Source organism: Paraburkholderia sp. MM5496-R1, from assembly GCF_050436205.1.
GTDB lineage: Bacteria > Pseudomonadota > Gammaproteobacteria > Burkholderiales > Burkholderiaceae > Paraburkholderia > Paraburkholderia tuberum.
The window spans coordinates 3,670,260-3,900,945 of record NZ_JBNDLT010000002.1 but is presented as its reverse complement, the minus strand read 5'-3'; the positions used below and the strand labels follow the sequence as shown (position 1 = coordinate 3,900,945).

Genomic DNA, 230,686 nt, shown 5'->3' with positions numbered 1-230,686 from the left:
CGTCGCCTACGCGTGGCAAGGCCCGACGATGCCGGATCTGCACGCGCTACTCGGCAAATACGGCGACTCGTACAAGACAGGCGCCGCGGCGGCGGCCGGCAGCGGCAATCTGCATTCGTCGCGGGTCACGCGCGCCGACGTGATCGTCGAGTCCGGCGGACCGATGCGCGGCTACGTCGGCCGCGCGTGGCTGCCGGCGGCTTTGCCCGCCGGCGTCACCTCCGACGACATCCAGTAACGCGTGCGCCCCGCACGCGTCGCTCGCGCCCCCTTCACGCCTGAGTTCCACCCGACGGATCGCCACGCCATGAAATCCGCCTTGCGTTTCCATGCCCTGCTTCTGATCGTCTGCGCGGCCCTCGTCGGCTGCGGCGGCGGAGGCGGCAGTTCCTCGTCCAGCTCGTCCGGCTCGGGCTCGACGCCGTCCGCGACCGCGCCGACCTCGTCGACCAGTTCCACGAGCGCGTCGAACACGACGCAGAGCGCGAACGTGCCGCAATCGACCACGCCCAACGTGCAGCTGGTCACGGTCGGCGTATCGCCCGGCAGTACGCGCAACATGCTGACGACGAGCGTCACCGTCTGCCAGGCCGGCACCAGCAACTGCGCGACGATCGACGACATCCAGGTCGACACCGGCTCGAACGGCCTGCGCATCCTCGCATCGGCGCTGCCGACGACCCTGTCGCTGCCGAGCATCGCCGCGGGCGGCGGCGTGAGCGCCGAATGCGCGGTGTTCGGCAGCGGTTATGCGTGGGGCTCGATCCGCAACGCGGACGTACGCATGGCTGGCCAACAGGCGTCATCGATTCCGATCCAGGTAATCGCCGACAGTGCGCTGCCCGCCGCACCCACCGACTGCGCGAACTCCGGCGCGTCGCTGCTGACGGTGTCGAGCCTGCACTCGAACGGGATCCTCGGCGTGGGCCTGTTCCCGGTCGACTGCGGCAACGGCTGCTCGAACTCCGCATTGCCGCGCTGGTACTACAGTTGCACGACGAGCGGCTGCACCGCAACCGCGCAGCCGCTCGCACAACAGGTGACCAACCCGGTCAGCAGCTTCCCGCTCGACAACAACGGCGTCGTGATCGACCTGCCGGCCGTCGCCGATGCGGGCGCGGCCAGCGTGTCGGGCTCGTTGATCTTCGGCATCGGCACCCAGTCGAACAACACGCTGACGAGCCCGAACGTCCTGAAGGCGAACGCCGCGACCGGCTACGTGACGACGAACTCGGGCGGTCAGACCTATGCGGTGAGCTATCTCGACAGCGGCTCGAACGGCCTGTTCTTCCACTCGACGCAGTTCCCGTTGTGCGGCTTCTGGTACTGCCCGACTTCGACGCAGTCGGCGAGCGCGTCGATCACCGGCATCGATGGCGTGTCGAGCACGGTGTCATTCGACATAGCCAATTCGAGCACGCTGTTCTCGTCGTCGAACAACGCATTCGACAATCTCGCCGGCAATTCGAGTCAGGGCTTCGGCTGGGGCTTGCCGTTCTTTTACGGCAAACGCATTTACACGGCGATTGCGGCGCGCAATAAGTCGGCCGGCCAAGGGCCGTATTACGCGTTCAGAGGTTGATTGGGTTGGACGCGCAGCGATGGCGCGAGACGCGGACGGGAACTCAGCCCGCCGCGCTGGCGGGTTGCGCGGCCGGCGCGGCCAGCTTTGCCGGCGCGAGCCAGCGGAATACGTCCAGCTCTTCGCCGTGGAACGTGCACTCGGCGGCGGCCGGCGTGCTGACCCTCTTCGGCTCGGCCTGCTTCGCGGCCACGTTGACGTCCGTCGCCGCTTGCGATGCCGATGCCGCGAGCAGCGCGGAGACCGCCACCTCGGACGCGCTTACCCGGTGCTCGATCGTCCCCTCCACCACGACGCGCGAGCCGCGAATCGCGGCCCCGCGATGCGTGACCCGCAGCGTATCCGACGACATCCCCGACGACGCCTCGGCCAGCTTGCTGCGCATCAATTGTTCGCATGCGCCCGAGTTGCGGGTACCGATCGTGCAGGCCGCCAGCAGCGCCACGGCGCTCGCGACACAGGCGATAGAGAGAAGGCGAATCTTCATCGATGTTCCGTTGTTCAAAGCCTCGGTCATTGTAGCTTACGACCCCGTCGCCGGGCTTCGCGGCCGCCTGCCGCTTGACCTTGACCCAGCGCATCGGCATTGTGTTGACCGGTCGCGCCCTCGATGGCGCAGCCGGCAGCCCGGTTGCCCACATTGCGCGGCGAATTCAAAACGACTCTACCCCCGGTAACGATCTCGGCTTCTTCATGCTCAGCCTCGTCCTGCTCGCGATCGTCGCCTACGCCGCGACCAATATCGACAACCTGTTCGTGCTGCTCGGCTTTCTGACCGAAACGGGCGTGGAGCGGCGCCGTGTGGTCGCGGGACAGTACGCGGGCTCTTTGATCCTCGTCGCCGCGGCGCTCGTGCTCGCGACCTTGCTCACGCGCCTGCCGGCCGGTTATGTGGGCCTGCTCGGCTTGCTGCCGATCGTCGTGGGCCTGCACAAGGCCTGGCAGCGCTTCGGTCCCGGCCACGCGCGGCGCAACGCCAGCGAAGATGGCGAGGACAGCCGCGCAAGCGCCCCGCCATCCGTTCGCGGCTCATCGAGCTGGACCGTCGCGAGCGTCGCCATCGCCAACGGCTCGGACAACCTCGCCGTCTACGTGCCGCTGTACGCGAGTCGTACGCCCGCCGAGAACGCGCTGGTTTCGCTCGTGTTCGTCGTGATGATCGGGCTCTGGTGCGCGGGCGCGGCATGGCTGGTCGACCACCCGCTGCTCGGCGCGCCGATCCGGCGCTACGGCTCGGCGCTGCTGCCGCTGATCCTCGTCACGATAGGCGTATCGGTGATGGTGAACAGCGATACGTTGCGACTTTGGTCCGGCGCGTGATCAACGCGGGGCGTCGACGAAGACTGCGCGGCACGCAACGGCTTCGGCTTGCCGCCTTCAGCGTCGTAGTCTTCGTCTGCCGATCCTGCTTCGCCAGTCTCAATTCGCCGGCTGGGGCGGTTGCACGTAAGTACGCACGCCCGCCAGCGGCGCGCCATAGCCGCCCGCGCTCGCGTTGTTCGGCAAGCCGTTGACCAGTTGCGCACGCGGATCGGTCGGATTCAGATTCAGCTCGCCCGCCTGCTGGTTGCCATGCGTCGGATACTCGCTGCCGCGCGCCGCCTGCGGCATCAGACCTGTACTGTTCTGCGGCGCGTTCATGTCGTTCTGCGCGCTGAGCCCCTGCGCGCCGGCCTGCCCGACGAACCCACATGCCAACGCCGCGCACGCGCAGATCCTCGCGAGGCCGGATATCTTCGCTACCCTTTTCATGTTCACCTCCTGCTCTGTGAATTGACGACGCCTCGTGAGCTCACCCCTGAATCGAGTGCCGCGCGAGCGTCCCACGGCACCTTCCATGCGAGCGGCCGCTCGCCCCCTTCTGCAGCCGAGCAGGCCGCGGCCCACTCCACCTCGGCCCTTGACGCTTTCTCAATAATATGTTCCCATTGCGCACTATGTACCGCGCCCAGACCACCCTATCGCTACTACTAGCCCGCTCTACCGGGCTAGGTCTGCTGCTGCGCGCGTCCGCTTCTCTCTGATACACCGAAGCATCGCTTGAATCCCCAGTAACTGACCCAGCCCCGGTTTCCGACCGGCGGCCCTGTATCGCGTTTTCGTCGTCCGGTCGACACCCATTCCACGGTCTCTCCCCCGGATGATGAAAATGTTGAAAAACCCTGCTACCAAGTACCGTTCGTTCAAGCCGATCAATTTGACGGATCGCCAGTGGCCGTCGCGCACCATCACGCGCGCGCCGATCTGGATGAGCACCGACCTGCGCGACGGCAACCAGGCGCTGTTCGAGCCGATGAACGCCGAGCGCAAGATGCGCATGTTCAAGACGCTGGTGCAGATCGGCTTCAAGGAAATCGAAGTCGCGTTTCCGTCGGCGTCGCAGACCGATTTCAACTTCGTGCGCGAGCTGATCGAGGGCGGCCATATTCCCGACGACGTGACGATCGAAGTGCTCACGCAGGCGCGCGACGATCTGATCGAGCGTACTTTCGAATCGTTGCGCGGCGCCCCGCGCGCGATCGTCCATCTGTACAACGCGACCGCGCCGGAATTCCGCAAGATCGTGTTCGGCCTCGAAAAGAGCGGCGTGATCGAACTCGCGCAGAAGGCCGCGCGCACGATGAAACGCCTCGCCGACGCGCAACCGGACACGCACTTCACGCTGCAATACAGCCCGGAAGTGTTCAGCGGCACCGAACTCGAATTCGCGAAGGAAGTCTGCGACGCGGTATTCGACATCTGGCAACCGACGCCCGAGCACAAGGCGATCGTCAATCTGCCGGCCACCGTCGAAATGGCCACGCCGAACGTCTACGCCGACCAGATCGAATGGATGCACCGCAATCTCGCGCGTCGCGACTCGCTGATCGTCTCCGTCCACCCGCATAACGACCGCGGCACGGCCGTCGCGGCCGCGGAGCTCGCGGTGATGGCGGGTGCGGATCGCGTCGAAGGTTGCCTGTTCGGCAACGGCGAGCGCACCGGCAACGTCGACCTCGTCACGCTCGCGTTGAACCTGTACACGCAGGGCGTCGACCCCGAGCTCGACTTCTCGAACATCAACGAAGTCGCGCGCACGGCCGAGGAATGCACGCAGTTGCCGGTGCATCCGCGTCATCCGTATGTCGGCGATCTCGTCTTCACCGCGTTCTCGGGCTCGCACCAGGACGCGATCAAGAAGGGCTTCGCCGCGCAGAAGCCGGACGCGATCTGGGAAGTGCCGTACATGCCGATCGATCCGAGCGACCTCGGCCGAACCTACGACTCCGTGATTCGCGTGAACAGCCAGTCGGGCAAGGGCGGTATCGCGTACCTGCTCGAGCAGAGCTACGGCGTCGTGTTGCCGCGCCGTCTGCAGGTCGATTTCAGCTCGGCCGTGCAGCGTTTCACCGACCAGAGCGGCCAGGAAGTCACGCCCGCGCAGATCTGGGAACTGTTCCAGCAGGAATACGTGCGCACGGCCGAGCCGGTCCGCTATATCAGCCACAGCCTGTCCGAGCATGACGGCCGCGAGCACATCAAGCTCAACGTCGAAATCAACGGCACGCCGCGCGTGCTGAGCGGCGCCGGCAACGGCCCGCTCGACGCGCTGATGCACGCCTTCGACGTGCCCGTGCGCATCCAGCACTACGAGGAACGCGCGCTCACGCAGGGCGCCGATGCGCGCGCGATCGCGATCGCCGAAATGGCCGGCACCGATGTGGCCGGCAGCGCGTTCGGCGTCGGTGTCGATGCGAACCTGATCACCGCGTCGATCCGCGCGGTGATCAGCGGCGTGAACCGCGCGTATGCACGCGTGAACACGGATGCCCAGGAGCGCTTCTTCGACGCCGCGCTGAGCGACGCGACGGTGTGAGGCCAGCGTCTGCCGCGTTGAACGTGCGGCACGCCGCATGTTCGACGGGCTGACGACAACGAAGAGGGGGCGTTTCGACGCCCCCTCTTTTTTAATGTGGATTTATCCGCGTCAACGTTTCGGCCGACGGTCAATGAAATACGTCCCGGCCGAAGTACTTCAGCGAAATCCGCTGATACGTACCGTCTTTTCTCATGCCGGCGAGCGCGTCGTCGATCGCCAGGCGCAGCTTCGGATTGCCCTTGCGGATCAGTACGGCCGACTTGTCGCTGCTATCGGGCGACGTATCCACCGCGACGACCTTGATCCTCGCCTCGGGCTCGCGCTTCCTGTAGTCGAGAAACGACAATGAATCGTTGACGGTCGCGTCGACGCGGCCCGCGACGAGCAGCTCGATCGATTCGTCGAAGCCCTGCGCCGGGATCACCTGCGCGCCGTGCGCGGCCGCGATCCTGCCGACGTTGCTGGTCAGCGTATTGGCCGATTTGCGGCCCTTCAGGTCGTCGAAAGATTTGATCGTCGTGTTCTCCGATGCGACGATCAGCACCGCGTGCGACGTGATGTACGGGTCCGAGTAATCGTATTTGAGCTTGCGCTCGTCGGTGATCGCGACCTCGTTGATCACCGCGTCGTAGCGATTGACGTCGAGACCGGCGACCAGTCCTTCCCATTTGCCTTCGATGAATTGCGGCTTGACGCCGAGACGCTGCGCGATCGCGCTCCCAAGCTCGACATCGAAGCCGGTCAGCTTGCCCGCGTCGTCGTGGTAGGTGAACGGGGCGTACGTACCTTCGGTGCCGATCCGGAACACGCCCGATGCCTTGATCCGCGCGAGATCGTCGGCACTAGCCGGATGCGCGAGTGCTGCCTGCAACAGCGCAATCATCGCAAGTGAACGAATCGGCTTCATCGGACGGCTCCGTCTGAGTGGCTGCGCGGGTGGCGGACTGCCGCGTTTGGCGGGGAGTGCCGGCGTGCGGCCGGCTGTGTGGGCCGACTGTAGCAAACCGTCCGCGATTTTCAAAGCGCTTCGCGCGCGGTGCGTCGATCCGCACAGGTCAGCCGCTGCGCTCTGCCGTCGAGCACATGGCGCAGGCAAAAAGGCCCCGCAAGCGCTCATGCTTTCACGAGCCTTTGCGGAGCCTTTTCGCGGAGCTTTCGGGTGGGTCGGCGTGTCGGCGCGCCGCTCAGTACGTCTCCAGATGCAGCCGCCCTTCCCGCTTCAGCTTCGCCCACAACGCTTCCCAATCGATCTGATGCTGCTCGCCGATATCCTTGAGCGCCTGCAGCACACCGTCCTCCATGCCCTTGAGGCCGCACACGTAGATATAGGTGTTGTCGTCCTTCAGCAGGTTCGCGACGTCGGCCGAACGTTCGCGCATTGCGTCCTGCACGTAGCGCTTCGCCTGTCCCGGGGTGCGCGAAAACGCGAGCGTGGTGTCGATGAAATCCTTCGGCAGATTCGTCAGCGGTCCAAAGTACGGCAGCTCCTCCTTGGTACGCGCGCCGAAGAACAGCATCAGCTTGCCGGTCGCGCCTTTGAGGCGCTTGCGGCGGCGATACTCGGTCATCGCGCGCATCGGCGCGGAACCGGTGCCCGTGCAGATCATCAGCAGATGCGAGTTCGGATGATTCGGCATCAGGAAGGTGCTGCCGAACGGACCGATCACGTTGACCACGTCGCCCTTCTTCAGATCGCACAGATAGTTCGAGCACACGCCGTCGATCGCGTCGCCGTGCTGCTGCGACACCCGCTTCACCGTCAGCGACACGTTGTTATAGCCGGGCCGCTCGCCATCGCGCGGACTCGCGATCGAGTACTGGCGCGCGTGATGCACGCGGCCGTCGGCGGCAGCTCCCGGCGGCAAAATGCCGATCGACTGGCCTTCGAGCACCGGAAACGGCATCGAGCCGAAATCGAGCACGATGTGATGGATGTCGCTCGACGTCGCGCTGTCGGTGAGCCGGTAGTTGCCGACCACCGTCGCGGTGGTCGGCGTCTTATGCGTGTAGAGATTCACGTACGGCTTCGCGGCCGACCACGGCGGCACGAGCGCGCCGCGCACGGTATCCACTTCGATGCCGTCTGCTTCGGCGGCGCTGTCGCCCGCGGTGGACGCGGCCACCGGTTCTTCAGCCGCCACCGCCATCGTGTTCTGCTCCGGCAACACGTCCCACGTAAACTGCTCGTCGATCGAATACGCGTCGGCCTTCAGCACGGTGCGCCAGTTGTCGATCGCGCCGGTCGGGCACGGCGGCACGCAGGCCATGCAGCCGTTGCAGACGTCGGCCTTCACGACGTAGTTGTTGTCGTCGTGCGTGATCGCATCGACCGGACAGGTCTCTTCGCAGGTATTGCAGCGAATGCAGATCTCCGGATCGATCAGATGCTGCCGCAGAACTTCGACCGATACTGGCCCGTTCATGGCTTCCTCGCCTGCTTCAATTGAAGCGCACGTATTCGAAATCGACCGGCTGACGGTTCACGCCCATCGCGGGCGGCGCGATCCAGTTCGCGAACTTGCCCGGCTCGGCGACGCGGCCCATCAGCGAAGCGACGAACGCGCGGTCTGCCGGCGTGGCGAGCCAGTTCGCTTCGTTGGCGGCCCATTCGGCTTCGCTGAGCACACGGCCGTCCGGCGACACCCGCGTGCCGGCGAACGTGCCGATCTGCCGGTTGAACGCCTTGTGCGGCACCGTCATGCGAAAGTCGATGCCGGCCTTCTCGAGCACCTTGTTCCAGCGCCCAACGCCCGCAACCGAGTCCTTGATGTAATCGTCGCGCAGCACTTCGTTCATCGCGTTGAGCATCGGCACTTCGCGCTCGACGAGCTTGCCGTCCTGCACGTCGAGCAGCTTGTAAGCAAGCTCGTTCAGGCGATGATCGTCGTCGCGCTTGCCTTCCTCGTAGCGGCCCTTCAGACCCGAGCTATAGAACGTCGCCGCGTTCGACGAATGATCGGCGCCGAACAGGTCGATCGTGACCGAGTAATGGAAGTTCAGATAGCGCTGGATGGTCGGCAGATCGATCACGCCGGCCGCGCGGACCTTCGCGACGTCGCCGGTGCCGAGTTCGTTCATCACCTGAGCGGTGCGCTGAATCACGCGCGACACGCCCGATTCGCCGACGAACATGTGATGCGCTTCCTCGGTCAGCATGAACTTCGTCGTGCGCGCGAGCGGATCGAAGCCCGACTCCGCGAGCGCCGACAACTGGAACTTGCCGTCGCGGTCGGTGAAGTACGTGAACATATAGAACGCGAGCCAGTCCGGCGTTTTCTCGTTGAACGCGCCGAGAATGCGCGGATTGTCCTCGTCGCCCGAGCGACGGCCGAGCAAGGCTTCCGCTTCCTCACGACCGTCGCGGCCGAAGTAGCGATGCAGCAGATACACCATCGCCCACAAGTGGCGGCCTTCCTCGACGTTGACCTGGAACAGGTTGCGCAGATCGTACAGCGACGGCGCGGTCAAACCGAGGTGACGCTGCTGCTCGACCGAGGCCGGTTCCGTATCGCCCTGCGTGACGATGATGCGGCGCAGGTTCGCGCGATGCTCGCCGGGCACGTCCTGCCACGCGGCTTCGCCCTTGTGCTCGCCGAAGTGGATCGTGCGATCCTGCTCGCCCGGCGTGAGGAAAATGCCCCAGCGGTACTCGGGCATCTTCACGTAGTCGAAGTGCGCCCAGCCGCCCGCATCGACGCTGACCGCGGTGCGCAGATACACGTCGTAACCGTGCGAGCCTTCCGGGCCCATGTCGCCCCACCACGACAGAAAGTTCGGCTGCCATTGTTCGAGCGCGCGTTGCAGCGCGCGGTCGTCGGCGAGGTTGACGTTGTTCGGAATCTTTTCGCTGTAGTTGATCGAGGACATGGTCGGTTCCCTGGGTCAATTCCCTGTTCGGAAGCTGCAGTGGCGAGAGGCGCGTATCGGCAGGCGGCGTCGTTTAGTCGGAGTGAGCGCGGCGCATCTCAGACGCGCGACACATCGAATTGCGCCTTGCTGCCCTTGCCGTACACCTTGAGCGCACCCTTCTCGCCCACTGCGTTCGGCCGGTTGAAGATCCAGTTCTGCCAGGCGGTGAGACGGCCGAAAATGCGCGTCTCCATCGTCTCCGGCCCATTGAAGCGCAGATTCGCTTCGAGGCCGGTCAAGGCATCGGGCGACATCGCCGCGCGTTCTTCGAGCGCGATGCGGATTTCGTCGGCCCAATCGATATCGTCAGGCGACGCGGTGACGAGACCGAGGCGCTCCGCGTCGAGCGCCTTGACCGGCTGACCGATCAGCGCGCGCGCCGCGTCGAGCGGCTCGGCTTCCTCGTAGAAGCGCCGCGCGAGCCGCGACTGATGCGTCACCATCGGATACAGGCCGAAGTTGACTTCCGACAGCGTGATCGCCGGCTCCTCGTCCTCGTTGTCGGGCAGCGCGGCCATGTAGGTGCGATCGGCGGCGAACGCGAGTTCCGCGAACGTGCCGGCGAAGCATGAACCCGGCTCGATCAGCGTGAAGATGGAGCGCGACGACACGTCGAGGCGCGCGAGCGTGCGGCGCAGCATGCCGATCGTTTCGCGCACGAACCAGTGATCCTTGTGCTGCAGCAGCGTCGCATCTACCGCGAGCAGGTGGCGCGCGTCGCCTTCGGTCTTGAACACCCAGGTGCCGATGTCGAGCGCGTTGGTGCGCATCGAGAGGATCGCGTCGTCGAGTTCGCGGGCGAATTGCAGCGGCCACCAGTTGGCGCCGGCCGCGGCGATCGCGGCGAGGTCGGTCGGTTGCCCGGTCTGTGGCGCGCGCGCGGTGAAGGTCGCCATACGTTTCGCGCGATCGATCGTGACGTCGACCGTCTGATAGCCGAGGCCAGCTTCGCGATCCGTGCGTTCGATGCGCGTGAGCGCGACGCCCTGCACATCGGCCGGACGATCGCTGTGCGCGCCGAGTTCGAGCGCGCGCGCCTGAATGGCCTGCTCGAACTGGTTCGGCTTCACAACTTCGTCGACGAGACGCCAGGTCTTCGCGCGTTCGCCGCGCACGCCCTCGACCACCGTGCAGAAGATATCCGCGCGATCGTGGCGCACCTTGCGCTTATCGGTCACGCGCGTGAGTCCGCCGGTGCCGGGCAGCACGCCAAGCAGCGGTACTTCCGGCAGCGACACCGAAGAGGAACGATCGTCGATCAGATAGATTTCATCGCAGGCGAGCGCGAGTTCATAACCGCCGCCCGCGCACGCGCCGTTCACCGCGGCGAGAAACTTCAGCCCCGAATGGCGCGACGAATCTTCGAGCCCGTTGCGGGTTTCGTTCGTGAATTTGCAGAAGTTGACCTTCCACGCGTGCGATGACAGCCCCAGCATGAAGATATTCGCGCCCGAGCAGAACACCCGGTCCTTCAGGCTCGTCACCACCACCGTGCGGACTTCCGGATGCTCGAAGCGAATGCGCTGAATCGCGTCGTGCAGCTCGATGTCGACGCCGAGATCATACGAATTGAGCTTCAGCTTGTAGCCGTCGCGAATGCCGCCGTCCTCGGCGATGTCGATGCCGAGCGTCGCGACCGGACCGTTGAAGCTGAGCTTCCAATGCTTGTACTGCGACGGCTCGGTGCGATAGTCGACCGGCGCGGCCTGAGCAATGGCGGTGGGTGCTGTGGACATGGGGCGTCTCCTGACTGGACGATGCAATCTGTTTTTTGAACAATAGTGCATCGTCATACCAGCGTAAAGCACTTTAGTGCATTTTTACGGGGAAACCCTGGCGCCCACGATCGGTCAGTTCACGCGCGCCTCGTCGGGGGCTTCCGCCGCGAGCCGCGCGGCGAGACGGTCGCGCAACTGCAGGTACGCATCGGCGAGCGTCTTTTCGCTGGTGTCGAACGACATGTCCGCGCGTCCGTACAGCTCGGCGCGCCCGGCGAGGATGCGCTTCAGGTCGTCCATCGCCTCGCGGTTGCCGGACATCGGCCGCAGATCGCCTTGCGCGACGACGCGGCGCATATGTTCCTCGGGCGTCGCCTGCAACCACACGGTGAAGCAGTGCGACAGCAGCACGTTGAACGTGCCCGATTCCGACACGAGCCCGCCCGGCGACGCGATCACCGCGTGCGGATGCTCGTGGATCACCGCCTCGAGCGCGCGTTGCTCGTAGCGTCGATACGCGCTCGCGCCGTACAGCGAATGAATCTCCGACGGCGGACAGCCCGCGAGCTGTTCGATCACGCGCGTGAGCTCGATGAACGGCACCTTGCGCTCCTGCGCGAGCATGCGCCCGAGCGTCGACTTACCCGCGCCGCGCAGGCCGATCAGCGCGATGCGGTCCTTGCGGTGCGGGTCGCGCGGCGCCTGCGCGAACATCTCGGCGAGCGCGATGCGCGCGCGCTGCAGTGCCGCCTGGTCGCGCCCCTGCAGCAGCTCGCGGATCAGCAGCCATTCGGCGGACGCGGTGGTTTCGTCGCCGATCACCTCGGCGAGCGAGCAGTTCAGTGTGGCCGCGAGCTGCCGCAGCACCAGCACCGATGCATTGCCGACGCCCGATTCGAGGTTCGCCAGATGCCGCTCCGACAAACCGGTTTCGGCCGCCAGCGTCTTGCGCGTCATGCCGCGGCGCGCGCGCAGCAGACGCACACGCTCGCCCATCGCGGTCAGGAACGGATCGCGTTCTTCGCGCTCGCCGCCACGTTCGGCCGTGCGTTCACCCGCGCGGTCGGTGCGTTCGGCGCGGGCCGCGTCGTCGGTATCGTCCAACGGTGCGGGAGGGTACTTTTGATTCATGTTTTGCGACCTCGTGACTACGATACATGTACTATAGTGCTTGACATGCACTAGATGAACGGTTTAATTTTCGCCAAAAGCTGATCCAATCATAAACACAGTCGCGCGCCGCCTTGGCATTCCGGCCGCGTCACGGAGACGGCGCCGCAATACGCATGCACCCAAGTTCCGGCGGCCGGCGACCCGGCGGCCAGCCTGCGTGAGCGCGCTTCTGGAGGCTCGCATGTCCCCACAGGAATTCCAGCGCCTGATCGCAGGCGTCACTGGGCAACTCGCCGGGCGGCCGCTCGACGACGACACGCACGGCTTTTCCGTCGACGTCGTCGACATGCAGGACATTGCCGGTCCGCACCACGTCCATCCGCACGGCGAGATCGATCTGATCATGCCCCTCACCGACGGCGCGACGTTCGACGGCCATCCGGCCGGCTGGTGCGTGTACGGCCCCGGCTCGGCGCATCGTCCGAGCGTCGCGAACGGCCGGGCGCTGGTGCTGTATCTGCTGCCGCAAGGGGCGATCGAATTCACGCGCGCGTGAGCCGCGAGCAGATCACGATCACACAAGAGCCGGACCGTGTCCACGGATGGAGGAGACATATGGAAGCCCTGCTGGAAACGAGCGCGCGCGAGCCGGTTGCGCCGCCGCCCCCGCTGTTCAACTTCGCGAGGCATCTGTTCCAGTTGAACGAAGCGCGCGCGAGCAAAGTCGCCTATATCGACGACTACGGCGCGATGACCTACGGCGAACTCGAACAGCGCGCGCGGCGCTGCGCCAGCGCACTGCGTGCGCTCGGCGTGCATCCCGAGGAACGCGTGCTGCTCGTGATGCTCGACACCGTATCGCTGCCGGTCGCATTTCTCGGCGCGCTTTACGCCGGCATCGTGCCGGTCGTCGCGAACACCTTGCTGAGCGCCGCCGACTATACGCACATGCTGACGCACAGCCACGCGCGAGCGGTGATCGTATCGGAACCGTTGCTACCTAACGTGACGGAGGCGCTGAGCAGCATCGACGACGACGGCTGCCAACCGATCGTCTCGCAGCCTCACGCCTCCATCGAAGCGCCGCTCGCGGCGCCCCGCTTCGAAACGCTGGTCGACACCGCGCTGCCCGCCGGCAAAGGCTGTGCAAGCAACGCGGACGACATCGCGTTCTGGCTCTATTCGTCGGGCTCGACCGGCAAGCCGAAAGGCACCGTCCATACGCACGCGAATCTGTACTGGACCGCCGAGCTGTATGCGAAGCCGGTGCTCGGCATCGCCGAGAGCGACGTGGTGTTTTCGGCGGCGAAACTGTTCTTTGCATATGGGCTCGGCAACGCGCTGACGTTTCCGCTGTCGGTCGGCGCGACCGCGATCCTGATGGCCGAGCGCCCGACCGCCGAGGCGATTTTCGCGCGCCTCGTCCGGCATCGCCCGACCGTGTTCTACGGCGTGCCGACCTTGTACGCGAACATGCTGGTGTCGCCCAACCTGCCCGCGCGCGCCGACGTCGCGATCCGCGTGTGCGCGTCGGCCGGCGAGGCGTTGCCACGCGACGTCGGCGAACGCTTCACCGCGCACTTCGGCGCCGAGATTCTCGATGGCATCGGCTCGACGGAAATGCTGCACATCTTCCTGTCGAATCGCGCGGGCGAAGTCGAATACGGCACGACCGGGCGCCCCGTGCCGGGCTACGAAGTCGAGTTACGCGACGAAGCCGGGCGGCCGGTGCCCGATGGCGAAGTCGGCGATCTGTTCATCAAGGGGCCCAGCGCGGCGCTGATGTACTGGAGCAATCGCGAGAAAACGCGCGCGACGTTTCTCGGCGAATGGATCAGAAGCGGCGACAAATATCGGCGTCTCGCGAACGGCTGCTATGTCTACGCGGGCCGCAGCGACGACATGCTGAAAGTGAGCGGCCAATATGTATCGCCGGTCGAGGTCGAGATGGTGCTCGTCGCGCATCCGGCGGTGCTCGAAGCGGCGGTGGTCGGCGTCGATCATGGCGGGCTCGTGAAAACGCGCGCGTTCGTCGTGCTCAAGCGCGACTTCATGCCGTCCGATCTGCTCGCCGAGGAACTGAAGACCTTCGTCAAGGAACGGCTCGCGCCGCACAAGTACCCGCGCGATATCGTGTTCACCGACGATCTGCCCAAGACCGCCACCGGCAAGATTCAACGCTTCAAGCTACGCGAACAGTCATAGGTGATTCATTGATGCAGAACCGAGGTACCGCCCCTGCCACTTCCTCCGCGAGTGCCGCCAGCCGCCTTGCCGAACTGCCGGCGAGCGCGTCGCATGGACCGCTGCGCATTGAGTACCGCTGGGTCAACGAGCAGGCGAATGCTCAGCAGGACGATTCGCCGATGGCGGTATTCCTGCACGAAGGTCTCGGCTCGATCGCAATGTGGCGCGACTGGCCGCAGACGTTGTGCGCGCGACTCGGCATGCGCGGGCTCGTCTATTCGCGGCCAGGCTACGGACTCTCGACAGCGCGTGCGCCTGACGACAAATGGCCGGTCGATTTCATGACCGCACAGGCGCGCGACATCCTCCCCACCCTGCTCGACGCGCTCGATATCGACCTGCGGCAACGCCAACGCATGTGGGTGATCGGTCATAGCGACGGCGGCTCGATCGCGCTGCTCTATGCGGCGCTGTACCCCGATGCGCTCGCGGGCGCGGTCGTGATTGCGCCGCACGTATTCGTCGAAGACATCTCGGTGCAAAGCATCGCCCAAACGAAGCAGCTTTACGAAACCACCGATCTTCGCGCGAAGCTCGCCCGCTATCACGCGGACGTCGATTCCGCGTTCTACGGCTGGAACGATATCTGGCTCGACCCTGCGTTCAGGCGGTGGTCGATCGCCGAGGCGCTCGCGCCGATCCGTCGACCGCTGCTCGCGATCCAGGGCCACGACGACAACTACGGCACGATGGCGCAGATCGACACGATCGCCGCGCGCGTGCCGCACGCCCAACTCGTGAAGCTCGACGCATGCGGACACTCGCCGCATCGCGACGCGCCCGCCGCGCTCAACGACGCCATCGCGGCGTTCGTGCGCGCACAACGATAAGCGGCGCCCGTCTGTTACCGATACTTCATAAAAATTACACGGATCGGCGATTATGCTGCTGCATCGCTGACCTCGGCACATCGATTGCGAGGCATCCCTTCCCCGCCCGGAGACAGTGCCATGCCCTTCGTGTCGAAGCCGATTCGTGCGCCCCGTCGCAAACGTTTGACAGGCGCCATCGCAGTGATCGCGCTGTGCGCGCTAGCGGGAGCGTGCAGCGACGACGCCCCGCCCGCCGGCACGAATACGATCAGTTCAACCGACCATTTCGCCGCTAACCCCGGCGACCCATCGATCGCCCGCCCATCGATCGCCCCCCCGCCGGCCGACTCCGCGCCGCCGACGCTGACGATCCAGACACCGGCGGCACCCGCATCCGAAGCCGGCACGGCGCTGTCCGCCACCTCGCCGCCGGTGGCCAGCCCCGTCATCCATACCGTCGATTGAGAATCGCGCCGCGCGCGGCGGCTAGCCCGCCTTCGCGCGTCCGACGCAGCATCGCCGTTTCAGCACCGCAATGTGTCGTCCCCGTGCCTTTTTCCTCCACCGAAGATCAAAGCCACCACCGCCCCAACCATGACCTCAAACAATCGTCGTGATTTTCTGCGCTCGGCCGCGCAAGCCGCCGGTTCCTTCACCGCGTTGAGCATGCTGCCGCCGGGCATCCGCAATGCGCTCGCGATTCCGGCCAACAACCGGACCGGCACGATCCGCGACGTCGAGCACATCGTCGTGCTGATGCAGGAGAACCGTTCGTTCGACCACTACTTCGGCACGCTCAAAGGCGTGCGCGGCTTCGGCGACACGCGCGCGATCAACCTCGCGAACGGCCAGCCGGTGTGGTATCAGCCGCAAACCGCCGATGCCAGCGGTGCCAGCTACGTGCTGCCGTTCCGTCCGGGCGCGCCGAACCTCGGCCTGCAATTCCTGCAGGATCTCGCGCACGACTGGAGCTCCACGCACGCCGCATGGAACGGCGGCCGCAACGATCAGTGGGTACCGTCGAAAGGCGCGACCACGATGGCCTACCTGACGCGCGACGACATCCCGTTCCACTATCAGCTCGCCGACGCATTCACGATCTGCGACGCCTACCACTGCTCGCTGATGGGTCCGACCGATCCGAATCGCTACTACATGTGGAGTGGCTGGGTCGGCAACGACAGCAGCGGCGGCGGTCCGGTAATCGACAATTCGGAACTCGGCTACGGCTGGTCGACCTACCCCGAAGTGCTGCAGAACGCGGGCATCTCGTGGAAGATCTATCAGGACATCGGCACCGGGCTCGACGCGAACGGCTCGTGGGGCTGGACGCAGAACGCGTACATCGGCAACTACGGTGACAACTCGCTGCTGTATTTCAATCAGTACCGCAACGCGCAGCCGGGCAACCCGCTATACGACAACGCGCGGACCGGCACCAACGCGGCCAACGGCGACGGCTACTTCGACATTCTGAAGCGCGACGTGCAGAACGGCACGCTGCCGCAGGTGTCGTGGATCGTCGCGCCCGAAGCGTACAGCGAGCATCCGAACTGGCCGACCAACTACGGCGCGTGGTACATCGATCAGGTGCTGCAGATCCTCACGTCGAACCCGGACGTGTGGAGCAAGACCGTGCTGCTGATCAACTACGACGAAAACGACGGCTTCTTCGATCACATCGCCGCACCGTTCGCGGCCGCGTCGAGCGCGAACGGTTTGTCGACCGTCGACATCACGCACGAACTCTATGCCGGCGATGCGAAGAACGTCGCCGGGCCGTACGGGCTCGGACCGCGCGTGCCGATGCTGGTGGTCTCGCCGTGGTCCAAAGGCGGCTACGTGTGCTCGGAAGTGTTCGACCATACGTCGGTGATCCGCTTCATCGAAAAGCGCTTCGGCCAGCAGCACAATCTCGGCGAATCGAACATCACGCCGTGGCGTCGCGCGGTGTGCGGCGATCTGACCTCCGCGTTCAACTTCGCGAATCCGAACGCGTCGGTGCCGTCGCTGCCGGGCACGAGCGGCTACGTGCCGCCCGACCAGAACCGTCACCCGGACTACGTGCCGCAACCGCCGACGGTGCAGACGGTGCCGAAGCAGGAAGCGGGCGTGCGCCCGGCGCGCGCGTTGCCGTACGAACTGTTCGTGCGCGTCGACGAAGGCTCGAACGGCAAGCTGACGATGCGCTTCGTCAACACGGGCCGCGCGGGCGCGGTATTCCTCGTGTACGCGGCCAATAGCGCCGACGCGCCGCGCAGCTATACCGTCGAAGCGGGCAAGCATCTGCAGGACGCGCTGCTGCTCAACGCCGACGGCAGCTACGACTTCAGCGTGCACGGGCCGAACGGCTTCCTGCGCCGCTTCGCGGGCAAGGTGGTCGCACGGAACTGGTGGAATGGTTCGGACACCGCACGGCCGGCCGTCGCCGAAGGCTACGATGTCGCGAACGGCAATCTGCAACTGCGGCTCGAGAACGTCGGCAGCGCGCGTTGCCAGTTCACGATCGTCAACGCGTACGACGCGAGCCATGTGATCAAGCATTCGGTACGCGGCGGCGACACCGACAATCTGTACCTCGATCTGCGCAACGCATACGGCTGGTACGATCTCGCGATCACCGTCGATACGGACCCGACGTTCGCGCGCCGCATCGCCGGTCATGTCGAGACGGCAAACAACAGCATGAGCGATCCGGCGCTGGGCGGCTGAGCGTCGCTGTAACCCAACGCTGCAAAAGCAACGGCCGCTGGCTCTTCGGGCACAGCGGCCGTTTTTCATCCAGCTTTCGAACGCAAGCCCGCAATCGCGCGCGAGCGTCTACGATTCGAAATCGAGCCCGCCGATCAACGTAACCGGCTCACCCTGCGTGTGCGTGGAGAAATCGAGTTCGCGCGCCTGGGTCCACGCATTGAGCTTGCGCGGCAGCGCGGCCAGATATCTGGCGAAACGCGTCGCTCCCTGCTCGCCCATCAGCCTTTCTATTTCGTCGCCGTCCCAGGTCAGATACAGATTCAACGGATGCGGGTAATGACCGAGCTCATCGAGCGGCGTGGCGTGAATCCGCACGCGGGTGGGCTGACCCTGTTCGCCATGCGGCAACACGTCGGTGTGCACGGTCTTTGCGATACACGCGGCGATCGCCTCGGCAATGCGCGGCGCGAACTCCTGGTCGAAACGCATTGCACTCTCGGGGCGCATCCAATCTCTCCGCTGTGATTCCCATCGTGGGTTGGTCATCGTAGCAGACTCAGTTTTTCGCCGGTGAGATCGCGTCCGGACCGTGCGTCACCGCCTCGCGCAGCGTCTTGCGGATCACCTTGCCGGTGGCCGTCATCGGCAGGCTTTCGACGAAGCGAATCTCGCGCGGATATTCGTGCGCGGCCAGACGCGTCTTCACGTGCTGCTGGATCTCGCGCACGAGTGCATCGTCGCCGACGAAACCCGCTTTCAGCACGACGAACGCCATCACGATTTCGGTGCGCTCGCGATCGGGGGCGCCGACCACGGCCGCCATCGCGACGGCCGGATGACGCAGCAGCGAATCCTCGATCGACGCCGGCCCAATCCGGTAACCGGCGCTCGTGATCACGTCGTCGCCACGACCGACGAAGCGAATGAAGCCGTCCGCGTCGCGCGTGCCGAGATCGCCGGTCAGCAGAAACCTGCCGCGGAATTTGTCGTTGGTGGCCGCAACGTTCCGCCAGTAGCCGAGAAACATCACCGGATCGGGCGCGGCCACCGCGATATCGCCGATCGCGCCGGGCGGCAGCTCGTTGCCGGCGGCATCGACGATCGCGACATGGTGCCCCGGCACCGCGCGCCCGATCGCGCCGAAGCGCGGCTCGAACAGCGCCGCGCACGAGGACACCACGACGTTGCACTCGGTCTGCCCGTAGAACTCGTTGATCGTCACGCCGAGTGCGTCGCGCCCCCAGCCGATCAGTTCCTCGCCCAGCGATTCGCCGCCGCTCGCGACCGCTTGCAACGCGAGACGCAGATGAGCGGGCCGCCCGACGCCGCGCATCATCTTCAGCGCGGTCGGCGGTAGAAACGCATGGGAGACCGCGTGACGCGCGAGCAGATCGAACGCGGCGTGGCCGTCGAATTTCGCAAAACGGCGCGCCAGCACCGCGACACCGTGATGCCACGATGGCAGCAGCACGTCGAACAGACCGCCGATCCACGCCCAGTCCGCGGGCGTCCACATCAGCGTCGCGCGCGCGGGAAAGCCCTGCTGCGACATCTCCACGCCGGGCAGATGCCCGAGCAATACGCGATGCCCGTGCAACGCGCCCTTCGGTTTTCCGGTCGTGCCCGACGTATAGATGATGATCGCCGGATCGTCCGCGGCGGTGTCGGCCGGCGTGAACTCGGCGCAAGCGCCATTCAACGCCTGCCAGAACGACCGCACGGGCGCGTCCGATGCTTCGTCATCCTGCTCGATATCGACACTGAACACGTGTCGCAACTCGGGCAGCGCGCCGCGAATTTCGTCGATCTTTTGCACGCCGGCGTGATCGGTGATCAGCGCGAGCGCGCCGCTGTCGCCGAGCCGATGCTCGATCGCGTCCACGCCGAACAGCGTGAACAGCGGCACCGCGACCATGCCGGCCTTGTAGGCCGCGAGATGCGCGATGGCCGTTTCGATCGATTGCGACAGAAAGATGCCGATGCGCTCGCCGCGCCGCGCGCCCGCCGCGAGCAGCGCATTGGCGAAGCGGTCGGACAGGGCTTTCAGTTCGTCGAACGTATAACGGGTCGCGCGGCCGTCGGCGTCTTCGTAGATCAGCGCGAGACGCCCCGAGCCATCGGCCCACTTGTCGCATGTGTCGACGCCGATGTTGTAGCGCGGTGGAATACGCCACGCGAATCTGGCCGTGAGCGAATCGTAAGTCTCGCCGTCGAGGTTCATCGGGTCTCCTGGATATCGTCGTTGTCGCTGCATGGCGTGATGCATGGTCCGTCGCTTGCTGCCTCTGCGCGCATGGCCGGTGTTCCGCAGTTTAGCCCACGACCTTGCGCACTCGGTTGATGCATTGCCGTGCGCAATTGAATTCACCAGATACGACATAGTCCCGCTCATAATCGCCGACTCGTTGCGCTGAACTCAACGTTTTGCGACAACTCCTGTGCGATTCAAGCCCTTTACATCTGACCTGTGCCGCGCCCGTCTAGGATCGTTACACAGGTTCGGCGCGCATGTTGCGCCGCACGATCGCTACCGGATGACATATGCGCAAGGCAAGGTTTGCATCGTTCTGGCATGGCCCGGAACTTTCTCCCTACGAGATCGCCTGTCTGAATTCGTTCACGCTGTACGGCAGCGAGGTCGCGCTCTATAGCTACGAGCCGATCGACACTCTGCCGCCCGGCGTGATCGCGAAGGACGCGACCACGATACTGCCGCGCGACTCGCTGAACGACTTCCCGATTCACGGCGTGCCGTCGATGGCGCATTTCACCGACTATTTCCGCTTCGTGATGTTCACGAGGACCGACGAGATCTGGGTCGATACCGATCTGCTGCTGTTGCGGGATTTCGATCTCAACGCCAAGGGCGACCTGATCGGGCGAGAGACCTCATCGAGCATCTGCACGGCGATGCTGCGGCTCGACCCGGATCAGCCGCGCTTGCACGAATTAATCGAACGTGTCGAAGCAATGAAGGGCACGGCACTGAAGTGGGGCGACACCGGCCCGCGTCTGCTGACCGCCATCTACGGCGTGAAGGCCGGTCTTCCCGAAAGCCTGTTCTATCCGGTGCACTTCAACGACTACTACAAGGTGTTCCTGCCGCGCTATTTCGACGAGTGCGCGGCGCTCTGTTCTAATGCGTACACGCTGCATCTGTGGAACAACCGGGTGGTCAAGATGGGCCTGTTCAAGCGCATCGGCCCCCCCGTTGGGTCGCTCCTGCACCACGTGTTCGAGCAAACCGGCGCCAACACGCTGTTTCGCGAGTTTTATCCGGCGAGCGTGATGCAGGCGATGATTGACAACGCGGTGGGCAAAGTCGGTAGCGACGAAGGTGTGCGCAAGCTGCTGCGCGTCGGCGTGCCGATGGTCACGACGGCCATCGCGCGCAGACTCGGCGCCTGAGTTCGCAGCTTCAGTTCGCGCCGCCCCTGCCCGAGCCCTGCGCCTGCTCCAGCACGAAGTCGATGAACGTCGCCGCCGCGCGCGTGTGATGCCGATTCGGCATGTACAGCATGTACATGTGCGTGCCGAAGATGCTGAGCCGCCAGGCATCGAGCGCGGTCAGCACGGCGCCGAGCTTCAGATCGTCCTGCACCACGTAGTCGGGCACGAGTCCGACACCGAGACCGGCCAGCACCGCCTGGCGCAAAAATAGAAAGTTTTCCGAAATAATCGTCGGTTCGAGCAGGACTTCATGACGCTCGTCGCGCAGATACGCGGCGAGCCGCAACTGCTTGCCGATCACGGCCGCGGTAATCAGCGGCGCGGTGCGCAGGTCGTCGAGCGTCGCGGGCAGGCCGTGTGTCCGCGCGAATTCGGGGGATGCGCAGGCCACGTACCGGACTGGCCCCATGTCCCGCGCGACGAGGTTTTGCGGCGGCTCCGACATCACGCGCACCGCGATGTCGATCTCGTCGCGCATCAGATCCTCGACGCGGTTCTCGAACATCACATCGAGCACGATACCCGGATACAGCCGCTTGAACGCGATCAGCCAGTCGGACATCACGAGCTGGCCATAGCCGCTCGGCACGCTGAGCCGCACGCGCCCCTGCAGGCTCTGGCCCAGTGTCGTCACCGACTCGCGCGCGGCCAGCAGCGCGTTGCGGATCGTGCGGCCGTGCTCGTAGAGCCGCAGACCGATCTCGGTCGGCTCGACGCAACGCGTGGTGCGGCGCACCAATTGCAGGCCGACCGAACGCTCGAGCTGATTCAGGTGATAGCTGACGTTCGCGCGGCTCATCTTGAGCCGGCGTGCCGCTTCGCTCAGATTGCCGGCGTCGAGGATGTCGACGAGCAGGGTCAGCGAGTTGACGTCCATGGCCCAGTCTTTGTCAAAATAATTTTGACAGTCTGTCAATCAACGGTGTCATTGTCAATGAACGTTGACCACTCCAGAATGGGACGATCCGGCGCGCCTCGCCATCCTCGAACGGAGACACCTACGATGACCCTTTCCTCCTCGGCCGACGTCGTCACGCGCGAATTGCACGGCAAGGTCCTGCTCGTCACGATCGACCACGCGCCGGTCAACGCGCTATCCGCCGACGTGCGGCGCGGTCTGCTGGCCGCGATCGAAGCCGGCGACGCCGACCGCGCGGTCGAAGCCGTGCTGATCGTCGGCGCGGGGCGCAACTTCATCGCCGGTGCCGATATTCGCGAGTTCGGCAAGCCGCCGGTGCCGCCTTCGCTGCCGGACGTGTGCAACCGCATCGAGGCATGCACGAAACCCGTGATTGCCGCGCTGCATGGCGCGGCGCTCGGCGGCGGGCTCGAAGTGGCGCTCGCCGCGCATTACCGGATCGCCGTGGACGGCGCGAAGCTCGGCCTGCCCGAAGTGCAGCTGGGTCTGCTGCCTGGCGCGGGCGGCACGCAACGCACGCCGCGTCTGATCGGCGCGCCGGCGGCGCTCGACCTGATGCTGAGCGGCCGTCACGCGAGCGCGAAGGAGGCGCTCGCGCTCGGCCTCGTCGACCGTCTCGGCGACAGTGGCGACATCCTCGCCGAAGGGCTCGCCTACGCGCACGAGCTGCTCGCCGCGCACGCGCCGGTACGCCGCACGCGCGACGCCGCCGCATTGATCGATCGCGCCGCGAGCCGCGCCGCCGTCGCGAAAGCGCGTGACGAAACCGCGAAGAAAGCGCGCGGCCTGTTCTCGCCGCTGAAAATCGTCGATGCCGTCGAAGCCGCGATCGAACAGCCCTTCGAGGAGGGCTTGAAGCTCGAACGCAAGCTGTTCCTGCAATGCCTCGACAGCCCGCAGCGCGCCGGCCTGGTTCACGCATTCTTCGCCGAGCGCGAAGTGCTGAAGGCGCCCGAAACGCGCGACGCGACACCGCGCGCGCTCGAGGCGATCGGCGTGATCGGCGGCGGGACGATGGGCGCCGGCATCGCGGTCGCAGTGCTTGACGCGGGGCTGCCCGTCACGCTGATCGAACGCGACGAGGCGGCGCTCGCGCGTGGCCGCGCGCACATCGACAAGGTCTACGACGGGCTGATCGCCAGAGGCCGCCTCACCGCTGAGAAGAAAGCCGCGACCATGGCGCGCTGGAGCGGCAGCACGTCGTACGATGCGCTTGCTCACGCCGACCTCGTGATCGAAGCCGTGTTCGAAGATCTCGACGTCAAAAAGGCCGTATTCGCCGAGCTCGATCGCGTCTGCAAGTCCGGTGCGGTGCTCGCGACCAACACGTCGTATCTGGACATCGACGCGATCGCAGCCAGCATCTCGCGCCCCGCCGACGTAATCGGCCTGCACTTCTTCTCGCCCGCCAACATCATGAAGCTGCTCGAAGTCGTGGTGCCGAAGCAGGTCAGCGCCGACGTCGTCGCGACCGCGTTCGAGTTCGCGAAGAAGCTGCGCAAGACGCCGGTGCGCGCCGGCGTGTGCGACGGCTTCATCGGCAATCGCCTGCTTGCCGTGTACCGCGCCGCCGCGGACGCGCTGATGGAAGACGGTGCATCGCCGTATCAGATCGACGCGGCGGTGCGGGCGTTCGGCTTGCCGATGGGCCCGTTTCAGGTGGTCGATCTCGCGGGCGGCGACATCGGCTGGGCGGCGCGCAAACGCCGCGCGGCCACGCGCGACCCGAACGCGCGCTACGTGCAGATCGCCGACCGCCTGTGCGAGCGCGGCTGGTTCGGCCAGAAGACCGGCCGCGGATTCTATCTGTACCCCGAAGGATCGCGCGGCGGCATGCCCGATCCCGAAGTCGAGGCGATCATCGACGCCGAGCGTGCGCGCGCGGGCATCACGCCGCGCAGCTTCACCGACGAGCAGATCATGCGCCGCTATCTGGCCGCGATGATCAACGAAGGCGCGAACGTCGTCCACGAAGGTATTGCGCTGCGCCCGCTCGACGTCGACGTGACCCTGCTGTACGGCTACGGCTTTCCGCGCTACCGCGGCGGTCCGATGAAATACGCGGATAGCGTCGGCCTGCCGACGATTCTCGCCGACATCCGCGAGTTCGCTAAGGAAGACCCGCTGTTCTGGCGGCCGTCGCCGCTGCTCGTCGAGCTGGTCGAGCGCGACGCCGATTTCGCGAGCCTGAACACGACGGCCTGAACCACCACGAACACTGACGGAACGACTGCGATGGATCTGAACTTCACCTCCGAGGAAGAAGCTTTTCGCGCCAGCGTGCTGGCGTTTCTGCGCGACAAGCTCCCGCGACGTCTCGCCGGCAAGGTGCACGGCGGGCGGCGTCTGACGCGCGACGACATGGCCGAGTGGCACGCGATTCTGAACGCGCAAGGCTGGCTCGCAAATCACTGGCCGAAAGAGTACGGCGGCCCGGGTTGGAGCGCAGTGCAGAAATTCATCTTCGAAAACGAATGCGCACTCGCCGGCGCGCCACGCGTCGTGCCGTTCGGCGTCAACATGCTCGGGCCGGTGCTGATCAAGTACGGCAGCGAGGCGCAGAAGAGTCACTGGCTGCCGCGCATTCTCGACGGTTCCGACTGGTGGTGCCAGGGCTATTCGGAGCCGGGCGCGGGCTCCGATCTCGCATCGGTCAAGACGACGGCAGTGCGCGGCAAGGACGCGCAGGGCGAGCACTACCTCGTCAATGGCCAGAAGACGTGGACCACACTCGGTCATTACGCGAACATGATCTTCTGCCTCGTGCGCACCGCGACCGACGTGCGCAAACAGGAAGGCATCAGCTTTCTGCTGATCGACATGAACACGCCGGGCGTCGAAGTCCGGCCGATCATCACGCTCGACGGCGAGCACGAGGTCAATGAAGTGTTCTTCACCGACGTGCGCGTGCCGGTCGGAAATCTCGTCGGCGAAGAAAACAAGGGCTGGACCTACGCGAAATATCTGCTTACGTACGAGCGCACCAATATCGCCGGCGTCGGTTTTTCCGTCGCCGCCTTCAACCGTCTGCGCAAGATCGCCGCGACACAGCTGCGCCACGGCCGGCCGCTCGCCGAGGATCCGGCGTTCGCGGCACGCATGGCGCGCGTCGAGATCGATCTCGAGAACATGAAGACGACCAATCTTCGGGTGATCGCGGCCGTGGCGGGCGGCGGCGTGCCCGGTGCCGAGAGTTCGATGCTGAAGATTCGCGGCACGGAGATCCGTCAGGAGATCTCGTCGCTGACGCGGCGTGCGATGGGCGCTTATGCGCAGCCATTCGTCGAGGAAGCGCTGCACGAAGGCTTCGACGGCGTGCCGGTCGGCCCCGACGAAGCCGCGAGTGCCGCGTCGCAGTACTTCAATAATCGCAAGCTGTCGATCTTCGGCGGCTCGAACGAAATCCAGAAGAACATCATTTCCAAAATGATCCTCGGACTGTAAGAGGCGCACGTCATGAATTTCCAGCACACCGAAGAGCGCCGCATGCTGGCGGATACGCTGAATCGGTTTATCAGCGAGCAGTACGGCTTCGCGACGCGCGATGAAATCGCACGCTCGACGCAAGGCTTCAGCACCGAATTGTGGGCACGCTTCGCGGAGCTTGGCGTGATCGGCGCACTGTTCGACGAAGCGAGCGGCGGTTTTGGCGGCGGCGGGTTCGATATTTCCGTGGTGTTCGAGAGCATCGGCCGCGGGCTCGTCGTCGAACCGTTTCTCGATACGCTGGTCGTCGGCCGGGCGATCGCTCGCAGCGGCGGCGACGTGCAGAATGCGGCGCTGGGTTCGTTGATCGACGGCTCGCGGATCGTTGCGCTTGCGCATGGTGAACCGGACAGTCATTACGAGCTTGCCCGGGTCGCGACGACGCGCGCGCGCCGCAGCGTAAATGGCAACAGCGGCGTGTGGACGTTGCACGGCGCAAAGGCCGTCGTTCAGCATGGCGAGCATGCTCAGGTGTTCCTCGTCTCGGCACGCACGAGCGGCGAGGACGATGCCGAAGCCGGCATCACGCTGTTTCTGGTGCCGAGGGACGCGACGGGTGTGAGCGTGCGCGGCTACCGCAAGATCGACGGAGGACGCGCGGCCGAAGTGACGTTCGACGACGTCACGCTCCGCGACGACACCGTGCTCGGCTCAGTGGATCACGGCTTTGCGACGCTCGAATATGCGCTGAGTTGCGGCGTGCTCGCGCTGTGCGCGGAAGCGGTCGGCGCAATGGACGTCGCGAAAGACTACACGCTCGACTATCTACGCACGCGCAAGCAGTTCGGCGTGCCGATCGGCAGCTTCCAGGCGTTGCAGCATCGCATGGCCGATTTGCTGCTCGAAATCGAGCAGGCGCGCTCGGCGGTGATCAACGCGGCGGCAGCGCTCGACGGCGAACGAAACGCGCGCGAGCGCGCGGTGTCGGCGGCGAAGTACAGCATCGGCCGGATCGGCACGCGAGTCGCGGAGGAATGCATCCAGTTGCACGGCGGGATCGGTATGACGTGGGAACTGCCGCTCGCGCATTACGCGAAGCGGCTCGTGATGATCGATCATCAGCTTGGGGATGAGGATCATCATCTGGAGCGGTTTGTGGCGTTGGGGGCTCAAGGGCGGTGATTCGTGTGCGCTTGCGAATGCGAACGCGTGCCGGCGACATGTCTGCCAGATTGCAGTCGCCTATTCTTGAGGAGCTGAGCCTGCCAAACGAATCAAAAAAGTTGAGCGATGCCGGATGGACTGGATTGCGGATGCACGAGGACGCTGTCCTTCGCTACGACAACGACGTAGCGAACAATTGCACCTGCGGGATAGGCACGCCTGCGTAGTTCGGCACTGGCCGCCGCATCCAATCCAGCCGGCGTCATCGCAACCCGCAGTGGACTGCCCGCCAGTGAGGTCGACGCGGCCCTGTCGCATTGCGACGCGAATCAGATGAGCATGAATCTGTGCGCGTGGCGCGATCAGATCGTCGCGGAGCAGAAGCTGGAGCAGGTCGTCAAGGGCAAGGCCGCGGTGTCGGCGAGTTGCAAAGCGGCGATCAAGAAGAGGCTCACCGCGTGGAAAACGCGCCGTGACGCCAACTGCAAAAAATCGGCTTCTCGAGAATGGGGCGGCGGGTCGATGCTGGCCACGGCGGTCGCGATGTGCAAGACAGCCGAAACCGAGCGCATAAGCAAAGCAGTCGAGGCTTTGGGATGCAGATGAGCGTGGGCGAAGCGTTGACAGCGGGAAATGCTGCCCCGCGCGACGGGCAAGAAAAAAGGACTTACGGCTTTCACCATAAGTCCTTTTGATCTTTTTGGTCGGGGCGAGAGGATTTGAACCTCCGACCACCTGCACCCCATGCAAGTTTTTGTCGGTTCCACGGACTTCCAACATCTTCCGGAATGCGCCTTCAATCCATTGATTTTATAGAGAATTATTAGGATACCTTGTCCCGCAATTTCCACTACAATGCCATGCAAGCCCCCGAATCTGTGGGGGCAATTGTGGGGGCAAAATTTGCCCACGGGAGAATGCAATGGGCACGCTCGCCACGAGGGAATTGCAAGCGCTAACGCCGGCAGACAATGGACGACGTCTCGCTGACGGACACGGTGTCTTTGGCGTGGTCCGCGCAGGGGCAAAGGGCATCTCCGTCCAATTTTCGCTGCGCTATCGAGCAGGCGGTCGGGTACGCGAGTTGCGCCTCGGCACATTCCCGAAGTCGAGCCTTCGCCAAATCAGGGATGCCCGTGACAGTGCGCGCGCACGCATTAGTTGCGGAGAAGATCCGCTGGAACACAAACGCATCGAAAAGCTGAAAAAGCTAGCCGAGACGGGCGCAGAAGTCCGTAGCCTCGAGGACAAGCTCGCACGGAAGACGTTCAGACAGCGATTCAATGAGTGGACCGACTCCGCTCTGCAGAAGCGGGCCGACAAGGGGCAAGAAATCCGTCGCGCATTCGAAAAGGATGTGCTACCAGTGGTCGGCGACATGGCGATGGAAGACGTGCGTCGCGCTCACATCATGTCGTCACTTGATGCGATCATCGCGCGAGGCGCCAACCGCCTCGCCAACCGGACGCTCACAGATCTCAAGCAGTTCTTGAAATGGTGCCAAGCGCGAGAATACGTTTCCGTCGATCCCCTGCTTATGGTCTTAAAGAAGGATGTCGGTGGTACAGACGGTGAACGGGAGCGAACGCTCTCGGATCATGAGATCAGTGCCCTACCGAACGCTCTTGAGTCCGCGAATTTGCCCAAAACGACAAAGCATGTGTTGATGCTGATCCTGGCAACCAACACGCGTGTGGGCGAGGTCATCAAGACACGCAAACGCGACGTCAACCTTGAACTGCGAATTTGGCGCGTGCCATTTGAGAACGCGAAGAACGGGGACGCTCACATCGTATTTCTGTCCGACTTCGCCGCGAAGCTCATGGGCGCACTCATCCAATTGTCCGACAGCAAGGAATGGCTGCTGCCCGCCTACCGCCGCGAAGACAAACCCGAAACGCACATCGGCCTCAAAAGCATCACCAAGCAGGTGTCGGATCGCCAGTTGGTGTTCTATGAACGTGACGCACACGCCAACCGAACCGCTAAAACTAACTCTCTCGTTCTCGGCGACGAGAAATGGACGCCGCACGACCTGCGCCGAACAGCCGCCACCTTGATGCAGTCGATCGGCGTATTACCCGCTGTGATCGACAAATGTATGAACCATCGCGAGCAGAACCGCATGAAACGCATCTATCAGCGGTATCCGTATACGGTCGAGAAACGCGCCGCATGGCAACTGCTGGGTGCGCGGCTGGAACAGTTGACGGGGCAAGGTGCACCCACCGAGCAAACTCAAGGGGACGCGTCGGCCGAAATTAGAGAGCACGCCACACCGGCCGGAGCGATCGACGTCGCGACGGTGGAATAATCGACGGCAATCTGCCCGGCGCGTTATTGATATGCCCCACTCGATCGTCAATCGGTGACGGGGAGCCTTGTGTATACGGCTTCTCCGGCCGGTCGGGAGTGACGATACCGTCAGCCATACCGAAAAATCCAGTCGGCAGTTTTCAGCTCTGGACAGACCGCAACAGAGAATCCACGCGCACTTTCGTTCAAACATCGCGAACACAGGGCATCCGAATGCCGACTTCTTCAGGAATACCGTCTTCGATACCGTCAGGCACTTTCCAGCGCGATCCTCGCAAAGCTTGAAGAAGCCATGATCCCAACTGCGGCCATGTTACCGACCGGAAACGATGCAAACCGTGCTGCAACCCCGGCGAGCGCAGCGGCCGCTCGACCGGAAAATGCTGCGCAACCACGACTGGCAAGTGTCTCAATCTTCAGCAGGCGCGATCAAACTCATGTCAAGGGCAATTGTGCGTATCGCGAAACCCCGCATCGGGGAGCCCGCGCGATTCTCAGAGCCGATCAGGACACGCTAGCACGCGTCGGGCTGAGTCGGAGTTCGCCTCCATGGCGGGCCGTCGTCCCGGCGCGCTCCACGTCGGCTTTCAAGGTACAACGGCCATTCGTCTACTCGCACAGGGAGACTGGAGTTCGGCCATTGCCGACATTGCGACGGTCTGGGCGGTGCGTCAGCAATGCGGCGGATTGCCGACGGTGGTGCCATCGAGCAACCCGATGGCAGCTTCGTGCAACAGCGAACTCACTCTCCCGAGCCGTTTCCGACGCCGAGCCTTCGCAGCGCCTATCCGCTACGCAATCTATATGCGGCCAGAAGACGGTCAGCCTTTCGGTATGGATGCGAAACGCAGCCACCCCGAGGAACTTAAGAAATGAAATGAATCAAGCTGACAACCAGTTTCGGCCTCAGCGCACCGGTTCAAAATCCACATTCCTTGACATCCCCGGGCTTCGCTCTTCGGATGGAACCGGCGCGAAGCAGGCCGAGCGCAGCGACGTCACCCGGCGTGAGCCTTGGAGCTCGCCTCCAGCGATTTCAGTCCATCTGGCACTTCAATTTCCGGTAGCGGTTTTTCATTGAGCTGCCTGATAGTCGGGCGTGCCACGCGAAGCGCCGCGAGTGCCAACTGCATGACCTCGCGCGGGTGTTCGGCGGACGCCGCGCCCGACAAAACCGTCTCGACGCTCTGATGGATCGCGCCGATCAAAAGGTCCCTCGCAGCACGGACGTTGGTGAACTGGGCGATGCCTTGCTCCCGTGCTCTTGCGAGGTCACGCGGAAGATACACGTCCGTCAACCGTCCGCTGGCCCCGCCACGGATGCCCGTCCTCGTAATAAACGCCCCCCACGCTGGATGCTTGATCGCCACCTGCGTATAGAGCAGGCAGCCTGTCAACACCCGCTCGATGGGATTGTCGATCGCGCCCACACACACCTCGATGCGGGCAATGACCTCGTCGCTCAACTCCGACGTGACTGCGTCGAGCAGTTCGGAGGTCGTCTTGAAGTAGTTGTAGAACGTGCCGCGTGCGACGCCCGCTGCCGCGAGGAAGTCGTCGATCGACGCCGCGTCGGGCCCCTTGGCCGCAAAAACTTCGACGGCCGCGCTCAACAGTTTTCGGCGCGTGGATTCCCGTCGCACGGCGCCGGTCCGTACGCGGTGGTCCTCGTTCGCGAGGACGAGGCCCTGGTTGTCGCTTTTCGAATGCTTGGTCATTAGCGCGGTACCCGGGGTTTCCCCCATTGCATGGATGAATTGGTCAACATGACAATAGAGTATGAATTGTACGATATCGTCAGTTTGTGACGATGCCCGACTCAGGAGAAAAATGGTGGCAGACAGGATCGTCGATGTTGCAATTATCGGCTATGGCCCGACGAGTCAGCTACTTGCGCTGATGCTCGGACGCGCGGGGCGCAGCGTGAGCGTGGTCGAGCGTTGGCCCGACCTCTATCCGCTGCCGCGCGCCGTCCATTACGACCACGAAATCGCCCGGCTCTTCCAGGCGGCCGGGGTCATAGATGATATCAACCGCATAGCGGAGGTTACGGACCGCTACCAGTGGCGCAACGCAAGCAACGAAGTTCTGATGGATTTCGACTGGGGCGGCACGGGCCTGAGTGGCTGGCCTGCATCGACGATGTTCGCGCAGCCGGAGCTCGAGCGCGTCCTCGACGGACATGTCAAGGCACTCCCGAATGTCACGGTGCGTCAGGGCTGGTCGGCTAACGCGCTCCTCGAAAAAGCCGACGGCGTGCGCGTCGATATCGAGGCGGGACGGCTGGTGGACGGCAAGTGGGTTGCCGGCGGCGAGAAGGACACGATCCGCGCACGCTATGTGATTGGCGCGGACGGCGCGAACTCGATGGTGCGCAACGCGCTCGGCCTCGAGGTCGAAGATCTCGGTTTCGCGTTCGACTGGCTGGTGGTCGACGTCAAACCGCTTGCGCCGCGCGAGTGGATGCCGAAAACCTGGCAACTGTGCGATCCGGCGCGGCCGACGACCATCGTGCCAGGTGGTCCCGGCCGCCGTCGCTGGGAGTTCATGCTGTTGCCCGGCGAAACCGCGGAGCAGATGAACCTGGACTCGGTTTCGTGGGACCTGCTCGCCCGCTGGAACGTCACGCCCGGCAACGCGGTTCTGGAGCGCCATGCGGTTTATACGTTCCGCGGACGCTGGGCGAAGCAATGGCGTGCGGGCAAGGTCTTGCTGGCGGGCGATGCCGCGCATCTGATGCCGCCGTTCGCGGGGCAAGGCATGTGCAGCGGTCTGCGCGACGCGGCGGCGCTTGCATGGCGGCTCGACGCGATTCTCGCGGGCAAAGGCAGCGACGCGCTGCTCGACAGCTATGGTCCCGAGCGATCGAACCACGTGCGCGAGATCATCAACTTCTCGATCGAACTGGGCAAGGTGATCTGCATCACCAATCCCGACGCGGCCGCCGCACGCGACCTCCAGATGCTGTCCGCGCAGGCGACACCGGGCTTCCGGCCGCCCGAGGCGCCGCGACCGCGTCTCGGCGCGGGATTGTATGAAGCGGAAACACCGGGCAGCGGCTGCCTGACGCCGCAAGGCCTCGTCGAGATCAACGGCCGGCGCGGCCTGTTCGACGATGTGTTCGGCGTTGGCTTCGCCTTGATTGCGACGAATAAAGCCGTGCTCGACGCGCTTAGCGTGACTAACCGGCAGGCGCTGGATGAGCGCGGCGTGATCGTCGCGCATTTCGGCGAAGGCGGCTTCGTCGACATCAACGGTGCGTATGCCGACTACTTCGCGCAACTCGGCGTGGCGGCGGTGATCGCACGTCCGGACTTCTACAGCTATGGCGCGGCCCGCACGACTGGCGAACTCGATGCGCTCGTCGACGCCTGGCGGTATGCGATGCAAGCCGACACTGAAACCACCCCACAAGGCCAAGAGACCTAAATGACTCAAGAACGCAGGCGCGATCGCCTCGGCATTCATTCGATCGGCGGATTCCGCATGAGTGTGCCATCGCTCGACGACGCGCGGCGCTTTTATACAGCCTTTGGACTCGATGTCCAGCCGGACGGCGACGCTGGCCTACTGGTGCGCACGTTCGGCTCGCCGCACGTCTGGGGCCGTCTGCGCGAAGGGCCGTGCAAGAAGATCGACTGGCTCACGCTGCACTGCTTCGAGGACGAACTCGACGCGCTGCGCGCGCGTGCGGTCGTGGTCGGCGTTGAGATCATCGCGCCGCCCGAAGGCGCTGACGCCGAGGGTTTCTGGATTCGCAATCCCGACGGCGTCGCGTTGCAGATCCGCCCCGGCGCCAAGACGACGCTCGACGAAGCGAGCCACGCGAGCCCGGCGCTGCCCGTCAACGGTGTGCGTTGCGCGCCCTACCGTCGCAGCACGAAGCGCATAGAGCCTACGCGGCTCTCGCACATTGCGTTCGCGACACCGAACGTCCCCGCGCAGATCGATTTCTGCGAGCGCGTGCTCGGCCTGCGCCTCTCGGACCGCTCCGGCGACGGCGTTGCGTTCATCCACGCGCCGCACGGCGGCGACCATCACCTGTTCGCCTTCGCAATGAGCTCGGGCCCGGCGCTGCATCACCTGAGCTGGGATGTCCCGACCGTCGAGGAAGTCGGTCTCGGCTACATGCAGATGGCCGCCGCCGGTTACAGCGAAGGCTGGGGCGTGGGCCGTCACGTGCTCGGCTCCAACTACTTCTACTACGTACTGGACCCGTGGGGCAGCTTTTGCGAGTACAGCGCGACGATGGATTTCATCCCCGCTTCGGTGGACTGGGTCGCGGAAGATCACGCGCCGGAGGATGGCATGTACCTGTGGGGTCCCGATCTGCCCGCGATCTTCTTCGCCAATTCGGAACACGGTGTCTGACGCGCAGAGCGCACCCGTCACCATTCAACACTCTTTAGCAGGACTTCAATGAAACTCGTCACTTTTCAATGCCGCGGATATCAATCGATCGGTAAGGTAGAAGGCCAGCAGGTTATCGATCTGCCCGCCAGCGACGGCAGATTGCCCCGCACCATGCTGGAACTGCTGCAGGGCGGCCCCGCGCTCATGCAATACGTCAGGAACGTGCGCATCGAGGACGCCGTCACGTACCCGCTTTCGGACGTGCGACTCGACGCGCCGGTGCCGAACCCGTCGAAGTTCCTCGCGATCGGCATGAACTATCGCCGCCATGTCGAGGAAGCGAAAGCGGCAGGCATCCAGGTGCCGGACAGCCAGGTCTGGTTCAACAAGCAGGTCTCGTGCGTGAACGGCCCGTTCGACCCCGTGCAAATGCCGAAGGTATCGGACAAGCTCGACTATGAAGCGGAACTGGGCGTCGTCATCGGCCGCCGCTGCCGTCACGTGTCGGAAGCCGAGGCCGCGTCGGTCGTCGCCGGTTATGTCGTGTGCAACGACGTTTCGGTACGCGACTGGCAGATGCGCTCGCCGACGATGATGCTCGGCAAGTCGTTCAACACGCACGGCCCGTTTGGTCCGTGGCTCGTGACGCCGGATGAAATCGCCGATCCGCACGCGCTGCAAATGCGCATGCTCGTGAACGGCGAATGCCGTCAGGAAGTTCGCACCGGCGAGATGATCTACAACGTCTGGCAGCAGATCGCTTATCTCTCGACCGTCATGACGCTCGAACCGGGCGACGTGATCGCGACGGGCACGCCGTCGGGCGTGGGTGGCGCAGCCAAGCCGCCGCGTTTCCTCAATATCGGCGACGTGCTGCGCGTGGAGATCGAGGGCATCGGACACATTGAAAACGTCGTCGTGGCCGAGCCGGTCTGATCGACTCAACGGAGAAAAAATACTTGGCACGTAAAGTCATCATTACCTGTGCAATCACGGGATCGATTCATACGCCGAGCATGTCGCCGCATCTGCCGGTGACGCCCGACGACATCGCACGCGAAGCCATTGCCGCGGCAGAGGCAGGCGCGTCCATTCTGCATCTGCACGCGCGTCATGCCGAAGACGGACGCCCGGCGTTCGACCCGTCGGTGTATCGTCAATTCCTGCCGCGCATTCACGCGGCAACCGACGCGGTGATCAACCTCACCACGGGCGGCGCGGTCAATATGACGCTGGACGAACGCCTCGCCGGCGCGCTCGACATTTCGGCCGAGATGGCGTCCTGCAACATGGGTTCGCTGAACTTCGGGATCTTCCCGGTTCTCGACAAGCTGAAAGAGTTCAAATACTCGTGGGAAAAAGACTTTATCGAAAGCACGCGGCGTGCGATTTTCCGCAATACGTTCGCGGATATCGAAGAAGTATTCGAGCGGCTGGGTGATGCGCACGGCACGCGCTTCGAATTCGAGTGCTACGACGTGGGGCATCTCTACAACCTGAAGCACTTCGTCGATCGCGGGCTCGTCAAAGGTCCGATCTTCCTGCAGTTCGTGCTGGGCATTCTGGGTGGCATTGGCGCGGATCCCGAGAATCTCGTGCACATGAAGCGCATTGCGGACAAGCTGTTCGGCGACAACTATCAGTGGTCAGTGCTCGGCGCCGGCAAACATCAGATGCCGCTGATTACGCAGGCCGCGCTGATGGGTGGCAACGTACGTGTCGGCCTTGAGGATTCCCTTATGATCGGTCCGGGCAAGCTCGCCACCTCGAACGCCCAGCAGGTCGAATTGATTCGCGACATTCTCACGCGCCTTGGTCTGGAAATCGCGACTCCCGCGGAAGCACGCGAAATGCTCGGCCTCAAGGGTCGCGACAAGACGCGTCTGGACGCAATCAGCCAGTAAGGTAAGCATCGGCGCGCGACGGCATTGCGACTGGCGCACCGTCGCGCGCAATCGGGAAAAAAGGACATATCGATGAATCATGGCGAAGACGCAGACATCATTCATCAACTCGAAGAAGCGCGATGCGCCGCAATGCTGGCGGGCGACGCGGCCACGCTGCGCGATCTGTTCGAAGAAGGCCTCGTCTATATCCATTCGACAGGCGCGCGCGACAGCCGCGAAAGCTACCTCGACAAGCTCACGAGCGGCGCGATGCGCTACGAAGCAGTGAAGTTCGACTTGAGCGAGATTCAGACCGGTGAACGCTTCGCGCTGGTGTGCGGCTCCATGACGGCGAGCGTGCGCATCGCAAGCGGGACGATAGCGGTTGCGAGCCAGTACGAAGCCGTCTGGATGAGGACGAACGGCACGTGGCGTCTAAGCGTCATTCAGGGGTTTCATTCCGAAGCAGACGCCGCCCGACGCTGAAAATCGTTCACGTCAGAAAGAATTCTTCAATTATACAAACATAGGAATCCCCAGCAAACATCACCGCGAATATTCAAGGAGCTATCGTTGAAAGTGGTGTACGCGGCGTAGGCGGGAGGCAGGAGAAGGCGGTGGCGATTGAAGGAGAATGTTGCTTTCCACGGTAACACTTTCCCAATCGAACTCCACCACCATCGCGAAACATACTCAGGAAACGAAGAGCGGTCAAACGACGGACGCGGAAATCAAGGGGGCGCCGGGTCTGGACGATCTGATCCAGCAAGGGGCGCGACGAATCATCCAGCAGGCAATCGAGGCGGAACTGGCGGCGATGCTCGAGCAGTATTCGAATGTGAAGTCGATCGAGGGCCGACGGGCAGTTGTGCGCAACGGCTAGCCGTTCATGCGGCCATGGCTGTTCCCGGTCCGTTGATCAACGCAAGGACCTTGCGCTGCCGCTCGTTCGAGGGCAGTTGCAGGAGCCTTTGCTGACTCGCATGCAGGGACGCGCGTGTCTCGAACGGAGCGCCGGCCAATACCTCTGCTGGCGCCAGTTCGTTCAGCGCGTCCTGCGCCGTGACCAGGAAAGCATGGACCTCGGTTCTCAACGCCCCCCGAAGGGCGAGCAGGAGATAAGCTCGAAAGTGGTGTACGGGGGAGTTGAGGCGTGAAGTTGAAGGCGGTGGAGGTTTCAGCTGAGAATCTGATTGTCAAAGTCGGAAACCAGCAAACAACAAACCATCCACCATGAAACCGCCGTATGTGAGGAAGTCGCCGCGCGTGAGTGCCGCACTGCCATGCTTTATCTGAAAGGGATCTCGACAGGCGACATGAACGAGGCGCTGAGCGTGTTGCTGGGCGAGGACGCCAAGGGGCTGTCGGCGAACGTGGTGAGCCGCCTGAAGGCGCAGTGGGCCGACGAATATGCGAACTGGAGCCGGCGCGATCTGACGAAGTCGCGCTACGTGTACTGGTGGGTCGACGGCATTCACACGGGGCTGCGCAGCGAGAACTCGGACGGCCAATGCCTGCTGGTGATCATCGGCGTGAGGCCGGATGGACGCAAGGAGCGTGTGGCGATCGGTGACGGGTATCGCGAATCGAAGGCGTCATGGCAAGAGCTGCTGCTCGATCTGAAAGCGCGCGGCTTGCAGGCCGGCCTGCTGCTGGCCGTCGGCGACGGTGCGATGGCCGCCGCTTGACTGTCGCTTAAACTGGCCGGGCGAATGACTCTTGACGGCCGACGGCTGCCTGTGGGCGCTGGCGCCGCAAAACTGCCCTTCACCGAAATGCGCAGCTTACCCGACGGCCGCTTTCGGCTAACATTGGGAACCGCGGCTCTCGGCCAATACCGGTCCTTCGTAATCGATTGGCGAACGTCTGCTGATCGGTGACGAGCCGCCATTTGGCTGCGATTCGTCGTACGTGCCAGTTTCAATTCAAGCGCCGCGTGCGGCGCTCAGATTTCGTATCGAATGCAACGTGTCAAGGCGTCGCGATATTCACGTTCCACGTGTGCGCTTTGATGCGCAACATGGAGCCTTCCCTCTGTGCAACGAGTAAAAAGTTTCCGCTAACGTCCATGGTCCGATCATCCGGTACGTTGATATTCCCAGTCCAGGTTCCCGATTCCCAAGCCACGTTACCATCAGATGTGCAAAACGCCTGCTGCATTTCCAAATGGTTCCAGACTTTGGTTGCCACTTCGGCCCATTCTTCGAGTCCCTTTCGGCCGGAAACGGCTTCCTGCCCCGCTGGGATGAGAATGGCGTCTTCGGCAAACAGAGCCAGCCAGCCGGGCGTATCGTGAGAATTGACTGTATCAATGAACCTACCGTTTAACGCAGCAAACGCTTGCGAGATGTCCATGGTCCTACCTCCTTAATGCATTGAGGCGTGAGGGGATGTTCAGTTCTTCGCGTTTAACGCCCAACCATCGCGATATGCACGCCGCGAACCTTCCGGTTGGTTAAATATAATCAACTGAAAAGGTTAATGCCAGCGGGGCTAGCTTGATGGATCGGACAAAGGACAGCACGGCTCGTCCGATCTGAATCGTCCTTCGCGAGAGGTAGGCGAGGTTGCGGCGGAACGGCCGCTTTGGAGCGGCGGATTCAACCGGTCGATGCAACACAATGAACGTCGCATGAGCGGCGGGAGTGTTGCAAATGAAACAGAGGCGCCGGATCTATTACAGCGAAAGCCAGAAGGCATTGATGTGGGAACGCTGGCGTAAAGGCGAGTCGTTGCAGCACATCGCCCGGCTATTTGACCGCAATCACTCGTCAGTACAGGGAATTCTGGCGCAAACTGGAGGAATCCAGCCTGCACCCCGCCAGCGATCCAGGCTGGCGCTGACGCTTGCCGAACGCGAGGAGATTTCGCGAGGCCTCGTCGCGGGCGATTCGATTCAGTCAATCGCCCGGCGGCTGTCGCGGTCACCGTCCACGGTCTGTCGCGAGATCAAGCGCAACAGTGGGCAGGCCGGCTATCGGGCCAGCCACGCCGACCAGCTGGCATGGGATCGGTCGCTGCGCCCGAAAGTCTGCAAACTGGTCGAGCACCGGATGCTGGCTCATATCGTGGCCAACAAGCTCCAGTTGCAGTGGTCGCCCCAGCAGATTGCTGGATGGCTCAAACGAGGCTGGCGGGGCAACGAGGACTACCACGTGTCACACGAGACCATCCATCGCAGTCTTTTCATTCAGGCACGGGGTGCATTGAAGAAAGAGCTGCTGGAGCATCTACGGCGCACCCGGGCCATGCGTCGCTCGCGCCATCACACGCAGAAAACGGACGATCACGGCAGGATCCGCGAAGCGGTATCAATCAGTGAACGCCCCGCCACCGTGGAAGATCGCGCGGTGCCGGGGCACTGGGAGGGAGATCTCCTGTGTGGCAGCGGCGGCAGCCAGATTGCAACGCTGGTAGAGCGTCAGACACGCTATGTCATGCTGGTGAAGATCGCCAGCAAGGACAGCGAAACAGTAGTCAATGCGCTCATCAAACACGCTGGAAAGCTGCCTCAGGAACTCTATAAATCGCTTACGTGGGATCGGGGAACAGAGATGGCGGACCATAAACGGTTCACCATCGCCACCGACATTGCCGTGTATTTCTGCGATCCGAAACACCCCTGGCAACGTGGCTCGAATGAAAACACCAATGGCCTGTTAAGACAATACTTCCCGAAAGGCATCGATCTGTCGGTCTACTCACAGGCCAAACTCAACGCCGTGGCTCGAAGGCTGAACGAGCGTCCAAGGAAGACGTTGGATTACGAAACGCCGGCTGAACGGTTCCATCGAACTATTGCATCGACCGGTTGAATCCGCCAGCGCGGTGGTGACGTTGGCAGAAGCCAACGGAGGGGCAGAAACGGGTCGTGTGCTGCCGATCGCAGCCTCGCGAGCTTGATGCTGCGCATGCAAATTGCGTGAGTCGGCACCCGGCCAGTTTGAGACGTTAAAAAAGGCGTTTTGACCGTCCGCTTTACGTTCTGAACCGCTCCGTCAACCGCGTCGCTGGGAAGCGCGCGACCCGTAGAGTCATGCAGAGCAAACTCCCGACCCAATGCAGCGCTGACCCGCACCCTTACCTTTCCTTTCCCACATTCTATTTCTACGCCGCCTGATGAGTCGCTAGCGCGGTCAAATGAGAAAGCAACACCGCCACATCTATCATCTGACCATAGTGTCCAGTTGCATTGCCATCAGACCGGACATCTCGATCGATACAAACGACGCCTCTGAAAAAGAGGCTTGTCGGCCACGCTATAGCACCTATCATTGTTGATTGGATCTCATCGCGCAGTGACACACCACGCGGAACGTACGGCGTCCACGCTACGAGACTCTACGCAGGGCCGGACCTATTGTTCGTGCGCACCCGGGTGACGGTTGTGTCTTTCCGTGCCTTCCCCCATCGGTATGTTCACGCCAACTCCCTTCCACGATAGATCGCTCTCAGTTAACGAGCGGATGCTGCGCGCAATTGTGTCTGGCCGTACTGCAGTTCCTGAACCGATTTTTCTTTGGCCTAACGTCTGCAGTTGGAGGCGCTTGCGCGAAGGAGCGGGCAATGGATGTAAGCACTGGTATAGGTGAACTGCGTCACCAGGAAAGAATTGTCGTGGCGCAGAAGCCTGAACTTGTCGAGGATAGCGTCACCGCGACACAAGTCGAAGGCGTCGAACTCGTCGTGATTAAGCATTCGGATGCGATAACGATTTTCGAAGGCCGGTGTCCACACCAGGGCACGCTGCTGTCGGAAGGCTCGGTAAAGGACGGCGTTCTGACTTGTCGAGGACATGGCTGGCAGTTTGAATGTGCATCGGGTTGCGCCCTCAGCCAGAAGGGTGTCCGTCTGAAGCAGTTTAGCGCGCTGGTCGATGGCGCTCACGTGCTCGTTTATAGGGATGAGGTGCAGAAGTGGAAAGCCTTGCACGTAAATGCTGGTCAGCCATCGTCGCCGGCCTCTCCGCGCCCAGTCCGCTCGCTAGCACAACTTCCAGGCCCCAAGGGGCTCCCCATTTTGGGTAACTTACTCCAGTTACATCCCACGAGGCTGCATCTCACCTTGGAGGAGTGGTGCCGCGACTTTGGGCCCATCTATACGTACAGGCTGATGCATCGACCGTTCGTCGCTATTGCGGATCCTAACCTGATCAATCAGATCCTGCGCGATCGGCCGAGAACCTATCGTCGCTGGGATGCAATTGAAAACGTCTCCAGGGAGCTTGGGATGAACGGCGTGTTCTCCGCTGAAGGAGAGGCATGGAGAAGGCAACGCCAGTTGGTTGCGCAAGCGTTGGACCCAGCGCATTTGCGAACGTTTTTCCCGACGCTGTGCAAAGTGACCGAGCGCCTGAGGCGCCGCCTGGACAAAGCGGCTCGCGAACAGCGATCTGTTGATATTCAGAAGGACCTGATGCGCTATACGGTAGACGTGACGACGAACCTCACGCTTGGGTACGACATGAACACCCTTGAGTGCGAGGGTGACGTCATCCAGCAACATCTCGAGCGGATATTTCCGATGCTCAATCATCGGATCAACACCCCGTTTCCCTATTGGCACTACCTCAAACTGCCCGACGACAGAGCGCTAGATCGTGCTGTAAAGGCGCTTCGCGAGATCGTCAGTGAATTTATCAGCGACAGTCGCGCACGCCTTGCGCAGTCACAGGATCTTGCGTCACATCCGACCAACTTCTTGGAGGCATTGGTAGTTGCTCAAGAAGACGGCTTGGCTCCACTAACAGATGACGAGGTGTTTGCGAATGTATTTACGATACTTTTGGCCGGCGAGGATACCACGGCAAACACGATCGCCTGGATGACCTATTTCATGTGTCGTCACCCCGACGTTCAGCGCAGGATGCAAGAGGAAGTCGACTCCGTCGTTGGACAGGCGGTCATACTTGAAGACCTTGGCGATACTGATCGGCTTGCGTTTCTCGATGCTGTGGCCAACGAGACCATGCGACTCAAACCGGTCGCACCCGTTCTAGGCCTCGAAACCAATCGCGACGTCCTGATAGGTGACGTTGACATCCCGAAGGGAACAGTCATCGCGCTGCTAACACGTTACCAGGGCTTAGAGGACAGAAGTGCTTCAGAGGCTGACGCATTCGCCCCCGACCGCTGGCTCTCTGGCGCCGATGCCGCCAGCCGTCATCGCGCTGGTTTCGTGCCCTTTGGGTCCGGGCCCCGCCTTTGCCCGGGGCGGAGTCTCGCCTTGCTCGAAATACGATCCGCGATCGCAATGATGTGCCGCAACTTCCGTTTGTCAGCATCCGAAGGTATGGCTCCGGTGGAAGAGGTGTTTGCATTCTCGATGATGCCCCGCAATTTGCGTATCGATTTCAGCGTACGCCACTGATCATTGCCGCACTGACCAATAATGAAAGGAGGAACGAAAATGGAGCTTCCCGACATCTTGCACAATCGTCGGGCACCCATAGCCAACTGCGGAACCGAAGCGGATTTTCTGTCAGGTGTAACTCGCGAGGATATCCAGCAAACATCGCGCGCGCTCGGGAAGAACATCGTCCGCACGCCCCTACTTCCGCATGCGGCCCCGGGTAACGATCGCTCAATATTTCTCAAGCCAGAGAATTTGCAGCCGCGCGGATCGTTCAAGGTACGTTGTTCACTCAATGCGGTTTCCAACCTTACGCCCACTCAGTTATCGAAGGGGGTGTACACGGCAAGCACTGGGAATTTCGCGCTGGGCGTGACGCAGGCAGCGCGTGCACGCCAGGCAGACGTGAGGGTCTATATCACGAAAACCGCCTCGCAAAGCAAAATTGCGGCGCTTCGCGAGTTGGGTGCGAAAGTCGTCGAAATCAGTTTCGAAAAATGGTGGGCCATCCTCTGCGGTGAAAAGCCGGTGGACGAAAACGGAACGTTCCTTCATCCGTGCTCGGGTCGCGATGTCATCGTTGGCAACGCAACCATCGGGCAGGAAATTCTTGAAGATCTCCCAGACGTGGACGCAATTTTGGTGCCTTTCGGCGGCGGAGGACTGGTCTTGGGCATCGCGCTGGCGTGCGCGCGTTGGGGTTCTCTCGCGGATGTGTACGCATGCGAGACCGAAGCTGCGACGCCGCTGCGTTCCGCTTTGGCAGCAGGCGGCCCTGTCACGGTGCCTGTCGACGCCAATTCCTTCGTCACGAGCATTGGGGTTTCGACTGTACTGGAATCAAATTGGCCACTCCTCAACGCGATGGTGGACGGCGTCGCTGTATCGTCGCTCGACGCAACTGCCGATTCCGTTCGTCAGTTAGCAAAACACAATCATCTCGTGGTGGAGGGCGCGGGTGCAGCGGCGCTTGCAGCCGCCTACCATCCTTTTTTTGCTGGCAAACGCGTGGCCGTGGTCCTTTCAGGGGGCAGCATTGATATTGACGTTTTCGCTTCAATCCTGACTGCAGACAGGTATGTCTAGTGAACTTCGTCAGGACTGGGCATCTTTGCGGCCGATCGGCGAGGCGATTGTCGGCCCGTTACGACTCCTGCAGAGTGGGCCGCGCTTCGATGGCCCGGATAAGGCCGGTCCCCGATTAATCTTGGTTGTCAGCATGCGTTGCTTCACTTTCTCACTATCCACAATGGTCTGGTGTCGCCCGACAAGCGGACTGTCGTGGATGTTCTCCGACTGCCTCCAATGGGTCGGGAAGAGCCAACCGTCGCTGGAACGGGTTCGGCCAGGTCCCGGTCAGTCCGACTTCATGCGCGAATGACGGGTGCTTAGACCGAACCGGCCGGTCGTGTGCATTGCTGCAGCGCGGCTTAAAGATCCGGGCCAGTAATCTCGATGCGCTCTCCACTCGATGGAGGTATTTTGCGTTCCGCAACTCCCACTAACTTTTGCTTTCCCAACTGAAACGCGAGCAGCAACTGCTTCTGGCTGTCGTCTGCCGCTCCGAGGTATTCGCAAACAACCTCCGGTCTGAGTTCGAAGGCGCAGTATCCCCACCCGAAGCCATACGCGGAGAACCACAGCGCTGACCCGCTGTCGACGATTGGGGTTGTCAGTTTGATGTATGACGAGTCCATGGCGTTCGCCCTCCAGACTGGTGGTTGCCGAACTGGATTGTCCCACAACGCGTCCTCATGGCCGGGTGCTACGCGACATCACGCCGCACTGACGACAGGCGGCTTCGGCTGGTTGTCGAAGGTCTGCCCGGCGGGGTGGCATCTTCTGGCTGCATACCAGTCACCTAAAGTGGGGCTTTGAATGGCGCGTCAGGGTCGCAAGTACTCGTTCACTTTCCGCGGGACGAGCCATTCGCGACCACCGACCTGTGAATGACAGGAAAGCGCCCCATACCCGCCTGACCGGCACCGATGCTCGAATGACGGCTCAGGCCGAGAAGCTGTATTCAGCCTCGCGTCGGTGAATGGCCGCTAGTCGTGGTTGAACAGCCGCAGATCCCGCGGCGCCCCTAACGACGGCAGATGGACTGCAGGGATGATTGAAGACAGCGAGCTGTCGCAGTATGAACCGGGCCGCGTGCCTCGTTCAATTTCGTCTCGGTCACCAAGCCGCGGCACAGCCATACCCCACTGTCTATTTCGAAGTCGCGATCAATCACATCGCCGCGGGTCCTGCGCCAAACCCTGCCCGGTCAACCCGAGGCACGGCATGCACCCGGCTCCCCGCTCCCCGCCCTTGACCCGCGACCGTAGCCGATAGCGGCCACGCATCAAGGGGCGAGGGACCGTGTTGCCCGCACCCCTCCCTCGCCTTTTTCCTTGACGCCTGCCCGCGATCGGCTCCTCGAGTCGCACGGGCGGGAGCCAGGGAGCCAGGCGGCAGCAAAGCCAACCCCGAGTTCCACCGGAAAGTGTCCAGCCGCAACGGCAAACCACATTCCATCGCCCGGTTCAGGTCCTCAACCTTGACTGTGGAGACTGCCATGCAACTCGCTTCCTCTTTCCATTACGGCTCCCCGATGCTGCGCGCTGACTCGCCGCTTTCAGACGATCAGATCCGGCGCGTCGCCCCGTCCATCTTCGCTGATGGCAAGCACGAAAGCCGTTCGGAACGTTATACCTATATTCCGACCATCGACGTCCTGCGCGGTCTTCGGACCGAAGGCTTCCAACCGTTCATGATCTGCCAGACCCGCGTGCGCGATCAGGGCAAGCGCGAATTCACGAAGCACATGCTGCGGCTTCGCCATGCTGATCAGATCACTGGCGAGGAAGCCGATGAGATCGTGCTGCTGAATTCTCATGACGGCACCAGCAGCTACCAGATGCTCGCCGGCACGTTCCGCTTTGTCTGTCGGAACGGCATGGTCGCGGGCGACAACATCGCCGATATTCGCGTACCGCATAAAGGCAACGTCGTACAGAACGTGATTAACGGCGCGTTTGACGTTCTCGACGGCTTCGACCTGATCCGCGAGCAGAAGGAAGGTATGCGAGCCGTCGAACTGAACCTCGACGAACAGCATGCGTTCGCCCGCTCCGCCCTCGCCCTGCGCTACGACCCGACCGACGCCGAGGCAGCCGCCCCGGTCACCGAAAGTCAGCTACTGGTGCCGCGCCGTTTCGAAGATCGCCACGACGATCTCTGGACGGTCTTTAACCGGGCGCAGGAAAACCTCACCAAAGGCGGCCTGCACGGGCGCTCTCGCAGCGGGCGCGCCATGTCCACGCGCCCCATCACCGGCATCGACCAGAACGTGAAGCTCAACCGTGCGCTGTGGATGCTCGCTGACGCCATGCGCCAGATGAAGGAGTAAGCGCCGCAGGGGCGGGAGCGTTTTGCCTCCCTCGCTCCGTCACATTCCATCAGGACTCCTATCCGGGTCACGTCCTGGTGGAATCGGACAGCACCCGACCCGGAACCTTCCTTTTTATTTTTCTGGAGTCGGTCATGCAAGCTCAAGTCGAAACCGTCAAGGCGAACACCGACGAAGCCGTCTCGCCGCTCGAAACCAACTTCGGCGACGAACAGCCGCTCGTCACCGTGCCGTATTCCAGCCTGCGGTCCTCACCGCTCAACGCCCGCACGAAACCGCTGTCGGGGAGCAAGGCACGCATCGCGGACGTTGTCTCCGCTGCCGTGTCACCGAAAGCCGCCACCGACCTCAACAAGATGAAGAAGACCGACGCGGCAGCCGCCGCCGAGCTTCGGCTTGCAAAGGTGGCATGGCTCCCGGAAATACTCACCGATCGCGAAGCCCCGGCCACGCCGTCACGGGAAAACCGTGACGACGAGGATAAAGACGGCGCCGATGCGGGCGATACCGGCAACGGCGCGGACGACACGCCGGAAGACGAAGACGTCGATGCTGAGCCGGATGCCGGTAACGGCACGGAGCACGTCAACGATACGCCCGCCGACGCAGAAGCCGCCCCTGTCGCCAGTAGCCCGCTGACGTCGTGGCCGTACCCGACTTCGGACAGCATGGACAGCGCGCAATCCGGCTCCCTCGTAGCGTGATCCCACCTTTCGCCCCGCCAACGGGACGAGGCAGGCGGCAAGCCCGAATGCGCCGCCTGCCAGACCTGAACCGGTGGAACACATCATGACCCAACCGCATCCGCATGGCCGTGCTCACCATCAATGCCGAAGGCTCGCCCGACCTCTCCCTGACTTTCGTTGAAGCCACCGATCTGCAATACAACGAAGGCAAGCACTACGACATGGCCCTTGCCCGCGCCGAAGATGAAGGCTACCAGGCACCGATGATCGCCTTCGACCAGAACGACGCGGCTGCAGACGAGCTCCGCCACGCCGCTGAATTCATGGAGGGTGACACCGACGAGGTATAACCCGTGCGGGCAGACGGCGACCCGTCTGCCCGCACCCAATGGACGCCAGCCCACCATCCGGCCAGCCCGCCCGCGCCCGCGGCCAGCAGCATCACAATCAGTCCGCCGACGACCAGCCCATAGCACGCCCGCACGAGCCGCCGCAGGGCGACGCGCTCGAATGACGTGAGCGTCGTGTCGATCCGTTTCTGTTGGTCACGTACGGCGACAGCCGTCGCCCCCACGAGCCGGTTACCGGCAACGCGGGCAATGTGATTCGCCGCCCGCTGCGTGAGTGTAGCCAGCGCCTCATCGTTCAGCGCCGCAAGCGCGGCCCGGTAGCGCGCCTCATGTTCATCGATCATCTGCCCGGCCAGTTCAATCGTGGCCTTGCAGCGCGCGAGCGCGTCACGATGCTGCGTCATCAACGCATCCGTCGCTGCCCGCGCCTCCGTCCGCACGACATCCAGACTGCCCGCGCCTGCCTGCCGGATGCGCTCCGGCATGGCCTCGTAGAGTCGCCCGTAGTGCTCGAGCATGACCAGCACAGACCACAGCGCATCGTTGTCGCGGAGGTTGAGCGCACTCGATACCCGACGCATTCGCAGCACACTGGCATCGTCGGGCAATTCGCCCGTGACGTCGAGAAACAGACAGGCGAGCTCGTCCACCGGCCTGCCCTGCCTGCTATCCATCGACCGTTACCTTGGCGAACATGGCATCGCACAACGAACGCCAACGCAATAGCTCGACCCGTTCACCGATATGCATCGTCTCCGCTGCCTTGCGAATCGACATGCGCCGACTGCGAAGCTCGTCCGCGACCCGATCCGCAAGATCAGGAAAATCCAGTGAGTGACCGCGCGATTCGATGAAACGGCGAAGCTGCGACCCCTGATACAGCGTGAACTTGTCCGCCGGACCGAAGTAGCCATTGCGTACGACGTTTATCACCGCGTCCGGGAACGTCTCGTTGAAAGCGCTCAGCAATTCAAGGCTGTCGCGTTGCCGGTTGATCACCCACAGGACAACAAGCCGGCGCCGAAGCTCGCCAAGCGCGCCGGCCAGTGTCGCCCCGAACTGCTCAACACCCGTCTGGCTCCGCGCCGCCGTGTTGACAACGATCGCTGCGTCTCGTTGCTCGTCGCAGAAATTGACAAGGCCGATCCAGCCGTCTGCATCGTCCAGGCTATAGGCAATGCAGCGCATATCATCCTGGACTGCTTTCATCACGTCTGGGTTGGAGGTATCCGTTTCCACAAGCGCCGCATGAATATCCCGCCGTAGCAGATAATCGGCCAGCGCGAGCGCAACAAAACTCTTGCCTACGCCGCCCTTGCTGCCACCAACGAGATAGATGGGGTAAGTCGTCATGTCCATTTGAATCCTCTAAAGGTTCTCGGTGTCAGGCCTGATCTCGAATGAGAACGCGTCACGCATCACCATGCTTCCCGGCCTACTGACAATCTCTCCCGCATCCTGCTTTTGATTTTCTCTGACAGCCTCCGCGCGCGGTACATCGTCCTTGCTTACCTTCTTCGTACGAGGCGATGGCGCGGCATTGTCTCGTGCCGATTCCTTTGCAGACTGTCGAGCTGGTTTGTCTTTCTTCGATGGGTATAACGCGTACTTGACAGAGCCAACGCTAAAATCAACGCCCTTCTTCCGCGCATGTTCAACGATTTCTTCCAGCGTATATCCCTTCTTCCTCACCGCACCGATTACCAGACGCATCTCTTTCATCGCATCGGTAATAGAGACGCGCTGCTCGGCCTCTGGCTTGACCGGCAGTGATTCCAGAGTGCGGACAAGCTCATCCCATTGCGCCCGGGTATAGCTTTTCGCAACTGGCATGGCTCGCTCCGTCGTGCTCTCTTTATCCCATCTTGTTCACTCGGGAAGACCTCGTCAACACCTGTTTTTGGCCGGATTTTCGCTATCGGAACGTCATGGAATCAGACGGATCGCGTTGGAATAAAAGAAATATTTTGGACACGTCTGGCACGAGCAACGGACCGGGCCGATGTCCGGAAAGACGTAGCGAAGGGATTCCGGGCAAACTTCACGATGGCGCAGGCGCAGAACGATCACAGGCAACGGGCTGAATCGTGCTGGCCATCAGGATTCACACAATGGAACTGCGAGCCGATAGAGACACGATAGTCTCGCAGACTATATCCCTTACTCTACGAACTCCCGATAGCCCTGCCTGCATATCTTTGGGAAAGACCGGCGAGATTTTAGGAGATCAACAGCCGCCCGAAGCTGAATCGACGTTGCCGATTCAGCGCGTGCGATTACCGACTCCAGCCGCGGCCCTCGCAGACATCTGACATTCAGGTAGCGGCAGTGGACCGGATCACTACGCAGAAATCCGCCTGCCCAGTATGCAGACTCGTTCAATCGACATCCCGCACCATGAGATTCGGTGTGCGGTCGAGCAAAGGAAGAACAGCGGATTCATGGGGTGCATCCCGCGGACGCATCTGGCCACCTTACGGAAATTCCCGGCCAACCTCGCTGAAAGCGCTTAGCCGGAAGGGCGGTTTCAAAGGTGAAGCGCAACAGCGGGTTAATGAACGGAAGCTGAAGTTATCGAAGCGGTTGCGAGCATACGTTCGAACACCTCGAATGGCGAATGAAATGCATGCGTAGCACGCGGTCGGCTGTTGAGGCTGTCGGCGACGGCATCGAGGTCGTCCTGGCTGTAGATCGAGAGGTCGGTGCCTTTTGGCAAGTACTGACGCAGCAGCCCGTTGGTGTTCTCACAGGTGCCGCGTTGCCAGGGGCTGTGCGGATCGCAGAAGTACACGCGCACGCCGGTGGCGGCGCTGAGTTCCTGATGGCGGGTCATTTCCTTGCCCTGGTCGTAAGTGAAGCTCTGGCGCAGAGGGGCGGCGATCGAATTCAGCTTGGCAGTGAAGCCCGCCAGTGCCGAGGCGGCGGTGGCGTCTTCCATCTTCGCCAACAGCACCAGGCGACTGGTGCGCTCAACCAGCACGCCGACGGAAGACTGGTTGCCAGCGCCCTTGATGAAGTCGCCTTCCCAATGGCCTGGCATCACCCGGTCGTCGACCTCAGGCGGGCGCACATGGATGCTCACCATGTCGGGGATCTGGCCGCGCCGGTCAGTGCCCCGCTTGCGTGACATACGCGTGCTGTGGCCGTGGCGCAGACAGGCGATAAGCTGGCGGCGCAGCTCACCGCGTGGCTGGGCATAGATGGCTGTGTAGATGGTCTCGTGGGAGACGTGCTGGGTCGGATCGTTGGGCCACATGCGCTTGAGGGTACCTGAGATCTGCTGGGGCGACCACTTCCATTCCAGCAGGGTGAGTACCACGCGCCACGACACGCTTTGAGGGCGCAGCTTGGGACACGGGCGCGCAGCCTCACGTCGGCTCGTGCTGAGCGCCTGCGCCGGTGCAGACGCATAGCCCACGGCAGAACACGCGTTTCTGGTCAGCTCGCGGCTCACGGTTGATGCTGCGCGGCCGAGTGTTCGGGCCATGGCCCGAACACTCGAACCCTGCTGCTTCATGCTTGCAATCGCCATGCGTTCTTCAGGCTGCAGTTGTTGGTAACTTCTTTTTTGCATTGGCACACCTTACACGAGCAAGGTGTTGCACTTCAAATTTGATCGCGCCGTCTATCTTCCGTTGTTCGGGGAATCACACACAGGCCGCGGGCAGTTTTCTGCGAGGTATTGCAAGCGACATGGCCAGTCGACTGATGTCCCAGATGAACGCTGCCAGTTCGCGAGCAATAGCCACGACCGTGATGTTGATGGGCTTGCCTCGCGCGGTCAGCCGGCGGAATCGTCGGCACAGCCGTACCTGGGCGTCCCAGGCGCGGTCGATGATGGCCTTGGGCAGACCTTCGAGACGGGCCTGGATTTCCGGACTGACGCGGGCAGGATGGCGGTAACTCCAGGCCGCTTCGACCAGCAGCCTTCGGGCGTAGCTGTTGCCGGTTTTGGTAATGCTGCCCTGCCGGCGTTTGCCTCCCGATGAATGCCCGGATGGGGTTACGCCGAGCCAGGCCATCAGCTGACGCGGGTGTTCGAAGCGGGACAGGTCGCCCACTTCTGAAACTATCCCGACGGCGGTAACGAACTGGACGCCCCGCATGGCCTGCAGGGCCAGCACTACCGGATAGAAGCGCCAGGAGATCACCGCTTCGCGCAGGGCTGTTTCGAGACGGGCGCACTGCGCAAGCCGGTCCTCGATCGTGCGCCGGTGTTCGTCAAAAGGCAAGGTGCTGCCAGGCACTGGGAAACGAACAGCGGCCCAGCCAGCGACGGTGCGCCTCGCCCCAGTTTGCGCTGCCGGTATAGCGAACGCCATGCGCGAGCAGGAACGAGTTCAGTCGATGCCGTGCACGCCGCAGATCCTCGCGGGCAGCCGCCCACGCGCGGGCGAGATCCCGGAATGCCTCGTCTTCAATGCCGGGCACGTACACGGCCGACAGGTCGTCGGCGCAGCGAGCGCGCCAGCTTGATGGCATCACGCCGGTCGGTCTTTACGCGCTCGCCCGGCTTACGCGGGATCAGTGAAGGTGCGCAGACCATGCAGTCGAGGCCCTTCTGGACGAGCTGACGGTACAGCCCGTAACCACATGGACCTGCCTCGTACACGACGCGTACGTGCGGCGCCTTGGACTGCAGGCGCGTGCACAGGCGATCGATGTCGGCCCCGGTCGTACCGGTCTTGCCCAGCATTTCGACCTCGCCCGCGTCGATCGCGCAGGCGACCGTGATCGACCCCTTGTGAAGATCCAGTCCAACGTATACCGTGCTATCGTTTCGCATGCTGGCCTCCGTGGAGGAAATCGCCGGGGCGCGGCCCAGTCCACGCCCGTGCGGCTCTGACAGCAATGCTAACCCGCGTTCAGTTTTCCCACGGCGGGCCAGCCCCTGCCTCACGCAAAGTCATACTGCCTTCCGGTTCAGCCTGAGCCTGCGCGACATCGAGGAGCTGTTGCTCGAGCGTGGTGTCGTGGTCACGTACGAAACGATCCGTTGCTGGTGCGACAAGTTCGGCGCTCGATTCGCACAGTGCGCAAAAGCGGCGCGACGCAAGCCGGCGAGCATATGGCATCTGGACGAGATGTTCGTGACGCTGCGCGGCGAGCCGTATCTGTTGTGGCGAGCGGTCGACGAGCATGGTGCCGAACTCGACGTGCTGGTGCAAAAGCGGCGCGACAAGGCTGCGGCAAAGCGCTTGTTCCGGCCGGGTGCTGCGTTCAAACCGGTGCCGCGCAAGATCGTTACCGACCAACTGCGCAGCTATCCGGCGGCGAAGGCTGATATTCCTGAGCTCGCTCATGTGAAGCACGTTTTCGTCAAGGCGGCTGCACGCGTGAACAACCGTGCCGAGAACAGCCATCAGCCGACCCGCAGGCGCGAACGCCAGATGTACGGCTTTCGCGATGCGCGTCGCACGCAGGCATTCCTCTCATGCTTCGGACCGATACGGCAGCACTTCGCGTTGCCCAGACATCAAATGGACGCGGCATGGTATCGTGCCGTACTCAAAGAACGCTTCGCCACATGGCATGGTTCGACTGTTATTGCCGCAGTCGAGGAAGTTATCCGATAAGGAAAACTACGCTTTGGCTACGTAAGTACCCTCCGCCCCGCCAAGTTGACAGAGCCATGTCAACTGATTAAAGCCATCTGTGGAACGAGCGACGTCACCGTTACAGACGCCTAAGCGCTCAAAGCAGAGCAAAGTACTCGTCACGGTGATGGTCTCGTCCTTACGAGAGCCACTCCCGAAATAGCACTGCCGACGGCCATCAAGGCAATGACTACCCCCAAAGGCTTTGGCGTGCCATTCGCAAAAATCCCGACGAGGGCTGAACCGAAAATGCCTGTGCCGTATTGGACAGATCCAACAAGCGCCGAGACGGCTCCGGCGCGCGACACATAGGTATTGAGCGCTCCTGCGATCGAATTTGCCACAATGAAGCCGGCCATCGAAGCAAACACAAAAAGTGGGACGACCAGTCCCGCGAGACCGCCAATCTTGGTCCATGCCGTCACGGCGAGTGAGACGCCCGATAGAGCAGCGACAACGGTTCCTAGTTGCATTAGCCTATCGCTCCCCACGAGCGGAATCAGGCGTGAATTCAACTGATTCGTGAGAACGATGCCTATAACACTCACCCCAAATAGCAGCCCAAAGGCTTGCGGAGACACGTGATAGTAGGTCATGTAGGCAAACGGCGCCCCAGCGATGAATGCGTAAAGTCCGCCATAAAAAAAGCCGCCTGCACCTGCGTATCCAAGCAGTCTTGAGTGCCGTAGAAGTTCACCGTACGCGGCAAACGCATACACGACTGGATCACGGTTTCGCCGTTCCTTAGGTAGCGTCTCTGGGAGCAACCGGAGAGACGCGAGAGTCATCACCCCGACGCCAGCTAGTATCCAGAATATCGCGCGCCATGATGAAAGGTGCAAAATAAAACTACCCACGCTTGGCCCAAGGAGTGGTACAGCGGCCATCACGCTCATCAGCATCGACATCGCCTGCGCTGCGCGCGGTCCAGCGTAAAGATCCCGTACGATTGCACGCGCGAGCACGACGCCGGCACAAGCGCCAGCCCCTTGGACCACGCGAAAGCCGATAATCATTCCAACATTCGTCGAGAGGGCACAACCGACCGAGCCAATAACGAAGAGTACGAGGCCGACGGCTATCGGAGATCTGCGACCGTAGCGATCACCCGCCGGCCCCCACGCCAGTTGACCAACACTAAAGCCACCCAAAAATCCAGAAATCGTTAACTCGAGCGAGCCGGCGTTCGCATGCAAAGCTTGAGCCATCGTCGGCAAGGCAGGCAGGTACAAATTGGTCGAGATCGACGCGAAGGCCATGAGCACCGTGAGAATCGCGAGAACGCGAACGCTGTGCCCACCCTGAAAATGCTCGCCCTGCGCTACGGTCTCGACGGTTTTTTCGTCCTCCAAAGCTTCATTGGAAACGATCCTCACCGGCGCGTCAGCCGAGTCATTGATGTCTATGTGCAAAATTTCGGAACTGCCTGGTCTCATCGGCTTACCTGTTGATGTAGACACACTTGTTGTAGAGGTAAGTTTTTAGGTTCGCTCGCCCTCCCTCTGCGCCATATCCGCTGTGCTTTGTGCCTCCCAAACCAACCGGTGGATCAATCAATCCGTAGCAGTTGACCCAAATCACTTCCGTGTAAATCCCTTTTACGACGCGCAATGCCGTCGAAATAATTTTGGTCCATACGGGGCCGCCTAACCCGTATTCGGTCTGGTTGCCAAGCACCATTGCCTCTTCTGCGGTATCGCAAGGAATCACTGAAAGAACGGACAAAAAATCTCGTCCCGCGCAATCCTCATCTCGTCGTGGACGTCGGCGAAAACTGTGGGGGTGACGAAGTAGTCAGTCTTGAACAGAGCCTTAAGGCGTTCTCCACCGCAAACCAAATGGGCGCCTTCCTGCGACCCAAGCTCAATATAGGACATCACCCACTCCAGTTCACGCGCTGAAATCAACGGTCCAGTTGCTCATCGACGTCAAGGCTGCGACCAACCCGAATTGACCGCGCAAACTCAGCGACTCGTGCGCAGAATTCCTTCGATTGGCCGCTGCACGAAAACCCGCGTACCAACAAAACATATCTGCCCCGAGTTGGCGAAGACCCGTTGCCACCAAGAGAGGAATGAGATTACCGACGAGCCGGCTGTCAGCGCGCGAGATTTGACAGTATCGTCGCTAACTTAAGGGATTATCCGCTGCGCCCGCAATTCGTCGAAAAAGCGGATGAATTCTGCTTCTGTATCGACCACCCGGTGAAAGCCATGCAGTCGTATCTTTGTCATGTCTGCCATGACATCCCAGCCGCGCGACCAGATATAGTCGGCATAAGTCCATAATGCAACGCGATCATATGGCATGGACGTCAGGCCAGCGCGTTGGACGATGGCGTCCCAGACTCGGCCCTTGTCGGCCATAACATCGGCCAGCGTGGTCGTGCGCACAGGGCCAAGTGGCATATCGAAGTAGCGCGCGAATACCGGCCACAGATTGGCCCAACGGATGTAGTCGCCATTGATCAGATTGAAAGCCTGATTGGCCGCAGTTGGTGCTTCGCACATCCACAGCAGTCCCTCCGCCAGGTGGTCGGCGGAAGTGCATTCATAAATCGCATGGTAGGCCTCCGTAGTGCCCGGAAACGACAACGGCTGTCCGAGCTCACGACAGATCAGAGCATAGACCGCGATGACGCTGACAAGACTGCGCGGAATGCCCGGTACCGCGTGCAAAAGTGCGTCAGGACGGCTAACTGACCAGGTCCAGCGAGCGCCGATCTGCTTCTCCGAGACGTAATCCTGTTGCAGATAATAGAAGTTGGGTACAGCACCGCGCGGATGGTTCTCCTTGGCTGGCGTCATAAATGGTCCAGTATGCGAACCGTAATACTTCATCCCCTGCACCATGTGAATGTGGCGAAGCCCCGGCGCGGCGTCATCAAGGGTATCCACCACATTGCGCACAATCGCCAAGTTCTCTTCCAATGGCTCGCGGCCTCCCTCCGCGAAGTTGTAGCGGGCCGCGCAAAACAGGTGTGTCGCCTCATTCAGCGAAGCGAGCTTTGCCTGGCAGTCTTGTGCATCAGTAAGGTCCACGCCTAACCAGCGCACGCCGGGTATGTCGACGCGGCTCCGAGCGAGCCCGACGACCTCCCAGCCCTTGCGCACTAGCGTGCGTGCCAGACTCGCGCCTACAACGCCACCTGCTCCCGCGATGACGGCCATTCGTCTAGCAGTGGACGGCGAGGTCACCTCAGGGTCACCTTGCGTCTCGTGAGTTCTCTGGGAGACGGCGCCCGACGTGGAGCGTTCCGGTAGATGCCCGGACTGGCCGGCCTCCAGTTCCTCCGCTGTCATTCTGAACACTCCTTGCATCGAGTCCGCTTTTAATCCGGCGCCGTAACGATGGCGCGACGAGTCGGAGGAAGCCGACATAGATGCTCCTTTGCAAATATCAATCTTACGGTTGATGACCATCGGAAAGTGCCCTCGCAAACCGCTGGCAAACCAAGCCCACTAATACATTTTATCTCGCAATACAGGATTTGTTATCACCCTCTTGCGCGCTGCACTTGACTGACGACGAAAAATACAGAGGTGCAAGGAGCCTTTGCAAACGAGAGAGGTTCGGCCCAACTCCATTGGCCCTGCCAAACAGAACGGATATCCTGACGCTCAGCGCATAACACCGCCAAAGTTCGCCAAAGCGAACGAGATCACATCCACGCTTGATGGCGATGTCGACTTTGCTTTGTAGCGCGCCCCAACGTACACAGTGCGCCTCACGATGCACCAGATGCCACGGATAAGCCAAGCTCCGCCGCTAAAGGCACGCCGTCGAAGATTGACCGTGTGGGGACATACTCTAAACCCACAGAGCCACCGTACTTCACGTCACGAAGTGTCTGAAAGACAAGATCGAAATCAACTTTGCCCGTGCCGGGCTCGTGGCGCCCGGGATAGTCGGCTAGCTGAATATGTGCGACGCTCTTTCCATGGTCCCGTAGAAAAGTAACCGGATCTTCACCATTGACGTGTGCATGGTAGACGTCAAGGATAATTTTGATCCCCGGCCGCTCTGCGCGGGCGATCGCTCTGAGGGCAAGATCCAGCCGATCCAGAAAGTAGCCCGAGAAATCGCTCGAATTCACTGGTTCAACGACCAGACCCAACCCTTCCGCTTCAAGGCGGTCGTGCGCCTCGGCGAGGTTCTGGCAATACGTCTCGAAGGCAAGCTCTTCCGAGACGTCCGGCGCCCGTGATCCTGCGAACACGTGAACGCGCGAACATCCGATGACCTTTGCATAGTCGATGACCGTACTGATCGACTGGTCGAACTGCGGCTTTAGCGTTGGAGTTAACGAATAGGCCGGCATGCCAGCTTTATAGTCCGCCGCAGGAGCGCCGATCGAGATCTGCGAAAGTCCGTGGTCAGCGAGCAACTGCGCGTAGTCTCTCGCGGGAACCGAATACGGGAATGGAAATTCGACGGCCTGAAAGCCCAGTTTTCTGGCGGCAGCAAACCTTTGTTCGAAAGGCAACGTTCCGAGGACGTAGGTCAGGTGAATCGAAGCGAGCATCATTCCTCCAAGGTGTTCAAGGGAACCAGTCTCACTATTTTGTCGAACTGTGAGAAACATTCTGCAACATGGACTATGTCAAAACCGGTGAACGACGCCGACGCCAGCGGCGAATAGGCTGGGCGATGACGGCGGGGTCGGATTGAAGCCATCGCCGATGGTAGCTACATTCGATCACGAGAAAGATTCCGTCGCCCTGAAAATCACAGCGTGCTGCTGCACCATGCAATGAAATTTGCCGCTTACCTGTAGCCACTTGCATTTATGCGGCTTTTGCTCGCAGCACACGACGCGGCACCGCGTCCTCGCAGATCATATCCGCCGCCTTTGTTCCAATCATGATCGTCGGGGCATTCGTATTACCTGATGTGAGGTGAGGCATGATGGAAGCATCAACAACGCGCAGTCGCTCGACGCCTCTGACACGCAGACGCTCGTCAACGACCGCGAGACTGTCCGTGCCCATCTTGCAGGTTCCCGCCTGATGGTGTGCCGAGTTTCCAGTTTCTTCCATCCAGTTAAGAATCTGATCATCGGTCTTAACAGCGGGTCCGGGAACCCGTTCCTGAATGACCCGAGATGCGACAGGTTTCGTTGACATAATTTCGCGGATCTTTTTGACGCCCGAGATCATTGCGCGGTTGTCATCTTCATTGCTCAGGAAGTTTGGTTGGAAAACGGCCGAGTCAGCGGGATTCGCCGAACGCAAGGAAACCACGCCGGTAGCACGTGGCCGTAAGAGATAAACCGATACGCGCATGCCCGGCTCTTTATCGACAGTAATTTCGCCACTCGGATGCCACGTGAACGTCATGGGGTTGAAGCTGATTTGCAAGTCAGCATAGTCTTCGTCCGGTCGACTCTTTATAAAGGCCCCAACCTGCGAAGATCCAAGCGCCAGGTAGCCTTTATGAGTAAGCAGGTAACGCGCACCTTCCAAGTACTTCCTCAACCCGCCCAGTTCGTGGTTATACGAACTGTCAGGGGTCGTGTCGTAACTGCCGTGCACATAAAAATGATCTTGGAGATTGAGGCCAACCCCCGGAGATTCGACAAACGTCGGTATCCCATGCCGTTGCAGTTCTTCCCCACGTCCGATGCCGGAGAGCATAAGTACGTGCGGCGAATTCAATGATCCCGCCGACAGTATCACCTCTCTTGCAGCAACGAAACCTTGCCGCTCACCGTCACAAACCACCTCCACGCCCGTGGCGACCCGCCCCTCCAGCAGGACCCGCTGAACGAGGCAGCTAGTCTTTACAGTCAGGTTTTTCCGGTGGCGAATTGGATCGATGAATGCTGTATAGGCGGAGTAACGCCGTCCCGATCGAATTGTGTGCTGCATGAAGCCCACGCCGTCATGTACCGCACCATTCAAATCTTCCGTGCCAGGAATGCCCAGCTGCCGAGCCGATTCGATAAAGTCGAACGAGCTTTGCACTTTCGTCACCGGATCACTCACCCATAGCGGCCCCCCCGCCCCACGGTACTCGTCTCCGCCGCGTTCGTTGTGCTCCATCTTCTTGAAATAGGGCAGCACATCGTCATATCCCCACCCGGCATTACCCAGCGCTTTCCAGCTATCGAAATCTTTCCGATGCCCTCGAATAAAAACCATCCCGTTGATGGAACTGGAACCGCCCAAGGTCTTGCCCCGCGGCCAGTACATCTGTCGATTGCGTAACGCAGGCATTGGCTCTGTGAAGTAATTCCAATTCAAATCCTTGTGGAAGTACAGCTTCGCCATACCGGCGGGGGTGTTAATCCAGAACTTGTCAGCTGGCGGCCCCGCCTCCAACAATAGAACCTTGTTGTCCGGGTTGTCGGTCAGCCCACGCGCCAGAGTGCAGCCGGCCGATCCAGCGCCTATGATGATGTAGTCGTACGTTTCCATCTGGATAGCTCTCATGCGAAACTTGTCTCGGCTCGGGTTGCAAACAGAAAAATAACGGCAGGTGCCTACGTGCTGTGATTCCGGACGCGCCGTGATATCGGAAATCAGTCGATCCTCCGAATTCGTCCTTGGAGACCTCAAATGGCCCGCACTTCGTCATTACCGAGTCCAGTGCGGTTAGCGTGCTTTCTGTAGTGCGATCTGATCCGACTCATTTATCGACGGGTCAACCGATGTACGCAATCGGACGCCCCTGGTCTCGGGCACAAATTGCGTGGCGATTAGGCATGCTGCGGCAATGAAAGCGAGGTAGAGCCCCGGGGCGAAGGGCGTGCCCATGAGACGGGAAAGTAACGCAGCCATGAAGGGGCTAGTTCCGCCGAGGACCGCCACGGTAACCTGGTAGGAGATTGCGTGCCCTGTCGCTCGGAACGAGGTAGGAAAGAATTCCACTGCGGCAACATAGCTTGCGCCACCGTTTATTCCCAAGCCAATCCCTATCAGCACTTGCCCAAGCAGGGCTCCGGTGAAGGTCCCCGACGCCGCAAAATGAATGGCGGGGTACGCCGTAAGCATCAGCCACGCAGCGCCTAAGGACATGACACGCTTTCGACCGATGCGATCACTCAGCATGCCTGCAAACGGCATCACCGAGCAAAGGACGACGACCGAAATAGCATTGGAAATGAGCGCGGTGGTTGGATCGAGCTTCGCAATCCGTACCAGGAACGTATACATAAAGCCAAAGAGAATGTATGCACCTGCAAAGTAAACCGGCATGATCATCAGCAGACGTAGCATGGCTTTTATACCGCCAGCATGAATCGCTTCGCGCAGCGGGCTACGATCCTCTCTTGTTCTGGTCGCCTGCTTGAACTCCTCCGGCTCGTCAATGTTTCGCCTGATCCAGAAACCGACAATTCCGATTACTCCGCCAGCCAGAAATGGAATCCGCCATAAACCACTCTCGTAGGCCGCAGATCCTGCAACAGCCTGGACGGCAATCAGGAGGACAGCGACAATGGCGTTCGGCAGTTGGCCGAATAGCTGTGTGAAGCTCACCCACTGGCCGCGGCGGTCGTCCGGCGCTGATTCGACAATGTAGCTCTGACTGCCGGTAGTCTCCCCGCCCAAGGCCAGCCCCTGGAGTAGACGGCACCCGACTAGCATCATCGGCGCCGCAATTCCGATATCAGCATACGTTGGAAGCAGTCCAATAATTGCTGTGCCCAAGGCCATCAGACAAACGGTTATGGCCATCACCTTGACTCGTCCAATTCGGTCGGCCATTGAGCCAAAGATCAAACCACCGAGTGGACGGGCGACGAACGCAACCGCAAAAACAGCAAACGTGCTCAGAAGAGCAGTGGTTCGATTGTTTCCGGGAAAGAAGTGCGTCGAAAGGACAGGTACAGAAAATCCGAAGACGGCGAAGTCATATAGCTCAACGAAGTTTCCCACGGAGCCGGCCATCAGCTTTCGCCAAGGGGGCGTATTCATCATATGTTTCCTCTCGCTATGGCGATCGCTATTGACATATCTGTTACGGCGCCGGGAACGACAAAACGTGCAACAAATCATTTGAACCTTCAACGCCGCACGGCTCACGACTTCGACTCGGGCGCAACAGGCAACCGGCGTTTGTATAAATATGCCGCTATATGAGATTTATTTCAACACAGTGTTTGCCCTAGGAAGAACCGCGCGAGCGCATGGCGTGGAGGAGCGGCAACGCAGGCGGGGTATTTGCTGTCCACAGCAGTTGGCAGAACACGCAGGCTTCCCGCAAGACGCGCGGGACTGGTCTCGGGAAGCTTGCGCGCTCTCGAGTCACGGAGCGCCGGCCTGCCTCCGCGCGATTTCCCCACCCCAGGCGCAACCCGCATCTAATCTTATTAGATGGGATTGCCCCGATATAGTTTTGGAAGGGTAGACGACCTACCTCCCGCAGAGCAGATGAAAGCGACGATTTCCTCAATGTTCGTCGTCTAAACGCACCCCGTGGCCTCCTTTGGCCGGCCAGACCCTCGGGACGCGGGACGTGCAAGGTGTTTCCGCGGTCATGGGTCATGAGCTGATGGTGCGCGAGTCCAGGCTGCATCACCGGGTGCTGGTCACCACGATGCTTGAACCGCTGTGGTGCAACGATCGGGTGACGCCACAGCCGTGCCGGCAAGCGCTGTGCTAAAATCCTAGCAGGTGAGAATTGCGAGAAAAGCGATTCCTTGTTCTGTCTAATGTCTGCGTTCCTTCGGCATTAAGCAACTGAGCGATCGGAATATCATGGCTACAGTCAAGCGGCTGAATAAAAAAGAAGATCCCGTACTTTCTGAAGAGGAAGATACGGCGGCAGATGGCGCCGATGCAGGGGCGTCGAACAGCCTGGCTCGGACGGTGGGATTGCTCAACCTGTTCACTCCCACCTCACCGATCTGGTCGACGGAAGCGCTGATCCAGTCACACGGTATGTCGCGATCATCTGGTTATCGCTACATTAAAGCGCTTGCGGATGTTGGCTTGATCGCAGCGGTTTCGAATGGCTACTACATACTCGGGCCGCGGATCGTTGAATTGGACCGACAGATCCGGCAATGCGATCCGCTTTATATCGCCGGCGGACCGGTCATGAAGGAACTGGTAGCAGAAACCGGCCATTCCGCTCTTTTATGCGCTTTGTTCAGTGGCTCGGTCCTCTGCGTGCGCGAAGAATTGACGGCCAACAGCCCTGCTAACATGTTCACCCGCGGGCAAACACGCCCATTGTTTCAGGGCGCCGCATCAAAAATTATTCTGCCGTATCTCCGTCCACATCAACTGCGAAGTCTGTTCAAGAAACACGGGCCCACGATAGCGGCATCGGGACTCGGATCGGACTGGTCCGCCTTTCGCACCAATCTGGCGAAGATGAAATCCGATGGTTACGTGATGACATTTGGCGAGTTCAATCCGGGAGTCATCGGCATTTCCGCGCCGGTCTTTAACCGGGATGGACACATTCTCGGAAGCATCGGTATCGCGGGCGCAGAGGACCGCTTCAACCGTGCTGAGAAGGCGCGTTGCGTAGCGGCGGTTGTCCGCGCTGGAGAACAGGTGAGCGAGCGCATCGAAGTCATCAGCTTCGGCGCCGATCGTCCCGCGCGAGCTGTCGGGTAGTCCACCGAGGCATACCGCGCTACGGGAAGACAACCCGCCGAGCAGCCGGCCACCTTCGTTGAGGTTGAGGTCGACGCCCTTCCGCTCCCGGGCGAACAGGGTTGATCGGTCGCTGTTGCGACCGCCTTGCTTTCTTACGGTAGCAGCACCGTCGCTCCGGTCGTCTGCCGCGCCTCGAGCCTGCGATGCGCCTCTGCCGCCTCGCCCAACGCCAATCGTGTGGGCGGGTGGATTTTCACAGCACCACTGGCAATAACATCGAAGAGCTCCTGGCTCATCGAAAGCACATCGGTGCGCCTGGAGAGATGCATCGTCAACCCAGGCCATGTGGCGAAGAGCGAACCTTTTTCCAGTAGAAGTCTCATGTCAAATGGCGGGATCGCTCCCGATGCAAAGCCGAAGCCCACGAAATAACCGAAGGGCCGGAGGCAATCAAGCGAACCGGGGAATGTCGCCTTGCCGACACCGTCGTAGACGACATGGCAGCCCTCACCTGCGGTTATCTCCCTGGCGCGCACGGCACAGTCTTCCTCGTGATAGTCGATCACGTGGTCACAGCCGTTTCGGCGGGCAATTTCCGCCTTTGCTGGCGAGCCGACCGTTCCGATGACATTCGCGCCCAGATGTTTGGCCCATTGCGTAAGGATGACGCCGACACCGCCGGCCGCAGCGTGCACGAGGATCGTCTGCCCTTCTTCGACCCGGAAGGTCCGGCGCAACAGATATTGCGCCGTCAGCCCCTTGAGCATCGAAGCCGCCGCGGTCTCGAAGCTGATGGCGTCAGGGAGGCGAACAAGGAAATGTGCGGGAACAATCGACTGCTCGGCGTAGGCGCCAAGCGTTTCAACAAAGGCCACGCGATCACCAGGAGCGAAGTCTGCTACGTCCTGACCGATTACGATGACTTCCCCCGCTGCTTCCTTGCCTGGTATAAAAGGCAGATTCGGTGCTGGAAACGCACCGCTTCTCAAATAGGTATCGACGAAATTCACACCGATTGCGCGGTTGCGTACGAGGACTTCTCCTGGGCCGGGCCGTCCAATCCCAATGTCTTCCAGAGTAAGCACATCCGGGGCGCCTTGACTGTGAACACGTATTGCTTTCATTGGCCAAACTCTTTTCCATTTTCTCTGCTGTTGTTTCCAAAGCAAGTCGCCCCGGATCTCCGGGCACAGCACGCGCTTTAGGTGCGGATCGCCGCGCAGTTCTGATTGCGTCGCTGCAACCAGAACCGCACAACTAACGAATCTTTTCGCCTACCAGGCGGTCCAGCCTCCGTCGACAGGGACTGCTGCGCCTGTCATGAAAGATGCGTCCGCGCTGAGCACAAACACAATCGCTTTCGCCAGTTCAACCGGGTCCGCATAGCGCTTTTGCAACTGTGCGCCCGCGAGTACCTCGAGCGCGGCCTCCCGGCTAGGAAAATGTTTAAAGTGCTCCGCTGCCATTGGCGTATCGACACCGCCAGGGCAGACAGCGTTTACGCGAATGTTCGGCGCAAACTCGACGGCCATTACGCGCGTAAGACCCAGCACCGCGGCTTTGGATGCGCAATAGACTCCGAGCTCAGGGAGTGCTACCAATGCACCAACCGAAGCAACATTAACAATCGAACCGCGATTGGCCTTGCGCATTTCCGGCACCACTCGCTTCGCGGTTACCAGATACGACCAGGTGTTTACATGCAGAATTCTGTCAAAATCCTCGATGGTATGGTCCAGGATCGGCTTGGGCATCACGATGCCCGCATTATTCACAAGACCATCGATGGATCCGAATGTGGATAATACCTTTGTCGCGAGGTTGTCGATCGTCTGTGGGTCGACGATGTCACCGGGGGTAGCAATCACTTGTCCCCCCGCGGCTTTTATCATCTGCGCAGTCTCCTCCAGAAGGTCGACGTTCACATCTGTGATGCCAACCCGTGAACCCTCGGCAGCCAACGTTAGTGCGGTTGCTCTACCGATGCCACCGCCCGCTCCGGTGACAATAGTTACTGCATCCTTTACCGATGTAAATCGATTGAGTGCCGAACTCGTAGTCATATTGATTCCTTTCACATTGGACAATTAGTCAGAAGTACTCTGACAGACTCTTGATGCTGATGAAAACTGTGGACCATGCCTTGTTTCGAGGCCCTTCGTCACCGCGACGTTGAACTGGTACTGCATGCTGGCCGCCACACAACACAGCGTACTGTGCTCGATGGCAACCGCAGTCATCATGGGCAGCAACGCTACCGCAACGCCCGCCATGCGAATCTTCCTGAACGCAACTTCGTCGGATGCGACGTCGGCACCCGGTAATCAATTGAGCGTTCCCGCAGCCCATGTCGCACAAAGCGATTCGTGGTCGCGAAGGGCGTGCGCAGAAGTGAAGGCCCGGTTAGTCAGTGGTCAGTAGAGTGGCAGCGCCGGTGAGACCCCTCACGGACGAGCGAAGTCGACATCCGGTGCGTCAACGCTAATAGTAAAGATCGCCCCCAGTCGCTTGCCTGCCTCCAGGTCCTCATCGGTTCCGACATAGGCACAGCAGAACAGGGTCGTTCCGTCTGAACCGCCGAGTTGGCAGGCGCTCACGTGTCGGCCGCACAATGCGCGGTCAGTCACCTCACCGCCTTCCAGTACTCGCACGACTTCGCCGGTGTTGTAGCAAGCTACCCAGATGCCATCGGACGTGTCCGCACAGATCCCGTCTGGTTCCCGATTGCCGAGATCGGCGAAGAGGCGCGGGTTCGACAGGCTGCCGTCAGGCGCGCGATCGAACGCGCTCAGCTTGCACGCCCAGGTCTCAGCGACGACGAGCGTGCGACCGTTGTTGATAATTGCCATCCCGTTTGGGAATTCGAGTCCACTAGCAGCAACGTGTATTGCGCCGTCGGGCTCGACCCTATGCACGTTCGTTGACGCCTTGGGGGCGCCGCCGTGGAAGTCGTAGCCAAAATTGCCCACGTAAATCCGGCCTTCCTCGTCGACCAGCATATCGTTGAGGTCGCCGGTGGCAAGCTCACTGAAGTCGGCGTGCACCGATAGTTCAGCGCCGACCAACCTCATGATCTTGCGATCCTGCATTGAGGCCACCACTACCGTTCCGTCGCGAAGAAAGCCGATGCCCGAAGGTCGACGCGGCACTTCGGCCATAAGCGTTCGGCTCCCGCCCTGCTCAAGCGTGAACAATTTTTTGTCGAATACGTCCGAAACCCAGAGGCGGTCGCTGTGCCATCGCGGCCCCTCCAGGAAAATAAAGCCCTCTGCCCAGAGCGTCGGCCGATGTTCCCTGGGCGTATTGATGGTCAGCATCCCTTTCTCTCCTGGTTGATGGCGCTAGCCGGTTAGGCCTTGCGGCGCCGTGACCCGCCGACGGTATATATCGCGGCGGCAGCAACAACGACCGTTCCCTCGAGCACGCCCTGGTAATTGACGCCAAGGTTCAGGATGTTGAAGCCGTTGGTCAGCGTGAACAATAGCAACGCACCCGCCACGGTCTTGCACACGCTTCCCGCACCGCCGAACAGGGAAGTCCCTCCAAGGATCGCCGAAGCAATGACGGTCAGCTCTGCGCCACTCAGCGCCGCCGCATTGACCGACCGGAGACGGCTCGCGAACAGGATGCCGGCAAAACCTGCCGCTGCACTGCAAAGGACGAACGCAGCCATCTTGTAGCGCAACACGTTGATACCCGACAGCCGCGCAGCTTCGGTATTACCGCCAACCGCGTACAGACGCCTTCCGGTAATCGTGAAGGTAAGGACAAACCAGACCACACCGGTAAACGCGAGCATGTAGATGGCCACCTTCGGAAGCGCCAGTTCGGGTCCGCCGAACCAGGCTAACGCCAACAGGCAGACAGCGCCCAGCGCCATACCCACGGACGCGGGCGGAAGACCTCGACCAGCGCGACGAGCCCGCATCGTTATATACACGCTTGCGATTGCCAGCAGCACGCCGATGACAACGAGTGCCGAGCCGATGGGCCAGCGCCCCGACTCAAGAGCGCGCATTGCATCGAGCGTCTGCGGGCTCTCCACGGAAAGCGATCTGCCATCGGTCACGAGAAGCACGACTCCTCGCAAAGCAGTCATCGTTCCCAGGGTGACGATGAACGCGTTGATTCCGAGCAGCTGGACAATGGCTCCATTCAGGAGACCAGCTGCGATTGCTACCAGCATCGCGACCAGACACGCCGGGACAAAACCCATTGAGTCGGCATGTCCAACCATGACCGCCGCCGAAAGCGCGGCCACGGAGGCCACCGAGAGATCGAAATTCCCGGAGATGAGGATGACGGTCATCGCGACCGCGATGATCGCTGTCAGCGAAGATTGCTGAAGGACATTCGCGAGGTTCTGGAAACTGAGGTAATTGACGCTGCCGGTATATGCCGCGGCAACTGATATCAGCACAACAACCAGTGCAAGCGCGTAGTACACGCCCATTTCACGAAGTCCGACCACTCGCCGCCAGTCCGTCATATGCTTTCGAGGGCCGGACTGCAAACCGTCAGATAAAACGACCTTGGACATTTGACCTACCTCGGCTGGCGATTGAACTGAAGGATTACGGTATATCTTGGTCACGATCATTCACTCTCCATTCGGCTGCGGGCTGGTTGCCGCGGCGCTCGGGTTAATTGCGCTCTGGCCACCGGCAAGGAGAACCAGTTCGTGCTCGGTTGTTTCGTGAGCCGCGCGTTCCGCGATGCATTGCCCGTCGCGCATCACGATGATCCGATCGGCGACGGCCAGAAGTTCTTCGAACTCGGAAGAGACGACTACAATGACCATTCCCGTGGCTGCAAGATCGCGCACGAGTCGCAAGATGTCGGCCTTCGCACCAATGTCGATACCGGCAGTAGGCTCATCGAGTAGGAAAACCTTGGCGTCGCTGAACAGCCATTTGCCGATCGTCACCTTTTGAGCGTTTCCGCCACTGAGCTCTGTGACCAGGATGTCCGGCGATTGGGCCTTGATCTTCAACCGCTGAATTGCTTCGGTTGCGCGTTCGATTTCGCGCTCGCGCAGCGGCAGGCAATTTCCCGCTGAGACACCGTTTAAAGCGGGCAGAGTTGTGTTGCGCCAGATTTCAAATGCGGGAATCAGGCCCTGGTCCACCCGGTCTTCCGGAACTAATGCGATTCCCGCCTTTACCGCCGCCGCAGTCGAGCGCGGAATTGCGCGACCGGCAACGAGCACCTCTCCGGTGGCATCCCGGTCCGCGCGGAAGATGGCATGCATCAATTCGCTTCGCCCCGAACCCAGCAGCCCAGCCACACCGAGCACCTCCCCAGCCTTCAGCTTGAACGAGAACGGTGCAAGCTTGCCCGGGGAAGCAAGGTTGCGAAGCTCCAGCACGACTGGCGCCGCATCTGGCAATTTTTTATGCTCGGCGCGCACCATCGCGACGATCTGCCGGCCGACGATGGCCTCGGCAATCCGTGCTTCATCAAGGTCCGCGGTTTCTGCGCGCATCACAGCCTGACCGTCTCGCAGAATGGTCACGCAATCGGTGAGTGCCATGACCTCGTCCAGAAAGTGCGAGACGAAAAGGATCGCTTTGTTCTCGACCTTCGCGAGTCGGCGTACCGTGCGATAGACCACCTCCCGTTCGTCCGTCGCGAGAGAGGCCGTTGGTTCGTCCATCACGATTAGCTCCGCGCCGCTTCCCACTGCCTGGAAGATGGCAACCATCTGCCGCTGCCCGATGGACAAATCATTGACCAGCGCATCAGGATCGAGCCAGTAGCCGACACGGGTAAAAAGTTCGTCGAGCCTGCGTCGCGACGAACCTGAGCGACGCCAGCCCCGTTCGTCGTCGAGGAATACATTCTCCAGCACAGATAGCGTGGGAACGACAGGGATGTGTTGATGGATCGTCGCCACACCCATTGCCTTCACTTCTTTCGGGCTCGTCCATTGGACTGCTGCGTTCTTCCAGAAGATCTGTCCGCCCGTGGCGGAAAAGGCGCCCGACAGAATCTTGATCAGCGTAGACTTGCCTGCGCCGTTCGCCCCGAGCAAGCCGTGAACCTTGCCCTGCTCAATGGCGAGATCTACACCGCGCAGCGCGACGGTGCCATTTGGAAAAACCTTGGCCACCTGCTCAAGCCGCATGAGCGCGGCGTTGTTTGTCATAGTCATCGCGTCTCCCTGGAGAACCTGTCGTGCCCGCTAGCGCTTCAGAACTGAGGCTGACATTGGGAGAGATTTGCCTTGGTCACGGCAATCTGCTTGTACATAATGAGCTGAGCCTTCGGCGTGTTCTTGTTCGTGATCGCGTCGTAGAGCGCCTTGGCGGAGAGGCGGCCGATCGTCTCAGGCTCTGAGCACACCGAGCCGGCCATGTCGCCGACCTTGATGGCCTCGATGCCGCGGCGGGAGCCGCCGTCGGCGGTGACAATCTGTGCATGAGAGCCAACCGAGCGAACTGCACGGCTGCACCCAAGGCCAATGTCGTCGTATTGTCCAAAGAAGAGGTCTACGTCTGGATGGGCGGTCAGGATATTCTGGCAGACCGCCTCGCCCTGCTCCGCCGTCCAGTCCGTTGGTTGCGACGCGACAATCTCGTACTTCGCACCCATCTTGGCAAGACCTTCCTTGAAGCCTTGGGTGCGCTGCTTGACCGCCGCCACCCCCGCTGTGCCCTCGACAATACCGATCTTCGCCGTGCGGCCCTTGGGCAGAAGCTTCGCTGCCAGCTCGCCAGCAAGCTCGCCGCTTTCGACATCGTCTCGCGTGACGAGTGCGGTGAGTTTCGGGTACACCTGTCTGAGCGGAACCTTGTCGGGATCGCCCACCTGCACGCCGACAGAAACAAACGGAATATTGTTTTCGGCAGCGCGGTCGACCCAGGTCTTTGCCACTACGGAATCAAGCAGGATGGAGCCGATGCCGTCTACTTTCTGCGAAATCAGGTCATCGATTGCATTGCCCTGCGCTTCCACGCTGCCCTTCCCGTCGAGCACAACCGTTTTGGCGCCGAGCTTCTTTGCCTCCGCCTGAAAGCCCCTCACTGCAGCGGCGTTGAACGGGTATTGCATGTTGGCAGCCACGATGCCCAAGGTGATCTCCTTGGCCGCGGCTGGGGTGGCGACAAGGGCCATCGCTAACGCAATGCCCGCCACTCCAGTCTTTACAAATGCGATTTTCACTGTTGTCTCCTGTTGATGTAATAAAGGCCAAGACTCTCTAGGAAGGTACGAACTATTTGCCCTCGACGGGTGCGACCCCAAGACTCCCAGCCTGGCTGGCGCAGCAACACCCTTTGCCGATTTACATCGCTAAGCCGGTGCTCCACACCTGTCAGAGTGTAACTAATCTCGTATAGCGGGAGTTTATATAGCAATCGGCGCATTGCAAGTAGGGGTTGTTACGGGGGTCGCTGCACCGGAGCGTCCAGGCCCCGATCCGTCTCCTGGTCAGGATGGCTGGATCCGGCTGGCTCCCATCTTTGTCAGGCCGGCCGAGAACGGTATCTACTGGCGAGCCGTGAGCCGGCTGCTGCGGATCTTTAAAGCCAGAATCCAGAGCTTGGCGGCTGTTTCGAGAGGACACGCCGAGCTCCTGCCAAAAATCGCGAAGCGTTCCTTTCGTCATAGCTGGCCGGGGGCCGAGCGTTCCGAATCGCGCAGCCAGTAGCGTTTCATGCCACGAAAATTCCGATTGCACCGGCTTTCATTCTGTGTAGAATGTCATTATTCGAGATTACTTTACGTCATAGACCACAATGTCACCTTCCAGCCAGGCACTGCTACTGACGATGATGGACGCCCCCCGAGGCTGCGACGCCGAGTTCAATGACTGGGTGAACCTGGAGCACATTCCGGAGCGAAAGGGAATCGCCGGATTCGCGACTGCGCTGCGATTTGAAAACGAGCTGTCGTCGCCGCGCTATCTGGCGATCTACGACCTTGACGATATTTCGGTCCTTAAAAGCCCGGCGTACCTCGCAATCTCAGGAGGCAACCTCTCCGCGTGGTCGAAGCGGATTCTTGCGGGTGCGAGTGCGCATTGGCGGTTTGCCGGGTCGCGGATTGCGGCATTGCCCGACGATGGCCCGACCGGCGCGAAGGGGCCGCCCAGTGAGCTGCTGCTGATAGTCTGGCGCGGCGCATCTGAGCGATGCGACGACGCGATCGCTGCGATTTTGCAGACTCTGGTCGCGAGGTTGGCCGGAGTGGTTCAGGTGCGGGGATTCGTGGGCGAAAGCAACGGTGGCTTTGATTACGTTGCAATCGCCGAGTCAACGCAGGCGTTTTCTACCGACATCATCAGGCCCGAGCGCTATGCCGTGGCATCGTTGGCGTGCGACCTTGTGCGGGTCTTTTCTCCGGTGCCTGCGCACCGGGACATGAATGCGCTGCCTGGTACAACAGTCAACGCTCAATAAACGCACCCTTCTCTCTGACGACCATGAACAATCCACTTCAAATCTATGCAGGCACCGCCGGACACTCCGTGTGGTTTAGCGACGACCTCGGGTTGAACTGGATTCATCCCAACAGTCAATCAGGGATGTATCTGGAAACCCGCGTATGGGCAATGAGCAGCCATTCCGCGCTTCCGGAATATTTGTTCGCGGGGACCGATGACGGCATCTATCGTTGGAACGAAGAGCCCGCGCGCTGGACAAAGCTGCAATCCCCGATGACTGACGTCTGGGCGATCACGCAGGATCCCGACGATCCTCAAGTGTTGTTAGCGGGCACTCGCCCGGCAGCGCTCTATCGCAGTCAGAACGGCGGCACGACATGGGAAGAACTCAGCGTTCCCGGCATCTCGAAGTTTTCTGAGGTGAACATGGGTCCCACCCGTGTCACGCAGATCCTCTTCGACCCGATTGACAGGAACACGGTATGGGCAACCATTGAAATCGGGGGCATCTATCGCAGCGACGACCGTGGGGCTTCCTGGACCATGGTAAGTGAGGGTCTTGTTTCAAACGATGTGCACGGAATCGCCGTGACCCGCGACAGGAATGGACGCAAGCGCCTGCTGGCATCGACGAACCGCGGACTACACACCAGCAACGATAATGGTCAAAGCTGGCATTTCCAGTCTCTCGACTCGCCGTGGCAGTACACGCGAGCGGTCGTTGTCCGACCGGATAATCTTTCCATTGTTTTCCTGGCTAACGGCAACGGACCTCCGGGCGACCAAGGCCGTCTATTGCGCAGCCTGGACGGCGGCGATACCTGGGCTGACGTTCAATTGCCCGGTTCTCTGAACAGCACGACCTGGTGTGTCGCAATGCATGAGTCCCACCCTTTGCTCGCGTTTGCTTGCACGAACCTCGGTCAGCTTTTCCGGAGCGAGGATGGCGGAGAAACCTGGGTTCGGATGCCGCACGAATTCGGAGAGATCCGCTCGCTGCATTGGCGCCCCCTTCCCGCCGGCACCCGTCGCGCCGAGCATTCCATCACTCGGCCCCCAACAAGGATTCACGTTTGACGCGGACGTATCTTTGGTTAATTCGGTCCCGCGCAGCGAGTTGCAGCGGAGCTAAGAGGAGATTGCAGTGAACATTGCACGGAAAGGCTTGCGCGTAGGCGTAATGATTCCGGAAAACAACACCACGGTTGAACGCGAATTGCCACGCTGGCTGCCGGCAGGAACAAGGCTCAACCTGGTACGGATACCGCGCGGGAAGGGGCTGCTCACGACAGAAACGCTACCGGCCTACAAAGCAAACGCACTCGCATTGGCGCAGCAATTCGCCACGAATGATGTTGATGTGGTCGCGTATGGATGTACAGCCGCGGGCTTTATCCTGGGACCAGCCGGTGACCGCGAGCTAACCAAAGATCTGAGAAGGATCACAGGCAAACCGGTTGCAACCATTGCGCAATCGATGATTTCAGCGCTACTCGACCTCGGAGTCCAGCGGATCGCCCTCGTTACCCCCTATTCGAAGGCGGTCAACGAACAGCTCCAGGCATTCATCGCCAGTGCCGGCATCCAGGTTGGCGCATTCGATAGCTTTTATGCGCCTAACACCGAAGAGCTTGGTCGGATCGACGCCGAGGCTGTCGCGTCGCTCGCGCGCAAGACGATGAACGACAGTTGCGAAGCCATGTATATCGCCTGCGCGCAGCTACCAACGTTCTCAATACTGGAAAATCTGCGCCGCGAGTTGGGTCGGCCGGTGCTGTCGTCAATCCAGTCATTAGCTGATGAGATCGGCTCTCTCGCCTCGGGCGAATATCCAGGTCCCGCGACAGGGTCTGATTCTGACGGGGATCAGGCCGGCGGCACGACACCTACAGCCACACAGGGCACCGCGACCTGAGCGTGCCTCGGAGAACCCGGCCGCTGCGGGTAATAGTTTGTTAAAGGAGACATCACATGCGTTTCAAAGATCAGATTGTCGTTGTCACAGGCGCTGCTAGCGGCATTGGCCTGGCCACAGCAAAGGCCTTTGCCCGGGAAGGTGCGCAGGTCGTCATTACCGACATCACGCCGGATGCCGTGTCGGCAACCGTGAAAGCCATCGAGTCGGAAGGCGGCCGCGTGATGGGATTGACGGGTGACGTGAGCGACCCGGCGACGGTCAACGAGCACGTTGACGCAGTTCTGCGGGCCTTTGGTCGTATCGACGTCCTCGTGAACAACGCCGGCATCGTCCGGCGAGGACCGACCGCTCAAGTGTCGGTCGAGGAGTGGCGACAGGTCATGTCGATCAACCTGGACGGCACTTTCTACTGGGCGCAGGCGGTGGCTTCGCGATCGATGATTCCCCGCCGCGCGGGCGCAATCATCAATATCGCATCGATTGGAGGGCTTGTCGGTTTCCCGAATGCGGCGTCGTATGTGGCGTCGAAACATGCTGTAGTGGGGCTGACCAAAGCACTCGCCGTAGACTGGGGCCAGTACAACATTCGGGTGAATGCCGTCTGTCCCGGCATGACATGGAGCAACCTTTCCAAGGCTGATTTTGCGAAGAATCCGCAGCACTATGCCGTGCGCGAACCGCGCATTCCGTTGGGCCATGCCGCACAGCCCGAAGAGCAAGCCAGTGCGGTCCTGTTTCTGGCATCCCCGGACGCCAGCCATGTTCACGGGTTGATCATGAACATCGACGGTGGTCAGGTCGCGCTTTCCTCAGGGCACAGTGCTCCGCGCGATGATGCTGAAGTAGCGCGTTGACCGGTTGTGACGCGCCGGGCCGCATCGGCTGAAGTGGCGAGAAACGACCTTCGGCGCCCGCCCGCGCCAGTAATGAGCTTAACGAGGTGCGCGGCGCACTGGCCATCAAGCGGCGCGAACCCACCGCGATGATTCGCTTCCGGGCATCGCACACGTGAATTACGATTACCAGGGCCGTCGCATTCCGTGCGCGGTACATAAAATGACGCCTACTGACTCACTCGGAACCCTTTCCACAAATCCTCGGTGGGTACGCCTCCCAAGCGCGTCCATGCGCTACACCTCAACCGGTGACCGCAGCCGCCCCTTGTTGCTGCTGCACGAGATGGGCGGTTCACTCGAAAGCTGGGACCCCGTGCTTGAACACATGCCGACGGACCAGCGGATCATCCGATGCGACGCGCGCGGTTCCGGGGGCTCCGAGAAGATTCGTGAACCGATTACGCTCGATACACTCGCCGACGACATTGTTCTCTTGCTGGATCATCTTGCGGTGACCGAGGCAGTGGATGTCGCTGGCGTTGCGATTGGCGGATGCCTTGCACTCACGCTTGCCGCACGCTTTCCGCAGCGCGTCCATCGCCTGGCTGCGATCAATCCGCCGACAGACGCCACCGGCCGCAGTGGAGAAGTCTTGCGTGAACGCGCCATGCTGGCCGACGCGAAGGGCATGCGTGGTGTCGTCGAGTCCGCCCTCGGGCGCTCATATCCCGACTTTCTTCGTGCCGACAAGCAGGCGTACGAGGCCTACGTAGCAAGGTTTCTCTGTAACGATCCAACCAGTTACGCACATATTCTTCGGGCTCTGACGAACGTCAATTTCGAGGGCGTGCTGGAAACGATTGACTGTCCCACCGTGTTCATCTCCGGCCGCGACGACCTGGTTCGACGTTCCGCAGACATCGAAGTGATTGCCAAGCGCGTGAACGGCGCGCAATTTCTGGAAATCGACGGCGGCCACATTCCGTCTGTGCAAGCTCCCGCGTCTCTTGCCGGTGCACTCAGGACGTTTTTCGCTTGACGAACAAGCATTGCTCTTTATTAACGATATTCGAGGCAACTCATGGATGCGACGCAGAAGATTGATATTCCCCGCTCCGATTTTATCGGTGGATCCAAGGGCCTGTTGATCGGCGGTAAATGGCGGCCGTCGGCATCGGGCAAGGAATTCGATACGGTGAACCCGGCGACGGGGGAAGTCATTGCCCGCCTGGCCGAGGGCGACAAGACCGACATCGATGAAGCAGTCGCCGCGGCACGGCGCGCCTTCGAAGGCGAGTGGAGCCGCTGGACGCCCTATGACCGACAGCGCCTGCTGCTGCGTGTGCACGATGTGATTGAAAAGAACTTCGACGAACTCGCACTGCTCGAGACTCTCGACATGGGCGCACCGCTGTCGCGCACGAAGGCGCTTAAGACCTTCGTCTCCCAAGCGATACTGTTCTATGCGTCGCAGACCCGCGCGGCAACCACCGAATCTGCGCCCACCTCCTTTGCGGGCCAATTCACCGCGCTCAAGATCAAGGCACCTGTCGGTGTTGTTGGCGGCATCATCCCCTGGAATGCGCCGCTCGTCAGCCAGTGGTGGATCCTGGGGCCAACGCTTGCCACAGGCTGCACCGCAGTCCTCAAGCCAGCTGAAGACGCGTCATTGACCGCCCTGCGCGTCGCGGAATTGCTACTCGAAGCCGGCGTGCCGGACGGAGTCGTCAACGTCGTCACTGGCTTTGGAACGGGAGCTGGTGCGGCGCTGGCGGCCCACCCGGACGTAGATCGCGTAGCGTTCACCGGTTCGACGGAAACAGGTCGAAAAATTGTCGAAGCGTCCGCTGGCAACATGAAACGCGTGCAACTCGAACTCGGAGGAAAATCGCCAGACATCGTGTTTGCCGATGCCGATCTCGATATCGCCGTGCCCGGAGCGGCCATGGCGGTGTACGGCAACAGCGGACAGATCTGCACGGCGGGAACGCGTCTGCTCGTTCAACGCAGTATTCAGGACGAGTTCGTGTCGAAACTCCAGGAATTCAGTCAAACACTGCGGGTCGGCAACGGCCTCGACCCGCTTGTCAACCTCGGTCCCCTTGTGTCGCGCAAGCAACTCGACCGCGTGCTCGAATACATCGACATCGGCGCCAGGGAAGGGGCCTCACTCACCAGCGGCGGGAAACGGCTTGCTGGAGACCTGGAGGCAGGCTATTTCGTCGAGCCCACCATCTTCGCAGGCGTGAACAACGATATGAGGATCGCCCGGGAAGAAATCTTCGGCCCGGTTGTCTCGGTGATTCCGTTCGACGATGCTGACGACGCAATCAGGATCGCGAACGACACGACTTACGGTCTGGCAGGCGGAATATGGACGCAAAGCCTGTCCACCGCCCACCAGATGTCGCAACGGATCAAGGCGGGAACGATCTGGGTGAACTGCTATGGCGCGCTGGACCCCGGCGTTGGATTCGGAGGTTACAAGATGAGTGGTTACGGCTGGAAAGGCGGTCCTGAGCATGTCAACGGATTCCTGTATGAAAAGGTCGTGTACATGAATATCGGATAGGTCGACGTCTGCATCAGGCCTTTATCCGGAAAAAGCAAATGGAGGGGGCAACGTGTCGCAAGCTCACGAAGTTATCCAGGGAGGCGCTCTCTCGGACGCCAACCGGCAGGTGCTTGAGGATGCGCTGGCAGCGCTCCTGCGTGAGAGGTCAAGCGCCCTGTGCATAGCGGCTAAAGTAGCTAGCGCGACCGGCGAACGTCTTCCGAACGTAGGCGATTTCGGGCTGCCTGACATTCTGCGACTAAGTCGCGCCCTGTCGCGCCGCGAGCTCTGATGTACGCTGCCATGCACCTAAGGGAAGCCGGACGCGTCCATCGCGCGCCCGATTTGCTCTGTCACGCTGCTGCTCCGGCTTATCGGCAAGAGCGCACGAACCACGGTTTCTTTCCGACGAAGCCGCTCAACGTTTTTGTACAACACAATGACCACACCCACTTTCCAAGACCTTGGTTTCGACCTCGCCAACTTCAGCGTCGACGCGCGATATGAAAGCATTCTCGCGGATGCGGTCGATGCCGCAAAGAAGAGTCTTCTCGACCTGATCGGTGTCACTTTGGCGGCGAGTGGCGTCGAGCCCGTCGCTCGCACCGTTATCGATGTTGTTCGGGAAAACGGCGGCCGGCCCGAGAGTTCGGTGCTGGGTTTTGCCGACCGCGTTCCCGCCGCGTGGGCGGCCTTCGCAAACGGTGCAATGGCACACTGCCTGGATTTCGACGACCTCACCCCATGGGGCGCCCACGCAACGAGTTCGATTCTTCCCGCGGCTTTCGCCATTGCGGAGCGTCGAGGTGGTGTGTCGGGCCGCGAAATGATCACGGCGATCGCCGTGGGGCAGGACATCTTTGCACGCATGCGCCGCAATATCGACTGGCGTAAAGACTGGAACATCTCGACAGTGCTGGGCGTGTTCGCCGCTACCGCTGCCGCGGGACGGCTTCTCGGACTGTCCCGTACCCAGATGGCGAACGCGCTGAGCGTGGCATCCATGCAATCGGCCGGTACCATGGACGTCGTTTATGGAATCGGCGGAGACCTGCGCTGCATCTACGCGGGATTTTCGGCGAAGGCTGCGGTGGTTGCCGCCCTGCTGGCTGAAAAGGGAGTCGTAGGCACACAGACCGCGTTTGAAGGAGAGTATGGATTCTTCAAGACCTACTTCGGTGGCCGATACGATCGCGAGAACCTGTTGAAAGGGTTGGGCAGTGACTATATGGGCAACACCACGCTTTACAAACCGTGGCCGGCGGTCGGTCCTTCACATAGTCATATTTACGCGACAATCCAGCTGGTCACCGCCAACAACCTGCGGCCGGAAGACATTCAGGAAATTCGCGTCCACGTGGGCGATTATCACGAGATCATGTGCAGCCCACTCGATTCCCGGCGAGCTCCTGCGACACTCGTGGACGCCAAGTTCAGCCTGCCATTTCTGGTAGCGGTAGCGGCGGTGCGTCGCGACGTGACGATCGCGGATTTCACCGGTAACGCGTTGCACAGCCCGGAGGTCCTTGCCGTCTCGAAGAAGGTCATCCCCATCGCCGACCCCGCCTTTGACTGGAAGATGGAACTTCCTCTTGGACAGGTCGAGATCATCGCACGTGACGGCCGGCGACTCAGTCAGATTGGCACCAAGGTGCCGGGAAGCCCTGAGGCGCCCATGTCCTGGGAGGACATCATGCGAAAGTTCGCCAACTGTGCGGCTCTCGCCGCTACGCCGCCGTCGATTGGCCAGATTGAAAAGGTGCAGCAGATGGTCCGTCAGCTCGAATCGCTCGATGACGTCACCGAACTGCTTCGGTGCCTGGCGTAAGCAGATCCCGGCGCGGAATGTCCTGATATGTGGCGGGATAGGGTCCGCGCCAATGCCAGCGAGGCAAACCGTATTTTTTGACCAGCTAGAGGGAGCGCCTCCCGCCCGGCCGTCGGCGCTCCAGTTGTTTTTACGCCAGTCTCGCGCCCGTGCCGCCAGCGAGGCTCCGGATTGCCCAGCGCCTCATCGCAGAATGGACAACGAAGCCGGCAGCGACCGGCTTCACGAATGCCTCGTTAACGCTAGACCGCCCTGGATGAAGTTCGCTCCTTATCCAGCCACTCGACCAGCCGGTAGATCCCTTCCTCGATCGAAACGCCCGGCTCCCAGCCAAGCAGACGTGCCGCTGCTTCACGACTGAAAACCGGCCTTGTGGCGGGCGACCCCTTCTTCGTCGCGTCATCGCGGTATTCGGCCTTCAGGTCGGTCCGGCAGGACTTGATCATGAGATCAACGATTTCCCTCTGCGAAGTGTTCACACCCGTCGCAATGTTGATGCCTTCACCGCTTACATCGCTTTCCATGGCGAGCAAATTTGCCCGTGCCACGTCGCCGACGTACACGTAATCCTGCAACTGGTTTCCATCGCCCTGGATAACGGGAGGCTGGCCCGATCGAATTCGCTCATACGCCTCAACCATCCGAGTCGCATCAATGGCTCGCTTGTGTTGTCGCTCGCCGTAGATCGCCGAATAGCGCAGTGCCACGAAGTCAAGCCCATAACGCTGTTGATACAGGCGCGCGAGCCCTTCTCCCATTACCTTCGAAGTACAGTAAAGGACAAGAGCGGGAGGTAGGTCGCCCCAGCGAAGAGGCGAGCTTTCGTCGTTGGGTTCGTCACCCAGACCGCCGTAGACACCGGTCGACGAACTGAAAATCATCTTCTTGACGCCCTGCAAGCGGCACGCTTCAAGTACGTTCTGTGCGCCGCGAACGTTCACGTCAACGCCCATCCACGGATTCGCGGCGATCGGTGCCGTCAGGAATCCGGCCACATTGAAGGCGCCATCCGCAGAGGTGAAGGGGTCAAAGAGTTCGTTAAGACGCAAGATGTCGCCACGCACAAACGTGCAGCGCTCATCCGCCAGAAGCGACTGAATATTGTCGGGAGACCCGAGGGCCAGGTTATCCAGCAAGACGACTTCGCGAGCATCTGCCTCCAGCAGTAACTCACCGATGTGAGATCCGAGAAGGCTCGCTCCGCCTACTACTACAAACTTTCCTCCAGAAACCGCCGGCATCGTCGTCTCCTATGCTATTCGAGATGAATTCAAGGTTCGTATCGCCAAGCGCTCTTTCAATGGTTTTATCAAACGCTTCGCAGCAATCTCACACGTGGACTTTCCAGGCTCGGTCAACCGACCTGCGTCATCGGGCGTATCGATGCAGCTTTCTGCAGTTCGATGGGGTGCTCGGGCACCGGAACCTGTGCGGCATTGAGGACCATGGCAAGCATCGTGTAATACCCGACTATCGCGATGAGGTCCAGAACCGTGGGACGCCCGAAACGCTCCTCTGCTCTATCGAGAGCGGCTTCACCCGGTCGACCGTCCCATGCTGTTTCCACGCTAAACCGATGAACCAGCGCTTCGTCTGGACTCATTGAGCTCGGCATTTTTCCGACGGCAAGTTCGGAGATCATTTCTTCCTTGACCCCGGCTTCCCGCGCTATCCTGGCGTGAGCAAACCACTCATACTGACAGTTCCAACGGTGGGCAACGACGAGGATGGCCAGTTCAATCAACGTTTTTGGAATCGCCGTGCCGAACCGGAGATGTTCCCCCACCGTCTGCACACAACTCGCCAGTTCGGGATTGTGGATCAGGACAAGGAACGGTCCCTTAAGTGACCCTCGCGGTCCTGCAGCAATCTCGTCGGCCACCGCTTTCTGCCGCTCCGTCATGGCGCTGCGCTCCAAGGGTGGAAAACGCATTACGGATTCAGTCATATCAAAGTCTCGCTCTGTTAGACGTTCTCGGCGGCGTCAACGACTCGCCGCGAAGCATATTCGCCGCGGGTTCGCCGCCTGTCATCCAAACTGGCTTCCGCAAAGGCCATTCACGTACGACGGCTATCATTGAAGCCACTCACCACCACACCTTTGCCCAGGTTTCTGGATACGACATCGACCTGAAATGGCCGATCATGCGTGAGTGAAGGGATCAGCGCCCGCGCAACGTCAACTTGCGACAGGTCAATCTCTGCCTGGAAAACACCGGGCTCATCGCCTGCCTCCAGGACAATCGTCCCGAAGGGGTCAACAACCAACGAGTGACCGAATGTCGAATGATCTTCCGGGTGAGTTCCGCACGTCGCCGGAGCGATGATGTAGCACGCGTTTTCGATGGCCCGCGCTCTGAGCAATGCGTGCCAATGCATCTGTCCGGTGGCGCGTGTGAAAGCTGACGGAACGGCGATTATTTTCGCCCCTGCTTGAGCCAGCGCCCGGTAGAGATGCGGAAATCGCAAGTCGTAGCAGATGGTCAGACCGAGAAGGCCCCATGGCGTCTCCGCTGCTACTGCACGCGACCCCGCCTCATACAACGCCCCTTCGTTTATCACGCGTCCAGTCGGCAACGTCGCATTGAACATGTGTAGCTTTTCATAACTGGCAGCGACCGACCCGTCATCGGCGAACAGGTACGACCGGTTGTAGATCTTGTCATTGCTAGCGCGCATCGTCAGCGATCCCACCAACACCCAGCACTGGCATTCGCGTGCCACTGCACTGAATGCGGCCAGTGCCTCGTCGTTCTCGTCTGAGCCGGCACCATCGCGCATGACTCGGCCTCTCGAGTGCAACTGTGCAGCATATTCTGGCAACGTAATCAGTGTTGCGCCGTTGGCTGCTGCACGACGCACTCCAGCAACAGCCTCTTCGATGTTTGAATGACGGTCACCGTTCGGAGATACCTGCACGCACGCGATCGAAAGACTGGAGGTCATTTCACAGGCTCCGGGGCGTCTGTTTTGGCCTGGCCGATTCCCAGAATCTGCCGGGCTTCGTCTGGAGTTGCCAAAGTTGCGCCAAGCATCTCGAGGATGGTCCGAGCCTTCTTTACCAGTGAGGCATTGTCAGGAGCGAGCACGCCTTTTTCTATGTAAAGGTTGTCCTCGAGGCCGACCCGAACATGGCCGCCCAGCAGGTAAGCCTGAGCAACCATCGGGAACTCGGAGCGACCAATCCCGAACGCTGCCCATGTGCTGTCATGTGGCAGAAGACTCTTCATGGCACTCAACGCTTCAGTGACGGCCGGGGCACCCCAAGGCACGCCCATAACAAGCTGGAAGATGGCGTTGCGGTCAATCACGCCACGTTTGATCATATCCAGAGAGAGCGCAAGGTGCCCGGTATCGAAAATTTCCAACTCGGGGAGCACGCCTGCGCGCCGGATCTCTGCCGCGATCGCCTCGATGTGGGCCGGCACATTGATGAGAGCACCCTTTCCGAAGTTCAGGCTACCCATGTCGAGACTGCAGATCTCGGGCTTGAGCGCAAGGATGTGGCGAACACGTTCTTCCGGGGTTCGAAGATTGGAGCCCGGAGCAGCTGTGTTGGCCTCGCTACTGCTCGGTATGAAGCGCGCTCCCGGGCCCGTGGTGAGGTTGATGATGATTGGGCTTCCACTCTCGCGAATGCGCTCGACCACCTCGCGATACAACTCCAGTCCCATGCTGGGCTTACCGGTCTCGGGGTCGCGCACATGAATATGCGCGATTGCCGCGCCCGCCTCGCAGGCCTGGATCGCCTCATCTGCAATCTGGTTTGGCTTGAACGGGACCGCCGAAAATTTCGGCACCGTGTCGTCTCCACCTGTTACCGCACAAGTCAAAATCACTTTCTGTTGCATAGCCGCCTCGACAATTAATTGTGAAATGTCATTATACGGGATATATTTACGCACGCACACTTGGAATTGTCAACCTGCAATCGGAAACGCCCGGTCGGCGTCGCGACTCGAGGCGCGTCGCCCCAACCAGCACGGGCGATTACGACCGTGCGGCGCGGCCTATATCGTTAACCACGAGGTTGATTGGAGTGGCTACATTTGCCGGGAGCGGCGGACTGATGGGCATCAAGTCCAAGCTGGGAAAAGGCGCACACCCAGGCGAAGATCCAGATAAACTGCCAAATCGTTATAACTATGTCATGATTCGGGATATGTTTACCCTTAGACTGACCGAATTCCTGGCAGCCGTTGTTGGCGCACGCCTAGGCACGTCTTTTCACTCGCGATTGGCCGCCATCCTTGCGTGCAAGAAAAAGGAGCGTTGTATGAATACAGGCGCGACGTCTTTGCGATCGTTGGTCGGAAAGTGGTTTGGAGTCTATTCCCCCTGCGGATTCAGGTTGTAGGGTTCGGCCGCACTATTCCAGGTCGGTGCCGCCCAGTGATGGCACGACGGTCAGCGGCGTGACCTTCGGCCCAGTCTAGCTGCAACGGCGGCTTTGAAGGGCAGCCATTCGCAACGGGCGCAACGTGTGCCAATCTCACCCTTCTGCGAATCCAACAAATTCGCGTCGCAAATCCGGCAAGTCCAATTTATTCGGTTCCGCGTCATCAAAGGTTTGACCGAATTCGTTCGCAAGTCTCTGAGCACTAGGCAGGCCGGTATTGTCAACTTATTGAAGGGCGCGCTGGCGAAATCACTCAACATAAGGATTACTAATTTATGGGGCAATGCGATCCAGCATCGGATTGCCCGTTACGGTTTCCCACGCCTTGACCGCATGCTTGCGGGCCTGCCGTTTCTGTTGCGCGTTCGCGTTGTAGCGGCAGTGCATGAAGAGGTTGCTTACCTGAGCATGGACCGACGTGAATCGTTGTAGATGGCGCGCCGACTTGAAGCGGCGCATCACCTTCTCGCGCACGCGTGTGGGCTGGTGGGAATTCTCCGCCCGGTTGTTCAGTCCTTTGTGTTGCCGATGCTCGACTTTCAGGCCCAGTTCGTTGTTCGCCGCCGCGTAGCTGCGCAGCTTGTCCGTGACGATCACGCGTGGGCAGCCGTGGCGCCTGAGCAGCTTGCGCATCAGCCGTTCGGCCGCCGCCTTGTCGCGGCGGCTCTGCACCAGCACATCGAGCACTGCGCCGTGCTGATCGACAGCCCGCCACAGCCAATGCTTCCTGCCGTGGATCGTCACGACCACCTCATCCAGATGCCACTTGTCGCCGCGACCCGGCGCTGTCGAACGGATACGCTTCGCGACCGCCAGACCGAACTTCGTCGCCCAGCACCGCACCGTTTCGTACGTAAGCTCGATTCCCCGTGCCGCGAGCATCTCCTCAACCATGCGCAGGCTGAGCGGGAACCGGTAGTACAGCCACACCGCGTAGCTGATGATGTCCGGCGGAAATCGATAGCCCTTGAACGAAATCGGCGCCTCGGCCGACAGCAAAACGGAAACGGAAGCTTTCTTCATGCCCCATTATATTCGTCGACCCCCGCGCCAACTTGACAATACCAGCACACGATCTACCTAAGCGAGTTCGCCAAGACCCAGATGCGGGCGCTGCTCGAACTCGGCGGCACTGGCTCTTCCCGGCCGCCCGGCACGACGGGCCAGTCTGTTCCAAGTCCATTACGAAGCAGATCTATGACCGCCAAGGCGCGGCAAGCGGCACGCCGTTGCAGCACCGCAGCCAGCACATCGACGCGCTCATCTTGCCAGGCGGACGGTGGACCCCTCACGATCTGCGCCGAACGGGCGCGACGGTATTGTCAAGTTGGCGCGGGGGTCGACGAATATAATGGGGCATGAAGAAAGCTTCCGTTTCCGTTTTGCTGTCGGCCGAGGCGCCGATTTCGTTCAAGGGCTATCGATTTCCGCCGGACATCATCAGCTACGCGGTGTGGCTGTACTACCGGTTCCCGCTCAGCCTGCGCATGGTTGAGGAGATGCTCGCGGCACGGGGAATCGAGCTTACGTACGAAACGGTGCGGTGCTGGGCGACGAAGTTCGGTCTGGCGGTCGCGAAGCGTATCCGTTCGACAGCGCCGGGTCGCGGCGACAAGTGGCATCTGGATGAGGTGGTCGTGACGATCCACGGCAGGAAGCATTGGCTGTGGCGGGCTGTCGATCAGCACGGCGCAGTGCTCGATGTGCTGGTGCAGAGCCGCCGCGACAAGGCGGCGGCCGAACGGCTGATGCGCAAGCTGCTCAGGCGCCACGGCTGCCCACGCGTGATCGTCACGGACAAGCTGCGCAGCTACGCGGCGGCGAACAACGAACTGGGCCTGAAAGTCGAGCATCGGCAACACAAAGGACTGAACAACCGGGCGGAGAATTCCCACCAGCCCACACGCGTGCGCGAGAAGGTGATGCGCCGCTTCAAGTCGGCGCGCCATCTACAACGATTCACGTCGGTCCATGCTCAGGTAAGCAACCTCTTCATGCACTGCCGCTACAACGCGAACGCGCAACAGAAACGGCAGGCCCGCAAGCATGCGGTCAAGGCGTGGGAAACCGTAACGGGCAATCCGATGCTGGATCGCATTGCCCCATAAATTAGTAATCCTTATGTTGAGTGATTTCGCCAGCGCGCCCTTCAATAAGTTGACAATACCCTAGAACCTTTTTGTACTTGCCCTCGTTATGTTCGTTTTCCAACACAACGGAACAGGCTTTTTCCAAGGTGCATACTAAAAACATATGGCCCATCTATCATCTTCCTTGCACTATCAAAAAACGACAAGACCCTACGAGAGACCTACCATGAGCGAGTTCGCAAAACTGTTGACGTTGGTTGTGTCCGCAACGAAGCGCCCGGAACTGCCGGAAGACCATACGGGGAGTCAGGCTTCAATGGCCGCGCAGCGCGCCACGGGCCAGGCCGAAGCAGATATGCAGGACGCGTTGAAGGCCGCGGCAACGGAAAGGAATGGCGCGTGCGACCGGCTGCTGAAGTTCCTTGGCCGCGCCTTTGGTTCAAGAACTGACCCCGATGGCTACCCGACGCGCCCAACGGGTCGCAGTCAAGGCCGTGGCTTTCATGTCGAAGGACGAGGCGCTGTTCGCCACGATTGCCGACGCGGAAGCCAGAGCGTTCGACGCCCTCACCCGTACGTATGGCTCAGCGCTCGAATACCCGACAGACAAGCAGCTTGACGAACTGTACGGCCTGGCACTGCGCCATGGCAGTCCAACGGCTCGCACGGACGATGAATCGACAGCCGCATATGAGAAATCGAGCTGGCCAGATTCGCGAAGCTTTGTCGAGCAGTAGCCGCCACGCTCACCAGCCGGATTGACGCCTTGAACGGTCGAGTCGGCAAGCCGTTAAATGCAACCGTCGGCACAGTGGGCTCTGGTCGGAAAATGGAAGGCCGCGACCCGCAAAGACGATCACCCACCGCCTGCCAGGAGTCGGTCGGCGAGACCCTCAAAAGGAAGTGAGGCCCGTCATGAACATGCTAACCATCACCGCTCGCCAGCTCTTGTTGTATAGCCACACCCTCGCCTTCGCCTTCGCCATCGTGCGCGTGTTGCGGGAAGACGTGGCGCTGCTCACAGCTCGGCGCATTGATGCCGTCAGACTGGAAACCACCGGACGTACCATTGCAGGGTTGCTCGGCCTGCTCTGGATAACGGGCGTCGCTATGATCCTGCTTGGCACCGGCTTACACGTGGCTGTGCTGGTCTCCAAGCCGAAGCTGGCTGCAAAGCTGACAGTGGTATGCCTGCTGACGGCGAACGGCTTGCTGCTGCATCGAGTCGCGTTTCCGATGCTGACCACACCGCAGCGTCGCCCACGTCGGGCGGCGACGATATGCGTCTTGTTGGGGGCCATCAGTTCGGTGTCGTGGCTCTATGCGTCTTTTGTAGGCGTGGCGCGCCTTATCGCCCCGGCGATGTCCTATACGGGCTTCCTAGCCTTGTACGGGGTGGGGCTGGTGGGCGGGATCGGGACTGCGTTGGCGGTGGCGCGGCCGCGTGTGGAGCGGCTATTGGCTCGGTTGTCCGGCGGGGACGTGGTTGTCGGTTCGGCGCCAGCCGGACGATTGAGCTTGCCGCCTTTTTAGCGCAACCCCGAAATAGCGCCGCACGCTACGCCATCCGGTCGTTCAAGTCGAGCGCGGGCTTGGCGACCTACGTCTCAAGTTCCTGCCGGCGATCAACCAGACGCGCGGTGGGTATTGTCAACTTATTGAAGGGCGCGCTGGCGAAATCACCCCGTCGCCGATTGTATTCGCAGAGCATACTACGACAGTAGTCGGTGTCGTCGCGCAGCCATCCAGTCACGGCAACCAATCGCAGCATGCAACCGCATGAGCCGAGACGCCGTCAAAACGTACAGGGCCGGCAGGCACGTCCCTTCACGTGGAACCGGTCGTTCGCGATGGGCGCCACGCAGCAACACACGAATGACCGCACCGACGAGCCGGCAAACTATTGCATCCACCGGTTGAATCCGCCCCCATAAGCTGCAACCGCATCCGCTCATAGAGATTCCCTCGGGCAGGTATCGATATGCCGCGCCAGTATCCAACACGCATCCCTGGTTTTCCTAAGCGAACGAACTGCTGCTCCGCCGACCCACATTTGGACGGCTGGCAGCCCCCAAGCCGTCAGAAATGGGACTGCCTTACCGGTAAACAGGTTGTCGCTGGCACAGTTCGCGCATTGATATACGAGCCTCAAGCTCGTGAGCAACGAACGCGGCCGGCCCCTCAACGCTACCCGAAATTCCATTCCGTTCCCGCGAGAGCCGGTCGTCATGTGGGGGCAAACGTGGGGGCAAAATCGGCTCCAAACGAAAAAGGCTCTCAGAGCCGAAGCCATGAGAGCCTTATATCTATTGGTCGGGGCGAGAGGATTTGAACCTCCGACCACCTGCACCCCATGCAGGTACGCTACCAGGCTGCGCTACGCCCCGAACAGAAGAAAATTATAACAGACACTTCATTCGATTAGAACCGCTCGACACGAACAAAGCGAACAAGTCCATGAACTAGTGGCCCAGCAGATCGATTACGTTCTGCAGTTCCTGGCGCAACTTCTCGACATCGACCGCAACCGTTGCCGCCGATGCCTGCACCTGACCCGCGACTCCAGCGGTAGCCTCACCCTCTTCGAGCACCGCATCCGGCCCACCGCCGCCATGCGAATCGAGCCGGTTGCGCGCCCCGTTGATCGTAAAACCCTGCTCGTACAGCAACTCTCGAATCCGCCGGATCAGCAGCACCTCGTGATGCTGATAATACCGACGATTGCCGCGCCGCTTGACCGGCCTCAACTGGGTGAACTCCTGCTCCCAGTAACGCAGCACGTGAGGCTTTACCCCACAAAGTTCGCTGACCTCACCAATCGTGAAGTACCGCTTCGCCGGAATCGGAGGCAAGACGACTTTTTCGATCGTCGCTGTCATCGTCAGTTAGCCGTGATGGGTTGCCCGAAAGCGCGCCAGTCAATCAGCGCGCGAGAAGCTCGCTTCGGCGCCGTTTTCGACGAGCGCCTTCAGTTTTTGACTTGCATGAAACGTCACCACGCGACGTGCCGCAATCGGAATCGCCTCGCCCGTCTTCGGATTTCTGCCGGGACGCTGCGGCTTGTCGCGCAACTGGAAGTTGCCGAAGCCCGACAGCTTCACGCTGTCGCCGCTCTCGAGCGCATCGCGGATCACCTCGAAGAAAGCCTCGACCATGTCCTTCGCTTCCCGCTTGTTGAGCCCGACATTGTCGAACAGCAACTCGGCAAGTTCCGCCTTGGTGAGTGTCGGCGTTTCATTGGAAACGACGGCGGATGATGTCGGAATATCTCGAATCATGGCGCTGCGTTGCGCCGTAAGAAGGGCTTCGAAATCACTCGAGTTCATTTCATTCATATCTATCAAATGGCGCGCCAAGCGTAAAACAATGGATGCGGAAACAGCCGTGCAATTGTTAAATGCGGGTTATCCGCGCAACCGTGCGCCATATACTCGAGCTAGACGTTCCACCAGAGTTTGAATAGCCAGATCGACCGTTTCATCCTGAAGGGTTCCGCCAGTATCTTGCAAGGTCACCCGGAACGCAAGGCTTTTCTCGTGCGAGGCCAGACCACCGGAAGTGTTTGATTTTGGACGAAATTCGTCGAAAAGTGCAACCTTCTGGACAGCCTTGCAGGCCGGTTCGGACTGGGCCTTCTGAAGCTCGTCGAGCAGCGCCTGAACCTCGATTTTCTGATCGACGACCACCGCGATATCACGTCGTACCGGCGGGAATTTTGAAACTTCCGACGGAATCGGCAATACCCGTTGCATTAATGCTTCCGCTTCGATTTCAAACAGAATCGGCGCATGCGGCAAATCATATTTTTGCATCCAGCGCGGATGCAATTCGCCAATCCAGCCCACTGCGCGACCATTCAATTCGATCCGCGCGCTGCGTCCCGGATGCAGCGCAGGATGCTCGGCCTGTACGAACCGCGCGAGCGCCGGTGCGACCAGCGCTTCGAGGTCGCCCTTCACGTCGAAGAAGTCGACGGCACGCGTCGGTGCGCCCCACTGCTCGTCGAGCGCGGGCCCATAGGCGAGCGCGCCGATCATCTTCGGCTGCGCGAAACCTTCGACGGTCAGCTCGCCGGCCTTGATCGACGGATCGTGCAGGAATACGCGACCTGCTTCAAACACGCGCACGCGGTCCGCCGCGCGACGGTTCAGATTCGTGCGCAACACATGAATCAGGCTGCCGAACAACGTCGTGCGCATCACCGACAGTTGGCTCGCGATCGGGTTGATCAGACGCACGGGGTTGCTGTTGCCTGCGAAGTCCTGCTCCCACTCCGCGTCGACGAAGCTGAAGTTCACCGTTTCCGCGTAGTCGCGCGCGGCGAGCGCATGACGGATCGCGTGGATGGAGCGTTGCGTCTCGTTGGTCGCGCGCATTTCGCTGGTCGCGACCGGCGGGCGCGCCGGAATCTTTTCGAAGCCGTGGATACGCGCGACCTCTTCGATCAGGTCCTCTTCGATTTCGAGATCGAAGCGGTACGACGGCGGCATCACCGAGAACGTATCGCCGTCACGCTCGAACGAGAGGCCGAGGCGCGTGAAGATCTGCGCGATTTCATCGACACCGATCGCGACGCCGATGATGCGGTTCGCGCGCGAAACGCGCATCTTCACGGGCGCGCGCTTCGGCACATTGACGATCTGATCGTCGACCGGACCCGCTTCGCCGCCGCAGATGTCGAGGATCAGCTGCGTGATGCGCTCGATATGATCGACGGTCGTCGCGTAGTCGACGCCGCGCTCGAAGCGATGGCCTGCATCGGTCGAAAAGTTGTACTTGCGCGAGCGACCACGAATGCTGTCGGGCCACCAGAACGCGGCCTCGAGATAGATGTGGGTGGTGTCGAGCGTGACCGCGGTGCTGTCGCCGCCCATGATGCCCGCGAGGCTTTCGATATGCTGCTCGTCGGCGATCACACCGACCGTTTCGTCGAGCTCGACCGTGTTCCCGTTCAGCAGCTTCAGCGTTTCGCCCTTGCGGCCCCAGCGTACGTCCATGCCGCCGTGGATCTTGTCGAGATCGAACACGTGCGATGGACGCCCCAGCTCGAGCATCACATAGTTCGAGATGTCGACGAGCGCGGAAATGCTGCGCTGGCCGGAGCGCTCGAGACGCTCGACCATCCATTGCGGCGACTTCGCGCGCGCATTGACGCCGCGGATCACGCGGCCCGAGAAACGGCCGCACAGATCGGGCGCGGAGATTTTCACGGGCAGCGTTTCGTTGAGCGTGACCGGAGCCGGCTTGATTTCGAGCGGACGCAGCGGCGCTCCGGTAATCGCCGACGTTTCTCGCGCGACGCCGAATACCGACAGACAGTCGGCCTTGTTCGGCGTCAGCTTGATTTCAAAAACGGTGTCGTCGAGATTGAGCGTGTCGCGGATGTCCTGGCCGATCGGCGTGTCTTCCGGCAGGATCATCAGACCGCTGTGATCTTCGGAGAGCTTCAGCTCGCGCGCCGAGCACAGCATGCCCTGGCTTTCCACGCCGCGCAGCTTCGACAGCTTGATCGCGAACGGTGCGCCGCCCTCTTCGGCCGGCGGCAGTTGCGCGCCGACCAGCGCGACCGGCACCTTGATGCCGGGCGCAACATTCGGCGCGCCGCACACGATGTTGAGCGTCGCGCCGGTGCCAGCGTCGACCTGACACACGTTGAGCTTGTCCGCATCCGGGTGCTTGACGACTTCCAGCACCTGGCCGACGACGATCTTCGAGGTCGGCGGCGCGGCCGTCCGCAGGTCTTCGACTTCGAGACCCGCCATCGTCAACGCGTGCGACAGCTCGTCGGTGGTCAGTTGCGGATCGACAAAAGTTCTGAGCCAGGATTCCGGAAATTGCATGGTTCTGTGTACGTTGTGATCAGGTTAGGTCCACGTCCGGCAGATGCTTCGTAAAGCCCGGTGGTCTTGCGCCGGTTCAGCGAGCTCTGCCGGGGACGCTCGCGGCGCGCACCAGGTGCGCTGCCGCGATTTATGCTTCGTCGCGCTCGCGCGCGCCGGGTCACGCGAATTGACGCAGGAATCGCAGGTCGTTTTCGAAAAACAGGCGCAGGTCCTGCACGCCGTAACGCAGCATCGTGAGACGCTCGAGGCCACTGCCGAAAGCGAAGCCGATGTAGCGCTCCGGGTCGAGACCCATGTTGCGGATCACAGTCGGATGCACCTGGCCGGAGCCCGAAATTTCGAGCCACTTGCCCGCGTTCTTGCCCGTTTCGAACTGCATGTCGATCTCGGCCGACGGTTCGGTGAACGGGAAATACGACGGACGGAAGCGCACGAGAATGTCGTCGCGCTCGAAGAATTTCTTCAGGAAGTCGGTATAGACGCCCTTCAGGTCCGCGAAGCTGATGTTCTCGTCAATCCACAGGCCTTCGACCTGGTTGAACATCGGCGAATGCGTCGCGTCGCTATCCACGCGATACGTGCGGCCCGGCACGATCACCTTGATCGGCGGCGTGTTGGTGCGCGCGTAGCGCACCTGCATCGGGCTCGTATGCGTGCGCAGCAGCAGCGGGCGGCCGTCGGCATCCTTGCCGTCGACGTAGAAGGTGTCCTGCATCGAACGCGCCGGATGGTTTTCCGGGCTGTTCAGCGAGGTGAAGTTGTACCAGTCGGTTTCGATCTCGGGGCCGTCGGCCACGTCGAACCCGATCGTACGGAAAATCTGTTCGACGCGCTCCCAGGTGCGCATCACCGGGTGCAGGCTACCTGCGTTGGCGCCGCGGCCCGGCAGCGTGACGTCGATCGCTTCAGCAGCGAGACGCTGGTTCAGAAGTGCGTCGGCGAGCGCCTGACGACGTGCTGTGAGCGCGGCCTCGACCTGTTGCTTGACGAGGTTGATCCGTGCGCCTTCGGTCTTGCGCGTTTCGGGATCGAGTTTGCCAAGGCCCTTCAACAGCTCGGTCAGCGCACCCGCCTTACCGAGAAAGCGCGCTTTCTCGTTCTCGAGGGTGGTGACGTCGGGGGCTTCTGCGAAGGCTTTTTGCGCGTCGGCGACAATCTGGTCCAGATCCATTGATCCCATCATTTCAACGTCAGTGTTCTATCGAAACAAAACTGGTTCTACCAACAAAAACGGGGCTCGGTGAGGAGCCCCGTTTTTGTTGCAGCGTCACCGAGACTACCGGATGTTCGCTGCAACGAACCACGCAGTTTTAATTGCCAGAAGCGCAATCAGGCTGCAACGGCGGCTTTCACCTGCTGAACGATCGCAGCAAAAGCAGCCTTGTCGAACACAGCCATGTCGGCCAGCACCTTACGGTCCAGTTCGATCGACGCCTTCTTCAGGCCGTTGATGAACACGCTGTACGTCATGTCGTGCTGACGCACCGCCGCGTTGATACGCGTGATCCACAGTGCGCGGAACACACGCTTCTTGTTGCGGCGGTCGCGGTAGGCGTATTGGCCTGCGCGCATGACCGCCTGCTTGGCGATGCGATAGACGTTATTGCGACGGCCGCGGTAACCCTTGGCCAGCTTGATGATCTTCTTGTGACGGGCCCGTGCGGTAACCCCACGTTTTACTCGAGGCATGTTTCGCTCCTATGAGTGTCGGTTAAGGGTTAAGCGAACGGCAGCATTGCGCGAACGGAGTTCAGATCGGAATCATGAACTGCCGTGGAGCCGCGCAGATGGCGTTTGTTCTTGGTGGTCTTCTTGGTAAGAATGTGACGCTTGAAGGCCTGACCGCGCTTGACGGTACCGCCCGGACGCACCACGAAGCGCTTTGCAGCGCTCTTCTTGGTCTTCATCTTCGGCATGACAACTCCATTATTAGATGGACATGGGTGTGCGGTCGGCCAGATGGCCATTTCCCGCCCTTCGAAACCCATTCCACTTGGTATGCAGACCGCCGATACCGCCAGCGGCCGCTTTTCGGGAACCACTGCGCACTTGCATGCGCGACGTTCCGAAACCTTCCGACACCAAGCCGGACACCCAGCACAGCATCAAACAACCTTGCGCCGCCGGAGCGCGCGCCACATGGCACGCCGTCGCCCCGGCCAACTGCTTCGCGCTTACTTCTTTTTCTTCGGAGCGAGCACCATGATCATCTGGCGCCCTTCCATTTTCGGCATCTGCTCGACCTGACCGACTTCGTCGAGGTCGGTGCGCAGGCGTTCGAGCATGCGCATGCCGATTTCCTGGTGAGCCATTTCGCGGCCACGGAAACGCAACGTGATTTTCGTCTTGTCGCCGTCTTCGAGGAAGCGGACGAGGTTGCGCAGCTTGACGTTGTAATCACCGTCGTCGGTACCTGGGCGGAATTTGACTTCCTTGACCTGGATGACCTTCTGCTTGAGCTTGGCCTCGTGTTGCTTCTTCGCTTCCTGGTACTTGAACTTGCCGTAGTCCATCAAGCGGCAAACTGGCGGAACCGCTTGCGGAGCGATTTCGACCAGATCTACGTCCTGCTGTTCCGACATGCGGAACGCATCAGCGAGTTTCACGATGCCGAGCGGTTCGTTCTCGACGCCGACCAGTCGCACCTCGGGTGCTGTAATTTCACCGTTGATGCGGTGCGCAGACTTATCAGTAGCGATGTTACGTTTCCTCTAAAAATTAAAAAAAACGAGCCGGGTACCAAGTGGCTCAGTTGAACGACTGCACGTCCTGGCGCAGACGCTCAATGAAGGCGTCAACAGGCATTACACCCATATCGACACCACCACGGGCACGCACGGCTACCGTTTGCGCTTCACGCTCCTTGTCGCCGACCACCAACAGGTAGGGGACCTTTTCCAGCGTGTGCTCGCGTATTTTATAGCTAATCTTCTCGTTGCGCAAATCGGCCTCGACTCTAACCCCTTGTTTTTGCAACGATTGGGCTAGCGCCTGCGCGTATTCGGCCTGACTTTCCGCAATATTCATCACAACGACCTGCATCGGCGCGAGCCAAGCGGGCATTGCACCGGCATGGTGCTCGATCAGAATCCCGAGGAAACGCTCCATCGATCCGACGATCGCCCGGTGCAGCATGATCGGGCGACGGCGACTGTTGTCTTCGGCAACGTATTCGGCACCCAGCCGCTCCGGCAACACCATGTCGAGCTGCAGCGTACCGCACTGCCACGAGCGGCCGAGCGCGTCCTTGATGTGATACTCGACCTTCGGGCCGTAGAATGCACCCTCGCCGGGCAACTCTTCCCACGTGACGCCGCAGGCCGTCAGCGCCTCGCGCAGTCCCTGCTCCGCGCGATCCCAAGTTTCGTCGGTGCCGGCGCGCGCATCCGGGCGCAGTGACAGCTTGATCTCGACGTTATCAAAGCCGAAGTCGCGGTAGACGCTCATTGCCAGCGTGTTGAACGCGATCGATTCGCTGATGAACTGATCTTCGGTACAGAAAATATGCGCGTCGTCCTGCACGAAGCCGCGCACACGCATCAGTCCATGCAGCGCGCCCGACGATTCGTTGCGATGACACGAACCGAACTCCGCGTAACGCAGCGGCAGATCGCGATACGAGCGCAAACCGTGATTGAACACCTGCACGTGACCGGGGCAGTTCATCGGCTTGATCGCGTAGTCGCGCTTTTCCGATTCCGTCGTGAACATGTTTTCACGATAGTTCTGCCAGTGGCCCGACGCTTCCCACAGCGAGCGGTCCATGATCATTGGCGTCTTGATTTCCAGGTAGCCGGCGTCGTTCACGCGACGGCGCATGTACTGCTCGACTTGCTGCCACAGCGTCCAGCCGCGCGGATGCCAGAACACCATGCCCGGCGACTCGTCCTGCATGTGGAACAGGTCGAGCTGCTTACCAAGCTTGCGATGGTCGCGCTTCTCGGCTTCTTCGAGCATGTGGAGATACGCTTCCTGGTCTTCCTTCTTCGTCCAGGCCGTGCCGTAAATGCGCTGCAGTTGCTCGTTCTTCGAGTCGCCACGCCAGTACGCGCCCGCGACTTTCATCAGCTTGAAGACCTTCAGCTTGCCGGTGGACGGCACGTGGGGGCCGCGGCACAGGTCCGTGAAGCCGCCATGCGAGTACAGTTTTATTTCGTCGCTAGCGGGGATCGATTCGATGATCTCGGCCTTGTACTTTTCACCGATGCTCTTGAAGTACTCGACCGCTTCGTCGCGGGACACCACGCGACGCGACACCGGCTCGTCCCTCTTCGAGAGTTCCTGCATGCGCTTTTCGATCTTTTCGAGATCTTCCGGCGTGAAAGGACGGTTATAGGAGAAGTCGTAATAGAAACCGTTGTCGATGACCGGACCGATCGTGACCTGCGCTTCCGGGTACAGATCCTTCACCGCGTACGCGAGCAGGTGCGCCGTCGAGTGGCGGATGATATCGAGACCGTCTGCGTCCTTCTCCGTGACGATGGCGAGTGCCACGTCGTGATCGATCAGCATGGACGTATCGACCAGCTCCCCGTCGATCTTGCCGCCGAGCGCGGCTTTCGCGAGACCGGGGCCGATCGAGGCGGCCACTTCGGCGACGGTCACCGGATGCTCGTACTGTCGAACAGAACCGTCAGGCAAACGTATCGAAACCATTGCGTTCTCCGTGGTGCCGACCGGCGGCGGCACATACAACCAGGGTCAAAAAGATAAAAAAAATGCGGCCCCGCTTTCGAGGGGCCGCATTCACATTTTATGCAAACTTCACTGGCGAAAGTGGTCCTCGACTAGCGTCGTTCCGAAGTGGTTTCGGTCAACGTTCGCGGTGTCATAACCGTATTCGCCTTTTTGCGCTCAAAGCGCTTACTGCAGTTTGCGAAACCCCAGCGAGGCCGGAATTTCATTTTCGTTGGTAGGCTCGATTGGACTCGAACCAACGACCCCCACCATGTCAAGGTGGTGCTCTAACCAGCTGAGCTACGAGCCTGAAGAAACGAGAGTATACGGGGTATAGCGCAGCTTGGCAAGTACTTTTATGCGGCGACTTTAATCCGTCGCGCCACTAGCGGGGCTTTTTCCAACCGCCCGCGCCTCAGTTCTTGCGCGTCGCGCGCACGACACCCGTGATCTCGCCCAGCAGCGTGCACGCGCGCTGAATCTGCGCGGAGCTCGACACCTCGACGGTAAATTGCATGAACGCGGCATTGCGGCGCGATTGCGTCTTTACGCCGATCACGTTCATCTTTTCCCGCCGCGAATACTTCGGAGATATCGCGCAGCAGACCTTGCCGGTCCGTCGCCTCGATGCCGAGGTCGACCGGGTAGACGGAATGGCCGCGGCCGCTCATCACGTCCGCCGACCACGCCGTCTGAAGCACGCGCTCCGGCGCGCGCTCCGCCATCCGGCGGAACGTCGCGCAGTCGCTGCGATGAACCGACATGCCCTTGCCTCGCGTAACGAATCCGCAGATGTCGTCGGGCGGCGCCGGCCGGCAGCAGCGCGCGAGCTGGGTGAGCAACGCATCGACGCCGACCACCAGCACCCCCGTGGACGCGCCGCGCGCGACGCTCGCGCCGCTGCTGCGTTTCTCGAACTTCTCCGGCGCATCGACCTCGGGCTCGGGCGGCGGCGCATCCTGCAACGCCTGCTCGACGAGCCTCAGACTGAACTCCTCCTTGCCGACCACGGAGAACAGGTCGTCGGTGGTCTTGAAACCGAGCCGCGCGGCCAGTTGATCGAGATTGACTGAGGTCTTGCCTTCGCGCTGCAGGGTTTTTTCAACCATCGCGCGACCGTTCGCGATGTGCTCCTGTAACTCCACCGCGTTGAACCATGCCCGCACCTTCTGCCGCGCGCGCGGGCTTTGCAGATAGCCAAGTTGCGGATTAAGCCAGTCGCGCGACGGACCGCCCTCCTTCACCGCCACGATCTCGACCGTCTGGCCGTTCTGCAGCGGCGTGTTGAGCGGCACCATCGCGCCGTCGACGCGCGCGCCGCGGCAACGATGCCCAAGCTCGCTGTGCAGGTGAAACGCGAAGTCGATCGGCGTCGCGCCGTGCGGCAACGGAATCACGCGCGCCTGCGGCGTCAGCACGTAGATGTGATCGTCGTCGAGCGTGGCCTGGCGCAACTGCTCCCACGGCTGTGCCGAGCCCGCTTCGCCATGCTCGGCCTCGGAGACTTCGTCCTTCCACGCGAGCAACTGTCGCAGCCAGGCGATCTTCTCGTCGTATTTCTCGCTCGCGGTGAACGTGCCGCCATAGCCGCGCGCACCCGCTTCCTTGTAGCGCCAGTGCGCGGCCACGCCGTATTCGGCGAAGCGATGCATTTCCTGCGTGCGGATCTGCACTTCGAACGCGCGGCCGTCGTCGCCGATCACGACGGTGTGCAGCGACTTGTAGCCGTTCGGCTTCGGCCGGGAGATGTAATCGTCGAACTCCTTCGGCACCGGCTGCCACAGGTTGTGCACGATGCCGAGCACGGTGTAGCAGTCCTTGATGTCCGGCACGATCACGCGAAACGCGCGCACGTCGTACAGCTCGGCGAAGTCCAGCTCCTTGCCGCGCATCTTGCGCCAGATGCTGTAGATATGCTTCGGCCGACCACTCACTTCCGCGCGGATATGCGCGGCGGCCAGCTCCTGCTGCAGGCGTTCGATCGCCTGCGCGACATAGCTCTCGCGCTCGACGCGCTTCTCGTCGAGCAGTTTCGCGATGCGCTTGTAGGTGTCCGGCTCCTCGAAACGGAACGCGAGGTCCTCGAGCTCCCACTTCAATTGCCAGATACCGAGGCGGTTTGCGAGCGGCGCGTAGATATCGAGCGTTTCGCGTGCGACGTCGGGCGACGGCGTGAGCTTCGCGGCCGCGTAATAACGCAGCGTTTGCAGCCGCGACGCGAGGCGGATCAGCACGACGCGAATGTCTTGCGCGAACGCGAGCAGCATTTTGCGCAGCGCCTCGACCTGCACGCGGCGCGCAGCCTGCGCGTCACGCCCGGCCTCGGGCATCGCGTTTTGCGCCGCGCGCAAACTGACCATGCCGAGCCGCAGCAGCTTGCGTACGTCGCCGACCAGTTGGGCGACTTCTGCGCCGAAGTCGTCGGCGATCACGCGCTCCGGATCGCGCAGATGCGGTGTCAGCGCAAACAGCGCAGCGGCCAGCACCGCCGGCGGATCGACGTTGAGCTTGCGCATGATCGACGCGGTGCCCGCCGCGTGATCCGCGAGCAATTCGCCCGACGACAGCCGCACCTCGCCCGCATGTTCGCGCACGAACGCCATCGCTTCGTCGAAGGAACGATGGGGATGAGGCGCGCTCGGAACGGTATCGGTGTTCATGGTGCGACGGCCCGCCGGGCCAGACGATTCAACGGAAAATCAACCACGGTGCGGCCGGACGGCCGCGACTCAGTTGCGCTGCGCCGCGATCACGACGATTTCGACGAGGCACTTCGGATTCGCAAGCTTTGCCTCGACGGTCGCGCGCGGCGGCGTGTCGCCCTGCGCGACCCACTCGTCCCACACGGCGTTCATGCCGGCGAAATGCGCCATGTCCGAGATATAGATCTGCACCGACAGCAACAGCGACTTGTCGCTGTTCGCTTCGGCGAGCAGACGGTCGATGTGGCCGAGCACTTCGCGCGTCTGGCCGGCGATGTCCAGATCGTCGTCTTCGGCGATCTGACCCGCGAGGTACACGGTGCCGTTGTGCGCGGCCATTTCCGAGAGACGCTTGCCGACGTGATAACGAATGACTGCCATGAAAAGTCCTGAGCTGAGGGGTTAATCGAACTACGTCCCACACGACACTGCCGATGAAATCGTCATGCGGAACTCAATATTATGACGCGTTCGCGGCCTGACCGATGAAGAACTCCCTCGCGAGCGCGATCTGGTCCGCCGCCAGGAACGCCGGCGCATGCCCGACGCCGGCGATCTCCACGCTCGATGCGGCACGCGCGGTCGACACCATCTTCGCGACCGTTTCACGCGACAGCAAATCCGACTGCTCGCCGCGCACCACCAGCACCGGCCCCTGGAACGACGCGAGCGAATGCCACAGCGCCGCCTCGCCGAGCTTCGCCGCTTCCTCGGTGACCGCCGCGAACGGCTGCGCGATGCGCGGGTCATAGCGCAGCACCCATGCGCCGTCCTCTTCGCGCAGCAACGGCGTATTGATTTCGCGCCATTCGTCCGGAGTCAGCGGTCCGAAGCTCTGCGCGAGCTGCGCGGCATAGTCAACGCCCTGCTGCAGCGTTTCGAAGCGTGCGGGCTTGCCAAGGTAATCGCCGATGCGCTTGACCGCGACCGGCTCCAGATGCGGCCCGACGTCGTTCAGCAGCAGCTTGCGGATCGGCGTGTCCGGCAGGCCGGCGAGCCCCATGCCGATCAGGCCGCCCATCGAGGTGCCGAACCAGTCGACGGTGTCGACGTCGAGCCGAGCGATCAGTGTGACCATGTCGGCGACGTACTGCGGCACCGCGTATAAGTTGGGGTTCGCGAGCCACGACGACAAGCCCCGGCCAACCACGTCCGGGCACACCACGCGATAGGTGTCCGCGAAGTTGGCGGCGAGGCGGTCGAAATCGCGCCCCGATCGCGTGAGTCCGTGCACGCACAGCAACACGCGCGGATTGTCCGGGTCGCCCCACTCGGTATAGGCGACGCGATGCAGGCCGGCAGGGCTCGCGCACCGCACGTAACGTTGACGCGGCGCGGGCCGCCCGGTGGTGGAAGCGGAAGTCGTTGCGGTCATCTGGTGTCCTTGCAAAGACGCTGCGGATTGGGCTGCGAACGATTGTAAACCGCTTCGTCGCGCGGCAAGCATCGGCCAGAAGGCTTAGGAAGGTCGATCCAACCGTCCGGCGCATCCGCCGCCGCGCGCCAAAAACAGAACGGGCGAGACTCACGTCTCGCCCGTCCGGAACACACCGTTGCCGCCGCGCGGTCGCGCCGACGCGCGCAACGGCGTTTCAACCCGCGTCAGCTCACCGCGCTCACATCGAGCGGCGCGCCGGTTTTCGCCTTGATTTCGTCGACGCTCACACCCGGCGCGAGTTCGGTCACTTTCAAGCCGTTTTCGGTCACTTCGATCACGCCCAGATCGGTGATGATCTCGTCGACCACACCCACGCCCGTCAGCGGCAGCGTGCATTCTTCGAGGATCTTGTGCTGATCGCCCTTCGCGACGTGCTCCATCAGCACGACCACGCGCTTGACGCCCGCGACCAGGTCCATCGCGCCGCCCATGCCCTTGATCATCTTGCCCGGGATCATCCAGTTCGCGAGATCGCCCTTCCTGCTGATCTGCATCGCACCGAGAATCGCGAGATTGATGTGGCCGCCGCGAATCATCGCGAACGAATCCGCCGAAGAGAAAATCGACGAACCGGGCAGCGTCGTCACCGTTTGCTTGCCGGCGTTGATCAGGTCGGCGTCGACTTCGTCTTCGGTCGGCGACGGGCCGATACCGAGCAGACCGTTCTCCGACTGCAGCCACACTTCGACGCCCGTCGGCACGTGGTTCGCGACCAGCGTCGGCAAGCCGATGCCGAGGTTCACGTAAAAGCCGTCCTGCAGTTCCTTCGCCGCGCGCGCGGCCATTTCGTCACGAGTCCATGCCATGATCAGTCTCCTTTCGCGCGGACGACGCGTTGTTCGATGCGTTTTTCCGGATGCGCATTCAGCACGATGCGCTGCACGAAGATGCCAGGCGTATGGATCGCGTCCGGATCGAGCTCGCCCACTTCGACGACGATCTCTTCGACTTCCGCGACGGTGATGCGGCCCGCCATCGCGCACATCGGATTGAAGTTGCGCGCGGTGCGGCGATAGATCAGGTTGCCGGCCTTGTCGGCCTTCCATGCCTTGACGAGCGCGACATCGGCGGTCAGCGAATGTTCGAGCACGTAGTGGTTCTCGCCGAACTGGCGGGTTTCCTTGCCCTCGGCGATCTGCGTGCCGTAGCCGGTGTTCGTGAAAAACGCCGGGATGCCCGAGCCGCCCGCGCGCAGCTTCTCGGCGAGCGTGCCTTGCGGCGTGAATTCGAGCTCGAGTTCGCCGGCCAGGTACTGGCGCTCGAACTCCTTGTTTTCGCCGACGTACGACGAGATCATTTTCTTGATCTGACGCGTCTCGAGCAGCAGGCCGAGGCCGAAACCGTCGACGCCCGCGTTGTTGCTGATGCACGTGATGCCCTGCACCTTCGAATCGCGCAGCGCAGCGATCAGCGCCTCAGGAATGCCGCACAGCCCGAAGCCGCCGACGGCGAACGTCTGCCCGTCCTTGACGATGTCCTTCAGCGCCTCGGCGGCGCCTGGATAGACCTTGTTCATCTGTATGTCCCTTCCTTTATGGAAACCCGAAACGTGTACGCAGGCCGCCGGATCATTGCGGCTGATATCGCAACGGGTAAACTTCACGTCGCCTCACGATACCGCTACGTCATTCTAGTCATCCGCAGCTTGAGCCGCGTTGTCATCTGCGCGAAAGAGTACGCTGGGCCCGCCATGCGGCACAATACGCAAAAATACATAAGTACTTGCCTCCCGCCCATGCCCGCCCTGGATTACCGCACTGCGTTTCACCTCGCGCCGATCGGACTCGTGCTGTCCCGCGAGCGGACCATCGAAGACTGCAACGACGAGCTAGCGTCGATATTCGGCTACGCGCGCGACGCGCTGATCGGTCAGTCGTTCCAGGTGTTGTATCCATCGGCGGACGAGTTCGAGCGGATCGGCGCGCGCATTCCGCCGATCATGACAGCGCAAGGCAGCTACGCGGACGACCGGATCATGAAGCGCGCGAACGGCGAGCTGTTCTGGTGTCACGTGACGGGCCGCGCGCAGCAGCGCACCGACCCGCACGCGGCGGGTGTCTGGACCTTCGAGGATTTGAGCGCAACCCGGCGGGTCGCGGTGGAGCTGACGCCACGCGAGCGCGAAATCGCCGCGCAACTGGTGACGGGCAAGACCAGCAAGCAGATCGGCCGCGTGCTCGACATCAGCCCGCGCACGGTCGACGTCTACCGCGCGCGGCTCATGCGCAAATACGATACGGGCAATGCGACCGAGCTGTTGCAGCGGCTGCTCGGGGATTGAGAGAGGGCGTTTGAAGCGCGCGACAGCGCTGTCAAGCCGCGCGCTCAGGCCGCCTTGACGAGCGCCGCGCTCTCGATGGCCGCGCGCAGTACGTCAGGCACCGGCACCGACTTGCCCGCCGCGTAGTCGATCCACACGCATCGCGCGGCGCCTCGCGCATAGAGCGTATCCGGCTCATCGGCGCGCAGGAGCTCGAAAGCCGTATCGAAGCTGCTGCGCCCCGGTGTCGCCACCGACATCCGGCCGATCACGTCGCCCGGATAGTGCAGTTGCTTCAGAAACTCCATCGACGCATTGACGATCACCGGCCCCTGCCCGTGCGCGCGCTGGCCGACAAAGTCCATGTGCTCGAACCAGGAAATCCGCACCTGCTCCATGTAGCGGAAATAAACCGTGTTGTTGACGTGACCGAAGGCGTCCATGTCGCCCCAGCGGATCGGCATCGTCATTTCGAAAACTGCGTGAAAATCGCTCATTCTGTACTTCCGTTCTTCCTTTTTCTGCCTGGCTTTTGAAACTTTGGACGACCCGCTCACGCGAGTCCGAAGCCGTCGTCGGCGACGATCACCGAGCCGTTGATGAACTGCGATTCATCCGCCGCGAGCAGCAGGAGCAGCCCATCGAGATCCTCCGGCTTGCCGACCCGATGACGCGGCAGCATCGCCACGAGTTTCTGGCCCTGATCGGTCGACCAGTGGTGATGGTTGATCTCGGTGTCGATATACCCGGGGCAGATCGCGTTCACATTGATGCCATGCTTGCCCCACTCGAGCGCCATCGCCTTCGTCATGTGGACGACCGCGGCCTTGCTCATCGAATACAGGCCGATTTGCGGCAGCACGCGCAAGCCCGCCATCGACGCGATGTTGATGATCCGGTACGACGGCTTCTGCGCGTTGTTGCCGCGCATGATCATGCGCTTGGCGACTTCCTGCGCCACGAAAAACGCGCCGCGCGTATTCGTGTCGAACACGTATTCGAAGTCCGCCGGCGTGACCTCGGACAGCTTCTGCGTGGTCGACACGCCCGAGTTGTTGACGAGGATATCGATGGTGCCGGCCTCGGTCTCCGCATGCGCGACCGCCGACTTGATGCTCTGATAGTCGGTCACGTCGAGCGACACGACGTGCGCGGCGCCGCCGGACGCCTCGATTTCCGCGCGCAGCTCCTTGAGCCGCTCGGTACGTCGGCTCGCCAGCACGACCTTCGCGCCCGCCTGCGACAGCACCTGCGCGAAGCGCTTGCCCAGCCCGCTCGAGGCGCCCGTAATCAGCGCGACCTTGCCTTCCAGATTGATCGAACGGCCCATTGTCTTTCCTTGTTCGGTTGTGGTGACAACTGCGGTTGACGGGTTCGGTAGGACCCGACTAAGGGTCTATACCGTATCATGAAATAGTACGGTCGTGCTAATCTGCGGATTTCGGGTTGCGGCGCGGGAATCGATCGCCCACAATACGAACCCGAAAAAAGCATTCTAACGGTAAGAGGAGCATCAATGACCCCCGCAAGTCTCATTGAGCAGTACGGCCCGCGCGAGTCGATGGAGTATGACGTCGTCATCGTCGGCGGCGGCCCTGCGGGCCTGTCGGCGGCCATTCGCCTGAAGCAGCGCGCCGCCGAACGAGGCGCTGACATTGGCGTGTGCGTACTCGAAAAAGGCTCAGAGATCGGGGCCCATATTCTGTCGGGCGCGGTGATGGACCCGCGCGCGCTGACCGAGCTGATCCCGGACTGGAAGGAAAAAGGCGCGCCGCTGACGGTCGACGTGACCGAAGACCGCTTCCTGTTCCTGACGGAAACCGGTTCGAAGAGCGTGCCGACCTGGGCGCTGCCGGACAATTTCAAGAACCACGGCAACTACGTGATCAGCCTCGCGAACGTGACGCGCTGGCTGGGTCAGCAGGCCGAAGCGCTCGGCGTCGAGATATTCCCGGGCTTTCCGGCGGCCGAAGTGCTCTACAACGACGACGGCTCGGTCAAGGGCGTCGCGACCGGCAATCTGGGCATCGGCAAGGACGGCGAACCGACCGAAAACTTCCAGCTCGGCATGGAGCTGCACGCGAAGTACACGCTGTTCTGCGAAGGCGCGCGCGGCCACCTCGGCCGCCAGCTGAACGAGAAGTTCAAGCTGCGCGACGGCGTCGATCCGCAGGTGTACGGCCTCGGCATCAAGGAGTTGTGGGAAATCGATCCCGCGAAGCACAAGCCGGGTCTGGTGATGCACACGGCCGGCTGGCCGCTCGAAAACGACACCTACGGCGGCTCGTTCCTCTACCACATGGACAACAACCAGGTCGTGGTCGGCTTCGTGGTCGGCCTCGGCTATTCGAATCCGTATCTGTCGCCGTTCGAGGAATTCCAGCGCTACAAGACGCATCCGGCGATCCGCGCGATTCTCGAAGGCGGCAAGCGCGTGTCCTACGGTGCGCGCGCGATCACCGCGGGCGGCCTGATGTCGTTGCCGAAGCTGGTGTTCCCGGGCGGTGCGCTGGTCGGCGACGACGCGGGCTTCCTGAACGCGTCGCGCATCAAGGGTTCGCACGCCGCGATCAAGACCGGCATGCTCGCCGCCGATGCCGCGTTCGACGCCGTGCAGGCCGGCCGTCAGTCGGACGAACTGAGCGCCTACCCGGAAGCGTTCAAGACGTCGTGGCTCTACACCGAGCTGTATCGCGCGCGTAACTTCAAGCAGTGGATGAGCAAGGGTCTCTACCTCGGCACGCTGATGGTCGGTCTCGAGCAGAAGCTGCTCGGCGGCAACGTGCCGTGGACGCTGCATCATCAGCATTCCGATCACGAGATGCTGAAGCCGGCTTCGCAGTGCAAGCCGATCACGTATCCGAAGCCGGACGGCAAGCTGACGTTCGATCGGCTGTCCTCGGTGTTCATCTCGAACACGAATCACGAGGAAAATCAGCCGGCGCACCTGACGCTGAAGGATCCGACCGTGCCGGTCAACGTGAACTGGCAGACCTACGCGGGACCGGAGGCGCGTTATTGCCCCGCTGCAGTGTACGAGTTCGTGAAGAACGACGATGGCAGCGAGCGGCTCGTCATCAATGCGCAGAACTGCGTGCACTGCAAGACCTGCGATATCAAGGACCCGACGCAGAATATCGTGTGGGTCACGCCGGAAGGCGGTGGCGGTCCGAACTATCCGAATATGTGATGGATGTGCCGTCTGCCTTTGCGGCGCTGCGCGATAACCGGCAGCGTCGCGCAGGCAAATTCCGATAGCGCGCTCGCGCTTTCGTCTGCGCGCATTCTGGCGCGTTTCGTTGGTCCCCTTCCCTATTCTTTTTTATGGCGGCTCGTTCGCCGCCAATCGCGGGACCGCGTCAGCGTTACGGCGCGCTCGCCGCGATCTTCGGCGTGCTCACGGCCACATCGCCGCATTGCGCGCGATGGCGCAGCGCGTGATCGATCAGCACGAGCGCAAGCATCGACTCGGCGATCGGCGTCGCACGAATGCCGACGCAGGGGTCGTGCCGCCCGAAGGTCTCGACGATCGCGGGGTTCCCCGCCTTGTCGATCGAACGGCGCGGCGTGCGAATGCTCGACGTCGGCTTGATCGCGATCGACAGCGTGATGTCCTGCCCCGTCGAAATACCGCCGAGCACACCGCCCGCGTGATTGCCGACGAAACCTTCCGGCGTCAGCTCGTCGCCATGCACCGAGCCGCGTTGCGCGACGCTCGCGAAGCCGGCGCCGATCTCGACGCCCTTCACCGCGTTGATGCCCATCATCGCGTGCGCGATGTCGGCGTCGAGGCGGTCGAACAGCGGCTCGCCGAGGCCGACCGGCACACCGGAGGCAACCACGTTGATGCGCGCGCCGATCGAATCACCGTCCTTGCGCAGCGCGTCCATATACGCCTCGAGTTGCGGAACGATCTCCGCATTCGGCACGAAAAACGGGTTTTCGCGCACCTGCGCCCAATCGACGAACGGCACGTCGATCTCGCCGAGCGCGGCCATATAGCCGCGAATTTCGGTGCCGAACTTCTCGCGCAGCCACTTCTTCGCGACCGCGCCCGCCGCGACCGCCGGCGCCGTCAGCCGTGCCGACGAGCGGCCGCCACCGCGGTAGTCGCGAATGCCGTACTTTTGCCAGTACGTGTAGTCGGCGTGGCCGGGGCGGAACGTTTCCGCGATGTTGCCGTAGTCCTTGCTGCGCTGGTCGGTATTGCGGATCAGCAGCGCAATTGGCGCGCCGGTGGTTTGACCTTCGAACACGCCCGAGAGGATCTCGACCTTGTCTTCTTCCTGGCGCTGCGTCACGTGGCGCGACGTGCCCGGCTTGCGGCGATCGAGTTCGAACTGGATGTCGGCTTCGTTGAGCGCCATGCCCGGCGGGCAGCCGTCGATCACGCAGCCGATAGCGGGGCCGTGCGATTCGCCGAAGGTCGTGACAGTGAAAAGCGTACCGAGCGTGTTGCCGGACATGAGCGTCGTCCAAAGAAATACGGGGAGAACGCTATTATGCCAGCCCGCTCGTCTCGAAGCCGGGCCTGGCGACGGCGATGGCCGATCGGCCGGGGCGCAGTCGGCCGAAAGCGGGTGATGGTGGGCGAGTTCGCCATCTCGGCGTCCGCGCACCGGCCGACGGCTACTTGCGGGCGCCGCGCAGCTCGGTCACGATCCGCTGCAGCGTCTCCGGCGTCGCGAGCGCCGGGTCGATCGGCTCACCGACGGCGAGGCTCAGCCGGCTCATCACACCTTTGCTGATCGGCCGCGGCCAGGTTGCGTCCACCGCGCGCGAAAACACGCTGCCCCACAGCCCGCGCAGCGCCATCGGAATGACGGGCGCCGGCGTCCGCCTGACGATCTCGGCGACGCCGTGGCGAAACGGATTCAGCTCGCCGGTACACGTCAGCTTCCCTTCGGGAAAGATGCAGACGAGTTCGCCGTCCGCAAGCGCCTGCGCGCACAGGTCGTACGCACGCGCGAGCAGCGCCGCGTCCTGATGCGCGGACGCGATCGGAATCGCCTTCGCGTGCCGGAACAGCCAGCCGACGAACGGCGAGCGGAAGATCCGGTGGTCCATCACGAAGCGGATCGGCCGCGGGCTTTCGGCCATGATGACGATCGCATCGACGAAACTGACGTGGTTGCACACGAGCACCGCCGCGCCCTGCTCCGGAATCCGCTCCGCGTGCACGAGCCGGATCCGGTAGAACGTATGCACGAGCAGCCACGCGATGAAGCGCAGCAGGAACTCCGGCGCGAGCGAATAGATGTAGCCCGCGACGACCACATTCAGAAGCGCGGTGACGAGGAAGATCGCCGGAATACTGAAGCCCGCGGCGGTCAGGCCCACCGCCATGAGCGCCGACACGATCATGAACAGCGAATTGAGGATGTTGTTCGCGGCGATGATGCGCGCACGATGGCTCGGCTGACTACGACTCTGGATCAGCGCATACAGCGGCACGCTGTAAAAGCCGCCGAACATCGCGAGCAGGAACAGATCGGCGAGCACGCGCCAATGCGCTAGCCGCGCGAGAAATTCGCCAACGCTGAGCAGATGCCCCGCCGGCGGCAGCGCGTGGCTCGCGAAAAAAAGATCGATCGCGAACACGCTCATGCCGATCGAGCCGAGCGGCACGAGGCCGACTTCGATCCGCCGCTTCGAGAGCCGCTCGCACAACAGCGAGCCGATGCCGATGCCGATCGAAAACGTGGCGAGCAGCACGGTCACGACGTCGGGATCGGCGGACAGCACGTCCTTCGCGAAGTTGAAGAACGACGCGAGGAACGTCGCGCCGACGAACCACAGCCACGAAATGCCGAGCAGACCAAGAAACACCGTGCGGTTTTCGCGCGCGAGCTTCAGATTGCGCCACGTTTCGCTGACCGGGTTCCAGTTGATGCGCAACCCGGGCTGCGGCGCGGGCGTAGCCGGCACGAAGCCCGACACGGCGCGCCCGATCAGCGCGATCGCGATACACGCGCAAGCGAGCACCACCGCGCCATGCTCGGCGAACCCCGCGCCCGCGCCGCCGACGATCGTGCCGATCAGGATCGCGACGAAGGTGCCCATCTCGACCATGCCATTGCCGCCGACCAGCTCGGCCTGCGACAGATGCTGCGGCAGATACGAGTACTTGACCGGCCCGAATACCGTCGAATGCACGCCCATCAGGAACGTGCACAGGTACAGCAACGGCGCGGCATGCAGCCAGAACCCCACGCCGCCGACCAGCATCACCGCGATCTCGAAAGTCTTGACGAGGCGCGTGAGCAACGCTTTGTCGTACTTGTCCGCGATCTGGCCGGAAGTGGCCGAAAACAGCACGAACGGCAGAATGAAAATCGCGGAGATCAGGAACGCCGCGGTTTTCGGGTCGACGCCCGAAAACCGCGCCGCCTGATACGTGACGAGCGACGTGAAGCCGATCTTGAACACGTTGTCGTTCATCGCGCCGAGAAACTGTGTCCAGAAGAACGGCGCGAAGCGGCGCTGGCCGAGCAGGCGGAACTGGGATTCGTGCGCTTCGTGCGCGCGAGCGGCGCGGCGGGCAGCGGGCAACGGACGATCGTTCATGAAGTCAGGAGAACGGCGCGGAAAAATGGCGATGACGCGGGCGGCACGGCCGGCAAGCGGATCGCCGCGACTCGCGCACGCGGCTCCCGCAGTCCGTCCGCACCAGCTCCAGACACAAAAAAAGCGCCCGCTTGCGCGCGCGCCCTGTCGGCGGATTCGCGCTCGCGGCGACGGCCGGAGCGCGACCTTCGAGCCACGCGCATCAACGCGCCGGCTGCTGGTCCTGTCCTTCCTGCTCTTCCGGCCAGTCGCGGATATAGGCCTTCAGCATGCGGTTCTCGAACCCCTGCTCCTCGACCACCGCCTTCGCGACGTCGTAAAACGAGATGACGCCCATCAGCGTGCGGCTTTCCATGACGGGCAGATAGCGCACGTGATGCTCGAGCATCATGCGGCGCACTTCGTTGACGTCGGTTTCGGGCGTGCAGGTGAGCGGATGGTCGTCCATCACCTTGCGGATCGTCGAGGTGCCGACGCTGCCGCCGTTCTCGCTCAAGGTCAGAATGATTTCGCGAAACGTCAGCATGCCGACGAGGTCACCGTACTCCATCACGACGAGCGAGCCGATGTCGTGCTCGGCCATGGTATTGACGGCGTCATGCAGCGTGGTATCCGGCGTGACCGTAAAAAGGGTATTGCCCTTGACTTTAAGAATGTCGCTGACTCGCATGATCTATCTCCTGATACCGCCAATCTTGCAGTGCATGAAATGTTTTTTCGATCCTATCGGAAAGGCCCATAAAAGGAAAGCGGCCCGCCAGCCAAGGCGCGGCGGGCTTCGGAGACTCGAATTCGTCTGACTTCCAGATTGCGAGCATGCCCCGCTCCCGGCACGAGCCGCAGGAACCCGCGGGAAAACCGCGCTTGAAGCGGCGCGCGCCAATGGTAGGATGGCCGCCCACCCCGATCTTTCGCGAGGCCGCTCGCGGCCCGCCGCCCACGATGTCCGCCAACCGTTTCGATACGCTTGCGCTGCACGCCGGCGCAGCCCCCGACCCTGCCACCGGCGCGCGCGCGACGCCGATCTACCAGACCACGTCGTTTTCGTTCCGCGACTCGGATCATGCCGCCGCGCTGTTCAACATGGAGCGCGCCGGCCACGTCTACTCGCGCATCTCGAATCCGACCGTCGCCGTGTTCGAGGAGCGCGTCGCCGCGCTCGAAAACGGCGCCGGCGCGATCGGCACCGCGAGCGGCCAGGCCGCGCTGCATCTGGCGATCGCGACGCTGATGGGCGCGGGTTCGCACATCGTCGCGTCGAGCGCGCTGTACGGCGGCTCGCACAATCTGCTGCATTACACGCTGCGACGCTTCGGTATCGAGACGACCTTCGTCAAGCCCGGCGACCTCGACGCGTGGCGCGCCGCGCTGCGCCCCAACACGCGCCTGCTATTCGGCGAAACGCTCGGCAATCCGGGCCTCGACGTGCTCGACATCGCCGCAATCGCACAGATCGCGCACGCGCACCGCCTGCCGTTGCTGGTCGACTCGACCTTCACGACGCCCTACCTGCTGCGCCCCTTCGAGCACGGCGCCGACCTCGTCTACCACTCGGCGACCAAGTTTCTCGGCGGCCACGGCACGACGATCGGCGGGGTGCTGGTCGACGGCGGCACGTTCGACTTCGAAGCTTCCGGCCGCTTTCCCGAATTTACCGAGCCGTACGACGGTTTCCACGGCATGGTATTCGCCGAGGAAAGCACCGTCGCGCCGTTCCTGCTGCGCGCGCGTCGGGAAGGCTTGCGCGACTTCGGCGCGTGCCTGCATCCGCAGGCCGCGTGGCAGCTGCTGCAAGGCATCGAGACACTGCCGTTGCGCATGGAGCGTCACGTCGTCAACACACGGCGCGTGGTCGAGTTTCTCGCCGGTCATGCGGCGGTCGAATCGGTCGCCTATCCCGAGTTGCCGACGCATCCCGACCACGCGCTCGCCAGGCGGCTGCTACCGCGCGGCGCGGGCGCCGTGTTCAGCTTCAACCTGCGCGGCGACCGCGCGGCCGGGCGCGCCTTCATCGAAGCGCTCACGCTCTTCTCGCACCTCGCGAACGTCGGCGACGCGCGCTCGCTGGTGATTCAACCGGCATCGACGACGCACTTCCGCATGGATGCCGCCGCGCTCGCCGCGGCCGGTATCACCGAAGGCACGATCCGTCTGTCGATCGGGCTCGAAGATCCGGATGACCTGATCGACGATCTCAAGCGCGCGCTGAAGGCGGCGCAAAAAACCGCGCAACCGGCGAGCGGCGGTCGTACCGCAACGCCGAGCAGCGCCTCGCTACAGACCGCCACTGCCGCGCCCGCCGCCACGAGCACCCCCGCCCGCCCGGAGTCCGCATGATCGTCACCGTTCAAGGCAAACCGGCCTACGCCTACACCGGCGGCAAACCCTTCGACGCGAGCCTGCCAACCGCCGTGTTCATCCACGGTGCCGAGCACGATCACAGCGTGTGGGCGCTGCAAAGCCGCTACTTCGCACATCACGGCTTCGGCGTGCTCGCGGTCGATCTGCCGGGCCACCGACGCAGCGCCGGCCCCGCGCTCGCCAGCATCGCCGCGCTGGCCGACTGGCTCGCTGCGCTGCTCGACGCCGCGGGCGTCACGCGTGCGTTCGTCGCCGGTCACAGCATGGGCTCGCTGATCGCGCTCGACTTCGCCGGCCGCTATCCGCAGCGCGCAACGCATCTTGCGCTGCTCGCCACCGCGCTGCCGATGACGGTCTCCGACGCGCTGCTCGACGCCGCGCTCAATCGCGAGCCCGAGGCAATCGGCATGGTCAACCAGTGGTCGCATTCGACGCTCGCCGCGAAGCCCTCGTGCCCCGGCCCCGGTTTCTGGCTGCACGGCATGAACCAGCGGCTGATGGAGCACGTGTCCGCCAGCGGCGAGCCGCATCTGTTCCACACCGACTTCACCGCCTGCCATACCTATGCGGACGGCCACGCTCGTGCGGCGCAGGTGCGTTGCGCCACGCGCCTGATCGTTGGCCGGCGCGATGCGATGACGCCGCCGCGCGCGGCGAAAGCACTTGCCGATGCGCTCGCGCAGGCGGGCACGCCAGTCGACACCGTCACGCTCGATGCGGGCCACGCGTTGATGACCGAGCAACCCGACGCGACGCTCGATGCGCTGTACGGCTTCGCTTCGCGGCCGCCGCACGAAGCGCGCTGATGGGGCGCGCGATGGCCGCTCGCCGCGCGCCTCGGTGCTCCGCGGGCGGCCGTCGGGAATGCCGTTGCGAATCGCCACCGAATCACTACCGAACGACCACGATACCCACGCCGAACCCGCCGCGCCATCTGCCGAATGGCCAGGTTGCGCCAGGCAGGCGATCGCCGGAGAATGATTGAAGCTGTCTTTCTCAGCCTCCGGAGGCCGTCATGGCTCATACAGCACATACCGATCACTTCACGAACTTCGCGGAGTTTTATCCGTACTACCTGAGCGAGCATCGCAATCTCGTGTCGCGGCGGCTGCATTTCGTCGGCTCGCTCGGCGTCATTGGCTGCCTCGCGATGGCGCTCGCCACCGGCAACTGGCTATGGTTGCCGGCGGCCGTGGTGTGCGGCTACGGCTTCGCGTGGGTCGGCCATTTCTTCTTCGAAAAGAACCGGCCTGCCACCTTCCGTCATCCGTTTTACAGCCTGATGGGCGACTGGGTGATGTTCAAGGACATCTGCGTGGGGAAGATTTCGTTGTAGTTTTATCGGGGCGGCTCGAAGTCTGGCCGCCCTGTCACGCTGCCTGGTGCGGCATCGAAGCCGCCGCGCGCTCGCCATCGCCGGGTCGCGCCGCCCGTGCCGCCGCGCGCGAGGCGAGCAACGCGGCGAGCGTCACCTTCAGTTGGTCGTTGTCGAGCGCGGCGAGCAGCATGCCGCCGTCCACGCGTGTGGAGTCGAGTTCGAGCTGATACGTAAGCTCCGCGCGGTCGATCACGAACAGGTCGTACAGCCGCTGCACGGTCACCTGCGCCGGGTTCGCGAGGAGCACGAAGTGCGGGCCGGTATGGTCCTCCTCCAGCCGCGCGATCCACTCGATCTCCTCGAGACGCTGCAACAGCATCAGCGTCGTATCCTTGTCGCGGCGAAGCATCCGGGCAAGCTCGGGCATCGTGTAGCCGCGTCTGCCGCCCTCACGCGCCTCGCACAGCCGCGCGAGCAATTCGAGCGAATCGAACAGATTGCTGCCATAGAACACAGGGCGGTGAAACTGACCGATGCGAATCGCCGGCAACGCCGATGCGATCATCGCGCCGGTCAGCGTGATGAACCAGCACAGGTACATCCACAGCAGGAACAGCGGCACCGCGGCGAACGCGCCGTACACCGCCGTATAGGTCGGAATACGGCGCACGTAGTAGCCGAAGCCGCGCTTGGCGAGCTCGAACGCGACCGCGGCGATCACGCCGCCGACCACCGCGTCGCGCCATTCGACACGGCAGTTCGGCAGATAAACGTAAAGGATCGTGAACGCGAGCATCGTGAACGGCAGCGAGGCGCTCGCGAGCGCCCATTCGATCAGCGGTGTGATGCGCTGCGCGGCGCTAAACGACATCGATTGCGTGAACACATACGACGAGATGGACAGGCTCACGCCGATCAGGATCGGACCGAGCGTGATGATCGCCCAGTACACGAGAATGCGCTGCGCGACGGGCCGCGCCTTGCGCACGCGCCAGATCACATTGAACGCGGACTCGACGGTCATCATCGTCATCACCGCGGTGACGAACAGGATGATCATGCCGATCGTGGTCAGCCCTTTGGCCTTCGATGCGAACTGGTTCAGATACTTGAAGATCTGATCGTTCAGTTGCGCGGGCATCAGGTGGTCGGCAAGAAAAAACTGCAGCGACGCCTGGAACGAGCTGAAGATCGGAAACGCGGTGAACAGCGCAAACGCGACGGTGGCGAGCGGCACGAGCGCCAGCATCGTCGTGAACGTCAGGCTGCCCGCGACCTGCGGAATCCGGTCCTCGCCGATGCGTTGCGCCGCGAATTGCGCGAGCCGTTTGAGCGTGTCGAGATCGAAACGCATCCTAACCAACAAACCTGCCTCCTTGCTTGCTGAACCGTCAGACCGGGACTGCGGGAACTCCGCGCGGCGTTTGGCCGAAGCTCCTGGCCGAACGGCTATGAGCGGCCTGTGCAACTGACCGAACCCCTATAATACCCGTTCAATGATGAGGCCTATGAAAGACATTCTCGTGCTTTATTACAGCCGTCACGGCGCCACCCGCGAGCTCGCGCTGGCAATCGCGCACGGCGTCGACAGCGTCCCCGGCATGCAGGCGCGCGTGCGCACCGTGCCGGCGGTTTCCACGGTTTGCGAGGCGAGCGAGCCGGACATTCCCACCGAAGGACCACCGTACGTCGAGCTGCGCGACCTCGAAGAATGCGCGGGCCTCGCGCTCGGTTCGCCGACCCGCTTCGGCAACATGGCGGCCGCGCTCAAATACTTTCTCGACGGCACCACGCCGCAGTGGCTATCCGGTGCACTGTCGGGCAAGCCGGCCTGCGTGTTCACGTCGACCGGCAGCCTGCACGGCGGCCAGGAATCCACGCTGCTGTCGATGATGCTGCCGCTGCTCCATCACGGCATGCTGATCGTCGGCATTCCATACACGGAGAGCGCGCTGTCCACCACGCAGACCGGCGGCACGCCGTACGGCGCCTCGCATTACGCGCGCGCGGGCACGACAGGCCATGGCATCTCCGCCGACGAACGGACGCTGGCGATTGCGCTTGGTGCACGCGTTGGGCGCACGGTGGCGTCGATGTCCGAAAGGCCGTGAGCGTAAAGCCGTGAACGAACCGGATCCGCAACCCACCGAGCGCGACGACGCCCGTCGTGACGCGGGTGGCGCTGAACTCGCGGCCACGAATTCCGGGAGCCACGCGAACGCGGCGCCCGCAAGCCTCGCGGCCAACGCGTCGGCATCTACAACCGTCGCGCCCGTGCAACCCAAAGCTGCCGCCGCGCTCGTCGCCGCTTTCACACTGGTCTCGATGATCGTGCTTGCCGTCGCATGGGAATGGTGGCTCGCGCCGTTGCGCTCTGGCGGCTCGCTGCTCGTGCTGAAAGCGTTGCCGCTACTCTGCGCGTTGCCGGGCGTGTGGCGACGTCGGCTTTACACGATGCAATGGGCGTCGATGCTGATCCTGCTGTATTTCGCCGAAGGCGTCGTGCGTGGCTGGAGCGATCATGGCTTGAGCGCGCGGCTCGGCTGGCTTCAAGCGGCGCTCGCCATGATCTTCTTCACCTGCGCACTCGCGTATGTCGGACCGTTCAAGCGCGCGGCGAAACGAGCCGCGAAGCAGGCTGCAAAGCAGGCTGCAAAGCAAGCCGCCAGCGAACCGATCCCGCCCGCCTGAGGCCCAAGCCCCAACACCGTCAACCGATCCACATGACCCACACCGCTTTTCTCGCCGCCTGCCGCGACGCCATCGGCGCGACTTACGTACTGACCGATCCGCACGACACCGCTCCCTTTCTGACCGACTGGCGCCGCCGCTACACCGGCGCGGCCTGCGCGGTGCTGTGCCCGGCCACGTCCGCGGAAGCCGCCGCGCTCGTCAGGCTCGCGGTCGAACATTGCGTCGCGCTGGTGCCGCAGGGCGGCAACACCGGCCTCGCGGGCGGCGCGACACCCGACGCGAGCGGCGCGCAGGCGGTCATCAGCCTGCGCCGCCTGAATCGCGTGCGCGACATCGATCCGCACAACAACACGATCACGGTCGAAGCCGGCGTGATCCTCGCCGACGTGCAGAAGCACGCCGAAGCGGCCGGGCGTCTGTTTGCGCTGAGCCTCGCCGCCGAAGGCAGCTGCACGATCGGCGGCAATCTGTCGACCAATGCGGGCGGCACCGGCGTGCTGCGCTATGGCAACACGCGCGAGCTATGCCTCGGCCTCGAAGTGGTGACGCCGCAAGGCGAACTGTGGGACGGCCTGCGCGGGCTGCGCAAGGACAACACCGGCTACGATCTGCGCGACCTGTTCATCGGCGCGGAAGGCACGCTGGGCCTGATCACCGCGGCGGTGCTCAAGCTGCATCCGCAGCCGGCCGCGCGCGTCACCGCACTCGCCGCGCTCGCGTCGCCGCATGCGGCGCTCGATTTTCTCGCGCTCACGCAACGCGTCGCCGGACCGCTCCTGACCGGCTTCGAACTGATGTCGGATTTCTGCCTGCGCCTCGTCGGCCGGCACTTCGAGCAGATGCGTTATCCGTTCGCCGAACCACATGCGCAGGTCGTGCTGCTCGAACTGTCGGACAGCGAAAGCGAAGTGCACGCGCGCACGCTGTTCGAGGGGCTGATGGAAACCGCGCTCGAACAAGGTCTCGTGGAAGACGCCGTGGTGGCGGAAAACCTCGCGCAGTCTCGCGCGTTCTGGAATCTGCGCGAGCACATTCCGCTCGCCCAGGCCGAGGAGGGCCTGAACATCAAGCACGACATCGCGGTGCCGATTTCACGCATCGGCCACTTCATCGAAGCGACCGATGCGGCAATCGCGCAAGCCGCGCCGGGCGCGCGCATGGTCACGTTCGGCCATCTCGGCGACGGCAATCTGCACTACAACGTGCAGGCGCCCGAGGGCGTCGATGCGAAGGCGTTTTCTGCGGCAGTACCAGAGCCCGATCAACCGGATCGTCTACGACAGCGTCGATGCGCATCGCGGCAGCATCAGCGCGGAACACGGACTCGGCCAGTTGAAGATCGACGAAGCCGCCCGCTACAAGCAGGACGTCGAGGTGCGGATGATGCGCGCGATCAAGCAGGCGCTCGATCCGCTGAACCTGATGAATCCGGGCAAGGTGCTACGCTAATATCTGAAGCCTGCGCGATCCGGCGCGCAGGCGTTTTGCAGGAGTCGCGTCCGTGAAGATTCGCGTGCTGTCCGATCTGCATCTGGAAAACGACGAGCCTGAACTGATCCCGCATGCGCAGGCGGATCTCGTGGTGCTGGCGGGCGACATCCACAATCATGCGGCTGGCCCGCGCTGGGCCGCGCAGGCGTTCGACGACACGGTGCCGGTCGTCTACGTGCCGGGCAATCACGAGTACTACGACGGTGAATTCGGCGCGCTGGAGAGCGCGATGCTCGACGCGGCCGCGCAGGTCGACAACGTGCATATGCTGAACAACGCCGCGCTGGTCGACAGCCAGGGCCGCTGGCGCGTGCTCGGCACGACGTTGTGGACCGACTTCGCGCTGTACGGCGCGACGCCGGATGCAATCGAGGAATCGATCGTCGCCGCGCGCCGGGTCATGCTCGACTATCGCGGGCTGATCCAGATGAACTGGCCGCACGACCCGCGCGACGCCGCGCGCGACTTCACGCCCGCCGATTCGCTCGCGCTGCACCAGCATGCGCGCGCGTGGCTCGAAAGCGAGCTTGCCAAACCGTTCGCCGGCCAAACGATCGTGGTCACGCATCACGCGCCGCATCGGCTGAGCCTGGCCGGGCGTTTTGCCGAAGACCGCGTGTCGGCGGGCTTCGTCAACCATCTGCCCGAGCTCGTGCGCGCGCCTGTCGCGTTGTGGATACATGGTCACACGCATACGTCGTTCGACTACGTGGTGGACGGCACGCGCGTCGTGTGCAATCCGCGCGGCTATTTCGACCGGCGCACGCGCCAGTGGGAAAATCCGCTGTTTGCGTGGGACAAGGTCGTCGAGATCTAGCGGGTGCTAGCGGGAATGGCACTTACTTAAGCCCGTGGAGCGTGCCCATATTTTTGGACGCGCTCACGTGCGATGTGACGAGGCTCTTTCAGCCATGGGTAGGACTTCGGTCTTCGTTTGCGCATTCGTGGTTCGATGCGACCGGGGCGACTCCCAACGCAAGACTGCGTGATCAGGTTGAACAGGAGACTCTGGTTGTGAGTTGCCGTCAGACCTCTGGCCAGCCATTCAGTCCATAACTGCACCGTGTGTTTGAAACTCAGTGTTCTCGGGTCAGTGGCATGGTGACTGGCGGCCTGAGCCATCAGCAGCCGAATCACGTTGTAGGCCAGCAGATGGACCCAGATCTCCTTTTCGTTCATGTGGGCAGTCTGGCAATGCAGCACATCCATGCCCATCGTCGTCTTGATGTTACGTAGATCCAGTTCCACGTTCCAGCGCCTGGCGTACAACTGCGAGAGGTCCTGTTTGCTGGTCTTGCGTGCATCAAGCATCGTGGTGACCAGCACCCGGTGATGCAGCCTGGACTCGCGCACCATCAGTTCATCGGGGAAGGCCTGGTACTGCTCATGCGTCATCCAGTCGGGACGCTGCCGGGGTTTGGGCCACGTCACAATGTGATCGCGCGTGCCCAGGGACCGGCCTCGCCGAAAGTCGGTGCGGCGTGCCCCATGCTGTTCCATCACGACGTCCACCCCGGCGGCGATCATTGAGGCCATCAGAAAGTAGTGGCAGTACAAGGCATCGGCGACGATCACGTCACCTTTGCGAAACGTGCCTTGCAGCATGCGAAACGCCGTCAGCTCCCCGCTGCCTTTGCCCGCGTAAGTTCCGACCGCCGACTCCAGTACTGCGCCGCTTGCCAGACAGATCACCGCAACCAGATAGGCCAATGGAAAGCCCACTCCTTCGGCCTGAGCACTGGACTGCGGGAAACGGGCCTGGTTCGACGGCGTATCGGGCATCGAGATCCCGGTGCCGTCAACCAGCTTGACCGGGCGCCCGCGCCACTTCCAGGCAGCCTCGGCCTGCTCATGCAGTTGGCGCCCCGTCTCGCGCGCCAACTCCCGCACCATCGTCAGCGGCAGTCTCTGGCGAGCGCGGCAGTAGCCTCCCGTACGCACACTCATGGGCCGCAGCCCGTCGGCAGCTCGCTGCGCCGCCCACCCGTTGACTGCCTTCTGACAGGAGGCGTCCTCTTCCAGCGCCTGGCGCATGAACATCGACAGTGTCACCGTCGGCGGATACAGCCGTTCCCGATGTTCTGGCAAATACGCTTCCGTTATGCCCAACAGCCCCGGGCTCGTCAGTATGTTGAAGTAGTCTACCGCCTGGGCCCTGCACGCCCGGCTTTGAACCCTGCTTCGTGTTTGCCTGTGATGACTTCGTGCATTACGATCCATGGGGGCTGATCTTTGGAATGAGACGGTGTTTGCCTGGTAACAACCATCGTATCAATCCCTGGATCAGCCCCCTCCCTTTCTCTTCAAGCACTTACCCGCGTCTTCTCCTCCATGTAGGCTTACTAAGCCGAAACAAAGTAACCGGACATGGGTCAAGCCGCGTAGCGGACTGACGGATGTTGAAACATGGATCGGACCAAAGCCGGAATCTTTTGCAACGAGCGCAGAACCGCTCGAACACGCTGCTTGAGATGCCCGGGACCTTTGATGGCAAGCTTGCCGATCTTGTGATGTTTGAGATAACCCCATACCAACTCGTCCGGGTTCAGGTCTGGCGAGTAAGCAGGAAGGAAGAACAGACAAAGGCGCCCATCTGATTCCGCGGCAAGCTGCCGGATCGCTTTGCAACGATGTACCGGATGACCATCGGCAATCAGGAAGACAGGCGCATCGGCGGTGAGCATCAGCCGTTTGACGAAGTCGACGTATACGGAGATCTTGAAGCTGCCTTCGAAACACATGAAGCGAAGTTGGCCACGCGGGCTGATCGCTGAGATCAGGTTCACCTTGAAGCGCGCGCCAGTGACTTCGACTACCGGAGTTTGACCGACCGGCGCCCAGGTCGTGCCGCTGTGATAGTCCGATCGTACCGTCGATTCGTCGACGAAGAAGATCTGTGCCCCGACGTGTTTGGCCTGCCCGACAATGGCCGGGTATTCGTCCCGCATCCACGACTCGACCAGTTCAGGGTCGCGTTGGTACGCACGCGCAAGCGGTCGCTGGGGCGAAAGCCCGAGCTTGCGCAGCAGTCGACCGACCGACACCTCGGAGAGCCTGACGTTGAAATGTTCGCGAATCAACTCCCGCACCATGTCTCGCGTCCACAATGCAAACTCGAACTTCATCTGCATGGGGTTCTTCGTTGTGACCGTCTGATAGACGAAGCGGATAGCCTCGGACGACAGCTTCATCGGTCGACCAGGGATTGCCTTGGCTCGTAACGCCTCGATGCCCCCTTCGCGCCAGGCCGCCAACCACTCGTAAATACGCGCCCTCGAGAATCCGAGCGTGCGGATCACGTCCTCCGGCGACTCGCCAGCTTCGACGCGCTTGACCGCACGAATACGGATCTCTTCAAGCGTTGCATGTGAAAGCTGCCGGCCGTCGTCCTCTCGCATCTCGCCTCTCCCTAAACCCCTTAAAGCTTAGACCATGGCGTCGATTTATGTTCGCTTACTTACGCACTGGTTAGTAAGTAAGTGCCATTCGTGCTAGCGGGCCTCTTGCGTCAGATCAACCCGCCGCCGCTCACCGCTCGCGCCGCGGCGCATCCTGTGACTCGACCTCGACCGGCACGAGCCGCGGCTGCTGTTCGCGCATGCGGCGCAGCAGATCGCGCGAGGCGGCGACGCCGATCAGTCCAAACATGACGGCCAAGCCGATCATCAGGTGCGTATCCATGGATGTGTCGTCCTTCAGTGGTTGCGAAGCGCCGAACGGCGGCGAATCCAGCGCGTCCGGCCAGAGCGGCGACGCGTGAACGACACGTTAACAAATCGACTGCGCGGCAGAAGTAAAGAAATGTTGCGACGCGGCGCATGTGTAACAGGCTGTCACGCCGCGTGCCCACTCCGCTTGCCGCACTCCGCGTGCCGCTCGAACGTCAATGCATGACGAGCAGACCGTTCAGGTCCGCGCGAACTGCCGCAACTCCTCCTGATCCGCCGCCAGCGTCGAAGGCAACTCGTCGCGCAGGAATTCGACCCACGTGCGGATCTTCGCATCGAGATACTGCCGCGACGGATACAGCGCATACAGATTCATCTGCTGCGACGTGTACCCGGGCATCAGCCACAGCAGTTCGCCGCTGCGCAAACGGCTGATCGCCGAGTAGATCGGAATCAGCGCTACGCCCATGCCCTGGGCGACGGCCACGACCATCGCCTCGGCCACGTTCACCTGAAACGTCGCCGCGCCGAGCGAGACCACTTCCTCGCCGTTCGGGCCGTCGAAGGTCCATTTGTCCGGCGGATTCACCGGCGTCACCATCTGCAGGCAGACGTGCTGCGCCAGGTCCGCAGGCGTTTGCGGCACGCCGCGCCGTTCGAGGTACGCCGGCGACGCGCACGCAATGCTGAACGCGCTGCCAAGGCGCTGCGACACGAGCCCCGAATCCGGCAGGCCGGTCGCGAGCGTCAGCGACACGTCGAAGCCTTCGTCGAGCAGATCGGGCATGCGCTGCGCGAGCGTCAGTTCGATATGCACGTCCGGGTAGCGCTGCTGGTAACGGCCTACGGCCGGCACCACGTAGTGCTGGCCGAAGCTCGTCATCGCGTGAACCTTCAGCTTGCCGGACGGACGCGCGTGCGCATCGCTCGCCTCGGCCTCCGCCTGATCCACGTACGCGAGAATCTGCTCGCAGCGCTGCAGATAGCGCTCGCCAGCTTCGGTCAGCGCGATGCGGCGCGTGGTCCGGTTCAAAAGCCGTGTGCGCAGATGCGCTTCCAGATCGGAAACCGCGCGCGACGCGTAGGCCGTCGTCGTATTCAGATGCTGCGCGGCGCCCGTGAAGCTGCCCGCTTCGACGACGCGGACGAAAACGCGCATGTTTTGAAGCGTGTCCATACCTATCCTCAGAAATCGGCAGCGATTGTTACACGATCAGCAATGGCGATTGTCTCATGTCTGGTAAAAATGCCTTGCATCCTTACCGGTTATTCCGCAATCGATCAAAAAATATAATTGCACACAAGCTTCTATAGTCAAATTTGGAGGAAATCGTGCAGTCTCCGGTACCCAAAGGGATCGCCGCAGCCGCGGTTCTTACGATCCTATTAACAATCGCCGGATGCGCAAGTACCGGAGGCGTCGCGCCGCAAACGCACACGATCAATCCTGCGTCGCTCGATGCGGGCAACGCAATCCGCGCCGCCAACGCCGATGCGCAGTGGCCCGCCGCCGACTGGTGGCGAGCCTATGACGATCCGCAGCTGGACCGGTGGATCGCGGACGCGCAAGCCGGCAATCCCAGTCTCGCGGTCGCCCAGGCGCGCGTGCGTGAGGCGGCGTCGATGGCCGGCGTCGCGCGCGCGGCGCTCGCGCCGCAAGTCAACGGCAGCCTGTCGATCCAGCGCCAGCAGTGGGCCGACAACGTGTTCTACGGTCCGGGGCCGCTCGCCGGCGAGCAGTCGTGGAACAACACCGGCACGCTCGGCCTCGCCTATCACCTCGACTTCTGGGGCAAGGACAAGAACGCCGCCGAGCGCGCGCTCGACCTCGCGCACGCCAGCGCCGCCGACGCGCGCGCCGCGCAGCTCGAACTGCAGGCGAACGTCGTGCGCACCTATATCGAGATGTCGCTGAACTACGCGTTGCTCGACATCGCGAAGGCCACGCTGCAGCAACAGCAGCAGATCGTCGACCTCGCGAACCGGCGCCTGAAGGGCGGCATCGGCACGCAGCTCGAAGTGAGCCAGGCCGAGACGCCGATGCCCGAGTACGAGCGCCAGATCGACGCGATCGAGGAGAGAGATCGCGCTCGGCCGCAATCAGTTGGCCGCGCTCGCGGGCAAGGGTCCGGGCGCCGGCGACGCGATCCAGCGCCCGGCGCTGTCGCTCGCCGCGCCCGCTGGTCTGCCGGCCGCGCTGCCCGTGGATCTGATCGGCCACCGGCCGGACGTGGTCGCGGCACGCTGGACGGTCGCCGCGCAGGCGCGCGGCATCGACGTCGCCAAGGCCGGGTTCTATCCGGACATCAACCTGCTCGCGTCGATCGGCGGCTATGCGGCGATGGGGCCGCTGTTCCAGTTCCTGAAGAGTCCGTCGCATAGCTGGAGCGTGGGTCCCGCGCTGACGCTGCCGATCTTCGACGGCGGCCGGCTGCGCTCGCAGCTCGGCGCGGCGTCGGCGGGCTACGACGAGGCCATCGAGCGCTACAACCAGTCGATCGTGGGCGCGCTGAAGGACATCTCCGACCAGGTGATCCGCATCCGTTCGCTGACCACCCAGGCCGACGACGCCGACCGCTCGGTCGCCGCCGCACGCAGGAACTACGAACTGTCGCGCGAAGGCTACCGGCGCGGCTTGACCGACTATCTGAACGTGCTGGTCGCGCAAAACCAGTTGCTGCGCGCGCAGGAAGGTGTCGCCAAAGTGCAGGCCGAGCGGCTCGGCGCGCATGCGTCGTTGATGACGGCGCTCGGCGGCGGTCTCGACGATCCGGCCAACGGTCCGCGGGATAACGAAACGTTGCCGGCGCATGGCAAGGGCAGCGGCGAGAGCAAGAGCGGCGCGGCGAGTAGCGACACGGCAACAGCAGATGCCAACGCCAGGACCAACGCAGCCATCACCGCCACCACCGCCTCGCGCGCCTTGAACGCGCCCGCGTCCGAGTAAGGAAGGCCATGTCCTCCTCGCCCTCCCCGTCGAGCGCGCGCCCCGCCTCGTTCGCCGCGCTCTACGAAGCCGCCGCCCACTGGGCGCGCACCGACGGCCTCGTATGGATCTATCTGTTCAAGGCGCTCGCCGCGTGCTTCCTCGCGCTCGGCATCGCGATGAAGCTCGATCTGCCGCAGCCGCGCACCGCGATGACCACCGTGTTCATCGTGATGCAGCCGCAAAGCGGCGCAGTGTTCGCGAAGAGCTTCTATCGGATCTGCGGCACGCTGGTCGGTCTCGTCGTGATGCTCGCGCTGATCGGACTGTTCGCGCAGCAGCCGGAGCTGTTCCTCGTCACGACCGCGATCTGGGTCGGCATCTGCACCGCCGGCGCCGCGCGCAATCGCAACTTCCGTTCGTACGGCTTCGTGCTGGCGGGCTACACGGCCGCGCTGATCGGCATCCCCGCTTCGCAGCATCCGGACGGCGCGTTCCTGAGCGCGCTCACGCGGGTCGCGGAAGTGGTGATCGGGATCATCTGCGCGGGCGCGGTCAGCGGCCTCGTGTTTCCGCAGTTCGCCGGCCTGCAGATGCGCAGCACCGTGCGTGCGCGCTTCTCGGCGTTCGTCGAGTACGTGTCGGCGTCGCTTGCCGGGCGCAACGACCGCGCCCAGATCGAGGCGACCAATGCGCGCTTCATCGCCGACATCGTCGGCTTCGAGGCCGCGCGCAGCATCGCCGTGTTCGAAGGCCCCGATTCGCGGATGCGCGGCGGGCGCCTCGCGCGTCTGAACAGCGAGTTCATGACCGCGTCGACGCGCTTTCACGCGCTGCATCAGCTGATGAACCGTCTGCGCGACAGCGGCACGCACGGCGCGGCGATCGCGATCGCCGCGCTCGAACCGTACTTCAAGGAGATCGCGCCGTTGCTCGCGAAGTCGGGCGAGCCGGTGCTGAGCGCGGCCGACGCCGCGCACGCCGCGGCCCAGCTCGACACCTACAGGAGCGAGTTGCCCAAACGCGTGCGCGCGACGCGCGACGAGCTCGAAACGCACCCCGACGCGCCGTTGCTCGATTTCGACACGGGCGCCGAGCTGCTGTACCGCTTCATCGACGACCTGCATGCGTACGCGGCGACCTACGCGTCGCTCGCGGTCGACAAGCACGCGCGCGAACGCTGGATCGAGCGCTACGAGCCGAAAACCAACGCGATCGCGGCCTGCGTCGCGGGCCTGCGCGCGGCCATCGTGATGATGGTGCTCGGGGCGTTCTGGATCGCCACCGCGTGGCCGAGCGGCTCGACGTTGACGCTGGTCGCAGCGGCCGTGTGCGCGCTCGCGTCGGCGTCGCCGGATCCGAAGCGCACCGCGTTCAAGATGGCCGGCGGCACGGTGCTCGCGACGCTGATGGGCATGATCGCGGTGTTCGGCGTGTATCCGCACATCGACGGCTTCGTGATGCTGTGTGTCGCGCTCACGCCGTTCCTGCTGCTCGGCGTGTTGATGACCACGCGTACGACGCTCGCCGGCTACGGCGTCGGCTACTGCATCTTCTTCTGCTTCCTCGCCGGCCCCGACAACGTGGTTCACTACGACCCGAGCGCGTTCATGAACGACGCGCTCGCGCTGGTGCTGTCGATGCTGGCGTCGTCGATCGCGTTCGCGGTGCTGCTGCCGCCGTCGACGCCGTGGCTGCGCAACCGCCTGCTCGTCGACCTGCGCCGCCAGGTGGTGCTGGCCGGCCGCGCGGGTCTGGCACGCGTGCGCTCGCGCTTCGAAAGCGGCGCGCGCGATCTGATGTTCCAGATCAACGCGCTGTCGCAGAACGAGCCCGAAACGAAGCGCGACACGCTGCGCTGGCTGTTTTCGGTGTTGGAGGTCGGCACCGCGGTGATCGACCTGCGCCGCGAAATCGCGACGCTGCCCAACGAGCCGCGCTACCACAAAGCGGCACCGTGGCGCGTCGCGCTGCGCGCGCTGCGCGACGCGCTCGCGGCGCTGTTCGAGCGGCCGCGGCAGCAGCACTTCGCGCGCGCGCTCGCGGCGACCGCCGATGCGATCGCGCAAGTGCAGCAACTGATGGCCGGCTTCACGCCGTCGCGTGAAGAACGCCATCAGCTGCTGCGCATCCTCAGTCAACTGCATTTCATCCGTACCGCGCTGCTCGATCCGCAGTCGCCGCTTGCCTCGGCGATCGGCGCGCGCGCGGACGCATCAGAAGAAGAAGGAGTTCCTCATGCCGCGTGATATCGCCGTGCTCGATGCCTATGTGCCGGCCATTGTGCTGCTGTTCATCGCGGGCGCCGCGCTGACCTGGCTCGTCGATCGCGTGATCGCCTATACGGGCCTCTATCGCGTGGTGTGGCACCCCTCCCTGTTCCGGGCCAGCTTGCTCGTGTCCGTGTGCGGCCTTCTCGGCCTCGCCGTTTATCGTTGATCAGAGTCGAAACATGACCATCCGAAATCTTGTGGGCTTCATCGCGACAGCCGTCATTTTCATCGTCGCGATCGTGATTGGCCGCGTGTTGTGGGTCCATTACATGGACGAACCGTGGACCCGCGACGGCCGCGTGCGCGCCGAGATCGTCAACGTCGCGCCGGACGTGTCGGGCGCGATCGTCGATCTGCCGGTCAAGGACAACCAGTTCGTGAAGAAGGGCGACCTGCTGATGCAGATCGATCCGTCGCATTACCAGATCGCGGTCGAGCAGGCGCAGGCCGCCGTTGCCGCGCGCAAGGCCGAGTTGCAGATGAAGCGCGACGACGCGCAACGGCGTGCCGACATGGATTCGCAGGTGGTGTCGAAGGAAAGCCGCGAAAACGCGACGCATACCGCGTCCGCCGCCGAAGCCGCCTATCAGCAGGCACTCGCCGCGCTCGACGCCGCGAAGCTGAACCTCGAACGCACGCGCGTGGTGTCGCCGGTCGACGGTTACGTAACGAACCTGTCCGTGTTCCGCGGCGACTATGCGAGCGCGGGCGCCGCGAAGCTCGCGATCGTCGATAGTCACTCGTTCTGGGTGTATGGCTACTTCGAGGAAACCAAGCTGCCGCACGTGCGCGTCGGCGATCAGGCCGAAGTGCGGCTGATGAGCGGCGGCACGCTGCAAGGCCACGTGGAGAGCATCTCGCGCGGCATTTACGACCGCGACAATCCGCAAAGCCACGAACTGCTCGCGGACGTGAATCCGACCTTCAACTGGGTGCGCCTCGCGCAGCGCGTGCCGGTGCGCGTGCGGATCGACTCGGTGCCGCCCGACGTGATGCTGGCGGCGGGCACGACCTGCACGGTGGTGGTGCGGCCGGGGACGGGCTCCGGCTCCTCGTCGGCCAACGCGAGCTGACGCCCGCGCCGCCTTTTATAGCCTGAACTGCCCCACCATCGCCTTCAGCCCGCGCGCCTGATCGTCGAGCGAGCGGGCCGCGGCGGTGGCCTCCTCCACCAGCGCGGCGTTCTGCTGCGTGCCCGAGTCCATCTGCGTGACTGCGAGACTGATCGCCTCGATACCGGCGCTCTGCTCGGACGACGCCGCCGAAATCTCGCCCATGATGTCGGTCACGCGCTTCACGGCCTTGACGACTTCGTCCATCGTCTGACCGGCGTCCGCGGCGAGCGTCGAGCCGTTGCCGACGCGCTCGACCGAAGTCTGGATCAAGCCCTTGATCTCCTTCGCGGCCGCCGCGCTGCGCTGCGCGAGATTGCGCACTTCCGCCGCGACGACCGAAAAGCCGCGCCCCTCCTCGCCCGCGCGCGCCGCCTCGACGGCCGCGTTCAACGCGAGGATGTTGGTCTGGAACGCGATCCCCTCGATCACGCCGATGATGTCGCCGATGCTGCGCGCGCTGTCGTTGATGTCGTTCATCGTCGCCACCACGCGGCTCACGACCGCACCGCCCTGCTCGGCGATCGCCGACGCGTTGTTCGCGAGCGTGCTCGCCTGCTTTGCGTTGTCGGCGTTCTGACGCACGGTCGAGGTCAGTTGCTCCATGCTGCTCGCGGTGCGCTCGAGCGCGAGCGCGTGCTGTTCGGTACGCTGCGACAGATCGAGATTGCCCATCGAAATCTGCGCGGACGCGGTCGCGATCGCGTCGGCGCTCGACGCGATGTCGGCAACCGTCGTCGCGAGTCCGCTTTGCATGTCGGACAGCGCGAACAGCATGCTCGCACGGTCCTTGCCGCCGAGCGCGATGCGATTCGACAGATCGCCCGCGGCGATGCGGCGCGCGATCTCCTTCGCGTACGCGGGCTCGCCGCCGAGTTGCGCGGTGAGGCGCCGCACGACCCACGCGGCGATGCCGACCGCGAGCACGATCAGTGCGAGCGTCATCGCCGCGATCATCACGAACGACGAGTGATAGATGAAGCCGGACGCGTCGATCGTCGCCTTCGCGGCGGTGCCGCGCTGCGCGACGAGTTCGTCGACGAGCTTTTCGAGCTTGCCGGTTTCGACGAGCAGCGACACGTCCTGCGTACCGACCTGCCAGTTCATCTGCGACAGATCGAGCGGCTGCGCTTTCACGAGCGTGACGAAGTCGCGTAGGTGACCGCTCCATGCCGCGACCGCCGCGGTGAACGCCTTCTGCGCGCCGACCGCCTTCACGTCCGACTTATCGACGTACTGCTGGAGCGTACGCAGTTGCTCGTTGAGACCCGCGAGGCCGCTCTCGATGTCGGCCCCGAGTTCGTCGCGCTCCTTCGCCGTGGTCGCGGTGAGCAGCATCTTTTGCGCGCGGCTCGCGCGTAGCATGTGGCCGCGCGCTTCCTCGGCGGCGCGGCTCGCGACGTGGCCCTGGTCGTAGATCGATTGCGCGGACGCGTTCAGCCGGCCGATCTGCAGCAGCGAAAACACGCCGATCAGCAGCGTGCCGGCGAGCAGAATCGCAAACGCGATCCGCAGCGTCGCCTTGACCGACAGGCCGTTGAACTTCGTTGCCGCTGCGCTGTGTGCCACTGCTTTCATCATCCCCGTCCCCACATGTCGACGCGCCGGACGGTCGGTTCCGGCATCACCACTTATCTCTCCGGGTCTACGGCAGCCCGCCCCGCGATCTTGAATTTCGCTTGTGCAGGCCGCGGCGGGTCGTGCGCCGCTTGCCGTTCCCGGTTCCATGTTCGACGCGCCGCTTCGTGAGCCGCGCAATCGCGAGCGCTTTATACCGGGGCCAAAAACTCGCCAAAAAAAGTTTCTTCAGGCAAAGAGCTGACGATTCGTCCTTTCACCGCCGAATGAAAAGTCATCCGCCCCCTTGTCCGATTCGCGACAAAACTTGTCCTTACAATTCGCTTCGGCCACATTAAACTTCGGCTAGATATTCAAAACGCCGGTTGCCGCGACGAAACGCCGCAGTGCTTCGCGGAACGCGCCTACGAGGCGTGCTGCCCGCACCGGTTTTCGGTGCCGATCTTTCATTCCACCGTTTTCCCGATCTTTTTTCTAGCGTATGGAAACGAGCCTCGATAAAAGCGCCCTTGCCGGCGCATCCGCCACGGGGGCGAGCACGTCCCCGGCCGCCGCTGCGCCGGCGGCCGCCAAGGTCCAGCGCACGGTGTATTCCGTGCTCGGTGCGATCAGCTTTTCGCACCTGCTCAACGACATGATCCAGTCGCTGATCCTCGCCATCTACCCGATGTTCAAGGACAACTTCTCGTTATCGTTCGGGCAGATCGGTCTGATCACGCTGACCTACCAGATCACCGCGTCGCTGCTGCAGCCGCTCGTCGGCAGCTATACCGACAAACATCCGAAGCCGTACTCGCTGCCGGTCGGCATGGGCTTCACGCTGACCGGGCTGCTGTTGATGTCGGTCGCGCCGAACTTCGGCGTGCTGCTGGTCGCCGCGGCGCTGGTCGGCTGCGGGTCGTCGGTGTTCCATCCGGAGTCGTCGCGAGTCGCGCGGATGGCCTCGGGTGGCCGTCACGGTCTCGCGCAGTCGTTGTTCCAGGTCGGCGGCAATGCGGGTTCGTCGCTCGGGCCGCTGCTCGCCGCGCTGATCGTGATTCCGCACGGGCAACGCAGCATCGCGTGGTTCTCGGCGGCGGCGCTCGTCGCGATCGTCGTGCTCACGCAGATCGGCCGCTGGTACAAGCGTCATCCGTCGGTCAGGAAGGCGCGCGGCCAGGGCGCGCATGTGACGCTGCCGCGTAACAAGATCATCCTGGCGATGAGCGTGCTGGTGTTGCTGGTGTTCTCCAAGTACTTCTATCTCGCCAGCATCAATAGCTATTTCACGTTCTACCTGATCGACAGGTTCCATCTGTCGGTGCAGGCCGCGCAGATCCATCTGTTCGTGTTCCTCGCGGCGGTCGCGGCGGGTACGGTGATCGGCGGGCCGATCGGCGACAGGATCGGGCGCAAGTACGTGATCTGGGTGTCGATTCTTGGCGTCGCGCCTTTTACGCTGCTGTTGCCGTATGCGAATCTGTTCTGGACTGGTGTGCTGACGGTTGTTATTGGGGTGGTGCTCGCCTCGGCGTTCTCGGCGATTCTTGTTTATGCGCAGGAGTTGATTCCTGGGAAGGTTGGGATGGTGGCTGGGTTGTTCTTTGGTTTTGCCTTTGGGCTTGGGGGGGTGGGCGCCGCGGTGCTTGGGGAACTCGCTGACGCTACCAGTATTGTGTTTGTTTATAAGGTTTGTTCGTTTTTGCCGTTGATTGGGGTGCTCACTGTTTTGTTGCCGGATGTTGAGGGGAAGCGGGTTAAAGGGTGAGCGCGTGCCGCGGGGTTGGGGCTTTTTCCTTATCGTGTGGTGTTGGCCTTTCCTTGCTGGCTTGTCGGTTTTTTAGCGTTGCCCCTGTGCGGGGCGGGGCTTTTTTCGTTGTTCTGGCTTTGTTGGCCTTTCCTTGTTGTCTTGTCGGTCTATTAGCGTTGCCCCTGTGCGGGGCGGCACCTACTTTCTTTGCTGCTGCAAAGAAAGTAGGCAAAGAAGACAGCTCAAACCGCAAACTCTTAAGCGGGTCCCCTGGCTCGGAAGGGGTAGTGGTGCATCTGGAATCCGTGCCCCCGCACATTCCCCGTTCGTGACAAAGCCATCATCCCTCCCACTCCGCACTACGTGCGTCGCGGACGGGTCTGCCTGGGAAACCAATGGTTTGGCCCGCGCAGCGGGGGCCGTCGGCTGCGCCTCGGCGATGCGCCGAAACAACCGGTGGTTTTTGAGCGGGGTTTCGGCGCGCGTAGCGCCGCCGGAAGAATGACTGCCTTGTCACTGGCGCGGAATGTGCGGGAGCACGGATTCCAGATGCACCACTACCTCATGCGGACCGAGGGACCCGCTTAAGAGTTGGCGGTTTGAGCTGTCTTCTTTGCCTACTTTCTTTGCAGCAGCAAAGAAAGTAGGTGCCGCCCCGCACAGGGGCAACGCCAATAGACCGATAAGTCAGCAAGGAAAGGCCAACACCGCAAAGAACACCACCCTCGCCTTAGCCCCGCATCCGCCTCCACAGCAAAAAACCCACCGCAATGACGATAACCACAACACCGTCGACAACAGCCAGCACCGGCAAAGGATCGCTCCACTTGTCCATGTTCGTCGTGCGCGAATAATAGGGCTCGCCGCTTCCATACGCTTCGTCCAGGTTAATCACGTTAAACGCAGCAACCGCAACGTCAAGGGCAAGCAGAACTACGCCAGCGAGAAAACGGGCGATGCTGGACTTCCGCATGTCAGTACCTAACCGTCAATGGAATGTAGCGATCTGGCGACGGCGTAGCCGCCTCCTTCAGGTCGCGCAGGCAGGAACGCCCGATCTACCACGCTCGGAAGCGTGTCGATTGAACATGCAAGCCTCACCATCCTGGGGGAAAACGACCTGTCACGTTGATCGCCTCTACCCTACCTGGCGGAGCAGAAACAACAAATGGGCGACGGATGAAAATGACGAACAACGACTTTCTTCTGTTGCCCTTCGCCCTTACGGCGAACCCGCTTGCCCCCCCTCCCGCCCGTGGCTATGCTTGAGCGCATAACCAGCGCCGCACCGGCGCGCAATTTGCGATTCCGTTTCATCCAACCCCGTCCACTCCCGCCGCACGAGGATCGCCGCCGATGACCCGCTACCGCGATTTCCACCGCCGCTCGATCGACCATCCCGAAGCCTTCTGGCGCGAAGAAGCCCAGCGCATTCACTGGCACACGCCATTCGGCACCGTGCTCGACCGCTCGAAGCCGCCGTTCGCGCGCTGGTTCGTCGGCGGTCGCACGAACCTCTGCCATAACGCGGTCGACCGGCATCTGGCCGAACGCGCGCAGCAGAACGCGCTCGTCTACGTATCGACCGAAACCGGCATCGAGCGGCACTACACGTATGCCGATCTGTACGCCGAAATCAACCGGATGGCCGCCGTCATGCGCTCGCTCGGCGTGAAGCGCGGCGACGTCGTGCTGATCTATCTGCCGATGATCCCCGAGGCGCTGTTCGCGATGCTCGCCTGCGCGCGGCTCGGCGCGATCCACTCGGTCGTGTTCGGCGGCTTCGCCGCGCCGAACCTCGCCACGCGTATCGACGACGCGAAGCCCGTGCTGATCGTCACTGCGGACGCCGGCGCGCGCGGCGGCAAGGTGGTCGACTACACGCCGCTCGTCGACGAAGCGCTCGCGCGCGCCATGCACAAGACACCGCATGTGCTGCTGATCGACCGGCAGCTCGCGCCCGCGCGACTGAACGCACCCTACCTCGTCGCCTACGAGCCGCTGCGCGAACAGTTCTTCGACGCCCACGTCCCGTGCGAGTGGCTCGAATCGAACGAGCCGTCGTACGTGCTGTACACGTCGGGCACGACCGGCAAACCGAAGGGCGTGCAGCGCGATGTCGGCGGCTATGCGGTCGCGCTCGCGGCATCGATGGAATACATCTTCGAGGGCAAGCCCGGCGACACCATGTTCACCGCGTCCGACGTCGGCTGGGTGGTCGGCCACAGCTACATCGTGTACGCGCCGCTGATCGCGGGGCTGACCACCGTAATGTACGAAGGCACGCCGATTCGTCCGGACGGCGGCATCTGGTGGCGGCTCGTCGAACAGCACAAGATCAACCTGATGTTCACCGCGCCGACCGCGATACGCGTGCTGAAGAAGCAGGACCCGGCGCTGATGAAGGCAGCCGATCTGTCGAGCCTGCGTACGCTGTTTCTCGCCGGCGAACCACTCGACGAACCGACCGCCGAATGGATCTCCAACGCGTTGAACAAGCCGGTGATCGACAACTACTGGCAGACCGAAACCGGCTGGCCGATGCTCGCCATTCCGCGCGGCATCGAGGCACTGCCGACCAAGCTCGGTTCGCCGGGCGTGCCCTCGATCGGCTATAGCCTGACCGTGCGCGACGAGCTGACCGGCGAGCCCTGCGCGCCCGGCGAGAAAGGCGTGCTGACGCTCGACTATCCGCTGCCGCCGGGCTGCATGTCGACGGTATGGCGCGACGACAAGCGCTTCGTCGGCACCTACTGGTCGAGCGTGCCGAACCAGCAGGTGTATTCGACGTTCGACTGGGGCGTGCAGGACGAGGACGGCTACGTGACGATCCTCGGCCGCACCGACGACGTCATCAACGTCGCGGGCCATCGCCTCGGCACGCGCGAGATCGAGGAGGCGCTGTCGAGCCATGCGGCTGTCGCGGAAGTCGCGGTGGTCGGTGTGACCGATCCGCTCAAGGGTCAGGCGGCGATGGCCTTCGTCGTGCTGCGCGGCGCGCAGGGAGAAGGCGACCCGAGCGAGCGCGCGCGGCTCGAAGCCGAGCTGGCGATGACGGTCGACCGCCATCTCGGCTCGATTGCGCGGCCCGCGCGCGTGGTGATGGTATCGATGCTGCCGAAGACGCGCTCCGGCAAGCTATTGCGCCGCGCTATCGCGGCGCTCGCCGAAGGGCGCGAGCCGGGCGATTTGCCGACGATCGAAGATCCGGCCGCGCTGCAGCAGGTGCGCGACGCGCTCGGCGACGGCAGGAAGGAATAAGCGGGCCAATCAGCGGGCGACCAGGCGGACGAACAAGCGGGCGCTCAGCCCGCGGTGTCCCGCGTGCCGAGAAAGCGCGCGAGAATCGCGTTCGAATACGTGCCCGCGATCCCGGTCAGGAACGACATGAACGATCCGGGCGCGTGGTCGTCGGCGGTATCGGAGATCGTGCGCACGACCGCGCACGGCACGCCGTACTCGTAGCAGACCTGCGCGATCGCCGCGCCTTCCATCTCGACCGCGAGCGCATCGGGCAGCGCGTCGCGCAACGCCGCGACGGCCGCCGCGCTCGCGACGAACTGATCGCCGCTGACGATCAAGCCGCGATGCACGCGCGGCGCGCGCGTGCCGAAGCGCACCGCGCAGGCCGCGCCTTCCTCGGCGACGAACTGCTCGCATGCGGCCATCAGACGGTCGGCGAGCGCCGCATCGGTGGTGAAGCGCGACATGCCGAGCAGCGGCACCTCGAAGCGCGGAAAAAGCGGCGACGCGTCGACATCGTGCTGCATCAGCGCGCTCGCAACGACGATATCGCCGACATGCACGTCGCCGCCGACACCGCCCGCGACACCGGTGAACACGATCGCCTCGACATCGAACGCGTGGATTAGCGCACTGACCGTCGCGGCCGCCGCGACCTTGCCGATGCGCGCGAGCGTGACGACGCACGGCGTGCCGTGCACGGTGCCGACGTGGTAGTCACGCTGGCCGTGCGTGACCGTGCGCACGCCGGACTCGGCGCGCATCGCTTCGATCAGGTCGCCGAGTTCCTGCGGTAACGCGGCCAGAACGCCGAGCGGCCGCCGCGCATCGTGGCTGAGATTCAAGGGCGTGCTCATTCGACCGCCTGCAATTTAGCCACCGCCAGCGCCAGCCACTTTTCGCCGTGCCGCTTGAAGCGGACCTGCGCTTTCGCGTCGGTGCCGTTGCCTTCGAGTGCGGTGATCGTGCCTTCGCCGAACTTGGTATGGAACACCTGCTGGCCGACGCGGAAGCCCGTGTCGGCCGCGCGTTGCTCGTTCGCGAACGCGGGCGCCGGCGCGGAGGTCACCGCCGCCGTCGACGCCGAACCGCCGCCGTACCCCGGCCGCGCGAACCAGTCGCGCCCGTAGCCGGCGTTGTCCGAGCGGCCGCCCCAGCGCGAGCCCGCCTCGACCTTCGGCGTCAGCCACTTCAGCGTTTCGTGCGGCAATTCGTCGAAGAAACGCGAGCGGATGTTGTAGCGGGTCTGGCCGTGCAGCATCCGGCTCTGCGCGAAAGACAGGTACAGCCGCTCCTTCGCGCGCGTGATCGCGACGTACATCAGACGCCGCTCCTCTTCGAGGCCGTCGGCCTCCATCGCGCTGTTCTCGTGCGGGAACAGCCCCTCTTCGAGGCCGGTGATGAACACCGCGGTGAATTCGAGCCCCTTTGCCGCGTGCACCGTCATCAGCTGCACCGCTTCCTGGCCGGCCTGCGCCTGGTTGTCGCCCGCTTCGAGCGATGCGTGCGACAGAAAGCCCGCGAGCGGCGTCATCGTGTCGGGGTTTTGCGCCGGATCGGCGACGCCCGGTGCGTCGAGGACCACCGTGGTCGGATCGTCGGTCGCGACCGCGAGTTCGGGCGCGGCGCTGGCTCCTGGGCGCAGCGGAATCGAGCGCGCGGGCGTATCGAGCCCGTAGCCTTCCTCGCTGACGAACGCGGCGGCCGCGTTGACGAGTTCCTGCAGGTTCTCGAGCCGCTCCTGGCCTTCGCGCTCGTTCTGATAGAAGTCGGCGAGACCGCTCGCGCGGACCACGTACTCGACGGTCTCCGGCAGGCTCATCTGCTGCGTGTCGGCGCGCATCTTGCCGACGAGGTTCGCGAACGCGGCGAGGCTCGAGCCGGCCTTGCCGGCGACGTACGGAATCGCCGCGGCCATCGAGCAGTTGTACAGACGCGCCGCGTCGGCGAGCTGTTCGATCGAACGCGCGCCGATGCCGCGAGTCGGGAAATTGACGACGCGGCCGAACGCGGTGTCGTCGTTCGGGTTGTCGATCAGGCGCAGGTATGCGAGCGCGTGCTTGACTTCCTGACGTTCGAAAAAGCGCAGGCCGCCATACACGCGATACGCGATGCCCGCGTTGACGAGCGTGTGCTCGATCGTGCGCGACTGCGCGTTGCTGCGGTAGAGCACCGCGATTTCGCTGCGCGACAGGCCGGTGTTGATCAGCGCGCGGATCTCTTCGACGATCCAGCCGGCCTCCTGCGAATCGGTCGCCGATTCGTAGACGCGCACCGGTTCGCCGTGACCCGCGTCGGTACGCAGATTCTTGCCGAGGCGTCGCGAGTTGTTCGCGATCAGCTGGTTGGCGGCATCGAGAATATGGCCGTGCGAACGATAGTTCTGCTCGAGCTTGATCAGATTGCGCACGTTGAACTCGTGCTCGAAGTCGCGCATGTTGCCGACGTTCGCGCCGCGGAACGCGTAGATCGACTGGTCGTCGTCGCCGACCGCGAAGATTGCGTTGTGCTGGCCCGCGAGCAGCTTCAGCCACGCGTATTGCAGCTTGTTGGTGTCCTGAAACTCGTCGACGAGGATGTGCCTGAAGCGCGCCTGGTAATGCGCGCGCAGCGGCGGATTGTGCGCGAGCAGTTCGTAGCAGCGCAGCAGCAGCTCGGGGAAGTCGACGACGCCTTCGCGCTGGCATTGCTGATCGTAGGCTTCGTAGAGTTCGACGAACTTGCGGTTGAAGTTGTCGGTGGCGTCGACGTCTTTGGGGCGCAGGCCCTGCTCTTTCGCGTTGTTGATGAAGTACTGGAGATTTTTCGCGGGGTACTTTTCGTCGTCGATGTTGAGGCCCTTCATCAGGCGCTTGATCGCCGACAGCTGGTCCGCGGTATCGAGAATCTGGAACGTGGCGGGCAGCCCGGCGTCGCGGTGATGCGCGCGCAGCATACGGTTGCACAGGCCGTGGAACGTGCCGATCCACATGCCGCGCGTGTCGATCGGCAATAGCGCCGAGAGGCGCGCCATCATTTCGCGGGCGGCTTTGTTCGTGAAGGTCACCGCGAGGACGGTCGCGGGGGACGCGAGGCCTTGCTGAATCAGCCACGCGATGCGGGTGATCAGGACGCGGGTTTTGCCGCTGCCGGCGCCCGCCAGGATCAGGGCGGGCTCATTCGGGAGCGTTACGGCGGCGTGTTGTTCGGGGTTTAGATTCGAGAGGAGGTCGGGCATTTTTTTGCTTAGGCGCAGTTCGGGGGACATTATATGCCCCGGCGGGGGCGGCGCTTTTTTTGGTTTTTTTTGTTCTTCTGGATATGGGTTGGGGTTTTTTCGTTGTTCTGGCGGTGTTGGCCTTTCCTTGTTGTCTTGTCGGTCTATTAGCGTTGCCCCTGTGCGGGGCGGCACCTACTTTCTTTGCTGCTGCAAAGAAAGTAGGCAAAGAAGACAGCTCAAACCGCCAACTCTTAAGCGGGTCCCTCGGTCCGCGTGAGGTAGTGGTGCATCTGGAATCCGTGCTCCCGCACATTCCGCGCTAGTGACAAGGCAGTCATTCTTCCGGCGGCGCTACGCGCGCCGAATCCCCGCTCAAAAACCACTGGTCGTTTCGGCGCGTCGCCGAGGCGCAGCCGAGGGTCCCCGCTGAGCGGGCAAAACCATTGGTTTCCCTGGCAGACCCGTCCGCGACGCACGCAGTGCGGAGCGGGAGGGATGATGGCTTTGTCACGAACGGGGGAATGTGCGGGGGCCCGGATTCCAGATGCACCACTACCCCCTCCAAGCAAGGGGACCCGCTTAAAAGTTTGCGGTTTGAGCTGTCTTCTTTGCCTACTTTCTTTGCAGCAGCAAAGAAAGTAGGTGCCGCCCCGCACAGGGGCAACGCTAATAGACCGATAAGTCAGCAAGGAAAGGCCAACCAAGCCAGAACAACGAAAAAAGCATAACCCCTGTCCACACCGGCCGCCGACCGGCAAAAAACCTCGTCCAGCTATAATCAACCCTTCCCCGCCTCCAAAATCCTGCCTTTAACAGAAACATGAGCGACACCCCGAGCGACCCGACCTCGACGCTTGCAAAAAGCTTCGAACCCCACACCATCGAAGCCCACTGGGGCCCTGAATGGGAAAAGCGCACCTACGCCGCGCCCTCCTTCGACGCGAACCGCAAGGATTTCTCGATCCAGTTGCCGCCGCCGAACGTCACGGGCACGCTGCACATGGGCCACGCGTTCAACCAGACCATCATGGACGGCCTGACCCGCTATCACCGCATGCTCGGCGAGAACACGCTGTGGGTGCCGGGCACCGACCACGCGGGCATCGCCACGCAGATCGTCGTCGAACGCCAGCTCGACGCGCAGGGCGTGTCGCGCCACGACCTCGGCCGCGAGAAGTTCGTCGAGCGCGTGTGGGAGTGGAAGCAGCAATCCGGCTCCACGATCACGAATCAGGTGCGTCGTCTCGGTGCATCGATCGACTGGTCGCGCGAATACTTCACGATGGACGACAAGACGTCGGCCACCGTGCGCGACGTGTTCGTGCGTCTGTATGAACAGGGCCTGATCTATCGCGGCAAGCGCCTCGTGAACTGGGACCCGGTACTGCTCACCGCCGTATCCGACCTCGAAGTGGTCAGCGAAGAAGAAAACGGCCACCTGTGGCACATCCACTATCCGTTGACCGACGGCTCGGGCCATCTGACCGTCGCCACCACCCGTCCGGAAACCATGCTCGGCGACACCGCCGTGATGGTGCACCCGGAAGACGAGCGCTACGCCCACCTGATCGGCAAGACCATCACGCTGCCGCTGTCGAACCGCGAAGTGCCGATCATCGCCGACGATTACGTCGACCGCGAATTCGGCACAGGCGTCGTCAAGGTCACGCCCGCGCATGATTTCAACGATTATCAGGTCGGCCTACGCCACAAGCTGCCGCAAATCGAAATCCTCACGCTCGACGCGAAGATCAACGACAACGCGCCCGAAAAATACCGCGGCCTCGACCGTTTCGAAGCCCGCAAGCTGGTGGTCGCCGATCTCGAGGCGCTCGGTGCGCTCGAATCGGTCAAGCCGCACAAGCTGATGGTGCCGCGCGGCGACCGCACCGGCGTCGTGATCGAGCCGATGCTGACCGACCAGTGGTTCGTCGCGATGAGCAAGCCGGCGCCCGAAGGCACGTTCAATCCGGGCAAGTCGATCACCGAAACCGCGCTCGACGTCGTGCGCAACGGCCAGATCAGATTCGTGCCGGAAAACTGGACCACCACGTACTACCAGTGGCTCGAAAACATCCAGGACTGGTGCATCTCGCGTCAGCTGTGGTGGGGTCACCAGATTCCGGCGTGGTACGGCGAAAACGGCGAAGTGTTCGTCGCCAAGACCGAAGAGGACGCGCGCGCGAAGGCCGTCGCGGCCGGCTACACGGGGGCGTTGAAGCGCGACGAAGACGTGCTCGACACGTGGTTCTCGTCCGCTCTGGTGCCGTTCTCGTCGCTCGGCTGGCCGAACGAAACCGAAGAGCTGAAGCACTTCATGCCGTCGTCGGTGCTCGTAACCGGCTTCGACATCATCTTCTTCTGGGTCGCGCGCATGGTCATGATGACCACGCACTTCACGGGCAAGGTGCCGTTCGAAACGGTCTATATGCACGGTCTCGTGCGCGACGCCGAAGGCCAGAAGATGTCGAAGAGCAAGGGCAACACGCTCGACCCGATCGACATCGTCGATGGCATCGACCTCGACGCGCTCGTCGCGAAGCGCACCACCGGCTTGATGAATCCGAAGCTGGCCGCGTCGATCGAGAAGAAGACCCGCAAGGAGTTTCCGGACGGCATTGCGGCGTTCGGCACCGACGCGCTGCGCTTCACGATGGCGTCGATGGCCACGCTCGGCCGCAACGTCAATTTCGACCTCGCGCGCTGCGAAGGCTATCGCAACTTCTGCAACAAGCTGTGGAACGCCACGCGCTTCGTGCTGATGAACTGCGAAGGCCACGACTGCGGTTTCGGCCAGCCGGCGCAATGTGGCGAATGCGGGCCAGAAGGCAATCTGCATTTCTCGCAGGCCGACCGCTGGATCGTGTCGCAACTGCAGCGCGTGGAAGCGGAAGTCGTCAAGGGTTTTTCCGACTATCGTTTTGACAATGTGGCCAACGCCATATACAAGTTCGTATGGGACGAATATTGTGACTGGTACGTTGAACTCGCCAAAGTGCAGATCCAGACGGGGCAGCCGAACCAGCAGCGTGCCACGCGGCGGACGCTTTTGCGTGTGCTCGAAACGGTGCTGCGCCTCGCGCATCCGGTGATCCCGTTCATCACCGAAGCGCTGTGGCAGAAAGTGGCGCCGCTCGCGGGACGCTACCCGGAAGGCAAGGCCGAGGGCGAGGCGTCCATCATGGTGCAGCAGTACCCCGTCGCGGAGCCGTCGAAGCTCGATGAAGACGCCGAGCGGTGGGCGAACGACCTCAAAGCGGTGATCGATGCATGCCGTAATCTGCGCGGAGAAATGAACCTGTCGCCGGCGGTGAAGGTGCCGTTGCTCGCCACCGGCAATGCGGAGCGTCTTCGTACTTTCGCGCCTTACGCTCAGGCACTTGCGCGTCTGTCGGAGGTGCAGATCATCGCCGACGAGGCCGCGCTCGACGCCCAGGCGGATGGCGCGCCGATTGCTATCGTAGGAACGGACAAGCTCGTGTTGAAGGTCGAAATCGACGCAGCGGTCGAACGCGAACGCCTGTCGAAAGAGATCACGCGGTTGAGCGCCGAAATCGTCAAGTGCAACGGTAAGCTACAGAATCAGGCCTTCGTTGCGAAGGCGCCGGCGGCGGTCGTGGAACAGGAGCAGAAGCGGCTGGCCGATTTCGAAGCCACCGTCGGCAAGCTGAAAGCCCAACTGGCCCGCTTGCCGGCCTGACCGACGCGCCCGCCCCCTCAACGGCGGGCAAGGATTTAAACCAGAGGACTCAGGGTATTCACATGCTAAAAGTTACGAAGGCGGTCTTTCCGGTAGCCGGTCTTGGCACCCGCTTCCTCCCCGCCACGAAGGCTAGCCCGAAGGAGATGCTGCCGATCGTCGACAAGCCGCTGATTCAGTACGCGGTGGAAGAGGCGATGGCGGCCGGCATCACCGAAATGATCTTCGTCACGGGCCGCAGCAAGCGCGCGATCGAAGACCATTTCGACAAGTCCTATGAGATCGAGGCCGAACTCGAGGCGCGCGGCAAGGACAAGCTGCTCGAACTCGTGCGCAGCATCAAGCCGAGCCACGTCGACTGCTTCTACGTGCGCCAGGCCGAGGCGCTGGGCCTCGGCCACGCCGTGCTGTGCGCCGAGAAGCTGGTAGGCGACAACCCTTTCGCCGTGATTCTTGCGGACGACCTGTTGTACGGCACGCCGCCCGTGATGACGCAGATGATCGAGGTGTTCGATCACTATCACAGTTCGGTGATCGGCGTCGAAGAGATCCCGCCGCAAGATACGAAATCGTACGGCATCGTCGACGGCAAGGAATGGGAAGACTCGATCATCAAGATGTCGGGCATCGTCGAAAAGCCGGAACCGGGCGTGGCGCCGTCGAACCTCGGCGTGGTGGGCCGTTATGTGCTGAAGCCGCGCATCTTCGATCACCTGCGCTCCATCAAGCCGGGCGCGGGCGGTGAATTGCAACTGACGGACGCGATCCAGTCGCTGCTCGCCGACGAACAGGTGCTCGCGTACAAGTATCACGGCACACGTTTCGACTGCGGCAGCAAGCTGGGCTACCTGAAGGCGACCGTCGAGTTCGCCCTGCGTCACCCGGAAGTAGCCGCCGATTTCGAAGAATATCTGCGTACCCGCTCGCCGGTTCTCGAAGGCTGACGTCGAAAGTCCGGCTGAAACGAAGAAGGCGCTGTACCCCGAATAATGGGGACAGCGCCTTCTTTTTTACATCGGGCCGACAGTTTTACCGAATGCAGCTCATCGACGCCGCATCAGAAAGGTAAACACCTTGTCATGCGCCGAGCTTTCGACGATCTCGTTGCCGGTCTGCTTCGCGAACGCGGCGAAATCGCGCTGCGAGCCGGGATCGGTGGCGAGCACCTTGAGAATCTGGCCGCTTTCCATATCGGCGAGCGCCTTTTTGGCGCGCAGGATGGGCAGCGGGCACATGAGCCCGCGCGCATCGACTTCCTTGTGAATCTGAATTTGCATCGACGATGACCTTCGGGACGGGGCGTCGCTGACGACGCCGGACAGAGGGTCAAATTTTACAGCAGGCGGAGCGGCGGCGCCGGGCATCGCCACGACGCCCATTTCCACGCGCGAGCCTTGCCGCGCGCCGTTACAGCGTCACCGCCTCACCGCTTTGCAGCGACTCGCGCAGCGCCACGCCGATACGCGTCGCTTCGAGCGCATCGGCGAGCGTCGCGCCACGCTGTGCCGCATCGCCCTTCCCCGGTCCTTTTAGCACCGATGCAACGAACGCGCGTGCCTCGTGCAGAAACGCGTCCTCGAACCGGTCGAAAAAGTTCGGCGTGCACTCGTTGCGAATGCCGGTCGCGTCGTAGATCTCGACGCGGTTCGCGCGCGGATTGCGGCCGATCGTCAGCGCGCCCGCCGTGCCGATCACTTCGCTGTGCGTATCGTTGCCGTGCGCCTGGGTGCGCGACGCGTAGAACATCGCGAGCTTACCGCCCTCGAATTCGCAGATCGCGACACCGTTGTCGACGTCGCCGAATTCGCGCAGACCCTCGTGCAGCACGACCGTGCCCGCCGCGAACACGCGCGTCGCGCGCGGCTTGCCGAGCAGCCAGCGGGCGACGTCGATGTCGTGCACCGTGCAGTCGAGAAAGATGCCGCCCGAGGTCGCCGCGAAGCGCACGAAGAAACCGTCGTCGTCGTTTTTATCGGTGGTTTGCGAGCGCACGAGGAATGGCCGGCCGATCTGGCCGGCGGCGATTTTATCGAACGCGTCGCGGTAGCTCGGATCGAAGCGGCGCATGAAGCCGATCGTCGCCTGCAGGTGCGGAGAGCGCGCCGCTTCGGCCAGCACGCGCTCGCATTCGGCGACATCGAGCGACAGCGGCTTTTCGCAGAACACATGCTTGCCGGCGCGCAATGCGTCGACGATCTGCTGCGCGTGCAGCGATGACGGCGTGACGAGCCATACCGCGTCGACGCGCGGATCGGCGAGCAGGTCCGCGTCATCGGTGTATAGACGCGGTTCGGGTAGTGCATCACGCGCCCATGCCAGTTCATCTTCGAGCGGACTGCACGCGGCCGTGAGCGTCGCGCCCGGCACGCGATACGCGAGGTTCTCCGCATGCCGCTTGCCAAGCCGCCCAAGGCCGACCACGCCGATCCGCAAGCGCTCCGTGGCGGGCTTCATTGCGCTGCCTCGCCGAGTTTGACCGCGCGGCCCTCGCGCCACGACCGCGTCGCGGCTTCCGCGAGTTCGAGCGCTTTCAGGCCATCCGCGACGGTCGTGCGCACCGGCTTGCCATGCGTGACCGCGTCGAAGAAATGCGCGATTTCGAGCGCGTATGCCGCGCGATAGCGTTCGAGAAAAAACGCCTCGGGCACGTCGGTCGATACTTCCGTCTTCGAGTACGCGGTGACTTCGGTGGGCCGAACGTTGCCTGCCTGCAGCATGCCGGTGCTGCCGAGCACTTCGAAGCGCTGGTCGTAGCCGTAGGCAGCGCGCCGCGCGGTGTTGATCTGGCACAGCCGCCCGCGCTTCGTGCGGATCGTCACCGCGGTCGAATCGATGTCGCCCGCGTCGGCGATCGCGGGGTCGGTGAGGCAACTGCCGGTGGCGTGCAGCGTGTCGGCTTCGTCGTCGAGAATCCAGCGACAGATGTCGAAGTCGTGAATCAGCATGTCCTTGAAGATGCCGCCCGAGTGCCGGATGTACTCGACCGGCGGCGCGCCCGGATCGCGGCTCGTGACGACGAGCATTTCCGGCGTGCCGATCTCGCCCGCGTCGAGACGCGCTTTCAATGCGGAAAACGTCGGATCGAAGCGCCGTTGAAAACCGATCATGCACACGACACCGGCGCGCTCCACCGCTTCTGCGCACATCCGCGCGCGCTCCAACGTGAGATCGACCGGCTTCTCGCAGAACACGTGCTTGTTCTGCGCGGCCGATTTGACGATCAGGTCCGCATGCGTGTCGGTGCTCGAACAGATCACGGTCGCGCCGATCGATGCATCGCCGATCGCGCCGTCGCTATCCGCAACCTGCGCGCCATGCTGCGCGGCGAGCGCGGCGGCCGCCTCGCGATTCACGTCGACCACGTATTTGAGCCGCACGCCGGGCTGCCGCGCGAGATTCGCCGCATGGATCTTGCCGATGCGCCCCGCGCCGAATACGGCGACGTCGATCGTGTTTACCGCGTCAGTCATCGTAGCCTCCAGTGTCGTTGGATTCTTCAACGTTCAGTTCGAGCTTGTACGCGAGCGCGATGAAGAGCGCCTGGCACAGGCAGATCGTGCTGGTCAGCGAGCGGAACGCGAACGCGCTGCCCTCTTTCACGTACAGCTGCGTGCTGGCGTAGCGTGCGAGCGGCGATAGTTGGCTATCCGTAATGACGAGCGTCTTCGCCTGATGATGATGCGCGACGCGCAGACAGTACTGCGTCTCCTTGCCGTATGGCGCGAAGCTGATCGCAATGACCACGTCTCCCTTCCTGACGCTGCGGATCTGCTCGCGATACATGCCGCCGAAGCCAGACACCAGATGCACGCGCTTATGCGTGTGCTGCAACGCATAGACGATGTAGCTCGCGACCGGAAACGAGCGTCGCACGCCGATCACGTAGATGTTGTCGGCCTGCTGCAGCATCTTCACGGCGGCGTCGAACTGCTTGTCGTCGAGGCCCGCTTCGAGTTCTTCGAGGCCGCCGCGCGACGCGGCGATGAACTCGCGCGCGACCGCGCCGCCCGACAAGGTGCCGGGCTTCTCGTCGATCAGCTTGCGGATGCGCTGCTGATAGCTCGACGACGACACGCCCTGCCCCGTATACGCCTGACGAAACACCGCCTGCAGATCCGAAAACCCGGAAAAGCCGAAACGCTGCGCAAAGCGCACGACCGCCGACGGATGCACGCCGCAGCTCGCGGCGATATCGCTCGTGCGATCCATCATCACGCTCGAGCGATGCTGCTCGATGTACGTCGCGACGCTTTTCAACTGCCGCGGCAGCGACTCGTAGGTATCCGCGATGCGCTGCATCAATTCGTCGACGCTCGGCACCGTTTCTTCGGTGATCTGTTCCGCCATGACTGCCTCTCGGGGTTTCCTGCAATGCGGCAGACGCGCCCGCGGCGCGCCGCAACGTGCATCCGACGTTGCCGAGTATAGGCGGCCACCCCGTCAAATGGAACGTATTTTCCATTTTTATTTGTCATGAAATTTTCTTTGCAAGGCTTCGGAAGATGACCTACTCTTGGTCGTGAGCGATGGCGCTTCGGCCTCGTTGTGTGGGTCATCGGAATGGAAAGCCGCCCGCCAGTCGCTCCCTCAATAACGAACGACAGACCGAGAAAGGTGGAGACAATGAGACTTTGCAGAGGCAAGGCAACGCTCAGGATTCTGGTGACGGCGTTGACGTTGGCGACGGGATTCGGCGCGGCCTCGGCCGCCCGCGCGGCGGAGGCCCACTTCGTGCTGATCAGCCACGCGCCGGATTCGGACTCGTGGTGGAACACGATCAAGAACGCGATCAAGCAGGCCGACGAGGACTTCAACGTTCAGACCGACTACCGCAATCCGCCGAACGGCGACATCGCCGACATGGCGCGTCTCATCGAACAGGCGGCCGCGCGCAACTACGACGGCGTGATCGTGTCGATCGCCGACTTCGACGTGCTGAAGAGTTCGATCGCGAAGGTCACCGAGAAGCACATTCCGCTCGTCACGATCAATTCGGGCACCGAGGAGCAAAGCGCGAAGCTCGGCGCGATCATGCACGTCGGCCAGCCCGAGTTCGCGGCCGGCAAAGCCGCCGGAGAAAAGGCCAAGGCCGCCGGCATCAAGTCGTTCCTGTGCGTGAACCACTACGCGACGAACCCGGCTTCGTTCGAACGCTGCCGCGGTTTCGCCGAAGCGATCGGCGCCAACTTCAAAACCTCGACGCTCGACACGGGCCAGGACCCGACCGGCGTGCAGTCGAAGGTCAGCGCGTTCCTGCGCAATCATCCGGATACCCAGGCGGTGCTGACGCTCGGTCCGCTGTCGGCCGATCCGACGCTGAAGGCGCTGCAGCAGATGGGCCTCGCCGGCAAGATCTGGTTCGCGACGTTCGACTTCGACAGCGACATCGCGAAGGGCATCCAGGACGGCACGATCCAGTTCGCGATCGACCAGCAACCGTACTTGCAGGGCTATATCCCGGTTGCCGTGCTCGCGATCGTGAAGAAGGACCACACCACCGATCCGGCCAAAATCCGCGAGATCCTGCAGGCGAATCCGAAGTTCAAGGAGCGTCTTGCCACTTATGGGCTCACGCCGTCCTACGGGCCGCGCAATATCGGCTCGGGCCCGGGCTTCATCACGAAGGCCAACGTCGACAAGGTGCTGAAGTACGCCGGCCAGTACCGCTGAACGCACGGCAACGCATCGCATCGCGCGCCTAAGCCGCCGCGCCGGCGGCCAGGTTAAAAGGCAGTGACCGGCGGGACGCATGGCGTCTTGCCGGCGCCCGCCCGCTCAGCGGATTCGCAAACGCCCACGGCATTGCGCCGACCCGCCGGTCGCGGGCGTATCAAGGAGAGCTTCAATGGGTGTCGCCGACCTGTTTCATCCCCATCACCGCAAGCAACCGCCGCCTGATCCGCAGGACCCGGCGAAGTCTGCTGCGACGACCGCCTCGCAATCCGCTGCCGTCGACGAACGCGTGCGCGAGCAATCCTGGTTCCGCCATCTGCTCGGCCGACCGGAATTCGCGGCGCTCGCCGGCACCGTGATGGTGTTCATCGTGTTCGGCGTGGCGGCCGGCAACTCGGGGATGTTCAACCTCGACGGCGTGATGAACTGGGCGCAGGTCGCCGCCTATCTCGGTCTGATCTCGGTCGGCGCGTGCCTGCTGATGATCGCCGGCGAGTTCGATCTGTCGATCGGTTCGATGATCGGCTTTGCCGGCATGATGGTCGCGCTGCCGACCATGTACTTCCACTGGCCGATCTGGCTGGCGATCCTGTTCGCGTTCGTCGGCTCGATGCTGCTCGGCGCGCTCAACGGCTATCTGGTGATACGCACGCGCCTGCCGTCGTTCATCGTCACGCTCGCGTTCCTGTTCATACTGCGCGGTCTCACGCTCGCGCTATCGGTGATGTTCGCCGATCGCACCATCATCTCCGGCGTCGGCGACGTCGCGCGTCAGGACTGGTTCGCGCACACGTTCTTCCAGGGCGTCGCGTTCAAAGGTCTGTTCGTGTGGCTCGGCCACCTCGGCCTCGTGAAGCTGCTCGACAACGGCACGCCGCTCGTGCCGGGCATTCCGAAGGTGCTGCTGTGGTGGCTCGTGCTCGCCGTGGTCTGTGCGTTCACGCTCGCCAAGACGCGCTTCGGCAACTGGATTTTCGCGGTCGGCGGCGATGCCAACGCGGCCAAGAACGTCGGCGTGCCGGTACGTCGCGTGAAGATTTCGCTGTTCGTGCTGACCGCGTTCTGCTCGGCCCTGTATGCAGTACTTCAGGTGTGCGACATCGGTTCGGCCGCGGCCGACCGCGGTTTGCAGGCGGAGTTCGAGGCGATCATCGCCGCGGTGATCGGCGGCACGCTGCTGACAGGCGGCTACGGCTCGGTGATCGGCGCATGCTTCGGTGCGTTGATCTTCGGCGTCGTGCAGATCGGCATCACGTACACCAACGTCGATTCCGACTGGTTCCGCGTGTTCCTCGGCGTGATGCTGCTGTTCGCCGTGCTGTTCAACCACTACGTGCGCGGCCGCGTCGCGGCATCGCGCTAGACGGAGGTTCACGATGAGCACCCCCGAGCAAAACACCGACGACATCATTTTGTCGCTGGAAAACGTCAGCCGTTATTTCGGCAACATCATCGCGCTGAACGACATCACGCTGCGCCTCATACGCGGCGAAGTGCATTGCCTGCTCGGCGACAACGGCGCCGGCAAGTCGACGCTGATCAAGACGCTCGCGGGCGTGTATCAGCCGAGCAAAGGCACCTACCGGGTGGACGGCAAACCGGTGCACTTCACGTCGCCGAAAGACGCGCTCGATCTCGGTATCGCAACCGTCTACCAGGATCTCGCGCTGGTGCCGCTGCTATCGGTCGCGCGCAATTTTTTCATGGGCCGCGAGCCGCAGAAAAAGCTGTTCGGCCTTCTGAACGTGATGGACCTCGAAACCTGCGCAACCACCGCGCGCGACAAGCTCGCCGAAATGGGCATCAACGTGCGCGACCCGCATCAGCCGATCGGCACGATGTCGGGCGGCGAGCGTCAATGTCTGGCGATTGCGCGCGCGATCCACTTCGGCGCGCGCGTGCTGATTCTCGACGAACCGACCGCCGCGCTCGGCGTCAAGCAGAGCTTCAACGTGCTGAAGCTGATCCACAAGGCGCGCGCCAAAGGCATCTCGGTGATCTTCATCACGCACAACGTGCACCACGCGTATCCGATCGGCGATTCGTTCACGCTGCTCAATCGCGGCCGCTCGCTCGGCACGTTCACCAAACAGACGATCAGCAAGAACGAAGTGCTCGACATGATGGCCGGCGGCGCCGAGATGCAGAAGATGATCGGCGAACTCGAAGGCGCGACGATCTGACCGATTCGCGCGGCACGTCCAGCCTCGGCGCGTTTCGCCCGGCTGTCCGACGCGCACCTCCCGCGCACTGTTACTCAGGACTATTCATGGCTCACTCCAGCACCTCCAGCGGTAACGCAGCGGACAGCCGGTTCGCGCCGGGGCGCGCCCGCGACATCGTGTGCCTCGGCCGGCTGGCCGTCGATCTGTACGCGCAGCAGGTCGGCGCACGGCTCGAAGACGTGTCGAGCTTCGCGAAGTATCTCGGCGGCTCGTCGGCGAACATCGCGTTCGGCTGCGCCCGGCTCGGGCTTGCCGCAGCCATGCTGGCACGCGTCGGCAACGATCACATGGGGCGCTTCCTGACGGAGACGCTCACGAAGGAAGGCTGCGACGTGAGTCGCGTGCGCATCGATCACGATCGGCTGACCGCGCTCGTGCTGCTCGGCCTGAAGGACCGTGACACCTTTCCGCTGATCTTCTACCGCGAGAACTGCGCGGACATGGCGGTCGACGAGGCCGACTTCGACGAGGCGTTCATTGCGTCGTCGAAAGCGCTGCTGATCACCGGCACGCATTTCTCGACCGAGCAGGTCAATCGCACGAGCCGTCGCGCGCTCGACTACGCGCGCCGCAACGACGTGCGCACCGTGCTCGACATCGACTACCGCCCGGTGCTGTGGGGACTCACGGGCAAGGCCGACGGCGAGACGCGTTTCGTCGCGAGCGAAGGCGTCAGCGCGCATTTGCAGCGGATTCTGCCGCTGTTCGATCTGGTGATCGGCACCGAGGAAGAGTTTCGCATCGCCAGCGGCAAGGCCGACCTTGCCGGCGCGCTCGCGATGGTGCGCGCGGTGACGCCGGCCACGCTCGTGCTGAAACGCGGGCCGCTCGGCTGTCAGATCATCGACGGCGAGGTGCCTGCATCGCTCGACGATGCGCCGGTTCATGGCGGCGTCGAAGTCGAAGTGCTGAACGTGCTCGGCGCGGGCGACGCGTTCGCTTCCGGCTTCCTTTCCGGCTGGCTGCGCGATCAGCCGCTCGACGCCTGCGCGCACGCCGCGAATGCGAGCGGCGCGCTGGTCGTGTCTCGACACGGCTGCGCCCCGGCGATGCCGACACCGGCCGAACTCGACTACTTCCTGCACGAAGCGCAGGCCGATCCGCAACGCATGCGCCGCCCCGATCGCGATGCGAAGCTCGCAAGACTGCATCGCGTGTCGCCGGCGCGCAAAGCGTGGCACGAGGTGCTCGGCTTCGCTTTCGATCATCGCAACCCGTTCTTCGAACTCGCGCAGCAGACCGGTGCCGACGAAGCGCGCATTGCCCGGTTGAAGGGCTTGTTCGTCGAAGCGGTCGCGCAAACCGAACGTGCATTGAACTTGCAGGGACGCATCGGCGTACTGATCGACGACCGCTATGGTCAGGACGCGCTGAATGCCGCGACCGGTCGCGGCTGGTGGATCGGCCGCCCGGTCGAACTGCCCGGCTCCGTGCCGCTCGTGTTCGATCATGGTCGTTCGATCGGCACCACGTTGATCGCGTGGCCGCAGGAACACGTCGTCAAATGCCTCGTGCAGTTTCATCCCGACGAGCCGATCGAGCAGCGGCTCGAACAGGAAGCGCAACTGCGTGCGCTGTACGACGCGACCCAGGCAAGCGGCCACGAATTGCTGCTCGAAGTGATTCCTCCGAAGCATGCGTCGCTGCCGCAGGGACCGAACATCGTGTATCGCGCGTTAAAGCGCATCTACAACCTCGGCATCTACCCCGAGTGGTGGAAGCTCGAACCGATGGACGCCGCGCAATGGCAGGCCATCGACGCGCTGATCGCCGAGCGCGATCCGTATTGCCGTGGCGTCGTGCTGCTCGGTTTATCGGCGGCGGTCGAGCAATTGAGCGAGGGCTTTCGCGCGGCCGCGCAAGCGGCGACGTGCCGCGGCTTCACGGTCGGCCGCACGATCTTTCACGAACCGAGTCATGCGTGGCTCGCCGGTGAAATTGGCGACGACGAACTGATCGCGCGCGTGCGCCTCACGTTCGAAACGCTGATCGCCGCATGGCGCGGTGCGCGCGGCGAACCGGCGGCGCATGGCACACCTCATCACGCTCATCAGGAGCAGGCCGCATGAACGAGCGCATCATGCATGACGACACCCCATCCGCCAGCGGCGCGACGCAAGCGCCCGCGCCTGCGCGCACCGGCGGCACGATTCGCCTGACGATGGCGCAGGCGCTCGTGCGCTATCTGGCCGCGCAACGCGTCGCCAGCGAAGACGGCACCAACGTCGAACCGCTGTTCGGCGGCGTGTTCGCGATTTTCGGTCACGGCAACGTCGCGGGCATCGGCGAGGCGCTATATCAGCATCGCGACGCGCTGCCGACCTTGCGCGCGCACAACGAGCAGGCGATGGCGCACAGTGCGATCGCCTACGCGAAGGCGCACTTTCGCCGCCGCATGATGGCCGTGACGACGTCGATCGGCCCAGGTGCCACCAATCTGCTGACCGCGGCCGCGCTCGCGCACGTGAACCGTTTGCCGGTGCTGCTGTTGCCCGGCGACATCTTCGTGTCGCGCGCGCCCGATCCGGTCTTGCAGCAGGTCGAGGATTTCAACGATGGCGGCGTGTCCGCGAATGACGCGTTCAAGCCGCTGTCGCGCTACTTCGACCGCATCGTGCATCCTGCGCAATTGCTGAGCGCGCTGCCGCGCGCGATCCGCGTGCTCACCGATGCCGCGTTGTGCGGCCCCGTCACGCTGGCGCTGCCGCAGGACGTGCAGGCGCAGGCGTGGGACTTCCCGGAGGACTTTTTCACGCCGCGTGTCGTGCGCTTTCATGCACCCGCGCCGCGTAGCGACGATATCGACGCCGCGTGCGCGCGCTTGCGGCACGCGAAGCGTCCGTTGATCGTCGCGGGCGGCGGCGTGCTGTACAGCCGCGCGGCCGATGCGCTGCACCGTTTCGCAAGCGCGCATGGCGTGCCGATCGCGGAAACGCAGGCCGGCAAAAGCTCGCTCGCGTGGAACGATCCGCTGAATGCCGGCGCGCTCGGGGTGACCGGCTCAGTGGCTGCCAACGCGCTTGCGCATGACGCCGACTGCGTGCTCGCGCTCGGCACGCGGCTGCAGGACTTCACGACCGGCTCGAACACGCTGTTCACGCAAGCCGACGTGATCGCGATCAACGCGAACGGATTCGACGCGCTCAAGCATCGCGGCTTCGTCGTCGAAGCCGATGTGAAACTCGCGCTCGATGCGCTAACGGGGCCGCTGCATGGCTGGCACGCCGAGCGCAGTTGGACCGCGCGCGCGCACAAGCTCGCGGCGAGCTGGCGCGACACCGTGCAAACGCTCACCCATGCGCCCCAACGCGACGCGGTACTGCCCTACGAGGGCGACGTGATCGGCGCGGTGCAGCGTTCGAGCGCGCACTCGCCGACCGACGACATCGTCGTCTGCGCGGCCGGCACGCTGCCCGCCGATCTGCACAAGCTATGGCGCGCGGGCCGGCCCGGCGCGTATCACGTCGAATACGGCTATTCGTGCATGGGCTACGAGATCGCGGGCGGCCTCGGCGTCAAGCTCGCGCGGCCCGAGCGCGAGGTGATCGTGATTCTCGGCGACGGCAGCTATCTGATGATGAACAGCGAGATCGCGAGCTCGGTGATGCTCGGCGCGAAGCTGATCGTCGTCGTGCTCGACAATCGCGGCTTCGGCTGCATCAATCGACTGCAACAGGCTTGCGGTGGCGCACCGTTCAACAATCTGCTCGACGATTGCGTGCACGCACCGGAAGGCGCGCCGCGCATCGACTTCGCCGCGCACGCGCGCGCGCTCGGCGCGCAAGCCGAGCATGCGCGCAATCTCGCCGAGCTCGAAGCGGCACTGCAACGCGCGCGCGCGGCGCGAGGCACGTACGTGATCAGCATCGACACCGACCCGGCTCGCACCACGGAAGACGGTGGCTGGTGGTGGGAAGTCGCGGTGCCCGAAGTATCGACGCGCACCGAGGTGCGCGAGGCCCGCGCGAAGTACGACGCGCAGCTCGCCGCGCGCGCGGCGCCGCCCGCGACGCCTGCGCCGTCACAGGGCGCCGATCACGACTGAGAACCATGAGGATTCCGGCATGACTGCTTTCGACGTACGCATCGGCATCAACCCGCTGTCGTGGATGAACGACGACCTGCCGTCGCTCGGCGGCGAGACGCCGCTCGAAGTCGCGCTGACCGAGGGTCGCCAGATCGGCTATCAGGGCTTCGAACTCGGCAACAAGTTTCCTCGCGAGCCGCAAGCGCTGAAAACGCTGCTCGCGCAATACGACCTCGCGCTCGTGTCCGGCTGGTACTCGGGACAACTGGCCCGGCGCAGCGTCGCCGAAGAAATCGACGCGGTCGGCCCGCATCTGGAGTTGCTCGCGCGGAACGGCGCGACCGTGATGGTGTATGGCGAAGTCGCCGATTCGATCCAGGGCGCGCCGCGCCCGCTGTATCAACGGCCGCGCTTTTTCGGCGACGCGCAATGGGCCGGCTACGCGGCACGCGTCGATGAATTCGCGCGTTATACGCTGAGTCGCGGCGTGCGGCTCGCCTATCATCATCATATGGGCGCGTACGTCGAAACGCGTGCCGACGTCGATCAGTTGATGGCGCGCACAAGCGACGCGGTCGGCCTGCTGTTCGACGCCGGGCACATCACGTTGGCAGGCGGCGATCCGTTGGCCGTGCTCGACCAACACATCGCGCGCGTTTGCCACGTGCACTGCAAGGACGTGCGCCCCGCCGTGATGAAGCTCGCACGCAATCGCAACTGGAGTTTTCTCGATGCGGTGATCGCCGGTGCGTTCACGGTGCCCGGCGACGGCGCGGTCGATTTTCCGGCGCTGATCGACCGGTTGAAGCGGCACGGTTATTGCGGCTGGCTCGTCGTCGAGGCGGAGCAGGACCCGGTGGTCGCGCCGCCGTTCGACTATGCGCAGAAGGGATATGGAACTTTGCGGGCGCTCGTCGATGCGCCGCTCGGCAAGGAGGCAGAATGAGCTTATTGGTGAAGGCAGAGCGCGAAGGCCAGACGATCGCGCGCGTGACGCCGCAGTCGGCCTGCTGGCGCTATGTGGGATTCGCCGCGTACCGGCTCGGCGCGAACGAACTCGTCTACGTGTTCGAGCCGGCGCGTGAAGCGTGCATCGTCGTGCTGAGCGGCGCGGTCGATATCGAAACGCCGGGCACGACGTGGAGCTCGCTCGGCTCACGCGACAGCGTGTTCGAAGACGCGGCGCCGTACGCGGTGTATGTGCCGCCGAATGTGCGCGCGACGGTGCGCGCATGCCGCGACGCGGAGATCGGTGTCGCGAGCGCGCCGGCCAAGGGCGAGTATCCGGCGCGGCTGATCGAGCCGGCGTCGATGAAGCGCTCGACGCGCGGTAAGTCGCTGAATACGCGTTACGTGTGCGACATTCTTCCGCACACCGAGCCGGCGGAATCGCTGCTGGTGGTCGAAGTGAGAACGCCGGGCGGTCACGCGTCGAGCTACCCGCCGCACAAGCACGACACCGACAATATCCCGCTCGAAAGCTCGCTCGAAGAAACCTATTACCACCGGCTCGATCCGCCGCAAGGCTTCGCATTCCAACGCGTGTACACCGACTCACGCGATATCGACGACTCGATGGCCGTCGAGGATCACGACGTCGTGATGGTGCCGCGCGGCTATCACCCGGTCGTCGTGCCGTACGGCTACGACTCGTATTATCTGAACGTGATGGCGGGCAGCCAGCGGGTCTGGCATTTCCATAACGATCCGGCGCACGAATGGATCATCAACAAGGATGCTTGACTAACTTGTCCGTAGTCGCGCGTCAGCCCACCCCGAGCCATTCACGCATCACGTCGTCGCGCGACATAAACGACGCCAGCGCGCCGTCGAACACGATCTCGCCGTGCCCCATCACCGCGACGCGGCACGCGATGTCCCGCGCGATCACGAGCTGCTGCTCGATCAGCAACATCGCGACGCCACGCTCGCGCAGCGCGTGCAGACAGGCGGCGACCTGCTGCATCACGAGACTCGCGAGCCCTTCGCCGGGCTCGTCGATCAACAGCAGATCGGGATCTCCGAGCAGCGCCCGCGCGAGCGCGAGCATCTGTTGCTCGCCGCCGGACAGCGCGCCGGCGCGCGTGCGCTTGCGCCCGGCGAGCACGGGAAAAAGCGCGTACGCGTCGTCGAGCGTGAAGCGCGGCGCGCGGCCGCGCGCACGCGATGCGGCAGCCGGCGCAATGCCGAGCAGCAGGTTTTCATGCACGCTCAGCGCGGCGAACACGTCGCGATGCTCGGCCACATAGCCGAGCCCGAGCCGCGCGATCTCGAACGTGCGCCGACCGGCGAGCGAACGCCCCGCGAAACGCAGTTCGCCCTCGCAGCGCACGAGGCCCATGATCGCGCGTGCGAGCGTCGAGCGGCCCGAGCCGTTGCGGCCGACCAGCGCGACCACTTCGCCGGGCTCGATGCTCAGCGTGACGCCGTGCAACGCCTGGCTCGCGCCGTACCACGCACTCAGGTCGCAAATGTCGAGCAGCGCGCTCATCGGCCTGCTCCGTGGTCCGGTTCATCACCCGCCCGCGCGCCTGAGCCGACGTCGAAGCGTTCACCCAGATACGCGGCCCGTACCGCCGCGTCGGCGCGAATCGCGGCCGGCGATCCACTTGCGATGATGCGCCCTTGCACCAGCACCGAAATGCGATCGGCGATCGCGAACACCGCATCCATATCGTGCTCGACCATCAGCAGCGTGCGGCCGGCGGTGGTGTCGCGGATCAGCTCGATCGCGCGTGCCGCTTCCGCGCGGTTCATGCCCGCCGTCGGTTCGTCGAGCAGCAGCGTGTGCGCGCCGCCCGCGAGCGCGATGCCGAGGTCGAGCGCGCGCTGCTCCGCGTAGCTGAGCGTGCCGGCCGCGACGTCGCGGCGCGCGCCGAGGCCGACCGCGTCGAGCACGTCGGCCGCGCGCGCATCGACCGCGGCCGTGCCGGTCAGACGCTGCCACCAGCGCGTGCGATCGCGCTCGGCAAGCTGCGCCGCGCAGCGCAGGTTGTCGAACACGGACAGCCGCGCGAACACGCTGGTGCTCTGAAAGCTGCGCGCGAGGCCACGGCGCGCGATCGCGGCCGGCGCGAGCCGCGTGATGTCCGCGCCGAACAGGTGGATACGCCCCGCGCTCGGCCGCGCGCCGCCCCCGATCAGGTTGAACAGCGTGGACTTGCCCGCGCCGTTCGGGCCGATCAGCGCGTGCCGCTCGCCTGGCTCGATCGCGAGATCGACGCCGCGCAGAATTTGCGTCGAGCCGAAACGCTTTTCGATGCCGTGGAGCGCGAGTGCGGGGATCATCGTGCGGCTCCGGGGAATCGTGCCGCGCGTGCATGGGCCGTGAGGCGCGCATGCGCGCGCAGCGCATGGCGCGTGGTCAGCGCGGCCAGAGCGGCGAGCGCAACGAGCGCCAGCGCAAGAGGAAGCGGCGAGGCGGCAAGCGCCGACAGCGGCGGCGCGACGGTGACATCGGTACCCGCGCCAGCGCCCGCACCTGCACCGGCGCCGAACCATGCGCCGAACAACCCACCTGAAACCGCACCTTCGTCCGCGCCGAACTGCGCCGCATAGGCCCACTGCACCGCGAACACGATGGCCGCGAGCCACAGCAACCCCGCCGCCGCGCTCCACCAATACGCGGCACGGCAACGTCGCCAGCCGTTGGCGGCAATCCGCGCCGTCTGCCGCGAGGCAAAGCCGGCGAGCCCATCCGGCGCGGCCAGCACGACGACGACGAAGAACAGTCCGAGATAGAACAGCCACGCCCGCGTGACACTGGCGACCACCACGCTGAAAAACGTCAGCACGATCGCCCCCGCGACCGGCCCGAAGAACGCCGCCGTGCCGCCGATCACGGTCGCGATCAGCACCGCGCCCGAGCGCATCATGCCGACGCTCTCAGTCGATACGAGCTCGATATTGATCAGCCCGAGCGTGCCCGCGACGCCCGCGAAAAACGCCGACAGCACGATCACGCCATAGCGAATCCGCCGCGGATAGCAGCCGATCGCCGCCGCGCGCGCCGGGTTGTCGCGCACAGCGTTCGCGAGCCGCATGAACGGTGTGCGCGACAGCGCGAACATCGCGACACTGGCCACGACGCTCCACAGCGCGATCAGCGCATAGGCCTCGCGCGCCGGACCGAAGCTCCAGCCGCCGAGGGCTGGCCCGCTCGCGCGATCGATCGCGACGCCCGCCTCGCCGCCGAACCAGCCCGGCAGCGTCCACGCGGCCGCGACGACAAGCTCGCCGAGACCGAGCGTGATCATCGCGAATGCGGTGCCGGCACGGCGCGTCGCGATGAAGCCGAACAGCACGCCGCACAGCGCGCCGCCGATGCCGCCGAGCAACGGCAGCAGCACGAGCGGCACGCCGCCCGCGTTGAACACCCGCGCGGCGATCAACGCGCCGAGCCCCGCATAAGCGGCGTGCCCGAACGACAGCAGCCCGGTCCCGCCGAGCAGCAGGTTGTACGACAGCGCGAACACGATCATCGTCGCGCTTTGCGCGAGATAGCCGAGCAGCCAGCTGTGCGGCCAGATGAAAGGCGGTACGGCCAGAAAGGCGACGAGCGCGAGCCACGGCGCGAGCGCACGGCCGCCCCCGCGAGGCGGCACCTCGCTTTCCAGCGCGTTTGACGACCCGCTCCGCTTACGCATGATCGTCACGCCGTCCGAACAGCCCGCGCGGCCTCGTCGCCAGCACCGCGACGAGCAGCAGGTACGGCAGCAGCGGCGCCAGTTGCGCGAGCGTCAGCGCGTCCCATTCGGGCGGCAGCACCGCGCCGGCGAGCGACACCACGTCGCCCAACGACAGATCGCTCGCGACCGCCAGCGTTTGCAGGCACCCCACCAGCAGCGACGCGACGAGCGCCCCGCTCAGCGACCCGAGCCCGCCGATCACGACCACGACGAACACGATCGAGCCGAGCGACTCCGCCATCGCCGGCTCGATGACGAACAGCGGCGCGCCGATCACGCCGGCCAGTGCGGCGAGCGCGGTGCCGGCCGCGAACACGCCGGTGAACACGCGCGGCACGTCGTGCCCGAGCGCTTCGACGGCCTGCGCATGCGTGAGCGCGGCGCGCACGATCAAGCCAGTCTTCGACACGCGCAGCATCGCGACGAGCGCCGCGAGCATCGCGAGCGACACCGCCATCATGAACGCGCGGTAGCGCGTGAAGACCGCGCCGTACAGCGAGAACAGCGGACCGTCGAGCACCGCCGGAATCCTCGCCGACAGCGGACCGAGCCCCCAGCCGAGCTTGACGAATTCGCCGAGCAGATAGGCGGCGCCGAACGTCAGCAGCAGTTCGGGCAGATGCCCGTGCCCGCGCCCGCGCACGCGCCGCAGCAGCCAGCGTTCGAGCGCCGCGCCGAGCAGCCCGACGAGGAGCGGCGCAACCACCAGCGCGCTCCAGAAGCCGGCGCGCGACGCCACCGAAAAGCCGACGTACGCGCCGAGCATATAGAAGCTCGCATGCGCGAAGTTGAGCACGCCGAGCATGCTGAAGATCAGCGTCAGCCCGGCCGACAGCATGAATAGCAACAGCCCGTAGCTCAGGCCGTTGAGCAGAGTGATGATGAACGACTGCACGCGTCTAGTCCGCCGGCCCGACGACGCACAACGGTTCGAGCGCCGCGCGCAGCTCGGCGGGCAGGTTCACGGGACGGCGCGTCGCGCGATCCACGTAGACGTGCACGAAGTGCCCTTGCGCGGCGGGCTCGGCGTCGCCGTCGCGAAATAGCCCCACCTCGTAGCGCACGCTCGACGTGCCGAGCCGCGCGACGCGCAAGCCCGCCTCGATGCGATCGGGAAACACGAGCGGCGCGAAGTAGTTGCACTGCGTCTCGACGACCAGCCCGATCGTCGTGCCGTGTTCGAAATCGAGTACGCGCGCGCGGACCAGATACTCGTTCACGACGGTGTCGAAATAGCTGTAGTAGACGACGTTGTTCACGTGGCCGTAGACGTCGTTGTCCATCCAGCGCGTGGTGATCGGCAGGAAATGCGGATACGCGGCGCGGCCGGCGGGGGCGGGTTTGTTCATCGGAGGTGGCGGTGGGTGGATGCGAGGATCACAGCGACTCGGTCAGCATGCGGCGATAGTCGTCGGCGCTCGCCTCGCGCGGATTCGTGCGATGACAATGGTCGACCAGCGCGCCCTGCACGACCTTGTCGAACATGCTTTCGTCGACGCCCATTTGCCTGAGGCCGGTCGGCAGTCCAAGCCGCGCCGTCATGTCGAACAGCGCCTGCGCGAGATCCGCATGCTCGGGCACCCCCATCACGCGACGCATGCGCGCATAGCGACGCTCGGCCACCACGCTCGGCGCGCGCTCGTTGAAGCGCAGCACCGCGGGCAGCACGACCGCGTTCAGCGTGCCGTGATGCAGCGACGTGCGGCCGTTCACCTTCAGGCCGCCCAGCGGATGCGACAGCGAGTGCACACAGCCGAGGCCCTTCTGGAACGCCATCCCGCCCTGCATCGACGCGCTCATCATATTCAGGCGCGCCTCGCGATCGCGGCCGTCCGCGCACGCGCGCTCGATGCTGTGCCACGCGCGTTCGAGGCCGTCGAGCGCGATACCGTCGGCGGGCGGATTGAAGGCCGGCGCGAGGAAGGTCTCGATGCAATGCGCGATCGCGTCCATGCCGGTCGCGGCGGTCAGCCCCGGCGGCAGGCCGAGCGTGAGACCGGGATCGCACAGCGCCGATTTCGGCAGCAGATTCCACGAGTGAAAGCCGAGCTTGCGGCCGTCGTTCAGAATCACGATCGCGCCGCGCGCGACTTCGCTGCCAGTGCCGGCCGTGGTCGGAATCGCGATCAGCGGCGCGACGGCGTCGGTGATCTTCGCGCTGCCGCCTTCGATCGTCGCGTACTGCGTGAGCGGCCCCGGATGCGTGGCCGCGATCGCGACGCCCTTCGCGAGATCGATCGACGAACCGCCGCCCACCGCGATCAGCCCGTCGCAGCGCTCGTCGCGATACACCTGGGCGGCCGCGAGCACCATTTCCTCGGTCGGGTTCGACGGCGTGTCGTCGAACAGCGGCACGTCGCCGAGCTTCAGCGCGTCGAGTGCCTGCCGCGCGATGCCGGCCGCGACGACGCCTTTGTCGCTGATCACCAGAGGCCGCTCGATGCCGATGCGCGTGCACTCGGACGGCAGTTGCGACAGTGCGTCGTAGCCCAGATGAATATGGGTCAGGTAGTAGATGTAGGCCATGCCGTTTTCTCCCTGAGCGTGCGCTCATTGACCGCCGGTTGACGTGGATGATCGGTTCGGTGATGCGTCGATGGATGTGCCGAGTCGTGTGGTGTCGCGTGCGTTGTGGGCTGTCTCCATGTTGGCTGTGATTTCTGCGTCGTCTGTGTGCTGGCGAATGTTGCGGCTCGATGGGCCGAACGCCTCACTGCCCCGGCCGCTCGACGAATTCGAACGGCAACCCGCGTCGCCGCATCCATTCGCCGAGCGCCTGGCCGGTGCCCGCGCGCCACGGCCGCAGCTTCGCGGGCTCGACGAGCCGGTATTCGAGCAGCTCGGGCGACAGCGCGATCGTCCCATGCGCCTTTACGTGATACGCGATGATCAGCTCGTTCTTGCGGATGAATTCGTACACGCCGATCAGCTCGACCGACCCGGCGTGCAGCGACGTCTCCTCCATTACTTCGCGCGCGATGCCCTGCTCCGGCGTCTCGCCGTTTTCAAGGAAGCCGGTGATCAGCGCGAACATGCCCTCGGGCCACGCGGCATTGCGCGCAAGCAGGATCTTGCCCTCGTACTCGACGATCGCCGCGACGACCGGCAGCGGGTTATTCCAATGGACGTAGCCGCACTCGGTATCGGGACAGCTCTGACGGACGCGGCCGCCCTCGTGATCGGGGTCGGCGCGTTCGGTCAGGGGTTTCGCGCAGCGGGGACAGAATCGGTACTCGGTCATGGCGGGGGGACGTCTCTTTGTTTCGTGTTGTCTGGCGGGGCGTAGTTGGGTGGCTTTGCGAGTGTGCCGAGTGGTGCATCGAGGCGCCGGTGGTAACTCGGGTTCCAGCAAGCTCACGCGTCTTCCATCACGCGACGCACAGCCCGCGCACGTCGGCGGCGAAACCCTCGACCGTGTCGGGCTGCGTGTCCCACGCGCACATCAGCCGGCAACCGCCCGCGCCGATGAACTCGTAGAACTTCCAGCCGCGCGCGCGCATCGCCTTCGCGGCATGCGGCGGCAACTGCGCGAACACCGCGTTCGATTCGCTCGCAAACATGATGCTCACGCCGGGGATTTCCTGCAACCGCGTCTCCAGCAGACGCGCCATCGCGTTCGCGTGACGCGCATTGCGCAACCACACGTCGTTGTCGAGCAGGCCGAGCCACGGCGCGGAGATGAAGCGCATCTTCGATGCGAGCTGTCCCGCCTGCTTCAACCGATAGGCGAAATCGTCGGCGAGCGCGCGGTCGAAGAACACCACCGCCTCGCCGACCGGCAAGCCGTTCTTGGTGCCGCCGAAACACAGCACGTCGACGCCCGCGCGCCACGTGATTTCCGACGGATGCACGCCGAGCGCGGCGACCGCGTTCGCGAAGCGCGCGCCGTCCATGTGCACCTTCAGATGACGACGCTTCGCGATCGCCGCGATGGCGCGCACTTCCTCGACGCTGTAGACGGTGCCGACCTCGGTGGACTGCGTCAGCGTGACGACCTTGGGCTTCGGATAGTGGATATCGGCGCGCCGCGTGACGATGGACTCGATCGCATCGGGCGTGAGCTTGCCGGCGATGCCCGGCGCCGTCAGCAGTTTCGAGCCGCCCGAAAAGAACTCGGGACCGCCGCATTCGTCGGTCTCGATGTGCGCGAGTTCGTGGCAAATCACCGAGTGGTACGACTGGCACAGCGACGCGAGCGCGAGCGAATTGGCCGCCGTGCCGTTGAACACGAAGAACACTTCGCAATCGGTCTGAAACAGGTCGCGCAGACGGTCGCAGACCTGGTTGGTCCAGGAGTCGTCGCCGTAGGCCGGCTCGTGGCCGCTGTTGTTGGCGGCGATCAGCGCGTCGAGCGCTTCGGGACAGATGCCGGCGTAGTTGTCGGACGCGAAATGTTGCATGGTCGAGCGACGCGCCCGGCGACAGGCGCGAGGGAATGACGGAAAGCGGTCATTTTAGTGCGCTCGTGCGAGATTTGTTTTCGCGTCTTAGCTGCAACCGCAATCCGGCATGCGGCCACGGCGCGGGCCACGCGGCACGCGCGTCACTGCGATCAGGCCCGCCGCCCCCGCCAGCAGCGCGCCCGCGGCGAGCCACAGCGCCAGCGAAAACGACCCCGTGTGCGCGGCAATCGGCGCGGCCACCAACGGACCCGCGATCTGACCGATGCCATAGGCCGCCGTCGCATAACCCATCAGCCCGGCCGCGTCGTCGCCGCGCAGACGCCGCGCCTCGCGCATCGCGAATAGCGTGATCGCGGTGAACGGCAGGCCGATCAGGATGCTGCCGAGCGAGAACCCGCCCGCCGTCGGCCATACGATGCCCAGCGCGATGCCGAGCGCCTGCAGCACATACGAGCCCGCGAGCAGCGCGCGGTTGTCCCAATGAACGGGCAAACGCGCGGCGAGCAACGCGCCGACGATCAGCGCCGCACCGAACATCGGCCAGAACAGGTCCGGCCACGCCGAGCCCGGCAACGCGTGGCGCGCGATGACCGGCAAAAAGGTCGCGGTGATGATGTAGCCGAAGCCCGGGATACCGTAGAGCAGGACCAGCCAGAACGCGTCGGTACGGTGGACGGCATGGCTCGTCTGAATGCCGGCCGTACGAGGCGGCTGGTTTGCGCTGGCGCGCGATCCGGTGGCGGGCTTTGCGGTTGCGGAGCTTGCAGCGGCAGGCTTCGCCGTTCCCGCACGCCGCGCTTCGCCAAACACCGGCCACACCAGCACCGACAGCACCGCGCCGATCACCGCAAAGCCGATCCATCCGACCACCGCGCCATAGCCGCCCGCGACGCTGACCAGCAAGCCGGTGCCGACGATGCCCACGCCCGGCCCCGTATAGATGACGCCGCTCCACGCCTGCGCGCCGAGTTCGGCGAGCCGCCGCAAGCCCCACTGCGACGCGAACACGAAGGTCCATGCGCTGACCGCGCCGGCAACGAAGCGCACCAGCGCCCACACCCAGAACTGGCCGGTGACGCCCATCGCGAGCGTCAGCAGCACGGTCGCGGCGAGTCCGACGCGCACCATGCGCGCGGGCTCGACCCGCAGCGCCGCGCACGTCATCGCGCCGGCGAAATAGCCGGCGTAATTGAACGACGCGAGCCAGCCGCCATGCTGGATATCGATCTGCGGCTGGCCGAGCGCGGCGCCGTGCAGCATCAGCGGCAGCAGCGGCGTGAATGCGAAGCGCCCGATACCGAGCGCGACGGCCAACGTGACCATGCAGGCGAGCGCCGCGCGCCGGGCGGCGTGCGGCTCGTGGAAGCGCGGGTACGCGTGGGAAGCGAGATCGTTCATGATCGGACGGTCAAACGGCGATGGTATGAATTCATACTAGCTTGACCTTTGAATCACGAAAAATGAATAATTATGATGTTATCCATCGCCCGGAGAGAATCATGGATCTGGCCGCTCTGACCATTTTTCGCGCGGTTGTGCGCGAAAACGGCGTGACGCGCGCCGCGGCGAAGCTCAATCGCGTGCAATCGAACGTAACCACGCGCATCAAGCAGCTCGAGGAACAGCTCGGCACCGAGCTATTCATCCGCGACGGCCGCCGCCTCGTGCTGACGCCGGCCGGCGAGACGCTGCTGCCCTACGCGGAACGGCTGCTCGCGCTCGCCGACGAGGCGCGGCACGCGGTGCGCGAGGATCGTCCGAGCGGGCGTCTGCGTCTCGGCACGATGGAAAGCGTCGCGGCGACGCGTCTACCGGGCCTGCTCGCGCAATATCACCAGCAATGGCCGGCCGTCGAACTGGAACTCGAGACCGGCACGACCGGCAGGCTGATCGAGCGGGTGCGCGAGTTCGAGGTCGATGCGGCGCTGGTCGCGACGCCGCTCGATCCGGCCACGCTCGGCGATCTGTTCGAGACCGTGCCGATCTTCCGCGAGGAACTCGTGATGCTGACGCCGCGCGGTCATCGGCCGATCCGCGAAGTGCGCGACATCGCGCTATCGACGCTGATCGCGTTCGAGCGGGGCTGCGCTTATCGCGCGTATATCGAGAAGTGGTATCTGGAGCACGGCACGCGGCCGCAACGGGTGCTGGAGCTCGGCTCGTATCACGCGATCGTCGCGTGCGTGGCGGCCGGAGCGGGCGTCGCGGTCGCACCGCGCTCGGTGCTCGATCTGCAGACCGACACGAGCAATATCGCGGTGCACGAATTGCCCGATATCGGCATGATCGACACGCTGCTGGTGTGGCGACGCGGGCATTTTTCGTCGGCGCTCAATGCGCTGCGACGCACGCTGGTGGCGTCGCAGGAAGGGACAGCCGAGGTGGATGCGGTGGCGTCCGCGGATGCGAATGTGGTCTGATCGTTGAATCCGCCCCGCCGACCAGGTTCGACGCAACCCGGTCGGCTTCAGCAAAAGCGACCATCAGAATCAAAGCTGCCCTTCGACCCAGCCCTTGACGCCCGCGAGCGCCGCCGGCAGGTTGGCCGGCTCGGTACCGCCGGCCTGCGCCATGTCCGGACGGCCGCCGCCCTTGCCGCCCACCTGCTGGGCCACGAAGTTGACCAGTTCGCCCGCCTTGACCTTCTTGCTGGCGTCGGCGGTCACACCCGCGATCAGGCTGACCTTGCCGCCTTCCACCGACGCGAGCACGATCGCCGCGCTCTTCAGCTTGTCCTTGAGCTTGTCGACCGTTTCGCGCAGCGTCTTCACGTCCGCGCCTTCGAGCGTCGCCGCGAGCACATGCACGCCGCCGATTTCGATCGCCTGGCCCGCGAGTTCGTCGCCCTGGCTCGACGCCATCTTCGACTTCAGCGCGCCCAGTTCCTTCTCGAGCGCCTTCACCTGGTCTTGCACCTGGCCGATGCGCTGCGTGAGTTCCGCCGGTTGTGCCTTCAGCGCGGCCGCGGCCGCGTTGACGCGCGCTTCGAGCTCCTGCACGTAGCGCACCGCGTTGTCGCCCGTGATCGCTTCGACGCGACGGATACCGGCCGCGACGCCGCCTTCCATCACGATCTTGAAGAAACCGATGTCGCCCGAGCGATTCACGTGCGTACCGCCGCACAACTCACGCGAGAAGCCGAGGTCGAGCACGCGCACTTCGTCGCCGTACTTTTCGCCGAACAGCGCCATTGCGCCGCCCTTCACCGCCTCGTCGTACGACATCACACGCACGATGCCGGGCGCGTTCGCCAGCACTTCGGCGTTGACGATTTCCTCGACGCGGCGGATCTGCTCGTCCGTCATCGGCGCGTTGTGGGCGAAGTCGAAGCGGGTCTTGTCGGCGTCGACGAGCGAGCCCTTCTGCTGCACGTGCGAACCGAGCACTTCGCGCAACGCCTTGTGCATCAGGTGCGTGGCCGAGTGGTTGCGCGCCGTGCGGGCGCGGCGCACCGCGTCGATTTCGGCCTTGACGATGTCGCCGAGCTTCAGCGTGCCCTGCTCGAGCGTGCCGTGGTGGCCGACCACGTCGGCCTGAACCTTCAGCGTATCGACGACCGCAAAGCGCGTGCTGGCGTTCGCGAGCACCCCCTGGTCGCCGACCTGGCCGCCCGACTCCGCGTAGAACGGCGTGTGATCGAGCACGACGACCGCCTGCTGGCCGGCCTGCGCCTGCTGCACCGACGCGCCATCGACGTACAGCGCGACGACCTTTGCGTCGTCGAAGACGATTTCTTCGTAGCCGTGGAAGGTGGTCTTCGCGCCCGAGTATTCGAGGCCCTGCGCCATCTTGAACTTGCCCGCCGCGCGAGCCTGCTCGCGCTGACGCGCCATCGCGTCGTCGAACGCGGATTCGTCGACCGTCACTTCGCGCTCGCGGCAGACGTCCGCGGTCAGGTCGAGCGGGAAGCCGTAGGTGTCGTGCAGCTTGAACGCGAGTTCGCCGTCGAGCGTCTTGCCGCTGGTTTTGCCACCTGCGGCGTCGAGATCGGCCAAAGCGGCTTCGAGAATCGACATGCCGTGTTCGATCGTCTCGAAGAAGCGCTCTTCTTCCTGACGCAGCACGTCGGTCACGCGCTGCTCGGCCTGCTTCAGTTCAGGGTAAGCGTCGCCCATCTGCGCGACGAGGTCGGCGACGAGGCGATGGAAGAACGAACCCTTCTTGCCGAGCTTGTAGCCGTGGCGGATCGCGCGGCGCACGATACGGCGCAGCACGTAGCCGCGGCCTTCGTTGCCCGGAATCACGCCGTCGACGATCAGGAACGAGCACGCGCGGATGTGATCGGCGATCACCTTCAGCGAGTTGTTGCCCAGATCGGTCACGCCGGTTTCGCGGCCAGCGGCTTGAATGAGCGCCTGGAACAGGTCGATCTCGTAGTTGCTGTGCACGTGCTGCAGCACCGCGGCGATGCGCTCGAGGCCCATGCCGGTGTCCACGCATTGCTTCGGCAGCGGCGTCATGTTGCCCTGCGCGTCGCGGTTGAACTGCATGAACACGAGGTTCCAGATTTCGATGTAGCGATCGCCGTCTTCCTCGGGCGATCCCGGCGGCCCGCCCCACACGTCCGGGCCGTGGTCGTAGAAGATTTCCGAGCACGGGCCGCACGGGCCGGTGTCGGCCATCTGCCAGAAGTTGTCCGATGCGTAGCGCGCGCCCTTGTTATCGCCGATGCGGACGATGCGCTCGACCGGCACGCCCACTTCCTTCGCCCAGATGTCGTGCGCTTCGTCGTCTTCTTGGTAGACGGTGACCCAGAGCTTGTCTTTGGGCAGCTGGTAGACGCCGGTCAGCAGTTCCCACGCGTAGTGGATCGCGTCGCGCTTGAAGTAGTCGCCGAACGAGAAGTTACCGAGCATCTCGAAGAACGTGTGGTGACGCGCGGTGTAGCCGACGTTCTCGAGGTCGTTGTGCTTGCCGCCGGCGCGCACGCTGCGCTGCGCGGTCGTGGCCCGCGAATACGGACGCGATTCCGCGCCGAGGAACACATCTTTGAACTGCACCATCCCCGAATTGGTGAAGAGCAGTGTCGGGTCGTTGCCGGGCACGAGGCTCGACGAACGGACGATCGTATGGCCCTTCGATTCGAAGAACTTGAGGAATTTCTCGCGGATTTCAGCGGCTTTCATAGCGGGCGGGGGGCGGTCCTGACGGTTCCTGACGGAGACTGGCGGTCGGTGGGATGCGCCAACTGTCGGTTTCTTTAAACGACTGATTATACGGGATCGGCAAGCGCGCGCGGCACCGCGCGCCGCCTGGTTGGCGCTCGCGTGTCCGCTCGTCCGATCCGCGCCATGACGTTCGGCTGACTGCGCCCGCGAGCGCGAATCGCTTAAGATGACTTCCACGAAACTTCGCGCGAAATAACGCATGGCAGCTCGCCGCGCGGCCTGCAACCATCAGGAGACATTCAGGAACATGGGCGCTCTCAGTCACATCCGCGTGCTGGATCTCACCCGCGTGCTCGCCGGTCCGTGGTGCGCGCAGACGCTCGCCGATTTCGGCGCCGACGTCATCAAGATCGAACGCCCCGAGGTCGGCGACGACACGCGCCACTGGGGGCCTCCCTATCTGAAAACGCCGGACGGCGCGGACACGCGCGAGGCCGCCTACTATCTCGCGGCGAACCGCAACAAGCGCTCGGTCACGCTCGACATCGCGTCGCCCGAGGGTCAGCGGATCGTGCGCGAACTGGCCGCGCAAAGCGACGTCGTGCTCGAGAACTACAAGGTCGGCCAGTTGAAGAAGTACGGCCTCGACTATGACTCGCTCAAAGAGGTCAAGCCCGACCTGATCTACTGCTCGGTCACGGGCTTCGGGCAGACCGGCCCGTATGCGCAGCGCGCCGGTTACGACTTCATCGTGCAGGGGATCGGCGGCTTCATGAGCATCACCGGCGAGCGTGACGCTCAGCCGGGCGGCGGCCCGCAGAAGGCCGGCGTCGCGATCGCCGACCTGATGACCGGCATGTACTCGACGATCGCGGTGCTGACCGCGCTCACGCACCGCGACCGCACGGGCGTTGGCCAATACATCGACATGGCGCTGCTCGACGTGCAGGTCGCGATGCTCGCCAACATGAACTCGAACTACCTCGCGAGCGGCCAGCCGCCGGCGCGCTGGGGCAATGCGCATCCGAACATCGTGCCCTACCAGACCTTCCAGACCAGCGACGGCTGGATCATCGTCGCGGTCGGCAACGACGGACAGTTCCGCAAGTTCGTCGAAGTGGGCGGCCGCCCGGAACTCGCCGACGACGAGCGTTTCGCAACCAACCCCGCGCGCGTGCGCAACCGCGAACTGCTCGTGCCGATGCTCGCGGACATGGTCCGCCTGCAGGGCAAGCAGCATTGGATCGCGGCGCTCGAAGCGGCCGGCGTGCCGTGCGGGCCGATCAACAACCTCGACGAAGTGTTCGACAACGAGCAGGTGGTCGCGCGCGGTCTGCAGGTCGATCTGCCGCATCCGTCGGGCGGCACGGTCAAGCTCGTGCGCAACCCGATCACCATGACCGGCACGCCGCCGCAGGCGCTGAGCCATCCGCCGCTGCTCGGCGAGCATACCGAGCGGGTGCTGAGCGACGTGCTCGGATACGACGCGCAGACGATTGCCGAGTTGAAGCGCAAAGCGGTGATCTGATCGAGCAGGCGGCGAGACTCAGCGCATCGCCGTTAGCGAAGCCAGCCAGCCGCGCCCCTCGTCCCAATCGTCGAGACCGCTGTCGGCGTTGATGTGGCCGCGCGCGCCGATCCCGATCCAGCGGCTGCCCCACGCGTTCGCGCAGGTTTGTGAAAACGGCACGCCGCCATAAGGATCGTCGCTGCTCGCCACCACGATCGTCGCAAACGGCGGTTGGTGTTCGCTCATCGTGCTTCCCCGTGTTCGGCTTATCGCCCGCTCGCGGGATAGCGCGGCGGGCCGTCTACCGTATCACGCGTGCCACGCCGCCACCACGGGGATCGCTCGCGGGCTCGGGGGTCGTGCCGTCCACGCGGATCATCTGCACGTCGCCGTTGAACGACTGCTGCTCGACCGTAAAGCCGAGCGCCTTCAATTGCGTGGCGAGCTCATCCGGCGCGGGACGGTACGGCTCGAAGTAGATCGTCTTTGGCGGCAGCAGTTGATGATGGAAACGCATCGCGGCGAGCGCGTCCGTCGGTGACATGTCGAAGTCGTACAGATTCGTCATCACCTGGAAGATCGTCGTCAGGATGCGAGAGCCGCCGGGCGTGCCGATCGCTAGCGCGATCTTGCCGTCCTTCAGCAGCAGCGTGGGCGTCATCGACGAAATCGGGCGGCGGCCCGGCGCGATCGCATCCGGCTCGGCATCGGCGGCGCCGGGTGTCGACGCCGCGCCGGTCGCGCCAGCGCCGGCTGGCTTGATCACGAAATCGTCCATCGCATCGTTCAGCAGGAACCCGCCGCCGTCCACCACGACGCCCGAGCCGAAATCGCCGTTCAGCGTGTAGGTGTTCGACACCGCGTTGCCCCATTTGTCGACCACCGAGAAATGCGTGGTTTGCGCCTTCTCCGTCGCCGCGCCGCCGTCGACACCGGGTTTCACCGTCGCGGCGGCCGGCGCTTCGTCGGCTTTGACTTCGGCCGCGCGCTGCGCGAGGTAGGCGTCGTCGATCAGCTTCGCGACCGGCACCGGCGATGCGTCCGGGTCGCCGATATAGTGCTGCCGGTCCGCGAACACGCGATCCTCGATCTGCGCGATCAGATGGATGTACGGCGCTGAATTCAACGCAAGGCCGTCGAACGCCGGCTGCAGATCGGCCCGCATCTTCAGCATCTGGATCAGCCCGAGGCCGCCCGAGCTCGGCGGCGGCGCGGTGATCACGCGGTAGCCGTGCCAGTCGGCCGCGAGCGGCTCGCGCCACAGAGCCTTGTACTGGCTCAGATCCTGGCTCGTGATCAGGCCGTGGCCGTACATCTGCGCGGCGATCATTTGAGCGGTGCGGCCCTCGTAAAACTCGCGGCCGCCGTCGCTCGCGATCCGCCCCAGCGTCTGCGCGAGTTCCGGTTGGCGCAGCATCGCGCCCGCCTTCAGGTTCGCGAAGTAGGCGTCGAAATTGGTTTTGCCGGCGAAACTCTTCGCGGCCGCGTCGCGTCGCTGCTGCAGCCGCGGGTCGACCTGGAAGCCGTCGGTCGCGTAATGGATCGCGGGCGCGAGCACCTGCTTCCATTTGAGCTTGCCGAAGCGCCGCTGCGCTTCCCACATGCCATCGACAGTGCCCGGCACGGCCACCGCGCGATGCCCGACCGTGCTCATGCCCGGCGCCACGTTGCCCTTGTCGTCGAGGTACATGTCGCGGGTCGCCTGCTGCGGCGCGCGCTCGCGATAGTCGAGAAAATACGGCTTGCCGTCGACCAGCAGCGTCATGAAACCGCCGCCGCCGAGGTTGCCCGCATCGGGCCGCGTGACGGCGAGCGTGAAGGCCATCGCGACCGCGGCATCGACCGCGTTGCCGCCTGCGGCGAAGATCTGCTGCGCGGTGTCAGCGCTGTAGCTATCCGGCGCGGCGACGGCCGACGCATCGAGCGCCGGCTTCGGCGCCGGTGTTTTCGCGGCGGCGGACAGCGGCGCGGCCACGTTCACGGCAAGCGCGGCAAACCAGGCCGAAGCGAGCACACGACGGTTACGGCAAGAAAATCGGGCGCTAGCCAAAGCGCGGGCAAAGGGCGCGCGAAACGCGCCGTGCGTCGGGACAGACATCCGATAAAACTCCGGCAACGAGGCGAGCATGGCGCACGAGCAGCGGAGCCTCGTGCAGGAAGATGAAGGACAGCGTGGACGGCTCGGGCAAGCCCGCCCCGCGCGAAGGCCCAGCACAGGCGCGCGGGCCGCGCGCAGCAGCGCATCCTAAGTCGGCGCGGCGCGCGTCTCCAACCCGTTTTACCTCCTGTTACAGCCCCGCGCGCCGGCTTCCCTGACTCCGGCAGCCGCGCCAAACCCACTGCGCCGTTGGCTGCGCGCCGCAACCACCTGCCGCGAACGGGCTCGTCAGGTAGAATTGACGGCTACACGGGCGCATTGCGCGCCCCCACGGACTCTCATCTTCTCGCATGAATACCGAACGCAACGACGCGCCCGCGACATCCAATTTCATCCGCAACATCATCGACGACGACAACCGCACCGGCAAATGGAGCCAGCGCGTCGAAACGCGCTTCCCGCCGGAGCCGAACGGCTATCTGCACATCGGTCACGCAAAGAGCATCTGCCTGAACTTCGGCGTCGCGCGCAGCTACGGCGGCGTGTGCCATCTGCGCTTCGACGACACCAATCCGGAGAAGGAAAGCGTCGAGTACGTCGAGTCGATCATCGACTCGGTGCGCTGGCTCGGCTTCGAATGGGAAAAGGACCGCACCGAGCATCTGTACTTCGCGAGCGACTACTACGACAAGCTGTACGAGTTCGCGGAGCTGCTGATCCAGCGCGGCAAGGCATACGTGGATAGCCAGTCGGCCGAGGAAATCCGCGCGAACCGCGGCTCGGCCACCGAAGTCGGCACGCCGTCGCGTTTCCGCGAGCGTTCGGTCGCGGAAAACCTCGACCTGTTCCGCCGCATGAAGGCGGGCGAGTTCAAGGAAGGCGAGCACGTGCTGCGCGCGAAGATCGACATGTCGTCGCCGAACTTCAACATGCGCGACCCGGTCATCTACCGCATCCGTTTCGCGCATCACTACCGTACCGGCGACACCTGGTGCGTGTACCCGATGTACGACTACACGCACTGCATCTCGGACGCGCTCGAAAACATCACGCATTCGCTGTGCACGCTCGAATTCGAAGACCACCGCCCACTGTACGACTGGATCCTGAACGAACTCGCCGAGGCCGGTGTCTTCGGGCGTCCGCTGCCGCAGCAAATCGAGTTTTCGCGCCTGAACCTGACCTATGCGATCACCAGCAAGCGCAAGCTGCTGCAACTCGTCAACGAAGGCCATGTGGAAGGCTGGGACGACCCACGCATGCCGACCATCGTCGGCGTGCGCCGGCGTGGCTTCACGCCCGAGTCGATCCAGCTGTTCTGCGAGCGCATCGGCGTGACCAAGGTCGACTCGTGGATCGACATGAGCGTGTTCGAAGGCGCGCTGCGCGACGATCTCGACGAGAAGGCGCCGCGCATCGCCGCCGTGCTCGATCCGGTCAAGCTGATCATCGACAACTTCCCCGAACGCCTTACCGAGCCGTGCCACGCACCGGTGCATCCGCATCATCCGGAACAGGGCATGCGCGAGTTTCCGATTTCGCGCGAGCTGTGGATCGAGCGCGAGGACTTCACGCAGACACCGCCGAAGGGCTACTTCCGCCTGTTCCCCGGCAACAAGGTGCGGCTGCGCTACGGCTACGTGATCGAATGCACGCACGCGGACAAGGACGAGAACGGCAATATCGTCGCGGTGCACTGCAACTACTTCCCGGACAGCAAATCGGGCACCGAAGGCGCGAACAATTACAAGGTCAAGGGCAACATCCACTGGGTCAGCGCGGCGGCCGCGTGCCCGGCCGAAGTGCGCATCTACGACCGGCTGTTCAAGGAACCGCAACCGGACGCCGGCGGCCGCGACTTCCTCGAAGCGCTGAATCCGGACTCGAAACGCGTGGTCCAGGCCTACCTCGAAACCGGCGCGCGCCATGCGCTGCCGGAGCAGCGCTACCAGTTCGAGCGCCACGGCTACTTCGTCGCCGACCGCGTCGATTCGAAGCCGGGTAAGCCCGTATTCAACCGCATCGTCAGTCTGCGCGACAGTTGGGGCAAGCCGGCCTGAGCCCGCGCCAGCGAGGGCCCGGCGTTGCGGGCCCATCCGGGTTGCCGGATGTTTCGATCGACACTCACTGCGCGCTCGCCTGAGCGCGCCGGTCCGGGAGGTCCGATGAAGGTTGCAGACCGCCACGGGGAAGGGTCTGAAGGTAGGGTTCGCATCGCACGGAGCGCGTGCGGCTCACGCTTCCCGCGTCTGCTGCGCGGCATGCACAGCGTGCTGCTTACGCTGGCCGCCTGCGGCGTGCTCGCGTTCACCGGCCCCGCCCGCGCGGATGAACTGACCGGCACGCTGAGAAAGATCCACGACGACGGCGTCGTCGTGCTCGGCGTGCGAGAGGCGTCGATCCCGTTCTCGTACTTCGACGGCAAGCGCACGGTCGGCTACTCGCAGGCGATCGCGATGCAGATCGTCGATGAAATCAGGAAAACGCTCGGCATGGCGCAGCTGCGCGTTCACGAAGTCACGGTCACGTCGTCGAACCGCATGCCGATGCTGCTGAACAACCAGATCGATCTCGAATGCGGCTCGACCACGCACACGGTCGAGCGCGAAAACGTCGCTGCGTTTTCAGACAGCTTTTTCCAGTACGCGGTGCGCATGATCACGCGCAGGAACAGCGGCATCACCGATTTCCCCGATCTGGCCGGCAAGCCGGTCGTGACGACCGCGGGCACGTCCGACGAGCGCCTGCTGCGCAGCCTCAACACCGACAAGCAGTTGAACATGCGCATCATGAGCGTGCGCGACCATCAGGACGCCTTCAACAAGATGGAGGACGGTCACGCGGTGGCGTTCGTGATGGACGAGCCGATCGTCTACGGTTTCAAGGCGACCGACCCGCATCCCGACGATTTCATCGTGACGGGCACGCCGCTTGGCTACGAGGTTTATGCGTGCATGTTCCGCAAGGGCGACGAGCCGTTCCGCGCGCTCGTGAATCGCGTGATCGTGCGCTCGCAGACGTCCGGCGACGCCGAGCGTCTGTATCGGCAGTGGTTCACGCAGCCGATTCCGCCGCATGGCATCAACGTCAATTTCCCGCTGTCGGAGCAGAACCGCGCGTTGTTCGCGCATCCGAACGACCACGCGCTCGATTGAAGGCGGCGTGCGCCGGCTATAGCGACCGGTGCAACTCCGCGAGCGACAGCGTCGTCTCGAAGAGCCGCGTCAGACTACGGCTCGCATAGCGCGGCACCTCTTCGATCGACGCCCAGCGGTAGTCGTCCATTTCGGGGATCAGCGTGCCGTCCGAGCGGCGCGGAAACAGCGACGTGCAGGTGCACCTGCTCAGATCGAGCTCGCCGGCACCCGCGCGCGCCGCGAACAGATGCAGGTCCTTGTCGCGCCGGTAGACGAACAGGCCGAGATCCTTCAGCCGATCGGCCTCGAGCGCGATGCCGGTTTCCTCGACCAGCTCGCGCAGCGCCGTCACGTGCGGCGCCTCGCCGTCCTCGCCCTGGCCTTTCGGGATGTCCCAGTGCGTCGTTTCGGTGGCATGCGCGAGCAGCACGCGTCCGTCGGGATCGAGCAGCACGATCCCGCACGAGACGATTCGCGGGCTCATCGCGCAGCCTCACTGCATGCATCTCTCGCGCCGCGCTCACGCATGCTCAACGCTTCTGCAACTGCCAGGCACCGCCTTCCTTGCAGAAGTTCGGACGCAGGTTCATCGATTGCCCTTTCGCATTGAGTACGACCCCGAGGGTGCGGCAGGTGCGTCCGCCGTCGGTCGAGGTGCTGTCCATCGAGATGGTCGCGTCGATCTTCACGCTATTGCCGGTGCCGTCGTTGACCCACGTAAAACTCTCGCCGTCCTTCCTGTCATTGAGCGCGCTCATGACCGCATGCTTGATCGAGGCGTTGTCACGCTGTCTCATATAGGTGATCGGCGTGTCGCTCAGAAAGCCGAGGTTCGCGGCTTGCGCGCCGATCGCCGCACCGAGCAGGAGGCTCGCGGCACTGAGGTGGAACAGCACACGGGTTCGCGTCGACATGTAGGACTCTCCTCGAAGTGTGCACGGCGCGCACGGGCGCACGGCGGCTTTTGATCCTGACCTCAAAAGCATAGCATGCACACTTCGGCAGGCAGCGCGCCCATCGATGCGGCCATCAACGCGCGGCGGCCGTCCCCTGCAGGCGGAACGTGTTGACGACGTCGCGCAGCATCTGCGCCTGCTCCTGCATCGACTGCGCGGCGGCCGCCGCCTGTTCGACCATCGCCGCGTTCTGCTGCGTGGTCTCGTCCATCTGCGCGATCGCGAGATTGACCTGCTCGATGCCGCGGCTCTGCTCGTCGGACGCGGCGGAAATCTCGCTGATGATGTCGGTCACGCGCTTCACCGCATCGACGAGCGACTCCATCGTGCCGCCCGCCTTCTCGACGAGCGTCTTGCCGCTGCCGACGCGCGCGACCGAATCCTCGATCAACGTCTTGATCTCCTTGGCCGCGTCGGCGCTGCGGCGCGCGAGGTTGCGCACCTCGCCCGCGACGACCGCGAAGCCGCGGCCCTCCTCGCCGGCGCGCGCGGGCTTCGACGGCCGCGTTCAGCGCGAGGATGTTGGTTTGAAACGCGATGCTTTCGATCACGCCGATGATATCGACCACCCGCGCCGAGCTCGCCGCGATGCTCTGCATGTTCGCGACGACGTGCTGCACGGCCTCGCCGCCCTCGCCCGCGAGCTGCGACGCCGAGCGCGCCATGCGATTGGCCTGCAGCGCGTTGTCGGCGTTCTGCTTGACGGTCGCCGTCAGCTGCTCCATGCTCGCGGCCGTTTCGCCGAGCGACGACGCCTGCTGTTCCGTTCGCGCCGACAGATCGAGATTGCCCGCGGCGATCTCTTCGGCCGCGACCGTGATCGTTTCGGTGCCGCCGCGAATGCGCCGGATCGCGTCGGCGAGGCGGCTTTGCATGCGCTGCATCGCGTACAGCATGCTTTCCTGATCGTCGCCGGCCAGCGTGACCGGGCACGACAGATCGCCGTCTGCGATCGTCTCCGCGACGCTCGCTGCATAGGCGGGCTCGCCGCCGAGACTGCGCTTCACGTTGCGGATGATCAGCACGAGCGCGACGGTGCTGAAGCTGCCGATCGCGAGGATCGTCAGCAGATAGCGCAGCAGGTCGGCGCGGAACGCCGCGTCGATGTCGTTGACGTAGACACCCGAAATCAGATACCAGTCCCACGCGGCAAAGCGCTTGACGAAGCTGATCTTCGGCACGCGCTCGTTGTTGCCGGCGAGGCGGCCCATGTAATCGACGAAGCCCTGCCCGTGCGCCTGCGCGACCTTGACCATTTCGACGAACAGCAGCTTGCCGTCGCTGTCCGCGTAGTGCGACACGTCCTTGTTGCGCAGATCGGCGAGCATCGGATGCATGATCACGACCGGCGTGGCAGTCGACACGATCATGTAGCCGCTGCCGGGGTAGCGCATCGCGGACAGCCGCGCCAGCGCCTGCTGCCGCGCCTGTTCGGGCGTCAGCTCGTGCTGGTCGGCGCGCTGCGCGTAGTCGGCGACGATGCCGTAGGCGCTTTCCACGACGTTCTGCACCGCCGACTTGCGCTCGGCCAGCATCGTCGCGCGCGACTGCCATGCGGCCCAGCCGCCGAGGCCGAGCAGGCCGAGCCACGTAATCAGCAGCGCGAGCCAGAGTTTGGTGTTGAGGCTAAGTCGGTTCACGCTGATTCCTCCATCGCGGCGCGTCACACGGTTCTGTTGGATTAACGGCGCCGCGCGCGATTTCCTGAGTCGGGAAACACCCGAAGCGAGCCGTACGAACACGCGACAGCCTGACAGCCACCGGGCGCGCAACATGGCACAAAAACAAAAAAGGGTTACAGGCGCGAAACCTGTAACCCTTCGATGATTCTGGTACGGCAGGAGGGGCTCGAACCCCCGACCCTCGGCTTAGAAGGCCGATGCTCTATCCAGCTGAGCTACTGCCGTATGGATCGATATCTGCATGAAACCGGCACTCGCGGCGAGCCGCCCGATTTCCCACAAACTAAAATTCTAACTGACCTGCAACCAACCGGGCCCGGATTATAACCGATCGCCCGGCGCGCTCAGACCGGCTGCGGATGCAGCATGAACCAGCCGAGGAACAGGATCCCCGCGACCGCGCAGTACGCGCCGAACGACGCGAGACGTCCGCGGCCTTCGAAATAGCGCATCAGGAAACGTACGCTCAGGTACGCTGCGATCGCGGTCAGCACGCCGCCGAGCACCGCGTCGGCAAGCTGGCTCGGCGCGTGAAGCAGCTTCGGCAGTTCGAGTACGCCAGCCGCGAAAATGATCGGCGTGCCGAGCAAGAACGAAAACTCGGCGGCTTTCTCGGTGGTGAGGCCGGCCGCATTGCCGGCGATCATCGTCAGGCCACTGCGCGAGAAGCCCGGAATCAGCGCGCCGATCTGCGCGAGGCCGACGAAGAACGCCTGGCGCAACGTCAGCTTTTCCGGCGGTTGATGCGCGCGCGCGCGTTGCAGACGATCGCCGAACCACAGCAGCACGCCATTCACGATCAACGCAATCGCGACGATCCGCAGATCATGAAAAAGCGCCTCGAGGCGCTTTTCCAGCACGAGACCGACGAGGCCCGCCGGAATCGTACCGATGATCAGCGCCCACATCATGTGACCGTCGTCGTTGCGGCGGCCGCCGAGCGACGCTAAGAAACCGCGCACCAGCGCGTACCAGCGCGCGCGGAAGTACCACAGCAGCGCGAACGCGGTGCCGAGATGCAGGGCGACGAGGAACGGCAGCAGTTGCGGCGCATGCTTGTCGATATGCATGTCGAACAGGGCTGGCACGAGCAGCGTGTGGCCAAGGCTGCTCACCGGAAACAGTTCGGTAACGCCTTGCAGCACGCTCAGAAAAATGAGAAACGACAGGTTCACGCGGCGGTCCTTGTAAGCAAAGTGTCGAGAACTGCGCGCCGCACAAAAGGGGGAGCCGGCGCGTCAAAGGCGCACCGATTATGCCTGGCTACACACCCAGCGCCAAGCGGTTAGGCCACATTCGGAGAGATATTGACGCGCCGCGTCACAACTCGACACCGTTGTTACGCGAGAGCAAGAAAGCGGGCGGCGGATTCGTCGCGCGCGTGCTGCGAAAGCAGGGAATGAAACCAGCGGATCAGCGCTTGAGAGAGTGGAAGAAGTAGTACGTGCTGGCGGTGAATATACCGAATAAGGCCACCGCCATTGCCGTTGCGAGATCCATGATGCCTCCTGAGCCGATTCGCCCGGGAGTCGGATGGACCGGACGCTCCGACGGATTATCAATAGGATTCTCCCTTTTCCGACACCCGCAATTTCCCGGGAAGGGTTTCCCCGTAGCGCAAAGCAGCGCAAAATCGCGGTTTCGCCGCGCGAGACGCAGTCGCAGCGAATGGCGCAAAACGCCGCTTCCATGCAGATGCAACGGCCGACCCACGCGGCCGCTTTGCGCGACCCTCAACCTCTATCTGGCTAGCTATTGACCATGCCCCTCTCCCCGGAACAGGACATTCTCGAGATCGCCCAGGACGCCTCGGTGCTCCGTTTTTCGCCGCAAGCCGGCGGCCGTCTGCTGTCGTGGACGATCGACGGCGAAGAGGTGATTCACTGGCCCGAGCACGCCGACTGGAGCGTGCCCGCGCGGATTCGCGGCGGCAATCCGCTGCTGTTTCCATTTCTCGGCCGTCATCGCGTCGACGGCAAGATCGGCTATTGGCGTGACGCGCGGGGCACCGTGCGCGAGTTGCCGATGCACGGCTTCGCGCGCGACCTGCCGTTCGAGCCTCACGCCGACGTGCATGGCGCCGGCCTGCGGATGGTTCTGACCGACAGTGAAGCGACCCGCGGCTCCTATCCGTTCGGCTTCCGCTTCGAGGCCGCCTACGAGCTCATCGATCCGCGCACGCTCGACGTGACGCTGACCACCACCAATACCGGCGACGCGCGCCTGCCCTACTACGCCGGCCATCACTTCTACTTCACGCTGCCGCACACGCAGCGCGCGCAGACGACGCTCGAACTGCCGCGCACCGAGCGGTGCCGTCAGCTCGAGGACGGCTCGATCAGCCCCGCCGAGCCGGGCGAAGCGAGCTACACGCTCGACGAAGACCGCATCTACGACCGCTTCCATTGCCTGACCGGCACGCCCGATCGACCGGTGAGGGTCGAGGCGCCGGGCATCGATCGCGTGATCACGATCGATCTGCAGCGGCCCGGCTCGGTGCCCTGGTACGCGGTGACGACGTGGACTGAAACGCCGCAGTCGGACTTTTACTGCGTGGAGCCGTGGCTCGGGTTGCCCGATGCGATCCACAACGGCCGAGGTTTGCGCTGGCTCGAGCCGGGACAAACCGAAACGGCGGCACTGCGCATTGCCGTCGAGAAGACGAACTGATACGCCGGCGCCGGCGGCGAGCCGCTCGAAGCGGCCGCCCGCCACTTCGCTCCCCTCGCCGGGGGGGGCGCAACACAAAACCGTTAGAATCGAACGCTTTGTCAGTCTGTGCCGCGTGATCGGGATCAGCGCGCGGCAGTGCTTTGCGAGGTCCAATGCTGGAAACGACAAGAATCAAACGACTCGGCTGCGCGGCATTGCTCGCGCTGCTCGCCGCGTGCGGGTCGGCGCCGGTGGGGCCGGGTTACTACCGGGTCGAACGGGGCGACACGCTGTCGAAAATCGCGCGCGGCAACCGGCAATCGGTGCAGAACATCGCACGCTGGAACAACCTGACCAATCCCGACAGTATCGAGGTCGGCCAGGTGCTGCGCGTCGCGCCACCGGGCGGCGCGGCGTCGACGAGCGGCGCGGCGTCGACGAGCGGCGCGGCGTCGACGAGCGGCGCGATCCGCAGCGGCGGTGGCGGTAGCAGCAGTGGCAGCGCGAGCGCGGCGGCCGCGCCGCGTCCTGCGCCCGCGGACACTGCGCCGGCGACCGCGCCCGCGCCGATCTCGCTGGTATGGCCGGCCGACGGCACGGTGTTCCGCCGTTTCGACGGCGGCAACTCGAAGGGTATCGATATTGCCGCGGCGGCCGGCAACGCCCATCGTCGCGGCGGCGCCTGGCACCGTCGTCTATGCGGGCAACGGTCTGCGCGGCTACGGCAATCTGCTGATCCTCAAGCACAACGCCGACTATCTGACCGCTTACGCGCATAACCGCGCGCTGTTGGTGAAGGAAGGCGAATCGGTCAAGCGCGGCCAGAAAATCGCCGAAATGGGCGACACCGATACCGATCGCGTAATGCTGCATTTCGAACTGCGCTACCAGGGCCGTTCGATCGATCCGTCGAAACAACTGCCACCGCGCTAGGCGGCGGGCGCGGGAACCCGCCGTGCTATAAACGCTCAATTCGAAGCGGCGTGGCTGCGCGCCACGCCCTTCCGTTATTTGCAAGGAATCTGAAATGAAAAGCCCATTGGCGCGCGTCGCGGCGGCTGCGACGATCAGTCTTGGCCTCCTGACGCTCGGCGGCCTCGGCGGCTGCTCGACCACGACCACGATGACCTATCTGCCGAGCGGCGACACCGGCTTCGCGATCAACTGCAGCGGCAGCGATGCCAGCACGAGCTGGGCCGAGTGCTACAAGCGCGCGGGCGAAACCTGCGGCAACTACGGCTACGACGTGGTTTCGAAAGACGTCGACAACGGCGCGACGTCGGGCGGCACGATCGGTGGGATTTTCGGCGCGAATGTGAAAAACCGTTCGATGGTCATCCGCTGCAAGCAGTAAAAGGCCGCGCGCCGTGCGGCCCGCGCGGCCGCCGAGCGGCAGAGCGTCACCGCTTAGCGGCGTCGCCAGCGCCCGGAGCGCGGATCGATGCGCGCGGCGAAGCACACCAGCAACGCGAGCGCGATTAGCCACACGCCGACAAAAATGATCACCCCGGTCATGAGTCTCACGCCGAAACAAATAATCCGCCATCATCGGCCGCACATGTGAATTCGCGGTGAAGATCGCTGCGGCAGGTTAAACATCCGCGTAAATCCATTCAAAAAAAAGCCCGGCACGAGGCCGGGCTAACGGGGGTTCGGCGCATATCGGCAAAGGACCGGTTCACCATGCGCCAGAACGAAATCTAACAATCTGCATTTCCAAGCGCAATGGATTAATTTTGCGGCCAATGTTACACGGCGTACGGATTCCGCAATCCGTGAATCGGAAATGTCGGAATCAGACCGGCTTAATGCGCCGCAGCTGGGATACTCCACACGCCAAATCATTCAAACCAGGAATGTCGGAGTATCGCACCGGCTAATGCTCCTGGGCTATCGGCGGAAAGTCCCGCCGAACCAGCAGAGGAAAGACGTCTGGCCGAATAACACTAACTCATTCGGCAATAACGCCGCTTTGGCTTGCGAATATTAACTTGGTGCGCAAACGCACGTAACGCATCGATTAGTCGCGGCAGCTATTCCGAATAAGCGCCGATACGTTTTCACAACAAATTCGCGAATAGTGAAATCTTTAACATTGACAATTCCGCCGACAATATTGAAACCGCATTCAAACTCGTTTCAGTTTTGAATATTCGGACGATTAATAGCCGGTGCTGATGGGCGGCACGCCTCGTGTGCCGCCGTCGTTGAATCCGCCGGCATCCAGGTTCAGAATCCGATTCAGTCCGCGCTGCATAAAAGGCCGCCCGGCGCGTTGCGCAAGGCCGCCACGCGGCCCGCCGGTCCTTGCCAATAGTTTATAGTGACGGCCCCGTCCGACCCTGTCCACGATGACTTCCAACGACGCCTCCCAAAGCCCCCTTTATGCGAAGCTGCTCGGCGAAACCGCCAAGATCGGCTGGAGCGAACTCGAACGTTTTTTTGCGCGCGGCATACTGCTGCACGTCGCGCGCGACCTCGATCTCGTGAGCGTCGCCGAGGCAATCGCCAACGACGACACCACCCGGGTCGCCCAATGGTTGTCCTCCGGCCTCGTCGTGCGCGTTCAGTCGGAGACGGCCGCCGATTTCGCCGCGCGCGACCCCGAGCTGTGGGCCGTCGTCGTCTCTCCTTGGGTGTGCGTGCAGGAGCGCTCTTGAACGACGCGAGGACGCCCGATGCCGGTATGCCCGATGCCGGTATGCCCCCCGCCGCGCGATCCGAAACCGCCTCACACCCAGCCAGCGCGCCCGCGCTGCCGGTGCGCTGGCATCGCCGGGTGCTCGCGCTCGCGTTGCCGATCGTCCTCGCGAATCTGACGCAACCGATCCTCGGCGCGGTCGACACCGCCGTCGCTGGTCATCTGGACAGCGCCTCTTACCTCGGCGGCGTCGCGCTCGGCGGCCTCTTCTTCAACTTCGTGTTCTGGGGCTTCGGCTTCCTGCGCATGGGCACGACCGGCCTCGTCGCGCAGGCGCACGGCGCGGGCCGCAGCGACGAGTTGCGCAACACCGTCGTGCGCGCACTGCTGATGGCGGCCGCGATCGGCGCACTGGTGCTGCTCGTGCAGCAACCGCTGATCGACTATGCGCTGCGGGCGATCGGCGGCAGCGACGCCGTGCAGCGGCACGCGCAGGTTTATTGCCACGCGCGCATCTGGGCCGCGCCGCTCGCGCTCGGCAACTACGTGATACTCGGCTGGCTGCTCGGCACGCAGCAGGTGCGGCTCGCATTGCTGTCGCAGGTCTTCATCAACAGCGTGAACATCGCCGCGGTGCTGCTGTACGTGTACGCGTTTCATTGGGGCGTGGCCGGCATCGGTGCGGCTACCGCGACCGCCGACGCGCTCGGCTTCGTGCTCGGGCTCGCCCTGCTATGGCACGGCAGGCCGCGCGGCCTGCCCGCGCTGAATCGCGCCGCCTTGTTCGACGCCGCCGCGCTGAAGCGGCTCGTCGTGCTCAATCGCGACATCTTCGTGCGCACGCTGTGCCTGCTGTCGTCGTTCGGCTGGTTCGCGCATCTCGGCGCGCGGCAAGGCGACGCGACGCTCGCCGCGAATGCATTGCTACTCAATTTCCAGACCTTCATGGCGTACGGGCTCGACGGTTTCGCGCACGCGGCCGAGGCGCTGGTCGGCGCGGCGATCGGTGCGCGCGATCGTCACGCGTTCGCGCAGGCGGTCAAGGTCACCGCGCTGTGGTCGGCGCTCGGCGCGATCGGCTTCTCGTGCGTGTACTGGGGCGCGGGCGCGTGGATCATCGAGCGGCTGACCGATCAGGCCGCCGTGCGTGCCGCGGCCGAAACCTATCTGCCGTGGGCGGCGCTGTCGCCGGTCATTTCGGTGTGGGGCTTCCTGCTCGACGGCGTGTTCATCGGCGCGACGCGAACGCGCGAGCTGATGATGTCGATGGCGGTGTCGCTTGCGGTGTTCGTGGCGGCGTCGTCGGCATTGCTCGCGTGGCACGGCAATCACGGGCTGTGGATCGCGCTGCTGATCTTCATGGCCACGCGTGGCGCAACGCTCGCGCGTTACCTGCCGGGCGTGTCGCATGGGATTGCGGCTGCCTAGCGCGGTGCGCTGCGCACCCGCTCGTTTTCACTTCAACGAGCGCTCACTGCGCGACGGGCGCGGGCACCATCGCGGGCGGCCGATCGTCGGTGGGCACGCCGTGGTAGTCGGCGGGATCATGTGGTGGGCTGCCGCGATGCGCGGACGGATTGTCCGCACAGCCGGCGACGCCGGCGCACAACAGCAAGGCAAGAGTCAGAACGCGGGTCATTTTGCAATCGTCTCCGGGACAAAGCGATGGCGGACGTCCGCCATCGCGCCGAGAGTCTAACCGCAAAGCGCGTTCGGCGACGCCATCACACACCTCGTGCGTCGCCCGTTCCAGTTCGTGAGATTTCGCCGGACCTGCGCTACTATGGGTTCATGGCTGAACCTACCGGGAGACTGCCATGGACGGTGAATCGATCGCGGGCCTGATCGGGCTCGCAATAGGCCTGATCGTGCTGGCGGCGTTGTCGATCTTCGAATCGCGGGCCTACCGGCGTGAACACGATGGCGAGGGCATGCTGCACCACTGGACGCATCAGCATCTACATATGCCGCATTGGAGGCGTCCAAGGCATTGATGCGGGTGCATTGATGCGGGTGATCTTCGACTCTGACCGAATGGCCTCTGCCCGCGGCACCGGCATGTCACGGTGCGTCAGTCGCGCGTCCGCTCGATGACGCATTGACCGGCGTTGCGGCGCCTGCGCGCATCGAGGTCCGCTGGACGTGCGCAACGCCTTTCCGGTTCTTTGGGCATACCTACATCGAACGACGACGCTTCCTGCGTCGCTCTCTCCTTCTGCGCTTTCGTCCAAGGCCTCACTGCATCGAGCTTAACGGGTGATAGGCACATGCCTTGCTGGTTCCGATCCAGCAACAGACGCGCGACACGCGCGTCGATTGTTGCGGCGCGCGCGCCAAACCAGCGTGAAGATGCGGCCAGCGATTTCGCGGCCCCCTCAACAAGGAGAACGCCATGACCGTCGGAACCATCCTGCTAATCGTGCTCATCGTGCTGCTGATCGGCGCGTTGCCAAGCTGGCCGTATAGCAGCGGCTGGGGCTATCGGCCGACTGGACTCGTCGGCGTCGTGCTGATCATCGTGATCGTTCTGCTGTTGATGGGGCGTATATAGCCCACCGCGAGCCCGCTATGGTGAACGTCGTTGCCCGTGCGGTTTTGGTGCCGCCAAGGGATTGACGCTCCTGCCCGCACCCCCTATACTCTCGGATTCGTCGGAGCGTAGCGCAGCCTGGTAGCGCATCTGATTTGGGATCAGAGGGTCGTAGGTTCGAATCCTATCGCTCCGACCACGAAAAGCAGCTCGAAACCCGCGAAGCCTCCGGCTTCGCGGGTTTTTGCTTTTTTGGCTCGCGTTCACGTGGACGCCGACAGCCGACCCGTCAGGCACTCGCCTTGCAAATCATCACCTGCGCATGCGACAGTGCTTGAGGCAGGTACCTCGCCGCGAAGACGCGCAAGCCCGCCGCAACGCCATCCCAAGCCGCTCAAAAAGGAGACTCCCATGGACCTGATCCTCTGGCGTCACGCCGAAGCAGAAGATGTCGCCGCGAGCGATCTCTCCCGCGCGCTCACCACGCGCGGCCGCAAGCAGGCGCAGAACGCCGCGAAATGGCTGCGCGCCCGTTTGCCCGACGACGCGGTCATACTCGCGAGCCCCGCCGTGCGCACCATCCAGACCGCCGAGACGTTGAGCGACCAGTACCGCGTCGTGCGCGAACTGGCGCCGAACGCGAGCGCGAACGACGTCCTGGAAGCGGCCGGCTGGCCCGGCGGCATCGCGCAAACCGTCGTGATCGTCGGCCATCAACCGACGCTCGGCCACGTCGCCGCGCAACTGCTCGGCGACAGCCGCGCGAGCTGGCCACTGAAAAAAGCCGGCATCTGGTGGATCGAGAGCCGCGAGCGCAACGGCGAAGATGAGGCGGTGTTGCGCGCCGCCATCAGCCCCGATCTGATCTGAGCGCGCGTGTCGCGCCACGCCTCCGACATTACAGGCACCCACGCGAGGGCTTACGGGCAGTCATCCAATCGTCACGGCTTTGCCATGCGAGCGTCACCGCGCGTTACTACATTGGCGAAAAAAGAAATCCTCACTCTTTTCGACCAGGACAGCCAATGCGAGAACTGCCGACGCCCACCCTGCCCTTCACCTCGCTTTTCGAACCGCGCCGTCTGCCGCGCGCCGAGGAAACGGTCACCGCGCAGCATCGCCTGCAAGTGTCGTGGGCGCGTACCGACGAAGAGCTGCGTGAAGCGCAGCGTCTACGCTATCGCGTCTTCGCCGACGAAATGGGCGCACGCCTCAGCGGCCCCGCGGGCCTCGACGTCGATGCCTTCGATTCGTACTGCGACCATTTGCTGGTACGCGATCTCGACACGTTGAAAGTAGTCGGCACGTATCGCGCTCTGCCGCCGCATCAGGCCGCGCGCATCGGCCGTCTATATGCGGAAAGCGAGTTCGACGTGTCGCGTCTCACGCATCTGCGCGCGAAGATGGTCGAGGTCGGCCGCTCGTGCGTGCATCCGGACTATCGCAGCGGCTCGGTGATCATGTCGCTATGGGCTGGGCTCGCCGCGTACATGAAGCACAACGGCTACGAGACGATGCTCGGCTGCGCGAGCGTCGCGATGGCCGACGGCGGCCACTATGCGGCGAACCTGTATTGCTCGCTGCGCGACAACGCGCTGACCGCGCCCGAATATCGCGCGTTCCCGCATACGCCGCTGCCGGTCGACGAACTGCAGACGGGTGCCGCCGTCGCGCCGCCCCCGCTCGTGAAGGGCTACTTGCGTCTCGGCGCGAAGATTTGCGGCGCACCGGCGTGGGACCCCGACTTCAATACCGCGGATTTCCTGACGCTGTTCCGTCTGTCCGATATCAACGCGCGCTATGCGCGGCACTTCCTCGGCGATGCGTTGCCGCGATAAGCTGCGCCGAGATACGAAAAAGCCCTGCATTTGCAGGGCTTTTTTGTTCGTGCACACGCCGCGGATCGACGCGTGCGTCGATCCGCATCGCGTCAATCGTCCGTATAAACGACACGGTACGGAATCCCGACTTTCTCCCACTCCGCCGCCTCCTGGATCAGGCTGTAATCCGTCAACGGATTGTTGGCGACCCACTCGTTCGGCAAACGCACCTCGTAACCGCTGTTCGCCTGAGCAACCGTGATGCCCGGCAAGCCGACGTCCGCGCGTCGACGGCACAGCAACGCCGCGAGCCGCAGACAGAACAGCAGCGGCCATTCGACGTCGCGCGTCTGCGACAGCTTGCCGAGCTTGCCCGCGTGGCCGAGCACGAGCGCGGCGAGGCGCGCCTGGTCGGTACGCGAAAAGCCCGGCATATCGGCATTGCTCGCGATATAAGCCGAGTGTTTGTGATACGCGCTATGCGAGATCGACAGCCCGATTTCGTGCAGCGACGCCGCCCAGCCGATGAACATGCGGTTTTCCGCGCGGCGTTCCTCGTCCGGTTCGACGAACTGGTCGTAGAAGCTCGTCGACAGATCGCGGATGCGCCCCGCCTGCGGGCGATCGACGCCATAGCGGCGCATGAAGCCCTCGACCGTCACCGTACGCATGTCCTCGTGCTGCGAACGGCCGAGCAGGTCGTACATGACGCCGAGGCGCAGCGCGCCGTCGGTGGTGTCGACATAGTCGACGCCCAGTTCGTCGAACACCGCGATCATGATCGACAGCCCGCCCGCGAGCACCGGCACGCGGTCGCTCTTCAGCGCAATCAGTTTCAGCCGGTTGACGTTTTCGGCCTTGATCAGCGCGCGCTTGAGCCGCTCGAGGCCGCCGCGCGAAATGCCGTGGGTGACGCCCGCATCGTTGAAATTGTTCGCCTCGACCAGTTCGGCGAGCGCGCGCGCGGTGCCCGACGAGCCGATCGCCTGCTCCCAGCCGGTCTTCTTGTATTCGGCGGAAATGATCTGGATTTCGCGGCGCGCGGCGAGCTCGGCCTGGCGCATCGTGTACTCGTCGACGTTGCCGGCCGGGAAAAACGCGCGGCTATGGCTCACGCAGCCGATATACAAGCTCTCCATCATGATCGGCGTGTAGTGCGAGCCGATGATGAATTCCGTCGAGCCACCGCCGATATCGACGACGAGCCGCTTGCCCGCGCTCGCCGGCACCGAGTGCGCGGCGCCCGCATAAATCAGGCGCGCTTCCTCGCGCCCGGCGATCACTTCGATCGGAAAACCGAGCGCGGCCTGCGCTTCGCCGAGAAATTCGCCCGCATTCTTCGCGATGCGCAGCGTATTGGTCGCGACCGCGCGCACGTGGTCCGGATGAAAATCGCGCAACCGCTCGCCGAAGCGCTTCAGCGCGTCCCAGCCACGCACCTGCGATGCGCGATCGAGCATCTTGTCGCTCGATAGCCCGGCCGCGAGCCGCACCGGCTCGCGCAAGGCGTCGACCTGATAGATCTGGCTGCCCGCGTCGGTTTCCTCGACCCGGCCCACGATGAGCCGGAAGCTGTTCGAACCGAGATCGACGGCGGCGAGGAGATGAGGAATATTGACCATCGGGTAAGCGTACTCCATGCGCGCGAGCGCCGCGGCTGCGGCCGAGGGCGTGGCGGCGGACTCCGGCAGCGCCACGCGCCTGCCCGGCGCCTTCGGCGCATGGTGCGCGTCGCGTCCAGCCGCACTGTTCAAAGACGCCATTCTAAGCGTAGCAGCCTTCACGGTGTCACCTCGCGGCGCAGGGAGTTCGGTATCGTCGCATAGGTAGCGCGTCATATTGACGACAGACGACGATTGCGGCATAAAATGTTAAAAACATCGCCGATGTCATCAGGACGTCATCAAACCGTGAGAATTTCCGAGCGTCTTTCCGTCTCCATTTCAGACATTCCAATCTCGCCGCCGATGTCCGTCCGCTATCCCCTATTGAATCGCGAGCTGGGCATTCTGGGTTTCAACGAGCGTGTGTTGGCGCAAGCCGCCGATCCCGCCGTCCCCTTGCTCGAACGTCTCCGCTTTATCTGCATCACCAGTAGCAACCTCGACGAATTCTTCGAAGTCCGCATGGCCGGGCTTCAGGAACAGATGGGCGACAACCCCGGCGCATTGTCGCCCGACGGCATGTCGCTGCTTCACATGTACGACCTCGTGGTCGAACGTGCGCAGAAGCTCGTGCATCGCCAGTACACGATGCTGCACGACACGGTGCTCACCGCGCTCGAACAGGAAGGCATCTATTTCCACGGCAACGAAGCCTGGAGCGACGCGCAGACCGAATGGGCGCGCAACTACTTCTTCAACGAACTGCTGCCGGTGCTCACGCCGATCGGTCTCGACCCCGCGCATCCGTTTCCGCGCGTGCTGAACAAGAGCCTGAACTTCGTCGTCGAGCTCGAGGGCAAGGACGCGTTCGGCCGTCAGGCGATGATGGGCATCGTGCAGGCGCCGCGCGCGCTGCCGCGACTCGTGCGCATGCCGCAGGAGCTGTCGGGTTATCCGCATGGCTTCGTGCTGCTGAGCTCGCTGCTCCAACACTTTGTCGGCGAGCTGTTTCCGAATCTCTTCGTGCGCAGCTGCAATCAGTTTCGCATCACGCGCAACAGCGAGCTGTTCGTCGACGAAGACGAAATCACCAATCTGCGCGTCGCGTTGCAGGGCGAACTGCCGGCGCGGCATCTGGGCAATGCGGTGCGGCTCGAAGTGTCGGCGGAAACGCCCACGCATGTGGTGCGGCGCCTGCTCGACGAAAGCGGTCTGTCGAACAAGGACTGCTACTACGTGAACGGCCCCGTCAATCTGGTGCGGCTGATGCAGCTGCCCGAGATGGTCGACCGGCCGGATCTGAAGTTCGTGCCGCACATTCCGTCGACGCCGAGGCAGATCGCCAACAGCGCGAGCATGTTCGACGTGATCGATCAGGGCGACGTGCTGCTGCATCATCCGTACGAGAGCTTCCAGCCGGTGCTCGAGCTGCTGTTGCAGGCGGCCAAGGACCCGAACGTGGTCGCGATCAAGCAGACCATCTATCGGACCGGCACCGACTCGCCGCTGATGGATGCGCTGATGCAGGCCGCGCGCAACGGCAAGGAAGTCACGGTGGTCGTCGAGCTGCTCGCGCGCTTCGACGAGGAAACCAACATCAACTGGGCCTCGCAGCTCGAAGCGGTCGGCGCGCACGTGGTCTACGGCGTAGTCGGCCACAAGTGCCACGCGAAGATGATGCTGATCGTGCGACGCGTGTCGGCGGGCGGCAAGGCGAGCCTGAAGCGCTACGTGCACCTCGGCACGGGCAACTATCACCCGCGCACCGCGCGCCTCTATACCGATTTCGGTCTGATGACCGCCGATCAGAAGATCTGCGAGGACGTGCACCATGTGTTCCAGCAGCTCACCGGCATCGGCGGCGAGCTGAAGCTGCACGAGCTGTGGCAGTCGCCGTTCACGCTGCATCCGAAGCTCGTCGACGCGATCCGCAAGGAAGCCGAGCATGCGCGCGCGGGCAAGAAGGCGCGCATCGTCGCGAAGATGAACGCGCTGCTCGAGCCGACGGTGATCGCCGAGCTGTACGAAGCATCGCAGGCCGGCGTGAAGATCGATCTGATCGTGCGCGGCGTGTGCTCGCTGCAGCCGGGCGTGCAAGGGCTCTCCGAGAACATCACGGTGCGCTCGATCGTCGGGCGCTTTCTCGAACACCATCGCATCTACTACTTCTACGACGGCGGCAAGGAACAGGTCTATCTGTCGAGCGCCGACTGGATGGATCGCAATCTGTTCCGGCGCGTCGAAGTCGCATTCCCGGTCAACAACCGGCGACTGAAGCGGCGCGTGATCGCGGAAGGGCTGTCGGCGTTTCTCGGCGACAACCAGTCGGCCTGGTTGATGCAGAGCGACGGTCACTACCGCCGGCGCCGGCCGGGCAAGGCGTCGCGCAATGCTCAGATGAGTCTGCTCGGCAAGTTCTGTTCGTAGTCGCCCGCGTTTCGGGTGCTCGCCGCGATGGCGGGCACCCGAAACGCGCGCATAAAAAAACCGCCTTTTTCAGGCGGTTTTTTTATGCGTCGACCAGTCGTACGACTGCCGCGTTCAAACCTGTGCGGTTTGACAGCGCGCCGTCCGATACACCGGAAAGCGCACCGTGAACGTGCTGCCGCGCCCTTCTTCGCTCTTCACGTCGAGTTGCGCATCGTGCCGTTGCAGTACGTGCTTGACGATCGCGAGACCGAGCCCGGTGCCGCCCGTGTCGCGCGAACGGCTGCGATCGACGCGATAGAAGCGCTCGGTGAGCCGCGGGATATCGGCGGCCGGAATGCCGAAGCCGCTATCGGTGACCGAGAACACCGCATGGCCACCCTGCGCACGCCAGTTGACCTTGATCGAGCCGCCGTCCGGCGTGTAGCGGATCGCGTTCGTCACCAGATTGCCGAATGCGCTGAGAATCTCGGTTTCGACGCCGGTGACGGTCAGCGCTTCGTCGGCATCGAAGACGATCTTGTGATGATCGCTGGACAGGCTCTGCGCGTCGTCATGCAGATGCCGCAACACCGCGCGCATGTCGATCATCTGATCGCTCGGCGGCTTGTTGTCGCCTTCGAGCGTCGCGAGCACGAGCAGATCGCTGACGATATGACGCATGCGCGACGCCTGCTGCTCCATCAGCTCGAGATAACGCGCGCGCTCGGCTTCGCCCAACGGCAGCTCGCGCATCGTCTCGAGAAAGCCGGACAACACCGTGAGCGGCGTTTTCAATTCGTGCGACACGTTGGCGACGAAGTCACGCCGCATCGCATCGGTGCGCTCGAGTTCGGTGATGTCCTGCGACAGCACGAGCTTGCGATTGTCGCCGTAAGGAAACACCTGCACCGACAGCACGTTCTGGCGCTTGTCGCCCATGCCGCGCATGATCAGCATTTCCTCGTACCGATGCGAATTCAGATAGCGCACGAAATCCGGATGACGCACCAGATGCGTGATGTGCTGACGCAGATCGCGCTTCGCATCGAGCCCAAAGTGGCTTTCGGAAATCGCGTTGCACCACTCGATCTGATCATGATCGTCGAGCATCGCGACGCCGTTAGGCGACGCCTGGATCGCCTGGATGAAACGCGAATGCTGCTGCTCGACCTGGCGCACCTGGGCATGCCAGCGCTTCGCGAGCTTGTGCAGACGGTAGTAGATTTCGCCCCAGATGCCGGGGGCGCTCGGCACTTCGCCGTACACCGGCGCGTCGAGCAGACGCCACAGACGCTGCTTGTGGAAGGTACTGAAGACACTCTGTACGAGCAGCAGGACGATGGCGAGAGCGAGCCCTGCCTTGACGTTCAGCAGTGCGCCGACCACCGCGCACAGAACAGCAAGCAGCACGACCGACACGATGGAGCGCGCCCAGATGATGTTCATGGTCTAGCGATCGAAGAGAAAATACAGCGCAGGAGGAAGGTACGGCGGCACAGCGCAGTGCAATGCAGCGCGCCGCCGACGGCTATCAGGCGCTCTTCGCCAGCCGGTAACCGCTGCCGCGTACCGTTTCAATCATAGCATCGCACCCGGCCGGCTTGAGTGCCGCGCGCAGACGCTTGATATGCACGTCGACGGTCCGCTCTTCGACGAACACGTGATCGCCCCACACCTGATCGAGCAGTTGCGTGCGGCTGTGCACGCGCTCCGGGTGAGTCATGAAGAAGTGCAGCAGACGGAATTCGGTCGGGCCGAGATCGAGCTTGATCTCGCTGCCTTCCGCATGCGCGGCGACGCGGTGCGTGGCCGGATCGAGCTTCAGGCCGTTGATTGCGACCACGTCTTCGGTCAGCTGCGGCGCGCGGCGGCGCAGCACCGCCTTGATGCGCGCCATCAGTTCCTTCGGCGAGAACGGCTTCGTCACGTAGTCGTCGGCGCCGATCTCGAGTCCGAGCACCTTGTCCTGCTCGTCGCCTCGCGCGGTCAGCATGATGATCGGGATATGCTTCGTACGCTCGTTGTTGCGCAGATCGCGCGCGAACGAAATACCCGATTTACCCGGCAACATCCAGTCGAGCAGCACGAGATCGGGCAGTACGTCGCTGATCAGGTTGTGCGCCTGCTCCGCGTTGTACGCGCGAATCGGGCAGTGCCCGGCGTGTTGAAGATTGACCGAAATCAGTTCGGAAATGGCGGGCTCATCTTCAATGACGAGAATGCTGCTGGGCATCGGCACCTCTGTTCCTTATCTCTGGATTAGCTGAGCGCTTCGCGTTCGAGCGCGTCGCGCGACTGGTGCCGCACGTCGGTACCCTTGACGATGTAGATGATGAATTCCGCGATGTTCTTCGCGTGGTCGCCGATCCGCTCGATTGCCTTGGCGATGAACAGGAAGTCGAGGCCTACCGAGATCGAACGCGGATCTTCGGTCATATACGAAATCAGCTTGCGCACGAACGCGCGGAATTCCTCGTCGATCGCCTTGTCGTCGCGCACGATCTGCGCGGCGGCGACCGTGTCCAGACGCGCGAACGCGTCCAGCGCACGGCGCAGGATCGACACGGCCATTTCGCCCGACAGCTTGATCTCGGCGATGTTGATGGTGCGCGATGCGCCGTCTTCCATCAGACGCTTGGTGCGCTTCGCGATCTTTTCGGCTTCGTCGCCGGCGCGCTCGAGGTTCGTGATGGTCTTCGAGATCGCGATCAGCAAGCGCAGATCGCGCGCGGCCGGCTGACGGCGCGCGATGATGTTGCTGCACTCTTCGTCGATCTCGACTTCCATCTTGTTCAGACGGTCTTCGGCGACGATCACCTGCTCGGCGATGTCGAGGTCGAATTCGTTGAGCGCCTGCATCGCGTTGACGATCTGCGATTCGACGAGGCCGCCCATTTCGAGCACCTTCGACGAAACGAGGTTCAGGTCTGCGTCGAACTGGCTGGACAGATGTTTATCGGACATGTCGTACTCCGTTGTATTGCCCGGCGGATTAGCCGAAGCGGCCAGTGATGTAGTCCTCGGTTTCCTTGCGGACCGGCTTGATGAAGATCTTTTCGGTGTCGCCGAATTCGATCAGTTCGCCGAGGTACATATAGGCAGTGTAGTCCGAACAGCGGGCCGCCTGCTGCATGTTGTGCGTGACGATCACCACCGTGTAGTCGCTCTTGAGTTCAGCGATCAGCTCTTCGATACGGCCCGTCGAAATCGGGTCGAGCGCCGAGCAGGGCTCGTCGAGCAGCAGCACTTCGGGGCGAATTGCAATACCGCGCGCGATGCACAGACGCTGCTGCTGGCCGCCCGACAAACCGTAGCCGCTCTGGCCGAGCTTGTCCTTCACTTCGTTCCACAGCGCCGCCTTGGTCAGCGCCCATTCGACGCGGTCGTCCATTTCCGAGCGTGACAGCTTCTCGAACATCTTCACGCCGAAAGCGATGTTGTCGTAGATCGACATCGGGAACGGCGTCGGCTTCTGGAACACCATGCCGATGCGCGCGCGCAGCAGCGAAATGTCCTGGCGCATGGTCAGCAGGTTTTCGCCGTCCATCACGATCTCGCCTTCCGCGCGCTGCTCCGGATAGAGCGCGTACATCTTGTTGAAGGTACGCAGCAGCGTGGACTTGCCGCAGCCCGACGGGCCGATGAACGCGGTCACCTTGCCTTCGGGAATCTGCAGATTGACGTTCTTCAGCGCGTGATACTTGCCGTAGAAGAAGTTGAGGTCCTTGACCTCGATCTTCGGACGCGACGGCGTTTGCGCGTGAGCGCTGTGTTCGGGGTCGGAGCCCGCGGGCGCGGCTGCGTGCCCGATCGGATTGAGTTGGGTTTCTGCTACGTTCATCGGATTCACTCCGCCCTTACTTGTTCGAGAAGATCGTGCGCGCGAGGACGTTCAGTCCCAGCACCGCGAGCGTGATCAGAAAGACGCCGGCCCACGCGAGCGATTGCCACTGCGCGAACGGGCTCATCGCAAACTTGTAGATCGTGACCGGCAGGTTCGCGACCGGCTGACCCATATCGACCGAGAAGAACTGGTTCGACAAAGCGGTGAAGAGCAGCGGTGCGGTTTCGCCGGCAATTCGCGCGACACCGAGCAGCACACCGGTGACGATGCCCGCGATCGACGCCTTCAGCGTGATCGACAGCACCATCTTCCACTTCGGCGTGCCGAGCGCGAACGCGGCTTCACGCATCGCATTCGGCACGAGCTTCAGCATGTTTTCGGTCGTGCGAATCACGATCGGAATCTGCAGCAGCGCCAGCGAGAGCACGCCGGCCCACCCGCTGAAGTGGCCCATCTTCACGACGACGAGCGCGTAGACGAACAGACCGATGACGATCGACGGCGCCGACAGCAGGATGTCGTTGATGAAGCGCGTGAGGTTCGCGAGCCAGCCTTTCTGGCCGTATTCGGCGAGATAGACGCCCGCCATGATGCCGATCGGCGTGCCGACGAAGGTCGCGAGCCCGACCAGCAACAGGCTGCCGACGATCGCGTTGGCGAGACCGCCGCCATCGGTGTTCGGCGGCGGCGTCGACTGCGTGAACAGTTCGATCGACAGACCACCGATACCGAGACGCAGCGTCGTATAGAGAATCCACACGAGCCACAGCAGGCCGAACGCCATCGCCGCGAGCGACAGCGTCAGCGCAAGCGCGTTGGTCATGCGACGGCGCCCTTGCAGACGCACGCGCATCGTTTCGAGCGTCGCGGCGTCCTTCAGACCCGGCATGTTCAGGGACGGCCCGCTCATTTCGCGCCCTCCCCTTTCTCGAGACGCAGCAGCATGATTTTCGAAATCGCCAGCACGATGAATGTAATCACGAACAGGATCAGGCCGAGCTCCATCAGCGCCGACGTATGCAGGCCCGGCTCCGCTTCCGCGAACTCGTTGGCGAGCGCCGAGGTGATGCTGTTGCCCGGCGAAAACAGCGAAATATTGTCGAGCAGGTTGGTGTTGCCGATTACGAACGTGACCGCCATCGTCTCACCCAGCGCCCGGCCGAGGCCGAGCATGATGCCGCCGATCACACCGCTCTTGGTGAACGGCAGCACGATCTTCCACATCACTTCCCACGTCGTGCAGCCGATACCGTACGCCGATTCCTTCAGCAGCACCGGCGTCACTTCGAACACGTCGCGCATCACCGCCGCGATGTACGGGATGATCATGATCGCAAGGATCACGCCCGCGCACAGAATGCCGATGCCAATCGGCGGACCGGCGAACAGCGCGCCGACGATCGGAATGCCGCCGAGCACCGCGCCTAGCGGCTTCTGGAACCACACCGCGAAGATCGGCGCGAACACGAGCAGACCCCACATGCCGTACACGATCGACGGAATCGCGGCGAGCAACTCGATCGCGATGCCGAGCGGCCGGCGCAGCCACGCGGGCGACAGTTCGGTCAGAAATAGCGCGATACCGAAGCTGACGGGCACCGCGATGAGCAGAGCGATGATCGACGTCGCGAGGGTGCCGTAGATCGGAACGAGCGCGCCAAATTGCTTGCTGGGTGGATCCCACACCGCCGTCCACAGGAACGCGAGACCGAACTCGCGAATCGACGGCATCGAGGCGACGATCAGCGACACGATGATGCCGCCGAGCAGCAGCAGCGTGACGATGGCGGAAAGGCGTGCGAGGCCGCCGAAGATCACATCGCCCGAGCGGCCAGGCGCTTTCTGCTGCGACGCGCTGCCAGGCGGAGTGGCCCGGCCCGTGCCGGACCCTAAATGAATATCGGACATGAGAGCCTGAGGGACCTGTTTCCAGTTGCCGGACGACACATGTCGGGCGGTCGGTGATGCATGCGGCGCATGCCGCGTGAATGTCACAGGCCGTCCTCGCACGAGGACGGCCGGGGTGCTACAGGGCGCGGCCCAGATCGACCGCGCCAGCTTACGCCTGTTACTCGTCGAGCGTCTTGCCTGCCGAATCCTTGATCTTCTGCTTCCACTGCGTGCGGATTTCCGAGACGACCGACTGCGGCAGCGAGATGTAGTCCAGATCGTTCGCAGCCTGGCCGCCGTTCTTGAACGCCCAGTCGAAGAACTTCAGCGTTTCCGCGCCTTGCGGTGCCTTGTCCTGCGTCGTATGCAGCAGCACGAACGTCGCGCCGACGATCGGCCATGCGTTCTTGCCCGGCTCGTTCGTCAGGATCTGATAGAACGACTTCGACCAGTCGGCGCCGGCCGCCGCTGCCTTGAACGTGTCGGTCTCCGGCTGAACCACCGCGCCGGATTCGTTCTTCATCGCGACGTAGTTCATGTGGTTCTGCTTGGCGTACGCCCATTCGACGTAACCGATCGCGCCCGGCAGACGCTGCACGAAAGCCGCGACGCCGTCGTTGCCCTTGCCGCCCGTGCCGGTCGGCCAGTTGACCGTCGCACCTTCACCGACCTTCGTCTTCCATTCCGGGTTGACCTTCGACAGGTAGTTCGTCCAGATGAAGCTGGTGCCCGAACCGTCGGCGCGGCGCACCACGGCGATGTCCAGATCCGGCAGCTTGACCTTCGGGTTCAGCGCGACGATTGCCGGGTCGTTCCACTTCTTGATCTTGCCCAGGTAGATGTCGCCGAGCACTTCACCCGACAGCACCAGTTCGCCCGGCTTGACGCCCGGCACGTTGACTGCCGGCACCACGCCGCCGACCACCGTCGGGAACTGGAAGAGGCCTGCCTTCGCGAGTTCGTCGTCCTTCAGCGGAGCGTCCGAGCCTGCGAAATCGACGGTCTTCGCCTCGATCTGCTTGATGCCGCCCGACGAACCGATGCCTTGGTAGTTAACCTTGCCGCCGCCGGTCTTCTGATAAGCGTCGGCCCACTTCGTGTAAATCGGTGCCGCGAACGTGCTGCCCGCGCCGGTGATGTCTGCGGCTTGCGCTGCGATTGCGAAGAGCGCGCCAGCGACGCCAGCGAACACGGTTTGCATCAATTTCATGAGACCTCCAAGGGGGTGTGAGCGTGTGGTGTGAGCGTGAAACTCGAACACCGCGAAGCTTAGGGTCTCTTTATGACAAAAACGTGACTGATAATGAATCAGATGTGACAGTAATATTACCCATTGAAAGGTGCCGAAGCCGCAGAATTGCCGCAGCGCCGATGCCCGTTGCATCGCATTTTTCGAGGTAGACAAAAAAAGATGGGGCGCGAACGTTTGCGCTGCGCGCGGAGGTCGTTTTTGTGCGGGATGTGCCGTCCTTTTGGCGGCTGCGGAGTGGGGATTCGATGGGGTGAGGAATGAGCCTTCGTTGCGTGTGAAAGCCCGGCCGCCCAGTTTATGGAGCCCGCTGAATCTTCTGCTTGCGACGCTCAGGCAGGCGGCAAGCGGTCGCCACCGCCCGCCGTCGACTCGGGAATCGATCAGGCCGTCGCTACCCGCACGGCTTCGGCAATCGCTTCAGAATGCTCGAGCGCGTCCGCGACGTTCTGCGCCTCCACCATCACGCGCAGTACCGGCTCGGTGCCCGACGCGCGGATCAGCACGCGGCCGCGGCCGTCGAGCGCGCCTTCGGCCACCTCGATCGCACTGCGGATCGTCTCGCTGCGCTTCCAGTCCGAGCCGGGCTTCATGCGCACGTTGATCAGCTTCTGCGGAAACAGGGTGACACCGTCGAGCAGATCCGTGAGCGATTTGCCGCTGCGCTGCATCGCCGCCAGCACGAGCAGAGCGGACACGATGCCGTCGCCGGTCGAATGGCGATCGAGTGACAGGATGTGGCCCGAACCTTCGGCGCCGAGCTGCCAGCCGTGCTCGCGAAGCTGTTCGAGCACATAGCGGTCGCCGACCGCGGCGCGCACGAACTTGACGCCGGCATTCTGCAGCGCGACCTCCACGGCCATGTTGGTCATCAGCGTGCCGACCGCTCCTTCCACGTGGCCAGCGGTCGCGATACGGTCCTTGACCAGCACGTACAACAGCTCGTCGCCGTTGAAAAGGCGGCCGGACTCGTCGACGACCTGCAGACGGTCGGCGTCGCCATCGAGCGCGATACCGAGGTCCGCGTGGTTTGCGCGCACCGCGCGAACCAGCGCATCCGGCGCGGTCGCGCCGACGCCGTCGTTGATATTGAAGCCGTTCGGCGAGACGCCGATCGGGATCACTTCCGCGCCGAGCTCATGGAACACGTGCGGCGCGACGTCGTACGCGGCGCCATGCGCGCAATCGACGACGAGCTTCATGCCGCGCAGGTCGTACGCGGCCGGGAACGTGCTCTTGCAGAACTCGATGTAGCGGCCACCTGCGTCATCGAGACGGCGCGCTTTGCCCAGTTGCTCGGAGGCCGCGCACGCGAGCGGCAGTTCGAGCTGCTCCTCGATCTGCGCCTCGACGTCGTCCGGCAGCTTGTTGCCGTCGGCCGAGAAGAACTTGATGCCGTTGTCGTAGTACGGGTTGTGCGATGCGCTGATCACGACACCCGCGGCAAGCCGCAGTGCGCGCGTCAGATAGGCGATGCCGGGTGTCGGCATCGGGCCGGCCAGCATCACGTCGACGCCGGCGGCCGAGAAGCCCGATTCGAGCGCGGCTTCGAGCATGTAGCCCGACACCCGCGTGTCCTTGCCGATCAGCACGGTCGGACGGGTGCCTGTTTTCGCCCATTGATCGGCGCCCGCGAGCACCTTGCCGGCCGCATAGCCGAGCCGCAACACGAATTCCGGCGTGATCGGGCCTTCGCCGACCTTGCCCCGAATGCCGTCCGTTCCGAAGTAACGACGTGCCATGTTTGTTCTCCCTGTCTGTGGCTGCGGGTTCAACCGTGCGCGCGGCTCTGCTTGTCCGCATCGCGCAGGGTTGCCCATACTTTCAATGCATCGACTGTTTGCGCGACGTCGTGTACGCGCAGAATCGCGGCGCCTCGTTCGGCCGCGCACACCGCCGCGGCGATGCTGCCGGCCACGCGCTCCGGCGCCGGCCGCCCCGTCACCGCGCCAACCATCGACTTGCGCGACATGCCCGCAAGAATCGGATACGGCGAAGCGGCGCGCGGGGCCGTGTCGCGCAGATGCGCGAGCAGCGCGTAGTTATGCTCGACGACGACCTTGCCGAAGCCGAAACCCGGATCGACGCTGATACGCTCGCGCGCAATCCCCGCCTGCTGCAACGTCGCGACACGCTCCTCGAGGAAGTGGCGCACTTCGCCGACGACGTCGTCATAGTGCGGCTCGCCCACCTGCATGGTCTGCGGCTCACCTAGCATATGCATGACACAAAGGCCGCAGTCGCTGTCGCGCACCGCGTCGATCGCGCCGGGCATGCGGAAGCCCCAGATGTCGTTGATCAGGTCGGCGCCCGCATTCAACGCATGACGCATCACTTCCGGCTTGTACGTATCAACCGACAATGGCACGTTCGCGCCACGCAGTTGCTCGACGAGCGGCAACACGCGCTCCAGCTCTTCGTCGAGCGGCACCGGCGGCGCGCCAGGACGCGTCGATTCCCCGCCGATATCGATGATGTCCGCGCCCTCCAGCATCATGCGCTCGGCCTGGCGCAGCGCATCGCCGCGCGTCGCGAACTTGCCGCCATCGGAAAAGGAATCGGGAGTGACGTTCAGGATGCCCATGACCAACGGGCGTTCGAACGTCAGCTTGAAGCGGCCACACTGCAGCGGCTCTGGAAGGGGTGCGGAAGAGGAATCGACTTTCGACACGTAGCAATGCTTCACTTGGAACGGACAAATGCAAAACGGGCCGGTGTGTAGCACACCGGCCCGCCCTTTCTACTGGCTGCCGATCAGGCCGGCGCGGTTGCGCTGCCCGGCTTGACTTCGGTGCCCGGGCTGCCGCCCGACGAGGCGTCGCTCGCCGACGGCGGCGAGCTCTTCGGCGAACGCGGCGGACGGCCTGCCATGATGTCGTTGATCTGATCGGCGTCGATCGTCTCCCACTCCATCAGTGCGGCGGTCATCGCTTCGACCTTGTCGCGGTTCTCTTCGAGCAGGCGCCGTGCGAGATTGTACTGCTCGTCCAGCACATGACGGATCTCCGCGTCGACCTTCTGCTGCGTCGCTTCCGAAATGGTCCGCGTGAAGCCTCGGCCGAACGGCGAAGCGTCGTTCTCGTCGTCGACATAGACCATCGGTCCGAGCGCATCCGTCATGCCGAAGCGGGCAACCATTGCGCGAGCCGTCTGCGTCGCCTTGTTGAAGTCGTCCGACGCACCGGTGCTGATCAGGTTCAGGAACAGCTCTTCCGCGACGCGGCCACCGAACAGGATGGCAAGACGGTCGAGCAGATATTCCTTCGAGTACGTTTCGTTGTCATGCTCCGGCAACTGCCATGTGACGCCCAGCGCGCGACCGCGCGGAATGATCGTGACCTTGTGCACCGGATCGGCCTTCGGCAACAGCTTCGCGATCACCGCATGACCCGATTCGTGATACGCGGTAGCACGCTTCGATTCTTCGCGGATCACAGCCGACTTGCGCTCTGGACCCATGAAGATCTTGTCCTTCGCGTCCTCGAAGTCCGTCATTTCGACGATGCGCTTGCCGCGGCGCGCCGCGAACAGTGCTGCTTCGTTGACGAGGTTTGCGAGATCTGCGCCCGAGAAACCCGGCGTGCCGCGCGCGATCACTGCCGCATCGACGTCGTTCGAGATCGGCACCTTGCGCAGGTGCACCTTCATGATGTGCTCGCGGCCGCGAATATCGGGCAGACCCACGTACACCTGACGGTCGAAACGGCCCGGACGCAACAGCGCCTTGTCGAGCACATCCGAACGGTTCGTCGCGGCGATCACGATGACGCCCGAGTTCGCCTCGAAGCCGTCCATTTCGACGAGCATCTGGTTCAGCGTCTGTTCGCGCTCGTCGTTACCGCCGCCCATGCCGGCGCCTCGATGACGGCCGACCGCGTCGATTTCGTCGATGAACACGATACACGGCGCGTGCTTCTTGGCCTGCTCGAACATGTCGCGCACGCGAGCCGCGCCGACGCCGACGAACATTTCCACGAAATCTGAACCTGAAATGCTGAAGAACGGCACCTTCGCCTCGCCGGCGATGGCGCGCGCGAGCAGCGTCTTACCGGTTCCCGGCGGGCCAACGAGCAGCACGCCGCGCGGAATACGACCACCGAGCTTCTGGAATTTCTGCGGATCGCGCAGGAAGTCGACGAGTTCCGACACTTCTTCCTTGGCTTCGTCGCAACCGGCGACGTCGGTGAAATTGATTGCGTTGTTGTTCTCGTCGATCAGCCGCGCGCGCGACTTGCCAAACGAGAACGCTCCGCCTTTGCCGCCCCCCTGCATCTGTCGCATCATGTAAAACCAGAAACCGATGATCAGGATCGTCGGCCCGAGGTAATACAGCACGGACATCAGTGCATTGGGTTCGTCGTCAGCCTTGCCGCTCACCTGTACGCCATACTTCATCAGATCGCCGACCATCCAGATGTCGCCGGGCGACACGATCTGGTACTTCTGGCCGTCTGCTGGAGTGACCGTGAGGTTCCGCCCCTGGACAATGACGTTCTTGACTTTGCCGTTCTTCGCGTCGTCCATGAACTGCGAATAGGAAACGCCTTCCTGGACACGGGGCTTGTCGAACTGCTTGAACACCGTAAACAGCACCAGTGCGATCACCAGCCACACTGCTGCTTTCGAAAACATATTGTTGTTCAAAGCACCACTCCTTCACTTAGACGGGCGCCTACATTTGCCTTGCGGCACCACGAAAGCATTCTAATCCAGTCCGCAGACCCCTGCCATAAGGTTTCACTACCACGGAAATAGGGTAGCGGGCCGGCTTGACGCCCGTCTCCGGACGCATCGGGCTCATTATTGGCAGAGATGGAACCGGCTCGCCGCATCCCTATGCGGGACGCTTCAGATGCTTACCCAAAATAAATGTTTCTGACGATTTATCCCGCGACGCCTTCGGCTTGCGGGCCGCCACCACCTTGAATTGGCGTTTGAACTTTTCGACAATCTGACTATATCCGCTGCCGTGAAAGCATTTGACTAAAAGGGCACCATCCGGCTTCAGGTGATTTTGCGCGAATTCGAGCGCGAGATCGCATAAATGCTCGATCCGCGCCGCATCCGCGATCGCCACGCCCGACAGGTTGGGCGCCATATCCGAAATTACAAGGTCTACCTGGCGCGCACCGACCAATTCTTCGAGCTGGACCAGCACCGAGTCTTCGCGGAAATCGCCCTGGATGAAGTGCACGTCGGCCACCGGCTCCATTGGCAGAATGTCCAAAGCGATGATCGTGCCATCGATGCCACCTTCGCGCTCCGCGTTGCGCTGCGAGCCGCCCGCGAGCTTGTTGCGCACGTACTGGCTCCAGCTGCCCGGCGAGGAACCGAGATCGACGATCACCTGCCCGGGACGGATCAGCTTGTCCTGCTCGTCGATTTCCTTGAGTTTGTAGGCCGCGCGGGCGCGATAACCTTCCCGCTGCGCCATTTTGACGTACGGATCGTTGATGTGGTCGTGCAGCCACGCGGTATTGAACTTGTTTTTTGCCATTAAAGATTTAACTATTGCTGCGTCGGGTCGCGCTTTAGGGGATAATACGCGGTTAATTCGCGCGGCCCCCGCCAGACTGGCGGCGATCCGCGATTCTGTTGTTCTGACGCGCGCCCTGCTGAATCGAGTCGCCCGAATCGCTCGGCGATCGGACGAAAACGCAGGAGCCGCCATTTTAGTCGAGTCTTCCACTTTCCATGCCAGCCCTCAAAGTCTCTTCCGACCAACGCGCCGAGTTGCGCTCCCAGGCACATGCGCTCAAACCGGTCGTGCTCGTCGGCGCCGAAGGCTTGACCGACGCTGTGCTCGCCGAAATCAAGGTGCACCTCGCCGCGCATCAACTGATCAAAATTCGCGTGTTCGGCGATGAGCGCGAGGAGCGCATCGCTATCTACGAAGAAATCTGCGACGCGCTGAACGCTGCACCGATCCAGCATATCGGCAAGCTGCTCGTGATCTGGAAGCCAGAATCGGCACAGCCGGCGGCAAAAGCGAAGCGCGGCGCGTTGCCGAGCGCCCGCGAAGCGGCAGCCGAAGAAACCCGGCCGGTCAAGGGACGCGCACCCCGCATCGTCAAGGTCGCCAAGCCGACCGACGTGCCGATGCGCAAGCCGCGAGCGAAAGCGGTGCTGGTGCGCGGCAATGAACGCGTGACGCAGGGCGGCAACATCAAGCGCCGCGAAGAAGCGTCAAACCAGCGCGAAGCGTTCGCATCAGTCGAAGTAAGAGAACACGCGCCCAAGGTGCGGACCGACTCCGCACTGCGCATTGGCGGCCTTGAGCGCGAGGCCCGAAGCAGCGCGAATGAACCGTAGTTGGACACCGGAATCGCGACGATTCGTCGCAATGTGAGGTTCATCGCGGGCATCGGCATCGACCCGGCGGCCATGGCACGCGCACCGTCACACCATCAGCCACCCGCGAGCTTCAGCCCGCCACCTTGCCCGTGACGCCGCGCGCGCCCTCTTCCTCGGCCGCGGCACCAACAGGCGCCGGCAGCAGCCAAACGAGCGCAACCCCTAGCAGGCTCTCGATCAGGTAGAACAGACTGGACACGCCATGCAGGATGCCGAAGCGCGTCGCATAAACGGAATGCCCGATGTCGCTGCCCGCCTCGAGCGCCGCCACGCGCATCGCGTTCATGAACGGCTGCAACGCGAAATAGCCAACCAGCACGCATACGAGCATACCGGCGAGCAGCCAGCGCAAGCGGCGATATGCGCCACTCCCGCGCCGCACGAGCAAATTGGCGAGACCGAGCAGCAAAATGCCGCACACGACGCCAATCACACCCTGAATACGAAACAGCTGCGCGGCGACGGCGCCCGCCGTCATCCGGTCGAGCGTCGTGAACAGCACGGGCGCAACCGCATAGCCGATAGTCAACAGACTACCGACCCACACCACCGTCAACAGGCGGAAAAAACGATGCGGCATCAAAGACACCGGCGCCACCCTCAGATGTAGCTGACCGCGATGATTTCGTATTCGCGCACGCCGCCCGGCGCTTGCACCGACGCGACGTCGCCTTCCGACTTGCCGATCAGCGCACGCGCGATCGGCGAGCTGATCGAGATCAGGCCGTGGTCGATGTCCGCTTCGTCGTCGCCGACGATCTGGTATTTGACCGACGCACCCGACTCGAGGTCTTCGAGCTCGAGCGTCGCGCCGAACACCACGCGGCCGTCCGCTTCCACTTGCGACGGATCGATCACCTGCGCGCCCGCGAGCTTCGACTCGATTTCGGCGATACGGCCTTCGATGAAGCCCTGCTTTTCCTTCGCAGCGTCGTATTCCGCGTTTTCCGACAGATCGCCCTGGGCGCGCGCTTCCGCGATCGAGTTGATCACGGCCGGACGTTCAACCGATTTCAGGCGCTGCAATTCATCGCGCAGCATGTCTGCGCCGCGCTTCGTCAATGGAATAGTGCTCATAAACAACTCTGGAGGCAAAAAACGGCCATAAAAAAAATCACCGCGGTTAAGTGCATTCCGCGAAAGCCGCCGCCCGTGGACAAACCCGGGCCGCAGCACCTGCGGAACGCCGCTTAACCGCGGCACTTACATCTTGGACAGCTAGTCGAAGCCTTAGTTTAGGCGAGCATGGAGTCCTTGTAAATCATAGACTTCCAGGTTCTTCAGATAACGAAGACCCTCCACCGCCGCGCGTGCGCCCGACATCGTCGTGTAGTAGGTGACCTTGTTCGCCTGCGCGCTCATGCGGATCGAACGCGAATCGGCGATCGCCGCGCGCGTTTCGTCGACGGTCGTGAAGACGAGCGCGATCTCGCCGTTCTTGATCATGTCGACGATGTGCGGACGGCCGTCCTTCACCTTGTTGACGACCTTGACTGGCACGCCGGCCGCTTCGATCGCGGCAGCCGTGCCCTTGGTCGCGACGATCGGGTAGCCGAGCTCGTGCAGCATGCGCGCGACTTCGACTGCCTTCGGTTTGTCGGCGTCCATCACGGTCAGCAGCACCGTGCCCGATTCGGGCAGACGCGAACCCGCCGCGAGCTGCGACTTGAACAGAGCCTCGCCGAACGTCTGGCCGACGCCCATCACTTCGCCGGTCGAACGCATTTCAGGTCCGAGCACCGGGTCGACCGCCGGGAACTTGACGAACGGGAACACCGCTTCCTTCACGCTGAAGTACGGCGGCTCGACTTCCTTCGTCACGCCTTGCGCGGCGAGCTTCTGGCCGACCATCGCGCGCGCGGCGATCTTCGCGAGCGGCAGGCTGGTCGCCTTCGACACGTACGGCACCGTGCGCGACGCGCGCGGGTTCACTTCGAGCACGTAGATGATGTCGTCCTTCGAGCCGTCAGCCCGCGGTACCTGCTGGATCGCGAACTGCACGTTCATCAGGCCGACCACGTTCAGCGCCTTCGCCATCGCAGCGGTCTGGCGCTTCAGTTCGGCGATGGTCGCCTTCGATAGCGAATACGGCGGCAGCGAGCAGGCCGAGTCGCCCGAGTGCACGCCCGCCTGTTCGATGTGCTCCATCACGCCGCCGATGAACACGGCATCGCCATCGGAAATGCAATCCACGTCGCATTCGATCGCGTCGTTCAGGAAGCGGTCGAGCAGCACCGGCGAGTCGTTCGACACCTTCACCGCCTCGCGCATATAGCGCTCGAGATCTCGCGGCTCGTGGACGATTTCCATCGCGCGGCCGCCCAGCACGTACGACGGACGCACGACGAGCGGATAGCCGATTTCGTCGGCGAGCTTCAGTGCTTCGTCTTCGGCGCGCGCGGTGCGGTTCGGCGGCTGGCGCAGACCGAGGTCCTGCAGCAGCTTCTGGAAGCGCTCGCGGTCTTCAGCCGCGTCGATCATGTCCGGCGACGTACCGATGATCGGCACACCGTTCGCCTCGAGGTCGAGCGCGAGCTTCAGCGGCGTCTGGCCGCCGTACTGCACGATCACGCCGACGGGCTTTTCCTTGTCGACGATTTCGAGCACGTCTTCGAGCGTCAGCGATTCGAAGTACAGACGGTCGGAGGTGTCGTAGTCGGTCGACACGGTTTCGGGGTTGCAGTTGACCATGATCGTTTCATAGCCGTCCTCGCGCATCGCGAGCGCGGCATGCACGCAGCAATAGTCGAACTCGATACCCTGGCCGATCCGGTTCGGGCCGCCGCCCAGCACCATGATCTTCCTGTTGCTGGTCGGATTCGCTTCGCACTCTTCCTCGTACGTCGAGTACATGTACGCGGTCCTGGTTGCGAACTCGGCCGCGCAGGTGTCGACACGCTTATACACCGGACGCACGTTCAACTCGATACGACGCGCGCGCACGTCCGCCGGCTTCGCGCCGAGCAGCTTGGCCAGACGACGATCCGAGAAGCCGCTCTGTTTCAGATACTTCAGCTCCTCCTTCGTCAGGCTCGCCAGCGCGCGGCCTGCCAGCGCCTTTTCCTTCAGCACGATCTGTTCGATCTGCGCGAGGAACCACGGGTCGATCGCGGTTTCCTCGAAGATCTCTTGCGCGCTCATGCCCACACGGAACGCGTCGCCAACATACCAGATGCGATCCGGACCAGCTTCGCCGATCTCGCGGATGATCTCATCGCGATTGGCGGTCTTTTCATCGAGACCGTCGACGCCGACTTCGAGGCCGCGCAGCGCCTTCTGGAACGACTCCTGGAACGTGCGGCCAATCGCCATCACTTCGCCGACCGACTTCATCTGCGTGGTCAGGCGCGAATCGGCTTCACGGAATTTCTCGAACGCGAAACGCGGGATCTTCGTGACGACGTAGTCGATCGTCGGTTCGAACGACGCCGGGGTCTGGCCGCCGGTAATTTCGTTCTTGAGTTCATCCAGCGTGTAGCCGACCGCCAGCTTCGCCGCCACCTTCGCGATCGGAAAGCCGGTTGCCTTCGACGCCAGCGCCGACGAACGCGACACGCGCGGGTTCATTTCGATCACGATCATGCGGCCGTCTTGCGGATTGATCGAGAACTGCACGTTCGAGCCGCCGGTGTCGACGCCGATCTCGCGCAGCACCGCGAGCGACGCGTTACGCAGGATCTGGTACTCCTTGTCGGTCAGGGTCTGCGCCGGCGCGACGGTGATCGAGTCGCCGGTGTGGATGCCCATCGGGTCGAGGTTTTCGATCGAGCAGACGATGATGCAGTTATCCGCCTTGTCGCGGACCACTTCCATCTCGTACTCTTTCCAGCCGAGCAGCGACTCTTCGATCAGCAGTTCGCGCGTCGGCGACAGGTCGAGCCCACGCTTGCAGATCTCTTCGAACTCGTCGCGGTTGTACGCGATGCCGCCGCCCGAGCCGCCCAGCGTGAACGACGGACGGATCACGACCGGATAGCCGCCGCTGCCAGTTTCGGCGGCGATCTTCGCCTGCACCTGCAGCGCTTCTTCCATCGAATGCGCGGTGCCCGACTTGGCCGAACCGAGGCCGATCTTGGTCATCGCGTCCTTGAACTTCTGGCGGTCTTCCGCTTTGTCGATCGCTTCCGGCGATGCGCCGATCAGCTCGACCTCGTACTTCGCCAGCACGCCGTGCGCGTGCAGGTCGAGCGCGCAGTTCAGCGCTGTCTGGCCGCCCATCGTCGGCAGGATCGCGTCCGGGCGCTCCTTCGCGATGATGCGCTCGACCACTTCCCACGTGATCGGCTCGATATAGGTCACGTCGGCCGTGTTCGGGTCGGTCATGATCGTCGCCGGATTGCTGTTGACGAGAATGACCTTGTAGCCTTCCTCACGCAGCGCCTTGCATGCCTGCGCGCCCGAATAATCGAACTCGCACGCCTGACCGATGATGATGGGACCCGCGCCGATGATGAGGATGCTCTTGATGTCTGTCCGCTTGGGCATAACGCTCTCGCTAATGTATTCCTGAATTCTTTCCGTCGACGCGCGCCGTTTTCACGTTGCGCGCGCTGTATCGCGGCATGCCCGCCGCGTAGCGCCGCGGGCTGCGGCGGCCGCCGCGAGCCGTTTCCGGCTGGCCCCTGCGGCCGGCCTGTACTACTTCAAGCCGCTGTGCTCTTGCCGTTCTTGTGCGCGTCCATCAACGCGGTGAAACGGTCGAACAGGTACGCGATGTCGTTCGGACCGGGCGATGCTTCCGGGTGGCCCTGGAAGCAGAACGCCGGCTTGTCGGTCAGCGCGAAGCCCTGCAGCGTGCCGTCGAACAGCGACACGTGGGTCACGCGCGCGTTGGCGGGCAGCGTGTCGGCATCGACCGCGAAACCATGGTTCTGCGACGTGATCACCACGCGGCCGTCTTCGAGATCCTTGACCGGATGGTTCGCGCCGTGATGGCCGGTCTTCATCTTCATCGTCTTCGCGCCGACCGCGAGGCCCATGATCTGGTGGCCCAGGCAAATGCCGAAAATCGGAATGCCGCGCTCGATGAACTCCCTGGTCGCCGCGATCGCGTAGTCGCACGGCTCAGGGTCGCCCGGGCCGTTCGACAGGAATACGCCGTCGGGGTTGAGCTCGAGCGCGTCAGCGGCGCTCGCTTGCGCCGGCAGCACGGTGACATGGCAGCCGCGCTCGGCCAGCATGCGCAGGATGTTCTGCTTGACGCCATAGTCGAATGCGACCACGCGGTACGTCGGCGCTTTCTGCTCGCCGTAGCCCGTGCCCAGACGCCATTCGGTTTTGGTCCACTCGTAGGTTTCCTGGGTCGACACGACCTTCGCGAGGTCCATGCCGGCGAGGCCCGGGAACGAGCGCGCGAGTTCGATGGCCTTCGCTTCGTCGTCGGAACCAGCGAGGATCGCGCCGTTTTGCGCGCCCTTGTCGCGCAGGAGGCGGGTCAGCTTGCGAGTGTCGATGCCGGCGATGGCGACCACGCCTTCGTCCTGCAGATATTGCGGGAGCGTGCCCTCCATGCGGAAGTTCGACGCGAGAACCGGCAGATCACGGATGATCAGGCCGGCGGCATGGACTTTCGTCGCTTCGACGTCTTCGGCGTTCACGCCGACGTTGCCGATATGCGGGTACGTGAGGGTCACGATCTGGCGCGCGTAGCTCGGGTCAGTCAGGATTTCCTGATAGCCGGTGATGGCAGTGTTGAACACGACCTCACCGATGGTATGCCCAGGGGCGCCGATCGAATAACCACGAAAGACCGTGCCGTCGGCGAGCGCGAGTAGAGCGGGAGAAAATGACGGCAACACGGGAGACTCCTTGGGGGAACACCCTGTTGCCACCTGTCTATCCGATTGCAAGCCGCAGCGAAACACATCGTGGATGCGCGCGCAGACTCGCTCGCGAGTTGCCGGTGACGCTGCAAGAGGCGCGATGGGTCCATTGTGTGGACGACTCGGCTGGGTGTGGAACCCTTCTTGCTGCGCCAATGGCGCGCGGCGGATGAACGGTATGGGGGAGGTAGGCGCTAGGGTGCGGGTGGATAAGCTCAAACCTTCAAATTATAGCCTGAATCCACTGTTCCCTCCAAATGGGAGATAGGACGAGGCGTTGAGACGACGCGCCTGGGCGGACCTTCAAAGCCTTGCCGGGCCGCGTCGCCAGGTACTTGCCACGCCTGTCTATGCGGTTCTGTCGAGACACCACTATTGACGGGGACCGAACGGCCGTGGCGGCCCCTCGGGGTCCGACGCAAGGCCTGGCGCGGCCGTTCAGGCCTCCTGCTCCGCGCGCATCTCGCCCGAACGGGCAACCTGCCGACCCGGCAACACGTACCAGATCGCACTCAGCACCTGCAGCGCGACGAGGATTTTCCACGCGCTCAGATGCGCGAGCGCCGGGTAATGCCCACCGCTCGCCGGCCAGTGCGACAGCACCGCGCCAACGCCGATCTGGAAACCGAAGATCAGCAGAAAAATAATGAGCGTCAGCGTCGTGTTGACGCGGCCGATCATCTGCGGCGGGAAATGCCGCGCCATCACCGCGTAGCTCAGAATCCCGGTGCCGCCGAAGATGCCGTAGGCGGCCCACAACAGGCTCGCCGGCAACGGCGCGTTAAACATGATGAGCATCTGCGTCAGCACATACAGCGCCATGCCGATGCCGCAGAACGCGTACAGCGAGAGGCCGCGCCGCTCGAGACTACGCGCCGCCGCGCCGAAACCGACGCAGCCGGCCATCATCGCGAAGCCGAGAATCGACACGAGCGCCGCCGCCTGGTGCGGCTCGAAGCCTTGTACGTCGCGCAGCCATGCTCCGACCCACAACGACTGCATCGCGTAGAAGACGCCTTGCGTAACGACCGAGAACGACGCGATTTTCCAGAATGCCGCGCTGCGCAGGATGTGCCACGTACCCTTGAACTGCGCGACGATGCTCGGCTGGCGATGCGTTTCGCGCGCGTCCGGAGCGAGCGTCCATTGCGCGAGCGCAACCGCTACCGTCAGCACACCGAGTCCGACGCAAACCGGGCGCCAGCTGGAAAAACCGAGCACCCACGTGAGCGGCGAACCGACCATCACGCCGCCGAAACCGCCGATCGCCATGACAAGCCCGTTCATCAATGGCAAACGCGCCACCGGAAAATGCTGCGCGAGCGCCTTGAACGCGGCGCCGAGGCACACCGACACGCCAACGCCGATCAGCAGCCGCCCGACCATCATCATGCCGAGACTGTGCGCGGCGCCGAATACCCAGATGCCGAGCGCGGCAAAAAGCAACGTGACGGAGGTCACGCGACGCGCGCCGAAGCGATCGAGCAGCACGCCAGCGGGGATCTGCGCGCCCGCGAAACCGAGGAAATACAGACTCGTCAGCACACCCAGATCGGCGGCTGACAGACCGAGATCGCGCGTGATGAACGGCGCGAAACCAAGATTGACGCCGCGAAACACGTAAGAGACGAAGTAGCCGGCGGAAAAAAGCAGAAAGACGCGCAGTTGGGTCGACGACATAAATCAGGAAGTAAACCTGGAAATGACCTCAAGAACCTCTCCCGAGGTTCGGACGGATCAGGACGGACCGGCACCCCGCGGCCAACGCGGCCAACGCGGCCGAAGCACGAACAATAAAGTAAATACCGCAAACGCGCAGGAATCGTCCGCGCAATGAAAAACGCCGTCACCCTGAGGTGACGGCGTTGGATGAACACGGTACGTGATCGGAGCGCAATCCATGCGCTGCCCCCGCAACGCATGTGGTCACTACCGTGAGAGCCGCTATTGGTCTATTTACCCTTCTTCTTCGCGTTGGCCACGGTCTTCGGGCGGCTCTCAGCCGCGGCCTTCGACGCCTTGCCGGGCTCCGAGGCCGAGACCTTCTCGACCTTGCCCTTGCTGGCAACGGGCGCCGCCGGCTTGTTACCCTTGCCGCCCGGCTCGGAGACCTTGACGATGGCGGAGTGGCCGCGCCCTTTCTTCTTATCGTAGCGCGATTCACCGTGTGTGTCTGCGACGTGGACGCCAATCTTCTGCACACTGCCGCCTTGCACGTCGGCGGCGATCTTTTCCGGACCCGGCTCGCTGGGTACCGGCTTGCCGACCGGCACGTGCAGCACGATCACCTGGCCGCGCGAAACCTGATCGCGATGCGTCCTGTTCCACGCCTTCAGTTGACCGACCGACACGCCGTAGCGCACCGCGATGGCCGCCATCGACTGATTGCGACGCACGCGGATCAGCATCTTGCGCGTGTCGGGTACGTCGGGTTCCATCGCGAGCACCGCGCTTTCAGCGACGTCGGCGCTGATGTCCTCGTCGTCGTCCGAGCCGCGCGGCACGACGATCGTCGAGCCCGGCTTCAGGCGCATACCGACCGGAATCTTGTTCACTTCCATCAGCGTGTCGGGGTCGACGCCGATCTTCTGTGCGATCGCCGCGGGCGTCGCGCGTGCGTCGACCGTGTAGGTGGTCCAGGACGACAGCGAGCCCGAGTACGTTTTCAGATTGCGCTCGAACGCGGACGCGTTGTCGAAAGGCAACAGAATCTGCGGCTGCGTCGCGCCGAGAATCACCGGCTTCCTGAACGACGGGTTCAGCGAACGGAACTCGTCCGTCGACATGTTGGCGAGCCGCGCGGCGACGTCGACGTCGATGTCGTGCGAGGTCGTGACCGTCACGAAGTACGGGTGGTTCGGAATAGACGGCAGGGTGAGCCCGTACATCTGCGGGTTCATCACGAGGTTCTTGACCGCTTGCAGCTTCGGCACGTAGTTGCGCGTTTCGTTCGGCAGACGCAGGCTCATGTAGTCGGTCGGCAGACCCGCCGCCTCGTTGCGCGCGATCGCGCGCTGCACGTTGCCCTCGCCCCAGTTATACGCAGCGAGCGCGAGTTGCCAGTCGCCGAACATGTCGTGCAGGTTCGACAGGTAGTCGAGCGCGGCACTGGTCGACGCAAGCACGTCGCGGCGCTCGTCCTGCCACATGTTCTGCTTCAGGTTGTAGGTCCGGCCCGTGCCCGGCATGAACTGCCACATACCCGCAGCCTTGGCGACCGACAAAGCCTGCGGGCTATATGCAGACTCGATGAACGGCAAGAGCGCGAGCTCGGTCGGCATATGGCGCGACTCAAGTTCCTCGACGATGTGATACAGGTATTTCTGCGAGCGCTCGGTCATGCGCTGCACGTAATCGGGACGCTGCAGATACCAGTTCAACTGCATGTCGACGAGGTCGCTCTGCAGGTCCGGCATCTGGAAGCCACGGCGAATGCGGCCCCACAGATCGGCGTCCTGGCTCGTCAACTGATTGACGGAGCCCTGGTCGACGTTGATGGTTTCTTTAGCGGTGGCGTTCTTGCGAAGGGCGTCGGCTACGGCCTGCTGGCTGGCGGGGTTAGTGGCGGTATTCGTCGTCGGTCCCTGACTCGCGCACGCGGCGAGTGTCAGGACCAATAACGCACTTAAGATAAATCGCATGAACGTCTCGGTTTCCACAAGGGCTGGAATTTGCAGCCGATAGTACGAAACGTCAACGTTTCCGTCAATTGGAAAATCAAGAAAAAAATCAACCAAATCTGGGGCTTGGCGAATTTTTCCGATTCATCGCGTGAAGAACCGCCGAATGCGCTCCGGATCAACGGAAGCGGTTCTTCCATTCGCGCATCAATGTGAAGGCCTTCAGCCGGTCAGACACCGTTTCGTGCAATCGTGCTTCGAGGTTCGACTGGATCGCCGGCTCGCCTGCGCGCAGGAACGGATTGACCGCGAGCTCGTGCGCGATCGTGGTCGGCAGCGTCGGCTGGTGGCGGGCGCGCAATTCGTTCGCCTTGTCGCGCCACGCCTGCAGTTCGGCATTGTGCGGCTCGCAAGCGAGCGCGAAGCGAATGTTCGACAGCGTGTATTCGTGTGCGCAGTGCACTTCGGTTGCGCCGGGCAGCGCGGCGAGCGCATCGAGCGAGTTCAGCATCTGCTGCGGCGTGCCTTCGAAAAGGCGCCCGCAACCGCACGCGAACAGTGTGTCGCCGCAAAACACGTGCGGCGTGCCGCGCGTATCGGCCGCCTGGAAATAGGCAATGTGTCCACTCGTGTGACCGGGCACGTCGAGCACGCTGAATTCAAGTGCGGGAGCAGCGATCGTCACGTGATCGCCACTTTTGAGACGATGTGTCAGGTGCGCGATCGCTTCGCCGGCGGGGCCGTAGACCGGCACGTCCTGGCCGTTCAGCAGATCGGCCACGCCGCCGACGTGGTCTTGATGATGGTGCGTGAGTAAAATAGCGCTCAGCCGCCAGCCTCGTTGGGCCAGACAGGCGCGCACAGGGGCGGCTTCGCCCGGATCGACGACGACCGCGTGGTGTCCGTCGGCAATGACCCAGATGTAATTGTCTTCAAACGCCGGGACCGGTACGTACTCGAGCGCATTCATAGGCGACGCATTTTTAATATGACTGACCGAGCGATTATAGACTGGCCCGCCTGGACCGATTCGCCGCCAGGCCGCTACGTGCTCGACTGGGAGCAAACCCAGCTCGATCGCGTGGTGTCGGACGTGTTCGGCTATCATGCGCTGCAACTCGGCCTGCCGCAGCTCGACGCGCTGCGCGAGAACCGCATGCCGTGCCGCGGCCTCGTGCTCGACGCGGCGAGCGGCGCGAGCGCGCCGTACACGTATCCGCGCTGGGCACGTCGTGGCAGCGTGAGCGGCATCAGCAGCGCGGGCAACGCTGGCGACGACAACCCCGCGAACGCCGCGCGAGGCACACCTGGTCTGCACGCGCCGGCCGGGCGCAGCGCGGTCTGGTGCGACCTGCTCGATCTGCCGTTCGAAGCGCAAAGCGTCGACCTGCTCGTGATGCCGCATACGCTCGAATTCACCAGCGACCCGCACCGGCTGCTGCGCGAAGCCGAACGCGTGCTGGTTCCCGAAGGCCAACTGATCATCCTCGGCTTCAACTCGTTGTCGCTGTGGGGAGTACGGCAGTCGATCGGCAAGATGACAGGCCGCCCGTTCGTGCCCTCCGCCGTCGATCTGATCGCGTTCACGCGCCTGAAGGACTGGATCAAGCTGCTCGGCTTCGACCTTGAACGCGGGCGCTTCGGCTGCTATCGTCCGCCGCTCGCGAGCGATCAATGGCTCGCGCGTTACGGCTTCATGGAAGCCGCCGGCGACCGCTGGTGGCCGATTTTCGGCGCCACCTACATGATCAAGGCGATCAAGCGCGTGCGCGGCATGCGTCTCGTCGGGCCGCTCAAAGTGAAAAAGCCCGTGCTCGCGGCAGGCCTCGCGCCCGCCGCCACCCCGAACACACGAAACCATACCGAATGACTCCAGATCACATCGACATCTATACCGACGGCGCCTGCAAGGGAAATCCCGGCCCTGGCGGCTGGGGCGCGTTGCTGCGCTTCGGCAGCCAGGAAAAAGAACTGTTCGGCGGCGAGGCCAACACGACCAACAATCGCATGGAGCTGATGGGCGTGATTTCCGCGCTCGAGGCGTTGAAGCGCCCGTGCAAGGCGATCGTGCACACCGACTCGCAGTACGTACAGAAAGGCATCAGCGAGTGGATTCACGGCTGGAAGAAGAAAGGCTGGGTCACCGCGGCGAAACAGCCGGTCAAGAACGCCGATCTGTGGAAGCGGCTCGATGCGCTCGTCGCGCAACACGAGATTGAATGGCGCTGGGTGCGCGGCCACAATGGCCACCCGGAAAACGAGCGCGCCGATCAGTTGGCCAATCGCGGCGTGGCATCGCTCGCCGAGATGTAAAGAGCGTGCGCGCATCGGCAACGCCGCGCGCCGCCCTCCCCGCTTTTTTTCCGCAATTTTTTCGAAGCAGGCTAATCCGACATGCGTCAACTGATCCTCGATACCGAAACTACCGGCCTGAACGCCCGCGGCGGCGACCGGATTCTCGAACTCGGTTGCGTCGAGCTCGTGAACCGCCGGCTGACCGGCAACAACCTGCACTTCTATATCAACCCCGAGCGCGACAGCGATCCGGGCGCGCTCGCGGTGCACGGCCTCACCACGGAATTTTTGAGCGATAAGCCGAAGTTCGCGGAGGTCATCGACCAGTTCCGCGATTTCATCCAGGACGCGGACCTGATCATCCACAACGCGCCATTCGACATCGGCTTTCTCGACGCCGAGTTCGCGCTGCTCGGTCTGCCGCCAGTGAGCATGCACTGCGGCGAGATCATCGACACGCTCGCGCAAGCCAAGCAGATGTTCCCCGGCAAGCGCAATTCGCTCGATGCGCTGTGCGACCGCTTCGGCATCAGCAATGCGCACCGTACGCTGCACGGCGCGCTGCTCGACTCGGAACTGCTCGCCGAGGTCTATCTGGCGATGACGCGCGGTCAGGAAAGCCTCGTCATCGACATGCTCGGCGAAGCGCAGGCCGGCGGCGATACACATGCGCCGCGTGTCGCGCTCGACTCGCTGGAGCTGGTCGTGATCGCTGCGAGCGACGACGAAAGCACCGCGCACGAAGCCGTACTCGACGATCTCGACAAGGCGCTCAAAGGCGCGAGCGTATGGCGTCTTGAACCCGCGCCAGCAACTGTTGAGCAAACTGCTTAAAAAAGACTAGACGAACCCTAAATTCCCTGACATAATTTCGATCTCTTCGGGTGGTTAGCTCAGCGGTAGAGCACTGCCTTCACACGGCAGGGGTCACTGGTTCGATCCCAGTACTACCCACCAGATTCTTGGTGTGTCGATCACCGAAGACAAAAGGGCTTACGCAGCAATGCGTAAGCCCTTTTTCTATTTGCCGGCAAATACGTCGCATGCGCCATACGAGATATCGTTGGCTATAGAACCACGTCGTTCCGTAGGTTGGCGAGCGCCCCGCACTATTGCTATATTCGGCAAACGGGCATTCGCCCGGTCCGGCTCCGTCCGGTTTCTCCATCTTGAACCATCTCAGGGAGGCGCCACATGTTTGCAGTGCATCGCGCGCTCCCCCGCATGGTTCCACGACCGCCGGCCCGTCCGCCACAACCGATGCGACCTTGAAGCCGCAGCGTCGTCGCTGATGCGCCGCCGCCTCGGCAGGCGCACGGCGTTCATTCCAGACAGTCCGTTGTTCCGTTGCCGTTGTTTGCCGTCGTTTTTTTCGCGCGTTCCCGCGCGGATTCCGGCATCCGCTGGCTGTCTACCCCTTTTTCGCTTCTGACTGGAAACTCGGCGCGCTCGTGCTTCGCCGGGCCCAAAGCAAATGGCCAACAGAAAACTCGACTTTCGCGGACAAGCCTTCAAGGATGTCCTCGGCTTCACCTTCCGTCATTGGGCGCAACAGCCGGGGCGCATCGTCGTGATCGCGGCGCTCGCGCTGTTCACGGCGGGCGCGGACATCCTGACGCCGGTCTTCGCCGGACGTCTCGTCGACGCGATCGCGGCCGGTCCGGCGTCGTCGGCGCCCATCTGGCATCACGCGCTCGCGGCCTTCGGCGCGCTCGCCGCGCTCGGCCTCACCGCGACGCTGCTGCGCCAGGGCGTGTACTTCAACATCATCCGCTTCACGCTGAAGATGATGAGCGAGATCGCCGCGCGCGCGTTTCATCGCGTGCAGCGCTTTTCGACCGACTGGCACGCGAACAGCTTCGCCGGCTCGACCGTGCGCAAGATCACGCGCGGCATGTGGGCGCTCGACCTGCTGAATGACACGCTGCTGATCGCGCTGCTGCCATCGCTGGTGATGCTGATCGGCGCGACCCTGCTGCTCGGCTCGCGCTGGCCCATGATGGGCAACGTCGTCGGCATCGGCTCGCTGCTGTACATCGGCGTGACCGTGACGGTATCGCTGGGCTTCGTCGCGCCGTCCGCGCGTCTCGCGAACGCGTGGGACACACGCATGGGCGGCGCGCTCGCCGATGCGGTCAGCTGCAACGGCGTCGTCAAGGCATTCGGCGCGGAAGCGCGCGAGGAAGCGCGCCTCGCGCACGTGATCGGCAAATGGCGGCAACGCACACGCCGCACGTGGGTGCGCGGCACGCTCAACGGCGGCCTCCAGGGCGGCATGCTGGCCGCGATCCAGGCGGCGATTCTCGGCGTGGCGCTACTGCTGTGGGCACGCGGCGAAGCGAGCGTCGGCGACATCACGTTCGCGCTGACGATGTTCTTCATGCTGCAAGGCTATCTGCGTGACATCGGCATGCACATCCGTAACCTGCAGCGCTCGGTCAACGACATGGAGGAACTGGTGTCGCTCGAGAGTCAGCCGCTCGGCGTCGAGGATCGTCCCGGCGCCGGCGCCATCGCGATCCGCGACGGCGAGATCCGCTTCGAGCAGGTGTCGTTTCACTATGGCGCGCACAGCCGGCCGCTCTACGACGACTTTTCCATCCGCATCGCGGCGGGCGAGCGCGTCGGGCTGGTCGGTCATTCCGGCTCGGGCAAGACGACCTTCATCAAGCTGATCCAGCGCCTTCACGACATTTCGGGCGGGCGGATCACGATCGACGGCCAGGACATCGCGCAGGTCCAGCAAGCGTCGCTGCGCAGCCAGATCGCGATCGTCCAGCAGGAGCCGGTACTGTTTCACCGCTCGCTTGCCGAGAACATCGCGTATGGACGGCCCGGCGCGAGCCGCGCCGACATCGAGCGGGCCGCGCGGCTCGCGAGCGCGCACGACTTCATCGCCGCGCTGCCGAACGGCTACGACACGCTGGTCGGCGAACGCGGCATCAAGCTATCGGGCGGCGAGCGTCAACGCGTCGCGATCGCGCGGGCTTTTCTCGCCGACGCGCCGATCCTGATTCTCGACGAAGCCACGTCGAGCCTCGACAGCGAAAGCGAAGTGCTGATCCAGCGCGCGATGGAGCGGCTGATGCAGGGGCGCACGACGCTGGTGGTCGCGCATCGGCTATCGACGGTGCGTGCGCTCGACCGGCTCCTCGTGCTCGACAAGGGCAAGGTGATCGAGGAAGGCAGCCACGACGCGCTGATCAAACGCGACAACGGCTTGTACCGTCGCTTGTTCGAGCGTCAGGCGCTGGAGCTGATCAAGGGTCTCGGCGAGCCGGAGCTCGTGCGCGAGTCGGCAAAGGTCAAAGCCGACCGGGTCGACGGTTCTGGCTTCTTGGTCGGCTAGCGCGACGCAGGCATGCACCAGGCTTCGCGGCAAACGACGCCACGCCTGGCGCCACCAGCCCCTGGCAATAGAAGGCCCGCCGCGCTACACCGCGCCGGCGGGCAACCCGATGCCGCGCGCCATTCCGGTCGCGGCAAACACCATCAGAACCAGCAGCACGGTCTGGATCACGCTGAAATGCGCGTAAGATCGCGCCTTCTTCAGATTCGGCGCCGCGCCGCTGCGGATCGACGCGCGCCAGCGCATCAGGCCGAGCATCGTGGGCACTTCGAGGATCAGGATCAGCGCGAGCAACGTCATCTTCACGTGAAAGAGCGGCTGGTGCAGGTAGTAGTCGGCGCCCTTCTCATAGCTACCGAACATGCGCATCAGGCCGGTCACGATCAGCACCAGCGCGGCGATGCCCCAGCGTGAATCGGCGCGGAACACCGAACGCAACGCGGCGGGCACCGACGCGCGGCGCAGCGACCACGTGCGTCTGAGAATCGACGCGAGCGCAAAACCATAAGCGAGCAGATGAAGGGCGGCAAGCAACCAGCGAACCAGCATGGCGACTCCTGCGAAAGACGCAATATGATCGATGAGTGTCCCACTCGCCCGCCTGCAGGCCGGGCGCCTTGATTGCATTATCGACGAAGCTTCGCTTCGGGATGCGTGCAGCAGCCACGCGATGTGACCGATAGCACAAAACATGCAGCGTCAGACCTGGCGCAGCGTCGTGTCGAGCGCGCGAGCGGCGACGCGATCGCCTTCGGTCGTCAGCGCGGCGCGGAAAACGGTCTGCCGGTTATGACCCGCGGCGGCCGGCGAATCCCACAGCAACTCGACCTTCGGACGTACGCCGAACGCGCTGCGCGCAAGCGAGGGCGCCGCGACCGCCCCTATCGGCGCCGCTGACGCGCCGGCCTTGCCCGGCGCGCCGAACGCGACCGCGGGCGCCGGCGTCGCGCGCGCATTGGAACCGCTCGCCCAGCGCACCGACAATTCGCGCGCATCGTATTGCCCCACCTTGCGCCGCTCAGCCCACACGACGACGGTGCGGGTCAGCGGATCGAGCGACACCGCATAGCGGCCGATCGCGAAGCGCCGCGCCGCCACATTGGTGCGCCACAACGGCAGCGGCCGGCAGATCCACAAGACGATCGCATACAGCACCGGCGCCGCGACGAGCCAACCGTTGCTGGCCGCGACCGCCTGCATCGCGCGACGCCAGCCTGCGCTCGCGACGAACGCGCCGACCGACCACAGCGCAAACAAAAACCCGAGGAACGCGAACAGGCGCAGCGCCTGACGCAGCCATTGCGGCAACGGATGGAACGGACGCTCCGCGACGGCGCGCGCGCCCGGCAGGAAGATCAGCAGGAACAGAAAAACGAGGTTGATACATGCCCACGGTGAAGACGCCATCGCGGTCAGCGCGGTGGTCAGCTTCATCTCGGACATCGAGAAAAACCAGCGGGCAGCGAGCACGAGACCGATGGCGCGCAACGTAAAAATCGTTCCGGCGCCGGGCGCGGCGTTCGCGCGCGTCTCTTTCGTTCTCGCCAAGGCATCCTCCTGTCGTCGGCGGCACCGCAGCCCAATTTGCGGCACGGCAATTATAGGGATATTACCGAGACTGGCTCGTTCGCGCCGCGCGGAAACCCGTATTTTCAGTTGTGCACCGACGAAAAACGCAGCGCGCATGCAACAACGCCCCGCCGGCGACGTGCCGGCGGGGCGTTCAGAGCAACGAAGGAAGCGTGCAACGAGTTGCTGCCGACAGCGTTTTATCTACCGCGAAACAACCGCGGCGAAACAATCGCCAATCAGCCCGCGTTGACTTCGCGCAGCACTGTGCGATGTTTGCGGCGCAGCAGCTCTTCATAGGTGGCGACGTAGTTCTGCGCCATCACCTTCGACGAGAAGCGCGCCTCGAACGCCTTGCGCACGCCAGCGCGGGGCAGCGTGTGCAGACGTTTGACGGCGGCGACCGCGCTGATTTCGTCCTCGACGACGAAACCCGACACGCCGTTTTCGATCACTTCCGGCACCGAACCGCGATTGAACGCGATCACCGGCGTGCCGCAAGCCATCGCCTCGATCATCACGAGACCGAAGGGCTCCGGCCAGTCGATCGGGAACACCAGTGCGTGCGCATTGCCGAGAAACTCGCGCTTTTCAGCTTCGCCGATTTCGCCGATGTACTCGACGTGCGACAACGACATCAGCGGCTTGATGACTTCTTCGTAGTAGGCACGGTCGGCCTTGTCGATCTTGGCGGCGACCTTGAGCTTCATGCCTGCCTGCCCGGCGATGCGAATCGCCCTGTCAAGCCCCTTCTCCGGCGAGACGCGGCCCAGGAATGCGAGGTAGCCGGGCTCGACGTTGGGAATCGGCTTGAGCACGTCTTCCGGCAAACCGTGATAGACGGTTTGCAGCCAGTGCGCCTGCGGCAGCGGAATGCGCTGGTTGTCCGAGATCGACACGACCGGCACGTCATTGAACGTGTTGAAGATCGGCTGCAGCTCAGGCAGATCGAGACGGCCGTGCAGCGTCGTGACGAACGGCACAGGCTGACGCGCGAACAGCGAGAACGGGTAGTAGTCGATGTGGAAATGCAGCACGTCGAATTCGTCCGCGCGGCGGCGCACTTCTTCGAGCAGCAGCATGTGCGGCGCCATCACGTCGCGGATCGTCGGGTCGAGGCGCAGCGCCTGCGGCCAGAAAGCTTCGAGCTTCGCCGAGGTTTGCGAATCACCGCTTGCAAACAGCGTGACGTCGTGGCCCTGCTCGACCAGCGCCTCGGTCAGATAGGACACCACGCGTTCCGTACCACCGTACAGCTTGGGAGGAACCGCCTCGTGCAGCGGAGCGATTTGAGCGATTCGCATATTGACGAACTCCTAGTAAAAAATCAGGCAAAAGTACTGCATTTGGAAAAAGCGACTCGCTTGCTCGCCAGGGCAGTCTGGCCGGAAATGCCGGCGCGGGCCTGATTCTTTTGAGAAATCCTGCGATGGATCGCTTGGTAACGAGCCCGGACAAGTGGATCAGCGACTGGGCATGTGCGAGTAAACGCGCCCGCTGCACCGACGTTGACAAACTGTCAGAAAAATTGCCGGGCTAACGAGCACGCATTATCGATGCCTTGATTGTTGCAGCACCGCAGCATTTCAAAGTCTTTACGTTGTTACAAATGCGAAACATTTTGCAAACCCTTGTTTTCAAAGACAGTTCTACAGTATGCACGAGGTTTCGGGAGGCGCGGCGGTACCGTGTCTGTGAGCTCTCGCCCATCAACGTTGCCGGTAGGAATTGCAAAATTGCCGCAGCGCGGTCGAATGCAATCTGTAATCATATCTCGAAATTTTCCGCAATCTGCCTGAATGGCCCGTCGGCTGGTGTGTCGGGACGACGCAGATCGCGGAGGTCCATCGCGAAATCAATCGCGTCAAAGCCCGGATACACAGGGCGCAATCGCCTTTGCATGTTTACAATGCGAAGCATCGGCTTCACGCAGAGCCATGCTTGTCCGTGTGGTCCGCGCATTGCATGCACAACCCGCAACACATCGATCTCAGCTCAATTGGAACACTTGACCATCGCCCAGCGTAACGCCCAGAACGCCAAGCTCGCGAGCTATGCGCACCGGCCACTTGCGTTTCTCTTCCGCTTTATCCGCCGCCATCCGCTCGCGCATGCGATCGTGTTGTGCAGCGTGTTTGCGGCCGTGGGCTGTGCACTCGCTTCGCAGTACGCGATCAAACATCTGATCGACGTGCTCGGCGGCGGCAGGCATCATCCGGGACCGCTGTGGGGCGCGTTCGCGATCCTCGTCGGCCTGATCGCTGCCGACAACCTGTTGTGGCGGATCGGCGGCTGGTTCGCCGCGCACACGTTCGTCGCCGTGACGGGCGATTTGCGGCGCGATCTGTTTCAGTACCTGAGCGGCCACTCGCCGACCTACTACGCCGAAAAGCAGCCCGGCATGCTGGCAAGCCGGATCACCGCGACCTCGAACGCCGTCTACACCGCCGAAAACACCACCGCGTGGAACGTGCTGCCGCCGTGCATCGCGGTGCTCGGCGCGATCGTGATGATCATCGCGGTGAACCCGCTGATGGCCGCCGGCCTGATGCTGTGCTCGGCGATCCTGTCGGTCGTGCTGTACAAGCTCGCGGGCCGCGGTTCCGCGCGTCACCATAATTTCGCGACCAAGGCGGCATCGGTCGACGGCGAGCTTGTCGACGTGATCAGCAATATGGGGCTCGTGCGCGCGTTCGGCATGACGTTCCGCGAACAGCACCGCTTTGCTTCGACGGTCAAGTCGGAAATGGACGCGCGCCAGCAAAGCCTGCTGTACCTGGAAAAGCTGCGTCTCCTGCACGCCGTGGTCACCGCGCTGCTGTCGGCCGGCCTGCTAGGCTGGGCGCTATGGCTGTGGGACCAGGGCCGCGCGACCTCGGGCGACATCGTGCTCGTCAGCTCGCTCGGCTTCACGATCCTGCACGGCACGCGCGATCTCGCCGTCGCGCTCGTCGACGTCACGCAGCACGTCGCGCGACTCGCAGAGGCCGTGCGCACGCTGCTCGAACCGCACGGCATGCCCGATCGCGACGACGCGACCGAACTTGTGCCGCAGGGCGGCCGCGTCACGTTCGACAGCGTCACGTTCGCCTATCCGCGCCGCCGGCCGATTCTCGATCACTTCGACCTCGATATCGAACCGGGTCAGCGCGTCGGGCTGATCGGCAAGTCGGGCGCCGGCAAATCGACCGTGCTCGCGCTGTTGCAGCGCTTCTACGAGACCCAGGGTGGCGCGATCAAGATCGACGGCCAGGACATCGCGTCGATTACCCAGGACAGCCTGCGCCACGCGATCGCGCTGGTGCCCCAGGACATCTCGCTGTTCCATCGCACGGTGTACGAGAACATCGCGTACGGCCGCCCGGACGCGAGCCGCGAGGAAGTGCTCGCCGCCGCGCGCGAGGCGCGTTGCGTGGACTTTATCGAAGCGATGCCGGAAGGCTACGACACGATCGTGGGCGACCGCGGCGTGAAGCTGTCGGGCGGTCAGCGCCAGCGCATCGCAATCGCGCGCGCGATTCTGAAAAACGCGCCGATCCTGCTGCTCGACGAAGCCACGTCCGCGCTCGACAGCGCGTCCGAGGAAGCGATCCAGAAGGCGCTCGACCGCCTGATGGTCGGCCGCACCGTGATCGCGATCGCGCACCGTCTGTCGACGCTGAACAACTTCGACCGGATCATCGTGATGAGCGCCGGCAAGGTCATCGACGACGGCACGCCGGAAGAACTGCGCCAGCGTCCGGGCCTCTATCGCGACCTGCTCTCGAAGCAGTATGGCAAGGGCCAGACGCTGCATATCGGCGGCAAGAAGGTCGACGAACAGCACGTAGCCTGACGCACGGCTGGTCCACGCGCTGCGCATCGCTTGAAAAAAAGCCGCTCCCTGGAGCGGCTTTTGGCTGTCTGGCTCGCGGCCCGGCTTGGCTTAGCCGGTCACGCTCTCGCGCGCCGCCCTCTTGCGCGCGGCGCCCGCCGCACCCGTGGCCGCGTGCGCTTTCCCGCTTCCGGCGCGCTTCGCGCCCTCGACGCTCTGCAGATCGCGCATGAAGTTATCGCGCCACACCGATACGTTGTTCTCGCGCAGCTGCGCCATCATGTCGCGATAGCGCCCCTGGCGCTCGGCGAGCGGCATGTCGAGCGCCCGCGCGAGCGCTTCGGCCATGCCGTCGATATCGACCGGATTGACGATCAGCGCGCCGTCGAGCTCCTGCGCCGCGCCCGCGAAGCGCGACAGCACCAGCACGCCGGGATTCTCCGGATCCTGCGCCGACACGTATTCCTTCGCAACGAGGTTCATGCCGTCGCGCAACGGCGTCACATAGCCGACGTGCGCGGCGCGGAACAGCGCCGCCAGCACCGAGCGCTCGTACTGCTTGTGGATGTATAGGATCGGCGTCCAGTCCAGCTCGGCGAAACGTCCGTTGATCCGTCCCGACTCGCCTTCGAGCTGTAACCGGATGTCTTGATACGCGTGCAGGTCGGCGCGCGTCGGCGGGGCGATCTGCAGGAACGACACCTTGTTGCGCTGCGCGGCCGTATGCTCGAGCAGGCGCTCGAACGCGCGGAATCGCTCGACCAGCCCCTTCGAATAATCGAGCCGGTCGACGCTCATGATCAGCTTGCGCGAATGCAGCGTTGCCTTCATCGTGCGCACCGGCTTGCCGCGTTCGCCCGCCTTCGCGAGCTCGGCGATCTCGTCCGGATAGACGCCGATCGGATACGCAGAGGCGCGCAACGTGCGGCCGAACGCATGCACACTCAGCGGTCCTTTCGCCGACGCGTCGATCGAGCCGCCCGCCTCGTTGATCACGTAGTCGCAGAACGCGCGCAGATCGGGACCGGTCTGGAAGCCGAGCAGGTCGAACGAACACAGCGCCTCGACGAGCTCGCGATGCGGCGGCACCGTCAGCAGCACCTGCGCGGCCGGAAACGGAATGTGCAGAAAAAAACCGATGCGGTTCTTCACGCCTGCCGAGCGCAGCGCCTGAGCGAACGGAATCAGGTGATAGTCGTGCACCCAGATCACGTCGTCCTCGCGCAGGAGCGGCACGAGTTGCTGCGCGAGCCACGCGTTGACGCGGCAGTAGCCTTCGAAGTCGTGCCGGTCGTAATGCAGCAGGTCGGATCGATAGTGGAACGCGGGCCACAGCGTCGCGTTCGAGAAACCACGGTAGTACTGGTCGTAATCGCGCCGCATCAGCGGGACGGTCGCGAAGGTCACCGGACCGCGCTCCTCGAGCTTGATCTGCGGCTGGCCGGAACTCAGCACGTCGCCGCTCCAGCCGAACCACATGCCGCCGGTCTCCTTCAGCGCGTCGTACACGCCGACCGCCAGACCGCCCGCCGCCGGACCGCCCTCCGAAATAGGCGCCACCCGGTTCGAAACAATGATCAGTCGGCTCATGAAGCGCGATTCCCGATGCAATATGTTGTTTTCGTTGAACGGGGCCACCGGCGTCATGCGCCGCGCGCCGCCGCGACGATGGTTTCGAGCCAGTCGAGCAGCGACGACACCGATTCGACGCGCGTGTGCGCCATCGTTTCGCCCGCGCCGACCTTGATCGACAGACCGCCGCGCTCGTTGACGACCGCGAAGCCCTTCTCGTCGGTCAGATCGTCGCCGGCGAATATCGGCGTGCGGCCGGTGAACGGCAGCTCGTCGAGGAACGCGCGCGTCGCGCGGCCCTTGTCGACGTCCTTCGGCTTGATCTCGTAGACCATCTTGCCGGGCTGCAGCACGTAAGAAGCGGGGTAATCGGCGACGAGCCGCTCGGTCGCCTCGCGCGCGACCGGCTCGCGGTCCGGCGCGTTGCGGTAGTGCAGCGCGAGCGCCGCGCCCTTGATCTCGAGCAGCATGCCCGGATGTTCGTTGACGACCTGCGCGAGCACCTGCTCCATGCGCAACAGGCGCTCGTCGTGAAAGCCGATGCGCTGCGTGTCGCCATTCGCATCGCGCCGCTCGGCGCCGTGCAGACCCGCGACCGGCAGATCGGGCATGCCGAGAAAACTGTCGATGCTGTCGATGCCGCGCCCCGACACCACCGCGACCGCGCCATTCGTCAGACTGCGCAGTTCACGCAGCAGGTCGATCACGCGCGGCTGCACCAGCACGCCGTCCGGTGTGGGGGCGAGTTCGACGAGCGTGCCATCGAAGTCGAAGAAAAATGCCGTCTCGCTCGGAGACAGAACAGCCGGAAGTGCTTGCATCGCCTGGGTTCGCCTTTCAGCCATCTATGGCCGGAAAAGTGTGCGCATCTTACCGCGCATCCGTCAATTTTTCGAGAAAGTAAGCTGGGACTCAAGCCCGACGGGCGATCTATCCATCCGCTTCGGTCGATTGCGTTCAAAAGCGCAACGATCGGGCTTCAACCGGCTTTCAGCAAGCTGCGTCAAATTGACACGCAAATCGTGCGCCCGACGCGCCGCGCGACGCTGGCGCCAATTTTGCGCTACAGTCGCTGCCACGCGGACCGTCGGCGTGATGGACATCGTTGCACGCTCTCGCTCAATCGCGTGGCGCGCGCGAATCTTGCGCGGCATGATCGGGCGACGGTGCGGCCCCCTGCTCCATCGATTCGTGTTGCCTGCTCTTCAATCGAGTCATTGAACCCTGCTTTGTTCCCGATCCTGCCACCCCAGCGCCCGCGGCCGAACCTGTCCCACTCACGACCCAAGCGACTCACGCACCGCTTGATGCACGGGTTGGCACGCCGGCTTGCGGCGGCAACTGCGCTGGGCACGCTGGTCGCGCTCGCCGCGCTGACCGGTTGCACACAGCGCGCCGAGCCGTGGCAGTTGACCAACGTGACCGGCCACCTGCCGGATCTGGACTTCACCTTGACCGACGACACCGGCCGTCCCGTCAACGCCGCGTCGTTCAGGGGCCGCACGTCGCTGGTTTACTTCGGCTACACGCATTGCCCGGACGTCTGTCCCGAAACGATGGGCCGTCTGATGCAGGTGCTCGGCAAGCTCGGTCCCGATGCGCAGAAAGTGCGCATTCTGTTCATCACCGTCGATCCCGCGCGCGACACGCCGCGGGCCTTGCACGACTATGTCGGCGCGTTCGACGCACAGCACGCCGAAGGGCTGACCGGCACCGACTGGCAGATCGAGTCGCTGGCCAAGCGCTATCGTGTCGCTTATCAGATGGAAAAACGCGACTCGAACGGCAACTACGAGGTCACGCACAGCTCCGCCGTCTATGTGTTCGACAGCCGGGGCCGCGCGCGCCTGCTCGCCACCGATCACGACACGCCCGATGCGATCGCGCAGGACCTGCGCCGCATCATCGATGACCAATCCTGATTCTTCTTTGATCCCACTCCATTCCATCATGACGATCAAGCTCAAACCAATCGCTTCCCTCGCCTGCGCGCTCGCGCTGTCACTCGGCGCCGCGTCGGCCGCGCAAGCGGCCGATGCTCACGCGATCAGCATCAAGGACGCGTGGGTGCGCTGGCTGCCGAACAACCTGCCCGCGGCCGGCTATGCGACGCTCGTCAACGCGAGCGACAAGCCGATCGACCTCGTCGATGTGTCGAGCGACGACTACGGCGACGCGATGCTGCATCAAACGGTATCGAACGGTTCGACGCAGAAGATGGTGATGGTCGACAAGCTGACGGTGCCCGCGCATGGCCAGGTCGCGATCGCGCCGGGCGGCTATCACGTGATGCTCGAGGACGCGAAGCACAAGGTCGCGCCGGGCGACACCGTGCGTCTGACGCTGAAGTTCTCCGACGGCGAAACAGTGAGCGCGCCGTTCGCGGTCAAGTCGCCGGGCCAGACCAAGTAAGCGGCACGACGGGCCGCCGCCACCGCACGCGCCATCGCCATGAACCTGCTCTACTGGCTCGATCCCTGGGAGTTTTCGCCGACCGTCGTGATCGCGTTGCTGATCCCCGCGATCCTGTTCGTGCGCGGCGCACGCAAGGCGCGGCTGTCGTTCGCGCGGCGTCTGTCATTCTGGTTCGGGCTGGTCGCGCTGTATGTCGTGCTGCATACGCGGCTCGATTATTTCTTCGAGCATGAATTCTTCATGCATCGCTTGCAGCATCTGGTGCTGCATCATCTCGGGCCGTTCTTCATTGCGCTGTCGTATCCGGGCGCGGCGTTGCGCGCGGGAATTCCGTTGCGCTGGCGACAGCGCTTCGTGCGGCCCGCGCTGCAAACACCGCTCGTGCGCACGGCGCTCGACGTCGTCATGCACCCGGTCGTCGCGGTCACGCTATTCGTCGGGCTGATCTATTTCTGGCTGCTGTCGCCGGTCCATTTCGTCGCGATGCTCGACTGGCGGCTCTATCGCGTAATGAACTGGAGCATGGCGATCGACGGCCTGCTGTTCTGGTGGCTCGTACTCGATCCGCGTCCGGCGCCGCCCGCGCGTCTGTCTCCGGGCAAGCGCGTGCTCGTCGTGATCGCGGCGATTCCGCCGCAGATCGTTCTCGGCGCATTCATCTTTTTTACGACGCACGAGTTGTATCCGATCTACTCGATCTGCGGCCGCGCGTTCACGTGGCTGAGCCCGATGCGCGATCAGCAGATCGGCGGGCTCCTGCTATGGATTCCGGGTTCGATGATGAGCGTGGTCGGCGCGCTGATCGCGCTGCGTCACTGGATGCGGCTGTCGTCTCGCGGACGCCTGCGCGCCGAGCGGCATGCAAAAGCGGCGCGCGGGCTCACGCATGCGGCGTCGACGACCACGAACGTGCCCCGCTGACCCGTTCGCGTTCACAGCGCGCGCATCCACACATGCGGGATGCCGTCTTCGTCGTGAATCTCCGAGACCGGCTCGAAGCCGAACGCACCGTAAAAGCCTTGCAGATGCGCCTGCGCGTGCAGACGGATCGGCGTATCGGGCCACTGCGCACGGATTTGCGCGAGCGAGCGTTCGAGCATCGCATTGCCGAGACCGATGCCGCGAAACGGCGCGGTCGTCAACACCCGGCCGATGCGCACATCGGCATCCGCCGCAACGGGCAACAACACGCGCAGATAGCCGGCCAACGGCGGCAACGCCGCACCGTCGCCGGTGCCATACGCAAGCAGATGCCAGGCTTCGACGTCGAGCCCATCGATATCGCCATACACGCAGTTCTGTTCGACGACGAACACCGCGCTGCGGGCGGCCAGCATCTCATAGACTTCGACGCTCGTGAGGTTCCCGAACGGCTTCCAGCGCCATTCGATCTGGGCGAGCCGCGCGGCGGCGGGGTGTTGCGGTTCAGTCATCGGTAGCTTTCAGGGTCAATGCGCGACAGCGCGGGCAACGATCCGCAATTATGCCGCGCGCCTCGTCATCGAGCATGCGCAGGCCTGGCATCCGGGCGGTCGACACGGCTGTCTTCAGTCGCGAAAGCCGCGCACGCGTTCAGAACACCGCTTGCACGGGTCGCGCGAGACAGTCGGGGAGATTGCCGGGGCCGCATAGATGCAGCGCGCCGACGACCACCAGCGTGCGCTCGCGAACGTCCAGCAACTCGCTCAGCCGCGCGGCCCACGCGCGATTGCGCACGTCGAGAATCGCCTGACGGATGCCGGCCAGATTGAACATCGGCGCTTCGACGGCGATTTGCTGTATCGCGTGCAGATCGCCCTCCAGCCACGCCGCGTGCATCCGTTCGAGCGTGCGCTGCGGTTCGCCGCGGTCGGCCATCAGCATGTCGAGCGCCGCGGCAATGGCTTCGAGCGGAATCGATTCGAGCGCGACTGCGACGTCCCGCGCGGACTCGAGATAGCGATACGGCTTCGCCTGCGCGAGCGCCGAGCGCAACATGCGCGGCTCGACACCCTCGACGACCTGCTGCAGCAGCGTCGGCGCGACGATCAGCGCGGCCCACGGACGCAGTGTTTCAAGCGGCGCGAGCAGGCCATCGGTCGGCCACAGCGCCCGCAGTTGCGTCCAGGCTTCGTCGCGCATCAGGGGCCGCAGTTGCGCGGCGTCGGGGTGTGCGTCGGCTTTGAGAAACGGCAGGATCGTTGCTGGGTCGGACTCGAATACGAGCGCGTCGGCCCAGTCATAGGCTTCGGCGACCCATGGCGGCGTTCGACGGCTCGTCGCGGGAAACAGATGCATCGAGCCGAGCAGGCGGACCTGAGTGCCGGTGAGTTGGAAATACATGCGGCTTCAATGAAAACGGGCGATGACGACGGTGCGATTCTATCGCCCGGCCTGGATGAGGCGCGCCGGCGTGCGTTGCCCTTCCCGTGCGCGCGCCGGACACGCCGTTGAGCGTAATGCGCTGCCCCAATGAATGCGGGAACGCATCAAACGCCTGAACCCGATTATTGCCCGCTCTTTTTAAACGACTCGAGTTCGGTCGTATAGCGCTCGTTTCTCACGCCATTGCTGCCGTAATACTCTTCCACCGATTTCACCCAACGGCCGACTTCCGGCACATACCAAAACGCCTTATACGTGCGTCCCGTCGCCTGAACAGGACCGAGTTTCTGCGCATGCGTGATCATCGCGGTGTCGCCCTGCTCGACCTGGCTGGCTTGCGTGACCGTCTGCCGCGGCTCGAGTTGCGCGTCCCAGTCGCCTTCGGCTTCGATCTTGATCGCCTGGAATTTGCCGGCGGGCACTTCGACGGTTTCCGTTCCGACCACCCGATACTGCGAGTTCCACTTCTGCGAAGCGAATACCCGGTTCGGATGCTGCCCGGCGTATTCGACCGTCCCGCTCTTACCCGGCGACAACGGAAACGCGAACGGCCGGTTCACGACTGTATCGGTGCCGTTCACGCTGCGCTCGCGGCTCCAGTCCGCTCCGGCGATCACTTCGCGTGGCGCCTGCGTCGAACCCGAGATCTTCGATTCGAAATAGATGTGCGATGGCGTCGCCCGCAGCACCGTCACCTGCTCGTGCGTCTGGTTCCAGCCCGATGGCCCTCTCTCGCTCGTCGATGTATATGTCCGGCGGTACGCCGCAAGAGCACTACTGCTTCCTGAACACCGCTGCCGTGCAGTCAATCAAATCCGCGCTCAATTTCTGATCGATTCGGAGGAACGTCTGCGGCACGCAGTCGGATCGACCGCTCCGCTCACCTTGATGACGACGATCGACAAGGCTGGCGAAGAGAGGAACAGAAAAACAAAAGCCCCGACAAGTCGGGGCTTTCGCTTTACATCAAAGACTGGAGGCGCGAGCCGGAGTCGAACCGGCCTAAACGGCTTTGCAGGCCGCTGCATAACCGCTTTGCTATCGCGCCACAAGCGGACTGGAACCTGGACACGGGTTCGCAGATTTATCTGGTGATAACCAGAAGAACCGAAGCTCTGGAAGTTCAGAACGAGCGGCCTTCCAAACAAAAAGGGAAGCGCTGCTTCCCCTGATGTATGGAGCGGGAGACGAGGCTCGAACTCGCGACCTCAACCTTGGCAAGGTTGCGCTCTACCAACTGAGCTACTCCCGCATTGAACTGCTTCACCGCGCTGCCTTTTTTACTTCGCCAAACAACGCGATGCTTCGAATACTGGAGCGGGAAACGAGGCTCGAACTCGCGACCTCAACCTTGGCAAGGTTGCGCTCTACCAACTGAGCTATTCCCGCGTTGTGCTGCATTTACTGCTACTGCTTTACTGCGTCTCCGGTGTTTCGCGTTGCGTGCATCGGAGAAACGAGATTATGGATAATCGACTGAAACGTGTCAACCCCTTTGCCCGTCTGTGTTAAAGAAAATATTTCTCTCGTAGTAGTGCGGGGTTCGAACTCACTTTTGCGCCCCCGTGCTCTTCTATTCACACCGTCACGCAATGCCGCCGCGCTCGCGAATCTGCGGCCACGCGAGCTTCATGTAGTACAGCATCGACCAGATCGTCAGGAACGCAGCCAGATAGATCAGCCACAGGCCCCACACGCGCGTGTCGACCGTCACGCCGCCACCGAGCGGCAGCGGGCCATAGAACAGCAGCATCGGAATCGCGACCATCTGGCAAGCGGTCTTGAACTTGCCGAGCGAGTTCACCGCGACGCTCTTCGACGCACCGATCTGCGCCATCCATTCGCGCAGGGCCGAGATCGCGATTTCACGTCCGACGATCACGAGCGCGATCGCGGAATCGATCCGCGTGAGTTGCACGAGCACGAGCAGCGCCGCGGTCACCATCAGCTTGTCGGCGACCGGATCGAGAAACGCGCCGAATGCCGAGGTCTGATTCCATTTGCGGGCCAGAAAGCCGTCGAACCAGTCGGTGAGCGCCGCCAGGATGAAGATCGTCGCGGCCGCGAGATTGCGGTGCGCAGGGCTCATCATCATGTCGGGCAAATAGAACACACCGACGACGAGCGGAATCAGCACGATCCGCAGCCAGGTCAGGAATATCGGGAAATTAAACGGCATGGGGCAGGCGCAGCGTCTGACGAGTGAGTTGCAATTGTGCCGTGTCACAGGGCCTGCCACAAGCAAGCGCGCCCAGGCATGGCCGCGCGGGGGCGGCAAGCGAGCCGCCCCCGGCGCGTGGTTCGCAGCCAGCGCATCCGCAGCGCGACGCCGCGGGTCCGACGAACCGTCGTTCCGATCACGGCGCGGCGTGGCCCGCCAATTCAATGCAGTTGCCGGTAGATCTGCTCGGCGAGCGCCTGCGAAATGCCTTCGACGCTCGCGAGATCCTCGACGCTCGCGGCCACCACGCCGCGCAAGCCGCCAAAGCGCGCCAGCAGGCGCTGACGCCGCTTCGCCCCTACGCCTTCGAGTTCTTCGAGCCGCGAGGTCTGGCGCGTCTTGCCGCGTTTAGCGCGCATGCCAGTGATCGCGAAACGATGCGCTTCGTCGCGGATCTGCGCGACCAGCATCAGCGCGGCGCTTTCCTTGCCGAGTTCGAGCGGCGTGCGGCCGTCCGCGAAAATCAGCGTCTCGAGACCGACCTTGCGCCCCTCGCCCTTTGCGACGCCGACGAGCATGCCAGTATCGAGCCCCAACTCCGTGAACACCTGCCGCGCGATCTCCACCTGCCCCTTGCCGCCGTCGATCAGCACGATGGTCGGCAGCACGCCGCCGGCCGCGGCCGGCTCGGCGGCATCGGCGGCGAGCGCGGGATCGGCGGCCGCGTCACTTTGCGATTCGGCGGCTTCGTCGCTCGCATTCGCGGCGGCCTGCGCGACCATCTTTTCGTAGCGGCGCGTGAGCACCTGGCGCATCGCCGCGTAATCGTCACCGGGCGTGATGCCGGCGATGTTGTAGCGGCGATACTCGGACGACTGCATCTTGTGGTGGTGAAAGACGACGCAGGACGCCTGCGTCGCCTCGCCCATCGTGTGACTGATGTCGAAGCATTCGATGCGCAGATGCGCGAGGTCGTCGCACTCCATGCCGAGCGTGTCGGTCAACGCGCGCGTGCGCGCCTGCTGCGAGCCCTGC

Annotated in this window: 189 protein-coding genes, 8 tRNA genes and 11 pseudogenes (2 of these 208 only partly in view); 90 read left to right on the top strand and 118 right to left on the bottom strand. The window is 63.3% G+C overall.

Annotated features, from left to right (window positions below; translation table 11 throughout):
* Both OKW38_RS25185 and OKW38_RS25180 read left to right on the top strand, forming a co-directional pair.
* Window positions 1–238, top strand: partial view of a DUF2844 domain-containing protein gene (locus OKW38_RS25185; RefSeq protein WP_429355820.1) — the 3' portion only. 227 nt of this gene lie to the left of the window's left edge; only the last 238 of its 465 coding nucleotides appear in the window; its start codon lies off the left edge, out of view; its stop codon occupies window positions 236–238.
* 69 nt (window positions 239–307) lie between these two features.
* Window positions 308–1,582 (top strand): DUF3443 domain-containing protein, encoded by a 1,275-nt coding sequence (locus tag OKW38_RS25180; protein ID WP_429363538.1) that lies wholly within the window; start codon window positions 308–310, stop codon window positions 1,580–1,582.
* 43 nt (window positions 1,583–1,625) lie between these two features.
* On the opposite strand, the gene OKW38_RS25175 is transcribed toward OKW38_RS25180, so the two are convergent.
* Window positions 1,626–2,069, bottom strand: coding sequence for a hypothetical protein (locus OKW38_RS25175; RefSeq protein WP_429363536.1), 444 nt, complete (start codon window positions 2,067–2,069; stop codon window positions 1,626–1,628).
* 206 nt (window positions 2,070–2,275) lie between these two features.
* On the opposite strand from OKW38_RS25175, the gene OKW38_RS25170 reads away from it, so the two are divergent.
* A complete protein-coding gene (locus OKW38_RS25170; RefSeq protein ID WP_429363534.1) occupies window positions 2,276–2,902 on the top strand; it encodes a cadmium resistance transporter in 627 nt (208 codons plus the stop codon).
* 99 nt (window positions 2,903–3,001) lie between these two features.
* On the opposite strand, the gene OKW38_RS25165 is transcribed toward OKW38_RS25170, so the two are convergent.
* Entirely contained in the window at window positions 3,002–3,334 is a 333-nt protein-coding gene (locus OKW38_RS25165) for a hypothetical protein (protein WP_090800949.1), read from the bottom strand.
* 397 nt (window positions 3,335–3,731) lie between these two features.
* Here OKW38_RS25165 and leuA point away from each other — a divergent pair, with 397 nt between their 5' ends.
* The gene (gene leuA / locus OKW38_RS25160; RefSeq protein ID WP_429363532.1) at window positions 3,732–5,438 is read left to right on the top strand and encodes a 2-isopropylmalate synthase; all 1,707 of its coding nucleotides are present in this window, start codon (window positions 3,732–3,734) and stop codon (window positions 5,436–5,438) included.
* Between the two features lie 130 nt (window positions 5,439–5,568).
* On the opposite strand, the gene OKW38_RS25155 is transcribed toward leuA, so the two are convergent.
* The 5 genes from OKW38_RS25155 to OKW38_RS25135 all read right to left on the bottom strand — a co-directional run bounded on the left by OKW38_RS25155 (window position 5,569) and on the right by OKW38_RS25135 (window position 12,199).
* Window positions 5,569–6,348 carry an amino acid ABC transporter substrate-binding protein gene (locus OKW38_RS25155; RefSeq protein WP_429334938.1) on the bottom strand — a complete coding sequence of 260 codons (780 nt, stop codon included), beginning with the start codon at window positions 6,346–6,348 and terminating at the stop codon, window positions 5,569–5,571.
* A gap of 277 nt (window positions 6,349–6,625) precedes the next feature.
* Window positions 6,626–7,864, bottom strand: a complete 1,239-nt coding sequence (boxA, locus tag OKW38_RS25150) for a benzoyl-CoA 2,3-epoxidase subunit BoxA (RefSeq protein WP_429363530.1) — start codon at window positions 7,862–7,864, stop codon at window positions 6,626–6,628.
* 16 nt (window positions 7,865–7,880) lie between these two features.
* Complete coding sequence (gene boxB, locus OKW38_RS25145) at window positions 7,881–9,308, bottom strand: benzoyl-CoA 2,3-epoxidase subunit BoxB (protein ID WP_429363528.1); 1,428 nt, start codon at window positions 9,306–9,308, stop codon at window positions 7,881–7,883.
* A gap of 98 nt (window positions 9,309–9,406) precedes the next feature.
* Window positions 9,407–11,086 carry a 2,3-epoxybenzoyl-CoA dihydrolase gene (boxC, locus tag OKW38_RS25140; protein WP_429363526.1) on the bottom strand — a complete coding sequence of 560 codons (1,680 nt, stop codon included), beginning with the start codon at window positions 11,084–11,086 and terminating at the stop codon, window positions 9,407–9,409.
* A 114-nt stretch (window positions 11,087–11,200) separates the two neighbouring features.
* Complete coding sequence (locus tag OKW38_RS25135) at window positions 11,201–12,199, bottom strand: helix-turn-helix transcriptional regulator (protein ID WP_429334942.1); 999 nt, start codon at window positions 12,197–12,199, stop codon at window positions 11,201–11,203.
* Window positions 12,200–12,422: 223 nt separating this feature from the next.
* Between OKW38_RS25135 and OKW38_RS25130 the strand changes: the two genes are divergently transcribed.
* The 5 genes from OKW38_RS25130 to OKW38_RS25110 all read left to right on the top strand — a co-directional run bounded on the left by OKW38_RS25130 (window position 12,423) and on the right by OKW38_RS25110 (window position 17,952).
* Window positions 12,423–12,737 carry a DUF4863 family protein gene (locus OKW38_RS25130; protein ID WP_429363524.1) on the top strand — a complete coding sequence of 105 codons (315 nt, stop codon included), beginning with the start codon at window positions 12,423–12,425 and terminating at the stop codon, window positions 12,735–12,737.
* 59 nt (window positions 12,738–12,796) lie between these two features.
* On the top strand, window positions 12,797–14,386 hold the full coding sequence (locus OKW38_RS25125) for a benzoate-CoA ligase family protein (protein ID WP_429363522.1): 1,590 nt from the start codon (window positions 12,797–12,799) through the stop codon (window positions 14,384–14,386).
* Between the two features lie 11 nt (window positions 14,387–14,397).
* Window positions 14,398–15,258, top strand: a complete 861-nt coding sequence (locus OKW38_RS25120) for an alpha/beta fold hydrolase (RefSeq protein WP_429363520.1) — start codon at window positions 14,398–14,400, stop codon at window positions 15,256–15,258.
* A 120-nt stretch (window positions 15,259–15,378) separates the two neighbouring features.
* Window positions 15,379–15,705 (top strand): hypothetical protein, encoded by a 327-nt coding sequence (locus OKW38_RS25115; protein ID WP_429363518.1) that lies wholly within the window; start codon window positions 15,379–15,381, stop codon window positions 15,703–15,705.
* Between the two features lie 129 nt (window positions 15,706–15,834).
* A complete protein-coding gene (locus OKW38_RS25110) occupies window positions 15,835–17,952 on the top strand; it encodes a phosphocholine-specific phospholipase C (protein WP_429363516.1) in 2,118 nt (705 codons plus the stop codon).
* A gap of 108 nt (window positions 17,953–18,060) precedes the next feature.
* Here OKW38_RS25110 and OKW38_RS25105 read toward each other — a convergent pair whose 3' ends face one another.
* Window positions 18,061–18,441, bottom strand: coding sequence for a DUF5594 family protein (locus OKW38_RS25105; protein ID WP_429363514.1), 381 nt, complete (start codon window positions 18,439–18,441; stop codon window positions 18,061–18,063).
* 49 nt (window positions 18,442–18,490) lie between these two features.
* Window positions 18,491–20,155 (bottom strand): acyl-CoA synthetase, encoded by a 1,665-nt coding sequence (locus OKW38_RS25100; protein WP_429363512.1) that lies wholly within the window; start codon window positions 20,153–20,155, stop codon window positions 18,491–18,493.
* Between the two features lie 320 nt (window positions 20,156–20,475).
* On the opposite strand from OKW38_RS25100, the gene OKW38_RS25095 reads away from it, so the two are divergent.
* A complete protein-coding gene (locus OKW38_RS25095) occupies window positions 20,476–21,342 on the top strand; it encodes a hypothetical protein (protein ID WP_090800964.1) in 867 nt (288 codons plus the stop codon).
* Between the two features lie 10 nt (window positions 21,343–21,352).
* Here the strand turns inward: OKW38_RS25095 and OKW38_RS25090 are convergent, their stop codons facing one another.
* Window positions 21,353–22,261, bottom strand: a complete 909-nt coding sequence (locus tag OKW38_RS25090; protein ID WP_429363510.1) for a LysR substrate-binding domain-containing protein — start codon at window positions 22,259–22,261, stop codon at window positions 21,353–21,355.
* Between the two features lie 126 nt (window positions 22,262–22,387).
* Between OKW38_RS25090 and OKW38_RS25085 the strand changes: the two genes are divergently transcribed.
* The 6 genes from OKW38_RS25085 to OKW38_RS25060 all read left to right on the top strand — a co-directional run bounded on the left by OKW38_RS25085 (window position 22,388) and on the right by OKW38_RS25060 (window position 30,085).
* Window positions 22,388–24,508 (top strand): 3-hydroxyacyl-CoA dehydrogenase NAD-binding domain-containing protein, encoded by a 2,121-nt coding sequence (locus OKW38_RS25085; protein ID WP_429363508.1) that lies wholly within the window; start codon window positions 22,388–22,390, stop codon window positions 24,506–24,508.
* A 30-nt stretch (window positions 24,509–24,538) separates the two neighbouring features.
* Window positions 24,539–25,747: an acyl-CoA dehydrogenase family protein gene (locus tag OKW38_RS25080; RefSeq protein ID WP_429363506.1), complete on the top strand. Its 1,209-nt coding sequence runs from the start codon at window positions 24,539–24,541 to the stop codon at window positions 25,745–25,747.
* Between the two features lie 12 nt (window positions 25,748–25,759).
* Window positions 25,760–26,911, top strand: a complete 1,152-nt coding sequence (locus OKW38_RS25075; RefSeq protein ID WP_429334952.1) for an acyl-CoA dehydrogenase family protein — start codon at window positions 25,760–25,762, stop codon at window positions 26,909–26,911.
* 315 nt (window positions 26,912–27,226) lie between these two features.
* Window positions 27,227–27,499 carry a lysozyme inhibitor LprI family protein gene (locus OKW38_RS25070; protein ID WP_429363504.1) on the top strand — a complete coding sequence of 91 codons (273 nt, stop codon included), beginning with the start codon at window positions 27,227–27,229 and terminating at the stop codon, window positions 27,497–27,499.
* Window positions 27,500–27,815: 316 nt separating this feature from the next.
* Window positions 27,816–29,207 carry a tyrosine-type recombinase/integrase gene (locus OKW38_RS25065; RefSeq protein WP_429363502.1) on the top strand — a complete coding sequence of 464 codons (1,392 nt, stop codon included), beginning with the start codon at window positions 27,816–27,818 and terminating at the stop codon, window positions 29,205–29,207.
* Window positions 29,208–29,758: 551 nt separating this feature from the next.
* Window positions 29,759–30,085 carry a hypothetical protein gene (locus OKW38_RS25060; RefSeq protein WP_429363500.1) on the top strand — a complete coding sequence of 109 codons (327 nt, stop codon included), beginning with the start codon at window positions 29,759–29,761 and terminating at the stop codon, window positions 30,083–30,085.
* A 122-nt stretch (window positions 30,086–30,207) separates the two neighbouring features.
* Here OKW38_RS25060 and OKW38_RS25055 read toward each other — a convergent pair whose 3' ends face one another.
* Entirely contained in the window at window positions 30,208–30,927 is a 720-nt protein-coding gene (locus OKW38_RS25055) for a TetR/AcrR family transcriptional regulator (protein WP_429334957.1), read from the bottom strand.
* Window positions 30,928–30,988: 61 nt separating this feature from the next.
* Here OKW38_RS25055 and OKW38_RS25050 point away from each other — a divergent pair, with 61 nt between their 5' ends.
* From OKW38_RS25050 to OKW38_RS25020, 7 genes and pseudogenes are all read left to right on the top strand, one after another.
* Window positions 30,989–32,638, top strand: coding sequence for a bifunctional 3-(3-hydroxy-phenyl)propionate/3-hydroxycinnamic acid hydroxylase (locus tag OKW38_RS25050; protein WP_429363498.1), 1,650 nt, complete (start codon window positions 30,989–30,991; stop codon window positions 32,636–32,638).
* Entirely contained in the window at window positions 32,639–33,580 is a 942-nt protein-coding gene (locus OKW38_RS25045) for a VOC family protein (RefSeq protein WP_429363496.1), read from the top strand.
* 48 nt (window positions 33,581–33,628) lie between these two features.
* Window positions 33,629–34,498, top strand: coding sequence for a fumarylacetoacetate hydrolase family protein (locus tag OKW38_RS25040; RefSeq protein ID WP_429334960.1), 870 nt, complete (start codon window positions 33,629–33,631; stop codon window positions 34,496–34,498).
* 23 nt (window positions 34,499–34,521) lie between these two features.
* Window positions 34,522–35,466 carry a 3-keto-5-aminohexanoate cleavage protein gene (locus tag OKW38_RS25035; protein ID WP_429363494.1) on the top strand — a complete coding sequence of 315 codons (945 nt, stop codon included), beginning with the start codon at window positions 34,522–34,524 and terminating at the stop codon, window positions 35,464–35,466.
* Window positions 35,467–35,538: 72 nt separating this feature from the next.
* Entirely contained in the window at window positions 35,539–35,934 is a 396-nt protein-coding gene (locus tag OKW38_RS25030; RefSeq protein ID WP_429363492.1) for a nuclear transport factor 2 family protein, read from the top strand.
* Between the two features lie 244 nt (window positions 35,935–36,178).
* Window positions 36,179–36,328 (top strand): annotated as a pseudogene (locus OKW38_RS25025) (IS256 family transposase); the annotation flags it as partial.
* A 347-nt stretch (window positions 36,329–36,675) separates the two neighbouring features.
* A pseudogene (locus OKW38_RS25020) lies at window positions 36,676–37,124 on the top strand (transposase); the annotation flags it as partial.
* A 295-nt stretch (window positions 37,125–37,419) separates the two neighbouring features.
* On the opposite strand, the gene OKW38_RS25015 reads toward OKW38_RS25020, so the two are convergent.
* Window positions 37,420–37,803 carry a YybH family protein gene (locus tag OKW38_RS25015; protein WP_429363490.1) on the bottom strand — a complete coding sequence of 128 codons (384 nt, stop codon included), beginning with the start codon at window positions 37,801–37,803 and terminating at the stop codon, window positions 37,420–37,422.
* Between the two features lie 299 nt (window positions 37,804–38,102).
* On the opposite strand from OKW38_RS25015, the gene OKW38_RS25010 reads away from it, so the two are divergent.
* The 3 genes from OKW38_RS25010 to OKW38_RS25000 all read left to right on the top strand — a co-directional run bounded on the left by OKW38_RS25010 (window position 38,103) and on the right by OKW38_RS25000 (window position 42,885).
* Window positions 38,103–39,263: an IS30 family transposase gene (locus tag OKW38_RS25010; RefSeq protein WP_429363488.1), complete on the top strand. Its 1,161-nt coding sequence runs from the start codon at window positions 38,103–38,105 to the stop codon at window positions 39,261–39,263.
* Window positions 39,264–40,014: 751 nt separating this feature from the next.
* Complete coding sequence (locus OKW38_RS25005) at window positions 40,015–41,817, top strand: cytochrome P450 (protein WP_429363486.1); 1,803 nt, start codon at window positions 40,015–40,017, stop codon at window positions 41,815–41,817.
* 39 nt (window positions 41,818–41,856) lie between these two features.
* Window positions 41,857–42,885, top strand: a complete 1,029-nt coding sequence (locus tag OKW38_RS25000; protein ID WP_429363484.1) for a pyridoxal-phosphate dependent enzyme — start codon at window positions 41,857–41,859, stop codon at window positions 42,883–42,885.
* A 344-nt stretch (window positions 42,886–43,229) separates the two neighbouring features.
* Here the strand turns inward: OKW38_RS25000 and OKW38_RS24995 are convergent, their stop codons facing one another.
* Window positions 43,230–43,496 carry a hypothetical protein gene (locus OKW38_RS24995; protein WP_429363482.1) on the bottom strand — a complete coding sequence of 89 codons (267 nt, stop codon included), beginning with the start codon at window positions 43,494–43,496 and terminating at the stop codon, window positions 43,230–43,232.
* 863 nt (window positions 43,497–44,359) lie between these two features.
* On the opposite strand from OKW38_RS24995, the gene OKW38_RS24990 reads away from it, so the two are divergent.
* Window positions 44,360–45,193, top strand: coding sequence for a DUF932 domain-containing protein (locus OKW38_RS24990; RefSeq protein WP_429363480.1), 834 nt, complete (start codon window positions 44,360–44,362; stop codon window positions 45,191–45,193).
* Between the two features lie 77 nt (window positions 45,194–45,270).
* Window positions 45,271–45,897, top strand: coding sequence for a hypothetical protein (locus OKW38_RS24985; RefSeq protein ID WP_429363478.1), 627 nt, complete (start codon window positions 45,271–45,273; stop codon window positions 45,895–45,897).
* 232 nt (window positions 45,898–46,129) lie between these two features.
* Here the strand turns inward: OKW38_RS24985 and OKW38_RS24980 are convergent, their stop codons facing one another.
* The 5 genes and pseudogenes from OKW38_RS24980 to OKW38_RS24960 all read right to left on the bottom strand — a co-directional run bounded on the left by OKW38_RS24980 (window position 46,130) and on the right by OKW38_RS24960 (window position 51,015).
* Window positions 46,130–46,903, bottom strand: coding sequence for a hypothetical protein (locus OKW38_RS24980; RefSeq protein ID WP_429363476.1), 774 nt, complete (start codon window positions 46,901–46,903; stop codon window positions 46,130–46,132).
* Window positions 46,896–47,588 carry a protein mobD gene (locus OKW38_RS24975; protein WP_429334973.1) on the bottom strand — a complete coding sequence of 231 codons (693 nt, stop codon included), beginning with the start codon at window positions 47,586–47,588 and terminating at the stop codon, window positions 46,896–46,898. The genes OKW38_RS24980 and OKW38_RS24975 overlap by 8 nt, the downstream gene beginning before the upstream one ends.
* 9 nt (window positions 47,589–47,597) lie before the next feature.
* Window positions 47,598–48,062 carry a hypothetical protein gene (locus OKW38_RS24970; protein WP_429363474.1) on the bottom strand — a complete coding sequence of 155 codons (465 nt, stop codon included), beginning with the start codon at window positions 48,060–48,062 and terminating at the stop codon, window positions 47,598–47,600.
* Between the two features lie 718 nt (window positions 48,063–48,780).
* Window positions 48,781–49,803, bottom strand: a complete 1,023-nt coding sequence (locus OKW38_RS24965; RefSeq protein ID WP_429359862.1) for an IS30 family transposase — start codon at window positions 49,801–49,803, stop codon at window positions 48,781–48,783.
* Between the two features lie 73 nt (window positions 49,804–49,876).
* Window positions 49,877–51,015, bottom strand: a pseudogene (locus tag OKW38_RS24960) (IS110 family transposase).
* 130 nt (window positions 51,016–51,145) lie between these two features.
* On the opposite strand from OKW38_RS24960, the pseudogene OKW38_RS24955 reads away from it, so the two are divergent.
* A pseudogene (locus OKW38_RS24955) lies at window positions 51,146–51,805 on the top strand (IS6 family transposase); the annotation flags it as partial.
* A 140-nt stretch (window positions 51,806–51,945) separates the two neighbouring features.
* Here the strand turns inward: OKW38_RS24955 and OKW38_RS24950 are convergent.
* The 6 genes and pseudogenes from OKW38_RS24950 to OKW38_RS24925 form a co-directional block, all read right to left on the bottom strand.
* Window positions 51,946–53,262, bottom strand: a complete 1,317-nt coding sequence (locus OKW38_RS24950; RefSeq protein ID WP_429363472.1) for a multidrug effflux MFS transporter — start codon at window positions 53,260–53,262, stop codon at window positions 51,946–51,948.
* Between the two features lie 4 nt (window positions 53,263–53,266).
* A pseudogene (locus tag OKW38_RS24945) lies at window positions 53,267–53,703 on the bottom strand (aldehyde dehydrogenase family protein).
* A 255-nt stretch (window positions 53,704–53,958) separates the two neighbouring features.
* A complete protein-coding gene (locus tag OKW38_RS24940) occupies window positions 53,959–55,206 on the bottom strand; it encodes an SDR family oxidoreductase (protein WP_429363470.1) in 1,248 nt (415 codons plus the stop codon).
* Between the two features lie 347 nt (window positions 55,207–55,553).
* Window positions 55,554–56,351, bottom strand: coding sequence for a hydroxypyruvate isomerase family protein (locus OKW38_RS24935; RefSeq protein WP_429363468.1), 798 nt, complete (start codon window positions 56,349–56,351; stop codon window positions 55,554–55,556).
* Between the two features lie 262 nt (window positions 56,352–56,613).
* Entirely contained in the window at window positions 56,614–58,245 is a 1,632-nt protein-coding gene (locus OKW38_RS24930; protein WP_429363466.1) for a GMC family oxidoreductase, read from the bottom strand.
* Between the two features lie 177 nt (window positions 58,246–58,422).
* Window positions 58,423–59,745 (bottom strand): MFS transporter, encoded by a 1,323-nt coding sequence (locus OKW38_RS24925; protein ID WP_429363464.1) that lies wholly within the window; start codon window positions 59,743–59,745, stop codon window positions 58,423–58,425.
* Window positions 59,746–60,286: 541 nt separating this feature from the next.
* Here OKW38_RS24925 and OKW38_RS24920 point away from each other — a divergent pair.
* Together OKW38_RS24920 and OKW38_RS24915 are read left to right on the top strand one after the other, a co-directional pair.
* Entirely contained in the window at window positions 60,287–60,433 is a 147-nt protein-coding gene (locus OKW38_RS24920) for a hypothetical protein (RefSeq protein WP_429363462.1), read from the top strand.
* A gap of 95 nt (window positions 60,434–60,528) precedes the next feature.
* The gene (locus OKW38_RS24915; protein WP_429334982.1) at window positions 60,529–61,398 is read left to right on the top strand and encodes an IclR family transcriptional regulator; all 870 of its coding nucleotides are present in this window, start codon (window positions 60,529–60,531) and stop codon (window positions 61,396–61,398) included.
* A 134-nt stretch (window positions 61,399–61,532) separates the two neighbouring features.
* Here OKW38_RS24915 and OKW38_RS24910 read toward each other — a convergent pair whose 3' ends face one another.
* The 6 genes from OKW38_RS24910 to OKW38_RS24885 all read right to left on the bottom strand — a co-directional run bounded on the left by OKW38_RS24910 (window position 61,533) and on the right by OKW38_RS24885 (window position 68,544).
* Window positions 61,533–62,504, bottom strand: a complete 972-nt coding sequence (locus OKW38_RS24910; RefSeq protein ID WP_429334983.1) for a quinone oxidoreductase family protein — start codon at window positions 62,502–62,504, stop codon at window positions 61,533–61,535.
* 150 nt (window positions 62,505–62,654) lie between these two features.
* Window positions 62,655–63,443 carry an SDR family NAD(P)-dependent oxidoreductase gene (locus OKW38_RS24905; RefSeq protein ID WP_429363460.1) on the bottom strand — a complete coding sequence of 263 codons (789 nt, stop codon included), beginning with the start codon at window positions 63,441–63,443 and terminating at the stop codon, window positions 62,655–62,657.
* Window positions 63,444–63,824: 381 nt separating this feature from the next.
* Complete coding sequence (locus OKW38_RS24900; RefSeq protein WP_429363458.1) at window positions 63,825–64,697, bottom strand: SMP-30/gluconolactonase/LRE family protein; 873 nt, start codon at window positions 64,695–64,697, stop codon at window positions 63,825–63,827.
* Between the two features lie 32 nt (window positions 64,698–64,729).
* Entirely contained in the window at window positions 64,730–65,980 is a 1,251-nt protein-coding gene (locus OKW38_RS24895; RefSeq protein ID WP_429363456.1) for an ABC transporter permease subunit, read from the bottom strand.
* Window positions 65,981–67,534 carry a sugar ABC transporter ATP-binding protein gene (locus tag OKW38_RS24890; RefSeq protein WP_429363454.1) on the bottom strand — a complete coding sequence of 518 codons (1,554 nt, stop codon included), beginning with the start codon at window positions 67,532–67,534 and terminating at the stop codon, window positions 65,981–65,983. It abuts the gene before it with no gap.
* Between the two features lie 38 nt (window positions 67,535–67,572).
* Window positions 67,573–68,544 (bottom strand): sugar ABC transporter substrate-binding protein, encoded by a 972-nt coding sequence (locus OKW38_RS24885; RefSeq protein WP_429363452.1) that lies wholly within the window; start codon window positions 68,542–68,544, stop codon window positions 67,573–67,575.
* Between the two features lie 608 nt (window positions 68,545–69,152).
* Between OKW38_RS24885 and OKW38_RS24880 the strand changes: the two genes are divergently transcribed.
* The 7 genes from OKW38_RS24880 to OKW38_RS24850 all read left to right on the top strand — a co-directional run bounded on the left by OKW38_RS24880 (window position 69,153) and on the right by OKW38_RS24850 (window position 76,902).
* Entirely contained in the window at window positions 69,153–69,782 is a 630-nt protein-coding gene (locus OKW38_RS24880; protein ID WP_429363450.1) for a hypothetical protein, read from the top strand.
* 23 nt (window positions 69,783–69,805) lie between these two features.
* A complete protein-coding gene (locus OKW38_RS24875) occupies window positions 69,806–70,843 on the top strand; it encodes a WD40/YVTN/BNR-like repeat-containing protein (protein ID WP_429363448.1) in 1,038 nt (345 codons plus the stop codon).
* 67 nt (window positions 70,844–70,910) lie between these two features.
* Window positions 70,911–71,681, top strand: a complete 771-nt coding sequence (locus OKW38_RS24870) for a maleate cis-trans isomerase family protein (RefSeq protein WP_429363446.1) — start codon at window positions 70,911–70,913, stop codon at window positions 71,679–71,681.
* A gap of 56 nt (window positions 71,682–71,737) precedes the next feature.
* Window positions 71,738–72,538: an SDR family NAD(P)-dependent oxidoreductase gene (locus OKW38_RS24865; RefSeq protein WP_429363444.1), complete on the top strand. Its 801-nt coding sequence runs from the start codon at window positions 71,738–71,740 to the stop codon at window positions 72,536–72,538.
* Between the two features lie 271 nt (window positions 72,539–72,809).
* Complete coding sequence (locus tag OKW38_RS24860; protein WP_429363442.1) at window positions 72,810–73,559, top strand: alpha/beta fold hydrolase; 750 nt, start codon at window positions 72,810–72,812, stop codon at window positions 73,557–73,559.
* A gap of 42 nt (window positions 73,560–73,601) precedes the next feature.
* Window positions 73,602–75,092, top strand: coding sequence for an aldehyde dehydrogenase family protein (locus OKW38_RS24855; RefSeq protein WP_429363440.1), 1,491 nt, complete (start codon window positions 73,602–73,604; stop codon window positions 75,090–75,092).
* 421 nt (window positions 75,093–75,513) lie between these two features.
* Window positions 75,514–76,902 carry an MmgE/PrpD family protein gene (locus OKW38_RS24850; protein WP_429363438.1) on the top strand — a complete coding sequence of 463 codons (1,389 nt, stop codon included), beginning with the start codon at window positions 75,514–75,516 and terminating at the stop codon, window positions 76,900–76,902.
* Window positions 76,903–77,144: 242 nt separating this feature from the next.
* Here the strand turns inward: OKW38_RS24850 and OKW38_RS24845 are convergent, their stop codons facing one another.
* The 5 genes from OKW38_RS24845 to OKW38_RS24825 form a co-directional block, all read right to left on the bottom strand.
* Window positions 77,145–78,143 carry an NAD-dependent epimerase/dehydratase family protein gene (locus OKW38_RS24845; RefSeq protein WP_429363436.1) on the bottom strand — a complete coding sequence of 333 codons (999 nt, stop codon included), beginning with the start codon at window positions 78,141–78,143 and terminating at the stop codon, window positions 77,145–77,147.
* 113 nt (window positions 78,144–78,256) lie between these two features.
* On the bottom strand, window positions 78,257–78,850 hold the full coding sequence (locus OKW38_RS24840) for a carboxymuconolactone decarboxylase family protein (protein ID WP_429334997.1): 594 nt from the start codon (window positions 78,848–78,850) through the stop codon (window positions 78,257–78,259).
* 110 nt (window positions 78,851–78,960) lie between these two features.
* Window positions 78,961–79,848, bottom strand: a complete 888-nt coding sequence (locus OKW38_RS24835) for a carbon-nitrogen hydrolase family protein (RefSeq protein WP_429363434.1) — start codon at window positions 79,846–79,848, stop codon at window positions 78,961–78,963.
* A complete protein-coding gene (locus OKW38_RS24830; RefSeq protein WP_429334999.1) occupies window positions 79,845–80,753 on the bottom strand; it encodes a 3-keto-5-aminohexanoate cleavage protein in 909 nt (302 codons plus the stop codon). Before OKW38_RS24830 ends, OKW38_RS24835 begins: the two co-directional genes overlap by 4 nt.
* A gap of 821 nt (window positions 80,754–81,574) precedes the next feature.
* Window positions 81,575–82,324 carry an IS6 family transposase gene (locus OKW38_RS24825; protein WP_429363432.1) on the bottom strand — a complete coding sequence of 250 codons (750 nt, stop codon included), beginning with the start codon at window positions 82,322–82,324 and terminating at the stop codon, window positions 81,575–81,577.
* 335 nt (window positions 82,325–82,659) lie between these two features.
* Between OKW38_RS24825 and OKW38_RS24820 the strand changes: the two genes are divergently transcribed.
* The 3 genes from OKW38_RS24820 (at window position 82,660) to OKW38_RS24810 (ending at window position 84,924) form a co-directional block, all read left to right on the top strand.
* Window positions 82,660–83,409, top strand: coding sequence for an IS6 family transposase (locus OKW38_RS24820; RefSeq protein WP_429363432.1), 750 nt, complete (start codon window positions 82,660–82,662; stop codon window positions 83,407–83,409).
* 485 nt (window positions 83,410–83,894) lie between these two features.
* On the top strand, window positions 83,895–84,128 hold the full coding sequence (locus tag OKW38_RS24815; RefSeq protein WP_429335005.1) for a hypothetical protein: 234 nt from the start codon (window positions 83,895–83,897) through the stop codon (window positions 84,126–84,128).
* A 178-nt stretch (window positions 84,129–84,306) separates the two neighbouring features.
* Complete coding sequence (locus OKW38_RS24810; protein WP_429335006.1) at window positions 84,307–84,924, top strand: hypothetical protein; 618 nt, start codon at window positions 84,307–84,309, stop codon at window positions 84,922–84,924.
* Window positions 84,925–85,701: 777 nt separating this feature from the next.
* Here OKW38_RS24810 and OKW38_RS24805 read toward each other — a convergent pair.
* The 15 genes and pseudogenes from OKW38_RS24805 to OKW38_RS24735 all read right to left on the bottom strand — a co-directional run bounded on the left by OKW38_RS24805 (window position 85,702) and on the right by OKW38_RS24735 (window position 99,567).
* Window positions 85,702–85,778: transfer RNA gene (locus OKW38_RS24805), tRNA-Pro, on the bottom strand.
* Window positions 85,779–85,853: 75 nt separating this feature from the next.
* Window positions 85,854–86,270: a MerR family transcriptional regulator gene (locus tag OKW38_RS24800; RefSeq protein ID WP_187610899.1), complete on the bottom strand. Its 417-nt coding sequence runs from the start codon at window positions 86,268–86,270 to the stop codon at window positions 85,854–85,856.
* A 39-nt stretch (window positions 86,271–86,309) separates the two neighbouring features.
* A complete protein-coding gene (locus tag OKW38_RS24795; protein ID WP_090800976.1) occupies window positions 86,310–86,726 on the bottom strand; it encodes an integration host factor subunit alpha in 417 nt (138 codons plus the stop codon).
* A 69-nt stretch (window positions 86,727–86,795) separates the two neighbouring features.
* Window positions 86,796–89,231: a phenylalanine--tRNA ligase subunit beta gene (gene pheT, locus OKW38_RS24790; protein ID WP_429363430.1), complete on the bottom strand. Its 2,436-nt coding sequence runs from the start codon at window positions 89,229–89,231 to the stop codon at window positions 86,796–86,798.
* A 160-nt stretch (window positions 89,232–89,391) separates the two neighbouring features.
* Window positions 89,392–90,405, bottom strand: coding sequence for a phenylalanine--tRNA ligase subunit alpha (gene pheS, locus OKW38_RS24785; RefSeq protein WP_008918800.1), 1,014 nt, complete (start codon window positions 90,403–90,405; stop codon window positions 89,392–89,394).
* Between the two features lie 158 nt (window positions 90,406–90,563).
* Entirely contained in the window at window positions 90,564–90,923 is a 360-nt protein-coding gene (gene rplT / locus OKW38_RS24780) for a 50S ribosomal protein L20 (protein ID WP_006052502.1), read from the bottom strand.
* A gap of 29 nt (window positions 90,924–90,952) precedes the next feature.
* A complete protein-coding gene (gene rpmI, locus OKW38_RS24775) occupies window positions 90,953–91,150 on the bottom strand; it encodes a 50S ribosomal protein L35 (protein WP_006052501.1) in 198 nt (65 codons plus the stop codon).
* Window positions 91,151–91,408: 258 nt separating this feature from the next.
* Window positions 91,409–91,933, bottom strand: coding sequence for a translation initiation factor IF-3 (gene infC, locus OKW38_RS24770; protein ID WP_075643713.1), 525 nt, complete (start codon window positions 91,931–91,933; stop codon window positions 91,409–91,411).
* 49 nt (window positions 91,934–91,982) lie between these two features.
* Entirely contained in the window at window positions 91,983–93,890 is a 1,908-nt protein-coding gene (thrS, locus tag OKW38_RS24765) for a threonine--tRNA ligase (RefSeq protein WP_429363428.1), read from the bottom strand.
* Between the two features lie 254 nt (window positions 93,891–94,144).
* A tRNA-Val gene (locus OKW38_RS24760) sits at window positions 94,145–94,221 on the bottom strand.
* Between the two features lie 105 nt (window positions 94,222–94,326).
* Window positions 94,327–96,571: pseudogene (locus tag OKW38_RS24755) on the bottom strand (RelA/SpoT family protein).
* Between the two features lie 69 nt (window positions 96,572–96,640).
* Window positions 96,641–96,994 (bottom strand): RidA family protein, encoded by a 354-nt coding sequence (locus OKW38_RS24750; RefSeq protein ID WP_429363426.1) that lies wholly within the window; start codon window positions 96,992–96,994, stop codon window positions 96,641–96,643.
* A 79-nt stretch (window positions 96,995–97,073) separates the two neighbouring features.
* Window positions 97,074–97,988: an alpha/beta fold hydrolase gene (locus OKW38_RS24745; protein WP_429335012.1), complete on the bottom strand. Its 915-nt coding sequence runs from the start codon at window positions 97,986–97,988 to the stop codon at window positions 97,074–97,076.
* Window positions 97,989–98,215: 227 nt separating this feature from the next.
* Window positions 98,216–98,857, bottom strand: a complete 642-nt coding sequence (locus tag OKW38_RS24740; RefSeq protein WP_429363424.1) for a CoA transferase subunit B — start codon at window positions 98,855–98,857, stop codon at window positions 98,216–98,218.
* Between the two features lie 2 nt (window positions 98,858–98,859).
* A complete protein-coding gene (locus OKW38_RS24735; protein ID WP_429363423.1) occupies window positions 98,860–99,567 on the bottom strand; it encodes a CoA transferase subunit A in 708 nt (235 codons plus the stop codon).
* A gap of 219 nt (window positions 99,568–99,786) precedes the next feature.
* Between OKW38_RS24735 and OKW38_RS24730 the strand changes: the two genes are divergently transcribed.
* A complete protein-coding gene (locus tag OKW38_RS24730) occupies window positions 99,787–100,332 on the top strand; it encodes a LuxR C-terminal-related transcriptional regulator (RefSeq protein WP_018421157.1) in 546 nt (181 codons plus the stop codon).
* 44 nt (window positions 100,333–100,376) lie between these two features.
* On the opposite strand, the gene OKW38_RS24725 is transcribed toward OKW38_RS24730, so the two are convergent.
* A complete protein-coding gene (locus OKW38_RS24725; protein ID WP_090800991.1) occupies window positions 100,377–100,808 on the bottom strand; it encodes an acyl-CoA thioesterase in 432 nt (143 codons plus the stop codon).
* A gap of 56 nt (window positions 100,809–100,864) precedes the next feature.
* Window positions 100,865–101,641 carry an SDR family oxidoreductase gene (locus OKW38_RS24720; protein WP_018421159.1) on the bottom strand — a complete coding sequence of 259 codons (777 nt, stop codon included), beginning with the start codon at window positions 101,639–101,641 and terminating at the stop codon, window positions 100,865–100,867.
* 186 nt (window positions 101,642–101,827) lie between these two features.
* On the opposite strand from OKW38_RS24720, the gene OKW38_RS24715 reads away from it, so the two are divergent.
* Window positions 101,828–103,501 carry an electron transfer flavoprotein-ubiquinone oxidoreductase gene (locus OKW38_RS24715; RefSeq protein ID WP_090800993.1) on the top strand — a complete coding sequence of 558 codons (1,674 nt, stop codon included), beginning with the start codon at window positions 101,828–101,830 and terminating at the stop codon, window positions 103,499–103,501.
* Between the two features lie 175 nt (window positions 103,502–103,676).
* Here OKW38_RS24715 and aroC read toward each other — a convergent pair whose 3' ends face one another.
* The 3 genes from aroC to OKW38_RS24700 all read right to left on the bottom strand — a co-directional run bounded on the left by aroC (window position 103,677) and on the right by OKW38_RS24700 (window position 107,548).
* Window positions 103,677–104,777 (bottom strand): chorismate synthase, encoded by a 1,101-nt coding sequence (gene aroC / locus OKW38_RS24710; RefSeq protein WP_429363421.1) that lies wholly within the window; start codon window positions 104,775–104,777, stop codon window positions 103,677–103,679.
* 163 nt (window positions 104,778–104,940) lie between these two features.
* On the bottom strand, window positions 104,941–106,878 hold the full coding sequence (locus tag OKW38_RS24705) for an MFS transporter (protein ID WP_429363419.1): 1,938 nt from the start codon (window positions 106,876–106,878) through the stop codon (window positions 104,941–104,943).
* 202 nt (window positions 106,879–107,080) lie between these two features.
* Complete coding sequence (locus tag OKW38_RS24700) at window positions 107,081–107,548, bottom strand: CBS domain-containing protein (RefSeq protein ID WP_018421164.1); 468 nt, start codon at window positions 107,546–107,548, stop codon at window positions 107,081–107,083.
* 272 nt (window positions 107,549–107,820) lie between these two features.
* On the opposite strand from OKW38_RS24700, the gene OKW38_RS24695 reads away from it, so the two are divergent.
* From OKW38_RS24695 to OKW38_RS24685, 3 genes are all read left to right on the top strand, one after another.
* The gene (locus OKW38_RS24695) at window positions 107,821–109,215 is read left to right on the top strand and encodes an O-acetylhomoserine aminocarboxypropyltransferase (protein ID WP_429363417.1); all 1,395 of its coding nucleotides are present in this window, start codon (window positions 107,821–107,823) and stop codon (window positions 109,213–109,215) included.
* Entirely contained in the window at window positions 109,212–110,045 is an 834-nt protein-coding gene (locus OKW38_RS24690) for an alpha/beta fold hydrolase (RefSeq protein WP_429363415.1), read from the top strand. The genes OKW38_RS24695 and OKW38_RS24690 overlap by 4 nt, the downstream gene beginning before the upstream one ends.
* A 209-nt stretch (window positions 110,046–110,254) precedes the next feature.
* Window positions 110,255–110,575: a DUF962 domain-containing protein gene (locus OKW38_RS24685; RefSeq protein ID WP_090801002.1), complete on the top strand. Its 321-nt coding sequence runs from the start codon at window positions 110,255–110,257 to the stop codon at window positions 110,573–110,575.
* 34 nt (window positions 110,576–110,609) lie between these two features.
* Here OKW38_RS24685 and OKW38_RS24680 read toward each other — a convergent pair whose 3' ends face one another.
* Window positions 110,610–111,923, bottom strand: coding sequence for a YihY family inner membrane protein (locus OKW38_RS24680; RefSeq protein ID WP_429363413.1), 1,314 nt, complete (start codon window positions 111,921–111,923; stop codon window positions 110,610–110,612).
* Between the two features lie 142 nt (window positions 111,924–112,065).
* On the opposite strand from OKW38_RS24680, the gene wrbA reads away from it, so the two are divergent.
* From wrbA to OKW38_RS24660, 4 genes and pseudogenes are all read left to right on the top strand, one after another.
* Window positions 112,066–112,668 (top strand): NAD(P)H:quinone oxidoreductase, encoded by a 603-nt coding sequence (gene wrbA / locus OKW38_RS24675; RefSeq protein WP_429335018.1) that lies wholly within the window; start codon window positions 112,066–112,068, stop codon window positions 112,666–112,668.
* A 10-nt stretch (window positions 112,669–112,678) separates the two neighbouring features.
* Complete coding sequence (locus tag OKW38_RS24670) at window positions 112,679–113,248, top strand: DUF2069 domain-containing protein (protein WP_429363411.1); 570 nt, start codon at window positions 112,679–112,681, stop codon at window positions 113,246–113,248.
* 32 nt (window positions 113,249–113,280) lie between these two features.
* A pseudogene (locus OKW38_RS24665) lies at window positions 113,281–114,700 on the top strand (FAD-binding oxidoreductase).
* A 52-nt stretch (window positions 114,701–114,752) separates the two neighbouring features.
* Window positions 114,753–115,559 carry a metallophosphoesterase gene (locus OKW38_RS24660; RefSeq protein WP_429363409.1) on the top strand — a complete coding sequence of 269 codons (807 nt, stop codon included), beginning with the start codon at window positions 114,753–114,755 and terminating at the stop codon, window positions 115,557–115,559.
* Between the two features lie 26 nt (window positions 115,560–115,585).
* On the opposite strand, the gene OKW38_RS24655 is transcribed toward OKW38_RS24660, so the two are convergent.
* The 4 genes from OKW38_RS24655 to OKW38_RS24640 form a co-directional block, all read right to left on the bottom strand.
* Window positions 115,586–116,962, bottom strand: a complete 1,377-nt coding sequence (locus OKW38_RS24655; protein ID WP_090812824.1) for an IS4 family transposase — start codon at window positions 116,960–116,962, stop codon at window positions 115,586–115,588.
* Between the two features lie 152 nt (window positions 116,963–117,114).
* Window positions 117,115–118,140, bottom strand: a complete 1,026-nt coding sequence (locus tag OKW38_RS24650) for an IS630 family transposase (RefSeq protein ID WP_429359560.1) — start codon at window positions 118,138–118,140, stop codon at window positions 117,115–117,117.
* A gap of 130 nt (window positions 118,141–118,270) precedes the next feature.
* Window positions 118,271–118,423, bottom strand: coding sequence for a hypothetical protein (locus tag OKW38_RS24645; protein WP_167368600.1), 153 nt, complete (start codon window positions 118,421–118,423; stop codon window positions 118,271–118,273).
* A gap of 225 nt (window positions 118,424–118,648) precedes the next feature.
* Window positions 118,649–119,587, bottom strand: coding sequence for a LysR family transcriptional regulator (locus tag OKW38_RS24640; protein WP_429363407.1), 939 nt, complete (start codon window positions 119,585–119,587; stop codon window positions 118,649–118,651).
* A gap of 155 nt (window positions 119,588–119,742) precedes the next feature.
* Here OKW38_RS24640 and OKW38_RS24635 point away from each other — a divergent pair.
* The 4 genes and pseudogenes from OKW38_RS24635 to OKW38_RS24620 all read left to right on the top strand — a co-directional run bounded on the left by OKW38_RS24635 (window position 119,743) and on the right by OKW38_RS24620 (window position 124,682).
* Window positions 119,743–121,357, top strand: a pseudogene (locus OKW38_RS24635) (efflux transporter outer membrane subunit).
* Between the two features lie 8 nt (window positions 121,358–121,365).
* On the top strand, window positions 121,366–123,585 hold the full coding sequence (locus OKW38_RS24630; RefSeq protein WP_429363405.1) for an FUSC family protein: 2,220 nt from the start codon (window positions 121,366–121,368) through the stop codon (window positions 123,583–123,585).
* Window positions 123,575–123,775: a DUF1656 domain-containing protein gene (locus tag OKW38_RS24625; protein WP_018421177.1), complete on the top strand. Its 201-nt coding sequence runs from the start codon at window positions 123,575–123,577 to the stop codon at window positions 123,773–123,775. Before OKW38_RS24630 ends, OKW38_RS24625 begins: the two co-directional genes overlap by 11 nt.
* Window positions 123,776–123,788: 13 nt before the next feature.
* The gene (locus tag OKW38_RS24620) at window positions 123,789–124,682 is read left to right on the top strand and encodes an efflux RND transporter periplasmic adaptor subunit (protein WP_429363403.1); all 894 of its coding nucleotides are present in this window, start codon (window positions 123,789–123,791) and stop codon (window positions 124,680–124,682) included.
* 15 nt (window positions 124,683–124,697) lie between these two features.
* Here the strand turns inward: OKW38_RS24620 and OKW38_RS24615 are convergent, their stop codons facing one another.
* Window positions 124,698–126,299, bottom strand: a complete 1,602-nt coding sequence (locus OKW38_RS24615) for a methyl-accepting chemotaxis protein (protein ID WP_429363401.1) — start codon at window positions 126,297–126,299, stop codon at window positions 124,698–124,700.
* 481 nt (window positions 126,300–126,780) lie between these two features.
* Here OKW38_RS24615 and OKW38_RS24610 point away from each other — a divergent pair, with 481 nt between their 5' ends.
* On the top strand, window positions 126,781–128,046 hold the full coding sequence (locus tag OKW38_RS24610) for an MFS transporter (RefSeq protein WP_429335024.1): 1,266 nt from the start codon (window positions 126,781–126,783) through the stop codon (window positions 128,044–128,046).
* 712 nt (window positions 128,047–128,758) lie between these two features.
* Here OKW38_RS24610 and OKW38_RS24605 read toward each other — a convergent pair.
* The gene (locus OKW38_RS24605; RefSeq protein ID WP_429335025.1) at window positions 128,759–129,001 is read right to left on the bottom strand and encodes a hypothetical protein; all 243 of its coding nucleotides are present in this window, start codon (window positions 128,999–129,001) and stop codon (window positions 128,759–128,761) included.
* 383 nt (window positions 129,002–129,384) lie between these two features.
* Between OKW38_RS24605 and OKW38_RS24600 the strand changes: the two genes are divergently transcribed.
* Window positions 129,385–131,289: a propionate--CoA ligase gene (locus tag OKW38_RS24600; protein ID WP_429363399.1), complete on the top strand. Its 1,905-nt coding sequence runs from the start codon at window positions 129,385–129,387 to the stop codon at window positions 131,287–131,289.
* Between the two features lie 44 nt (window positions 131,290–131,333).
* On the opposite strand, the gene OKW38_RS24595 is transcribed toward OKW38_RS24600, so the two are convergent.
* A complete protein-coding gene (locus OKW38_RS24595; protein WP_429335027.1) occupies window positions 131,334–132,128 on the bottom strand; it encodes a 5'-methylthioadenosine/adenosylhomocysteine nucleosidase in 795 nt (264 codons plus the stop codon).
* Window positions 132,125–134,488 carry a UvrD-helicase domain-containing protein gene (locus OKW38_RS24590; RefSeq protein WP_090801027.1) on the bottom strand — a complete coding sequence of 788 codons (2,364 nt, stop codon included), beginning with the start codon at window positions 134,486–134,488 and terminating at the stop codon, window positions 132,125–132,127. Before OKW38_RS24590 ends, OKW38_RS24595 begins: the two co-directional genes overlap by 4 nt.
* A gap of 802 nt (window positions 134,489–135,290) precedes the next feature.
* On the opposite strand from OKW38_RS24590, the gene OKW38_RS24585 reads away from it, so the two are divergent.
* Window positions 135,291–138,170: a valine--tRNA ligase gene (locus tag OKW38_RS24585; RefSeq protein WP_429363397.1), complete on the top strand. Its 2,880-nt coding sequence runs from the start codon at window positions 135,291–135,293 to the stop codon at window positions 138,168–138,170.
* 62 nt (window positions 138,171–138,232) lie between these two features.
* Window positions 138,233–139,114, top strand: a complete 882-nt coding sequence (gene galU, locus OKW38_RS24580; protein WP_090801031.1) for a UTP--glucose-1-phosphate uridylyltransferase GalU — start codon at window positions 138,233–138,235, stop codon at window positions 139,112–139,114.
* Between the two features lie 99 nt (window positions 139,115–139,213).
* On the opposite strand, the gene OKW38_RS24575 is transcribed toward galU, so the two are convergent.
* The 4 genes from OKW38_RS24575 to OKW38_RS24560 form a co-directional block, all read right to left on the bottom strand.
* The gene (locus OKW38_RS24575; protein ID WP_026225937.1) at window positions 139,214–139,441 is read right to left on the bottom strand and encodes a sulfurtransferase TusA family protein; all 228 of its coding nucleotides are present in this window, start codon (window positions 139,439–139,441) and stop codon (window positions 139,214–139,216) included.
* A 136-nt stretch (window positions 139,442–139,577) separates the two neighbouring features.
* Window positions 139,578–140,624 (bottom strand): Gfo/Idh/MocA family oxidoreductase, encoded by a 1,047-nt coding sequence (locus tag OKW38_RS24570; protein ID WP_429363395.1) that lies wholly within the window; start codon window positions 140,622–140,624, stop codon window positions 139,578–139,580.
* Window positions 140,621–141,640 (bottom strand): inositol 2-dehydrogenase, encoded by a 1,020-nt coding sequence (gene iolG / locus OKW38_RS24565; RefSeq protein WP_429363393.1) that lies wholly within the window; start codon window positions 141,638–141,640, stop codon window positions 140,621–140,623. The genes OKW38_RS24570 and iolG overlap by 4 nt, the downstream gene beginning before the upstream one ends.
* Complete coding sequence (locus OKW38_RS24560; protein ID WP_429363391.1) at window positions 141,633–142,517, bottom strand: MurR/RpiR family transcriptional regulator; 885 nt, start codon at window positions 142,515–142,517, stop codon at window positions 141,633–141,635. The genes iolG and OKW38_RS24560 overlap by 8 nt, the downstream gene beginning before the upstream one ends.
* A gap of 276 nt (window positions 142,518–142,793) precedes the next feature.
* On the opposite strand from OKW38_RS24560, the gene OKW38_RS24555 reads away from it, so the two are divergent.
* From OKW38_RS24555 to iolB, 7 genes are all read left to right on the top strand, one after another.
* A complete protein-coding gene (locus OKW38_RS24555; protein ID WP_090801040.1) occupies window positions 142,794–143,840 on the top strand; it encodes a sugar ABC transporter substrate-binding protein in 1,047 nt (348 codons plus the stop codon).
* Between the two features lie 175 nt (window positions 143,841–144,015).
* The gene (locus tag OKW38_RS24550; RefSeq protein ID WP_429363389.1) at window positions 144,016–145,206 is read left to right on the top strand and encodes an ABC transporter permease; all 1,191 of its coding nucleotides are present in this window, start codon (window positions 144,016–144,018) and stop codon (window positions 145,204–145,206) included.
* 13 nt (window positions 145,207–145,219) lie between these two features.
* The gene (locus OKW38_RS24545) at window positions 145,220–146,026 is read left to right on the top strand and encodes an ATP-binding cassette domain-containing protein (RefSeq protein WP_090801043.1); all 807 of its coding nucleotides are present in this window, start codon (window positions 145,220–145,222) and stop codon (window positions 146,024–146,026) included.
* A gap of 86 nt (window positions 146,027–146,112) precedes the next feature.
* Window positions 146,113–148,137: a bifunctional 5-dehydro-2-deoxygluconokinase/5-dehydro-2-deoxyphosphogluconate aldolase gene (locus OKW38_RS24540; protein ID WP_429363387.1), complete on the top strand. Its 2,025-nt coding sequence runs from the start codon at window positions 146,113–146,115 to the stop codon at window positions 148,135–148,137.
* On the top strand, window positions 148,134–150,113 hold the full coding sequence (gene iolD / locus OKW38_RS24535) for a 3D-(3,5/4)-trihydroxycyclohexane-1,2-dione acylhydrolase (decyclizing) (protein WP_429363386.1): 1,980 nt from the start codon (window positions 148,134–148,136) through the stop codon (window positions 150,111–150,113). Before OKW38_RS24540 ends, iolD begins: the two co-directional genes overlap by 4 nt.
* Window positions 150,114–150,132: 19 nt before the next feature.
* Entirely contained in the window at window positions 150,133–151,041 is a 909-nt protein-coding gene (iolE, locus tag OKW38_RS24530) for a myo-inosose-2 dehydratase (RefSeq protein WP_429363384.1), read from the top strand.
* Window positions 151,038–151,838, top strand: coding sequence for a 5-deoxy-glucuronate isomerase (gene iolB / locus OKW38_RS24525; RefSeq protein ID WP_429363382.1), 801 nt, complete (start codon window positions 151,038–151,040; stop codon window positions 151,836–151,838). The genes iolE and iolB overlap by 4 nt, the downstream gene beginning before the upstream one ends.
* A gap of 22 nt (window positions 151,839–151,860) precedes the next feature.
* On the opposite strand, the gene OKW38_RS24520 is transcribed toward iolB, so the two are convergent.
* From OKW38_RS24520 to OKW38_RS24480, 9 genes are all read right to left on the bottom strand, one after another.
* Complete coding sequence (locus OKW38_RS24520; RefSeq protein WP_429363380.1) at window positions 151,861–152,586, bottom strand: ABC transporter ATP-binding protein; 726 nt, start codon at window positions 152,584–152,586, stop codon at window positions 151,861–151,863.
* Window positions 152,583–153,383: an ABC transporter ATP-binding protein gene (locus OKW38_RS24515; protein ID WP_187610867.1), complete on the bottom strand. Its 801-nt coding sequence runs from the start codon at window positions 153,381–153,383 to the stop codon at window positions 152,583–152,585. Before OKW38_RS24515 ends, OKW38_RS24520 begins: the two co-directional genes overlap by 4 nt.
* Entirely contained in the window at window positions 153,380–154,741 is a 1,362-nt protein-coding gene (locus OKW38_RS24510) for a branched-chain amino acid ABC transporter permease (RefSeq protein WP_429363378.1), read from the bottom strand. The genes OKW38_RS24515 and OKW38_RS24510 overlap by 4 nt, the downstream gene beginning before the upstream one ends.
* On the bottom strand, window positions 154,734–155,678 hold the full coding sequence (locus OKW38_RS24505) for a branched-chain amino acid ABC transporter permease (RefSeq protein ID WP_429363376.1): 945 nt from the start codon (window positions 155,676–155,678) through the stop codon (window positions 154,734–154,736). The genes OKW38_RS24510 and OKW38_RS24505 overlap by 8 nt, the downstream gene beginning before the upstream one ends.
* A gap of 4 nt (window positions 155,679–155,682) precedes the next feature.
* The gene (locus OKW38_RS24500; protein ID WP_187610865.1) at window positions 155,683–156,132 is read right to left on the bottom strand and encodes an acyl-CoA thioesterase; all 450 of its coding nucleotides are present in this window, start codon (window positions 156,130–156,132) and stop codon (window positions 155,683–155,685) included.
* A 28-nt stretch (window positions 156,133–156,160) separates the two neighbouring features.
* Window positions 156,161–157,309 (bottom strand): iron-containing alcohol dehydrogenase, encoded by a 1,149-nt coding sequence (locus tag OKW38_RS24495; protein WP_090801060.1) that lies wholly within the window; start codon window positions 157,307–157,309, stop codon window positions 156,161–156,163.
* 184 nt (window positions 157,310–157,493) lie between these two features.
* Window positions 157,494–158,024, bottom strand: a complete 531-nt coding sequence (locus OKW38_RS24490; RefSeq protein ID WP_090801064.1) for an NUDIX domain-containing protein — start codon at window positions 158,022–158,024, stop codon at window positions 157,494–157,496.
* A gap of 127 nt (window positions 158,025–158,151) precedes the next feature.
* Window positions 158,152–159,183, bottom strand: a complete 1,032-nt coding sequence (locus tag OKW38_RS24485; protein WP_429363374.1) for a threonine aldolase family protein — start codon at window positions 159,181–159,183, stop codon at window positions 158,152–158,154.
* An 87-nt stretch (window positions 159,184–159,270) separates the two neighbouring features.
* On the bottom strand, window positions 159,271–160,584 hold the full coding sequence (locus OKW38_RS24480) for a YbfB/YjiJ family MFS transporter (RefSeq protein WP_090801067.1): 1,314 nt from the start codon (window positions 160,582–160,584) through the stop codon (window positions 159,271–159,273).
* Window positions 160,585–160,685: 101 nt separating this feature from the next.
* On the opposite strand from OKW38_RS24480, the gene OKW38_RS24475 reads away from it, so the two are divergent.
* A complete protein-coding gene (locus tag OKW38_RS24475; RefSeq protein ID WP_187610861.1) occupies window positions 160,686–161,606 on the top strand; it encodes a LysR family transcriptional regulator in 921 nt (306 codons plus the stop codon).
* A gap of 69 nt (window positions 161,607–161,675) precedes the next feature.
* On the opposite strand, the gene alaS is transcribed toward OKW38_RS24475, so the two are convergent.
* Entirely contained in the window at window positions 161,676–164,312 is a 2,637-nt protein-coding gene (gene alaS, locus OKW38_RS24470; protein ID WP_187628024.1) for an alanine--tRNA ligase, read from the bottom strand.
* 289 nt (window positions 164,313–164,601) lie between these two features.
* Here alaS and OKW38_RS24465 point away from each other — a divergent pair, with 289 nt between their 5' ends.
* Window positions 164,602–165,822 carry a CaiB/BaiF CoA transferase family protein gene (locus OKW38_RS24465; protein ID WP_429363372.1) on the top strand — a complete coding sequence of 407 codons (1,221 nt, stop codon included), beginning with the start codon at window positions 164,602–164,604 and terminating at the stop codon, window positions 165,820–165,822.
* An 18-nt stretch (window positions 165,823–165,840) separates the two neighbouring features.
* On the opposite strand, the gene OKW38_RS24460 is transcribed toward OKW38_RS24465, so the two are convergent.
* Both OKW38_RS24460 and ggt read right to left on the bottom strand, forming a co-directional pair.
* Window positions 165,841–166,050, bottom strand: coding sequence for an RBBP9/YdeN family alpha/beta hydrolase (locus tag OKW38_RS24460; protein ID WP_429335044.1), 210 nt, complete (start codon window positions 166,048–166,050; stop codon window positions 165,841–165,843).
* 55 nt (window positions 166,051–166,105) lie between these two features.
* A complete protein-coding gene (gene ggt / locus OKW38_RS24455) occupies window positions 166,106–167,902 on the bottom strand; it encodes a gamma-glutamyltransferase (protein ID WP_429363370.1) in 1,797 nt (598 codons plus the stop codon).
* Between the two features lie 350 nt (window positions 167,903–168,252).
* On the opposite strand from ggt, the gene OKW38_RS24450 reads away from it, so the two are divergent.
* Together OKW38_RS24450 and OKW38_RS24445 are read left to right on the top strand one after the other, a co-directional pair.
* The gene (locus OKW38_RS24450; RefSeq protein WP_429335046.1) at window positions 168,253–169,962 is read left to right on the top strand and encodes a glutamine--tRNA ligase/YqeY domain fusion protein; all 1,710 of its coding nucleotides are present in this window, start codon (window positions 168,253–168,255) and stop codon (window positions 169,960–169,962) included.
* Between the two features lie 201 nt (window positions 169,963–170,163).
* Entirely contained in the window at window positions 170,164–171,057 is an 894-nt protein-coding gene (locus OKW38_RS24445) for a transporter substrate-binding domain-containing protein (RefSeq protein ID WP_429363811.1), read from the top strand.
* 16 nt (window positions 171,058–171,073) lie between these two features.
* On the opposite strand, the gene OKW38_RS24440 is transcribed toward OKW38_RS24445, so the two are convergent.
* The 5 genes and pseudogenes from OKW38_RS24440 to OKW38_RS24420 form a co-directional block, all read right to left on the bottom strand.
* A complete protein-coding gene (locus OKW38_RS24440) occupies window positions 171,074–171,523 on the bottom strand; it encodes an NUDIX hydrolase (protein WP_429363369.1) in 450 nt (149 codons plus the stop codon).
* Between the two features lie 46 nt (window positions 171,524–171,569).
* Window positions 171,570–171,953: an RT0821/Lpp0805 family surface protein gene (locus tag OKW38_RS24435; protein WP_090801080.1), complete on the bottom strand. Its 384-nt coding sequence runs from the start codon at window positions 171,951–171,953 to the stop codon at window positions 171,570–171,572.
* A gap of 115 nt (window positions 171,954–172,068) precedes the next feature.
* Window positions 172,069–173,635: pseudogene (locus OKW38_RS24430) on the bottom strand (methyl-accepting chemotaxis protein).
* A 190-nt stretch (window positions 173,636–173,825) separates the two neighbouring features.
* Window positions 173,826–173,902: transfer RNA gene (locus OKW38_RS24425), tRNA-Arg, on the bottom strand.
* Between the two features lie 119 nt (window positions 173,903–174,021).
* Window positions 174,022–174,852 carry an undecaprenyl-diphosphate phosphatase gene (locus tag OKW38_RS24420; protein ID WP_090801083.1) on the bottom strand — a complete coding sequence of 277 codons (831 nt, stop codon included), beginning with the start codon at window positions 174,850–174,852 and terminating at the stop codon, window positions 174,022–174,024.
* Between the two features lie 586 nt (window positions 174,853–175,438).
* On the opposite strand from OKW38_RS24420, the gene OKW38_RS24415 reads away from it, so the two are divergent.
* The 5 genes and pseudogenes from OKW38_RS24415 (at window position 175,439) to OKW38_RS24395 (ending at window position 180,398) form a co-directional block, all read left to right on the top strand.
* Window positions 175,439–176,347 carry an aldose epimerase gene (locus OKW38_RS24415; RefSeq protein ID WP_429363367.1) on the top strand — a complete coding sequence of 303 codons (909 nt, stop codon included), beginning with the start codon at window positions 175,439–175,441 and terminating at the stop codon, window positions 176,345–176,347.
* Between the two features lie 155 nt (window positions 176,348–176,502).
* A pseudogene (locus OKW38_RS24410) lies at window positions 176,503–177,262 on the top strand (peptidoglycan DD-metalloendopeptidase family protein).
* A 94-nt stretch (window positions 177,263–177,356) separates the two neighbouring features.
* Window positions 177,357–177,683 carry a hypothetical protein gene (locus OKW38_RS24405; RefSeq protein ID WP_090801089.1) on the top strand — a complete coding sequence of 109 codons (327 nt, stop codon included), beginning with the start codon at window positions 177,357–177,359 and terminating at the stop codon, window positions 177,681–177,683.
* Between the two features lie 997 nt (window positions 177,684–178,680).
* Entirely contained in the window at window positions 178,681–178,989 is a 309-nt protein-coding gene (locus OKW38_RS24400) for a DUF2288 domain-containing protein (RefSeq protein ID WP_090801091.1), read from the top strand.
* Window positions 178,990–179,015: 26 nt separating this feature from the next.
* Window positions 179,016–180,398 (top strand): MATE family efflux transporter, encoded by a 1,383-nt coding sequence (locus tag OKW38_RS24395; protein ID WP_429363809.1) that lies wholly within the window; start codon window positions 179,016–179,018, stop codon window positions 180,396–180,398.
* Between the two features lie 43 nt (window positions 180,399–180,441).
* Here OKW38_RS24395 and OKW38_RS24390 read toward each other — a convergent pair whose 3' ends face one another.
* Window positions 180,442–180,609 carry a hypothetical protein gene (locus OKW38_RS24390; RefSeq protein WP_167368601.1) on the bottom strand — a complete coding sequence of 56 codons (168 nt, stop codon included), beginning with the start codon at window positions 180,607–180,609 and terminating at the stop codon, window positions 180,442–180,444.
* Window positions 180,610–180,787: 178 nt separating this feature from the next.
* Between OKW38_RS24390 and OKW38_RS24385 the strand changes: the two genes are divergently transcribed.
* The 5 genes from OKW38_RS24385 (at window position 180,788) to OKW38_RS24365 (ending at window position 183,338) form a co-directional block, all read left to right on the top strand.
* Window positions 180,788–180,964 carry a hypothetical protein gene (locus OKW38_RS24385; protein ID WP_368595306.1) on the top strand — a complete coding sequence of 59 codons (177 nt, stop codon included), beginning with the start codon at window positions 180,788–180,790 and terminating at the stop codon, window positions 180,962–180,964.
* Window positions 180,965–181,362: 398 nt separating this feature from the next.
* Window positions 181,363–181,521, top strand: a complete 159-nt coding sequence (locus OKW38_RS24380; RefSeq protein WP_429335052.1) for a DUF3309 family protein — start codon at window positions 181,363–181,365, stop codon at window positions 181,519–181,521.
* A gap of 101 nt (window positions 181,522–181,622) precedes the next feature.
* Window positions 181,623–181,699, top strand: a tRNA-Pro gene (locus OKW38_RS24375).
* A 212-nt stretch (window positions 181,700–181,911) separates the two neighbouring features.
* Entirely contained in the window at window positions 181,912–182,370 is a 459-nt protein-coding gene (locus OKW38_RS24370) for a SixA phosphatase family protein (RefSeq protein WP_018421227.1), read from the top strand.
* A gap of 155 nt (window positions 182,371–182,525) precedes the next feature.
* A complete protein-coding gene (locus OKW38_RS24365) occupies window positions 182,526–183,338 on the top strand; it encodes a GNAT family N-acetyltransferase (protein WP_090801095.1) in 813 nt (270 codons plus the stop codon).
* A gap of 92 nt (window positions 183,339–183,430) precedes the next feature.
* On the opposite strand, the gene ppx is transcribed toward OKW38_RS24365, so the two are convergent.
* Window positions 183,431–185,083, bottom strand: coding sequence for an exopolyphosphatase (ppx, locus tag OKW38_RS24360; protein ID WP_429335053.1), 1,653 nt, complete (start codon window positions 185,081–185,083; stop codon window positions 183,431–183,433).
* Between the two features lie 204 nt (window positions 185,084–185,287).
* On the opposite strand from ppx, the gene ppk1 reads away from it, so the two are divergent.
* Window positions 185,288–187,351, top strand: coding sequence for a polyphosphate kinase 1 (gene ppk1 / locus OKW38_RS24355; protein WP_090801097.1), 2,064 nt, complete (start codon window positions 185,288–185,290; stop codon window positions 187,349–187,351).
* A gap of 114 nt (window positions 187,352–187,465) precedes the next feature.
* Here ppk1 and phoR read toward each other — a convergent pair whose 3' ends face one another.
* The 11 genes from phoR to OKW38_RS24300 form a co-directional block, all read right to left on the bottom strand.
* A complete protein-coding gene (gene phoR / locus OKW38_RS24350; protein WP_090801098.1) occupies window positions 187,466–188,779 on the bottom strand; it encodes a phosphate regulon sensor histidine kinase PhoR in 1,314 nt (437 codons plus the stop codon).
* 85 nt (window positions 188,780–188,864) lie between these two features.
* Entirely contained in the window at window positions 188,865–189,566 is a 702-nt protein-coding gene (gene phoB, locus OKW38_RS24345) for a phosphate regulon transcriptional regulator PhoB (RefSeq protein ID WP_008922879.1), read from the bottom strand.
* Between the two features lie 26 nt (window positions 189,567–189,592).
* Window positions 189,593–190,297 (bottom strand): phosphate signaling complex protein PhoU, encoded by a 705-nt coding sequence (phoU, locus tag OKW38_RS24340; RefSeq protein ID WP_027198295.1) that lies wholly within the window; start codon window positions 190,295–190,297, stop codon window positions 189,593–189,595.
* A gap of 28 nt (window positions 190,298–190,325) precedes the next feature.
* The gene (gene pstB / locus OKW38_RS24335; RefSeq protein ID WP_090801100.1) at window positions 190,326–191,174 is read right to left on the bottom strand and encodes a phosphate ABC transporter ATP-binding protein PstB; all 849 of its coding nucleotides are present in this window, start codon (window positions 191,172–191,174) and stop codon (window positions 190,326–190,328) included.
* Between the two features lie 16 nt (window positions 191,175–191,190).
* Window positions 191,191–192,087: a phosphate ABC transporter permease PstA gene (pstA, locus tag OKW38_RS24330; RefSeq protein ID WP_187610850.1), complete on the bottom strand. Its 897-nt coding sequence runs from the start codon at window positions 192,085–192,087 to the stop codon at window positions 191,191–191,193.
* A complete protein-coding gene (gene pstC, locus OKW38_RS24325) occupies window positions 192,084–193,085 on the bottom strand; it encodes a phosphate ABC transporter permease PstC (RefSeq protein WP_429335055.1) in 1,002 nt (333 codons plus the stop codon). Before pstC ends, pstA begins: the two co-directional genes overlap by 4 nt.
* Before the next feature lie 160 nt (window positions 193,086–193,245).
* Window positions 193,246–194,277 carry a phosphate ABC transporter substrate-binding protein PstS gene (pstS, locus tag OKW38_RS24320; protein WP_090801106.1) on the bottom strand — a complete coding sequence of 344 codons (1,032 nt, stop codon included), beginning with the start codon at window positions 194,275–194,277 and terminating at the stop codon, window positions 193,246–193,248.
* A 422-nt stretch (window positions 194,278–194,699) separates the two neighbouring features.
* The gene (glmM, locus tag OKW38_RS24315; protein WP_429363365.1) at window positions 194,700–196,058 is read right to left on the bottom strand and encodes a phosphoglucosamine mutase; all 1,359 of its coding nucleotides are present in this window, start codon (window positions 196,056–196,058) and stop codon (window positions 194,700–194,702) included.
* A 29-nt stretch (window positions 196,059–196,087) separates the two neighbouring features.
* Window positions 196,088–196,900, bottom strand: coding sequence for a dihydropteroate synthase (folP, locus tag OKW38_RS24310; RefSeq protein WP_187610943.1), 813 nt, complete (start codon window positions 196,898–196,900; stop codon window positions 196,088–196,090).
* A 170-nt stretch (window positions 196,901–197,070) separates the two neighbouring features.
* Window positions 197,071–198,960: an ATP-dependent zinc metalloprotease FtsH gene (gene ftsH / locus OKW38_RS24305; RefSeq protein ID WP_018421239.1), complete on the bottom strand. Its 1,890-nt coding sequence runs from the start codon at window positions 198,958–198,960 to the stop codon at window positions 197,071–197,073.
* Window positions 198,961–199,150: 190 nt separating this feature from the next.
* A complete protein-coding gene (locus OKW38_RS24300; protein ID WP_184028328.1) occupies window positions 199,151–199,813 on the bottom strand; it encodes an RlmE family RNA methyltransferase in 663 nt (220 codons plus the stop codon).
* 197 nt (window positions 199,814–200,010) lie between these two features.
* On the opposite strand from OKW38_RS24300, the pseudogene OKW38_RS24295 reads away from it, so the two are divergent.
* Window positions 200,011–200,539: pseudogene (locus OKW38_RS24295) on the top strand (YhbY family RNA-binding protein).
* Between the two features lie 201 nt (window positions 200,540–200,740).
* On the opposite strand, the gene OKW38_RS24290 reads toward OKW38_RS24295, so the two are convergent.
* The 7 genes from OKW38_RS24290 to gloB form a co-directional block, all read right to left on the bottom strand.
* A complete protein-coding gene (locus OKW38_RS24290; RefSeq protein WP_026225946.1) occupies window positions 200,741–201,250 on the bottom strand; it encodes a DUF4149 domain-containing protein in 510 nt (169 codons plus the stop codon).
* A gap of 20 nt (window positions 201,251–201,270) precedes the next feature.
* A complete protein-coding gene (gene greA, locus OKW38_RS24285) occupies window positions 201,271–201,747 on the bottom strand; it encodes a transcription elongation factor GreA (protein WP_026225947.1) in 477 nt (158 codons plus the stop codon).
* A gap of 153 nt (window positions 201,748–201,900) precedes the next feature.
* Window positions 201,901–205,155 (bottom strand): carbamoyl-phosphate synthase large subunit, encoded by a 3,255-nt coding sequence (gene carB / locus OKW38_RS24280; protein ID WP_429363364.1) that lies wholly within the window; start codon window positions 205,153–205,155, stop codon window positions 201,901–201,903.
* Between the two features lie 158 nt (window positions 205,156–205,313).
* A complete protein-coding gene (gene carA, locus OKW38_RS24275; protein WP_429363362.1) occupies window positions 205,314–206,468 on the bottom strand; it encodes a glutamine-hydrolyzing carbamoyl-phosphate synthase small subunit in 1,155 nt (384 codons plus the stop codon).
* Between the two features lie 462 nt (window positions 206,469–206,930).
* Window positions 206,931–208,172, bottom strand: a complete 1,242-nt coding sequence (locus tag OKW38_RS24270) for an MFS transporter (protein WP_429363360.1) — start codon at window positions 208,170–208,172, stop codon at window positions 206,931–206,933.
* A gap of 272 nt (window positions 208,173–208,444) precedes the next feature.
* A complete protein-coding gene (locus OKW38_RS24265; RefSeq protein WP_429363358.1) occupies window positions 208,445–210,133 on the bottom strand; it encodes a transglycosylase SLT domain-containing protein in 1,689 nt (562 codons plus the stop codon).
* A 157-nt stretch (window positions 210,134–210,290) separates the two neighbouring features.
* Window positions 210,291–211,082 (bottom strand): hydroxyacylglutathione hydrolase, encoded by a 792-nt coding sequence (gene gloB, locus OKW38_RS24260; RefSeq protein WP_090801121.1) that lies wholly within the window; start codon window positions 211,080–211,082, stop codon window positions 210,291–210,293.
* Between the two features lie 18 nt (window positions 211,083–211,100).
* Here gloB and OKW38_RS24255 point away from each other — a divergent pair, with 18 nt between their 5' ends.
* The 5 genes from OKW38_RS24255 (at window position 211,101) to OKW38_RS24235 (ending at window position 215,756) form a co-directional block, all read left to right on the top strand.
* Window positions 211,101–211,982, top strand: coding sequence for a class I SAM-dependent methyltransferase (locus OKW38_RS24255; protein WP_429363356.1), 882 nt, complete (start codon window positions 211,101–211,103; stop codon window positions 211,980–211,982).
* Entirely contained in the window at window positions 211,979–212,425 is a 447-nt protein-coding gene (rnhA, locus tag OKW38_RS24250) for a ribonuclease HI (protein ID WP_184028269.1), read from the top strand. Before OKW38_RS24255 ends, rnhA begins: the two co-directional genes overlap by 4 nt.
* Before the next feature lie 81 nt (window positions 212,426–212,506).
* On the top strand, window positions 212,507–213,241 hold the full coding sequence (dnaQ, locus tag OKW38_RS24245) for a DNA polymerase III subunit epsilon (protein ID WP_429363354.1): 735 nt from the start codon (window positions 212,507–212,509) through the stop codon (window positions 213,239–213,241).
* A 48-nt stretch (window positions 213,242–213,289) separates the two neighbouring features.
* Window positions 213,290–213,364: transfer RNA gene (locus tag OKW38_RS24240), tRNA-Val, on the top strand.
* A 517-nt stretch (window positions 213,365–213,881) separates the two neighbouring features.
* Entirely contained in the window at window positions 213,882–215,756 is a 1,875-nt protein-coding gene (locus tag OKW38_RS24235) for an ABC transporter ATP-binding protein (RefSeq protein ID WP_429363352.1), read from the top strand.
* A gap of 84 nt (window positions 215,757–215,840) precedes the next feature.
* Here the strand turns inward: OKW38_RS24235 and OKW38_RS24230 are convergent, their stop codons facing one another.
* The 3 genes from OKW38_RS24230 to OKW38_RS24220 all read right to left on the bottom strand — a co-directional run bounded on the left by OKW38_RS24230 (window position 215,841) and on the right by OKW38_RS24220 (window position 218,629).
* Window positions 215,841–216,305, bottom strand: a complete 465-nt coding sequence (locus OKW38_RS24230; RefSeq protein ID WP_090801129.1) for a DUF2214 family protein — start codon at window positions 216,303–216,305, stop codon at window positions 215,841–215,843.
* A gap of 150 nt (window positions 216,306–216,455) precedes the next feature.
* The gene (locus OKW38_RS24225; RefSeq protein WP_090801130.1) at window positions 216,456–217,304 is read right to left on the bottom strand and encodes a hypothetical protein; all 849 of its coding nucleotides are present in this window, start codon (window positions 217,302–217,304) and stop codon (window positions 216,456–216,458) included.
* A 260-nt stretch (window positions 217,305–217,564) separates the two neighbouring features.
* Window positions 217,565–218,629 carry a glycosyltransferase family 4 protein gene (locus tag OKW38_RS24220; RefSeq protein ID WP_090801132.1) on the bottom strand — a complete coding sequence of 355 codons (1,065 nt, stop codon included), beginning with the start codon at window positions 218,627–218,629 and terminating at the stop codon, window positions 217,565–217,567.
* A gap of 695 nt (window positions 218,630–219,324) precedes the next feature.
* On the opposite strand from OKW38_RS24220, the gene OKW38_RS24215 reads away from it, so the two are divergent.
* Window positions 219,325–221,160 (top strand): ABC transporter ATP-binding protein, encoded by a 1,836-nt coding sequence (locus tag OKW38_RS24215; RefSeq protein WP_429335060.1) that lies wholly within the window; start codon window positions 219,325–219,327, stop codon window positions 221,158–221,160.
* A 90-nt stretch (window positions 221,161–221,250) separates the two neighbouring features.
* Here OKW38_RS24215 and otsA read toward each other — a convergent pair whose 3' ends face one another.
* Together otsA and otsB are read right to left on the bottom strand one after the other, a co-directional pair.
* Complete coding sequence (gene otsA / locus OKW38_RS24210) at window positions 221,251–222,729, bottom strand: alpha,alpha-trehalose-phosphate synthase (UDP-forming) (RefSeq protein ID WP_090805405.1); 1,479 nt, start codon at window positions 222,727–222,729, stop codon at window positions 221,251–221,253.
* A gap of 53 nt (window positions 222,730–222,782) precedes the next feature.
* Window positions 222,783–223,532, bottom strand: coding sequence for a trehalose-phosphatase (otsB, locus tag OKW38_RS24205; RefSeq protein ID WP_090801136.1), 750 nt, complete (start codon window positions 223,530–223,532; stop codon window positions 222,783–222,785).
* Between the two features lie 486 nt (window positions 223,533–224,018).
* Between otsB and OKW38_RS24200 the strand changes: the two genes are divergently transcribed.
* Genes OKW38_RS24200 through OKW38_RS24190 form a run of 3 tightly spaced genes read left to right on the top strand, consistent with a single transcriptional unit; the run spans window position 224,019 to window position 226,047 of the window.
* Window positions 224,019–224,633, top strand: a complete 615-nt coding sequence (locus OKW38_RS24200; RefSeq protein ID WP_429363350.1) for an SCO family protein — start codon at window positions 224,019–224,021, stop codon at window positions 224,631–224,633.
* 28 nt (window positions 224,634–224,661) lie between these two features.
* Window positions 224,662–225,123, top strand: a complete 462-nt coding sequence (locus OKW38_RS24195; protein ID WP_090801139.1) for a copper chaperone PCu(A)C — start codon at window positions 224,662–224,664, stop codon at window positions 225,121–225,123.
* 39 nt (window positions 225,124–225,162) lie between these two features.
* Window positions 225,163–226,047, top strand: coding sequence for a cytochrome c oxidase assembly protein (locus OKW38_RS24190; protein ID WP_090801140.1), 885 nt, complete (start codon window positions 225,163–225,165; stop codon window positions 226,045–226,047).
* A gap of 11 nt (window positions 226,048–226,058) precedes the next feature.
* Here the strand turns inward: OKW38_RS24190 and OKW38_RS24185 are convergent, their stop codons facing one another.
* The 8 genes from OKW38_RS24185 to uvrC all read right to left on the bottom strand — a co-directional run.
* Entirely contained in the window at window positions 226,059–226,559 is a 501-nt protein-coding gene (locus tag OKW38_RS24185) for a GNAT family N-acetyltransferase (protein WP_429363348.1), read from the bottom strand.
* A gap of 139 nt (window positions 226,560–226,698) precedes the next feature.
* A complete protein-coding gene (locus OKW38_RS24180; protein WP_187610819.1) occupies window positions 226,699–227,448 on the bottom strand; it encodes a TraB/GumN family protein in 750 nt (249 codons plus the stop codon).
* A gap of 164 nt (window positions 227,449–227,612) precedes the next feature.
* Window positions 227,613–228,185 carry a hypothetical protein gene (locus OKW38_RS24175; RefSeq protein ID WP_244144952.1) on the bottom strand — a complete coding sequence of 191 codons (573 nt, stop codon included), beginning with the start codon at window positions 228,183–228,185 and terminating at the stop codon, window positions 227,613–227,615.
* A gap of 279 nt (window positions 228,186–228,464) precedes the next feature.
* Window positions 228,465–228,538, bottom strand: a tRNA-Cys gene (locus OKW38_RS24170).
* Between the two features lie 128 nt (window positions 228,539–228,666).
* Window positions 228,667–228,742, bottom strand: a tRNA-Gly gene (locus OKW38_RS24165).
* Between the two features lie 61 nt (window positions 228,743–228,803).
* A tRNA-Gly gene (locus tag OKW38_RS24160) sits at window positions 228,804–228,879 on the bottom strand.
* Window positions 228,880–229,075: 196 nt separating this feature from the next.
* On the bottom strand, window positions 229,076–229,669 hold the full coding sequence (gene pgsA, locus OKW38_RS24155; RefSeq protein WP_062127799.1) for a CDP-diacylglycerol--glycerol-3-phosphate 3-phosphatidyltransferase: 594 nt from the start codon (window positions 229,667–229,669) through the stop codon (window positions 229,076–229,078).
* A gap of 203 nt (window positions 229,670–229,872) precedes the next feature.
* Window positions 229,873–230,686, bottom strand: partial view of an excinuclease ABC subunit UvrC gene (gene uvrC / locus OKW38_RS24150; RefSeq protein WP_429363346.1) — the end only. It continues 1,418 nt past the right edge of the window; 814 of the gene's 2,232 nt are visible here — the last part of the coding sequence; its start codon lies off the right edge, out of view; it ends in the stop codon at window positions 229,873–229,875.

Coding starts and splice junctions, on each gene's coding strand:
- OKW38_RS24495 (WP_090801060.1), bottom strand. CDS start 157,309: ATGGCCTACATCTACTACCTGACCCATATTCATCTGGGCTACGACGCA.
- OKW38_RS24835 (WP_429363434.1), bottom strand. CDS start 79,848: ATGACCTCCAGTCTTTCGATCGCGTGCGTGCAGGTATCTCCGAACGGT.
- OKW38_RS25135 (WP_429334942.1), bottom strand. CDS start 12,199: ATGAATCAAAAGTACCCTCCCGCACCGTTGGACGATACCGACGACGCG.
- OKW38_RS24395 (WP_429363809.1), top strand. CDS start 179,016: ATGCCCGATGCCGGTATGCCCCCCGCCGCGCGATCCGAAACCGCCTCA.
- OKW38_RS24415 (WP_429363367.1), top strand. CDS start 175,439: ATGCCCCTCTCCCCGGAACAGGACATTCTCGAGATCGCCCAGGACGCC.
- OKW38_RS24195 (WP_090801139.1), top strand. CDS start 224,662: ATGACGATCAAGCTCAAACCAATCGCTTCCCTCGCCTGCGCGCTCGCG.
- wrbA (WP_429335018.1), top strand. CDS start 112,066: ATGAAAGACATTCTCGTGCTTTATTACAGCCGTCACGGCGCCACCCGC.
- OKW38_RS24180 (WP_187610819.1), bottom strand. CDS start 227,448: ATGTATTTCCAACTCACCGGCACTCAGGTCCGCCTGCTCGGCTCGATG.
- OKW38_RS24620 (WP_429363403.1), top strand. CDS start 123,789: ATGACCATCCGAAATCTTGTGGGCTTCATCGCGACAGCCGTCATTTTC.
- OKW38_RS25030 (WP_429363492.1), top strand. CDS start 35,539: ATGAATCATGGCGAAGACGCAGACATCATTCATCAACTCGAAGAAGCG.
- OKW38_RS24860 (WP_429363442.1), top strand. CDS start 72,810: ATGCGCTACACCTCAACCGGTGACCGCAGCCGCCCCTTGTTGCTGCTG.
- OKW38_RS25085 (WP_429363508.1), top strand. CDS start 22,388: ATGACCCTTTCCTCCTCGGCCGACGTCGTCACGCGCGAATTGCACGGC.
- OKW38_RS24720 (WP_018421159.1), bottom strand. CDS start 101,641: ATGGGCCGTTCGATCAATCTGGAAGGCAAGGTCGCGCTGATTACGGGC.
- OKW38_RS24725 (WP_090800991.1), bottom strand. CDS start 100,808: ATGAGCGATTTTCACGCAGTTTTCGAAATGACGATGCCGATCCGCTGG.
- OKW38_RS25005 (WP_429363486.1), top strand. CDS start 40,015: ATGGATGTAAGCACTGGTATAGGTGAACTGCGTCACCAGGAAAGAATT.
- OKW38_RS24450 (WP_429335046.1), top strand. CDS start 168,253: ATGAATACCGAACGCAACGACGCGCCCGCGACATCCAATTTCATCCGC.
- OKW38_RS24605 (WP_429335025.1), bottom strand. CDS start 129,001: ATGCGGAAGTCCAGCATCGCCCGTTTTCTCGCTGGCGTAGTTCTGCTT.
- OKW38_RS24980 (WP_429363476.1), bottom strand. CDS start 46,903: ATGGATAGCAGGCAGGGCAGGCCGGTGGACGAGCTCGCCTGTCTGTTT.
- glmM (WP_429363365.1), bottom strand. CDS start 196,058: ATGGCACGTCGTTACTTCGGAACGGACGGCATTCGGGGCAAGGTCGGC.
- alaS (WP_187628024.1), bottom strand. CDS start 164,312: ATGAAAGCCGCTGAAATCCGCGAGAAATTCCTCAAGTTCTTCGAATCG.
- pheS (WP_008918800.1), bottom strand. CDS start 90,405: ATGGATCTGGACCAGATTGTCGCCGACGCGCAAAAAGCCTTCGCAGAA.
- OKW38_RS24690 (WP_429363415.1), top strand. CDS start 109,212: ATGATCGTCACCGTTCAAGGCAAACCGGCCTACGCCTACACCGGCGGC.
- OKW38_RS24990 (WP_429363480.1), top strand. CDS start 44,360: ATGCAACTCGCTTCCTCTTTCCATTACGGCTCCCCGATGCTGCGCGCT.
- greA (WP_026225947.1), bottom strand. CDS start 201,747: ATGAGCACTATTCCATTGACGAAGCGCGGCGCAGACATGCTGCGCGAT.
- pstS (WP_090801106.1), bottom strand. CDS start 194,277: ATGAAATTGATGCAAACCGTGTTCGCTGGCGTCGCTGGCGCGCTCTTC.
- pstB (WP_090801100.1), bottom strand. CDS start 191,174: ATGAACGTAGCAGAAACCCAACTCAATCCGATCGGGCACGCAGCCGCG.
- OKW38_RS24640 (WP_429363407.1), bottom strand. CDS start 119,587: ATGGACACGCTTCAAAACATGCGCGTTTTCGTCCGCGTCGTCGAAGCG.
- OKW38_RS24490 (WP_090801064.1), bottom strand. CDS start 158,024: ATGACCGAGTACCGATTCTGTCCCCGCTGCGCGAAACCCCTGACCGAA.
- OKW38_RS24940 (WP_429363470.1), bottom strand. CDS start 55,206: ATGTCGGCTTCCTCCGACTCGTCGCGCCATCGTTACGGCGCCGGATTA.
- pstA (WP_187610850.1), bottom strand. CDS start 192,087: ATGAGCGGGCCGTCCCTGAACATGCCGGGTCTGAAGGACGCCGCGACG.
- OKW38_RS24735 (WP_429363423.1), bottom strand. CDS start 99,567: ATGAACAAGGTCTATCCAGGCGCCGCCGAGGCGCTGAAGGACATCGTC.
- OKW38_RS24970 (WP_429363474.1), bottom strand. CDS start 48,062: ATGCCAGTTGCGAAAAGCTATACCCGGGCGCAATGGGATGAGCTTGTC.
- OKW38_RS24825 (WP_429363432.1), bottom strand. CDS start 82,324: ATGAAGAAAGCTTCCGTTTCCGTTTTGCTGTCGGCCGAGGCGCCGATT.
- OKW38_RS24485 (WP_429363374.1), bottom strand. CDS start 159,183: ATGCAACATTTCGCGTCCGACAACTACGCCGGCATCTGTCCCGAAGCG.
- OKW38_RS24385 (WP_368595306.1), top strand. CDS start 180,788: ATGGACGGTGAATCGATCGCGGGCCTGATCGGGCTCGCAATAGGCCTG.
- OKW38_RS25000 (WP_429363484.1), top strand. CDS start 41,857: ATGGAGCTTCCCGACATCTTGCACAATCGTCGGGCACCCATAGCCAAC.
- OKW38_RS25080 (WP_429363506.1), top strand. CDS start 24,539: ATGGATCTGAACTTCACCTCCGAGGAAGAAGCTTTTCGCGCCAGCGTG.
- iolD (WP_429363386.1), top strand. CDS start 148,134: ATGAACGAGCGCATCATGCATGACGACACCCCATCCGCCAGCGGCGCG.
- OKW38_RS25100 (WP_429363512.1), bottom strand. CDS start 20,155: ATGAACCTCGACGGCGAGACTTACGATTCGCTCACGGCCAGATTCGCG.
- rplT (WP_006052502.1), bottom strand. CDS start 90,923: ATGCCTCGAGTAAAACGTGGGGTTACCGCACGGGCCCGTCACAAGAAG.
- OKW38_RS24185 (WP_429363348.1), bottom strand. CDS start 226,559: ATGACTGAACCGCAACACCCCGCCGCCGCGCGGCTCGCCCAGATCGAA.
- OKW38_RS24745 (WP_429335012.1), bottom strand. CDS start 97,988: ATGACCGCAACGACTTCCGCTTCCACCACCGGGCGGCCCGCGCCGCGT.
- OKW38_RS24895 (WP_429363456.1), bottom strand. CDS start 65,980: ATGATCGTGACCAAGATATACCGTAATCCTTCAGTTCAATCGCCAGCC.
- OKW38_RS25115 (WP_429363518.1), top strand. CDS start 15,379: ATGCCCTTCGTGTCGAAGCCGATTCGTGCGCCCCGTCGCAAACGTTTG.
- rnhA (WP_184028269.1), top strand. CDS start 211,979: ATGACTCCAGATCACATCGACATCTATACCGACGGCGCCTGCAAGGGA.
- OKW38_RS25165 (WP_090800949.1), bottom strand. CDS start 3,334: ATGAAAAGGGTAGCGAAGATATCCGGCCTCGCGAGGATCTGCGCGTGC.
- iolE (WP_429363384.1), top strand. CDS start 150,133: ATGACTGCTTTCGACGTACGCATCGGCATCAACCCGCTGTCGTGGATG.
- OKW38_RS24550 (WP_429363389.1), top strand. CDS start 144,016: ATGGGTGTCGCCGACCTGTTTCATCCCCATCACCGCAAGCAACCGCCG.
- folP (WP_187610943.1), bottom strand. CDS start 196,900: ATGGGCATCCTGAACGTCACTCCCGATTCCTTTTCCGATGGCGGCAAG.
- OKW38_RS25170 (WP_429363534.1), top strand. CDS start 2,276: ATGCTCAGCCTCGTCCTGCTCGCGATCGTCGCCTACGCCGCGACCAAT.
- pheT (WP_429363430.1), bottom strand. CDS start 89,231: ATGCAATTTCCGGAATCCTGGCTCAGAACTTTTGTCGATCCGCAACTG.
- OKW38_RS24880 (WP_429363450.1), top strand. CDS start 69,153: ATGATGGACGCCCCCCGAGGCTGCGACGCCGAGTTCAATGACTGGGTG.
- OKW38_RS24520 (WP_429363380.1), bottom strand. CDS start 152,586: ATGAGCGCGCTGCTCGACATTTGCGACCTGAGTGCGTGGTACGGCGCG.
- OKW38_RS24875 (WP_429363448.1), top strand. CDS start 69,806: ATGAACAATCCACTTCAAATCTATGCAGGCACCGCCGGACACTCCGTG.
- OKW38_RS24695 (WP_429363417.1), top strand. CDS start 107,821: ATGTCCGCCAACCGTTTCGATACGCTTGCGCTGCACGCCGGCGCAGCC.
- OKW38_RS24265 (WP_429363358.1), bottom strand. CDS start 210,133: ATGCGATTTATCTTAAGTGCGTTATTGGTCCTGACACTCGCCGCGTGC.
- OKW38_RS24475 (WP_187610861.1), top strand. CDS start 160,686: ATGGATCTGGCCGCTCTGACCATTTTTCGCGCGGTTGTGCGCGAAAAC.
- OKW38_RS25065 (WP_429363502.1), top strand. CDS start 27,816: ATGGGCACGCTCGCCACGAGGGAATTGCAAGCGCTAACGCCGGCAGAC.
- OKW38_RS24235 (WP_429363352.1), top strand. CDS start 213,882: ATGGCCAACAGAAAACTCGACTTTCGCGGACAAGCCTTCAAGGATGTC.
- OKW38_RS24610 (WP_429335024.1), top strand. CDS start 126,781: ATGGAAACGAGCCTCGATAAAAGCGCCCTTGCCGGCGCATCCGCCACG.
- OKW38_RS24845 (WP_429363436.1), bottom strand. CDS start 78,143: ATGCCGGCGGTTTCTGGAGGAAAGTTTGTAGTAGTAGGCGGAGCGAGC.
- ggt (WP_429363370.1), bottom strand. CDS start 167,902: ATGTCTGTCCCGACGCACGGCGCGTTTCGCGCGCCCTTTGCCCGCGCT.
- OKW38_RS24840 (WP_429334997.1), bottom strand. CDS start 78,850: ATGACTGAATCCGTAATGCGTTTTCCACCCTTGGAGCGCAGCGCCATG.
- carB (WP_429363364.1), bottom strand. CDS start 205,155: ATGCCCAAGCGGACAGACATCAAGAGCATCCTCATCATCGGCGCGGGT.
- OKW38_RS24480 (WP_090801067.1), bottom strand. CDS start 160,584: ATGAACGATCTCGCTTCCCACGCGTACCCGCGCTTCCACGAGCCGCAC.
- phoB (WP_008922879.1), bottom strand. CDS start 189,566: ATGCCCAGCAGCATTCTCGTCATTGAAGATGAGCCCGCCATTTCCGAA.
- OKW38_RS24390 (WP_167368601.1), bottom strand. CDS start 180,609: ATGACCCGCGTTCTGACTCTTGCCTTGCTGTTGTGCGCCGGCGTCGCC.
- OKW38_RS24930 (WP_429363466.1), bottom strand. CDS start 58,245: ATGGAAACGTACGACTACATCATCATAGGCGCTGGATCGGCCGGCTGC.
- leuA (WP_429363532.1), top strand. CDS start 3,732: ATGTTGAAAAACCCTGCTACCAAGTACCGTTCGTTCAAGCCGATCAAT.
- otsA (WP_090805405.1), bottom strand. CDS start 222,729: ATGAGCCGACTGATCATTGTTTCGAACCGGGTGGCGCCTATTTCGGAG.
- OKW38_RS24365 (WP_090801095.1), top strand. CDS start 182,526: ATGCGAGAACTGCCGACGCCCACCCTGCCCTTCACCTCGCTTTTCGAA.
- OKW38_RS24630 (WP_429363405.1), top strand. CDS start 121,366: ATGTCCTCCTCGCCCTCCCCGTCGAGCGCGCGCCCCGCCTCGTTCGCC.
- OKW38_RS25070 (WP_429363504.1), top strand. CDS start 27,227: ATGAGCATGAATCTGTGCGCGTGGCGCGATCAGATCGTCGCGGAGCAG.
- OKW38_RS24965 (WP_429359862.1), bottom strand. CDS start 49,803: ATGCAAAAAAGAAGTTACCAACAACTGCAGCCTGAAGAACGCATGGCG.
- OKW38_RS24545 (WP_090801043.1), top strand. CDS start 145,220: ATGAGCACCCCCGAGCAAAACACCGACGACATCATTTTGTCGCTGGAA.
- OKW38_RS24905 (WP_429363460.1), bottom strand. CDS start 63,443: ATGACTACGAGTTCGGCACTCAATCGATTTACATCGGTAAAGGATGCA.
- OKW38_RS25155 (WP_429334938.1), bottom strand. CDS start 6,348: ATGAAGCCGATTCGTTCACTTGCGATGATTGCGCTGTTGCAGGCAGCA.
- galU (WP_090801031.1), top strand. CDS start 138,233: ATGCTAAAAGTTACGAAGGCGGTCTTTCCGGTAGCCGGTCTTGGCACC.
- OKW38_RS24685 (WP_090801002.1), top strand. CDS start 110,255: ATGGCTCATACAGCACATACCGATCACTTCACGAACTTCGCGGAGTTT.
- OKW38_RS24795 (WP_090800976.1), bottom strand. CDS start 86,726: ATGAATGAAATGAACTCGAGTGATTTCGAAGCCCTTCTTACGGCGCAA.
- OKW38_RS24595 (WP_429335027.1), bottom strand. CDS start 132,128: ATGAGCACGCCCTTGAATCTCAGCCACGATGCGCGGCGGCCGCTCGGC.
- OKW38_RS24190 (WP_090801140.1), top strand. CDS start 225,163: ATGAACCTGCTCTACTGGCTCGATCCCTGGGAGTTTTCGCCGACCGTC.
- aroC (WP_429363421.1), bottom strand. CDS start 104,777: ATGTCCGGCAACACGCTCGGTACGCTTTTCACTGTCACGACCTTCGGC.
- OKW38_RS25090 (WP_429363510.1), bottom strand. CDS start 22,261: ATGGACGTCAACTCGCTGACCCTGCTCGTCGACATCCTCGACGCCGGC.
- ppx (WP_429335053.1), bottom strand. CDS start 185,083: ATGGCGTCTTTGAACAGTGCGGCTGGACGCGACGCGCACCATGCGCCG.
- OKW38_RS24445 (WP_429363811.1), top strand. CDS start 170,164: ATGCACAGCGTGCTGCTTACGCTGGCCGCCTGCGGCGTGCTCGCGTTC.
- OKW38_RS25045 (WP_429363496.1), top strand. CDS start 32,639: ATGACTCAAGAACGCAGGCGCGATCGCCTCGGCATTCATTCGATCGGC.
- pstC (WP_429335055.1), bottom strand. CDS start 193,085: ATGTCCGATATTCATTTAGGGTCCGGCACGGGCCGGGCCACTCCGCCT.
- OKW38_RS25050 (WP_429363498.1), top strand. CDS start 30,989: ATGAATTGTACGATATCGTCAGTTTGTGACGATGCCCGACTCAGGAGA.
- OKW38_RS24625 (WP_018421177.1), top strand. CDS start 123,575: ATGCCGCGTGATATCGCCGTGCTCGATGCCTATGTGCCGGCCATTGTG.
- OKW38_RS25125 (WP_429363522.1), top strand. CDS start 12,797: ATGGAAGCCCTGCTGGAAACGAGCGCGCGCGAGCCGGTTGCGCCGCCG.
- OKW38_RS24815 (WP_429335005.1), top strand. CDS start 83,895: ATGTCGAAGGACGAGGCGCTGTTCGCCACGATTGCCGACGCGGAAGCC.
- OKW38_RS24435 (WP_090801080.1), bottom strand. CDS start 171,953: ATGTCGACGCGAACCCGTGTGCTGTTCCACCTCAGTGCCGCGAGCCTC.
- boxB (WP_429363528.1), bottom strand. CDS start 9,308: ATGTCCTCGATCAACTACAGCGAAAAGATTCCGAACAACGTCAACCTC.
- OKW38_RS25110 (WP_429363516.1), top strand. CDS start 15,835: ATGACCTCAAACAATCGTCGTGATTTTCTGCGCTCGGCCGCGCAAGCC.
- OKW38_RS24715 (WP_090800993.1), top strand. CDS start 101,828: ATGACCCCCGCAAGTCTCATTGAGCAGTACGGCCCGCGCGAGTCGATG.
- OKW38_RS24850 (WP_429363438.1), top strand. CDS start 75,514: ATGACCACACCCACTTTCCAAGACCTTGGTTTCGACCTCGCCAACTTC.
- OKW38_RS24500 (WP_187610865.1), bottom strand. CDS start 156,132: ATGAACAAACCCGCCCCCGCCGGCCGCGCCGCGTATCCGCATTTCCTG.
- pgsA (WP_062127799.1), bottom strand. CDS start 229,669: ATGCCGTTTAATTTCCCGATATTCCTGACCTGGCTGCGGATCGTGCTG.
- ppk1 (WP_090801097.1), top strand. CDS start 185,288: ATGTCCGTCCGCTATCCCCTATTGAATCGCGAGCTGGGCATTCTGGGT.
- OKW38_RS24730 (WP_018421157.1), top strand. CDS start 99,787: ATGCCCGCCCTGGATTACCGCACTGCGTTTCACCTCGCGCCGATCGGA.
- OKW38_RS24890 (WP_429363454.1), bottom strand. CDS start 67,534: ATGACTATGACAAACAACGCCGCGCTCATGCGGCTTGAGCAGGTGGCC.
- OKW38_RS25055 (WP_429334957.1), bottom strand. CDS start 30,927: ATGACCAAGCATTCGAAAAGCGACAACCAGGGCCTCGTCCTCGCGAAC.
- OKW38_RS24270 (WP_429363360.1), bottom strand. CDS start 208,172: ATGTCGTCGACCCAACTGCGCGTCTTTCTGCTTTTTTCCGCCGGCTAC.
- OKW38_RS25175 (WP_429363536.1), bottom strand. CDS start 2,069: ATGAAGATTCGCCTTCTCTCTATCGCCTGTGTCGCGAGCGCCGTGGCG.
- boxA (WP_429363530.1), bottom strand. CDS start 7,864: ATGAACGGGCCAGTATCGGTCGAAGTTCTGCGGCAGCATCTGATCGAT.
- OKW38_RS24995 (WP_429363482.1), bottom strand. CDS start 43,496: ATGGACTCGTCATACATCAAACTGACAACCCCAATCGTCGACAGCGGG.
- OKW38_RS24700 (WP_018421164.1), bottom strand. CDS start 107,548: ATGCGAGTCAGCGACATTCTTAAAGTCAAGGGCAATACCCTTTTTACG.
- OKW38_RS24380 (WP_429335052.1), top strand. CDS start 181,363: ATGACCGTCGGAACCATCCTGCTAATCGTGCTCATCGTGCTGCTGATC.
- OKW38_RS24900 (WP_429363458.1), bottom strand. CDS start 64,697: ATGCTGACCATCAATACGCCCAGGGAACATCGGCCGACGCTCTGGGCA.
- OKW38_RS25040 (WP_429334960.1), top strand. CDS start 33,629: ATGAAACTCGTCACTTTTCAATGCCGCGGATATCAATCGATCGGTAAG.
- iolB (WP_429363382.1), top strand. CDS start 151,038: ATGAGCTTATTGGTGAAGGCAGAGCGCGAAGGCCAGACGATCGCGCGC.
- OKW38_RS24515 (WP_187610867.1), bottom strand. CDS start 153,383: ATGATCCCCGCACTCGCGCTCCACGGCATCGAAAAGCGTTTCGGCTCG.
- OKW38_RS24370 (WP_018421227.1), top strand. CDS start 181,912: ATGGACCTGATCCTCTGGCGTCACGCCGAAGCAGAAGATGTCGCCGCG.
- OKW38_RS24655 (WP_090812824.1), bottom strand. CDS start 116,962: ATGGATCGTAATGCACGAAGTCATCACAGGCAAACACGAAGCAGGGTT.
- OKW38_RS24585 (WP_429363397.1), top strand. CDS start 135,291: ATGAGCGACACCCCGAGCGACCCGACCTCGACGCTTGCAAAAAGCTTC.
- OKW38_RS24590 (WP_090801027.1), bottom strand. CDS start 134,488: ATGCCCGACCTCCTCTCGAATCTAAACCCCGAACAACACGCCGCCGTA.
- OKW38_RS24460 (WP_429335044.1), bottom strand. CDS start 166,050: ATGAGCGAACACCAACCGCCGTTTGCGACGATCGTGGTGGCGAGCAGC.
- OKW38_RS24915 (WP_429334982.1), top strand. CDS start 60,529: ATGGCTACAGTCAAGCGGCTGAATAAAAAAGAAGATCCCGTACTTTCT.
- OKW38_RS24865 (WP_429363444.1), top strand. CDS start 71,738: ATGCGTTTCAAAGATCAGATTGTCGTTGTCACAGGCGCTGCTAGCGGC.
- OKW38_RS24830 (WP_429334999.1), bottom strand. CDS start 80,753: ATGCAACAGAAAGTGATTTTGACTTGTGCGGTAACAGGTGGAGACGAC.
- OKW38_RS24950 (WP_429363472.1), bottom strand. CDS start 53,262: ATGAGACCAGGCAGTTCCGAAATTTTGCACATAGACATCAATGACTCG.
- rpmI (WP_006052501.1), bottom strand. CDS start 91,150: ATGCCGAAGATGAAGACCAAGAAGAGCGCTGCAAAGCGCTTCGTGGTG.
- OKW38_RS25060 (WP_429363500.1), top strand. CDS start 29,759: ATGGCGGGCCGTCGTCCCGGCGCGCTCCACGTCGGCTTTCAAGGTACA.
- OKW38_RS24510 (WP_429363378.1), bottom strand. CDS start 154,741: ATGCGTAAGCGGAGCGGGTCGTCAAACGCGCTGGAAAGCGAGGTGCCG.
- OKW38_RS24570 (WP_429363395.1), bottom strand. CDS start 140,624: ATGAAGCCCGCCACGGAGCGCTTGCGGATCGGCGTGGTCGGCCTTGGG.
- OKW38_RS24290 (WP_026225946.1), bottom strand. CDS start 201,250: ATGCCGCATCGTTTTTTCCGCCTGTTGACGGTGGTGTGGGTCGGTAGT.
- OKW38_RS25010 (WP_429363488.1), top strand. CDS start 38,103: ATGAAACAGAGGCGCCGGATCTATTACAGCGAAAGCCAGAAGGCATTG.
- OKW38_RS25130 (WP_429363524.1), top strand. CDS start 12,423: ATGTCCCCACAGGAATTCCAGCGCCTGATCGCAGGCGTCACTGGGCAA.
- OKW38_RS25105 (WP_429363514.1), bottom strand. CDS start 18,441: ATGCGCCCCGAGAGTGCAATGCGTTTCGACCAGGAGTTCGCGCCGCGC.
- iolG (WP_429363393.1), bottom strand. CDS start 141,640: ATGACTGACGCGGTAAACACGATCGACGTCGCCGTATTCGGCGCGGGG.
- OKW38_RS24910 (WP_429334983.1), bottom strand. CDS start 62,504: ATGAAAGCAATACGTGTTCACAGTCAAGGCGCCCCGGATGTGCTTACT.
- boxC (WP_429363526.1), bottom strand. CDS start 11,086: ATGTCCACAGCACCCACCGCCATTGCTCAGGCCGCGCCGGTCGACTAT.
- OKW38_RS24855 (WP_429363440.1), top strand. CDS start 73,602: ATGGATGCGACGCAGAAGATTGATATTCCCCGCTCCGATTTTATCGGT.
- OKW38_RS24705 (WP_429363419.1), bottom strand. CDS start 106,878: ATGAACGATCGTCCGTTGCCCGCTGCCCGCCGCGCCGCTCGCGCGCAC.
- OKW38_RS24925 (WP_429363464.1), bottom strand. CDS start 59,745: ATGAATACGCCCCCTTGGCGAAAGCTGATGGCCGGCTCCGTGGGAAAC.
- OKW38_RS24440 (WP_429363369.1), bottom strand. CDS start 171,523: ATGAGCCCGCGAATCGTCTCGTGCGGGATCGTGCTGCTCGATCCCGAC.
- dnaQ (WP_429363354.1), top strand. CDS start 212,507: ATGCGTCAACTGATCCTCGATACCGAAACTACCGGCCTGAACGCCCGC.
- gloB (WP_090801121.1), bottom strand. CDS start 211,082: ATGAATGCGCTCGAGTACGTACCGGTCCCGGCGTTTGAAGACAATTAC.
- OKW38_RS24255 (WP_429363356.1), top strand. CDS start 211,101: ATGACTGACCGAGCGATTATAGACTGGCCCGCCTGGACCGATTCGCCG.
- OKW38_RS25075 (WP_429334952.1), top strand. CDS start 25,760: ATGAATTTCCAGCACACCGAAGAGCGCCGCATGCTGGCGGATACGCTG.
- OKW38_RS24750 (WP_429363426.1), bottom strand. CDS start 96,994: ATGGCAGTCATTCGTTATCACGTCGGCAAGCGTCTCTCGGAAATGGCC.
- thrS (WP_429363428.1), bottom strand. CDS start 93,890: ATGGTTTCGATACGTTTGCCTGACGGTTCTGTTCGACAGTACGAGCAT.
- OKW38_RS24975 (WP_429334973.1), bottom strand. CDS start 47,588: ATGGACATGACGACTTACCCCATCTATCTCGTTGGTGGCAGCAAGGGC.
- OKW38_RS24200 (WP_429363350.1), top strand. CDS start 224,019: ATGCACGGGTTGGCACGCCGGCTTGCGGCGGCAACTGCGCTGGGCACG.
- OKW38_RS25015 (WP_429363490.1), bottom strand. CDS start 37,803: ATGGACATCTCGCAAGCGTTTGCTGCGTTAAACGGTAGGTTCATTGAT.
- OKW38_RS24615 (WP_429363401.1), bottom strand. CDS start 126,299: ATGAAAGCAGTGGCACACAGCGCAGCGGCAACGAAGTTCAACGGCCTG.
- OKW38_RS24400 (WP_090801091.1), top strand. CDS start 178,681: ATGACTTCCAACGACGCCTCCCAAAGCCCCCTTTATGCGAAGCTGCTC.
- OKW38_RS24220 (WP_090801132.1), bottom strand. CDS start 218,629: ATGCGAATCGCTCAAATCGCTCCGCTGCACGAGGCGGTTCCTCCCAAG.
- OKW38_RS24555 (WP_090801040.1), top strand. CDS start 142,794: ATGAGACTTTGCAGAGGCAAGGCAACGCTCAGGATTCTGGTGACGGCG.
- OKW38_RS24820 (WP_429363432.1), top strand. CDS start 82,660: ATGAAGAAAGCTTCCGTTTCCGTTTTGCTGTCGGCCGAGGCGCCGATT.
- OKW38_RS24540 (WP_429363387.1), top strand. CDS start 146,113: ATGGCTCACTCCAGCACCTCCAGCGGTAACGCAGCGGACAGCCGGTTC.
- OKW38_RS24740 (WP_429363424.1), bottom strand. CDS start 98,857: ATGGCATGGACTCGTGACGAAATGGCCGCGCGCGCGGCGAAGGAACTG.
- OKW38_RS24465 (WP_429363372.1), top strand. CDS start 164,602: ATGGGCGCTCTCAGTCACATCCGCGTGCTGGATCTCACCCGCGTGCTC.
- OKW38_RS25180 (WP_429363538.1), top strand. CDS start 308: ATGAAATCCGCCTTGCGTTTCCATGCCCTGCTTCTGATCGTCTGCGCG.
- OKW38_RS24600 (WP_429363399.1), top strand. CDS start 129,385: ATGACCCGCTACCGCGATTTCCACCGCCGCTCGATCGACCATCCCGAA.
- otsB (WP_090801136.1), bottom strand. CDS start 223,532: ATGCAAGCACTTCCGGCTGTTCTGTCTCCGAGCGAGACGGCATTTTTC.
- phoU (WP_027198295.1), bottom strand. CDS start 190,297: ATGTCCGATAAACATCTGTCCAGCCAGTTCGACGCAGACCTGAACCTC.
- OKW38_RS24405 (WP_090801089.1), top strand. CDS start 177,357: ATGAAAAGCCCATTGGCGCGCGTCGCGGCGGCTGCGACGATCAGTCTT.
- OKW38_RS24300 (WP_184028328.1), bottom strand. CDS start 199,813: ATGGCAAAAAACAAGTTCAATACCGCGTGGCTGCACGACCACATCAAC.
- OKW38_RS25095 (WP_090800964.1), top strand. CDS start 20,476: ATGCGCAAGGCAAGGTTTGCATCGTTCTGGCATGGCCCGGAACTTTCT.
- OKW38_RS24810 (WP_429335006.1), top strand. CDS start 84,307: ATGAACATGCTAACCATCACCGCTCGCCAGCTCTTGTTGTATAGCCAC.
- OKW38_RS25120 (WP_429363520.1), top strand. CDS start 14,398: ATGCAGAACCGAGGTACCGCCCCTGCCACTTCCTCCGCGAGTGCCGCC.
- OKW38_RS24230 (WP_090801129.1), bottom strand. CDS start 216,305: ATGCTGGTTCGCTGGTTGCTTGCCGCCCTTCATCTGCTCGCTTATGGT.
- OKW38_RS24935 (WP_429363468.1), bottom strand. CDS start 56,351: ATGCTCGCTTCGATTCACCTGACCTACGTCCTCGGAACGTTGCCTTTC.
- OKW38_RS24560 (WP_429363391.1), bottom strand. CDS start 142,517: ATGGCGGAACAGATCACCGAAGAAACGGTGCCGAGCGTCGACGAATTG.
- OKW38_RS24645 (WP_167368600.1), bottom strand. CDS start 118,423: ATGGATACGCACCTGATGATCGGCTTGGCCGTCATGTTTGGACTGATC.
- OKW38_RS24800 (WP_187610899.1), bottom strand. CDS start 86,270: ATGACAGCGACGATCGAAAAAGTCGTCTTGCCTCCGATTCCGGCGAAG.
- phoR (WP_090801098.1), bottom strand. CDS start 188,779: ATGAACATCATCTGGGCGCGCTCCATCGTGTCGGTCGTGCTGCTTGCT.
- OKW38_RS24650 (WP_429359560.1), bottom strand. CDS start 118,140: ATGCGAGAGGACGACGGCCGGCAGCTTTCACATGCAACGCTTGAAGAG.